At 69.3% G+C, this 222,473-nt stretch carries 232 protein-coding genes and 1 pseudogene (2 of these 233 only partly in view); 133 read left to right on the top strand and 100 right to left on the bottom strand.

What is annotated here, in order from left to right; translation table 11 throughout:
- Positions 1-21 carry the 3' end of an alpha/beta fold hydrolase gene (locus NQK81_RS03650; RefSeq protein ID WP_257487037.1) on the top strand. The gene continues 864 nt to the left of window position 1, outside the view, so the window shows 21 of its 885 coding nt (coding positions 865-885); its start codon lies beyond the left edge, outside the window; the stop codon is at positions 19-21.
- Complete coding sequence (locus tag NQK81_RS03645) at positions 3-638, top strand: VC0807 family protein (protein ID WP_257487036.1); 636 nt, start codon at positions 3-5, stop codon at positions 636-638. The genes NQK81_RS03650 and NQK81_RS03645 overlap by 19 nt, the downstream gene beginning before the upstream one ends.
- A gap of 4 nt (positions 639-642) precedes the next feature.
- On the opposite strand, the gene NQK81_RS03640 is transcribed toward NQK81_RS03645, so the two are convergent.
- On the bottom strand, positions 643-1,440 hold the full coding sequence (locus tag NQK81_RS03640; RefSeq protein WP_257487035.1) for an Rv1486c family protein: 798 nt from the start codon (positions 1,438-1,440) through the stop codon (positions 643-645).
- Between the two features lie 131 nt (positions 1,441-1,571).
- Between NQK81_RS03640 and NQK81_RS03635 the strand changes: the two genes are divergently transcribed.
- The 4 genes from NQK81_RS03635 to mshC all read left to right on the top strand — a co-directional run bounded on the left by NQK81_RS03635 (position 1,572) and on the right by mshC (position 7,021).
- Positions 1,572-2,969 carry an ATP-binding protein gene (locus tag NQK81_RS03635; protein ID WP_257487034.1) on the top strand — a complete coding sequence of 466 codons (1,398 nt, stop codon included), beginning with the start codon at positions 1,572-1,574 and terminating at the stop codon, positions 2,967-2,969.
- Positions 2,966-4,924 carry a vWA domain-containing protein gene (locus tag NQK81_RS03630; RefSeq protein WP_257487033.1) on the top strand — a complete coding sequence of 653 codons (1,959 nt, stop codon included), beginning with the start codon at positions 2,966-2,968 and terminating at the stop codon, positions 4,922-4,924. The genes NQK81_RS03635 and NQK81_RS03630 overlap by 4 nt, the downstream gene beginning before the upstream one ends.
- Positions 4,925-4,943: 19 nt before the next feature.
- Positions 4,944-5,708: a MerR family transcriptional regulator gene (locus tag NQK81_RS03625; RefSeq protein WP_257487032.1), complete on the top strand. Its 765-nt coding sequence runs from the start codon at positions 4,944-4,946 to the stop codon at positions 5,706-5,708.
- A gap of 74 nt (positions 5,709-5,782) precedes the next feature.
- Entirely contained in the window at positions 5,783-7,021 is a 1,239-nt protein-coding gene (mshC, locus tag NQK81_RS03620; RefSeq protein ID WP_257487031.1) for a cysteine--1-D-myo-inosityl 2-amino-2-deoxy-alpha-D-glucopyranoside ligase, read from the top strand.
- A gap of 50 nt (positions 7,022-7,071) precedes the next feature.
- Here mshC and NQK81_RS03615 read toward each other — a convergent pair whose 3' ends face one another.
- Both NQK81_RS03615 and NQK81_RS03610 read right to left on the bottom strand, forming a co-directional pair.
- Positions 7,072-8,679 (bottom strand): ABC-F family ATP-binding cassette domain-containing protein, encoded by a 1,608-nt coding sequence (locus NQK81_RS03615; protein ID WP_257487030.1) that lies wholly within the window; start codon positions 8,677-8,679, stop codon positions 7,072-7,074.
- Positions 8,680-8,827: 148 nt separating this feature from the next.
- Entirely contained in the window at positions 8,828-9,298 is a 471-nt protein-coding gene (locus tag NQK81_RS03610; protein ID WP_126732018.1) for a MarR family winged helix-turn-helix transcriptional regulator, read from the bottom strand.
- Positions 9,299-9,448: 150 nt separating this feature from the next.
- On the opposite strand from NQK81_RS03610, the gene NQK81_RS03605 reads away from it, so the two are divergent.
- Genes NQK81_RS03605 through NQK81_RS03595 form a run of 3 tightly spaced genes read left to right on the top strand, consistent with a single transcriptional unit; the run spans position 9,449 to position 12,102 of the window.
- On the top strand, positions 9,449-10,027 hold the full coding sequence (locus NQK81_RS03605; RefSeq protein ID WP_257487029.1) for an ArsR/SmtB family transcription factor: 579 nt from the start codon (positions 9,449-9,451) through the stop codon (positions 10,025-10,027).
- The gene (locus NQK81_RS03600; protein ID WP_257487028.1) at positions 10,024-11,262 is read left to right on the top strand and encodes an MFS transporter; all 1,239 of its coding nucleotides are present in this window, start codon (positions 10,024-10,026) and stop codon (positions 11,260-11,262) included. Before NQK81_RS03605 ends, NQK81_RS03600 begins: the two co-directional genes overlap by 4 nt.
- Positions 11,263-11,277: 15 nt before the next feature.
- Positions 11,278-12,102, top strand: a complete 825-nt coding sequence (locus NQK81_RS03595) for a metallophosphoesterase family protein (RefSeq protein ID WP_192744428.1) — start codon at positions 11,278-11,280, stop codon at positions 12,100-12,102.
- A gap of 290 nt (positions 12,103-12,392) precedes the next feature.
- On the opposite strand, the gene NQK81_RS03590 is transcribed toward NQK81_RS03595, so the two are convergent.
- Complete coding sequence (locus NQK81_RS03590) at positions 12,393-13,292, bottom strand: PAC2 family protein (protein WP_126732014.1); 900 nt, start codon at positions 13,290-13,292, stop codon at positions 12,393-12,395.
- A 179-nt stretch (positions 13,293-13,471) separates the two neighbouring features.
- Here NQK81_RS03590 and NQK81_RS03585 point away from each other — a divergent pair, with 179 nt between their 5' ends.
- The 5 genes from NQK81_RS03585 to hisG all read left to right on the top strand — a co-directional run bounded on the left by NQK81_RS03585 (position 13,472) and on the right by hisG (position 17,393).
- A complete protein-coding gene (locus NQK81_RS03585; RefSeq protein ID WP_257487027.1) occupies positions 13,472-14,152 on the top strand; it encodes an HAD family hydrolase in 681 nt (226 codons plus the stop codon).
- A gap of 56 nt (positions 14,153-14,208) precedes the next feature.
- The gene (locus NQK81_RS03580) at positions 14,209-15,672 is read left to right on the top strand and encodes an AlkA N-terminal domain-containing protein (protein WP_257487026.1); all 1,464 of its coding nucleotides are present in this window, start codon (positions 14,209-14,211) and stop codon (positions 15,670-15,672) included.
- A gap of 15 nt (positions 15,673-15,687) precedes the next feature.
- On the top strand, positions 15,688-16,179 hold the full coding sequence (locus tag NQK81_RS03575; RefSeq protein WP_257487025.1) for a methylated-DNA--[protein]-cysteine S-methyltransferase: 492 nt from the start codon (positions 15,688-15,690) through the stop codon (positions 16,177-16,179).
- Between the two features lie 72 nt (positions 16,180-16,251).
- The gene (locus NQK81_RS03570; RefSeq protein WP_034306611.1) at positions 16,252-16,515 is read left to right on the top strand and encodes a phosphoribosyl-ATP diphosphatase; all 264 of its coding nucleotides are present in this window, start codon (positions 16,252-16,254) and stop codon (positions 16,513-16,515) included.
- Between the two features lie 32 nt (positions 16,516-16,547).
- Positions 16,548-17,393 (top strand): ATP phosphoribosyltransferase, encoded by an 846-nt coding sequence (gene hisG, locus NQK81_RS03565; RefSeq protein WP_126732010.1) that lies wholly within the window; start codon positions 16,548-16,550, stop codon positions 17,391-17,393.
- Between the two features lie 70 nt (positions 17,394-17,463).
- Here hisG and NQK81_RS03560 read toward each other — a convergent pair whose 3' ends face one another.
- The 3 genes from NQK81_RS03560 to NQK81_RS03550 form a co-directional block, all read right to left on the bottom strand.
- On the bottom strand, positions 17,464-18,399 hold the full coding sequence (locus NQK81_RS03560) for a ParA family protein (RefSeq protein WP_257487024.1): 936 nt from the start codon (positions 18,397-18,399) through the stop codon (positions 17,464-17,466).
- Between the two features lie 67 nt (positions 18,400-18,466).
- Positions 18,467-19,252, bottom strand: coding sequence for a thioesterase family protein (locus NQK81_RS03555; protein ID WP_257487023.1), 786 nt, complete (start codon positions 19,250-19,252; stop codon positions 18,467-18,469).
- Positions 19,253-19,376: 124 nt separating this feature from the next.
- The gene (locus NQK81_RS03550) at positions 19,377-20,270 is read right to left on the bottom strand and encodes a RecB family exonuclease (RefSeq protein WP_005150226.1); all 894 of its coding nucleotides are present in this window, start codon (positions 20,268-20,270) and stop codon (positions 19,377-19,379) included.
- A 128-nt stretch (positions 20,271-20,398) separates the two neighbouring features.
- On the opposite strand from NQK81_RS03550, the gene NQK81_RS03545 reads away from it, so the two are divergent.
- Positions 20,399-21,550 (top strand): M50 family metallopeptidase, encoded by a 1,152-nt coding sequence (locus tag NQK81_RS03545; RefSeq protein WP_257487022.1) that lies wholly within the window; start codon positions 20,399-20,401, stop codon positions 21,548-21,550.
- A 60-nt stretch (positions 21,551-21,610) separates the two neighbouring features.
- Positions 21,611-22,435, top strand: a complete 825-nt coding sequence (locus tag NQK81_RS03540) for a tRNA (adenine-N1)-methyltransferase (protein ID WP_007035384.1) — start codon at positions 21,611-21,613, stop codon at positions 22,433-22,435.
- A 267-nt stretch (positions 22,436-22,702) separates the two neighbouring features.
- Here NQK81_RS03540 and NQK81_RS03535 read toward each other — a convergent pair whose 3' ends face one another.
- Both NQK81_RS03535 and NQK81_RS03530 read right to left on the bottom strand, forming a co-directional pair.
- On the bottom strand, positions 22,703-23,158 hold the full coding sequence (locus tag NQK81_RS03535) for a hypothetical protein (RefSeq protein ID WP_257487021.1): 456 nt from the start codon (positions 23,156-23,158) through the stop codon (positions 22,703-22,705).
- A gap of 7 nt (positions 23,159-23,165) precedes the next feature.
- Entirely contained in the window at positions 23,166-23,987 is an 822-nt protein-coding gene (locus NQK81_RS03530) for a hypothetical protein (RefSeq protein ID WP_126732004.1), read from the bottom strand.
- 362 nt (positions 23,988-24,349) lie between these two features.
- On the opposite strand from NQK81_RS03530, the gene arc reads away from it, so the two are divergent.
- The gene (gene arc, locus NQK81_RS03525) at positions 24,350-26,152 is read left to right on the top strand and encodes a proteasome ATPase (protein ID WP_126732003.1); all 1,803 of its coding nucleotides are present in this window, start codon (positions 24,350-24,352) and stop codon (positions 26,150-26,152) included.
- Between the two features lie 54 nt (positions 26,153-26,206).
- Here the strand turns inward: arc and NQK81_RS03520 are convergent, their stop codons facing one another.
- On the bottom strand, positions 26,207-27,118 hold the full coding sequence (locus tag NQK81_RS03520; protein WP_126732001.1) for a DMT family transporter: 912 nt from the start codon (positions 27,116-27,118) through the stop codon (positions 26,207-26,209).
- A gap of 143 nt (positions 27,119-27,261) precedes the next feature.
- Here NQK81_RS03520 and NQK81_RS03515 point away from each other — a divergent pair, with 143 nt between their 5' ends.
- From NQK81_RS03515 to NQK81_RS03505, 3 genes are read left to right on the top strand one after another with little or no spacing between them, the layout of a single operon-like run.
- Positions 27,262-27,606 (top strand): hypothetical protein, encoded by a 345-nt coding sequence (locus tag NQK81_RS03515; protein ID WP_125678154.1) that lies wholly within the window; start codon positions 27,262-27,264, stop codon positions 27,604-27,606.
- Positions 27,603-28,556 (top strand): aldo/keto reductase, encoded by a 954-nt coding sequence (locus NQK81_RS03510; RefSeq protein WP_257487020.1) that lies wholly within the window; start codon positions 27,603-27,605, stop codon positions 28,554-28,556. The genes NQK81_RS03515 and NQK81_RS03510 overlap by 4 nt, the downstream gene beginning before the upstream one ends.
- 54 nt (positions 28,557-28,610) lie before the next feature.
- Positions 28,611-29,216, top strand: a complete 606-nt coding sequence (locus NQK81_RS03505; protein ID WP_257487019.1) for a hypothetical protein — start codon at positions 28,611-28,613, stop codon at positions 29,214-29,216.
- Here the strand turns inward: NQK81_RS03505 and NQK81_RS03500 are convergent.
- Positions 29,213-29,731, bottom strand: coding sequence for an NUDIX hydrolase (locus tag NQK81_RS03500; protein WP_126731996.1), 519 nt, complete (start codon positions 29,729-29,731; stop codon positions 29,213-29,215). The genes NQK81_RS03505 and NQK81_RS03500 overlap by 4 nt on opposite strands.
- Positions 29,732-29,774: 43 nt before the next feature.
- On the opposite strand from NQK81_RS03500, the gene dop reads away from it, so the two are divergent.
- From dop to prcA, 4 genes are all read left to right on the top strand, one after another.
- Complete coding sequence (gene dop, locus NQK81_RS03495; RefSeq protein ID WP_126731994.1) at positions 29,775-31,277, top strand: depupylase/deamidase Dop; 1,503 nt, start codon at positions 29,775-29,777, stop codon at positions 31,275-31,277.
- 97 nt (positions 31,278-31,374) lie between these two features.
- Complete coding sequence (locus NQK81_RS03490) at positions 31,375-31,569, top strand: ubiquitin-like protein Pup (protein WP_037319666.1); 195 nt, start codon at positions 31,375-31,377, stop codon at positions 31,567-31,569.
- Positions 31,570-31,646: 77 nt separating this feature from the next.
- On the top strand, positions 31,647-32,483 hold the full coding sequence (gene prcB, locus NQK81_RS03485) for a proteasome subunit beta (RefSeq protein ID WP_257487018.1): 837 nt from the start codon (positions 31,647-31,649) through the stop codon (positions 32,481-32,483).
- A gap of 52 nt (positions 32,484-32,535) precedes the next feature.
- The gene (gene prcA / locus NQK81_RS03480) at positions 32,536-33,294 is read left to right on the top strand and encodes a proteasome subunit alpha (RefSeq protein ID WP_257487017.1); all 759 of its coding nucleotides are present in this window, start codon (positions 32,536-32,538) and stop codon (positions 33,292-33,294) included.
- 326 nt (positions 33,295-33,620) lie between these two features.
- Here prcA and NQK81_RS03475 read toward each other — a convergent pair whose 3' ends face one another.
- Positions 33,621-35,099 (bottom strand): bifunctional phosphatase PAP2/diacylglycerol kinase family protein, encoded by a 1,479-nt coding sequence (locus NQK81_RS03475; RefSeq protein WP_126731989.1) that lies wholly within the window; start codon positions 35,097-35,099, stop codon positions 33,621-33,623.
- A 147-nt stretch (positions 35,100-35,246) separates the two neighbouring features.
- Here NQK81_RS03475 and pafA point away from each other — a divergent pair, with 147 nt between their 5' ends.
- From pafA to NQK81_RS03455, 4 genes are all read left to right on the top strand, one after another.
- Entirely contained in the window at positions 35,247-36,605 is a 1,359-nt protein-coding gene (gene pafA / locus NQK81_RS03470) for a Pup--protein ligase (protein ID WP_126731988.1), read from the top strand.
- A gap of 79 nt (positions 36,606-36,684) precedes the next feature.
- On the top strand, positions 36,685-37,728 hold the full coding sequence (locus tag NQK81_RS03465) for a WD40/YVTN/BNR-like repeat-containing protein (RefSeq protein WP_257487016.1): 1,044 nt from the start codon (positions 36,685-36,687) through the stop codon (positions 37,726-37,728).
- A 12-nt stretch (positions 37,729-37,740) separates the two neighbouring features.
- Positions 37,741-38,082 carry an ArsR/SmtB family transcription factor gene (locus tag NQK81_RS03460; RefSeq protein WP_257487015.1) on the top strand — a complete coding sequence of 114 codons (342 nt, stop codon included), beginning with the start codon at positions 37,741-37,743 and terminating at the stop codon, positions 38,080-38,082.
- Positions 38,083-38,153: 71 nt separating this feature from the next.
- Complete coding sequence (locus NQK81_RS03455; RefSeq protein WP_257487014.1) at positions 38,154-39,017, top strand: TIGR03620 family F420-dependent LLM class oxidoreductase; 864 nt, start codon at positions 38,154-38,156, stop codon at positions 39,015-39,017.
- Here the strand turns inward: NQK81_RS03455 and NQK81_RS03450 are convergent.
- From NQK81_RS03450 to NQK81_RS03440, 3 genes are read right to left on the bottom strand one after another with little or no spacing between them, the layout of a single operon-like run.
- Complete coding sequence (locus tag NQK81_RS03450) at positions 39,014-39,712, bottom strand: SDR family oxidoreductase (protein ID WP_257487013.1); 699 nt, start codon at positions 39,710-39,712, stop codon at positions 39,014-39,016. The genes NQK81_RS03455 and NQK81_RS03450 overlap by 4 nt on opposite strands.
- Entirely contained in the window at positions 39,709-40,161 is a 453-nt protein-coding gene (locus tag NQK81_RS03445; RefSeq protein WP_257487012.1) for an SRPBCC family protein, read from the bottom strand. Before NQK81_RS03445 ends, NQK81_RS03450 begins: the two co-directional genes overlap by 4 nt.
- A gap of 37 nt (positions 40,162-40,198) precedes the next feature.
- A complete protein-coding gene (locus NQK81_RS03440; protein WP_257487011.1) occupies positions 40,199-41,137 on the bottom strand; it encodes an NADP-dependent oxidoreductase in 939 nt (312 codons plus the stop codon).
- 105 nt (positions 41,138-41,242) lie between these two features.
- On the opposite strand from NQK81_RS03440, the gene NQK81_RS03435 reads away from it, so the two are divergent.
- The 7 genes from NQK81_RS03435 to NQK81_RS03405 all read left to right on the top strand — a co-directional run bounded on the left by NQK81_RS03435 (position 41,243) and on the right by NQK81_RS03405 (position 46,178).
- Positions 41,243-41,674, top strand: coding sequence for a winged helix-turn-helix transcriptional regulator (locus tag NQK81_RS03435; protein WP_257487010.1), 432 nt, complete (start codon positions 41,243-41,245; stop codon positions 41,672-41,674).
- A gap of 9 nt (positions 41,675-41,683) precedes the next feature.
- A complete protein-coding gene (locus NQK81_RS03430) occupies positions 41,684-42,664 on the top strand; it encodes a helix-turn-helix transcriptional regulator (protein ID WP_126731975.1) in 981 nt (326 codons plus the stop codon).
- Positions 42,661-43,638: a helix-turn-helix transcriptional regulator gene (locus NQK81_RS03425; RefSeq protein ID WP_126731973.1), complete on the top strand. Its 978-nt coding sequence runs from the start codon at positions 42,661-42,663 to the stop codon at positions 43,636-43,638. The genes NQK81_RS03430 and NQK81_RS03425 overlap by 4 nt, the downstream gene beginning before the upstream one ends.
- A 9-nt stretch (positions 43,639-43,647) precedes the next feature.
- Positions 43,648-43,857: a bacteriophage holin gene (locus tag NQK81_RS03420; RefSeq protein WP_192744404.1), complete on the top strand. Its 210-nt coding sequence runs from the start codon at positions 43,648-43,650 to the stop codon at positions 43,855-43,857.
- Between the two features lie 38 nt (positions 43,858-43,895).
- Positions 43,896-44,228, top strand: coding sequence for a Sec-independent protein translocase subunit TatA (tatA, locus tag NQK81_RS03415; protein WP_044853269.1), 333 nt, complete (start codon positions 43,896-43,898; stop codon positions 44,226-44,228).
- A 95-nt stretch (positions 44,229-44,323) separates the two neighbouring features.
- The gene (tatC, locus tag NQK81_RS03410) at positions 44,324-45,295 is read left to right on the top strand and encodes a twin-arginine translocase subunit TatC (RefSeq protein WP_257487009.1); all 972 of its coding nucleotides are present in this window, start codon (positions 44,324-44,326) and stop codon (positions 45,293-45,295) included.
- Between the two features lie 7 nt (positions 45,296-45,302).
- The gene (locus tag NQK81_RS03405; RefSeq protein WP_257487008.1) at positions 45,303-46,178 is read left to right on the top strand and encodes a diacylglycerol/lipid kinase family protein; all 876 of its coding nucleotides are present in this window, start codon (positions 45,303-45,305) and stop codon (positions 46,176-46,178) included.
- Here NQK81_RS03405 and NQK81_RS03400 read toward each other — a convergent pair.
- Positions 46,162-46,749 carry a hypothetical protein gene (locus NQK81_RS03400; RefSeq protein WP_257487007.1) on the bottom strand — a complete coding sequence of 196 codons (588 nt, stop codon included), beginning with the start codon at positions 46,747-46,749 and terminating at the stop codon, positions 46,162-46,164. The genes NQK81_RS03405 and NQK81_RS03400 overlap by 17 nt on opposite strands.
- 112 nt (positions 46,750-46,861) lie before the next feature.
- Between NQK81_RS03400 and NQK81_RS03395 the strand changes: the two genes are divergently transcribed.
- The 5 genes from NQK81_RS03395 (at position 46,862) to NQK81_RS03375 (ending at position 53,928) form a co-directional block, all read left to right on the top strand.
- Entirely contained in the window at positions 46,862-49,639 is a 2,778-nt protein-coding gene (locus NQK81_RS03395) for a DEAD/DEAH box helicase (RefSeq protein WP_257487006.1), read from the top strand.
- Between the two features lie 541 nt (positions 49,640-50,180).
- Positions 50,181-50,990: a DUF4333 domain-containing protein gene (locus NQK81_RS03390; RefSeq protein ID WP_257487005.1), complete on the top strand. Its 810-nt coding sequence runs from the start codon at positions 50,181-50,183 to the stop codon at positions 50,988-50,990.
- A 41-nt stretch (positions 50,991-51,031) separates the two neighbouring features.
- Positions 51,032-52,231, top strand: a complete 1,200-nt coding sequence (locus NQK81_RS03385; protein ID WP_257487004.1) for a GNAT family N-acetyltransferase — start codon at positions 51,032-51,034, stop codon at positions 52,229-52,231.
- A gap of 34 nt (positions 52,232-52,265) precedes the next feature.
- A complete protein-coding gene (locus NQK81_RS03380; RefSeq protein WP_192744397.1) occupies positions 52,266-52,664 on the top strand; it encodes a DUF4333 domain-containing protein in 399 nt (132 codons plus the stop codon).
- A 43-nt stretch (positions 52,665-52,707) separates the two neighbouring features.
- The gene (locus NQK81_RS03375; RefSeq protein ID WP_257487003.1) at positions 52,708-53,928 is read left to right on the top strand and encodes a GNAT family N-acetyltransferase; all 1,221 of its coding nucleotides are present in this window, start codon (positions 52,708-52,710) and stop codon (positions 53,926-53,928) included.
- Between the two features lie 30 nt (positions 53,929-53,958).
- Here NQK81_RS03375 and NQK81_RS03370 read toward each other — a convergent pair whose 3' ends face one another.
- The 3 genes from NQK81_RS03370 to NQK81_RS03360 all read right to left on the bottom strand — a co-directional run bounded on the left by NQK81_RS03370 (position 53,959) and on the right by NQK81_RS03360 (position 56,480).
- Positions 53,959-54,927: a pirin family protein gene (locus NQK81_RS03370; RefSeq protein WP_257487002.1), complete on the bottom strand. Its 969-nt coding sequence runs from the start codon at positions 54,925-54,927 to the stop codon at positions 53,959-53,961.
- The gene (locus NQK81_RS03365; RefSeq protein WP_257487001.1) at positions 54,924-55,868 is read right to left on the bottom strand and encodes a 5'-3' exonuclease; all 945 of its coding nucleotides are present in this window, start codon (positions 55,866-55,868) and stop codon (positions 54,924-54,926) included. The genes NQK81_RS03370 and NQK81_RS03365 overlap by 4 nt, the downstream gene beginning before the upstream one ends.
- Positions 55,869-55,943: 75 nt before the next feature.
- Entirely contained in the window at positions 55,944-56,480 is a 537-nt protein-coding gene (locus NQK81_RS03360; protein ID WP_257487000.1) for an NADPH-dependent FMN reductase, read from the bottom strand.
- Between the two features lie 118 nt (positions 56,481-56,598).
- Here NQK81_RS03360 and NQK81_RS03355 point away from each other — a divergent pair, with 118 nt between their 5' ends.
- From NQK81_RS03355 to NQK81_RS03330, 6 genes are read left to right on the top strand one after another with little or no spacing between them, the layout of a single operon-like run.
- Positions 56,599-57,177, top strand: a complete 579-nt coding sequence (locus NQK81_RS03355; protein WP_257486999.1) for an ArsR/SmtB family transcription factor — start codon at positions 56,599-56,601, stop codon at positions 57,175-57,177.
- The gene (locus NQK81_RS03350; RefSeq protein ID WP_257486998.1) at positions 57,174-58,424 is read left to right on the top strand and encodes an MFS transporter; all 1,251 of its coding nucleotides are present in this window, start codon (positions 57,174-57,176) and stop codon (positions 58,422-58,424) included. Before NQK81_RS03355 ends, NQK81_RS03350 begins: the two co-directional genes overlap by 4 nt.
- 10 nt (positions 58,425-58,434) lie before the next feature.
- Positions 58,435-59,577: a M24 family metallopeptidase gene (locus NQK81_RS03345; RefSeq protein ID WP_126732890.1), complete on the top strand. Its 1,143-nt coding sequence runs from the start codon at positions 58,435-58,437 to the stop codon at positions 59,575-59,577.
- Positions 59,574-60,026 carry an Lrp/AsnC family transcriptional regulator gene (locus tag NQK81_RS03340; protein WP_016334198.1) on the top strand — a complete coding sequence of 151 codons (453 nt, stop codon included), beginning with the start codon at positions 59,574-59,576 and terminating at the stop codon, positions 60,024-60,026. Before NQK81_RS03345 ends, NQK81_RS03340 begins: the two co-directional genes overlap by 4 nt.
- Before the next feature lie 45 nt (positions 60,027-60,071).
- A complete protein-coding gene (locus NQK81_RS03335) occupies positions 60,072-60,299 on the top strand; it encodes a hypothetical protein (protein WP_007035425.1) in 228 nt (75 codons plus the stop codon).
- Positions 60,286-60,585 (top strand): hypothetical protein, encoded by a 300-nt coding sequence (locus NQK81_RS03330; RefSeq protein WP_005150941.1) that lies wholly within the window; start codon positions 60,286-60,288, stop codon positions 60,583-60,585. Before NQK81_RS03335 ends, NQK81_RS03330 begins: the two co-directional genes overlap by 14 nt.
- Positions 60,586-60,656: 71 nt before the next feature.
- On the opposite strand, the gene NQK81_RS03325 is transcribed toward NQK81_RS03330, so the two are convergent.
- Positions 60,657-61,730 carry a GDSL-type esterase/lipase family protein gene (locus NQK81_RS03325; protein WP_257486997.1) on the bottom strand — a complete coding sequence of 358 codons (1,074 nt, stop codon included), beginning with the start codon at positions 61,728-61,730 and terminating at the stop codon, positions 60,657-60,659.
- A 70-nt stretch (positions 61,731-61,800) separates the two neighbouring features.
- On the bottom strand, positions 61,801-62,703 hold the full coding sequence (locus NQK81_RS03320; protein WP_257486996.1) for a LysR family transcriptional regulator: 903 nt from the start codon (positions 62,701-62,703) through the stop codon (positions 61,801-61,803).
- A gap of 96 nt (positions 62,704-62,799) precedes the next feature.
- Between NQK81_RS03320 and NQK81_RS03315 the strand changes: the two genes are divergently transcribed.
- On the top strand, positions 62,800-63,639 hold the full coding sequence (locus NQK81_RS03315; RefSeq protein WP_257486995.1) for an oxidoreductase: 840 nt from the start codon (positions 62,800-62,802) through the stop codon (positions 63,637-63,639).
- Between the two features lie 10 nt (positions 63,640-63,649).
- Here NQK81_RS03315 and NQK81_RS03310 read toward each other — a convergent pair whose 3' ends face one another.
- The 5 genes from NQK81_RS03310 to NQK81_RS03290 form a co-directional block, all read right to left on the bottom strand.
- Positions 63,650-64,279 carry a maleylpyruvate isomerase family mycothiol-dependent enzyme gene (locus tag NQK81_RS03310; RefSeq protein ID WP_126732893.1) on the bottom strand — a complete coding sequence of 210 codons (630 nt, stop codon included), beginning with the start codon at positions 64,277-64,279 and terminating at the stop codon, positions 63,650-63,652.
- A gap of 16 nt (positions 64,280-64,295) precedes the next feature.
- On the bottom strand, positions 64,296-64,424 hold the full coding sequence (locus NQK81_RS03305) for a hypothetical protein (RefSeq protein ID WP_257486994.1): 129 nt from the start codon (positions 64,422-64,424) through the stop codon (positions 64,296-64,298).
- Between the two features lie 102 nt (positions 64,425-64,526).
- The gene (locus NQK81_RS03300; protein ID WP_257486993.1) at positions 64,527-65,879 is read right to left on the bottom strand and encodes a M20/M25/M40 family metallo-hydrolase; all 1,353 of its coding nucleotides are present in this window, start codon (positions 65,877-65,879) and stop codon (positions 64,527-64,529) included.
- Entirely contained in the window at positions 65,872-66,699 is an 828-nt protein-coding gene (locus NQK81_RS03295; RefSeq protein WP_005150961.1) for a M55 family metallopeptidase, read from the bottom strand. The genes NQK81_RS03300 and NQK81_RS03295 overlap by 8 nt, the downstream gene beginning before the upstream one ends.
- A gap of 42 nt (positions 66,700-66,741) precedes the next feature.
- Positions 66,742-67,338 carry an Rv1733c family protein gene (locus NQK81_RS03290; protein ID WP_257486992.1) on the bottom strand — a complete coding sequence of 199 codons (597 nt, stop codon included), beginning with the start codon at positions 67,336-67,338 and terminating at the stop codon, positions 66,742-66,744.
- A 282-nt stretch (positions 67,339-67,620) separates the two neighbouring features.
- On the opposite strand from NQK81_RS03290, the gene abc-f reads away from it, so the two are divergent.
- Positions 67,621-69,243, top strand: a complete 1,623-nt coding sequence (gene abc-f / locus NQK81_RS03285) for a ribosomal protection-like ABC-F family protein (RefSeq protein ID WP_257486991.1) — start codon at positions 67,621-67,623, stop codon at positions 69,241-69,243.
- Here the strand turns inward: abc-f and NQK81_RS03280 are convergent.
- Positions 69,227-70,492 (bottom strand): family 1 glycosylhydrolase, encoded by a 1,266-nt coding sequence (locus tag NQK81_RS03280; RefSeq protein ID WP_257486990.1) that lies wholly within the window; start codon positions 70,490-70,492, stop codon positions 69,227-69,229. The two genes, abc-f and NQK81_RS03280, sit on opposite strands and share 17 nt — an antisense overlap.
- A 181-nt stretch (positions 70,493-70,673) precedes the next feature.
- Here NQK81_RS03280 and NQK81_RS03275 point away from each other — a divergent pair, with 181 nt between their 5' ends.
- Both NQK81_RS03275 and NQK81_RS03270 read left to right on the top strand, forming a co-directional pair.
- Entirely contained in the window at positions 70,674-71,519 is an 846-nt protein-coding gene (locus NQK81_RS03275; RefSeq protein ID WP_038513774.1) for an LLM class flavin-dependent oxidoreductase, read from the top strand.
- 238 nt (positions 71,520-71,757) lie between these two features.
- On the top strand, positions 71,758-72,315 hold the full coding sequence (locus NQK81_RS03270) for a CGNR zinc finger domain-containing protein (RefSeq protein ID WP_257486989.1): 558 nt from the start codon (positions 71,758-71,760) through the stop codon (positions 72,313-72,315).
- Here the strand turns inward: NQK81_RS03270 and NQK81_RS03265 are convergent.
- On the bottom strand, positions 72,304-73,056 hold the full coding sequence (locus NQK81_RS03265) for a PIG-L deacetylase family protein (protein ID WP_257486988.1): 753 nt from the start codon (positions 73,054-73,056) through the stop codon (positions 72,304-72,306). The genes NQK81_RS03270 and NQK81_RS03265 overlap by 12 nt on opposite strands.
- A 177-nt stretch (positions 73,057-73,233) precedes the next feature.
- Between NQK81_RS03265 and NQK81_RS03260 the strand changes: the two genes are divergently transcribed.
- On the top strand, positions 73,234-74,313 hold the full coding sequence (locus NQK81_RS03260) for a glycoside hydrolase family 5 protein (protein WP_257486987.1): 1,080 nt from the start codon (positions 73,234-73,236) through the stop codon (positions 74,311-74,313).
- 72 nt (positions 74,314-74,385) lie between these two features.
- Here the strand turns inward: NQK81_RS03260 and sigJ are convergent, their stop codons facing one another.
- From sigJ to NQK81_RS03240, 4 genes are all read right to left on the bottom strand, one after another.
- Positions 74,386-75,273, bottom strand: coding sequence for an RNA polymerase sigma factor SigJ (sigJ, locus tag NQK81_RS03255; protein WP_257486986.1), 888 nt, complete (start codon positions 75,271-75,273; stop codon positions 74,386-74,388).
- Between the two features lie 65 nt (positions 75,274-75,338).
- Positions 75,339-76,685 carry an FtsX-like permease family protein gene (locus tag NQK81_RS03250; RefSeq protein ID WP_257486985.1) on the bottom strand — a complete coding sequence of 449 codons (1,347 nt, stop codon included), beginning with the start codon at positions 76,683-76,685 and terminating at the stop codon, positions 75,339-75,341.
- 93 nt (positions 76,686-76,778) lie between these two features.
- Positions 76,779-77,813, bottom strand: coding sequence for a (4Fe-4S)-binding protein (locus tag NQK81_RS03245; protein ID WP_257486984.1), 1,035 nt, complete (start codon positions 77,811-77,813; stop codon positions 76,779-76,781).
- A complete protein-coding gene (locus tag NQK81_RS03240; RefSeq protein WP_257486983.1) occupies positions 77,810-78,991 on the bottom strand; it encodes a thiolase family protein in 1,182 nt (393 codons plus the stop codon). Before NQK81_RS03240 ends, NQK81_RS03245 begins: the two co-directional genes overlap by 4 nt.
- An 89-nt stretch (positions 78,992-79,080) precedes the next feature.
- Between NQK81_RS03240 and NQK81_RS03235 the strand changes: the two genes are divergently transcribed.
- Positions 79,081-79,527, top strand: coding sequence for a winged helix-turn-helix transcriptional regulator (locus tag NQK81_RS03235; RefSeq protein ID WP_126732904.1), 447 nt, complete (start codon positions 79,081-79,083; stop codon positions 79,525-79,527).
- 167 nt (positions 79,528-79,694) lie between these two features.
- Here NQK81_RS03235 and NQK81_RS03230 read toward each other — a convergent pair whose 3' ends face one another.
- Both NQK81_RS03230 and NQK81_RS03225 read right to left on the bottom strand, forming a co-directional pair.
- A complete protein-coding gene (locus NQK81_RS03230; RefSeq protein WP_257486982.1) occupies positions 79,695-80,273 on the bottom strand; it encodes a DUF2867 domain-containing protein in 579 nt (192 codons plus the stop codon).
- Positions 80,270-80,554 carry an antibiotic biosynthesis monooxygenase family protein gene (locus tag NQK81_RS03225; protein WP_257486981.1) on the bottom strand — a complete coding sequence of 95 codons (285 nt, stop codon included), beginning with the start codon at positions 80,552-80,554 and terminating at the stop codon, positions 80,270-80,272. The genes NQK81_RS03230 and NQK81_RS03225 overlap by 4 nt, the downstream gene beginning before the upstream one ends.
- A gap of 93 nt (positions 80,555-80,647) precedes the next feature.
- On the opposite strand from NQK81_RS03225, the gene NQK81_RS03220 reads away from it, so the two are divergent.
- Together NQK81_RS03220 and NQK81_RS03215 are read left to right on the top strand one after the other, a co-directional pair.
- The gene (locus tag NQK81_RS03220) at positions 80,648-81,214 is read left to right on the top strand and encodes a TetR/AcrR family transcriptional regulator (protein ID WP_257486980.1); all 567 of its coding nucleotides are present in this window, start codon (positions 80,648-80,650) and stop codon (positions 81,212-81,214) included.
- A complete protein-coding gene (locus tag NQK81_RS03215; RefSeq protein WP_257486979.1) occupies positions 81,204-81,671 on the top strand; it encodes a hypothetical protein in 468 nt (155 codons plus the stop codon). The genes NQK81_RS03220 and NQK81_RS03215 overlap by 11 nt, the downstream gene beginning before the upstream one ends.
- Here the strand turns inward: NQK81_RS03215 and NQK81_RS03210 are convergent.
- Genes NQK81_RS03210 through NQK81_RS03200 form a run of 3 tightly spaced genes read right to left on the bottom strand, consistent with a single transcriptional unit; the run spans position 81,646 to position 83,353 of the window.
- Complete coding sequence (locus NQK81_RS03210) at positions 81,646-81,792, bottom strand: hypothetical protein (RefSeq protein ID WP_257486978.1); 147 nt, start codon at positions 81,790-81,792, stop codon at positions 81,646-81,648. The two genes, NQK81_RS03215 and NQK81_RS03210, sit on opposite strands and share 26 nt — an antisense overlap.
- Positions 81,789-83,006: a hypothetical protein gene (locus NQK81_RS03205; RefSeq protein WP_257486977.1), complete on the bottom strand. Its 1,218-nt coding sequence runs from the start codon at positions 83,004-83,006 to the stop codon at positions 81,789-81,791. The genes NQK81_RS03210 and NQK81_RS03205 overlap by 4 nt, the downstream gene beginning before the upstream one ends.
- The gene (locus tag NQK81_RS03200; RefSeq protein WP_257486976.1) at positions 83,003-83,353 is read right to left on the bottom strand and encodes a cupredoxin domain-containing protein; all 351 of its coding nucleotides are present in this window, start codon (positions 83,351-83,353) and stop codon (positions 83,003-83,005) included. Before NQK81_RS03200 ends, NQK81_RS03205 begins: the two co-directional genes overlap by 4 nt.
- Positions 83,354-83,464: 111 nt before the next feature.
- Between NQK81_RS03200 and NQK81_RS03195 the strand changes: the two genes are divergently transcribed.
- The 6 genes from NQK81_RS03195 to mptB all read left to right on the top strand — a co-directional run bounded on the left by NQK81_RS03195 (position 83,465) and on the right by mptB (position 92,620).
- On the top strand, positions 83,465-85,255 hold the full coding sequence (locus tag NQK81_RS03195) for a hypothetical protein (protein ID WP_257486975.1): 1,791 nt from the start codon (positions 83,465-83,467) through the stop codon (positions 85,253-85,255).
- 394 nt (positions 85,256-85,649) lie between these two features.
- The gene (locus NQK81_RS03190) at positions 85,650-87,434 is read left to right on the top strand and encodes an ABC transporter substrate-binding protein (RefSeq protein WP_257489985.1); all 1,785 of its coding nucleotides are present in this window, start codon (positions 85,650-85,652) and stop codon (positions 87,432-87,434) included.
- An 8-nt stretch (positions 87,435-87,442) separates the two neighbouring features.
- Positions 87,443-88,474, top strand: coding sequence for an ABC transporter permease (locus tag NQK81_RS03185; RefSeq protein WP_257486974.1), 1,032 nt, complete (start codon positions 87,443-87,445; stop codon positions 88,472-88,474).
- Positions 88,471-89,376 carry an ABC transporter permease gene (locus tag NQK81_RS03180; protein ID WP_126732914.1) on the top strand — a complete coding sequence of 302 codons (906 nt, stop codon included), beginning with the start codon at positions 88,471-88,473 and terminating at the stop codon, positions 89,374-89,376. The genes NQK81_RS03185 and NQK81_RS03180 overlap by 4 nt, the downstream gene beginning before the upstream one ends.
- Positions 89,373-91,043, top strand: a complete 1,671-nt coding sequence (gene nikE / locus NQK81_RS03175) for a nickel ABC transporter ATP-binding protein NikE (RefSeq protein ID WP_257486973.1) — start codon at positions 89,373-89,375, stop codon at positions 91,041-91,043. Before NQK81_RS03180 ends, nikE begins: the two co-directional genes overlap by 4 nt.
- Before the next feature lie 14 nt (positions 91,044-91,057).
- On the top strand, positions 91,058-92,620 hold the full coding sequence (gene mptB / locus NQK81_RS03170; RefSeq protein WP_257486972.1) for a polyprenol phosphomannose-dependent alpha 1,6 mannosyltransferase MptB: 1,563 nt from the start codon (positions 91,058-91,060) through the stop codon (positions 92,618-92,620).
- A gap of 415 nt (positions 92,621-93,035) precedes the next feature.
- Here mptB and NQK81_RS03165 read toward each other — a convergent pair whose 3' ends face one another.
- From NQK81_RS03165 to NQK81_RS03150, 4 genes are read right to left on the bottom strand one after another with little or no spacing between them, the layout of a single operon-like run.
- On the bottom strand, positions 93,036-93,452 hold the full coding sequence (locus tag NQK81_RS03165; protein ID WP_257486971.1) for a TIGR03668 family PPOX class F420-dependent oxidoreductase: 417 nt from the start codon (positions 93,450-93,452) through the stop codon (positions 93,036-93,038).
- A gap of 13 nt (positions 93,453-93,465) precedes the next feature.
- Positions 93,466-94,092, bottom strand: a complete 627-nt coding sequence (locus NQK81_RS03160; protein ID WP_257486970.1) for a class I SAM-dependent methyltransferase — start codon at positions 94,090-94,092, stop codon at positions 93,466-93,468.
- Between the two features lie 47 nt (positions 94,093-94,139).
- Positions 94,140-95,027, bottom strand: a complete 888-nt coding sequence (locus tag NQK81_RS03155) for a S66 peptidase family protein (RefSeq protein WP_257486969.1) — start codon at positions 95,025-95,027, stop codon at positions 94,140-94,142.
- A complete protein-coding gene (locus NQK81_RS03150; protein WP_257486968.1) occupies positions 95,024-96,964 on the bottom strand; it encodes a S9 family peptidase in 1,941 nt (646 codons plus the stop codon). The genes NQK81_RS03155 and NQK81_RS03150 overlap by 4 nt, the downstream gene beginning before the upstream one ends.
- A 121-nt stretch (positions 96,965-97,085) precedes the next feature.
- Here NQK81_RS03150 and NQK81_RS03145 point away from each other — a divergent pair, with 121 nt between their 5' ends.
- The 7 genes from NQK81_RS03145 (at position 97,086) to NQK81_RS03115 (ending at position 102,716) form a co-directional block, all read left to right on the top strand.
- Positions 97,086-97,661, top strand: a complete 576-nt coding sequence (locus tag NQK81_RS03145) for a DUF3090 domain-containing protein (RefSeq protein WP_126732921.1) — start codon at positions 97,086-97,088, stop codon at positions 97,659-97,661.
- A gap of 4 nt (positions 97,662-97,665) precedes the next feature.
- A complete protein-coding gene (locus NQK81_RS03140) occupies positions 97,666-98,448 on the top strand; it encodes an SCO1664 family protein (RefSeq protein WP_257486967.1) in 783 nt (260 codons plus the stop codon).
- A complete protein-coding gene (locus NQK81_RS03135) occupies positions 98,433-99,326 on the top strand; it encodes an aminoglycoside phosphotransferase family protein (RefSeq protein WP_257486966.1) in 894 nt (297 codons plus the stop codon). The genes NQK81_RS03140 and NQK81_RS03135 overlap by 16 nt, the downstream gene beginning before the upstream one ends.
- 50 nt (positions 99,327-99,376) lie before the next feature.
- The gene (locus NQK81_RS03130; protein ID WP_257486965.1) at positions 99,377-100,192 is read left to right on the top strand and encodes a DUF3097 domain-containing protein; all 816 of its coding nucleotides are present in this window, start codon (positions 99,377-99,379) and stop codon (positions 100,190-100,192) included.
- A 95-nt stretch (positions 100,193-100,287) separates the two neighbouring features.
- Positions 100,288-100,719: an NfeD family protein gene (locus NQK81_RS03125; RefSeq protein ID WP_126732925.1), complete on the top strand. Its 432-nt coding sequence runs from the start codon at positions 100,288-100,290 to the stop codon at positions 100,717-100,719.
- A gap of 58 nt (positions 100,720-100,777) precedes the next feature.
- Positions 100,778-102,124, top strand: coding sequence for an SPFH domain-containing protein (locus NQK81_RS03120; protein ID WP_257489984.1), 1,347 nt, complete (start codon positions 100,778-100,780; stop codon positions 102,122-102,124).
- Positions 102,125-102,233: 109 nt separating this feature from the next.
- Positions 102,234-102,716, top strand: a complete 483-nt coding sequence (locus NQK81_RS03115) for a pyridoxamine 5'-phosphate oxidase family protein (protein ID WP_257486964.1) — start codon at positions 102,234-102,236, stop codon at positions 102,714-102,716.
- Here NQK81_RS03115 and NQK81_RS03110 read toward each other — a convergent pair.
- The 3 genes from NQK81_RS03110 to NQK81_RS03100 form a co-directional block, all read right to left on the bottom strand.
- Complete coding sequence (locus NQK81_RS03110) at positions 102,706-103,080, bottom strand: MerR family transcriptional regulator (RefSeq protein ID WP_257486963.1); 375 nt, start codon at positions 103,078-103,080, stop codon at positions 102,706-102,708. The two genes, NQK81_RS03115 and NQK81_RS03110, sit on opposite strands and share 11 nt — an antisense overlap.
- A gap of 167 nt (positions 103,081-103,247) precedes the next feature.
- On the bottom strand, positions 103,248-104,519 hold the full coding sequence (locus NQK81_RS03105) for a DHA2 family efflux MFS transporter permease subunit (RefSeq protein ID WP_257486962.1): 1,272 nt from the start codon (positions 104,517-104,519) through the stop codon (positions 103,248-103,250).
- Complete coding sequence (locus NQK81_RS03100; RefSeq protein WP_257486961.1) at positions 104,516-105,100, bottom strand: NADPH-dependent FMN reductase; 585 nt, start codon at positions 105,098-105,100, stop codon at positions 104,516-104,518. Before NQK81_RS03100 ends, NQK81_RS03105 begins: the two co-directional genes overlap by 4 nt.
- 131 nt (positions 105,101-105,231) lie before the next feature.
- On the opposite strand from NQK81_RS03100, the gene NQK81_RS03095 reads away from it, so the two are divergent.
- The 4 genes from NQK81_RS03095 (at position 105,232) to NQK81_RS03080 (ending at position 107,136) form a co-directional block, all read left to right on the top strand.
- On the top strand, positions 105,232-105,618 hold the full coding sequence (locus NQK81_RS03095) for a VOC family protein (RefSeq protein ID WP_257486960.1): 387 nt from the start codon (positions 105,232-105,234) through the stop codon (positions 105,616-105,618).
- Entirely contained in the window at positions 105,618-105,935 is a 318-nt protein-coding gene (locus tag NQK81_RS03090; RefSeq protein ID WP_257486959.1) for a metalloregulator ArsR/SmtB family transcription factor, read from the top strand. The genes NQK81_RS03095 and NQK81_RS03090 overlap by 1 nt, the downstream gene beginning before the upstream one ends.
- Positions 105,936-105,994: 59 nt before the next feature.
- A complete protein-coding gene (locus tag NQK81_RS03085; RefSeq protein WP_257486958.1) occupies positions 105,995-106,369 on the top strand; it encodes an SRPBCC family protein in 375 nt (124 codons plus the stop codon).
- Positions 106,370-106,563: 194 nt separating this feature from the next.
- Positions 106,564-107,136, top strand: coding sequence for a TetR/AcrR family transcriptional regulator (locus NQK81_RS03080; RefSeq protein ID WP_257486957.1), 573 nt, complete (start codon positions 106,564-106,566; stop codon positions 107,134-107,136).
- On the opposite strand, the gene NQK81_RS03075 is transcribed toward NQK81_RS03080, so the two are convergent.
- Together NQK81_RS03075 and NQK81_RS03070 are read right to left on the bottom strand one after the other, a co-directional pair.
- Positions 107,127-107,885, bottom strand: coding sequence for an SGNH/GDSL hydrolase family protein (locus tag NQK81_RS03075; protein WP_257486956.1), 759 nt, complete (start codon positions 107,883-107,885; stop codon positions 107,127-107,129). The two genes, NQK81_RS03080 and NQK81_RS03075, sit on opposite strands and share 10 nt — an antisense overlap.
- A 47-nt stretch (positions 107,886-107,932) precedes the next feature.
- Positions 107,933-109,423, bottom strand: a complete 1,491-nt coding sequence (locus NQK81_RS03070; protein WP_257486955.1) for an alpha/beta hydrolase — start codon at positions 109,421-109,423, stop codon at positions 107,933-107,935.
- A 112-nt stretch (positions 109,424-109,535) separates the two neighbouring features.
- Here NQK81_RS03070 and NQK81_RS03065 point away from each other — a divergent pair, with 112 nt between their 5' ends.
- From NQK81_RS03065 to NQK81_RS03035, 7 genes are all read left to right on the top strand, one after another.
- Complete coding sequence (locus NQK81_RS03065) at positions 109,536-110,258, top strand: helix-turn-helix domain-containing protein (protein ID WP_257486954.1); 723 nt, start codon at positions 109,536-109,538, stop codon at positions 110,256-110,258.
- Between the two features lie 2 nt (positions 110,259-110,260).
- Positions 110,261-110,923: a hypothetical protein gene (locus NQK81_RS03060; RefSeq protein WP_257486953.1), complete on the top strand. Its 663-nt coding sequence runs from the start codon at positions 110,261-110,263 to the stop codon at positions 110,921-110,923.
- A 79-nt stretch (positions 110,924-111,002) separates the two neighbouring features.
- Positions 111,003-115,361 (top strand): cation-translocating P-type ATPase, encoded by a 4,359-nt coding sequence (locus tag NQK81_RS03055; protein WP_257486952.1) that lies wholly within the window; start codon positions 111,003-111,005, stop codon positions 115,359-115,361.
- Between the two features lie 208 nt (positions 115,362-115,569).
- A complete protein-coding gene (locus NQK81_RS03050; RefSeq protein WP_257489983.1) occupies positions 115,570-117,048 on the top strand; it encodes an FAD-dependent oxidoreductase in 1,479 nt (492 codons plus the stop codon).
- A complete protein-coding gene (locus tag NQK81_RS03045) occupies positions 117,045-118,088 on the top strand; it encodes a hypothetical protein (RefSeq protein ID WP_257486951.1) in 1,044 nt (347 codons plus the stop codon). Before NQK81_RS03050 ends, NQK81_RS03045 begins: the two co-directional genes overlap by 4 nt.
- Positions 118,089-118,115: 27 nt before the next feature.
- Positions 118,116-118,721 carry a TetR/AcrR family transcriptional regulator gene (locus tag NQK81_RS03040; protein ID WP_126732941.1) on the top strand — a complete coding sequence of 202 codons (606 nt, stop codon included), beginning with the start codon at positions 118,116-118,118 and terminating at the stop codon, positions 118,719-118,721.
- Between the two features lie 124 nt (positions 118,722-118,845).
- Positions 118,846-119,568 (top strand): VanZ family protein, encoded by a 723-nt coding sequence (locus NQK81_RS03035; RefSeq protein ID WP_257486950.1) that lies wholly within the window; start codon positions 118,846-118,848, stop codon positions 119,566-119,568.
- 10 nt (positions 119,569-119,578) lie between these two features.
- Here NQK81_RS03035 and NQK81_RS03030 read toward each other — a convergent pair whose 3' ends face one another.
- Positions 119,579-120,034 (bottom strand): glycogen operon protein GlgX, encoded by a 456-nt coding sequence (locus NQK81_RS03030; RefSeq protein WP_257486949.1) that lies wholly within the window; start codon positions 120,032-120,034, stop codon positions 119,579-119,581.
- A gap of 87 nt (positions 120,035-120,121) precedes the next feature.
- On the opposite strand from NQK81_RS03030, the gene NQK81_RS03025 reads away from it, so the two are divergent.
- On the top strand, positions 120,122-120,847 hold the full coding sequence (locus tag NQK81_RS03025) for a TetR family transcriptional regulator (RefSeq protein WP_257486948.1): 726 nt from the start codon (positions 120,122-120,124) through the stop codon (positions 120,845-120,847).
- 231 nt (positions 120,848-121,078) lie between these two features.
- Here NQK81_RS03025 and NQK81_RS03020 read toward each other — a convergent pair whose 3' ends face one another.
- The gene (locus tag NQK81_RS03020) at positions 121,079-122,161 is read right to left on the bottom strand and encodes an epoxide hydrolase family protein (protein WP_257486947.1); all 1,083 of its coding nucleotides are present in this window, start codon (positions 122,159-122,161) and stop codon (positions 121,079-121,081) included.
- Positions 122,162-122,253: 92 nt separating this feature from the next.
- Here NQK81_RS03020 and NQK81_RS03015 point away from each other — a divergent pair, with 92 nt between their 5' ends.
- A complete protein-coding gene (locus NQK81_RS03015) occupies positions 122,254-122,712 on the top strand; it encodes a MarR family winged helix-turn-helix transcriptional regulator (protein ID WP_257486946.1) in 459 nt (152 codons plus the stop codon).
- Here the strand turns inward: NQK81_RS03015 and NQK81_RS03010 are convergent.
- Together NQK81_RS03010 and NQK81_RS03005 are read right to left on the bottom strand one after the other, a co-directional pair.
- Positions 122,709-123,584: a LysR family transcriptional regulator gene (locus tag NQK81_RS03010; RefSeq protein ID WP_257486945.1), complete on the bottom strand. Its 876-nt coding sequence runs from the start codon at positions 123,582-123,584 to the stop codon at positions 122,709-122,711. The genes NQK81_RS03015 and NQK81_RS03010 overlap by 4 nt on opposite strands.
- 51 nt (positions 123,585-123,635) lie before the next feature.
- Entirely contained in the window at positions 123,636-124,391 is a 756-nt protein-coding gene (locus NQK81_RS03005; RefSeq protein ID WP_257486944.1) for an SDR family oxidoreductase, read from the bottom strand.
- A gap of 152 nt (positions 124,392-124,543) precedes the next feature.
- Between NQK81_RS03005 and NQK81_RS03000 the strand changes: the two genes are divergently transcribed.
- Positions 124,544-125,764: a putative hexosyltransferase gene (locus tag NQK81_RS03000; protein ID WP_257486943.1), complete on the top strand. Its 1,221-nt coding sequence runs from the start codon at positions 124,544-124,546 to the stop codon at positions 125,762-125,764.
- Positions 125,765-125,783: 19 nt separating this feature from the next.
- Here NQK81_RS03000 and NQK81_RS02995 read toward each other — a convergent pair whose 3' ends face one another.
- The 6 genes from NQK81_RS02995 to NQK81_RS02970 form a co-directional block, all read right to left on the bottom strand.
- Entirely contained in the window at positions 125,784-126,659 is an 876-nt protein-coding gene (locus NQK81_RS02995; protein ID WP_257486942.1) for a helix-turn-helix transcriptional regulator, read from the bottom strand.
- A 21-nt stretch (positions 126,660-126,680) separates the two neighbouring features.
- Complete coding sequence (locus tag NQK81_RS02990; RefSeq protein ID WP_257486941.1) at positions 126,681-127,484, bottom strand: SDR family oxidoreductase; 804 nt, start codon at positions 127,482-127,484, stop codon at positions 126,681-126,683.
- 113 nt (positions 127,485-127,597) lie between these two features.
- Complete coding sequence (locus NQK81_RS02985; RefSeq protein ID WP_126732951.1) at positions 127,598-128,110, bottom strand: CGNR zinc finger domain-containing protein; 513 nt, start codon at positions 128,108-128,110, stop codon at positions 127,598-127,600.
- Between the two features lie 189 nt (positions 128,111-128,299).
- Positions 128,300-129,424: a tyrosine-type recombinase/integrase gene (locus NQK81_RS02980; RefSeq protein WP_257486940.1), complete on the bottom strand. Its 1,125-nt coding sequence runs from the start codon at positions 129,422-129,424 to the stop codon at positions 128,300-128,302.
- A 500-nt stretch (positions 129,425-129,924) separates the two neighbouring features.
- Entirely contained in the window at positions 129,925-130,353 is a 429-nt protein-coding gene (locus NQK81_RS02975) for a nucleoside deaminase (RefSeq protein ID WP_126732953.1), read from the bottom strand.
- On the bottom strand, positions 130,350-131,219 hold the full coding sequence (locus tag NQK81_RS02970) for an LLM class flavin-dependent oxidoreductase (RefSeq protein ID WP_257486939.1): 870 nt from the start codon (positions 131,217-131,219) through the stop codon (positions 130,350-130,352). Before NQK81_RS02970 ends, NQK81_RS02975 begins: the two co-directional genes overlap by 4 nt.
- A gap of 93 nt (positions 131,220-131,312) precedes the next feature.
- On the opposite strand from NQK81_RS02970, the gene NQK81_RS02965 reads away from it, so the two are divergent.
- Positions 131,313-131,759 carry an Lrp/AsnC family transcriptional regulator gene (locus NQK81_RS02965; protein ID WP_257486938.1) on the top strand — a complete coding sequence of 149 codons (447 nt, stop codon included), beginning with the start codon at positions 131,313-131,315 and terminating at the stop codon, positions 131,757-131,759.
- 26 nt (positions 131,760-131,785) lie between these two features.
- Here the strand turns inward: NQK81_RS02965 and NQK81_RS02960 are convergent, their stop codons facing one another.
- Together NQK81_RS02960 and rox are read right to left on the bottom strand one after the other, a co-directional pair.
- The gene (locus NQK81_RS02960; RefSeq protein WP_257486937.1) at positions 131,786-132,166 is read right to left on the bottom strand and encodes a VOC family protein; all 381 of its coding nucleotides are present in this window, start codon (positions 132,164-132,166) and stop codon (positions 131,786-131,788) included.
- Positions 132,167-132,234: 68 nt separating this feature from the next.
- Positions 132,235-133,662, bottom strand: coding sequence for a rifampin monooxygenase (gene rox / locus NQK81_RS02955; protein ID WP_257486936.1), 1,428 nt, complete (start codon positions 133,660-133,662; stop codon positions 132,235-132,237).
- Between the two features lie 184 nt (positions 133,663-133,846).
- Between rox and NQK81_RS02950 the strand changes: the two genes are divergently transcribed.
- Both NQK81_RS02950 and NQK81_RS02945 read left to right on the top strand, forming a co-directional pair.
- The gene (locus NQK81_RS02950; protein WP_257486935.1) at positions 133,847-134,521 is read left to right on the top strand and encodes a TetR/AcrR family transcriptional regulator; all 675 of its coding nucleotides are present in this window, start codon (positions 133,847-133,849) and stop codon (positions 134,519-134,521) included.
- On the top strand, positions 134,518-135,651 hold the full coding sequence (locus NQK81_RS02945; protein ID WP_257486934.1) for an FAD-dependent oxidoreductase: 1,134 nt from the start codon (positions 134,518-134,520) through the stop codon (positions 135,649-135,651). Before NQK81_RS02950 ends, NQK81_RS02945 begins: the two co-directional genes overlap by 4 nt.
- Here NQK81_RS02945 and NQK81_RS02940 read toward each other — a convergent pair.
- Positions 135,642-136,232 carry a CGNR zinc finger domain-containing protein gene (locus tag NQK81_RS02940; protein ID WP_257486933.1) on the bottom strand — a complete coding sequence of 197 codons (591 nt, stop codon included), beginning with the start codon at positions 136,230-136,232 and terminating at the stop codon, positions 135,642-135,644. The genes NQK81_RS02945 and NQK81_RS02940 overlap by 10 nt on opposite strands.
- Before the next feature lie 98 nt (positions 136,233-136,330).
- Here NQK81_RS02940 and NQK81_RS02935 point away from each other — a divergent pair, with 98 nt between their 5' ends.
- From NQK81_RS02935 to NQK81_RS02925, 3 genes are read left to right on the top strand one after another with little or no spacing between them, the layout of a single operon-like run.
- Positions 136,331-137,098 carry an MBL fold metallo-hydrolase gene (locus tag NQK81_RS02935; protein ID WP_257486932.1) on the top strand — a complete coding sequence of 256 codons (768 nt, stop codon included), beginning with the start codon at positions 136,331-136,333 and terminating at the stop codon, positions 137,096-137,098.
- A 2-nt stretch (positions 137,099-137,100) separates the two neighbouring features.
- Positions 137,101-137,892 (top strand): dienelactone hydrolase family protein, encoded by a 792-nt coding sequence (locus tag NQK81_RS02930; protein WP_306856027.1) that lies wholly within the window; start codon positions 137,101-137,103, stop codon positions 137,890-137,892.
- Positions 137,889-138,173: a hypothetical protein gene (locus NQK81_RS02925; RefSeq protein ID WP_257486931.1), complete on the top strand. Its 285-nt coding sequence runs from the start codon at positions 137,889-137,891 to the stop codon at positions 138,171-138,173. The genes NQK81_RS02930 and NQK81_RS02925 overlap by 4 nt, the downstream gene beginning before the upstream one ends.
- 6 nt (positions 138,174-138,179) lie before the next feature.
- On the opposite strand, the gene NQK81_RS02920 is transcribed toward NQK81_RS02925, so the two are convergent.
- Complete coding sequence (locus NQK81_RS02920) at positions 138,180-139,325, bottom strand: epoxide hydrolase family protein (protein WP_257486930.1); 1,146 nt, start codon at positions 139,323-139,325, stop codon at positions 138,180-138,182.
- Between the two features lie 63 nt (positions 139,326-139,388).
- On the opposite strand from NQK81_RS02920, the gene NQK81_RS02915 reads away from it, so the two are divergent.
- Both NQK81_RS02915 and NQK81_RS02910 read left to right on the top strand, forming a co-directional pair.
- Entirely contained in the window at positions 139,389-139,955 is a 567-nt protein-coding gene (locus NQK81_RS02915; protein ID WP_257486929.1) for a CGNR zinc finger domain-containing protein, read from the top strand.
- Positions 139,955-140,647, top strand: coding sequence for a class I SAM-dependent methyltransferase (locus NQK81_RS02910; protein ID WP_257486928.1), 693 nt, complete (start codon positions 139,955-139,957; stop codon positions 140,645-140,647). The genes NQK81_RS02915 and NQK81_RS02910 overlap by 1 nt, the downstream gene beginning before the upstream one ends.
- On the opposite strand, the gene NQK81_RS02905 is transcribed toward NQK81_RS02910, so the two are convergent.
- A complete protein-coding gene (locus NQK81_RS02905) occupies positions 140,644-141,525 on the bottom strand; it encodes an SDR family oxidoreductase (protein WP_257486927.1) in 882 nt (293 codons plus the stop codon). The genes NQK81_RS02910 and NQK81_RS02905 overlap by 4 nt on opposite strands.
- Positions 141,526-141,609: 84 nt before the next feature.
- Here NQK81_RS02905 and NQK81_RS02900 point away from each other — a divergent pair, with 84 nt between their 5' ends.
- Positions 141,610-142,188 carry a TetR/AcrR family transcriptional regulator gene (locus NQK81_RS02900; RefSeq protein WP_126732966.1) on the top strand — a complete coding sequence of 193 codons (579 nt, stop codon included), beginning with the start codon at positions 141,610-141,612 and terminating at the stop codon, positions 142,186-142,188.
- Here the strand turns inward: NQK81_RS02900 and NQK81_RS02895 are convergent.
- The gene (locus NQK81_RS02895; protein ID WP_257486926.1) at positions 142,142-143,101 is read right to left on the bottom strand and encodes an AraC family transcriptional regulator; all 960 of its coding nucleotides are present in this window, start codon (positions 143,099-143,101) and stop codon (positions 142,142-142,144) included. The two genes, NQK81_RS02900 and NQK81_RS02895, sit on opposite strands and share 47 nt — an antisense overlap.
- A gap of 93 nt (positions 143,102-143,194) precedes the next feature.
- On the opposite strand from NQK81_RS02895, the gene NQK81_RS02890 reads away from it, so the two are divergent.
- Positions 143,195-144,100, top strand: coding sequence for an NADP-dependent oxidoreductase (locus NQK81_RS02890; protein ID WP_257486925.1), 906 nt, complete (start codon positions 143,195-143,197; stop codon positions 144,098-144,100).
- A 287-nt stretch (positions 144,101-144,387) separates the two neighbouring features.
- Positions 144,388-144,993, top strand: coding sequence for a GNAT family N-acetyltransferase (locus tag NQK81_RS02885; RefSeq protein WP_257486924.1), 606 nt, complete (start codon positions 144,388-144,390; stop codon positions 144,991-144,993).
- A 9-nt stretch (positions 144,994-145,002) separates the two neighbouring features.
- Here the strand turns inward: NQK81_RS02885 and NQK81_RS02880 are convergent, their stop codons facing one another.
- Entirely contained in the window at positions 145,003-146,649 is a 1,647-nt protein-coding gene (locus NQK81_RS02880; RefSeq protein ID WP_257486923.1) for a WXG100 family type VII secretion target, read from the bottom strand.
- Between the two features lie 100 nt (positions 146,650-146,749).
- Entirely contained in the window at positions 146,750-147,529 is a 780-nt protein-coding gene (locus NQK81_RS02875) for an SDR family NAD(P)-dependent oxidoreductase (RefSeq protein WP_257486922.1), read from the bottom strand.
- Between the two features lie 85 nt (positions 147,530-147,614).
- On the opposite strand from NQK81_RS02875, the gene NQK81_RS02870 reads away from it, so the two are divergent.
- Positions 147,615-148,451 carry a helix-turn-helix transcriptional regulator gene (locus tag NQK81_RS02870; protein ID WP_257486921.1) on the top strand — a complete coding sequence of 279 codons (837 nt, stop codon included), beginning with the start codon at positions 147,615-147,617 and terminating at the stop codon, positions 148,449-148,451.
- Here the strand turns inward: NQK81_RS02870 and NQK81_RS02865 are convergent.
- Positions 148,401-149,633: a PucR family transcriptional regulator gene (locus NQK81_RS02865; protein WP_257486920.1), complete on the bottom strand. Its 1,233-nt coding sequence runs from the start codon at positions 149,631-149,633 to the stop codon at positions 148,401-148,403. The two genes, NQK81_RS02870 and NQK81_RS02865, sit on opposite strands and share 51 nt — an antisense overlap.
- 110 nt (positions 149,634-149,743) lie before the next feature.
- Between NQK81_RS02865 and NQK81_RS02860 the strand changes: the two genes are divergently transcribed.
- Entirely contained in the window at positions 149,744-150,610 is an 867-nt protein-coding gene (locus NQK81_RS02860; protein ID WP_257486919.1) for an SGNH/GDSL hydrolase family protein, read from the top strand.
- A 286-nt stretch (positions 150,611-150,896) separates the two neighbouring features.
- Here the strand turns inward: NQK81_RS02860 and NQK81_RS02855 are convergent, their stop codons facing one another.
- On the bottom strand, positions 150,897-152,078 hold the full coding sequence (locus NQK81_RS02855) for a S8 family peptidase (RefSeq protein ID WP_306856026.1): 1,182 nt from the start codon (positions 152,076-152,078) through the stop codon (positions 150,897-150,899).
- Positions 152,079-152,338: 260 nt separating this feature from the next.
- Between NQK81_RS02855 and NQK81_RS02850 the strand changes: the two genes are divergently transcribed.
- Positions 152,339-153,142, top strand: coding sequence for a pentapeptide repeat-containing protein (locus NQK81_RS02850; RefSeq protein WP_257486918.1), 804 nt, complete (start codon positions 152,339-152,341; stop codon positions 153,140-153,142).
- A 5-nt stretch (positions 153,143-153,147) separates the two neighbouring features.
- On the opposite strand, the gene NQK81_RS02845 is transcribed toward NQK81_RS02850, so the two are convergent.
- Positions 153,148-153,786 (bottom strand): SDR family NAD(P)-dependent oxidoreductase, encoded by a 639-nt coding sequence (locus tag NQK81_RS02845; protein ID WP_257486917.1) that lies wholly within the window; start codon positions 153,784-153,786, stop codon positions 153,148-153,150.
- Between the two features lie 115 nt (positions 153,787-153,901).
- Here NQK81_RS02845 and NQK81_RS02840 point away from each other — a divergent pair, with 115 nt between their 5' ends.
- Positions 153,902-154,855: a helix-turn-helix transcriptional regulator gene (locus NQK81_RS02840; RefSeq protein WP_257486916.1), complete on the top strand. Its 954-nt coding sequence runs from the start codon at positions 153,902-153,904 to the stop codon at positions 154,853-154,855.
- Here the strand turns inward: NQK81_RS02840 and NQK81_RS02835 are convergent.
- A complete protein-coding gene (locus NQK81_RS02835; RefSeq protein WP_257486915.1) occupies positions 154,834-155,772 on the bottom strand; it encodes an AraC family transcriptional regulator in 939 nt (312 codons plus the stop codon). The genes NQK81_RS02840 and NQK81_RS02835 overlap by 22 nt on opposite strands.
- Before the next feature lie 82 nt (positions 155,773-155,854).
- On the opposite strand from NQK81_RS02835, the gene NQK81_RS02830 reads away from it, so the two are divergent.
- Positions 155,855-156,682 (top strand): Rossmann-fold NAD(P)-binding domain-containing protein, encoded by an 828-nt coding sequence (locus tag NQK81_RS02830; protein WP_257486914.1) that lies wholly within the window; start codon positions 155,855-155,857, stop codon positions 156,680-156,682.
- A 13-nt stretch (positions 156,683-156,695) separates the two neighbouring features.
- Positions 156,696-157,187, top strand: coding sequence for an anthrone oxygenase family protein (locus tag NQK81_RS02825; RefSeq protein WP_257486913.1), 492 nt, complete (start codon positions 156,696-156,698; stop codon positions 157,185-157,187).
- A 6-nt stretch (positions 157,188-157,193) separates the two neighbouring features.
- Here NQK81_RS02825 and NQK81_RS02820 read toward each other — a convergent pair whose 3' ends face one another.
- The 3 genes and pseudogenes from NQK81_RS02820 to NQK81_RS02810 form a co-directional block, all read right to left on the bottom strand.
- A complete protein-coding gene (locus NQK81_RS02820) occupies positions 157,194-157,967 on the bottom strand; it encodes an alpha/beta fold hydrolase (protein WP_257486912.1) in 774 nt (257 codons plus the stop codon).
- A gap of 73 nt (positions 157,968-158,040) precedes the next feature.
- Positions 158,041-159,169, bottom strand: a pseudogene (locus NQK81_RS02815) (RNA polymerase sigma factor).
- The gene (locus tag NQK81_RS02810; RefSeq protein ID WP_257486911.1) at positions 159,166-160,299 is read right to left on the bottom strand and encodes a glycosyltransferase; all 1,134 of its coding nucleotides are present in this window, start codon (positions 160,297-160,299) and stop codon (positions 159,166-159,168) included. The pseudogene NQK81_RS02815 and the gene NQK81_RS02810 overlap by 4 nt, the downstream one beginning before the upstream one ends.
- Positions 160,300-160,373: 74 nt before the next feature.
- Between NQK81_RS02810 and NQK81_RS02805 the strand changes: the two genes are divergently transcribed.
- From NQK81_RS02805 to NQK81_RS02785, 5 genes are read left to right on the top strand one after another with little or no spacing between them, the layout of a single operon-like run.
- Positions 160,374-161,399, top strand: coding sequence for a hypothetical protein (locus NQK81_RS02805; RefSeq protein ID WP_257486910.1), 1,026 nt, complete (start codon positions 160,374-160,376; stop codon positions 161,397-161,399).
- Between the two features lie 12 nt (positions 161,400-161,411).
- Entirely contained in the window at positions 161,412-161,699 is a 288-nt protein-coding gene (locus NQK81_RS02800; RefSeq protein ID WP_126732984.1) for a hypothetical protein, read from the top strand.
- Positions 161,696-163,096, top strand: a complete 1,401-nt coding sequence (locus NQK81_RS02795; RefSeq protein WP_257486909.1) for a WXG100 family type VII secretion target — start codon at positions 161,696-161,698, stop codon at positions 163,094-163,096. The genes NQK81_RS02800 and NQK81_RS02795 overlap by 4 nt, the downstream gene beginning before the upstream one ends.
- A complete protein-coding gene (locus NQK81_RS02790) occupies positions 163,080-163,628 on the top strand; it encodes a hypothetical protein (RefSeq protein ID WP_257486908.1) in 549 nt (182 codons plus the stop codon). The genes NQK81_RS02795 and NQK81_RS02790 overlap by 17 nt, the downstream gene beginning before the upstream one ends.
- Before the next feature lie 5 nt (positions 163,629-163,633).
- The gene (locus tag NQK81_RS02785; RefSeq protein ID WP_257486907.1) at positions 163,634-163,864 is read left to right on the top strand and encodes a hypothetical protein; all 231 of its coding nucleotides are present in this window, start codon (positions 163,634-163,636) and stop codon (positions 163,862-163,864) included.
- Positions 163,865-164,012: 148 nt separating this feature from the next.
- Here NQK81_RS02785 and NQK81_RS02780 read toward each other — a convergent pair whose 3' ends face one another.
- On the bottom strand, positions 164,013-164,807 hold the full coding sequence (locus NQK81_RS02780; RefSeq protein WP_257486906.1) for a TetR/AcrR family transcriptional regulator: 795 nt from the start codon (positions 164,805-164,807) through the stop codon (positions 164,013-164,015).
- A gap of 68 nt (positions 164,808-164,875) precedes the next feature.
- Between NQK81_RS02780 and NQK81_RS02775 the strand changes: the two genes are divergently transcribed.
- Together NQK81_RS02775 and NQK81_RS02770 are read left to right on the top strand one after the other, a co-directional pair.
- Positions 164,876-167,593, top strand: a complete 2,718-nt coding sequence (locus NQK81_RS02775; RefSeq protein ID WP_257486905.1) for an SCO1167/SCO6262 family helicase — start codon at positions 164,876-164,878, stop codon at positions 167,591-167,593.
- Positions 167,590-168,750 (top strand): SWIM zinc finger family protein, encoded by a 1,161-nt coding sequence (locus NQK81_RS02770; RefSeq protein ID WP_257486904.1) that lies wholly within the window; start codon positions 167,590-167,592, stop codon positions 168,748-168,750. The genes NQK81_RS02775 and NQK81_RS02770 overlap by 4 nt, the downstream gene beginning before the upstream one ends.
- Here NQK81_RS02770 and NQK81_RS02765 read toward each other — a convergent pair.
- The 6 genes from NQK81_RS02765 to NQK81_RS02740 form a co-directional block, all read right to left on the bottom strand.
- Positions 168,687-169,334 (bottom strand): DUF4865 family protein, encoded by a 648-nt coding sequence (locus NQK81_RS02765; RefSeq protein ID WP_257486903.1) that lies wholly within the window; start codon positions 169,332-169,334, stop codon positions 168,687-168,689. The genes NQK81_RS02770 and NQK81_RS02765 overlap by 64 nt on opposite strands.
- Before the next feature lie 29 nt (positions 169,335-169,363).
- Positions 169,364-169,795, bottom strand: a complete 432-nt coding sequence (locus NQK81_RS02760; RefSeq protein ID WP_257486902.1) for a hypothetical protein — start codon at positions 169,793-169,795, stop codon at positions 169,364-169,366.
- A gap of 272 nt (positions 169,796-170,067) precedes the next feature.
- Positions 170,068-171,687, bottom strand: a complete 1,620-nt coding sequence (locus NQK81_RS02755) for an acyl-CoA dehydrogenase family protein (RefSeq protein ID WP_257486901.1) — start codon at positions 171,685-171,687, stop codon at positions 170,068-170,070.
- The gene (locus NQK81_RS02750) at positions 171,671-172,276 is read right to left on the bottom strand and encodes a TetR/AcrR family transcriptional regulator (protein WP_257486900.1); all 606 of its coding nucleotides are present in this window, start codon (positions 172,274-172,276) and stop codon (positions 171,671-171,673) included. The genes NQK81_RS02755 and NQK81_RS02750 overlap by 17 nt, the downstream gene beginning before the upstream one ends.
- A gap of 32 nt (positions 172,277-172,308) precedes the next feature.
- On the bottom strand, positions 172,309-172,767 hold the full coding sequence (locus NQK81_RS02745; protein WP_257486899.1) for a peroxiredoxin family protein: 459 nt from the start codon (positions 172,765-172,767) through the stop codon (positions 172,309-172,311).
- A 20-nt stretch (positions 172,768-172,787) separates the two neighbouring features.
- Complete coding sequence (locus NQK81_RS02740) at positions 172,788-173,321, bottom strand: RNA polymerase sigma factor (RefSeq protein ID WP_257486898.1); 534 nt, start codon at positions 173,319-173,321, stop codon at positions 172,788-172,790.
- Positions 173,322-173,465: 144 nt separating this feature from the next.
- On the opposite strand from NQK81_RS02740, the gene NQK81_RS02735 reads away from it, so the two are divergent.
- Genes NQK81_RS02735 through NQK81_RS02720 form a run of 4 tightly spaced genes read left to right on the top strand, consistent with a single transcriptional unit; the run spans position 173,466 to position 176,158 of the window.
- Positions 173,466-173,981, top strand: coding sequence for a DinB family protein (locus NQK81_RS02735; RefSeq protein WP_257486897.1), 516 nt, complete (start codon positions 173,466-173,468; stop codon positions 173,979-173,981).
- Positions 173,982-173,983: 2 nt separating this feature from the next.
- Complete coding sequence (locus NQK81_RS02730) at positions 173,984-174,751, top strand: NAD(P)-binding domain-containing protein (protein ID WP_257486896.1); 768 nt, start codon at positions 173,984-173,986, stop codon at positions 174,749-174,751.
- Positions 174,748-175,506: a putative protein N(5)-glutamine methyltransferase gene (locus NQK81_RS02725; RefSeq protein WP_257486895.1), complete on the top strand. Its 759-nt coding sequence runs from the start codon at positions 174,748-174,750 to the stop codon at positions 175,504-175,506. Before NQK81_RS02730 ends, NQK81_RS02725 begins: the two co-directional genes overlap by 4 nt.
- 10 nt (positions 175,507-175,516) lie before the next feature.
- Entirely contained in the window at positions 175,517-176,158 is a 642-nt protein-coding gene (locus NQK81_RS02720; protein ID WP_257486894.1) for a class I SAM-dependent DNA methyltransferase, read from the top strand.
- Between the two features lies 1 nt (position 176,159).
- On the opposite strand, the gene NQK81_RS02715 is transcribed toward NQK81_RS02720, so the two are convergent.
- Both NQK81_RS02715 and NQK81_RS02710 read right to left on the bottom strand, forming a co-directional pair.
- Positions 176,160-176,981, bottom strand: a complete 822-nt coding sequence (locus NQK81_RS02715) for a class I SAM-dependent methyltransferase (RefSeq protein WP_257486893.1) — start codon at positions 176,979-176,981, stop codon at positions 176,160-176,162.
- Between the two features lie 50 nt (positions 176,982-177,031).
- On the bottom strand, positions 177,032-177,871 hold the full coding sequence (locus NQK81_RS02710) for an SDR family oxidoreductase (RefSeq protein ID WP_257486892.1): 840 nt from the start codon (positions 177,869-177,871) through the stop codon (positions 177,032-177,034).
- 92 nt (positions 177,872-177,963) lie between these two features.
- Between NQK81_RS02710 and NQK81_RS02705 the strand changes: the two genes are divergently transcribed.
- Positions 177,964-178,335 (top strand): winged helix-turn-helix transcriptional regulator, encoded by a 372-nt coding sequence (locus NQK81_RS02705; protein ID WP_257486891.1) that lies wholly within the window; start codon positions 177,964-177,966, stop codon positions 178,333-178,335.
- Here the strand turns inward: NQK81_RS02705 and NQK81_RS02700 are convergent.
- The 5 genes from NQK81_RS02700 to NQK81_RS02680 all read right to left on the bottom strand — a co-directional run bounded on the left by NQK81_RS02700 (position 178,301) and on the right by NQK81_RS02680 (position 180,646).
- Complete coding sequence (locus tag NQK81_RS02700; RefSeq protein ID WP_257486890.1) at positions 178,301-178,741, bottom strand: VOC family protein; 441 nt, start codon at positions 178,739-178,741, stop codon at positions 178,301-178,303. The two genes, NQK81_RS02705 and NQK81_RS02700, sit on opposite strands and share 35 nt — an antisense overlap.
- 86 nt (positions 178,742-178,827) lie before the next feature.
- Positions 178,828-179,343, bottom strand: a complete 516-nt coding sequence (locus NQK81_RS02695; RefSeq protein WP_257486889.1) for a DUF4303 domain-containing protein — start codon at positions 179,341-179,343, stop codon at positions 178,828-178,830.
- Positions 179,344-179,379: 36 nt separating this feature from the next.
- Positions 179,380-179,841 (bottom strand): pyridoxamine 5'-phosphate oxidase family protein, encoded by a 462-nt coding sequence (locus NQK81_RS02690; RefSeq protein WP_257486888.1) that lies wholly within the window; start codon positions 179,839-179,841, stop codon positions 179,380-179,382.
- Positions 179,841-180,323, bottom strand: a complete 483-nt coding sequence (locus NQK81_RS02685; protein WP_257486887.1) for an SRPBCC family protein — start codon at positions 180,321-180,323, stop codon at positions 179,841-179,843. The genes NQK81_RS02690 and NQK81_RS02685 overlap by 1 nt, the downstream gene beginning before the upstream one ends.
- Positions 180,320-180,646, bottom strand: coding sequence for an ArsR/SmtB family transcription factor (locus NQK81_RS02680; protein WP_257486886.1), 327 nt, complete (start codon positions 180,644-180,646; stop codon positions 180,320-180,322). The genes NQK81_RS02685 and NQK81_RS02680 overlap by 4 nt, the downstream gene beginning before the upstream one ends.
- Positions 180,647-181,274: 628 nt before the next feature.
- Between NQK81_RS02680 and NQK81_RS02675 the strand changes: the two genes are divergently transcribed.
- Positions 181,275-182,255, top strand: a complete 981-nt coding sequence (locus tag NQK81_RS02675) for a tyrosine-type recombinase/integrase (protein WP_034320667.1) — start codon at positions 181,275-181,277, stop codon at positions 182,253-182,255.
- Position 182,256: 1 nt separating this feature from the next.
- Here NQK81_RS02675 and NQK81_RS02670 read toward each other — a convergent pair whose 3' ends face one another.
- Positions 182,257-182,640, bottom strand: a complete 384-nt coding sequence (locus NQK81_RS02670) for a hypothetical protein (protein ID WP_034320669.1) — start codon at positions 182,638-182,640, stop codon at positions 182,257-182,259.
- A gap of 66 nt (positions 182,641-182,706) precedes the next feature.
- On the opposite strand from NQK81_RS02670, the gene NQK81_RS02665 reads away from it, so the two are divergent.
- The gene (locus tag NQK81_RS02665; RefSeq protein ID WP_257486885.1) at positions 182,707-183,486 is read left to right on the top strand and encodes a glycerophosphodiester phosphodiesterase family protein; all 780 of its coding nucleotides are present in this window, start codon (positions 182,707-182,709) and stop codon (positions 183,484-183,486) included.
- Between the two features lie 57 nt (positions 183,487-183,543).
- Here NQK81_RS02665 and NQK81_RS02660 read toward each other — a convergent pair whose 3' ends face one another.
- Positions 183,544-184,218 (bottom strand): transglycosylase family protein, encoded by a 675-nt coding sequence (locus NQK81_RS02660; RefSeq protein WP_257486884.1) that lies wholly within the window; start codon positions 184,216-184,218, stop codon positions 183,544-183,546.
- A gap of 270 nt (positions 184,219-184,488) precedes the next feature.
- Here NQK81_RS02660 and NQK81_RS02655 point away from each other — a divergent pair, with 270 nt between their 5' ends.
- The 3 genes from NQK81_RS02655 to NQK81_RS02645 all read left to right on the top strand — a co-directional run bounded on the left by NQK81_RS02655 (position 184,489) and on the right by NQK81_RS02645 (position 187,252).
- Entirely contained in the window at positions 184,489-185,889 is a 1,401-nt protein-coding gene (locus NQK81_RS02655) for an MFS transporter (RefSeq protein ID WP_257486883.1), read from the top strand.
- A 30-nt stretch (positions 185,890-185,919) separates the two neighbouring features.
- On the top strand, positions 185,920-186,678 hold the full coding sequence (locus tag NQK81_RS02650) for a thymidine kinase (RefSeq protein WP_126733012.1): 759 nt from the start codon (positions 185,920-185,922) through the stop codon (positions 186,676-186,678).
- 226 nt (positions 186,679-186,904) lie between these two features.
- Entirely contained in the window at positions 186,905-187,252 is a 348-nt protein-coding gene (locus NQK81_RS02645; RefSeq protein ID WP_005151365.1) for an RNA polymerase-binding protein RbpA, read from the top strand.
- A 299-nt stretch (positions 187,253-187,551) separates the two neighbouring features.
- Here NQK81_RS02645 and dapA read toward each other — a convergent pair whose 3' ends face one another.
- A complete protein-coding gene (gene dapA, locus NQK81_RS02640; protein ID WP_257486882.1) occupies positions 187,552-188,460 on the bottom strand; it encodes a 4-hydroxy-tetrahydrodipicolinate synthase in 909 nt (302 codons plus the stop codon).
- A 73-nt stretch (positions 188,461-188,533) separates the two neighbouring features.
- On the opposite strand from dapA, the gene NQK81_RS02635 reads away from it, so the two are divergent.
- A complete protein-coding gene (locus tag NQK81_RS02635) occupies positions 188,534-189,526 on the top strand; it encodes a LysR family transcriptional regulator (RefSeq protein WP_257486881.1) in 993 nt (330 codons plus the stop codon).
- On the opposite strand, the gene NQK81_RS02630 is transcribed toward NQK81_RS02635, so the two are convergent.
- From NQK81_RS02630 to NQK81_RS02620, 3 genes are all read right to left on the bottom strand, one after another.
- Complete coding sequence (locus NQK81_RS02630; RefSeq protein WP_257489981.1) at positions 189,419-190,042, bottom strand: SDR family NAD(P)-dependent oxidoreductase; 624 nt, start codon at positions 190,040-190,042, stop codon at positions 189,419-189,421. The two genes, NQK81_RS02635 and NQK81_RS02630, sit on opposite strands and share 108 nt — an antisense overlap.
- 232 nt (positions 190,043-190,274) lie before the next feature.
- Positions 190,275-191,540: an RNA polymerase subunit sigma-70 gene (locus tag NQK81_RS02625; protein ID WP_257486880.1), complete on the bottom strand. Its 1,266-nt coding sequence runs from the start codon at positions 191,538-191,540 to the stop codon at positions 190,275-190,277.
- A gap of 44 nt (positions 191,541-191,584) precedes the next feature.
- Positions 191,585-191,959: a DUF4406 domain-containing protein gene (locus NQK81_RS02620; RefSeq protein ID WP_241783993.1), complete on the bottom strand. Its 375-nt coding sequence runs from the start codon at positions 191,957-191,959 to the stop codon at positions 191,585-191,587.
- A 51-nt stretch (positions 191,960-192,010) separates the two neighbouring features.
- Between NQK81_RS02620 and NQK81_RS02615 the strand changes: the two genes are divergently transcribed.
- Positions 192,011-192,808, top strand: a complete 798-nt coding sequence (locus NQK81_RS02615; RefSeq protein ID WP_126733147.1) for a DeoR/GlpR family DNA-binding transcription regulator — start codon at positions 192,011-192,013, stop codon at positions 192,806-192,808.
- On the opposite strand, the gene NQK81_RS02610 is transcribed toward NQK81_RS02615, so the two are convergent.
- From NQK81_RS02610 to NQK81_RS02600, 3 genes are read right to left on the bottom strand one after another with little or no spacing between them, the layout of a single operon-like run.
- Positions 192,762-193,529 (bottom strand): polyprenol monophosphomannose synthase, encoded by a 768-nt coding sequence (locus tag NQK81_RS02610; protein WP_257486879.1) that lies wholly within the window; start codon positions 193,527-193,529, stop codon positions 192,762-192,764. The genes NQK81_RS02615 and NQK81_RS02610 overlap by 47 nt on opposite strands.
- 26 nt (positions 193,530-193,555) lie before the next feature.
- Positions 193,556-195,148 (bottom strand): apolipoprotein N-acyltransferase, encoded by a 1,593-nt coding sequence (lnt, locus tag NQK81_RS02605; RefSeq protein ID WP_257486878.1) that lies wholly within the window; start codon positions 195,146-195,148, stop codon positions 193,556-193,558.
- A gap of 9 nt (positions 195,149-195,157) precedes the next feature.
- On the bottom strand, positions 195,158-196,768 hold the full coding sequence (locus NQK81_RS02600) for an amidohydrolase (protein ID WP_257486877.1): 1,611 nt from the start codon (positions 196,766-196,768) through the stop codon (positions 195,158-195,160).
- A 142-nt stretch (positions 196,769-196,910) separates the two neighbouring features.
- On the opposite strand from NQK81_RS02600, the gene NQK81_RS02595 reads away from it, so the two are divergent.
- From NQK81_RS02595 to NQK81_RS02585, 3 genes are all read left to right on the top strand, one after another.
- Positions 196,911-198,317 carry a KamA family radical SAM protein gene (locus NQK81_RS02595; RefSeq protein ID WP_257486876.1) on the top strand — a complete coding sequence of 469 codons (1,407 nt, stop codon included), beginning with the start codon at positions 196,911-196,913 and terminating at the stop codon, positions 198,315-198,317.
- A 650-nt stretch (positions 198,318-198,967) separates the two neighbouring features.
- The gene (locus NQK81_RS02590; RefSeq protein WP_257486874.1) at positions 198,968-199,432 is read left to right on the top strand and encodes a hypothetical protein; all 465 of its coding nucleotides are present in this window, start codon (positions 198,968-198,970) and stop codon (positions 199,430-199,432) included.
- On the top strand, positions 199,429-200,172 hold the full coding sequence (locus NQK81_RS02585; protein WP_257486873.1) for a hypothetical protein: 744 nt from the start codon (positions 199,429-199,431) through the stop codon (positions 200,170-200,172). Before NQK81_RS02590 ends, NQK81_RS02585 begins: the two co-directional genes overlap by 4 nt.
- Positions 200,173-200,273: 101 nt before the next feature.
- Here NQK81_RS02585 and NQK81_RS02580 read toward each other — a convergent pair whose 3' ends face one another.
- Positions 200,274-200,504 (bottom strand): hypothetical protein, encoded by a 231-nt coding sequence (locus tag NQK81_RS02580; RefSeq protein ID WP_257486872.1) that lies wholly within the window; start codon positions 200,502-200,504, stop codon positions 200,274-200,276.
- 2,037 nt (positions 200,505-202,541) lie between these two features.
- Positions 202,542-203,930, bottom strand: coding sequence for a helix-turn-helix domain-containing protein (locus NQK81_RS02575; RefSeq protein WP_257486871.1), 1,389 nt, complete (start codon positions 203,928-203,930; stop codon positions 202,542-202,544).
- Between the two features lie 182 nt (positions 203,931-204,112).
- Here NQK81_RS02575 and NQK81_RS02570 point away from each other — a divergent pair, with 182 nt between their 5' ends.
- From NQK81_RS02570 to NQK81_RS02550, 5 genes are all read left to right on the top strand, one after another.
- Positions 204,113-205,825, top strand: a complete 1,713-nt coding sequence (locus NQK81_RS02570) for a ribonucleotide reductase barrel domain-containing protein (protein WP_257486870.1) — start codon at positions 204,113-204,115, stop codon at positions 205,823-205,825.
- Positions 205,826-205,833: 8 nt separating this feature from the next.
- Complete coding sequence (locus tag NQK81_RS02565; protein WP_257486869.1) at positions 205,834-206,331, top strand: NUDIX domain-containing protein; 498 nt, start codon at positions 205,834-205,836, stop codon at positions 206,329-206,331.
- A gap of 315 nt (positions 206,332-206,646) precedes the next feature.
- The gene (locus tag NQK81_RS02560; protein ID WP_257486868.1) at positions 206,647-207,885 is read left to right on the top strand and encodes a HEPN-associated N-terminal domain-containing protein; all 1,239 of its coding nucleotides are present in this window, start codon (positions 206,647-206,649) and stop codon (positions 207,883-207,885) included.
- Between the two features lie 256 nt (positions 207,886-208,141).
- The gene (locus NQK81_RS02555; protein ID WP_257486867.1) at positions 208,142-209,824 is read left to right on the top strand and encodes a hypothetical protein; all 1,683 of its coding nucleotides are present in this window, start codon (positions 208,142-208,144) and stop codon (positions 209,822-209,824) included.
- A 114-nt stretch (positions 209,825-209,938) separates the two neighbouring features.
- Entirely contained in the window at positions 209,939-210,904 is a 966-nt protein-coding gene (locus NQK81_RS02550) for a hypothetical protein (RefSeq protein ID WP_257486866.1), read from the top strand.
- 472 nt (positions 210,905-211,376) lie between these two features.
- On the opposite strand, the gene NQK81_RS02545 is transcribed toward NQK81_RS02550, so the two are convergent.
- Together NQK81_RS02545 and NQK81_RS02540 are read right to left on the bottom strand one after the other, a co-directional pair.
- Positions 211,377-211,913, bottom strand: a complete 537-nt coding sequence (locus tag NQK81_RS02545) for a hypothetical protein (RefSeq protein ID WP_257486865.1) — start codon at positions 211,911-211,913, stop codon at positions 211,377-211,379.
- A gap of 20 nt (positions 211,914-211,933) precedes the next feature.
- Entirely contained in the window at positions 211,934-212,533 is a 600-nt protein-coding gene (locus NQK81_RS02540) for a hypothetical protein (protein ID WP_257486864.1), read from the bottom strand.
- 419 nt (positions 212,534-212,952) lie between these two features.
- Here NQK81_RS02540 and NQK81_RS02535 point away from each other — a divergent pair, with 419 nt between their 5' ends.
- The 4 genes from NQK81_RS02535 (at position 212,953) to NQK81_RS02520 (ending at position 216,750) form a co-directional block, all read left to right on the top strand.
- On the top strand, positions 212,953-213,249 hold the full coding sequence (locus tag NQK81_RS02535) for a hypothetical protein (protein WP_257486863.1): 297 nt from the start codon (positions 212,953-212,955) through the stop codon (positions 213,247-213,249).
- Between the two features lie 103 nt (positions 213,250-213,352).
- Positions 213,353-214,579, top strand: coding sequence for a recombinase family protein (locus NQK81_RS02530; protein ID WP_257486862.1), 1,227 nt, complete (start codon positions 213,353-213,355; stop codon positions 214,577-214,579).
- Entirely contained in the window at positions 214,576-214,950 is a 375-nt protein-coding gene (locus tag NQK81_RS02525; RefSeq protein WP_257486861.1) for a hypothetical protein, read from the top strand. Before NQK81_RS02530 ends, NQK81_RS02525 begins: the two co-directional genes overlap by 4 nt.
- A 663-nt stretch (positions 214,951-215,613) precedes the next feature.
- A complete protein-coding gene (locus NQK81_RS02520) occupies positions 215,614-216,750 on the top strand; it encodes an AAA family ATPase (protein ID WP_257486860.1) in 1,137 nt (378 codons plus the stop codon).
- A 1,031-nt stretch (positions 216,751-217,781) separates the two neighbouring features.
- On the opposite strand, the gene NQK81_RS02515 is transcribed toward NQK81_RS02520, so the two are convergent.
- A complete protein-coding gene (locus NQK81_RS02515) occupies positions 217,782-218,279 on the bottom strand; it encodes a GNAT family N-acetyltransferase (protein ID WP_257486859.1) in 498 nt (165 codons plus the stop codon).
- Positions 218,280-218,706: 427 nt separating this feature from the next.
- Between NQK81_RS02515 and NQK81_RS02510 the strand changes: the two genes are divergently transcribed.
- The 4 genes from NQK81_RS02510 (at position 218,707) to NQK81_RS02495 (ending at position 221,348) form a co-directional block, all read left to right on the top strand.
- A complete protein-coding gene (locus NQK81_RS02510) occupies positions 218,707-219,072 on the top strand; it encodes a hypothetical protein (protein WP_257486858.1) in 366 nt (121 codons plus the stop codon).
- 143 nt (positions 219,073-219,215) lie between these two features.
- Complete coding sequence (locus tag NQK81_RS02505) at positions 219,216-219,845, top strand: hypothetical protein (RefSeq protein WP_257486857.1); 630 nt, start codon at positions 219,216-219,218, stop codon at positions 219,843-219,845.
- Positions 219,842-220,027: a hypothetical protein gene (locus NQK81_RS02500; RefSeq protein WP_257486856.1), complete on the top strand. Its 186-nt coding sequence runs from the start codon at positions 219,842-219,844 to the stop codon at positions 220,025-220,027. The genes NQK81_RS02505 and NQK81_RS02500 overlap by 4 nt, the downstream gene beginning before the upstream one ends.
- Positions 220,028-220,241: 214 nt before the next feature.
- On the top strand, positions 220,242-221,348 hold the full coding sequence (locus NQK81_RS02495; protein ID WP_257486855.1) for a hypothetical protein: 1,107 nt from the start codon (positions 220,242-220,244) through the stop codon (positions 221,346-221,348).
- A 223-nt stretch (positions 221,349-221,571) separates the two neighbouring features.
- Here NQK81_RS02495 and NQK81_RS02490 read toward each other — a convergent pair whose 3' ends face one another.
- Positions 221,572-222,473, bottom strand: partial view of a hypothetical protein gene (locus NQK81_RS02490; RefSeq protein ID WP_257486854.1) — the 3' portion only. 235 nt of this gene lie beyond the right edge of the window; the window shows 902 of its 1,137 coding nt (coding positions 236-1,137); its start codon lies off the right edge, out of view; it ends in the stop codon at positions 221,572-221,574.

Genomic DNA, 222,473 nt, shown 5'->3' with positions numbered 1-222,473 from the left:
GAATGCGAGACGGACTCGTGAGCGCGCGCGGCAAGAACCCCACGCTGTCCTTGCTGCTCTGGGACGTCGCGCTCCCGCTGGCCGCCTACTACGGGCTGCGGCTCGCCGGGCAGACCGAGCAGGTCTCGCTGCTGGCCGGGGCGGGGGTGGCGGCGGCCCGGATCGCGTGGGTCGCGGTCCGGGACCGGGCCTTCGACGGTTTCGCCGCGTTGCTGGCCGGTGTGCTCGGCGTCGGGCTGGTCCTTTCGCTGGTCACCGGGGACGCGAAGTTCCTGTTGCTGAAGGAATCCTTCGCCACCGCGACCGCCGCGATCGTCCTGCTGCTCAGCTGCTTCAGCCGCACCCCGATGGTGCTCGTGGCCGTGCGGGCCGGTTCCAGCGCGGCGAAACGCACGGAGATCGACCGGCTGAGCGACGGGGTCCCCGGTTTCAGGCGGGCGTTCACCCGGATGTCGGCGGTCTGGGGCGTGGCGCTGCTGCTGGAGGCCGCGATCCGGGTGCCGCTGGTCTACACCCTGTCGGCCGACGTGATGAACGCGCTCAGCGTGGTCCTGCTGCTCGCGGTCATCGGCGGGCTTTCCCTGTGGTCCGTCCGCTATGCCGAGAAAGTCCTGAAAAGGCACACCGTGGCCACGTGAAGACCTATGGGTGCCTGTCCGCTTGTTCGGCGAACACTCGCACCGCTTCGTTGATCGCCGCGTACCGGGCGTTGCGGACCGCTTCGGTCAGCGGCCGCAGCGCCTCCGCCCGCCGGAGCGCCGCCGACGAAGAGAGCGCGCCGCCCGGGTCGTCGGCTTCGGCGATGGCGAGGATCGCCGCGATCTCCTGGGAACGCTGGAGCACCCGAAGCGCCCTGCTGGGCATCCCGGCAGGCCAGGGCGCGTCGGTGGCGGCCCGGAGCCGCGCCGAAAGTTCCGCCCGCACCCCTGGCCGCTCGCTGGCGACGTCCAGTGACTGAAGGGCACCCGCGCTCGCGCGGATCGCGTCGGTCAGGCCGTGTTCGGCCTCGCCCAGCGGGCGGTATTCGAGGATGCCCGGCATCGGTACCGAGTACACCGTCCACCGCATGAGCCCTTCGGCGATCGCCTCGGGGACCACTCCGTAACCGAGGTCCGGCAGCAGGACGGCCTCTCCGATCCGCAACGCGGCCTCGGTGAACGGTCCGCCGCCACCCAGGCCACGCACGTCGCCGGGGACCGGAAGCAGGAGCTGCATGCTCTTGGCGCCCTGCGCGCGCAGGGCGAGCAGCAGCTGGACCGGGGTCGCCGCCCGGTTGAACGCGAGCGGCAGGTCGAACGCCTCGGCGGCCGCCGCGTCCGCGGCGACGAAGTCGTGGGCGTCGCCCCAGACCTGCAGGGCGTCAAGGACGTCGTCGGAGGCGGCGGCTCCGTTCAGCCACGCCGAAGACCAGACCGCGAGGGTCGCACTAGGACGGCACACCGGACTGATTTTAGTCGTGCTTCGGCGAAACCCGGCTATGGGAGGGTTAACCCCGGCTTGCCGTTCGCGATCACCGGAGCTGGAGTTGCTTCACGTCGACAGGGCCAGACTCGCGACGTAGCGTCGAACGGGTGAACGATGTTCCCGCAAACCTGCCCCGGACCGCCGGGGACCTTCGCGCGGCGGGTCACCTGCCGCGGTCGATCAGCCGAGAACTGCACGACAACCTGCTCGCCAAGCTCCGTGCCGGGGAAGACGCCTGGCCGGGGATCGTCGGGTTCTCGCGCACCGTGCTGCCGCAACTCGAACGCGCGCTGCTGGCCGGGCACGACGTCGTCCTCCTCGGTGAACGGGGCCAGGGCAAGACCCGCCTGCTGCGCACCCTCGCGGGGCTTCTCGACGAATGGACGCCCGTCATCGAGGGTGCCGAGCTTGCCGAGCATCCGCTCGAGCCGATCACCCCGGAATCGCGCCGCCGTGCCGCCGAACTCGGCGACGCGCTGCCGGTGACCTGGCGCCATCGCGACGAGCGGTACACGGAAAAACTGGCCACACCGGACACTTCGGTCGGCGACCTGATCGGTGACGTCGACCCGGTGAAGGTCGCGGAAGGCCGCAGCCTCGGCGATCCCGAGACCATCCACTTCGGACTCGTCCCGCGCGCCCACCGCGGCATCGTGGCGATCAACGAGCTGCCGGACCTCGCCGAGCGCATCCAGGTCGCGCTGCTCAACGTGATGGAGGAACGCGACATCCAGGTGCGCGGCTACACGCTGCGCCTGCCGCTGGACGTACTGCTGGTGGCGACGGCCAACCCGGAGGACTACACCAACCGCGGCCGCATCATCACCCCGCTCAAGGACCGGTTCGGCGCCGAGATCCGCACGCACTACCCGCTCGACGTCGAGGCGGAGATCGCGGTCGTCCGGCAGGAGGCCCACCTGGTCGCCGAAGTCGGTGAGCCGCTGCTGGAGGTGCTGGCCCGGTTCGTGCGGAACCTGCGCGAGTCGCCGGTGATCGACCAACGGTCGGGTGTCTCCGCCCGGTTCGCCGTCGCGGCAGCGGAAACGGTCGGCGCGGCGGCACTGCGCCGGTCCGCGCTGACCGGTGAGGAACCCGCCGTGGCCCGCCCGGTCGACCTCGACGCGGTCCCCGGCGTCCTGCGCGGCAAGCTCGAATTCGAGCCGGGGGAGGAGGGACGCGAGACCGAGCACCTCGTGCACCTGCTGCGCCGGGCGGTCGCGGAGACGGCCCGCTCGCGGTTCGCCGGGCTGGATCTGCTGCCGCTGGCCGACGCCGTCGAGTCCGGGCATCTGGTCGCCACCGGGGAACGCGTTCCCGGCAAGGACGTCCTCGCCGCATTGCCCGAATTGCCCGTCCTCCACGACGTCGCCGCGCGTGCCGGCGTCGGACCGGACGAGCCGGCCGGGCGGATCGCCGCCGCGGTGGAACTGGCACTGGAATCGCTGTTCCTGTCGAGGAAACTCGCCAAGGACTCCGACGACTCGACGACCGTCTACGGCCGATGAGCCTCCTCCCGGAAGGCTATTCGTACGGGCCGTGGGACAACGGCCCGGATCCGCTGGCGCCGCCGGCCGACCTGCGGGACGCGCTCGACGAGATCGGCCGCGACGTCATGGCCGGCGCTTCGCCCCGGTCCGCACTGGAAGAACTACTGCGCCGCGGCACCCCGCGCACCGCCGGGCTCGACGAACTGACCAGGCGACTCTGGCAGCGCCGGTCGGAGATCCAGCGCCGGCACCGGCTCGACGGCACGCTCCAGGAGGTCCAGCGGCTGCTCGACCAGGCACTGGAGGCCGAGCGGCGCGAGCTGTTCCCCGATCCGGACGACGACGCCCGTTTCCGCGAGGCACAGCTGGACGCTCTGCCGCCGGGGACGGCCGCGGCGGTGCGCGAACTCGCCGAGTACGACTGGCGCTCGCGGGAGGGCAGGGAGAACTACGAGAAGATCCGCGACCTGCTCGGCCGTGAGCTGCTGGATTCCCGCTTCGAGGGGATGAAGGAGGCGCTGCGGAACGCCGGGCCGGAACAGGCCGAGCAGGTCAACCGGATGCTCGCCGACCTCAACGCGCTCCTGGCCGCGCACGCACAGGGCAGGGAGGATGTCCCGGAGCGGTTCGCGGAGTTCATGCGCGAGCACGGCGAGTTCTTCCCGGAGAACCCGAAGAACGTCGAAGAGCTGATCGACGTCCTCGCCGCCCGCGCCGCGGCCGCGCAACGGATGCTGAACTCCCTGACACCGGAGCAGCGGGCCGAACTGGCGGAACTGTCTCAGCAGGCGTTCGGCGACCCGAGGCTCGCGCAGCAGCTGTCCACTTTGGACGCCCAGTTGCGGGCGCTGCGGCCGGGCGAGGACTGGACGTCGTCGGAACGCTTCCGGGGCAACGACCCACTGGGCCTCGGCGACGGCGCCCGGGCGATGTCCGATCTCGCCGAATTGGACGCGCTGGCCGAACAGCTCGGCCAGTCCTACCCCGGCGCGAGGCTGGAGGACATCGACGTCGAGGCGCTCGAAAGGCAGCTGGGCCCGGACGCGGGCGTCGACGCGCGACGGCTGGCCGAACTGGAACGCGAGCTCCGGCGCCAGGGCATCTTCGAACGTGCGCCCGACGGCACACTCCGGTTGTCGCCCAAGGCTTTGCGGCGACTGGGGGAGACGGCGCTCGCCGACGTCGTGAACGCGTTGCGCGGCAAGACCGGCCAGCGGGAGACGGAGTCCGCCGGAGCCGCGGGCGAGCCGACCGGCGCCACCAGGCCGTGGAGGTTCGGGGACATGCAGCCGTGGGACGTCTCCAGGACGGTCCGCAACGCGGTGCTGCGCTCGGTTTCGGTGGGCGAGCGGCGGGTCCGGATGGACGTCTCCGACGTCGAGGTGGTCGAGACCGAACATCGGTCGCGCGCGGCGGTGGCGTTGCTCGTGGACACGTCGTGGTCGATGGTGCAGGAGGGGCGCTGGCTGCCGATGAAGCGGACGGCGCTCGCGTTGCACCAGCTGATCAGCACCCGGTTCCGCAACGACGCGCTCCAGCTGATCACCTTCGGCCGCTACGCGACGTCGGTCGAACTGGCCGAGCTGGTGGGCATGGAGGGAACCTGGGAACAGGGCACCAACGCCCACCACGCGCTGCTCCTGGCCGGACGCCATCTGCGGCGGCACCCCGACGCGCAGCCGGTGGTCCTGATGGTCACCGACGGCGAACCGACGGCGCATCTGGAACCCGACGGCACGGCCGAGTTCGACTATCCGCCGCAGCCGAGGACCCTGCTCAAGACCCTGTCCGAAGTGGACAGGATGGCGAAGCTGGGCGCGTCGGTGACGGTGTTCCGGCTCGGGGACGATCCGCGCCTGACGGAGTTCGTCGACGTCATCGCGCGCCGCTCGGGCGGGCGGGTCGTCGCTCCGGACCTCGACGGACTCGGCGCCGCCGTGGTCGGCGACTACCTGCGGACCAGGAAGCGCTGAACTCCCTTACGCTGGCCCGATGGGGTACTCGGTCGGAAAGGTCGCGGCGTTGTCGGGGGTCACCGTGCGCACGCTGCATCACTACGACGAGATCGGCCTGCTGAGCCCGAGCGGGCGGACGGCGGCGGGGTACCGGAGCTACAGCGACGACGACCTCGACCGCCTGCAGCGCGTCCTGTTCTACCGCGAACTCGGGTTCGGCCTCGACACGATCGCGGAGATGACCGGAGACCCGGCGGTGGACGCGCTTGAGCACCTGCGGCGCCAGCGGTCGCTGCTCGCCGACCGGATCGGCGAGCTGACGCGCATGGCCGAAACCGTCGAACGGGTGATCGCGGCCAAGGAGGCCGGTGCCGCGCTGACCCCGGAGGAGCGCTTCGAGGTCTTCGGCGAGTTCCGTGAGCCGGAGGGTTACGCGGAGGAGGCCGTCCGCCGGTGGGGTGACACCCCGCATTGGCGGGCGGCGGCCGTGCCGCGCACCAAACAGGAATGGATCGAGGCGGAGAAGGTCCGGGAGGAATGGGTCCGGCGGCTGCTCTCCGTCTTCGACTCCGGCGCGCCCGCGGGCAGCCCTGAGGCGATGGACCTCGCCGAGGAGCACCGCCGGATGCTCTCGGCGTTCATGGGGGACTGCGACCTCACGACGCACCGGGAGCTCGCCACGCTGTACGCGACCGAACCGGTCCAGCTCGGCTTCCTGGTGCGTGAGCCCGACCAGCGTCCGGGTCTCGGCGAGTACATCCGCGACGCGATCCACGCCAACGCCGAACGGGTCACGGGATAGCGAATCGATTACTCCGGCCGTGTTGCTCTCCCACCGGACGGGAACGGCGTGGCGGCTCCGCTTACAGTCGGGGTATGCAGACTTGGTCATCGGTCGACGTGCCCCGTATCCCCGGCACCCCCCGTCCGCTGCGGCTCCACGACACGGCGACGGGGCAGATCCGCCCCACGGCGCCCGGGTCGACCGCCCGGATGTACGTCTGCGGCATCACGCCGTACGACGCCACCCATCTGGGGCACGCCGCCACGTACCTGACATTCGACCTGGTGAACCGCCTGTGGCGGGACGCCGGGCACGACGTCCACTACGTGCAGAACGTGACGGACATCGACGAGCCCCTGCTGGAGCGCGCCGAGCGGGACAAGGACGACTGGGTCGTCCTCGGCATGCGCGAGACCGCGCTGTTCCGCGAGGACATGACCGCGCTGCGGGTGCTGCCACCGCGGCAGTTCGTCGGGGCGGTCGAGAGCATCCCGGAGATCGTCGAGGTCATCGCCAAACTGGTGGCGAACGGAAGCGCCTACCGCGCGGACGACGCGGAGTACCCGGACATCTACTTCGAGCACAACGCGACCGGGCACTTCGGCTCGGAGTCGAACTACGACGCCGAGACCATGGCGAAGTTCTTCGCCGAACGCGGCGGCGACCCGGACCGTCCCGGGAAGCGGCACCCCCTCGACGCCTTGCTGTGGCGCATGGCGCGGCCGGGTGAGCCGTCGTGGGAGTCCGAACTGGGCGCGGGACGGCCGGGCTGGCACATCGAGTGCAGCGCGATCGCGGTCAACCGGCTCGGCCTCGGCTTCGACGTCCAGGGCGGTGGTTCGGACCTGATCTTCCCGCACCACGAGTACAGCGCCGCGCACGCGGAGGCCGTCGCGGGGGACAGGCCGTTCGCGCGGCACTACGTGCACGCCGGGATGATCGGCCTCGACGGCGAGAAGATGTCGAAGTCGCGCGGTAACCTCGTGTTCGTCTCGCGGCTGCGGGCCGACAAGGTCGACCCCGGCGTGATCCGGCTCGCGCTGTTCGCCGGCCACTATCGCGAAGACCGGCCGTGGACCGCGCAGCTGCGGACGGACGCCGAAGCACGCCTCGCGCGCTGGCGCGAAGCCGTGTCCCTCGGCACCGGCCCGGCGGCGGAGGACACGGTCGCACGCTTGCGTGACCACCTCACCGACGACCTCGACACGCCCAAGGCGCTCGCGGCCGTCGACGCCTGGGCGGAGCAGGCGCTGAACCGTTCCGGCACCGACCCGGCCGCGCCCGGGCTGATCCGGAACGCGGTCGACGCGCTGCTCGGCATCGAGCTCTGACGAACACTGATGGGGTGGGGACTTCCCGCCCCATCAGTGTGTATAACGCCCTACACGGCGACGCGTCCGGCCTCCAGCCGGAGGTGATCACCCGCCCAATCGCGCCGCAGCCACCGATCATGCGACGCGATGACGACGGCACCTGGCGCGGAATCGAGCGCGGTGAACAACTCCTCGGCCAACGTGAGCGAGATGTGGTTCGTCGGCTCGTCCAGCAGGAGCACCTCCGGCGGGTCGGCGATCAGCAACGCCAGCGCGAGCCGCCGCCGCTGCCCGACCGACAACGCGCCCACACGGGTCCCGAGATCGCGCGGAGCCAGCAAACCCAGGCCTCGCAACGGGGGAGCGTCCTCGCCGAGGGCTTCGGCATAGGTCCGCTGCGCCGTCTTCTCCGGCTCGGCGAACGCGACGTCCTGAGCCAGCATGCCGATCCGCACGCCGCGTCCGGAAAGGACGGTGCCGGAGTCGGGCGTCAGGGAGCCGGCGAGGACGGACAGCAGCGTCGACTTCCCGGCGCCGTTCCCGCCGGTGATCAGAAGCCTCGATGTCGTGGTGACGTCCAAGGTCGCCAGCCGCAACCGCCCGGCGATCTCGATGTCCCGCACGGAGATCGCCGTCTTGCCCTCTACTGGCTCGCCGGTCAGCTCGCCCTGGAACCGCAGCGGCGCGGGTGGTTTCCGCACCTGGTCGCGTTCCAGTTCGGCCAGCCGCAGCTGGGCGTTGCGGACCCGGCGCGAGATCTGTTTCTGCACCCTCCCGGTCTTGAAGTCGTAGAGCATCTTGGCGTTGTCGCGCTGCGGCCGGTTATGCGCGACGTTGCGCGCGGTGACGGCCACCGATTCGCGCAGTTCCTTGAGCTCGTCCTGTTCCTCGGCGTAGCGCTGTTCCCAGCGCGCCCGTTCGGCCCGTTTCTGGTCCAGGTAGTCGGAATACGTGCCGCCGTACCGGGTCGGGCCGCCCAGCGCCGGGTCGAGGTCGACGATGTCGGTGCACACCGCGTCGAGGAACACGCGGTCGTGTGACGACAGCACGAGAACCCCGGTCAGCGACGCGAGATGCTGCTCCAGGAACTCCATCGCGGCGTCGTCGAGATGGTTCGTCGGCTCATCCAGGATGAGCGTGCCCGGCCGCCGGATCAGCAGGGCCGCGAGGCCGAGCCTCGACCGTTGCCCGCCGGACAGCGTGCCCAGTTCGCGCGCCGGGTCGATCCCGGCGAGCCCGAGGCCCGCGCACACGACCTCGGCCCGCCGGTCGGCGTCCCACAGGTCGTGCGCCTGGGCCCATTCCAGGACGGTGCCGTACTCGTCGAGCACGGCTTCGTCGTCGGGGCGATCCGTGAGCGCCGCGGTCAGTTCGTCGAGCCTCGCCGCCGCCTGCCGGATCTCGGCGAGCGCGTCGTCGATGACATCGGAGAACCGCGCGGTGAGCGCGAAAGGCAGCTCCTGTAAGAGGAACCCGACGTCGTCGCCACGCAGCACCTCGCCGCCGTGCGGCTCTTCCACACCGGCCAGCAGGCGCAGGAGCGTGGACTTGCCGACGCCGTTCTCGCCGACCAGGCCGAGCCGCTGTCCGGCCGAAGCGGTCAGGTCGACGCCGTCGAGGACGACGCGGGCACCGTAGGAGTGGACGAGGTCCTTGGCGATCAGGGAAAGAGACATGCGACATCACCGTGCTTCTCGGACATGGGGGAACCCCGCCGGGCCTCATGGCTTACGGGAGCGGTGCTCGACCGAAGCCGCCTCGGAGCGGGGAAGGCGTGATGTCAGTTGTCCATGATGGGAGCAGTCTAACGCAACCTATGTAGCGTTAGTCAACCCTCTTTTCGGATCGCAGCCGAGCGGCCTCCTGTTCGGCGAACGCGCGCCCGTCGGTCATGACGCCGAGCAGCGCGGCCAGCTGACGGCGGTCGAGCCTGCCGAGGCGGTCGCCGAAGAAGCGGGCCATGGGGGAGTAGAGGTCGGCGACCTCCGCCAGCCGGTCGGGGAGCGGGCGGATCGCGAGACGCCGCCGGTCGGCGGGATCGGGGACGCGCTCGACCAGACGCTGTTCCTCCATGCGGTCGAGCATCCGGGTCACCGCGCCGGTCGTCATGCCGAGCGCTCGCGCCAGCCCGGTCGGCGAGGTCGCGGCGCCGCTGATGACCAGCTGGAGCCCGTGTAGTTCGGTGGCGCTGATTCCGAGCCGCTCCGCCATGGCCGTCTGGAACAGGACGGTCGCACTGACGAACCGGGGAATCTCCAGGGCGGCCGCGGTGGCGAGTTCTCGCTGGTCGGGCATGTACTTCCTTGGTCAGTGATTGAATTATGCAGTTACTGCACTATGCAGTAGCCGCATCGGCAAGGATATCGGGCTTACTTGACAACCCGTCGGCCACCTGTGAATCTGAAAGAGAACTTTCGAAAGCTTCCTTTCAGATTGGATCGGGCGATGACCGGGTTGCCGCCGCGCAAGCGGATCGAAGACGTCGAGCTGATGCGGGCGCTGGCGCATCCGCTGCGTTCGGCGCTGGTGGATCACCTCATGGCGGTCGGTCCGCGGACCGCGAGCGAGTGCGCGGCGGCCGTCGGCTCGACGGCGTCGAACTGCAGCTGGCATCTCCGTCAGCTGGCGCAGCACGGTCTCGTGGAGCGGGTCGAAGGGGAGGACGGGCGGGAGCGCCCGTGGCGGGCGTGCCAGGTCGGCATCGAGTTCGGCGACGACCCGGCGCTGCACGGAGCGCAGCTGGCGGTCGTCGGCACCACCCTCGCGCGGGAAAAGGAGCTGACCGAGCGCTATCTCGACGCCGCCGACCGGCTCGACAAGGAGTGGCGGGACGCGTCGGGGATCAACAACTACTCGTTGCGAGTCACCGCCGGCGAGCTGGAGGAACTTGTCCGGGGGATCGACGCGCTCGTGCGGCCCTACGTCGGCGCGATCCGTGACGACGCTCCCGCGGAGGCCCTTCCGGTCCACTTGGGACTGCGGGCGTTCCTCCGCATCGACGCCGAGGGGAAGCCGAGTAGATGAAACCGTTGAGGGAACCCGCCTTCGCGCGGTTGTGGATCGCCGCCTTCTTCTCCGAGACCGCCGAGTGGATGCTGCAGATCGCGCTGCCGGTGTTCGTCTTCCAGGCGACCGGTTCGGCGGCCACCACGGCGTTGAGCATCGTCCTCGGCCTGGTGCCCGCGGTGCTGCTGAGCCCGGTCGCCGGCGTGGTCGCGGACCGCTGGAACCGGCGGCTGGTGCTGTGCGTGGTGTGCGCGGGGCAGGCGTTCGTGGCGCTGCCACTGCTGTTCGTCGCGTCCGGCGGCCCGGTCTTCGTGATCTACGGGGTGATGGCCGCGCAGGCGGGCCTGGCCTCGTTGTTCGAACCCGCGCGCAACGCGCTCGTGCCGGAGCTGGTCGCTCCCGGCGACCTGATCGGCGCCAACGGCCTCATGAGCATCAACGGCAGCGTCGCCCGCCTCGCCGGCGGCTGGGCGGGTGGCCTCCTGCTCGGTTTCGGCGGTCTGAGCTGGGTCGTCGTGGCGTATCTCGGCGTGCTGGTGATCGGCTCGGCTCTGCTGGCGCGCCCGTTTCGCCGTGTCGCCGCGCCGAAAGCGGCCGGACCGCACGAACCGGTGGTGCGAGCCTGGATCGACGGGCTTCGCGAGATCGGCCGCGAAGGGCGTCTTCGCCTCGCCGGTGTCGTCGTGGTGCTGACGTCCCTGGCACAGGGGATGTTCCTGGTCCTGTTCGTGGTGTTCGTGCTCGACATCCTCGACGGCACCGAAGGCGACGTCGGCCTGCTGCGCGGTGTGCAGGCCCTCGGCGGACTGGCCGCGGGATTCGCCGTCGCCACCGTCGCCCGCAAGGTCGCGCCCGTGGCCCTGCTCGGCTGGGGCGGCCTGGCGCTCGGCCTGCTGTCGGCCGTGATCTGGAACCTGCCCGCGCTCACCGTGTCGCTGGGTGTCTTCATCGGGCTCTTCGGCCTGGTCGGTGCGCCCGGCGTACTCGCAGGCTCCGGTCTGCTCTCGCTGGTCCAGACCGCCGCGTCCCCTGAGCGCTCCGGCCGCGTCCTGAGCACCGTCTTCGCCGGGACGGCGGGGTTCACGGCGCTGGGCGCGTTGCTCACGGGCGTTCTGCTCGACGTGCTGGGCACCGGCGTCCTGCTGAATGTTCAGGCGGGCCTGCACACCGTCTCGGCGTTGGTCGTGCTGGGGGTGTCGCTGTCAGGCAGGCGGCGCCGTGACGCGATTCCGGCGGTTCCCCGGTCCGGGTGAAGCTACGGTGGTGGAGTGCCGCATCTCTTCGCCACCAGCGACCTCCACGTCACCCATGAGGGCAACGCCCCGCTCGTCGACGAGGTCGTCCCCCGGACCCCCGACGACTGGCTGCTCGTGGCCGGTGACGTCGCCGAACGCGCCGAATCCGTGATCGGGGTGCTCAGAACCTTGCGCGAACGCTTCGCGAAGGTCGTCTGGGTGCCCGGAAACCACGAGCTGTGGACCACCCAGAAGGATGAATGTCAGCTGCGGGGACAAGCGCGCTACGAGCACCTGGTCGAGCGCTGCCGCGAGATCGACGTCCTCACCCCGGAGGACCCGTACCCGGTGTGGGAACACCAGGAGAAACCGCTGACGATCGCCCCGCTGTTCGTGCTGTACGACTACAGCTGGCGCACCCCCGCGGCCGACGGCCTGCCGATGCTGGCGGCCATCGAGCAGGCGCGGGAGGCAGGTGTGCTGTGCACGGACGAGTTCTTCCTGCACCCGGACCCGTATCCCAGCAGGCAGGCGTGGTGCGCCGACCGGGTGAAGATCAGCACGGAACGGCTGGAGGCCATCCCCGAGGACCACGGGACGATCCTCATGTCGCACTGGCCGCTGCACCGGCACCCGACCGAGCCGCTGTACTACCCGGAGTTCGCGCTGTGGTGCGGGACGACGGAGACCGAAGACTGGCACCGGCGCTTCCGGGCGGAGGTCGCCGTCTACGGGCACCTGCACATCCCGCGCTCCACGGAGGCGGACGGTGTGCGCTTCGAGGAGGTTTCGCTCGGCTATCCACGTGAGTGGCGGAAGCGGTCGCGGGGGCCGATCCCGCTGCGGCGCATCTTCTGACCCCTCGTGAGTGGCTAGGACGGTTCTAACCGTCCTAGCCACTCACGAGACTGATCGGGACTGTGCCGTGCCTTGCCGGGGGTTGCGAAAGTGGCGGCCCCTTCGAACACTTAGGCCCGTTATGCGTGAAGGCCCCCTTCCCTCGGCTGAGCCGAGGGAAGGGGGCCTTCACGCGCAGCCGCTGTGACTGCTGGGCCACATAGGGCTAACGTGGCGATGGCCAGGTCCGTGAAGGCCTCCTTGAGAGACCCAGAGTCCCTCAAGGAGGCCTTCACGGACTTCGGGCTGGGTCAGCCGCGGCCGGGCCCGTCCTGACCGGGACGCCGACGCCGCAGGTACCGCTCGAACTCGGCCGCGATCTTGTCCCCGCTCACGTCGTCCAGCGTGAACTCGGTCTCCGCGTCGCCGCGCTCCTCGAGCCCCCGGACGTATTCGCTGATCTCTTCATCCTCCTCGGCCATCTCGGTGACCGTCCGCTGCCACTCCTCGGCCTGCTCGGGCAGCGCGCCGAGCGGGATCTCGACGTCGAGGACGTCTTCGAGCTTGTGCAGCAGTGCCAGTGTCGCCTTGGGCGACGGCGGATGCGAGACGTAGTGCGGGACGGCGGCCCAGATCGACACCGCCGGGACCCCCGCCTGCACGCAGTAGTCCTGCAGGACCCCGACGATGCCGGTCGGCCCCTGGTAGTTGTTCAGCTCCAGGCCGAACTGCGAAGCGGTGTCCTTGTCGTACGCCGTCCCGGTGACCGGGACGGGTCGGGTGTGCGCGGTGTCGGCCAGGAGCGCGCCGAGGGTGACGACCGTGGCGACTTCCAGCTGCTGGATGTGCTCCAGCAGTTCGGCGCAGAAGGCCCGCCAGCGCATATTGGGCTCGGGCCCCTGGACCAGCACGATGTCCCGGCTGAAGCCCTCCGGGCGGCACACCGAGAGCCGGGTGGTCGGCCAGTCGACCCTTCGGGTGACGCCGTCCACCATGCGCACGGTCGGTCTGCTGACCTGGAAGTCGTAGTACTCGTCAGGACTCAGCTCGCTCAGCGGGGTCGCATCCCAGTTGAGCTGGAGATGCTCGACCGCCCGGCTGGCCGCGTCACCTGCGTCGTTCCATCCTTCGAAGGCGACGATCATGATCGGCTTGCTGTCATCCGGGTGGTCGCGGCCGGGCCGCTGGGTCTCGTCGACGGGCTCACTCACCGGACCAGCCTACGACCAGGCGGCCATGCGGCGTTGGGCATGTCCGGTGGCGTTTCGCCGGGGCGAACCGCACGGAGCCGAAGTAACGCGACATTTCGGGCAGCGACCTCGCCGCCGACATGAATCCGTCTCGGCTACCGTGGGTCCGGAGAAGGCCCAATCGAACGTGAGGGGGAACCGTGACCGAACCGTCCACACTGGACGGACTCGCCGCCGTGCTGTGGGATATGGACGGCACGCTGGTCGACTCGGAGAAGCTGTGGGACGTCGCGCTCTACGAGGCCGTCGAAAGCCTCGGCGGCACCCTGACCGAGGAGCAGCGCCTGAGTCTCGTCGGGTCCAATATGGACGACACGGCCGCGTTCCTCCTCGAAGTGTGCGCCAAGCCCGTGACGCCCGAGTCGATCGCGGAGATGGGGGTCTGGATCCGCCGCCGCACGGCCAACCTGTTCGACGGCCCGCTCCCGTGGCGCCCCGGCGCTCAGGAGCTGCTCGAACTGTTGCGCGCCAACGGTGTCCCGATGGCGCTGGTCACCTCCACCGAACGCTCGCTGACCGAACTCGCGCTCAACACGATCGGCCGCGAGTACTTCGCCGCCACGGTCTGCGGTGACGAGGTCGATGGTCTGAACAAGCCGAACGCCAGGCCGTACCAGCTGGCCGCGGAGTTGCTGGGAGTCCCGGCTTCCCGGTGCGTCGCGATCGAGGATTCACCGCCGGGCGCGGCTTCCGCGGCCGCGGCGGGCTGCACCGTGGTAATCATCCCGAACGACGTCGACGTCGAACCGGGGGAACGGCGCGTGTTCCGCTCGTCGCTGGTCGGTCTCGACGTGCCGGGGCTGGCCGCGCTCCTGCCCTGACCGCCATGTCGCATTTCCGCTAGACCCCGCCCCGTGCGGTCGGTGATGCTTGCCGGGTGCATGAGGATTTCGAACGCTGTGTCCGGGCGGTCCAGTCGAACGACGCCCGGTTCGACGGCTGGTTCTTCACCGCGGTCCTGACGACGCGGATCTACTGCCGGGCGAGCTGCCCGGTCGTCCCGCCCAAACCGGAGAACATGACGTTCTACCCGAGCGCGGCGGCCGCGCAGGAGGCCGGGTTCCGGGCGTGCAAGCGCTGCCGTCCGGACGCGAGCCCGGGTTCGCCGCAGTGGAACGAGCGCGCGGACCTGGTGGCCAGGGCGATGCGGCTGATCGCCGACGGCGTCGTCGACACCGACGGCGTGCGCGGGCTGGCCGCCCGGCTGGGCTACAGCGTCCGGCAGGTGGAGCGCCATGTGCGCGCCGAACTCGGCGCGGGCCCGCTCAGCCTCGCCCGCGCCCAGCGGGCGCAGACGGCGCGGCTGCTGATCGAGACGACCGGGCTGTCGATGATCGACGTCGCCCTCGCCGCGGGGTTCGGCAGCGTCCGGACCTTCAACGACACCGTCCGCGAGGTCTTCGCGCTGTCCCCGACGGAACTGCGGGCTCGGGTCCGGACCGCGCCCGCCACCGCGCCCGGGACGCTGAACCTGCGCCTGCCGTACCGGAAGCCGTTGTTCCCGGACAACCTGTTCGGGCATCTCGTCGCGACAGGCGTTCCCGGTGTCGAGGAATGGCGCGACGGCGCGTATCGCCGCACCCTGCGGCTCCCGCACGGCCCCGCCGTCGTCGCCCTCAAGCCGGAGGACGGCTACATCGGCTGCCGGCTCACCCTGTCGGACCTGCGGGACCTCTCGACCGCGATCAGTCGTTGCCGTCGCCTGCTCGACCTCGACGCCGATCCGGTCGCGGTCGACGAAGCGCTGGCGGCGGACCCGCTGCTCGCGCCCCTCGTGGCCGCCGCGCCGGGCAGACGGGTGCCGAGGACGGTCGACGGCGACGAATTCGCCGTACGCGCGGTCCTGGGCCAGCAGGTGTCCACCGCCGCGGCCCGCACCCACGCCGCCAGGCTGGTCCTCGCGCACGGTGCCGCGATCGACGACCCCGACGGCGGCCTGACGCACGTCTTCCCGGACGCCGCCGCGCTCGCGGACATCGACCCGGAAAGCCTCGCGATGCCGCAGAGCCGCAAGCGGACCCTGCTCGGCCTCGTGGCCGAACTGAACGAAGGCGACCTCGACCTCGGCGCGGGAAGCGACTGGCAGCGAGCCCGCGAGCGACTGCACGCGCTGCCCGGCTTCGGCCCGTGGACCGTGGAGAGCATCGCGATGCGCTCGCTCGGTGACCCGGACGCCTTCCTGCCGACCGACCTCGGCGTCAAGGTCGCCGCGAAGGGCCTCGGGCTCGGCCCGGCCGCGTTCGCCGCGCACGCCGAACGCTGGCGCCCGTGGCGCGCCTACGCCGTACAACACCTCTGGGCGACCGGAGATCACCCCATCAACCGGCTGCCCGCCGCCTGAGTTCCGAGGAGCGCCATGCGCACGCACACCGTCATCGACAGCCCGTACGACAAGCTGACCCTGGTCGCGGACGGCGAAAGCCTCTGCGGGGTGTACATGGTCCAGCAGCGCCATCGCCCGGCGGAGGAGACGTTCGGACATCCGGATCCGGGCTTGCCGATCTTCGTGGACACCGAGAAACAGCTGAAGGAGTATTTCGCCGGTCAGCGCCAGGACTTCGATCTCCCGCTGAGCTTCGGCGGGACCGCGTTCCAGCGGATGGTCTGGGAAGGGCTGCTCGGGATCCCGTATGGCGAGACGGTCTCCTACGGGCAGCTCGCCGACCGGCTCGGCAGGCCCACCGCGTCGCGCGCGGTCGGCCTCGCGAACGGGAAGAACCCGATCAGCATCATCGTGCCGTGCCATCGGGTGATCGGCTCCACCGGCGATCTCACCGGGTACGGCGGCGGCGTCGAACGGAAGCGGCAGCTGCTCGACTTCGAGCGAGGCGGTGCGGCGCTGTTCTGAAGTGTGACGCGACCGGCACCACACCGGCCCGGGGCAGCGCGGCGCGGGCGCGGATGGAAGGATCTCCAGACTGTGAAGACCTTCGATGAGCTGTTCGCCGAGCTTGCCGACCGCGCCCGCACGCGGCCCGACGGTTCCGGCACCGTCGCCGCGCTCGACGCGGGAGTGCACGCGCAGGGCAAGAAGGTGCTCGAAGAGGCGGGCGAGGTGTGGATCGCCGCCGAGCACGAATCCGACGACAGGCTCGCCGAGGAGATCTCACAGCTGCTGTACCGCGTACAGGTGCTCATGCTCGGCCGAGGACTGTCGACAGAGGACGTGTACCGGTACCTGTGACGCGTTCGCGTCCGGAGAACCAAGGAGAAGCAATGCTGCGTGTCGCCGTGCCGAACAAGGGAGCCCTCGCCGCCGCCGCGTCGGAGATGCTCGGAGAGGCCGGCTACCGCAGGCGACATGAGGCCCGCGACCTGACCGTGCTGGACACCGTCAACGAGGTCGAGTTCTTCTTCTTGCGTCCCAAGGACATCGCGATCTACGTCGGCTCCGGCGAGCTGGATCTCGGCATCACCGGCCGCGACCTCGCGCTCGACTCCGGCGCCCCGGTCGAGGAGATCCTCGGGCTGGGCTTCGGCGGTTCCACCTTCCGGTACGCCGCACCCGCGGGCCGGGAGTGGAAGGCCGAAGACCTGCAGGGCAAGCGGCTCGCGACGTCGTACCCGCGCCTCGTGCGCGAGAACCTGAAGCAGCACGGGGTGGAGGCGGAGGTCATCCGCCTCGACGGCGCCGTCGAGATCTCGATCCAGCTCGGCGTCGCCGACGCCATCGCGGACGTCGTCGAGTCCGGACGTTCGCTGCGCCAGCACAACCTCGTGGCCTTCGGGGATCCGATCTGCGTGTCGGAGGCGGTGTTGCTGCAGCGGGCGGGCACCGAGCACACCCGGCCGAAGGACCAGCTGAAGGCACGGCTGCAGGGAGTCGTCTTCGCCCAGCACTACATGATGCTGGACTACGACTGCCCGCGTTCGCTGCTCGACGCGGCCATCGCGATCACGCCGGGGCTCGAGTCGCCGACCGTCGCGCCGCTGGCCCACGACGACTGGGTGGCCGTGCGGGCGATGGTGCCGCGCAAGGAGGTCAACCGGATCATGGACGAACTCGCCGAGACCGGCGCCAAGGCCGTCCTGGCTTCGGACATCCGGGCCTGCCGCCTCTGACACCGGTGCCGCGCGTGAAGGCCCCCTTCCCTCGGCTCAGCCGAGGGAAGGGGGCCTTCACGCGCGGAAGCTACCGGGGCCGGTTGGGTTTCTTGGGCATGAGGTCGTAGAGCTTCTTGCGCGTCCCGTTGTCCTTCGCGCTGCGGGTCACCGACACCTCGGTGATGAAGTCCTCGAAGACGAACTCCTCGTCCGCGGGCACGATCGCCGCGGCCGGATAGTTCTGCAGATAGCCGTCCAATGTCTCCGCGATCTCCCGGAACGACAGCGCCTGCAAGGTTTCCGGCGCGTAGGTCGTCACCGGCACGCCGTGCGCGGCGGCCTCGTTCATCACGACGCCGAGCGGGACGTGCGACAGCATCGGGATCCCGAACGCGTACAACTCCTGCAAAGCCGCGGCCGCGTAGTGCGAGATCGGGCGGCGGTACAGACCGGGTACGAGACCGTAGTAGGCGATCGGCGGACGGCCGACGGTCTGTTCGACGTAACGCACCTGGTCCGAAAGCAGGCGCAGGGCCCGGATACTCGTCCGGTCCGGCTGCACCGGCACGAGGATCCCGTGCGAAGCGGCGAGCGCGTTGTTGGTCAGGACGTCGAGCGCGGGCGGGCAGTCGATGATGATGTGGTCGTAGTTCGCGAACTGGATGACCCTGGCCAGTTGCCAGCCCGGTACCCGGAACTGGTCCAGCCTGCGGATCAGGTCGAACATGCCCGGCGAGGTCGGGATGACGTCGAACGCGCCGCCCCGGCCGAGGTTGCTGCGCGGATGCCGCACGGCGAGTTCCTCGATCGGCCCCTTCCACACCTTGGTCAGGGCTTTCGCCAGGCTGGGCATGTCGTGCGCCACCTCGTCCAGCCCGAGGAGTTCGGTGGTCGCGTGGCCCTGTGGGTCGAGGTCGATCAGCAGCACCCGGCGGCCACGTTCGGCCAGTGCGGCCGCCGCGCCCACGCTGAGTGAGGTCTTGCCGACCCCGCCTTTCTGGTTGACCACCGAGGTGATCTGCATGCCGAAGCGCTCCCTGTGTCTGTTGTTCCGGGAAGGCTATTGGAAACCCGCCGAGAAAGCGCGTCTATCAGCCCGCCTGTCGCGGTCGCACCAGGAGGGCCTGCGCTCCGGAGGCGATGGGGCCCGAGGCGTCGTGCAGCGTGGTGGTCGCCGTCCCGATGCCGTTCGGGCCGACCAGGGTGGCCGCGTCGACGCCGATCCAGTCGCCCAGCGGCGGGCGGCGGAGGTGCACCGTCAGCTCCGAGTTGATGAACCACCACTCCCGCGGGTCCAGGAAGTTCGAGATCCCGTTGCCGGAGTCCGCGAGGACGAACAGCCGTTGCAGCGGGCTCGGCTTCTCCCCGTCGACGAGGGCGACGCGCTGACGGCCCCAGACGGTGGCCGGCCCCGCCGCGTCCAGCGCGCCCTTGACGCGCCGCCACTCGACGGCGTCGAGGTACCCGCCGTGCCAGCCCTCCGGCCAAGAGGAGGCCGGCAGCCCCTCCGGCGAAGGCAGCGCCGGACCTTCCGCGGTGGCCACCGCCGTGGTGTCCGAGGTCGCGATGCGCCAGGCCGACGCACGGGCGACGACCCGCTCACCGTGGGCGAGCTCGGCCACCAGCCACTCGACCGACCGGCCCGGCCGCTCCACCCACGCCCGCACCGAAAGCTCCTTCAGCGGCGCGGGCCCGAGGATCTCGACCGTCACCCGCGCCAGCTGACTCGCGTGCGGCGCCTCGACCTCTTCGAGCGCGCGGACCAGCAACGCCGATGGCGGCCCGAAGTGCTGCGCATCGGGGGTCCAAGGGCCGGCGGTGTGCGGGGTCGGGAGGAAGACGCCGTCACCCGACGGCACGTAGAAGGCTTCTGTCACAAGGGCACTCTAGGCCGTGCCCGGTGAGTCTTGTTCGTGGTCTCCGCGCCCACGCGGCACCGCCCGCACCGCCAGGAACCACCTGGATCACGAAGCCCATCGAACGGACTCACCGGGGCACGGCCTAGTCCGCACGGTCCAATACGGACTCTTCCCCGGGATCGGGCTCCGGCCAGCCGGGATACGGCGGGGGAGTGCCGCCGTACTGCGGGCAGAGCGCCTGGTGATCGCACCACGCGCAGAGTTTGCTCGGATTGGGGCGGAAATCGCCGGTCTTGCCCGCTTTGAGGATCGCCTGCCAGATCGCCTCCAGCGTGCGCTCGAAGCGGATCAGCTCGCCCTCGTCCGGCGTGTAGGCGAGGGATTGCCCGTCGGTGAGGTACATCAGTTTCAGCTGACGCGGCACGACGCCGCGAAGCCGCCACAGGACCACGGCGTAGAACTTCATCTGGAACATCGCCTTGGCCTCGCCGATCTCGCGGGGCGCTGCGCCGGTCTTGTAGTCGACGACGCGGATCTCGCCGGTCGGCGCGACGTCCAGCCTGTCGACGTAGCCCCGGAGCAGCACTCCGGAGCCGAGTTCGATCTCGACGTGCAGCTCGCACGCCTCCGGCTCCAGACGGCGCGGATCCTCCAGGCCGAAGTAGGTGTCGACGAGCTGCTCGGCCGACGAGAGCCACGAGGTGACGGCTTCGGGGTCGTCCTGGTCGAACAGCTCGATCCATTCCGGACGTTCCGCGGACAGGTCCTCCCACGCCGGCGCGAGCAGCTCCTTGGCCTGCGGCGGCGTGCGATCGGCCTGGGGAAGGGAGAACAGGCGCTCCAGCACCGAATGCACCAGCGTGCCGCGCAGCTGGGCCTTCGTCGGGATCTCGGGCAGTCTGTCGACCGCGCGGAAGCGGTAGAGCAGCGGGCACTGCTTGAAGTCGCTGGCACGCGACGGGGACAGGGCCGGCCGACGGCGCGGGACTTCGGCGCCGGGCGGCGGATCGGCGGTGACCGTGTCGGTGTCGGGCATGGGGTGAGCGTATCGCCGGGTACCGACAGTTCCGGGACCGCGACGCACCGGAGTGGCATGACCGACACCACCCGGACGGGACGGGCGGGTTACGGGCAGCCCACATCCGGGCATCTACGCTCTGACACATGGCGGTGACGGGTGAGCAGGGCCCGCCTCGACGAGGCGTGGCACCGGAGGGTGGGCTCCTGCTGTTCCGGGTCTCCGGGATCCCCGTGCTGCTGGCCCCTTCGTGGTGGATCGGCTCCCTGATCATCGTGGTGCTGTACACGCCACTGGTCGGCCGGATCCTGCCCGGCGCGACGACGCTGACCTCCTGGCTCCTGGCGGCCGCGTTCGCGGTCCTTCTCGGACTCTCGGTGCTCGCGCACGAGCTCGGGCACTGCCTGGTCGCGCTGCGGCTCGGCATCCCGGTCCGGCGCCTGCGGCTGTTCCTGCTCGGTGGCCTCTCCGAGGTCGCCAGGACACCCCGCGAGCCGAGGCAGGAAGGGCTCGTCGCCGCCGCGGGACCGATCGTTTCGCTGCTGCTCGGCGGTTTCTGCGGTCTGCTGATGTTCGCCGTCCCCTCGGAAAGCGCGGCGTGGCTGCTGATCGCCGAATGCGCCGTCGCGAACTTCGCCGTCGGGATCTTCAACCTCCTTCCCGGCCTTCCGCTCGACGGCGGCCGCCTGGTCCGCGCCGGGGTCTGGGCGGCGACCGGGCGCCGCGAGAAGGGCACGCGGGCGGCGGTCGTCGGTGGCGGGATCGTCGCCGCCGGACTGGTCGTCTGGGCGCTGTGGGGCTTGGCGGCGGGCAGCGAGGACCGCTGGCTCCGGCTCGGTGTCTGCGTCGTGACGGCGTGGTTCGTGGTCCTCGGCGCCCGAAGCGAACTCGCCGCCGAAACCCGCCGGGGATGGCCGGAAGGCGTGCGGCTGAGCGAACTCGTCCGCCCCGTCCTCCAGTTGCCGGCGGAAAGCCCCGTCTCGGACGCGCTGGCCGCTTCGGCGGGCCGCGGGGTGGTCCTCGTGCGAGCCGACGGCGTCGCGGTGGGCCTGCTCGACGAGACGGCCGCCGCGCAGCTCGCCGGGACGTCGCCGCACGCGCCCGCGGAGATGGCCGCCGAGCCGATCCGCGCCGACACCGTGCTGCTTTCGTCGGAGTCGGGGGAGGAGATCGCCGAGCGGGTCCGGGAAACGGCCGCGTGGCAGTTCCTCGTGGTGGACGACGAGGGCAGGCCCGCGGGGGTGCTCAGGCGCGAAGACCTGCGCGCCGCGATGACCCGGAGCCGACCCCCGGCGTAGCGCGGTACGGCCACCTGCGAGGATCGGTCGTCGATCTGTGTTCGCGCGTATGGAGGTTCAGTGTCGGTCCGAGGGCCGTTTCGTGTTGGTGACCGGGTTCAGCTGACCGACTCCAAGGGGCGGCACTACACCATGGTCCTCGCCGAGGGACAGCAGTATCACACCCATCGGGGTGCGCTGGCGCACGACGACGTGATCGGCGCGCAGGAGGGTTCGGTCGTCACTTCGGCGGGCGGCAGCCACTATCTGGCGCTTCGCCCGCTGCTGCCGGACTACGTGTTGTCGATGCCGCGTGGCGCGCAGGTGATCTACCCGAAGGACGCCGCGCAGATCGTGATGTGGGGCGACATCTTCCCGGGCGCGCGGGTGCTCGAAGCGGGTGCCGGCTCCGGTGCGCTGACTTGTTCGCTGCTGCGGGCGGTCGGTTCGGAAGGGACCGTGCAGTCCTACGAGATCCGCGACGACCACGCCGAACACGCCGAGCGGAACGTCGAGAAGTTCTTCGGGCACAAGCCGGACAACTGGTCGCTGACGGTCGCGGACCTGTCGACGCACACCGGCGAGGTGGACCGCGTCGTCCTCGACATGCTGGCGCCCTGGGACCAGCTGGAGACGGTCGCCGCGCACCTGGTTCCGGGCGGCGTGCTCACGGTCTATGTGGCGACGGTCACACAGCTTTCGCGGATCACCGAAGCCCTGCGGGACCAGCAGTGCTGGACCGAGCCGGAGTCGTGGGAGACCCTCATGCGGCCTTGGCACGTCGTGAGCCTGGCGGTGCGGCCGGACCACCGGATGGTCGCGCACACCGCGTTCCTGCTGACGGCACGCCGTCTCGCGGACGGCACCGTCTCGCCGCGGGTGCACCGCCGCTCCGGCAAGGGCTGATCGGTAAAGCCGGTCTTGAGTGGCGTTTCGGGTGGGGTCTTGGGTTCCTGCCGGCTTCCGGGTTCTGGAGGTGGCGTCGCGAAAGCCACCTTCGGGACACCAGACGTCTCGAAAGTGGCTTTCGCGACATGATCGCCGGGGCGGTGCGGGACAGCCACGCCCGATGTTGCGAAAGCCACTTTCGCAACCCTCAACGTTGCGAAAGTGGCTTTCGCAACGTCCGGGCCAGGCCCAGCCCTCAGCAGAACCCAGGAGAACCCCGGAACGTCAGGGCACGCACCACTTTCCGTCCTGCTTCCTGAGCGGGAACGGTGTGTCCTTCTGACCGCCGACGCCTTCGACGTGGACGGTCACGGTGGCGGAATCGCCGCTGACCACGGGCGGATCGGGGACGGTCGCGGTCACCTTGCCCGCCGCCGCCCATTTCCGGCCGAGCTCGGCCAGATCGGCCGACGACTGCTGGACGCAGGTGAGTTTCCCGAACGCCGTCGCGTCGTGGTTGACGATGGCCGCCGCGATCGCCTTGCCAACCACCTCGACCGCCGCCACGTCCGGATCCACCGGAACCGGACGGGACGAAGCCGGTGGTGGCGAGGGCGCGCCGGTGCTCGACGCGGCCGGGTCGGAGCCGGAGGGGGCCACCAGCAGCAGCCCCACCACGACCCCGGCCACGACCGCGCCACAAACCACCGCCACGGCGGTCAGCTTGTGGCTCACCGTCACGGACAGGTCACTTCTTGTCGGCCTTGATGTCCTTGAGGCACCACAGGTTCGATTCCTTGGCCGCCGTGATGGTGCCCTCCGCCATCTTGGTGCCCTGGGTGGCGCGGTAACGGCCGGTCGCCCGGTCGCCGCTTTCCTTGGCGGGCTCGGTGATCTCGAGCTTGATGGGGTCGAGCGGCTTGCCCTCGTCCTTGGTGTTCTCGCTGCGGCAGATCAGGTCGAGGAACGTCTTCTTGTCGCCCGCGCTGTAGGAGGTCGCGGCACTTTCGAAGACTTCCTGCGGGGTGGCCTTGCCGCCGGGCGCCGGACCTGAGCTCTTGGTCGACGAAGTGCTCGGCGAGCTGGACCTGGTCCGGGTCGAGCTCGGCTTCTGCGACGACGAGGACGGGGCCTCCGACGGGGCTGCGCTGCTGCTGGGCGGCGCGGCGGTCTGGCTGTCGTCGCCCGAGTTCAGCGCGATGACCAGCGCGGTGACACCGCCACCGACCAGCAGGACCGCACCGATCGCGATGCCGACGATCAGGCCGGTCTTCTTTTTCTTGGGTGGCTCTCCGCCGCCGTAACCGCCTTCCTGCGGGTAAGCGTTGAAGCCGCCCTGCTGCCCGTACGGATCCGGCTGGCCGAACTGCTGCGTGCCGCCGGGGTATCCCTGCTGGGGCTGAGGACCGCTCTGCGGGTAGCCGCCTTGTTGCTGGCCGTACGGGTCCTGTCCGTACTGGCCGCCACCGGGGTATCCCTGTTGCGGCTGGGGGCCGCTCTGCGGGTACCCGCCCTGCTGGCCGTACGGATCTTGTCCGTAGCCGCCGGGCTGCTGCGGCGGGTAAGTCATGGCTGGTGCCCCCTAGCTGTTCTGCGAAAATGCTCAACATGACCTGCGGGTCCGCCTCCCCGGCGAACGTCGCCCGATGCTAGCCATCGAGCCGGATCGCCGCTCGATTAGGGCCGAACTGATACCGGAATCCCGTTTGCACCCGGACGGAGCCGGGTATTCCGCCGCAGGTCAGGGCAGGTGGACGGATTGTGACCATGAGTGCGCCGGACCCGGCACCGGGATGGCCTCTTGCGCGGCGGGAACGTACGTGCTGGCGGGCCCTCCGGAACGCGACGCGCCGATCTTGTGATGCGGAAAGGCCTTTTATTGTCGGTGATCGCCGGTACCGTGGAATGAAAAGCACTCCGAGGAGGTGCCCGATGCATCATGACCTTCCCGGAGGTCGGCGCGAGGAGGCCGACCCTTCAGAAACGACCGGAGCTGGAACCACGTCCGACGAGCAGGCACGTCAAATCCGCTTCCTCGAGGAGGAAGTCGCACTGCTGCGCCGGAAGCTCACCGATTCGCCACGTCAGAACCGAGTGCTGGAGCAGCGACTCGCCGAGGCGTCGGAACGCGTGAGCCAACTCACGGAACGCAACACGAAACTGGTCGAGACGCTCCGCGAGGCGCGTGGCCAGTTGCTCGCGTTGCGAGAGGAGGTCGACAGGCTGGCCCAGCCTCCGAGCGGTTACGGCGTGTTCGTGACCGCGTACGAGGACAACACGGTGGACGTGTTCACCGCGGGCCGCAAGATGCGGGTCTCGGTCTCACCCGCGGTCGAGGTCTCGTCGCTTCAGCGCGGACAGGCGTTGCGGCTCAACGAGGCGCTCACCGTCGTCGAAGGCGGTGACTTCGAGCGGATCGGCGAGGTCTGCGCGCTGCGCGAGGTGCTGGCCCCGGACGTCGAGGGCGGCAGCCCCCGTGCGCTCGTGGTCGGGCACGCGGACGAGGAGCGGGTCGTCCTGCTCTCCGATCCGCTGGCCGAACAGCCCCTCAAGCCGGGCGATTCCCTGCTGGTGGACTCGAAAGCCGGTTACGCCTACGAGCGCGTGCCGAAGGCGGAGGTCGAGGATCTCGTGCTGGAGGAGGTGCCCGACGTCCGCTACGAGGACATCGGTGGCCTCACCCGGCAGATCGAGCAGATCCGCGACGCCGTCGAGCTTCCGTTCCTGCACGCTGATCTCTACCAGGAGTACCAGCTGCGCCCGCCGAAGGGCGTGCTGCTCTACGGGCCTCCTGGCTGCGGTAAGACCCTCATCGCCAAGGCGGTGGCCAACTCGCTCGCCAAGAAGGTCGCGGAAGCCCGCGGCGACGCGGCGGACGGGAAGTCCTACTTCCTGAACATCAAGGGTCCGGAACTGCTGAACAAGTTCGTCGGGGAGACCGAGCGGCACATCCGCCTGATCTTCCAGCGAGCCAGGGAAAAGGCCTCCGAAGGCACCCCGGTGATCGTGTTCTTCGACGAGATGGACTCGATCTTCCGCACCCGCGGTTCGGGCGTGTCCTCCGACGTGGAGACCACGATCGTCCCGCAGCTGCTTTCGGAGATCGACGGTGTGGAAGGGCTGGAGAACGTCATCGTCATCGGCGCCTCCAACCGCGAGGACATGATCGACCCGGCGATCCTGCGGCCGGGCCGGCTCGACGTCAAGATCAAGATCGAGCGTCCGGACGCCGAAGGCGCGAAGGACATCTTCTCCAAGTACCTGTCCGACGGCCTGCCGATCCACGCGGACGACCTCGCCGAGTTCGGCGGGGACGTGCGCGCGACCTTCGACGCGATGATCCAGCACACGGTCGAGCGGATGTACGAGGAGACGGACGAGAACCGGTTCCTCGAGGTCACCTACGCCAACGGTGACAAGGAGGTCCTGTACTTCCGTGACTTCAACTCGGGCGCGATGATCCAGAACATCGTGGACCGGGCGAAGAAGTCGGCCATCAAGTCGGTGCTGGAGACCAAGCAGCCCGGCCTGCGCGTGCAGCATCTGCTGGACGCGATCGTCGACGAGTTCGCGGAGAACGAGGACCTGCCCAACACCACCAACCCGGACGACTGGGCCCGGATCTCCGGCAAGAAGGGCGAGCGGATCGTCTACATCCGCACGCTCGTCACCGGCAAGAACCAGGATTCGGGGCGGGCGATAGACACCGCCACGAACACCGGTCAGTACCTGTAGCGCGAACCGAAAGGGCCCTTCACCGCATGTGGCGCGGTGAAGGGCCCTTTCGTGTCACACGGGTACGGGTTCCTCGACCTTCTTGCGCGGGCTCAGCCGCCCGTGCGCGGCCAGGATTCCCAGGACGACGAGCAACGCGCCGACGGGCTGGTTCCACGCCAGGGGTTCGTCGAGCACGAGAACGCCGAGCAGCACACCCACGACAGGTGTGAGGTAGGTCACGGCCGACGCGTTGGACGCGCCCCACGCCGCGATGATCGAGGCGTTCCACGCGTAGGCGAGCCCGGTGCCCAGCGCGCCGAGCGCGATCATGCTGAGGACGATCGGCGTGTCGAGGCGCACCGGCGTCGTCGCGATGAACGGCGCGAGCACCAGCATCACGACGGCACCGCAGCAGACCTGCCCGAGCGCGATGGTCGGCGCGTCCAGGTTCCGCCAGGAAATGAACCGTCGCACATAGACGAACGAGATGCCGTAGCAGGTCGTCGCGCCCAGGCACGCCAGCTGCGCGGTCAGTTCGTGGGAGACGTCGATCCCTTGCCAGACCCCGACGATGGTGAGCACGCCGAGGAAGCCGAGGACCAGACCGGTCGTCCTGGCCTTGGTGAAGCGTTCGGACGGCAGGGCCGCGGCGGCGATGAGCATGGTGATCAGCGGCGTCGTCGCGTTGAAGATGCTGGCGAGCCCGGAGGAGATGTACTGCTCGGCCCAGGAGAACAGCAGGAACGGGATCACGCACAGCAGTACGGAAACGACGGCGAGATGACCCCAGAGCGCCGGATCGCGGGGGAGCGGCTTACGGCGCCACGCGGCGATGGCGATCAGTGCCAGCGCGCCGAGGCAGACTCGGGAGAGCGCCACCTGGGCCGGCGAGAGGCCGGTGAGGCCGACCTTGATGAACAGAAAACTCGCACCCCAGACGACCGCGAGTGCCGCGAATCGGATCGCGATACCAAAACGTCCCAATTGTCCTTCTCCTGAATCTTCAAGTCAGGGCCCAGTGAAACCTGGAATCCTTTGGTGTTCCAGCGGTTTTCGGACGATGTGTCCGACGACTCGCGCGTGGCGGTCACCCGAATCGCCTGTATAACGACCTATACTTCCCCGCTGTGAGCGAATCTTCCGGGCGCCCGCGCGCGCCGATCACCGAAGCCGATGTCCTGGCATGGCTGGAAACGACGGCCGCCGCCGTACGCGCGGGGGAGGTGAGCGCCCCCGAGCTCATCGAGATCCTGGGGGAGTTGCGCCGCGCCTCCGCGGCCTGCGCCGACGCGTCGGACTGGGCTCTGCTCGCCGCCAGGGAAGAGGGAGCCAGCCTTCGTCAGATCGCGCCCGTCTTCGGCAAGGGTTACGTTCGGGCTCCGGCGGCGCGCCTCGAAAAGCTCCATCGGCAGGCGCAGAACTCGAGCCAGTGGCTCGCGATCCTCCGCCACAAGAACGAAGGAGCCCGGTGACAGACTCGGAAACCACCGTCGGCGACCGGATCGCAGTCGGGCTGGCGGCGCTCGGCAGGCCCGCGTACATCAACCTCGGCCGGGTCGACGCGCTGCCGCCCGGACGCGACTTCGAGGCGATGCGCGCGGTGACCTACGACGTGCTGGACGACGCGTACCGCGCGGGCGTCCGCTGGATCGACGTCGCCCGTTCGTATGGTTCTTCGGAGGAGTTCCTCGCCGGCTGGCTCGCCGACCGCGGCCACGCGGACGTCACCGTGTCGAGCAAATGGGGCTACCGCTACGTGGGGGAGTGGAAGCTCGACGCGGAGGTGCACGAGGTTAAGGAGCACACCGCGGCCAGGCTCTCCGAACAGTGGACCGAATCCGTTGGCCTGCTGGGGAAGGCGATCTCGCTCTACCAGGTCCATTCGCTCACTGTGGACAGTCCACTGTTCACCGACGACCGGCTGATCGGCGCGCTCGCGGAACTCGCCGCGGACGGCGTGCCGGTGGGGTTCTCGACGTCCGGGCCTTCGCAGGCCGACGCGGTCCGCCGGGCGTTCGAACTGGAGGTGTCCGGGACGCCGGTCTTCAGCGCCGTGCAATCGACGTGGAACCTGCTCGAACCCTCCGCCGGCCCGGCGCTCGCGGAAGCGCACGCCGCCGGGAAACGAGTACTGGTCAAGGAAACGGTCGCGAACGGACGCCTGGTGGTCGAGCCGCCGGTGCCGCTCGCGCGGATCGCGCGGGAGCACGGAGCGGGTCCGGACGCGGTGGCCGTCGCGGCGGTGCTGGCACAGGACTGGCGCCCGATCGCGGTCATCGGCCCGTCGAGCACCGCCCAGCTCGCGGAGAATCTCGTTGCCGCGAAGGTGGAACTCGCCGAGGAGGAACTGGCGGAGCTGGCCGCGCTCGCGGAGGAACCGGTCGCCTACTGGCGGCACCGATCCTGCCTCGGCTGGCATTGAGGGGCTGGACTAGTCTCGCGGCAAACGTCAGGCGGAAGCCGGGAGGGCTCGAGGGTGCGTCATCGGCAGGTGCTCGCGGTGGCGACGGTCGCGCTGTTCGGGTTGTCGGGCTGCGCGGACCGTCCGAACGATCTCGACACCTACTACGACGATCCGACGCCGACCCCCGCGGCCGAGCCGTCACAGCCTTCGGTCAAGCCGCAGGCCAACCCGGTGCCGCCGTCGTCGACCCGGGCTCCCGTCCCCGCGGCCGTTTCCGCCGCGCTGCTGACCGACGAGGACGTCGCCGAGGAGGAGGTCGTCCCCGGTGAGGGCAAGGTGTCCGGCTGTCTGACCGGGATCACCCGGGGCACGAGCCGTTCGGCCACGTGGTCGTACGCCAGCGGCTCGACGCTGGAACATCAGGTCACCGAGTACACCGACCGTGACGCTTCGGACGTCGTCCTCCGGGCGGACTGCGACGGCAGGAAACTCACTCTCGCGAAGCAAACCGGCGTCGAGGTCCAGCGCGCCTGGTGCGACGGCACGACGTGCACGGTGTTGCTCGCCAAGGGGAAGCTCGTCTCCGCCCTCAGCGTGACGGCCGGAACCGAGGCCAGGGCAACGGAAGCGGCGAAGCGGCTGCTGCCGATCGTCGCGCAGCGCCTCCGTTCGGCCTAGCGGGCGTTCTCCCGCCGGAACCACTCCAGCGCACCGAGACGGCCGTCCGGCACGAACGCGCTCGAAGGATCGTCGAGCCACGAACGCAACTCGTCGAGCGTCAGCCAACGCCCTTCGACGACCTCGGAAGGCTGATGGACGAACGGGCCGTCCCAGCGTGCTTCGAACGCGAAGTTGTGGCAGCGGATCGTGCCTTCGTCGTAGACATGGGTGAAAAGCGGCCGTAGTTCCACTCCGTGAACACCGAGTTCTTCGGCCAGTTCCCGGCGCGCGCACTCCTCGGGGGTCTCGCCCGCCGCCACGACGCCGCCCGCCCAGCAGTCCCATGTGGAGGGATAGACGTCTTTCGTGGGAGTACGCAGGTGCACGTAAACGGAGTTTCCGTCACCCGAACGGACCAACACCACGCCGGCCGCGTGCCAAAGCCCTTCGGCGCGGACCCGGGATCGCGTGGCCGCACCAACGGCGGTTCCGCCGAGGTCATAGAGCGCAACGAGTTCGTCACTGCCTGACATGGGGGGCATCGTCGCACGGCCCCGACCCCGTAGGGTGGTGGGTATGCGGCGGATCATGGGAACCGAAGTCGAGTACGGCATCGCGGTGCCGGGCGACGCGACGGCGAACCCGGTACTCACCTCGACCCAGGTCGTGCTCGCCTACGCGGCCGCGGCGGACGTCCCGCGGGCCAGGCGGGCGCGATGGGACTACGAGGTGGAATCGCCCCTGCGCGACGCGCGCGGGTTCGACCTGACCGGGCCGAGCGGCCCCGGGCACGACCCGGACGTCGAGGACCTCGGCGCGGCGAACGTCATCCTGACCAACGGGGCGCGGCTGTACGTAGACCACGCGCACCCCGAGTACTCGGCGCCCGAGGTGACGAACGCGCGCGACGCGGTCATCTGGGACAAGGCGGGCGAACGGGTCATGGAGGAGGCGGCCCGCAAGGCCGCCACCGTGCCCGGACAGCCGCCGTTGCAGCTGTACAAGAACAACGTCGACGGCAAGGGCGCGAGCTACGGCACCCACGAGAACTACCTGATGCAGCGGTCGACCCCGTTCACCGCGGTGATCGCCGGGCTGACGCCGTTCTTCGTGTCCCGCCAGGTGATCACGGGTTCCGGCCGCGTCGGTGTCGGGCAGCAGAGCGAGGAAGCGGGTTTCCAGCTCTCGCAGCGTTCGGACTACATCGAGGTCGAGGTCGGCCTGGAGACCACGCTCAAACGCGGGATCATCAACACCCGCGACGAGCCGCACGCCGACGCGGACAAGTACCGCCGTCTGCACGTCATCATCGGCGACGCGAACCTGGCCGAGTACTCGACGTACCTCAAGGTCGGCACGACGGCGCTGGTGCTGGACCTGATCGAGGCGGGCGTCCGGTTCGACGACCTGAAACTCGACGAGCCGGTGCGGGCCGTGCACCAGATCAGCCACGACCCGACGCTGAAGGCGAAGGTGTCGCTGGCCAACGGGCGCAAGTACACCGGGCTGGACCTCCAGTTCGCCTACCACGAGATCGCGTCGGCGAACCTGGAGCGCACCGGCGCGGACGAGGCCTCCAAGGAGGTCCTGCGGGTCTGGGGCGAGATCCTGGACGCGCTGGCGCGGGACCCCCAGGAATGCGCGGACAGGCTGGACTGGCCGGCGAAGCTGCGGTTGCTCGAGGGCTACCGCGCGCGGGACCAGCTGGCCTGGGGCGCGCCGCGGCTGCGGCTGGTCGACCTGCAGTACTCGGATGTCCGGCTGGACAAGGGCCTGTACAACAGGCTCGTCACCAGGGGTTCGATGAAGCGACTGGTGACCGAGGAGGAGGTGCTGGAGGCGGTCACGACCCCGCCTTCGGACACCAGGGCCTATTTCCGGGGCCGCACGCTGGAGAAGTACGCCAACTCCATCGCCGCGGCGTCGTGGGATTCGGTCATCTTCGACGTCGGCCGGGAATCGCTGGTGCGGATCCCGACGTTGGAGCCGTTGCGGGGCACGAAGGCCCACGTGGGGAAGTTGCTGGACGACTCCGCGACCGCCGAGGAGCTGGTGGAGGCGCTCACCGGTTCGGACTAGCGGGATTTCCTTTCATCGGGGTTAAGCGATCACGGATCCCGCGGATTGTCGGGACCGCTGGGTAGGCTAGGAAACATCGGCCACACCGGGAGGCGAGATGGCTCAGGAAAAGATCGAAAAGCACGGCGGCGGCGACTCGGACGAAGAGTTCGAGGACGGCGGTCCGGCGGGTCAGGAACGGCGCGAGAAGCTCGGCGAAGACGTCGACACGATCCTCGACGAGATCGACGACGTGCTCGAGGAGAACGCCGAGGACTTCGTCCGCGCCTACGTGCAAAAGGGCGGCGAGTAACTCGTCTTCCGGCGGCCCCGGGCCGGGGTCGCCTGTGCGGAGCCGGCGGATCACACAGATTGGAACTTTGAGCACGTATGGAACACACCTCGGGTAAGTCGGCGCTGCCCGCCGCGTACTTCTCGTCGGCGACCTCGTCGTTCTCGGACTTCCTCCGGGCGCAGGCGCCCGAGCTGCTCCCGGAGCGGCGGGTCTCGTCCGGGGCGGGCGGGCTGGACGCCCCGCACGGGACGACGATCGTCGCGGTCAAGTTCGCGGGCGGGGTGCTGATCGCCGGTGACCGGCGGGCCACGTCGGGCAACCTGATCGCTTCGCGCGACATGGAGAAGGTCCACGTCACCGACGAGTACTCGGCCGTGGGCATCGCGGGCTCGGCAGGGCTGGCGATCGAGATGGTGCGGCTGTACGCGGTCGAACTGGCGCACTACGAGAAGATCGAGGGTGTTTCGCTCTCGCTCGACGGTAAGACGAACAAGCTCGCGGGGCTGGTGAAGTCCAACCTCGAGATGGCGATGGCGGGGCTGGCCGTGCTCCCGCTGTTCGTCGGCTACGACCTCGAGGCCGAGGACGCGAAGCACGCGGGCCGGATCGTCTCGTACGACGCGACCGGCGGGCGCTACGAGGAGCGCGCCGGGTATCACGCCATCGGCTCGGGTTCGCTGTTCGCGAAGGGCTCGCTGAAGAAGCTGTACGACCCGGACGCGGACGCCGAAGCCGCGATCAGGACGGCGGTGGAGGCGCTGTACGACGCGGCGGACGACGACACCGCGACCGGCGGGCCGGATCTGGTGCGCCGGATCTTCCCGACGATCGTGACGGTCACCGCGGAGCAGGGCGCGGTGGCGTTGCCGCTCGAGCAGACGACCGCCGTGGCCGAGGCCGTCGTGGCCGCACGAGCCGAGCGCGGGCGCTAGCCGTCCTTCCCCGTCCCTTCCCGATGAGAGCCCGAAAGAGCGGAGCACCACAGTGACGATGCCGTTGTACGCCTCTCCCGAGCAGCTGATGCGGGAGCGTTCCGAGATCGCGCGCAAGGGCATCGCGCGCGGCCGGAGCGTGGTCGTGCTCAAGTACCGCGGTGGCGTGCTGTTCGTGGCCGAGAACCCCTCGGCGACGTTGCACAAGGTTTCGGAGATCTACGACCGGATCGGTTTCGCGGCCGTGGGCCGCTACAGCGAGTTCGAGAACCTCCGCGTCGCCGGCATCCGGCACGCGGACCTGAAGGGCTACCAGTACGACCGGCGGGACGTCAGCGCGCGTGCGCTGGCGAACGCGTACGCCGCGACCCTGGGCAGCATCTTCACCGAGCAGCTGAAGCCGTTCGAGGTGGAGGTCTGCGTCGCCGAGGTCGGCGCGACCGCCGCCGAAGACCAGCTGTACCGGCTGACCTACGACGGCTCGATCTTCGACGAACCGAAGTTCGTCGTGATGGGCGGTCAGGCCGACACGCTCACCACGAAGCTCAAGGAAAGCTTCGAGTCGGACATGGAGCTGGAAGCGGCGCTCGGCGTCGCGGTGAAGGCGTTGCGCGCCAACACCCCCACCCCCGCGAACGGCGACTCGGACCCGGTGAAGCTCGAGGTCGCCGTCCTGGAGCGGGACCGGCGCGGCCGCAAGTTCCGCCGGGTCGCCGGTGCCGCGCTGGACGCGCTGCTGCCCGCCGAAGAGGAGCCGAAGAAGGACGCCGCCGAGGGCGACAAGCCCGACGGTGAGTCCAAGAAGGACTGAGTCTCTCGAAGTACGTGAAGGCCCCCTTCATTGCGTCTAGCGCAGTGAAGGGGGCCTTCACGTACTTGCGGGCTGCGTTGTACTGAGGGGCAAGGCGAAGGTGCGGGTGCGGTGGGCGGTCAACTCGCGGCTCTTCGCGCGAGGCTCACCAACGCGTAGTGAAGGCCTCCTTCCCTACCCTCAGAGTAGGGAAGGAGGCCTTCACTACCGCCTGGGCCGACCTCTCGCGGCGCCGAGCCCGCCTGAGGTTGCGAAAGCCACTTTCGCAACGTGCCACCTTTGCCGTACCCCTCAGTACACAGTGGACGCGCCCGCCAGGACGGCGGCTAGAGCCGGTAGATGGTGAGCGCGCTGGGCCGCGACCGGAAGCGGAAGTCGTTGCCGAGCGGGCCGACCTCGCCGTCGGTGGCGACGCGGCGGTTCCCGTTCAGCAGCCGGACGTGCAGCTCCGGCACGTCGAGTTCCTGGTAGACGTGACTGGCGTTGAGGCTGTTCGTGATCGTGGCGAGGATGAACCGAGCCCGCGAGTACGGCACGTCGGCGCGCAGGTAGCGGACGTCGAGAAGGCCGGTGTCGAGCGCTGGGCGGCGTGAGGGCGCGAAACCCTTCGGCGAGTAGGTGCCGTTGCCGACGAACAGCAGCCAAATACTGGTGTGCTTGCCGTTGAGGGTCACTTCGAGCGGCTTCGCGCGTCGGAGGGTGCGGGCGAGCGCGATCGCCGCCGACGGCCACTTGGGATGCCGCTTCTGCAGCCTTTCCCGGATCCGGACCATTTCCGGGTAGCCGCCGAGGCTGGCCGTGTTGACGAAGTAGCGGTGGTCGTCGTCGTGGTTGATCTCGACCTCGCCGAGGTCGACGCCGACGGCGTTGCCCGCTTCGGTGGCGGCGTCCGCGTCGGGCATCGAGCGCATGCCGACGTCCCGGGCGAAGTGGTTCAGGGTGCCCGCCGGGATGAGCGCGAGCGGCAGGTCGTGGTCGGCCGCGACGGCGGCCACCGCGGCCACGGTCCCGTCACCGCCGGCGACGCCGAGCGCGCGCACGGTGTTGCCACGGGCGGCGATCTCGTCACAGAGCTGATCGCGCAGGTCACGCTTCGCGTCCGGATACAGGATGGTGGCCTTGGGCCAGGCGAACCGGGCTTCCTCGGTCGGATCCTGGCCGTCGATCCCCGAATGCGGGTTGACCAGGACGAGCATGTCCTCACCGTCGCGCATCTCGGGTGCCTCGGCGGTGTGCGCGGTGCGGCCGGGGACGTCGTCGTTCAGCGGCCACCAGTGCCGCGTCAGCAGGCCGGCGCCGATCCCAATCCCGATCCCCACGCCGACGTCACTGGGCCAGTGGACGCCGGTGTGGACCCGGGAATAGGCCACGGCGGCGGCCAGCGGGGCGAGGGCGGCGCCCGCCTTGGGCGATTCCATCGCGACGGCCGTGACGAAGGCGGCCGCGGACGCCGAGTGCCCGGACGGGAACGACGACGAGGTCGGCCGCCGGACGAGCCGCCGGTGCATCGGCACCTCTTCGGCCGCGGGGCGGCGGCGGGGGAACAGCGGCTTGCCGACCAGGTTCGCCGCCGCGCTGGCTCCGGCGATGGCGGCCACGCCGCGGAGGGCGCCCCGGCGCGTCGGCCCCTTCTTCGCCGCGAGCAGGACCGCGACACACCACCAAAGCTTGGATTTGTCCGCACTTTTGGAGAGCGAGGTGATCACCTCGTCGGCCCTGCTCCTCGGCAGGGCCGCACTCCGTGCCATCAACCGCCGATCGGTCCGTCCGACCTTGCGGAAAGGGCGTTTGAGCTGCTTTAACACGGGTTCCCCACTTCCGGGCCAGGACGTCATGCGCGTGATACCCGATCGGGACGTCCCGCACACCTTTCACCGAATGCAACGTACCGACCGCGTGTCGCCGCCCGAACGGCGCACCTTCAGTGGGTCTTCACCGCCTACTCTGGTGGGATGCAGCGGCGGATCTTTGGCATCGAGACCGAGTTCGGGGTCACGTGCACCTTTCACGGGCAACGCAGGCTCTCCCCGGACGAAGTGGCGCGTTACCTGTTTCGGCGTGTCGTGTCCTGGGGGCGTTCGTCGAACGTCTTCCTGTCGAACGGCTCGCGGCTCTACCTCGACGTGGGTTCCCACCCTGAGTACGCGACGGCCGAATGCGACGACCTCGTCCAGCTCGTCACGCACGACAAGGCGGGGGAGCGGATCCTCGAGGACCTCCTGGTCGACGCCGAGCGTCGGCTGGCGGACGAGGGCATCGGCGGCGACATCTTCCTGTTCAAGAACAACACCGACTCGGCGGGCAACTCCTACGGCTGCCACGAGAACTACCTGGTGACCCGGGCGGGTGAGTTCTCCCGGATCGCCGACGTGCTGCTGCCGTTCCTGGTGACCCGGCAGCTCATCTGCGGCGCCGGCAAGGTGCTGCAGACGCCCCGCGGCGCCGTGTACTGCCTGTCCCAGCGAGCGGAACACATCTGGGAAGGCGTCTCCAGCGCCACCACGCGCTCGCGGCCGATCATCAACACCCGCGACGAGCCGCACGCCGACGCCGAACGCTACCGGCGCCTGCACGTGATCGTCGGCGACTCGAACATGGCCGAGCCGACCACGCTGCTCAAGGTCGGATCGGCGAACCTGGTGCTGGAGATGATCGAAGCGGGCGTCCAGTTCCGCGACTTCACGCTGGACAACCCGATAAGGGCCATCCGCGAGATCAGCCACGACCTCACCGGCCGCCGCCAGGTGCGGCTCGCCGGCGGCCGCGAGGCGTCCGCGCTGGACATCCAGCGCGAGTACCACGCCCGCGCCGTCCAGCACGTCAAGGAGACCGGTTCGTCGCCGCAGTCCGAGCGTGTCGTCGAGCTGTGGGGCCGGGCGCTGGAGGCGGTCGAGCAGCAGGACTTCAGCAAGATCGACACCGAGATCGACTGGGCGATCAAGCACCGCCTGGTCGAGCGCTACCGCAACAAGCACGACCTCGACCTGTCGAGCCCGCGGATCGCGCAGCTCGACCTGGCCTATCACGACATCCGGCGCGGACGGGGCATCTTCGACCTGCTGCAGCGGAAGGGGCTCGTGCGGCGGGTCACCGACGACGGCGAGATCGAGCTGGCCAAGGACACCCCGCCGCAGACCACCCGGGCGAAGCTGCGCGGTGACTTCATCGCCGCCGCGCAGGCCGCCGGGCGCGACTTCACCGTGGACTGGGTGCACCTCAAGCTGAACGACCAGGCGCAGCGGACCGTGCTGTGCAAGGACCCGTTCCGCTCGGTGGACGAACGCGTCGAGCGGCTGATCAGCTCACTCTGATTGGTCCGTGAAGGCCACCTTGAGGGAACCAGAGTCCCTTAAGGTGGCCTTCACGGATCTTCGAGGGAGAGGTGCGCCGATGCGCCGTGCGTTGCTGGTCCTGCTGGGTGCGGTCGTCCCACTGGCGTTCACCGGCGTCGCGCACGCCGCACCGGAATGTCCCGAGCCCAGGTGGACGGAGACTCCGACGGGCACGGGCGCCCAGCTGCGCGGTCTGTCCGGGGTGGATTCCCGGACGGCCTGGGTCAGCGGCAGCAGGGGCACCATCCTGCGCACCACCGACCGCGGCCGCACGTGGAAGCCCGTCGCCCCGGCGGGCACCGAAGCGCTCGACTTCCGGGACATCGAGGCCTTCGACGCCGAGCACGCGGTCGCGCTGTCGATCGGGCCCGGCGACGCGTCCCGGATCTACCGCACCGACGACGGCGGCCAGAGCTGGCGACTGTCCTTCCAGAACAGCGACCCCGCCGCCTTCTACGACTGTGTCGCGTTCTTCGACCACCGGCGCGGTCTCGCGATGAGCGATCCGGTGGACGGCAAGTTCCGGTTGCAGTCCACTTCGGACGGCGGCCGGACGTGGAAACCCGTTCCCGCCGAGGGGATGGTCCCGGCGCTCGACGGCGAGTTCGGGTTCGCCGCCAGCGGTCAGTGCCTCACCACGTCGGGCCCGCGCGACGCCTGGATCGCCACCGGTGGCGGCGCTCGCGCACGGGTCCTGCACTCCGGCGACGGCGGGATGACCTGGGAAGCCGCCGACACCCCGCTGCCCAGCGGCGCCTCGGCCGGGGTCTTTTCGGTGACGTTCCGGGATCCGCGGCACGGCGTGGCCATCGGTGGCGACTACGCGGCGCCGAACGCTCCCGGCCCGGCGGTGGCGCTCAGCGCGGACAGCGGGCGCACCTGGCGGACCCCGGCCGAGGCCCCGGTCGGCTACCGCTCCGGCCTGGCGTGGCTGGGGAACACCGTGATCGCCGGCGGCCCCGGCGGGAGCGATCTGAGCCCGGACGGTGGACGGCACTGGAAGTCGTTCGACACCGGATCGTTCGACTCGGTCGACTGTGCTCGCGGCGCGTGCTGGGCGAGCGGGGCCAACGGCAGGGCCGCGCGGCTCGGCACCGCCTAAGCTCGAAGGACCATGACCGCAGAAGCCGAACCAGTCCCGGAGACCACCGACCATCTGGTCGAGGTGCTGAAGGCGCTCGCCAACCCGATCCGCCTCCAGGTGCTCGGGTGGCTGCGCGAACCGGACCGGCACTTCCCGCCGGAGAACGCGATCGCCGACCAGAACGAGGTCGGGGTCTGCGTCAGTCACCTCCAGGCGAAGCTGGGGCTCGCGCAGTCCACGGTGTCGGCGTACATGGCGCTGCTGCAGCGCGCCGGGCTCGTCCGGTCCACCCGGGTGGGCAAGTGGACGCACTATCGCCGTGACGAGCAGCGGATCACGCAGCTCGTCGACCTGCTGGGACGTTCCATCTGACCCTGGACGGGAATAACGTATCGAAAATCTGCGATACTTCGATACGTTGGACTCGACCTGAGGAGAGACTGATGGAACTGGGGCGTTTCGGGATCTGGACGTTCGACTTCGAGGATCAGCCCGCGAGCATGCTCCGGGATTCGGTGCGGGAACTGGACGAACTCGGCTGGCCCGCGATCTGGATCCCGGAACGGGACGGCCGTGAGGCGCTGACCCACGCCGGATTCCTGCTCGCGTCCACCGAACGCATGGCCGTGGTCAACGGGATCGCGCGGATCGGCTCCCGTGGCGCGCGGTGGGCCCACGGCGCCGCGCTCCTGCTCGCCGACGCGTATCCGGGCAGGCACGTCCTCGGGCTCGGTTTCGGAGGCGCCCAGCCCGGCGTCAAGCCGTTGGACGCGATGAACGACTACCTCGACGAACTCGACACGGTCACCAGCGCGAACCCGCTGCCCGCTCAGTCGATCCGGCGGCTGTTGGCGGCGTACGGGCCGAAGATGCTCGAACTTGCCCGCGACCGGTCCGAGGGTGCGCACACCTATCACGTGCCGGTGGCGCACACCGCCCAGGCGAGGGAAGTGCTGGGGGAGAAGGCCTTCCTTGGTGTCGAGCACGCCGTGCTGTTCGAAACCGACCCGGGCAAGGCGCGCGCGGTCGCCCGCGAGCATCTGCACCCCTACCTGACGTCGAAGTACAACGTCGCCAAGTACCTCCGCCTCGGCTACACCGAAGCCGACCTCGATGGCGGCCGGGGCAGCGACCGGCTCGTCGACGATCTCGTGTTCTGGGGCGACCTCGACACCGTGACCGCGAAACTGCACGGCCACCTCGACGCGGGTGCCGACCATGTCGGCGTCCAGGTCATCGGTGTCGAACCCGGCGAATCGGCCATGCCGCACTGGCGACGGCTGGCCGAGTCGCTGCTGCCGCGCTAGCGGACCTGGCCGGTCGGGCGGACCACGATCTCGTTGACGTCGACCGAGGGCGGCTGCTCCAGCGCGAAGAGCACCGCCCTCGCGACGTCGTCGGGGTCCAGTTTCGGCTTGGACTTCGAGTCCTCGGGGATCATCGAGGTGTCGACCAGGCCCGGCTGCACGACGGTGACCCGCACGCCGGTGCCGACGGCCTCCTCGCGGATGGACCCGGCGAGCCCGGTCACCGCCCATTTCGTCGCCGAATAAAGGTTCCCCGGCCGGTGGTAGCGCCCGGCGACGGAACCGGTGAGCACGAGGTGCCCCTTCGATTCCGCCAGTGACGGAAGGGTCGCCCGCGCGGTGAGGGCGGTGCCGTAGACGTTCGTCAGCACCATGTCCCGCCACTGTCCGGGGTCCGCGCCGCCGTCGCCGAAGAACGAGACGACGACGCTCTGCCCCGCGTTGGCGAACACCGCGTCCAGCCGGCCGAAGGTGGTCTTCACCGTCTCGACGGCCGCGGACAGTGAATCCCAGTCGGTGACGTCCGCCTCGACCGCGAGGGCCCGGTCCCCGCCCAGTTCGGCGACGAGCGGCAGTAGCGCCTCGCGGTCGCGGGAGAGCAACGCCAGCCGGAATCCGGCCGCCGCGGCCCGGCGCGCGGTGGCCTCGCCCAGGCCACGGGAAGCGCCGGTGATCAGCAGTACTCGATCGTTCATGACTCCAAACTAGGCGGCGTGTAGCCGTCCCATTCGGGCACCGGTTCGCCGGTGAGGGAAGCGCCGAGCCGGTCGAGGTAGAAGTGCCAACCCTTGGCGATGTCCGAGGTGTCCCAGTCGGGTTTGGGCATCCGGTGCACGAAGCCGAGCACCGTTCCCGTGCCGTGCGGTGTCAGGGTCAGTTCCACCCGCCACGTCGGCTCACCGGTGTTGTGCAGATCAATGACCAGCCGTTTCGGCGGATCGCATTCGCGGATGACGGCGGGACCCGGCTCGGAGCCTTCTTCGGCGGTCATCGACAGCATGATCGTGTTGCCGACTCCGGCTTCGCCTGTCCAGGTGCCGATCCAGCGGGCCGTGCGCTCGGATTCCGTGAGTGCCGACCAGACGTCGTCGATCGGGTCCGGGTACTCGCGCCGGAGTTCGAGCCGGGTCTCCTCGTTGTCCATGATGCGAAGATAACCGTAGGCTTAATTAAGCGTCAACTTATTCGTTGGTCAGGACCAGACGCCCGCGGAGCCCGCCCTCCGCCAGACGTTCGTGTGCTTTCCCCGCCTCCGCCAACGGCAGGGTGTCCGCGACCCGGAGGGTGAGTTCGCCGTCGTCGACCATGCTCACCAGCCCGGCGAGCGCCGCGCCGTCGGCGGCGATCCAGACGTGCGCGACGTCGATACCCCGCAACGGAATCGGGGCGGCCCCGGCCGCGAACACGACGAACCGGCCACGGTTCGCCACCGCGTCCAACGCCTCGAGCCCGAGCAGTGCCGTGTCGAGTGCCGCGTCGACGCCGCCGGGGATCGCCGCCCGGACGCGATCGGCGAGGAAATCGCCGCGCGGCACGAAAACCTCCGCGCCGAACTCGCGAACCAGCGCCTCGTCGGCCGCACCGGCGACCGCCACGACGCGGAAACCCCTCGCCTTCGCCAAGGTCACCGCATAGCCGCCGACAGCGCCCGCCGCGCCGGTCACCAGGACCGTCGCACCTACTGGCAGGCCGAGCAGGTCGAGGGCCTGGACCGCGGTGAGACCGTTCAGCGGCAAGGTCGCGGCCTCCGCGAGGGACGCCGTCCGCGGGGCGGCGGCGATCGCGTCCGCGTCGAGCACGACGAAGTCGGCATAGGTGCCGAGCGCCGCCGACGGCCGGTCCTGCAGCGCGATCACGCTGTCGCCCGCGGCGAACCCGGTGACGCCGTCGCCAACGGCGTCGACCGTCCCGGCGACATCCCAGCCGATGCCGAGCACCTCACGCGGCGGGACGATCCCCGCCTCGGTCAGGAAACCCGAACGGGTCGCGGCGTCGACCGGGTTGACCCCTGCCGCGGCCACCTTCACCCGCACCTGGCCTGGCCCCGGCGTGGGCACCGGGACATCGGCGAATTCCAGGACTTCCGGGCCGCCGAACCGGCGGACCACCACTGCGCGCATCGTTTCTCCTTCAAGGGGATCGTTCCCCGCGAACGTATGGGGAGTTACTCTCCTTCGGGAAGTACGCACCTCGAGGTGCCCAACCCACGCGGAGGTACGCGCACCGTGGTCACGCGCACGGCACAGGAACGCCGGGACGAAGAGAAACGGGCCTACGACGCCTATCTCGCGGCCTGTCCCGCCCGGAAACTGCTCGACGAGGTCTCGGGCAAATGGGTCAGCCTCGTCCTCGTCGCCCTCGGCGACGGACCCCAGCGCTACAGCGACCTCGCGCGCCGGATAGCCGGGGTCAGCCAGAAGATGCTCACGCAGACCCTGCGGACCCTGGAGCGCGACGGCCTCCTGACCCGAACGGTCACCCCGTGCGTGCCGGTCCGGGTGGACTACGAACTGACCGAACTCGGCCGGAGCCTCCGGCAGCTGCTGGCCGGGATCAAGGACTGGGCCGAGACCAGGTTCGACGAGGTCGAGAGCGCCAGGGATCGTTACGACGCGCGATCGGCGGCTGTCACCATCGGGTCGGACGGCGCGGGCTAGGGTAGCCGGGTGTCCACCGCACGCGCCGAACGTCTGGTCAACCTGGTTCTGGCCCTCCTGTCCACCCGGCAGTACCTCACCGCCGAGCGGATCCGGGGCATCGTGCCCGGGTACGCCGACGCGGCCAGCGACGAGGCGTACTTCCGCATGTTCGAGCGCGACAAGACCGAACTCCGCGAGCTCGGCATCCCGCTGGAGACCGGCCGCAACTCCGCGTTCGACGCGATCGACGGCTACCGCATCGCGCGCCGCGACTACGAACTCGGCGAGATCGACCTCGCGCCCGACGAGGCCACCGCGGTCGGGCTCGCCGTCCGGCTCTGGGATTCCCCGGAACTGACCGGTGAGGCGCAGGGCGCGCTGGTGAAACTCCGCGCCGCCGGCGTCGAGGTCGACGACCACGCCCCGACCGTCGTCGAACCCCGCGTCCGTGCCGAACCGGCGTTCGGCCCGCTCCTCGCCGCCGTCCAAGCCGGGCAGGCCGTGCGTTTCGAGTACCGCCGCAGCGGTTCGGCCGAGCGCAAGATCCGCACCCTCGAACCGTGGGGCGTGGTGTCGTGGAAGGGCCGCTGGTACGTCGTCGGACACGACAGGGACCGTGGCGCTCCCCGGTGTTTCCGCCTTTCACGCGTGACCGGGAAGGTCGACACCTTCGGGCCGACCGGTGTCGTCGAACGCCCGGAAGGGGTCAACCTGCTGCGGATGGTCTCCGCCAGCAGTGGCGAGGACCCGTCCGCGCCGATCATCGCCAGCGTCTGGGTCGCGGACGGCCGGGCCGCCGGGGTCCGTCGCCGGGGCCGGGTGGTCGGCCGCAGCGATGCCGGGGGAGAAGAAGGCGACCTCGTGGAGATCGAGCTGTACTACCCCGAATCCGCCGCGGACTGGCTCACCGCGCACGGGCCGGACGTCCTCGTCCTCGAACCCGAGGTGCTCGCGAAGTCGGTCTTCAGCCGTCTCGAAGCCATCGCGCACGCCGGCGGTGCCCGATGAGCGCCACCGGACGGATGCCGCGCCTGCTCGCGCTCGTGCCGTACCTCCTCGCCCGGCCGGGCATCAAGATCGACGACGCCGCCCACGACTTCGACGTCACACCCAAGCAGCTGCGCAAGGACCTCGAACTGCTGTGGATGTGCGGGCTGCCCGGCTACGGCCCGGGTGACCTGATCGACCTGTCCTTCGAGGGCGACACGATCGTCGTCACGCACGACGCCGGGATGAACCGCCCGCTGCGGCTCACCGGCGGCGAGGCGACGGCCATGCTCGTCGCGTTGCGCGCGTTGGCAGAGACGCCCGGGGTGGTCGACGCCGACGCGGTCCGCCGCGCCATCGCGAAGATCGAAGTCGCCGCGGGGCAGGCTCAGCCGTCGGGGATCGTCGTCGGCGGGGGAGTGCGCGAAGGCAAGAAGACCGCCGGGACGCGCGAAGCCGTCCGGGCCGCGCTCACCGCGAAGCGTGCCTTGCGGATCCGGTACTACACCGCGTCGAAGGACGAGATCACCGAACGCACCGTCGATCCCATGCGGCTGCTCATCGTCCAGGCGGTCGGCTACCTCGAAGCGTGGTGCCGCCGCGCCGAGGACGTCCGGCTGTTCCGGCTCGACCGGATCGACGAGCTCACCGTGCTCGACGAACCCGCCGTCCCGCCCGCGCACGCGCGGCCCACTGACATTTCCGATGGTGTTTTCCGCCCGCGTCCCGATCAGCAGGAAGCCGTCCTGGTCCTCGATCCCGACACACGCTGGGTAGCCGAGTACTACCCCTGCGAGGAGCTCGACGAGCTCGACGGCGGGCGGCTGCGCATCCGGATGCGCTACGCCGACGAGTCGTGGATGGTCCGGCTCATCCTGGGACTGGGCGGAGACGCGCAGGTCGAAAGCCCGGTCGAGCTCGGAGAGGCAGTTCGTCGACGGGCGGCCGACGCACTGGCCCGGGCTCGTCACCTAACGTCAACCTACGAGCAGTAGGGTGGCGCCGTGTCGTACCTGCCGAGCATCGCGCTCGCCGTCGCCGGGCTGATCCTGCTCTTTGTTCTGCTAATCAAATTACGCAGAGTCTTGCGCGTGCTCACCCATACGATGAGCATGGTGGCTACGAACACCCGAAAACGGACAGGGCTCCTTCGCGCCCGGTCGGCCGCGCTGCGCGTGGCGATCGCGCGACGACGTGGGCTCGAAGACCGGTAACATCACATACGAGAGATTCGAGAAGGAGGCCGCAAACGATGAACGCGCTGCAGCCGTGGCACATCATCATCCTGGTGCTCGTCGTTGTCCTGCTGTTCGGCGCCAAGAGGCTTCCGGACGCCGCGCGGTCCATCGGCAAGTCCATGAAGATCTTCAAGGCCGAGACCAAGGACATGGCCGGGGACAAGGACAAGGCCGCCGAGACCGAAGAGGTCGAGACCAAGCAGCTGCCGCAGGCCACCACGCCCGCGCCGGCCGCGACCGCGCAGGACAAGCAGGTCGCCGACCTCCAGCGTCAGCTCGACGAGCTCAAGAAGCAGCAGGCCGCCGCGCCCGCTCCGGCCGAGCAGGCGCAGAAGAACGCCAGCTGAGCGATCTTTAGTTAGCCAAGCGGAGCCTGTTCGCGGATGAGCGCGCCGAAGTCGCGGCGCGCTCATGGTGGACCCTGACGAGAACGGACTGTCCAGTGGCGGATTCCGCCTCCGGTGAGGAGCGCCGCGGCACCAAGCGGCGCAAGCGCAGCCGTCGGGCCAACCCCGACGGCACGATGACGCTCATCGAGCACATCTACGAGTTCCGGCGCCGTCTGGGCTTCGCGCTGCTCGCCATCCTGGCGGGCGGGATCATCGGTTTCCTCTGGTTCCAGACCAGGGTGGGCCCGATCCCGTCGCTGGGCGAGATCATGACCGGCCCGTACTGTGGCATCCCGTACGAGCGCAGGCTCGGTGGCAGGATCGACGGTCCCTGTCAGCTGCTCCAGACGGTGCCGTTCGAAGCCTTCATGATCCAGCTGAAGGTCGGTCTCGCCGCGGGCGCGGTCCTGTTCGCCCCGTTGTGGCTCTACCAGATCTGGGCGTTCATCGCGCCCGGTCTCTACTCGAAGGAGCGCAAGTACGCGCTCACGTTCGTCTTCTTCGCGTCGATCCTCTTCGCCGCCGGCGCCGTCCTGGCGTACCTGCTCATCCCGCACGCTCTCGAGCTGCTGATGAACTTCGGTGGAGACCAGTTCATCACCGCCCTCACCGGTGACAAGTACATCTCGTTCATCCTGTCGCTGCTGCTGATCTTCGGCGTCAGTTTCGAACTCCCGCTGTTCGTGGTGATGCTGAACCGCGTCGGCGTCCTGAAGTACCAGACGCTGAAGAAGTGGCGCCGCGGCCTGATCATGGTCGTGTTCGTCTTCGCCGCCTTCGCGACGCCTGGTTCGGATCCGTTCTCGATGCTCGCCCTGGCCGGCGCGCTGGTGGTGCTCCTGGAGCTCTCCATCCAGATCGCGCGCTTCCACGACCGCAAGCTCGACAAGGAACGCGGCACCGAGGGCTGGGACCAGCTCGCCGACGACGAGGCCGCGCCGTTCGACTACACGCCGAGCACCATCGACGAAGAGCCGTCGGCCGCCACGAACGGCAAGCGCACCAGCACCGACGACGTCACCTGAGCCCGGGATGCACGCGGCGCTGGCCGTCCACCCCGCCTCCGGTGACGGGGCCGCGGGACGGCTGATGGAGTCGGTCGCGGCGCGGCTGCGGCCCGTCGTGGACCGGCTCGACGTCCTCGTCGCTCATACGGTCGAAGAATCCCGCGCGCTTATGACCGACTCGCGCGCGGCAGGGCTGGACGTCCTCGTCGTCCTGGGTGGTGACGGGGCGGCGCACCAAGGCGTTCAGTTCTGCGCCGAATCCGGTGTCGCGCTCGGGCTCGTCCCCGCGGGCACCGGCAACGACTTCGCCAGGGCTCTCGGCATCCCCGAACGGCCGCACGCCGCCGCGGATCTCGTCGCCAGGCGGATCGCGGAGGGGAGACGGCGGAGGATCGACCTCGGCCGGGCCGGTGGTGAATGGTTCGCCACGGTGCTGTGTTCGGGTTTCGACGCCCTGGTCACCGAGCGCGCCAACCGGCTGACCTGGCCTCGCGGCCCGCGCCGCTACGACGTCGCGATCCTGGCCGAACTCGCCGCGTTCCGGCCCCGGCCGGTCGTGCTCCGCACGGACGTCGAGACCCTCGAACTCGACGCCACCATGATCGCCGTCGGCAACACCCCGTTCTACGGCGGCGGCATGCCGATCTGCCCCGGCGCGGATCCCGGAGACGGCCTGTTCGACGTCACCGTGGTCGGCGAGGCGACCCGGCGGGACCTTCTTCGCATGCTGCCCGGGGTCCGGTCGGGAGACCACATCGCCCATCCGGCGGTGCGGGTCCTCAAAGCCAGCCAGATCCACCTGGCGGGTAGCGACCTGCCCGTCTACGCCGACGGCGAGCCGCTGGGCAGGCTGCCGCTCGACGTCGCCTGCGTTCCCGGCGCGCTCACCGTCGTCGGGTGAGCCCGGCGTAGTCGCCCGCGCGCCACACCTGCCCGCGGAACGTCTCGGCCGACATGAGCTCGCCGCCCGGGAAGAACACCCCGCCGCAGCGGTGGCAGAACCACGCTCGCCGCCAGTAGTCCAGCGCGTCGGGGATGCCTCGCCGGATCCGCGCGTTGCGCCGCATCCGGAGCACGAACAGGACGGCGAACAAGGCGACCAGCGCGAAGGCGCCGACCGGGAAGATCGACGCCCCGACGTACTGCGCGGCCCTGCCGTCGGCGGTCGGCGCGATGTTCTCGTCCAGCACGTCGTTGGCGAAGGCGAGGAACACGAACGCGGGGATCAGCAGCACCAGCGCGAGCGCCAGGAAGCAGCCGCCGCCGCGGGGCACCGGGTACGGGTTGAGCGACGCCGCGGTCGCGGTCACCGACACGCCGGTGTGCGCCGTCGCGGTGTAGACCACGCCGTCGCCCGCCGGGATGGCCCTCATGCCCCCTTGTACGCGGTAGGTCGTCTGCCCGCCCTGGAACACCGCCGGCACACTCTGCACCTGGTCGACCTGCGCGCATTGCGGGCAAGCGATCTCCATGGGGTCCCCTCTCGATCACGGATCCGCCCCTTGGATGACGCGGGGGTGGCGGCCGTTCCCGGGATCGTCACACCGAGTGCGAACTGTCGGTGGCGTATGGAACCCTGACGAAGTGGTCAATAGCCCTTCTCAGACCCCGGCCGAGGCCTACGCGGCCTCCCAGCGCCGCGCTCGATACCCTCAGCTGACCCGCTTCGCGGCGGAATCGTCGTTCGAATTCGACGACTTCCAGGTCCGCGGCTGCGAGGCGCTCGAAGACGGTCACGGCGTGCTCGTCTGCGCGCCCACCGGCGCCGGGAAGACCGTGGTCGGCGAGTTCGCGGTGCACCTCGCCCTCGCCGAAGGCCGCAAATGCTTCTACACGACGCCGATCAAGGCGTTGTCGAACCAGAAGTACGCCGACCTCGTCGGCCGGTACGGGCCCGACGCCGTCGGCCTGCTGACCGGTGACACCTCGATCAACGGCAACGCGCAGGTCGTGGTCATGACCACCGAGGTCCTCCGCAACATGCTGTACGCCGGGTCCTCGACCATCGGCGAGCTCGCGTACGTGGTGATGGACGAGGTCCACTACCTCGCCGACCGGTTCCGCGGCGCCGTCTGGGAAGAGGTCATCCTCCACCTGCCCGAACACGTCCGGGTCGTCGGCCTGTCGGCCACGGTGAGCAACGCCGAGGAGTTCGGCGAATGGCTCGTCGAGGTCCGCGGCGACACCACCGTCGTCGTCGACGAGCACCGTCCCGTTCCGCTGTGGCAGCACATGCTGGTCGGAAACCGGCTGATGGACCTGTTCGCCGGCCAGGAGGAACACGCACCCGGCGCCGAACTGCGGATCAACCCGAGCCTGCTCCGCCGCACCGAGGAGATCGGCGGACGGTTCGCCCCGGCCGGTTTGCGCGGGCCCAGAGGGCGGCGAGGAGTGCCGTCGCGGATGCCGCGGTACCGGCCGCCGTCTCGCACCGACACGGTCGAGCGGCTGGACAGCGCCGGGCTGCTCCCCGCCATCGTGTTCATCTTCTCCCGCGCCGGTTGCGACGCCGCCGTCGGCCAGTGCGTCCGCTCGGGCCTGCGGCTCAACGGCCCCGAAGAGGTCGAGAAGGTCCGCCGCATCGTCGCCGAGCGCACCAAGGACCTCCCCGAGGGCGACCTCGGCGTCCTCGGCTTCTGGGAATGGCGTGAGGCGCTCGAACGCGGGATCGCCGGGCACCACGCCGGGCTGCTCCCTGCGTTCAAGGAGACCGTCGAGGAGCTGTTCGTCCAGGGCCTGGTGAAGGTCGTCTTCGCCACCGAGACGCTCGCGCTCGGCATCAACATGCCCGCGCGCACCGTCGTGCTGGAACGGCTGGTGAAATACAACGGCGAGGCGCACGTCGACCTCACGCCGGGGGAGTACACGCAGCTCACCGGCCGGGCCGGACGGCGCGGGATCGACGTCGAGGGCCATGCGGTCGTCGCCTGGCAGCCGGGCATCGACCCGAAGCAGGTCGGCGGTCTGGCCTCGACCAGGACGTATCCGCTGCGGTCGTCCTTCCGGCCCGGGTACAACATGGCGGTGAACCTGGTCGCCCAGGTCGGCGCGGAAGAGGCCCGTGACCTGCTGGAGCAGTCGTTCGCGCAGTTCCAGGCCGACCGGTCGGTGGTCGGGACGGCGCGGCGGATCGAGCGGAACAAGGAGGCCCTGCGGGGCTACACCTCGGCCATCACCGGCGATTTCGACCAGATGCTGGAGTACGTCGATCTGCGGGCGAAGATCTCCGCCCGGGAGAAGGCGCTCTCGCGGCAGAACACCTCTGCCCGCCGCGCGGGCACCGCCGAATCGCTGGAGAAGCTCCGCAAGGGAGACGTCATCGCCGTGCCCGCGGGACGGCGCGCCGGGCTGGCGGTCGTCGTCGACCCGGGCCTCGACCCGATCCGCGAGCCGCGGCCCGTCGTGGTCACCGAGGACCGGTGGTCCGGGCCGCTCTCGGTCTCCGACTTCCCGTCGCCGGTCGAGGCGCTGGGCAACATCAAGCTGCCGAAGCACATCGAGCTGCGCTCGCCCAAGACCCGGCGGGACATCGCTTCGAGCCTGCGCAACGCGGGAATCTCCTTGCCCGGCAGGCAAAAGCGCCGCGCCGGGGCCAATGAGGACGGTGAGCTGGCCGCGCTGCGGCGGGCGCTGCGCGCGCATCCGTGCCACGGCCTCGCCGAACGCGAAGCGAACCTGCGCTGGGTCGAGCGGTACCAGCGGCTCACGGCCGAGACCGAGCAACTGGAACGCAAGGTCGCCGCGACCACGCACTCGCTCGCCCGCGCCTTCGACCGCATCCTGCGGCTGCTCGGCGAGCGCGGGTACCTCGGCCCCGAGTCGAAGGGCGACGGCGAGAACCGCGTCACCGAACACGGCAAGCGGCTCACCCGGCTCTACAGCGAGTCCGATCTGCTCGCCGCCGAGTGCATCCGGCACGGCGTCTGGAAGGGCCTGGCGCCCGCAGAACTGGCCGCCGTGGTCTCGACGCTGGTCTTCGAGGCACGCCGGGACACCGCCGGGGAGCCCCGCCTGCCCGCGGGCAAGGTGCTGGACGCCTGGCAGGCGACCACGCGGCTGTGGATGGAGCTCACCGAGGACGAGCGGCGCCACAAACTGGACCGCACCCGCGAACCCGACGCCGGTTTCGCGTGGCCCGTCTACCGGTGGGCACGCGGCGAATCGCTGGAGAAGGTCCTCACCGCCGCCGAGGCGAACGGGCAGGAGCTGTCGGCCGGTGACTTCGTGCGGTGGTCGCGGCAGGTCATCGACCTGCTGGACCAGATCCGCGACGTCCTCGGGAAGGCGGATCCGGTCGGAGCGGCGGCCTCGGACGCGGTGAAGGCCTTGCGGCGCGGAGTCGTGGCGGCCGGCGGCGCGTGACCGGTCTCGTGACTTCCTGGGGCCGGCCGGTTGTGGGGTGAAGGCTCCCCTCGTCGCGTCTGGTGCGGCGAAGGACGCCTTCAGCCCGTCAGATCCCGGCTGCGGTTGGTCGCTGGCCGGAGTCCGTGAAGGCCTCCTTGAGGGAACCAGAGTCCCCAAAGAGGTCTTCACGGACTCGACGATCGCCACGTGCGTCACACCTCCACCAGCAGTCACAAGGGGTTGCGCGTGAAGGCCCCCTTCCCTCGGCTCAGCCGAGGAAATTCGACCTTCACACCTTGGCCCGAGTACACGAAGGCCCCCTTTCCTGTACCTAGGCGCAAGGAAGGGGGCCTTCATGTACTCGGGAAGGACAGACACCGGCAACGAGGCGTTGGGCTGACCGGCGGAGCGGCCACGCCTCCGGTGTGAGCACGGTCGCGGCGAGTTGCCCCGACACCGGCCGGGAACAGTGGGCAGGGGCGCCGTCCTGTGGTTGGATCGCCCACGACGGCCATGCAGGTCGGCCGGTGACGATGGCGGAACAGGCGGAGGCGAAACGATGAGCACGCCGTATGGCGGCAACGACCCGCAGCAGCAGCCCCAATGGGGGCAGCAGCCGGGCTACGGGCAACAGCCGGGCGGCGCTCAACCGCCGAGCGGCCCGCAGCAGCAACCGCAGTGGGGCCAGCAGCCGCAGTACGACCCGTCGCAGACCCAGCAGCAACAGCCGCAGTGGGGTCAGCAGCCCGCACCTTACGACCCGTCCCAGCAGCAGCCGGGCTACCCGCAGCAGCCTGACCCGTCGCAGACGCAGCAACAGCAGCCACAGTGGGGCCAGCAACCGCAGTACGGCCAGCAGCCGGGTTACCCGCAGAGCGGGGCCCAGCAGCAGCCGGGATATCCGCAGAGCGGGCCCCAGCAGCAGCCCGGCTACCCCCAGAGCGGCCCGCAGCAGCAGCCGCAATACGGGCAGCAGCAGCCAGGCCAGTACGACTACGGCCAGAGCCAGTTCCCGGGCACCCAGGGCGAGGCGCAGGACAAGCCGAAGTCCAAGAAGGGCCTCTTCATCGGGATCGGCGCGCTCGTGGTGATCATCGCCGCGGTCGGCATCCTCGGCTTCGTCACGCCGGGCTGGTTCAACACCCAGGTGTTCAACAACACGCAGATGCAGACCGACGTGCAGAAGCTGCTCACCGAGACCTACGGGATCAAGGAGATCAGCGCGGTCACCTGCCCCTCCGGCCAGGAGGTCAAGGACGGCGTGAAGTTCACCTGCACCGCCACGATCGAGGGCAAGCCGCAGGAGGTGCCGATCACCGTGAAGGGTGACACCGGCAACTACGAGGTCTCACCGCCCGCCACCAAATAAACGGCGGGCGCCGGACGCGGTCGATCCTGCATGATCGGGTCATGAGCGACTTCTCAGTGCGGCGGCTGCGGTCCGACGAGGAACGGGCCGCGACGGATCTGTTCAGGCGCGCCTTGCACGCCAAGGAGATGACCGACGAGGAATGGTCGGCCATCGCGCCTTCGATGCAGCCGGATCGCGGGTTCGGCGCGTTCGACCAGGAGCTCATCGGCACCCTCCGGTCCTTCGATTCAGAGGTGACGCTGCCCGGCGGTGGCACCACGCCACTCGCCGCGGTCAGCCTGGTCGGCGTTCGAGCCGACCGGATCCGCCGTGGCGTGCTGACCGGCTTGATGCGCGCTCAGTTCGAGGATTTCGCCGCCCGGGACGTTCCCGCCGCGATGCTGCACGCGTCCGAAGGGGCCATCTACGGCAGGTTCGGGTACGGCGTCGCCGTGCGGGCGAAGTCGATCTCGGTCGACAAGCGCCGTGCCCGCTTCCGGCCCGAGGCGCCCGCCGGAGGCGAGATCTCCTTGCTGGATCTGGAAAGTACCGTCGAGCAGTGGCCGTCGCTCTTCGACGCGCTCCCGCGCACCCGGCCGGGCATGATCGCGCGGAGCCCGCATCTGTGGCCAGGCTACGAGCGGGAACTGCGCCGGGCGACCACGCCGGTCACGACCGCGGTGCATCGCGGTCAGGACGGGGTCGACGGCTACGTCACCTACACCGTCGAGCGGGCGCATTTCGGCGCTGAGACGACCCTGAAGATCCAGTCGTTCCACTACGCGAGTCCCGACGCGTTCGCGGGGTTGTGGCGCTATCTGGTGTCCGTGGACCTGGTCGACGTCATCACCGCCGAGAAGCGGCCGCTCGACGAGCCGGTCGAGTTGCTGTTCACCGACCCGCGGCATGTGACCGTGCAGAAGATCCAGGACGAAGGCTGGCTCCGGCTGGTCGACGTCGCGAGGATGCTCGACGCTCGCACGTACCGGGGCGAGCCGGTCGTCCTCGAGGTCACGGATCCCTTCCTGGACCACAACTCCGGCCGCTACCGCCTGTCCGAGGACGGCGCCGCCCGCACGACCGACCCGGCGGATCTCGAACTGCACGCCGACACGCTGTCGATGGTGTACCTCGGCGGCTGGCGACCGTCGGATCTCGCGGCCGCCGGCCGGGTCCGCGCCACCGGCTCGGCCGCACTGGAACGCGCGGACCTGCTGTTCGGCACGCGGGTCGATCCCTGGTGCGGTACCTTCTTCTGACGTTGGATGATCACACCGGTGGGGGTGGAGAAGCTTGAGCAGGCGAGCCGTCTCGACGGTCGGTCTGTGTTGTGCCGCTTTCGCGATGCTGGCGGCGTGTTCGGACACCCCGGCGCCCGCACCGGCGACGAAGACCGTCACGGTCCCGCCGACGACGAGCGCTTCGCCGAGCACGTCCGCCACGTCGGGCGGTTCGTCCTCCGCCGCTCCGGGCAGAGTCTTCGACCCGCGGACCATGCAGGCGGACGTGCGGAAGATCCTCACCGAGACCTATCAGGTGCGGGAAGTCGGCGACGTGCTCTGCCCGGCGAACCAGACGGTCAAGGACGGCAGCACGTTCACCTGCACCGTCCAGGTCGGCGGAGAGGGCAAGACCGTGACGATCACGGTCACCGGGGACGACGGCCGCTACGAGGTCGGCGCGCCCGCCTGAAAACCGGTTGGGTTCGCCCGGCCCTGGCGGCAGGATCGGCGATATGAGCGAATTCCATGTGCGTGCCGTGGCCGAAGGCGAACAGCGGGCGTGTCTCGACGTCCTTTCGCAGTCCCTGCACGGCAAGCCCGCGTCGGACGAGGTCTGGGCGAAGATGGCTCCGTCCTGGCCGGCGGCCGGGAAATTCGCCGCGTTCGACGACCACGGCACCCCGGTGGGCATCACCAGTTCGTTCGAGGTGGAGTTGACCGTCCCGGGTGGACAGAGGCTCGTCACGGCCGCCGTCGACGGCGTCGGCGTCCGCGCCGACTGGACCCGCCGCGGGATCCTCACCTCGATGATGGCCGCACAGCTGGAAGATCTCGCGGCGCGCGGCGTCCCGCTGGCCGCGCTGCACGCTTCGGAAGCGGTGATCTACGGCCGCTTCGGTTACGGCGCGGCCACTTTCTGCCGAGGCGTTTCCGTCGAACGCCCACGCGCCCAGCTGCGCGACGGCGTGGGCCGGGAGGGCGTGGTCAGGTTCGTCACCCCGGCCGAAGCCGTGGAGCGCGTTCCCGCGTTGTACAACCGCTTCGAGGGAACGCGGCCGGGTTTCGTCTCCCGGCCCGCCTGCTGGTGGCCGGGTTTCTTCGACCGAGTGGTCACCGGGGACGACGGGTATCGTGTGGCCGTCCACAGTGGACCGGATGGGGACGACGGTTTCGTCGTCTACCAGACCATCGACACTCGCGACCGGCAGGCGCCGGAGCGCGGCGCGCTCCTGGACATCCGGGAACTCCATGCCGCCACGCCACAGGCCTGGGCGGGCCTGTGGCGCTTCCTGCTGTCCATCGACCTGGTCTCGGCCGTGGCCGGACGCGGCCGCCCGCTGGACGAGCCGCTCGCCGAACTGCTGACCGACCCACGTGCGGTGAACACCACCGAGGTCATCGACGACCTGTGGCTGCGCCTCGTCGACGTCCTCGCGGCGCTGCGGGCACGTTCGTATGGCACGGCCGAGCCCGTGGTGCTGGAAGTGCACGACAAGCAGCTTCCGGGCAACGACGGCCGTTACGTCGTCGGCCCGGACGGTGTGGACCGCACTACTGCCGAGGCGGACCTGCGGCTGGACGTCGACACTCTGGCATCGCTGTACCTCGGGCACGGCCTGTTCGGCGATCTGGCCCTGTCCGGCCGGGTCGAGGTGCTGGACGAGGCCGCGGTGGCCCGTGCCGACGCGCTGTTCCACACCGCGCGCACGCCGTGGTGCGGGACGTTCTTCTAGGCACTCGTGAGTGCTAACCGTCCTTACCACTCACGAGGGATTCCGGCGAGGTTTGATCCGCACCTGCGGCAGCGTGGGTGCGGGCAGCCACGCCGTGGTGCCCTGGTAGCCCTCCACGTGACCGAACCGGTCCGCCTGTGCCTGCCAAGCCTCGCGGTACTCGGCGATCTCCTCGTGGCTCCGGCCCACGAAGTTCCACCACATGACGAGTTCCTCGGTGAACGGGGTCCCGCCGAGCAGGAGCACCCGAGCCGGTTCGCCGCCGGAGTTCGTCAGTTCGAGCCGTCCGGCGCCGGGCGCGAGGTAGGCGAGTTCCCCGGTGCTCAACGCGGCTCCGGCGACGGTGACGGAGCCGATGTCCTGCAGGACACCGTGCTCGAAGGCCGGGTCGACGTCGAGCGCCAAGGTCGCCCCGGGCTCGATCGTGAGTTCGGCGCCCAACAGGGGAGTGAACGCCGGGACCGGCGACGTCGTCCCGGCGAGACTGCCCAGAAAGACCCGGGCCGTCGCGCCGGGCAGTTCGAGCAGCGGCGGCGCGTAGTGCCGGAAGTCCCGTGCGGTGTCACGGTGTTCGTCCGGCAGGGCGATCCAGAGCTGGACACCGTGCAGGACCGAGGTGTCCGGTGTGGACACTTCCGAATGCGCGATGCCGTGCCCGGCGGTCATCAGGTTGAGCTCTCCGGGCCGCACCATGGCGGTGGTGCCGATGCTGTCGCGATGTTCGATCTCGCCGCTGAACAGCCAGCTCGCGGTCTGCAGCCCGGTGTGCGGATGCGGCGCGACGTCCATCCCGCCGGACTCCGAAACGTCCTGCGGGCCGTAGTGGTCGGCGAAACACCAGGCGCCGATCAGAGACCGTTGGCGCTGGGGGAGTGTCCGGCGGACCCGGATCGCGCGCGGACCGCCGAGCGGGACGTCGCGCGGGGTCAGCACGGTGACGCCTTCGCCCGGTCGTTCGGAGCACAGCAGCTCGGCCGGGTCGGCCTCGGTGTTGCTCATGACTTCGGGAGCGCGGCCAGCAGACGTTCCACCGAACGGCCGAGATTCCAGCGCTCCGCGAGTTCCGCGACCTTGTCCGGGTCGGCGGGCTCGGACGGGACGACGTCCGGACGGGACTGTTCGACCGGCGCGTCGGCGGCGACCCGGACGACGGTCGGGGCGACCGCGAGATAGTCGGCGGCTTCGGTCAGCCGGAGCCGGGTCTTGAGCGGCACCCGCGAGTCGCCGGCGTTGGAAGCTTCGATCAGTTCCCGCAGCGAACCGAACTGGGTGATCAGCTTCGCCGCCGTCTTTTCGCCGATCCCGGCGACGCCGGGCAGCCCGTCCGACGGGTCGCCGCGCAGCGCCGCCATGTCGGCGTATCCGGGGCCCGCGTTCGCGGCCGGGATGCCGTACTTCCCGGCGATCTCCTCCGGGCCGAGGACCTCGGCCTTGTTCCAGCCTTTGCCGACGTAGATGACCACCGTGGCCGTCGGTTCGTGGCGGACCAGCTGGAACAGGTCGCGGTCACCCGTGATGACCTCGACGGGGGACACCTTCTCGCGGATCGCCAGCGCGCCGATGACGTCGTCGGCCTCGTACCCGGCCGCCTCGGCCGTCGCGATCCCGAAGGCCTCCAGCAGCTCCAGGATGATCGGCACCTGCGGCGTCAGCGTGTCCGGCACCTCTTCGACGTCGCTGCCTTCCGGGACCTCTTCGGCCACCCGGTGCGCCTTGTAGCTGGGCAGCAGATCGGTGCGGAACTTCGGCCGCCAGTCCGCGTCGAGGCACGCCACGAGCCGGGAAGGCCGCCGGTCGACGAGGATCCGCGCGATGGTGTCGGTGAATCCCCGCACCGCGTTGACCGGTGTCCCGTCGGGGGCGGTCATCGAATCGGGCAGCGCGTAGAACGAGCGGAAGTAGAGGCTCGCGGAATCGAGGAGAGCGAGTGGTCCGGTCACGCGGACAGCCTGCCACGTCCGGCCCCGGATGTCCGTGAAGGACCCGACCCCCAGCCGGGTCCTCCACGGGCATCGTCAGGCCGCGTACGGCCGCGCCCGGCGCGCGTCGCGGAGGGCGTTGGCCCACCAGTTCAGCTGATTCAGCAGCGTGGTGGCCGCGGCGGAGGCGCCTTCGAAGTCGTCGTGCGTACCGTCCGGGCCGAAGTGGTTCCAGGCGTACGGGAAGCTGACGGTCTCGCGGATCGTGGCGGCGTGGAGTTCGGCGAAGACCGGGCGCAGGTGCTCCACCGCGCGCAGGCCGCCCGAGATCCCGCCGTAGGACACGAAGGCGACAGGTTTCCCGTGCCATTCGGGGCCGGTGGCGTCAAGCGCGGTCTTGAGCGGGCCGGGGTAGCTGTGGTTGTACTCGGGGACGATCACGACGACGGCGTCCGCGGCGGCGACGCCGGGGGAGAGATCGCCGGGACTTTCGGCGAGGTCGATGACGGACAGGGTGACGTCGTCGCGCTGTTTGGCGCGCTCGAGGAACCAGTTCGCGACGACGGGCGCGAAGCGGCCCTCGCGGACGCTGCTGATCACGACGGCGAGTTGGTAAGTCGGGTTCGTTGTCATGCCCAAGACCGTAAAACCTGTACTTAACTTGAGGTCAAACTCCAGAATCACCGCATATCCAGATCCAATCGCAGAGAACTCTTTGCAGAGAAGTCTTTGCGGTTGTACGGTATGGCGCATGGGGAAGAGCGAGAGATATCTCGCGCGGGTCGACGGCCGCATCCTGCGGGCGCTGTCGCATCCACTGCGCGTCAAGATCCTGGAGTTGCTGCGGGAGGACGGTCCGGCGACGGCGTCCGGGCTGGCGAAACGGGTGGGGGAGAGTTCCGGGACCACGAGCTGGCATCTGCGTCAGCTGGCCGAATCCGGGCTCATCACGGAGGACACCGAGCGCGGCAGCAGGCGCGACCGGTGGTGGAAGGCGGTGCACGAGGGGGACCAGATGCGCGCCCGGGACTTCATCGACGACCCCGATCTCGCCGGTCCGTTCAACGCGTACGCCCACACGATGATCGAGCGGCGCTACGCCGCCGAAGCGCAGTTCGTCGCCGAAGTGCGGGACTGGGCCGACGAGTGGATCGACAAGGTCAGCTTCCACGACTCGCCCCTCTCGCTGACACCGGACGAGGCCGCCGCGCTGAGCGACGAGATCCTCGACGTGATCGCCCGCTACCGCCGTCCGGAGAGGGACGGCGACACCCAGGTCCGCGTGCACTGGGCGGCCTTCCCGAGGAAGTCCCGGCCGGAGACGCCATGAGCCGGATGCCACTGGGGGCTCTGGTCGTGGCTTCGGGGATCTCCTCGGCCGGAGTGATGATGACGTTGCTCGCGATTCCCTGGTTCGTGCTGCAGAGCACGGGCAGCGGCACCAAGACCGGCATCGTCACCGCGGCCGAGGTGCTGGGCCTGATGGTCTCCGCGTTGCTGGGCGGGCCGATCGTGGACCGCGTCGGCACGCGGCGGGCGAGCGTCGGTGCGGATCTGCTGACCACCGGCACGGTGCTGCTGATCCCGCTCGCGATGGCCACGACGGGGCTCAGCCTGCCGGGGCTGATCGGCTTGTCGTTCGTGATGGGCGTTTCCCGCGGTCCCGCCGACACGGCGAAGCAGGTGCTGCTTCCCGGCGTCGCGGAACTCGGCGGTGTCGGCGTGAGCCGGGCGGCGAGCGCCGTGGAAGCGGCGATGAGAACCGGCCGGATGGTGGGCGGACCCGCCGCCGGCGCACTGATCGCCTTGATCGGCCCGGTGCCGGTGCTGTTCGTCGACGCGGGCGCGCTCATGCTGTCCTCGGTGCTGGTGTTCGCGCTGATCCCGGTCGCGGCCGGCCCACCGAGACCGTCGTCGGGTGGATATCTCAAGCAATTGCGCGAAGGGCTCGGGTACGTCAAACGCGACGCGGTGCTGCGCGCCGTCGTCGGCATGCTGATGCTGACCAGCAGCCTCGACTTCGGCCTGCTCGGTGTCCTGTACCCGGCATACGGAGACCAGGTCCTGCACAGCACCGCGCTCATCGGAGCGATGATCACCGCGGTCGCGACGGGTGCGCTGCTCGGTTCGGCGCTCTACGGCTGGGTGGGCCACCGCGTCTCCCGGCGGACGGCGATCCTCGTCGTCGTGGGAATCGAAGGCGCACCGCGTTTCGCCCTGCTCGCGCTGGAGCCCGCGCCGCCCGTGCTGCTGGCCGGGCTCGTGGTCGCAGGGATCGGGGCGGGCGCGCTGAATCCGATCGTGCTCCCGGCGGTCTACGAACGGGTCCCCGAAGCCGTCCGCGGCCGCGTGCTCAGCCTTCTCGTGGGCGGGGTGCTCGCCGCGATGCCGCTCGGCTCGATGGCGGCAGGGTTGCTACTGGACGGGATCGGCCTCGTCGGCGCACTCGCCGTGTTCGGCGGTCTGTACCTGATCGCCACCACCTTCCCGGCGATCTTCCGGGTGTGGCGCGGGCTCGACGATCCCGCCCCGATCGGGGGTGACCGGCCGGTGAGCCAAGGGGCGCGGACCGACTAGGCTCGCCCTCATGTCGCGCCGTTCCCTTCACAACCCAGCCCCCGACGCCGCCAGCCTCCGCGCCCGCCTCGACCGGGCCCGCGCCGCCGCGGCCGCCGCCGGTACCGACGCCCTGCTGATCGCACCCGGCTCGGACCTGCGCTACCTCATCGGCCAGGCCGGGGGCTCCTTCGAACGGCTGACCACGCTGGTGATCCCGGCCGACGGCGTCCCGGCGCTGGTGCTGCCGAAGCTGGAGGCACCCGGCTACGCCGACGTCCCCGCCGACGAACTCGGCATCGAGATCGTCACCTGGGTCGACGGTGACAACGCCTACGAACTGGTCGCCGACCGGCTGGGCAAGCCCGGCCGCGTGGCGGTCAGCGACTTCACCCCGGCGCTGCACGTGCTCGCCTTCCGCGGCGCGCTCGGCGACGCGGAACAGACGCTCGCCGGGCCGATCGTGCGCGAACTGCGGATGCGCAAGGACGCCGCCGAGATCCAGGCGCTGCGCGACGCGGGTGCCGCCATCGACCGCGTGCACGCCCGCGTGCACGAATGGCTGCGCCCCGGCCGCACCGAGGCCGAGGTCGGCGCGGACATCACCGCCGCGATCGTCGAGGAGGGCCACACCCACGCGGACTTCGTGATCGTCGGCTCGGGCCCGAACGGCGCGAGCCCGCACCACGACGTCTCCGACCGGGTCATCGAGCGCGGCGACGTCGTCGTGGTCGACATCGGCGGCCCGATCGCCGAGGGCTACAACTCCGACTCCACCCGCACGTACGCGGTCGGCGAGCCGCGCGACGCCGACGTCGCCGAGACCTACGCCGTCCTGCAGCGTGCCCAGAAGGCCGCCGTCGACGCCGTCCGCCCGGGCGTCACCGCCGAGTCGATCGACGCCGCCGCGCGCGACATCATCGCCGAAGCTGGTTACGGCGAGTACTTCATCCACCGCACCGGCCACGGCATCGGCCTCGACGTGCACGAGGAGCCCTACATCATCAAGGGCAACGCGCTGCCGCTCGAACCGGGCATGGCCTTCAGCGTCGAGCCCGGCATCTACCAGCCGGGCCGCTGGGGCGCCCGCATCGAGGACATCGTCGTCGTCACCGAGGACGGCGTCGAGCCGGTCAACCAGCGCCCGCACGACCTGATCGTGCTCGACGCATGACCGGTTCCCTGGAGCCGCTGGATCAGGCCATCGTGCAGGAACTGGCCGCGGACGGACGGCGCAGTTTCACCGATCTGGCGGAGCGGGTCGGGCTTTCGGTGTCGGCGGTGCACCAGCGGGTGCGCCGCCTGGAGCAGCGCGGGGTCATCCTCGGGTACACCGCGCGGCTCGACGGCGAGCAGATCGGACTGCCGCTCACGGCGCTGATCTCGCTGACGCCGAACGATCCGGCCGCCCCGGACGACTACCCGCAGCGTCTCGAGCACATCAAGGAGATCGAGTCCTGCTACTCGGTCGCCGGGGACGAGTCGTACATCCTCCTGGTCCGGGTGGCGTCGCCGCTCGGCCTGGAGGACCTGCTCCGCCGCATCCGCGAGTCCGCCAAGGTCTCGACCCGGACCACGGTGGTGCTGTCGACGCCGTTCGAGGGCCGCTCGCCCACCCTGTGAGACGAGAAAGGGGTGGGCTTGCGCGGCGCTGGTACGATAAAAGGTATGGCAACACGTAAGGTCACTCTCTCACTCGACAGTGGTGCGCTCGAGTTCGCCGAGCGGGCCGCGAAGGCACACGGGATCTCGGTCTCGTCGTGGTTGTCCAAAGCGGCCCGCAGGGAGGCCGTCCGCACCGGTTACACCCCGCAGCGCGCCCCGGTCGAACCGTCCGCCGAATCGGACGAGGCCGAGCTGACCGCCGCGGAGAAGGATCTGCGTGCACAGGGGTGAAGTCTGGACGTACCACCCCCCGACCGAACCGGCACGGCAGCGCACCGTCGTCCTGCTGTCCTCGGACGGGGTGAACGAATCCGAGCGGCCGTGGCTGCTCGGCACCGAACTGCTGGACCGTGATCCGCAGGACATCCTCGGCGTCGCCGTCGACGCGCGGTACTGGGTCTCCACGCTGAACCTCACGCGTCTGTACCGGCCGTGGTTCGACGAGAAGATCGCGGAGATCGACCAAGAGGTCCAGGAGCGCATCGACATCGCGTTGCGCGCCGCACTCGACCTCTAGCCAGGCGAGTCGCGTCCCCAAGCACGCGTGTTACGTCTCCAAGCACGCGTGTCGCGTGCCTGATCACGCGACTAGCGCGCGATCACCTCGGGCGCGGCGTGCAGTTTGCCGTCGGGGCCCGAAAGGCACGACGCGTTGCCGCCGCGGGCGGCGAGGAACTCGTTGAGGCAGTTCGCGATCTGCGCGTGGCCGTTCGCGTTGGGATGGAACGACTCCTGCAACGCGTGGCTCGCGCGGTCCGCCTGGCCGAGATCACGCAGCTGCAGCGTCAACCTGCTGAACCACTCGTTCGCGGGGTCGCTGCTGCACGCCTCGTGCCCGGCGCCCGCCCGCGAGAGGTCCAGGAACCGCGCGCTGGTCGCCCTGGACGCCTGTTTGAGCCCGTCCGACAGGACGGAGACGCCGTCGCGGCGCATCCACTCCAGGTCCTCGGTGCGGAACGGGCAGCCGTTGAGACTGCGCAGGGCCTCCGGGATCTGGGGGCCGACAGGCGAGGCATACGACATCAGCACGAGCTGGTAGTCCGCCGGGACGTAACCGGCCTGCGCCAGCACCTTCTTCACGTCGGCGACGGCGTTGGTCACCTTCGGCACCATGGCGTCCACTTTGGACTTCCACGTGGTGCGGAGAGCCGCGCTGCACGGCGGGTTCTGCGGGGAGAACCAAGCCTTGAAGCATTCGTTGACCTGAGCGGAGAACTTCGGCTCGTCGTTCGCGCCGATCGCGATCACCACCGCGGCGACCCGGTGGTCCTTGATCAGGTTCGCGAGCTGCTGGGCCTGTGACGGCTCGGTCCACTGCTTGGCGTCGCCGAGGGCGATCTGCTCCGACGGCGCCCCCGAACACGCGAGGTTCACCCGCGCGGTGACGTCGGGGATCTTGATCTGCTCGACGAAGGCGTTGGGGGAGCGGTGGCACCAGTTGCCGCCCTGCCCGTTGGTCGCGGGCGTGTAGTCGCCCGCGCCCTCACCGGACACGGTGCTGTCGCCGATGGCGACGACGGTCAGCGGCCCCGTTCCCGGCGGCCCTTGGCGCGGGGACGGTTGCCCTGGGCGGCTTTCCGACCCGGTAAAGGCAATGAACCCGACGAGAACCACCACGAACGTGAGCGCGAGAGCACCCCACCACCACCGGAAACGTCGCATCGTTACCGGATTCTACGGACCCGTGGCCCGACAGGGTGATCATGGCGGTGTGACGGTCGCGATGTCCGGGTCAGCCCGCCTCCGTCAGGTCCGTTCCGGCCGCCAGTTCCGTCACGATCTCGAGCACCCCGGGGAGCGCCGGCTTGTCGTTTTCCGGCGACCAGGCCACCACCGTCCGGGCGGTGTCGCCCGCCAGCGGCACGAAGACCACGCCGCTCCGGCGCAGGCTGTGCGAAGACCGGGCCAGCCTCGTGACCCCGACGCCCGCGGCGACCAGACCGAGCAGGCCCTGGACGGTCGCCGCCCGCTGGACGATCCGCGGCGTGAAGCCGGCCGCCTCGAACTCGCGGTCGTAGCGGCGATGCCAGGGTTCCCACGAACTTCGCGGCGTGAGCACCCACGGCTCATCGGCCAGATCCGCGAGCTTCAGTTCGGTCGCGGCCGCGAGGCGGTGCCCCTCCGGAAGAACGGCACAGACGTCCTCGGTGATCAGTGTGCGGGTCTCGAACCCGTCGACCAGGGGAGGCCGGGTGAAGACGAGGTCGTAGCGTCCGCCGCCGAGGCCGTCGACGAGCGGCGCGATCTGGGTGTCGTCTGTGGTGAGGGTGAGGTCGGGGAGCCGCTCACGGACCGCCCGTACCACCGGCGGGAGCAGGTAGTTGGCCGTGGTGGTGAGGAAACCGAGGTGCAGTGTGCCGATTTCGCCGCGTACTGCCCGGCTCAGCACCGACAGCGCCTCGTCGTTGCGCGCCAGGACGGCGCGGGCCTCGGGCAGGAACAGCGAACCGACTTCGGTGAGCCGGGCTCCGCGGGTGTCACGCTGCAGCAGCTTCGCGCCGAGCAGTCGTTCCAGCACGGTGATCTGCTGCGAAAGGGACTGCTGGGCGATGTGCAGCCGCCGCGCGGCCTTGGTGAAGCTGGCGTCTTCGGCGACGGCGACGAAATAGCGCAACTGCCGCAACTCGGGGGTCACAGGCTCTGACTGTAGCCGTGTCAGGAAGCCGGTGTTGGCGGCCCGGGCGTGACCTTCGCACGATGGGTCCCAGGAACTTCACTGGAGGGAACAGGAATGACGAAGGAAACCGAGGGCCGCGTCTGGCTGATCACCGGCTGCTCGTCCGGGTTCGGCAGGCACCTCGTGCTGGCCGCACTCGACGCCGGCGACCGCGTGATGGCCACGGCTCGCCGTCCGGAGGCTCTGGCCGAACTGGAAGAGCTCGGCCGGGGCCGGGTGCGCACCGAGGCGCTCGACGTCACCGATCCGGCACAGATCGAAGCCGCCGTGCGGGCGGCTCTCACCGAGTTCGGCCGGATCGACGTCGTGGTCAACAACGCCGGGCACGGTTCGGTCGGGGCGGTCGAAGAACTGACCATGTCCGACCTGCGATCCCTGATGGACGTGATGTTCTTCGGCGCCGTCGAGGTGACGAAGGCCGTCCTGCCCCACCTGCGTGAGCAGGGGAGCGGTGCCATCGTGCAGATGAGCTCGATGGGTGGGCAGCAGAGCCCGCCCGGTTTCGGGGCCTACTGCTCGGCGAAGTTCGCCTTGGAGGCGATGTCGGAGTCCTTGGCCGCCGAGGTCGCGCCGTTCGGCGTGCGGGTGCTGATCGTGGAGCCCGGGGCCTTCCGGACCGAGTTCGGCGGCAGCAGGCTGCGGCGCTCGCGGGTGATCGACGCCTACCGCGAATCGACCGGCGCGATCCGGGACTTCGTCGAGGGGATGGACGGCTCGCAGCCCGGAGACCCGGCGAAGGCCGCCGCCGCGATCCTGAAAGTGCTGGACAGCGACGACGCTCCGCTGCGGCTCGCGCTCGGCGACGACGCTGTCGACGGGCTACGAGCCACGCACGAGGCGAAGGCGGCGGAGCTGGCCGCCTGGGAAGAACTGAGCCGTTCCACCGCCTTCTGAGCGTTCTGCGTCAACGACCGTCCACTCTGGACGCGAGGATCGCCGCGCCGGGACCGGAAAGCTCGTCGAGTGCCACGGCCCGGCCGGCGATCGACAGCAGCAGCGCTTCGCCGGGGCCGCGGACCTCCGGGCCGGATCCGGCCGACCAGTCCAGATCCGTGGCGACGAGCCGGAGTCCGCGTGCGCGTTTGCCCGCCTTGATCGGCGGTGCGTAGCGGGCGAACGCCAGGGCGTGGCGCAGCCTTTCCGGCGGCACCTCACGGGGAAACCCCAGGGGGCGCCGGATGTCCTGGTGATGGAGCAGCCCGTCGAGCAGCGCGACCCGTCCGCCGAACGCCGAGGTCAGACCGCGCGGTTCGAGGTGTTCCTCGATCCGTGCGATCAGCCGCTCCGGTGCCCGGCCGGGTTCCCGTGCGACACCGAGCGCGTTCATCCGGTTCAGCCGCAGCCCGCCGCGGACGGCCTGCCCGAGCACGTCGCGGAACCGCTGGGCGTCGTAGTCGACGACGTGGGCGACCACTTGCCGGACCGTCCACTCCGAACACAAGGTCGGCGCGTCCCAGTCTTCGGGGGACAGCGTTCGCAGGAACGCGGCGAAGTCCGCCCGTTCGTCCCGGGCGAGTCGCGCGACGCTGTCCACCGGTGGCCTCCTGAGGTCATTCGTAGTCGAGCCACCCGCCAACGTAGTAGTTCGTGTCCTCGTTCCGCTCGACATGCCAGGAATGGACGACGTCCGAAGGGGCGATCGCAGACGCGGACAGGTCCCGCTGCCGCAACGCGGTCATGTCGCCGGTTTCGCGTGACTCATCGGACGACACGCGTGATCAGGCGGACGACACGCGTGACTGGATGGACGACTCATGCGGAACCGCGTGTCGACCCCTCCCTCAGCAGTTCTCCAGGAAGTGCCGCAGCACCCGGGTGCCGAACCGCAGGCCTTCGACCGGGACACGCTCGTCCACGCCGTGCGCCATCGCTCGGTACGGGAAGCCTTCCGGCAGCCACAACGGCGCGAAGCCGTAGCAGTCGATCCCGAGCGGGCTGAACGCCTTCGCGTCCGTGCCGCCGCCCATGCAGTAGGGGACGACGACGGCCTCGGGGTCTTGCGAGCGCAGCGCGTCCGCCATCGCGCCGAACCACGGCGAATCCACCGGAGCTTGGACCGGCGGCTGGTGCGCGACGAACTCACGCGTGACGCCCTCGCCGAGCATCGCGTCGAGTTCGGCGAGCAGTTCCGGTTCGGAGCCGGGGAGGACACGGACGTCCACCTGGGCCTCGGCCGAAGTCGGGATCACGTTCACCTTGTAGCCGGCGTCGAGCATGGTCGGCGTCGTGCTGTTGCGGATGGTCGGCACCACCAGCGCCCCGGCAGGCCCGAGCCGCGCGATCGTTCCGTCCACATCGGACAGATCGACCGGGACGCCGAGTGCTTCCCCGGTGCGTTCGAGGAACGCCTGGACCGTCGGGGTCAGCTGGATCGGCCAGCGGTGCGCGGCGATCTTGCCGAGCGCGGTGACCAGCCGGGTGACCGCGTTCTCGTCGTTGGGGCGCGATCCGTGGCCCGCGCGGCCCTTGGCGGTCAGGCGCAGGTGTGCCGTGCCGCGTTCGGCCGTCGCCACCGGATAGAGCCGCACGGTCCGGCCGTCGGCGGCGGGGACGTGGTAGGTGTACCCGCCCGACTCGCTGATCGCGGCCGCGCAGCCGTCGAACAGGTCCCGGTGCGCCGCGGCGAGCCAGTGCGCCCCGTACTCGCCCTTGTCCTCCTCGTCGGCCACGAACGCCAGGACGATGTCCCGCCGCGGCCGGACACCCGTGGCGAGGGCGGCCAGGACCATCGCGCAGAAGTCCTTCATGTCGACCGCGCCGCGGCCCCAGAGGAACCCGTCGCGGACCTCGCCCGAGAACGGATCGACCGACCAGTCGGCGGCGTCGGCGGGCACGACGTCGAGATGGCCCTGCACGAGCAGCGCGGGCAGGCTCGGGTCGGTGCCGGGAACCCGGGCGATCACGTTCGCGCGGCGCGGCGCGGACTCGATGATCTTCGAGCCGATCCCGAGCCCCGAAAGCAGCGACGCGACGTACTCGGCGGCTTCGCGCTCGCCCGCGGAGTCCCCGTCGCCGCGGTTCGTGGTGTCGAACCGGATCAGCCGCGAACAGACTTCGACGACATCCAGGTCGGCGTTGTTCCGGGAACCCGCTCCCGCGCCGGGAAGTGCGTCCTGCGTTTCGAGCTCAGCCATAGATACCCTGCACCGCCCCGGCCGCGATCGCCGTGACGATCTTGAACGCCTTCATCGCCTCGGTCATGTCCGGCGCGTCGAAGCCGACCCGCCGCACGCCGATCTGTTCCACCGTCGGGATCACCGCCGCGGCCTGCGCGAGGTGGCTCGCGTCGAACTCGACCTCGATCCGGTGCGGCGTGGTGAACCGCTCGACCCGGCCCGCCCGGTTCATCGCGTCCGCCGCCGCCGAGCTCAGCAGTTCGGCCGTCCTCGCGGGCGGCAGGCAGATCGCGGCGTAACGGCTGACGCATTCCTTCACCGTGACCAGTTCGGCCTCCGGCGCGTAGTCCTGGGCGTCGTCGCAGGCCTTGTCGTCACCGGAGACGACAAGCACCGGGACGCCGTATTCGGCGGCCATCGCGGCGTTCAGCCTGCCTTCGCTGGCGGGCACGTCGTCGAGCCACACGCCGGTGATCTGGTTCTCCAGGTACGTGTGGGACAGGACGCCGTCGAATCCCGCGCCGGCGTGGTAGCCGAGGAAGACGACGCCGTCCACGCCGGTGTCGATGCCCTGCATCATCGAGAGCGGCTTGTGCCTGCCGGTGAGCATGCGCGCGCGCCCGTCGAGGTCTTCGAGCAGGAGGTTCCGCTGGGACGAATGCGCCTCGTTGACCAGCACGTCGGTGGCGCCGGAATCGAACAGGCCCGCGATGGTGGCGTTGACGTCACCGGTGAACAGGCGACGGAATCGTTGCCACTGCTCGGTACCGGGGATGACGTCCTCGGTCCAGGTGACGCCGGTGGCGCCCTCCATGTCCGCCGAGATCATGATGCGCATGCGGGGCACCCTAGCCGAGGCGCTTTGCCTTCGCCGCCGGGCTCAGGGCCAGGAACCGGACCGCGGGTACACCGCCCAAGCGCGCTCCCAGGCCGCTGCGCGCTGCCGGTCGAGCACCAGCCGGACGACCCGGTGGAACAGGACGAGCGAGCCGACCACCGCGAACCAGAGCCAAAGACCCACGAGCACCGAATCGAACACCGCCGTCGACGCGTTCCTCGGGGCGGCGGTGAGCTCACCGCGGGCGTCGATCCAGATCGGCACCGCCGTTCCGGCGGGGCTGCCCGGCGCCGCGAGGACGCCACCGGTGTGCCGCGCGCCGCGCGAGTCGGTCCAGGTCGCCTGGGTGGTGGAGTCTTCGGTGCCGACGCTCTCGCTGTCGACGATGCGGACGGGCGCGGCCGTCAGCAGGTACGCGGTGGCGGCCTGACGCCCGGTCACGTCGGCGGCGGCCGCGGCGACCTGCCTGCCGTGGTTGGCGGAGCCGACGGCGGCCGCGACCGGGACGGCGAGCAACGCCGCGAGGATGACGAGCTTGAGCACCAGGGCTTCGAACCGGTCGGAGCCACGGGCCAGCGAATTGCGACCAGGGAAGAGCCGTCGCCCGAACCGGGCGATCGGACCGCTGGACCCGTGCACGAGGAACCCCATTCCCTCAGACCGCGAAAACCTCCATCTTCGATTCTCGGTCACCGGGGCGCCGCTGTCGCGGTATGGGGACACAGACCACTCTGTGAACCCGTACACAACCTTTAATTCGTTTTACCCGTCCGCGTTCCCCCGCTACCGTCTTCGCCATGGGGATTTTCTTCACTCTGTGATTCTCGCCTTCGACGCGGCCCTGGCGTAGAGCCTTCGCTCCGCCGGGCCGCGTCCTTCCGCATGTCCTTCTTCCCTTGCGAGAATCAGGAGGACGCCCCTGTGCGTACCCCGTATCGAAATCCCGGAACACAACTCGTGCTCTCCGGTGTCACCAAGCGTTTCGACGACCATGTCGTACTCGACCAGGTCTCCTTCACCGTCAAACCGGCGGAGAAGGCGGGCGTGATCGGCGACAACGGCTCGGGCAAGTCCACGTTGCTGAGACTGATCGCCGGCCGGGACCGGGCGGACAACGGCACGGTGACCGTCACCGCGCCCGGGGGTGTCGGCTATCTCCCGCAGACGCTGGAGCTGCCCGACACCGCCACGGTCGGCGACGCGATCGACCTCGCCCTTGCCGACATCCGGGACCTGGAGTCGCGGCTGCGGGCGGCCGAAACGTCGCTCGAAACCGCCGAAGACCTGGCCGCGTACGGCGACTTGACGGCCGTCTACGAAGCCCGTGGCGGGTACGAGGCCGACGCCAGGGTGGAGGTCGCGCTGCACGGGCTCGGGCAGCCGGGCCTCGATCGAGGCCGCGCGCTGGACAGCCTGTCCGGCGGCCAGCGGTCCCGGCTCGCGCTCGCGGCCACCCTGGCCGCTTCGCCGGAATTGCTACTGCTGGACGAACCGACCAACGACCTCGACGACGAAGCCGTCGCCTGGCTGGAGAACCATCTTCGCGGGCATCGCGGCCGGATCGTCGCGATCACCCACGACCGGACGTTCCTCAGCCGGGTCACCAGCACGATCCTGGAGGTCGACGCCGACCGCCGGACCGTGCAGCGCCACGGCGACGGCTACGCGGGGTATCTCGCGGCAAAGGAGGCCGCGCGGGCTCGCTGGGTCCGGGAGTACGAGGAGTGGAGGTTGGAGAAGGCCCGCTACGAACGGATGGCGGACGTCAACATCGACCGGTTCTCGGCGATCCCGCGCAAGGCTCCGGCGGCCTTCAGCGGGGCCGGCGCGTTCCGGGCCCGATCACGGGCGCACGGGGCGATGAGCCGGATCCGGTCGGCGCGCGAGCGGATCCAGCGGCTCGAAGCGGACCGTGTTCCGCCGCCGCCCGAGCCGCTCCGGTTCACCGCGCGGATCGCCGCGGGGGAGACCGAGGCCGGTCAGTACGTGGTGAAGGTGGACGACGTGTCGGTCGACGGCCGTCTGCCGCGGACGTCTCTCAGCGTGCTGCCGGGCGAACGCGTCCTCGTGACCGGGCCCAACGGGGCGGGCAAGACGACCCTGATGCGAGTCCTCGCCGGCGAGCTGGCGCCGTCGACGGGGTCGGCGGAACGGACGGGCCGGATCGGGTTCCTCCACCAGAACGGCGGACTCGCCGCGGACGCTCGAACCGTTCTGGCGGTCTTCGCCGGGAACGGTGACGAGGACGAGGCGGCCGAGAGGTTGCTGTCGCTGGGCCTGTTCCGGGCGCCGGATCTGCGCAAGCCGGTCCGGGAGCTGTCCATCGGGCAGCGGCGCAGGCTCGAACTGGCCAGGCTGGTGACGGCCACGACCGATCTGCTGCTGCTCGACGAGCCGACGAACCATCTCGCCCCGGATCTCGTGGAGGAGATGGAACAGGCGCTCGCGGAGTACTCCGGCGCGCTCGTGGTCGTCACCCACGACCGGCGGATGCGGCGGACGTTCGAGGGCAGGCGGCTGGAACTGGTCACTTCAGCGGCATGAGCGGTCCGTCCACTTTGGCCGGATTGAGGCAGCTGTCGAGCCCGTCCACGAGGGAACAGGTCCCCGGGCCGCGCTTGAGCCGGAAGCCCTGCGGCACGCCACCCGCCGTCACCAGACCCTGGTAGGCGGGGACGGCGTCCGTGGGGCGCCTGCTCAGCGCTGGATCGGTGAGCGCGTCCACTGTGTACAGTCCGAACCGGGCGCGATAGCTGCCCCATTCGTAGTTGTCGGTGAGGCTCCAGTAGTTGTAGCCGATGAGGTTCATCCCGTCGGCCTTCGCCCGCTGGAGCCAGTACACGGTGTCGCGGACGTGATCGCCGCGGGTGTAGTCCGCGTCGCGGAGCTTCCCGTTGTCGGTCGCCATGCCGTTCTCGACGATGTAGAGCGGCAGGCGCGGGAACCGGTTGTGGTAGCTGCGCAGCGCGTAGTAGATGCCTTCGGGCTGGAGCTTCACGTCCCAGAACCTGTCGCTGGCGGCGGCGAACACGGTCCAGTTGTCGATGCTCAGGCCGTAGTAGTAGTCGATCCCGATGAAGTCGAGCTTGTCCTTGACCTGGTCGAGGAAGAACCAGTCGGCCATCCCGTTGACGCCGGTGATGTAGGCCTGGTTGCTGGTGACCTTCGCGGTCGGGTCGAGTTCGTGGATCAGGTCGTAGGCCCGCCGGTGTGCCTGGACGACGTTGGACTGCGCCGCGAAGTACCGCGTGGCCTTCAGCGCCCCGACCTTCTGTTCGTTCTTGAGGAAGATCAGCGGCTCGTTGAACGTCACCCAGAGGACGTCCTGCCCGGCGTAGCGCTGGACGATCTTCCGGCTGAACTCCAGCCACGCGTCGGCCGTCCGCGACTCGGCCCAGCCGCCCTGATCGAGCGCCCAGCCCGGGTACACCCAGTGGTTGAGCGTGATCATCGGGGTCATGCCCGCGGCGCGGACCTGCCGGAGCACGTCGTCGTAGAAGGCCAGTTCGGTTTCGTCCCACCGTCCCGGCGCGGGCTCCACGCGAGCCCACTCGATGCCGAAGCGGTAGGTGTTGACGCCGAGCCCGGACGCGAGACGGATGTCGTCGGCGTAGCGATGCCGGAAGTCCACGGAGTCGCGGTATTCGTCGACGCCGTCCTTCCCGGCGGACCGGTCCACGAACCGCTTCCAGTTGCTGTCCGGAGCACTGCCCTCGGACTGATACCCCGACGACGCGACGCCCCAGTAGAAGTCCCGGGACCAGCCGTCGTCCTGCGATGCGGACGCCTCCACCGCGGAAAGTGTCGCGCATAGTGAGACGGCGACCACCGAGGACAGCACCCGGCGTAACCTTCCCCGATGCTCCGGCCACTTCGTCGATCGTTCACCAGCGTCCGCCATCCTCGGGACGCTAACGTGGGTGAACGGCGTAAACAAGCGGCCGTCCGGGGACTTCGACGATGACGTTGGGGAGTTGATCGACTTGACCGGCAGCACGGTCCGGCACGCCGTCTATCTGCCGCCTTTCGGCCCGTTCGGTGAGCCGGGGGTGCTCGTCGACCTCGCCGTACGCGCCGAGGCGGCGGGCTGGGACGGGTTCTTCCTGTGGGACCACGTCGTCGCGGACACGATGCCCATCGCGGATCCGTGGACGACGCTCGGCGCCATCGCGCACGCCACGAGCAGGCTGCTGTTCGGCCCGATGATCACCCCGCCCGCCCGGCGGCGGCCGTGGGTGGTGGCGCGGCACGCGTCGACGGTCAGCAGGCTCTCCGGCGGGCGGCTGATCCTCGGCACCGGGCTCGGTTCGGACGAATCCGGCGACTTCAGCCGGTTCGGTGAGCAGACCGACCTGCTGACCCGGTCGGCGATGTTCGACGAGGGTCTCGACGTCATCCGCGCGATCTGGTCCGGCAGGCGTTTCGACCACGACGGCGCGCACTATCAGGTCGCGCTCGCCGAGGCTCCGCCCGAGCCGTTCCCGATCCCGATCTGGGTGGCGAGCTCCACCGACAACCCGCGGGTGGTTCGGCGCGCGGCGTTGTGCGACGGGATCTTCCCGAATCCGGAGGACCACACGCCGACCGCCGAGGAGATCGCGGAGACCCACCGCGCGCTCGGTCTCGCCGGGCTGGAGCCGGGGCGCCCCTTCGACGTCGCCGTCGCCGGGAACGCGAGCCCGGCGTGGGAGGAGCCGATCAAGGTCGACCTGCCCGCGCTGGGACAGGCGGGGATGACGTGGTGGATGGAGTCGCTGATGCACCTCGACCCGCTGGAGCTTTCGCAGAAGATCGTGGACGCGGGCCCGCCTCGGTGGTGACGGAGCGGGCCCGCACAGCTTGCCGAAGTACGTGAAGGCCCCTTCCTTGCTCCTAGGTACAGGAAGGGGGCCTTCATGTACCTAGACTGCGACAGCACTGTCCACTGTGGACTCATGCTCCGCCGTTCGCCGGATTTCGTTGCTCCGAACGACTTCATCGCCCTTGCGGCGCCGCCCGCCTTTGCTAGCGTCACCGCGGGCGTCCTGCGAACCAGTGACGTCCCGGGGGAGGGGCGGAATGGCTGACGAGCACCATGCGGTGCGGCTGGAAACCGGGGTCACGCTGGTCAACGCGTTGACCGGGGAGCATGTCCACGGCAGGCCGAAACCAGCCCTCCGGGGCCAGGAACTGGTCCGCGCCGCCGCTGAAGCGCTCGGGAACGGTCAGGTCGATCTCCTGACCGCGGAGAGGCTGCGGAATCTCGCGTCGCGGCTGCGGGAGATCATCGAGTCGCTGTCCCGGCGGGATCCGGACCTGGCGGCCGGGCTGCTCAACCGGATGCTCGTCGACAGCAAGGCCCGGCCATCCCTGCATCGCGACGGCGAACAGTCGTGGCATCTGCGTTTCCACGGTCCCGAAGCCGACCTCGTCCAGCGTTGGGCGGCAGGCCTCGCGGTGGCCGTGGCCGCGGCGCTCGGCGACGACATCCCGCATCGCGTCGGATTGTGCGCGGCGCCGCGGTGCGACCAGGTGTACCTCGACGCGAGCCAGGCGCAGATCAAGCGGTTCTGCGGGCTGGCCTGCCAGAACCGGGTGAAGGCCGCCGCGTACCGCGCCCGCCGGTCAGGATCGTGAGCCTCGCGGTGTCGCGTCGACGTACCACTCGCGGCTGAACACGAGGCCGAAGAGCGGCGCCGGAAGCCTGGTGATCACGCGCATCAGCGGAGCGAGCCTGCCGTTCCCCTTCACCTGCGACGAATGGGCGGCGATCGCGGCCTGCTTCTGGCGCGCGAAGCGCCGGACGTCGAAGGTGTGCGTGATCTCGGACTTGGCGCTGTACGCCCGAAGAAGCGCGTCGACGTCGTAGCGGAACGGGATCCGTGCCAGGCGTACGAACCGGACCAGGCGTGCGACGGCGTCGCGGGGGATCGTGGCCTCCAGGAGGCGGACGTCGGCGGTGAGTTCCGCCGCCCGTTTGCCGACCTCGTGCACCTTGACGTGGTCGCGGTGACCGTAGCCGCCGTTGCGGTCGTAGCTCAGCAGGACCGAAGCGCCCTCTTCGCGCAGGATCGCCACGAGCCGAGCCGCTGCTTCGTCGGTGCTCGCGCGGACGAAGCGGACCCAGCCCGGCGGGTCCGGATAAAGGATCGCGCCGTGACCGCTGCCGGCGTAACCGAGATGGACGACGCGCGCGACGCCCAGCACCTTCGCGCTCGCCTCGAGTTCGGCCCGGCGCGGTGCGTCCGCGCCCTGCATGCCGATCGTGGCGACGACGAGGACGACCCGGTGGCCGTCCGCGGCGGCGCGGGCGAGGGTGCCGCCGGTCAGCAGGGCTTCGTCGTCCGGATGGGCGTGGAAGGCCACGATGGTGGTCACGCTCAGAGCATGCCAGTGGTCGTCGAAACGGTGGGTGGTGGACTCTTGACCGTCCGTCGACCCTGTGGGTAATCTCCCCTTTACTTTCCAATAGTAAGGAAAGTTTCCTATTTAACTCCGCCGCCCTGACCGTCGGCGCGCCAACGTCGGTGCCGTCGACGCGAGAGGAGAAGCCGAATGCGTTGGGACAAGATCCGTCTCCGGGTGACGGCCGCACTGGCCGCCGGACTGCTGGCACCGGTCGCGGCCGCGAGCACCTCGATGGCGACCGAGACCGCGGCAGGGCCCGCAACGCAGGCAGCCGCCGCGCTGCCGCCGGGCAGTCCGGCGGCGATCAACGGACAGCTGAAGGTCTGCGGCCTCCAGCTCTGCAACTCCGCAGGCAAGCCGATCCAGCTCCGTGGCATGAGCACCCACGGGATCCAGTGGTACAGCCAGTGTGTGAAAACCGCTTCGCTCGACGCGCTGGCCAACGACTGGAAGGCCGACGTCCTCCGGATCTCGATGTACATCCAGGAAGGCGGCTACGAGACCAACCCGCGCAAGTTCACCGACATGGTGCACTCCTACATCGAAGAGGCCACCAAACGCGGGATGTACGCCCTGGTCGACTGGCACCAGCTCACCCCCGGCGACCCGAACGCCAACCTCAGCCGCGCCAAGACGTTCTTCACCGAGATCGCCCAGCGGCACAAGGACAAGACCAACATCATCTACGACATCGCGAACGAGCCCAACAACGTCAGCTGGGACCGGGTCCGCAGCTACGCGGAGCAGATGATCCCGGTCATCCGCGCCCAGGACTCCGACGGCGTCGTGCTCGTGGGCACGCACGGCTGGGGCTCGCTCGGCATCTCCGACGGCCGCAACGAGACCGACATCATCAACAACCCGGTCCGCGCCAGCAACTTCATGTACACGTTCCACTTCTACGCGGCGTCGCACAAAACCGAGTACTTCAACGCGCTGAGCCGCGCCGCGAGCAAGATCCCGCTGTTCGTGACCGAGTTCGGCACCCAGACCGCCAGCGGTGACGGCGGGAACGACTTCACCAACTCGCAGAAGTACCTCGACTTCCTCGCGTCGAAGAAGATCAGCTGGACCAACTGGAACTTCTCCGACGACAGCCGTTCGGGCGCGGTGTTCAAGCCGGGCACCTGCTCGGGCAGCTCGTTCACCGGCACGGCTCCGCTGAAGCCCGCCGGTGTCTGGATCCGGGACCGCATCCGCACCGCGGACAACTTCCCGACCTCCTGATCCCGGCGGCGCGCAGGTCAGGAAAGGGTCGTTCAGGACGAAAAATGTCCTGAACGACCCTTTCCCGACACTTCAGCCGAGCGGTTCGAAGTCCAGCGCGGCGAGCCGGTCCGGATCGGCGAGGATGTCGATCGCCGCGATCTTCCCGCCCACGACGGTGAACGCGAAGACCGTCGTCGGGACGCCGTCCTTGGTGACCACCATCCCGGCCGCGCCGTTGACCAGCGCGGGCCGCAGCTCCCCGCCCTCGCCCGCCGTCCGGAACATGAGCGCCTGGCTCGCGATCGTGGCCGCCCCGCGCACGAAACGCGACGTTCCCGCCGGAGCGGCGCCGCCCTCGGCGCGCAGGATGACGTCCGGGTCGAGCACCGAAACCAGTGCGTCGAAGTCGCCACCCCTGGCGGCGGCGAAGAACGCGTCGACAACGGCCCGCTGACGGCTCAGATCCGCGTCGGGGACCGTCGGCGAGCCCTGCAGACGGCGGCGCGCGCGGCTGGCGAGCTGCCGGGTCGCCGCGGAGGACCGGCCCACGATCGGCGCGATCTCGTCGAACGGCAGGGCGAACATGTCGTGCAGGACGAACGCCAGCCGCTCGGCGGGGTCCAGGGTGTCGAGCACGACCAGCAACGCCAGCCCGACCGAGTCCGCCAGCAGGGCCTGGTGCTCCGGGTCGATCCCGCCCTCACGGCCGATGATCGGGTCGGGGAGCTGCGCGCCGACCGGCTCCTCCGGTCGCGATTTGCGGGAGCGCAGCATGTCGAGGCAGATCCGGCCGACGACGGTGGTCAGCCAGCCGCCGAGGTTGTCGACGTCGCCGGAGTCCGACCGGCTCAGCCGCAGCCAGGCCTCCTGCACGGCGTCGTCCGCTTCGCTCAGCGAACCGAGCATCCGGTACGCCACCGCCCTCAGATGCGTCCGGTGCCCTTCGAAGCGCCGCGCCAGCCAGTCGTGTTCGTCCACGGTCCCCATCCTTCATCGATCAGTCGTAACCCTGACGCGTGGGGGATCGGAGATGTGACAGGCCTTCAGCCGCGGGTGCCCGCCTGGATCGCCGGGGTGCGCATCGCCTTCGCCGCCGCGCCCAGATGCGAACCGAGCGTCAGGGTCACCGCGACCGCGACGATGGCGAGATAGACCCCGATCGTCGCGTCCGGCACGGGCCCGCCGGTCCTGGCGACGCTGTAGGGGATCACGGTGACGGCCGCGGCGAGCGAGCCGAACAGCACGCCGACCACCACCAGGACGGTGCCTTCGGTCCCGACGAGCCGCAGGACCTGCGACGGTGTCGAACCGATGAGCCGCTGCTGACCGAACTCTCGGCGGCGTCCGATGATCGCGGCCACGACGGTGTTCACCAGCATGACGGCGGCGAACAGGGCGATCATGCCGACGACGACGTAGTTCAGGGTCTCGATACTGCTCGCGATCCCGGCCGGCGCGGTGACGGCGGCGTTCTCGATGGCCTGCATGTACAGCGTCCCGGTCGCGATGCCGGTGAACAGGATGATCGGCACCAGGACCCCGGCCATCTGACGGCTTCGGACCCGGAGGTGCGCCACCGTGAGGTGGCCGCTGACGCCCGCGCGTCGCAGCGGAGCGGCCAGCGCGGCCGCGATCGGGCCGAGCAGCACGGGGGAGAGGAGCGCCAACCCGATCGCGGCGAGGATCGCGCCCTGGCCGCCGATCGCCATCAGCGCGGGTTCGGTCCCGGTGAACACGGTCATCGTCACCACGCCGCAGCCGAGCCCGGAAGCCAGCACGATCGCGGCGCCGGCCGCGCGGAGCCGGCTGGTCCGCCGGGTGTCGACGCCCGCCTCGCGGATCGCCTCCACCGCTCCGCGCCGGGCTACCTGCCGCGCGGAGACCGTCGCTGCCGCCAGGGCCGCGAGCAGCGTGATGCCGGTGCCCATCGTGACCGCGATCGGACCGAACCGTGCCTCCAGCCCGGCCGGTACGCGGCCCGTGTCACCGAGCAGCGCGACCAGCCATCGTCCGGCGAAGACCGACGGCACGACGGCGGTGGCCGCGGCGAGGACCGCGACGGCCGCCGCCTCACCGACGATCATCCGGCCGATCTGCGACGGCGTCGCGCCGGCGCTCTTCAGCAACGCCATCTCCGCGGCGCGCTGCCGGATCAACAGTGAGAGCGTCGACAGCGTCGCGAACAGGACGATCACCAGGCCCCAGCCGCCGACGACGCTCGCCATGATCAGCAGCGTCTTCGCGGTCTCCGGGCCGGCGGCGGCGCGGGTGTCGAGAAGGGACGCGAACGTCATCAGGATCGTGGCACCGAAGAACAGCGCGACGAAGCTCGCGAGGAATCCGGTGGGACGACGGCGGAGCGACGAGAACGCCAGTCTGATCGCGATCATGCGAAAGGTCCTCCCCAGGCTTTGCCGCCAGACTAGGGAGCGCGGACGGCGCCTGGCATGGGACAGGCCCCCGTGCGCGGGGTAGGGGCGGCCCTACCGCCGCGGGTAGCCGCCGTCGACCTCCTTCACCGGTTTGTGCGGGAACCGGCGTTCGGCGTAGGCCTTCGCCGCCGATCCTTCTCGCACGTACAAGGTCTCCACCTTGTCCTGCAACGGTTTCACGACGGTCCCGAGGAAGCCGCGCCGGTCTTCGAGGTACGGGCCGAGCACGTCCTCGCCCGCCGGGCAGACCGCCATGCAGTACGCGGCCTTGTAGTTCGGCTTGAACGCGAGGCTCTGCCACATCGACACGTTCTCCGAGTCGCTCACCCTGGACCGGAAGTCGGCGGCGTCCTCGCTGTCGGCCACGGTCTGGGCCCAGTCGGTGAAGCCGCTCATGAACTCGCGGTAGTTGTGCGTCGAACAGGCGAGGAAGTCGAATTCGCCGGTCTTCGAGATCGCCCCGATGGGACAGGCGGCGACGCAGAGCTTGCACTCCAGGCAAGGGTTGTAGTCGAGCGGCTCGCCGTAGGTGGATACCTCGGCGTCGACGAGCAACGTCGCGAGGAGAACGAAGTTGCCGAACTTCGGGTGGATGACGTTGCGATGTAGGCCCATCGCGCCGAGACCGGCCGCGACGGCGACCGTCTTGTGCGCGACGACCCAGATCCGGCCCGGATAGTGCTCCATCTCCATCGGGAACGTCGCGGACGGGTTGATCGCGCGGTAGCCGGCGTCCTGCAGCGTCCGGACGATCGTGTGCCCGGCCTCGTTGATGATCTCGCCGGTGCGGTGGAACTCCTGGTTGGCGACGCTGCGGGCGGGGGAGCGAACGTCGTCACGGTTCATCCGCACCACGAGCGAGACGAGGGTCTTGGTGCCGGGCAGGGCGCGCTCGACGTGCTCGCGTTCGCCCGCCAGATCGGGATGGCCGAGCGAGACCGCGGCCGCGTCGTCGGCGCCGGCGGCGAGGCAGATCTCCTTGAGCCAGGCCGCGTCGATCACCGGCGACGGCTTGTCCCGCGGTTCGGCGAGCACGGCCCGCACCGACGGATGGTCCGTCAGCTTCTTGGGCAGCCTGCCGGTCACAACGCCTCCAGGATGGTCGCGTTGGCCTGGCCGCCGCCTTCGCACATCGCCTGCAGGCCGTACCGGGCGCCGTGGTGGTGGAGCGCGTTGACCAGGGTGCCCATCAGCCGGGTCCCGCTCGCGCCGAGCGGATGGCCCAGCGCGATCGCGCCGCCGTGGACGTTGACCTTGGCCGGGTCGGCCCCGGTTTCCTGCTGCCACGCCAGCACGACACTGGCGAACGCCTCGTTGATCTCGAAGAGGTCGATGTCCGCCAGGCGCAGACCTGCGCGCCGCAGCACCTTTTCCGTCGCCGGGATGACCCCGGTGAGCATGAGCAGCGGGTCGGATCCGGTGACGGCGAAACTGTGCAGGCGGGCGCGAGGGCGGAGGCCCAGCCGGGCCGCGGTCTCGCTGGAGGTGATCAGCAGGGCGGAGGCGCCGTCGTTGATCGGGCTGCTGTTGCCCGCGGTCACCGACCAGTCGATCTGCGGGAAACGTGCGGCGACGGCCGGATCCTGGAACGCCGGGCGCAACTTGGCGAGCGTTTCGAGGTCGGTGCCGGGCCGGACGGACTCGTCGGTGGACACCCGGCCCGACGGTGTCTCGATCGGCACGATCTGGCTCGCGAACCGCCCGAGTTCGTGTGCCCGCGCCGCCTTCCGGTGCGAGCCCATCGCGAACTCGTCCATCGCCTGACGGCTGAGCGACCATTTGGCGGCGATGAGTTCGGCACTGATCCCTTGCGGCACCAGGCCTTCCGGATAGCGTTCGGCGACGCCGGGGCCGAGCGGGTCGGTGCCCGGCAGCACGTTCGACCACATCGGGACACGGCTCATGGACTCGACCCCGCAGGCGATGACGACGTCGTACGCGCCCGCCATCACTCCCTGAGCGGCGAAGTGCACGGCCTGCTGGCTGCTCCCGCACTGCCTGTCGACGGTGGTCGCGGGCACGCTTTCGGGCAGCCCGGCCGCGAGCGCCGCCCACCGCGTGACGTTCTGGGCCTGTTCGCCGACCTGGTCGACCGCGCCGCCGATGACGTCGTCGATCAGCTCCGGGTCGATGCCGTTGCGCCGGACGAGGGCCTGCAGCGTATGGGCGAGCAACTGGACCGGATGGACCCCGTGCAGGGCACCACCGGGCTTTCCCTTGCCGATCGGGGTACGGACGGCGTCGACGATGACCGCGTCGTGCACGGCTGCCTCCAGTAGTGAGTTGGTATCTCCAACTCACTGTGGCATCGAGTGGGTTGGAAATCAAGACTCACTGGGTTTACGCTGGTCGCATGACCGAAGGACCGAGGGACTGCTCGATCGCCAACGCGATGGAGGTGATCGGGGAGCGCTGGAGCCTGCTCGCGCTGCGCGAAGTGTTCTTCGGTGCGCGGCGGTTCGATCAGATCGTGCGCAACACCGGGGCGAGCCGGGACATCCTGACCGCGCGGCTGCGGAAGCTCGTCGAGACGGGGATTCTCGAGAAACGGCTCTACGAGGAGCACCCGCCGCGCTACGAGTACGTGCTCACCGAGGCGGGGCACGCGCTCAACCACGTGCTGCTGAACCTCATGGCGTGGGGCGACGCGTACGTCACCGAGGGGCCGCCGCCGACGGTGTGGCGGCATTCGTGCGGCGAGGTCCTCGCGCCGGAGACCGTCTGCGCGCACTGCCGCGAACCGGTGCGGGAGAAGGACATGACGCTGGTGCGGAGCAGCCGCCGCGCCAAGGCCTCGTGAGTGCTAGGACGGTTAGAACCGTCCTGGCCACTCACGAGACTTGACCCGATCCGGTACCGGTGTTCCTCGCTCGCCCGAGCATGTCGCGAAAGCCACTTTCGAGACGTCTGGTGTCCCGAAAGTGGCTTTCGCGACGCCGCCTCCGGAACCCACACACGAGGTCGGGATCAGGAGCGGGCGGCCCATTCCCGCGCGATCATCCGCATGAGCGCCGGGTAGATGATCGCGTACCGGAACGGCTTGATGAATCCCATGTACACCCGGCCGAACAGGCCGTTGGGCTTGACCAGCACCGCCATCTGGCCGCGATGTCCGCCCTGCCCGTCTTCGACCCAGGTGATGTGCAGGACCCCGTGCATCGTCCGGTTCGCCATTTCGGCGGCGAATTCGTCGTCGAGCCGGTAGATCGGGGTGAACGGCAGCCAGTCCTCGTCCGGTCCGGTGGGAGTGTCGCGGAGGTCCTCCGGCAGCCTGCCGCGCAGCGATCCGACGCGGGTGTCGAGTCCGGAGGTGCGTTCGTCCAGGCCCAGCAGGTTTCCGAGCTTCCAGCGCAGCGCCCACAGCGCCCGGACAGGGAGCGGCGCGCCGTCCGGGAAATTCCCCGACGAGAACTGCTTCACCAGCTTACCGAAATCGTCCGGCCCGCCGGGGGTATCGAGCGCCCAGACGTCTTCGAGGTCGAAGTCGCCGGCGATTTCGTGGATCCGCCACGAGCGGGCGGTGTGGGCCGTGTTCGCGAGTTTCATGCCGACACCAGCTGGACGATCTCGCGCAGACGGACCTCGCGGTCGTCGAAGGCGACGTCCACGTCCGCCGATCCGAGAGCCTGCATCGAGGCCGCCTGTGCCGCCTCGGATTCCCAGCGCACGATCGACACCACGGCGTCGCCGGCGGCGGTGACCCAGCATTCGGCGGCGAGACAGCCCGGAGTGGAGCGCAAGACGTCCGCGACTCGCCGGACGCGCGAGACGAATTCGTCGTGATGATCGGTGTGCGGGTAATGCGTGGCCACGAATCCGACAGTCATCGTCGTTGTTCCTCCCAGTGAACTTCCGCCATCTATACGATAGCGTATATATCGTCCTCGTGGTGCCGGAGTGACGGGAGATACGGTGATCCCATGGCCGCCGAAACCCGGACCCCGCCGAGCGCCTGGATCGACGCGGGACTGCACGCCCTCGCCGCCGGAGGTCCCGACGCCGTGCGCGTCGAGGCGCTCGCGAAAGCCCTGGGCGTCACCAAAGGCGGTTTTTACGGTCATTTCGCCGATCGGGGCGCACTACTGGAGGAAATGCTCGCCACGTGGGAGCGGATGAGCACAAACCTGCTCTTCGAGAGCGTGGAGAGCGAAGGCGGTGACGCCAGGGCGAAGATCCGGCGCGCGGGTCTGCTCGCCGGCGATCGTCTCCTGCCGATCGACCTCGCCATCCGGGATTGGGCCCGGCGCGACGCGGTGGTGGCCGAACGGCTCCGGCGGGTCGACAACCAGCGGATGGACTACCTGCGTTCCCTCATGCGCGAGATCGTCGCCGACGAGGACGAGGTCGAAGCCCGCTGCCTGCTCGCGTTCTCGCTCCTGATCGGCAAGCACTTCATGGCCGCCGACCACGGTGGCCGTACCCGGGAAGAGGTCACCGAGCTGGCCGGAGCGCTCCTTCTCGGCGGCGGTCCCGGTCATGGAATTTGAGGCGGGCCAACGGCTCCTGGCCTTCCTGCGCGAGCTTCAGGCGGTGAAGGTCGCGGATTCGACGTGGAAGTTCGGCGGCCCGGAGTGGGAAGTGGCGGTGGACGTCGTGCCGCGCCGCTGGCTCGCGTTGGCGTTCGAGGCGCTGGACCCCGTGACGGGCAGGCTCGCCACCTATGACATCGACACCGACCTGTACGACCTGACGCGGGACGATCAGCGTGATTTCGCGGAGGATATCGAGCGCGACATCATCGAGTTCCTCGACAACCTGAGCAAGGGAGCCGTCCTGCGGGGAAACCACGGCAAGAAGTTCGTGCTCGTCTTCCCTTTGGACGGTGCCTACATCCGTGTCGTCCAAGGTCGCTTCGCGGGAAGCGCGTCCACGTACCCCGATCTCGCCGCCGCGCTGGCCGGTGGTGACTACGTCCCCCTCAGTCGTCCTCGTCCTCGGGCGTAGTCGGGACCTGCTTGCGCGCGACGTAGATGAGCAGCCCGATGATCGCCACGGGGCCGACGAAGATGAGGATCTCGTCCCAGCCGCCCTGGTGCATCATCACCACCCGCGCCGCGCTGGTCATGAGCCGGAGACCAGCGCGATCCCGAGCGCGGTGTAGCCGATCATCAGCGCCAGCATGGGGTACTGGCCCACCTTGACGTAGTTCGCGCGCAGCACGCCGACGGAACGGTCATGGGCCGAGGTTACGGCCAGCACGTGCCCGGCGACGATCCCGGCGATCTGCACCAGTGCGATCACGCCGGTCGAGACGACCGTGTAGTCGATCGCGCGGCCGAAGCCCTGCTGCCCGGAGAACACGGCGAACGAGAAGTAATGCGCGACCGTGTAGCCGACCATGATCGGGATCAACGACGGCGCGAACGCGGGATACGGGTCGAACCCCCGGCGCAGATACGGCCTGGTCAGGCTGATGGCGCCCGCATAGGCGCCGTAGGTGAGCGCGATACAGACCGCGAGCCCGGCGGTGCCGCCGAGGACACCGGCGTCCAGCGACGTCCAGAACGGAAGCCGGGTGAGGCCGTCGAACGCCGTCGAGCCGAGCACCACCAGCACCAGCGCGGTCAGCCAAGGCGCGGGGGAGACGGTGAGCAGGCCGTCCAGCGGATTCCTGATCACCAGACGCCCATCGGCCCGCCTGCCGAACGGGGAAAGCGCCGCGATCAAGCGCGCGTAGACCTCGAAGGCGTCACCGCGGTCGAACCAGCGCGGACCGAACACCGCGCCGAGAGCAATGTGTATAACGGCATACACGGTGGCGAAGAGGGCGATCGCCCGTGGCGAGTCGGAATACGGGAACACGAGTTCCAGCCAAAGGAAAGCCAGGAGGCCGACGATCGCGGGCAGGTAACCCAGCCGGTCCGGGAGTTCGCGATGGCGCGCGGGGATCAGCGCCGCGATCGTCCTCAGTGGATTCAATCGCGTCCAGACCGGACCGAACAGCAGGGAAAGCGGGACCAGTCCGACCCAGAACCAGACGTAGAACCAGGCCGGAGCGGGGTTGTCGGCCGAGTTGCCGGGACCCGCCCACGCCATCGCCAGAAAACCTGCGAACAGCGCGACGCCGAGCACGCGCATCGCGATCCGCGAGAACCCGGCGTCGACGAACCGTTGCAGGGGGAGAGGGCGGCCGGCGTCGGCGCCGCGGAGTTTGGGCTCCTTCCAAAGCACGGTGAGCGCGAAGAAGGAGACCACGACGGCCGCCGCTCCCGCGTAGAGGGCGAGCCACAGCGGGACCGGCAGGTCGGACCGGCCGCCGAGACCGTGCGCCAGGATCATCCGCTCACCCGGAGCTTGGTCACCGCCGCGCCGCTCTTGTGCAATTCCACCTCGAAGATCCCATCGATGTTCGCGGTGAAGGCGACCGTCCCCGGCACCCCGGGCGCCAGCTGGGTGGCCTTGTCGTAGCCGTGGACGTGCAGTTCGTCTGGCTGGTCGGAGGTGACTTCGAGCGCGACATTCTCGCCGGTGCGCACCGCGACCTCCTCCGGCCCGGCCGTGCGCTTGCCCTCGGTGACCGAGAACTTGACGGTCCGGGTGCCGGTGCCCGGCGCCTGCTCGGAACCGGCCGAACAGCCGGTCACGGTCAGCAGTGCGGCCACGGTGATCGCGCCGATCCTCCGCATCGAGGTGCCTCCAAGTCGTACGCCCCGGCTTGCCCGCCCGGGACCTTGCGCCTATCGTGTTACCCCAAGGTAACAGTTACTTAGGTTAGCAGGAAGGCGAGAACGGTGTTCATGGCTCAGGAGAGCCCGCCTGCCGGCGGCGCGCAATTCGGGCAGATCGTCATCGCGGGCCTGATGTTCACCGCGGTCTTCCTGCCCTTGGCCCTCTTCGTGCTCCGCGAGCGCGCGGGGAAGCGGACGGTCTTCGGCCGTGTCGCCGACTGGATGGGTGAGTTCAGCGGTCTGCCGCGCTGGGCGGCGCTGCCGATGTTCGTCGCCTTCCTCTCCGGGATGTCGGCGCTGATCGGCGTCTACTGGGACGTGCCGATCCACATGGAACTCGGCCGCGACGAAGGTCCGCTCGCGAACCCGTCGCACTACCCGATCTACTTCGGACTGATGGGCATCTTCGCCAGCGGCGTGCTCAGCGCGACCCTCGCGACCAAGGACCTGCCCAAGCGCACGTTCAAGATCGGCCCGCACTGGCGGGCGCCGATGGGCTCCATCCAGATGATGGCGACCGGTCTGGTCGGCATCGCCGGATTCCCGCTCGACGACGTCTGGCACCGCCTGTTCGGCCAGGACGTCACCGAATGGGGGCCGACGCACGTCCTGATGATCGGTGGCGGCGTCTGTGTCGTGCTGGGGCTGCAACTGCTGCTCGGCGAGGCGCGTCAGGTCGGCGCGACCGGGCCGGTCGTGCGGCTGCTCGGCCCGGTGCTCGCCGGTGCCTGGATGATGGGCGCTTCGGCGTTCCTGATGGAGTTCGACCTCGGCGTCCCGCAGTTCCCGATGCTGTCGCAGGTCGTGCTCGTCGGCCTGATCGGCGCCTGGACGCTGACCTACGGGCGGCTGTCCTGGGGGCCGGGCGGCGCGCTGATCGTGCTCGCGGTCTTCCTCGCGTCCCGCGCTTCGTTCGCCGTCATCCCGCTGTTCGCCGACCTGCACGTGGCGTCACTGCTGCCATACGTCGCCGAGGCGCTGATCATCGAGGTCGTCGCCCTCGCGATGCGTAACCGGAAGGGCTACACGTTCGCCGCCGTCGCCGGTCTGCTCGTGGGGACGGCCGGGATGCTCGCCGAGGCGGCGTTCACCCAGTGGCTGATGCCGAACCCGTGGCCCGCCGCCCATCTGCCGCTGTTCGTCCTGTTCGGGACCGGCGCGGCCCTCGCGGGCGCGTTCATCGGTGTCTGGCAGTACCAGCGAGTGGAGGAGACGGCGACGCGGGTGCCCGCGGCCGGCCCCCGTCACTCGGTCGGTCTCGTCGGCGCTTTGGGGGCGGTGGCGCTGATGTCCTCGGTCGCCGTCCCGCAGGATCCGGAGCCGGGATTCACCGCCGACGTCCGGCTGACCGAGGCCGCGACCGGCCTGCCGATCTCGAACCCGCACGGTGGCGGCACACCGCGCTGGGTCGACGCGACGGTGACGATCTCGCGGCCGGACCTGGCCGACGACGCCGTGTGGCTCAACGGTTTCGCTTGGCAGGGCGGCGACTTCTACACGGCGCCGCTGGAGAAGATCGGCGACGGGGTGTACCGCACCGCCCAGCCGTTGCCGGTGTTCGGCCAGTGGAAGACCGGGATCCGGGTGCACGTCCCGAACCGGGTGATGGGGCTCGCCCCGATCTACGCGCCCGCCGACCCGGCCGCGAACGCGCCGTCGATCGACGCGACGTCCGGCACGCGCCCGTTCATGTCGGAGATCGAGTTCCTGCAGCGGGAGCGGAAGTCGGAGACGCCCGCCGTGCTGTGGACGGTCGCGTACGTGACCGTCGGGCTCATCTTCGCCGGTATGTGGGCGCTGTTCGCGTGGCTCTACGCGGCCGCCGCCACCGCGCGGCGGCGTGAGGTCTCCGTCGGCTGACTTCTCCCGCGTTTCGTCCTCTGGATGCGGTACTTGCGTGTGCAACCACCGCATCCAGAGGACGAAACGCTTTGCTCTCACTTCGTCGCACGTATCGATTGGGCATCATCGCGCGCAAGGCTTCTGCAAGCACGCTTCCCTTGAATGCCCAGGACACTGCACGTCCCGCCCGCTCGCGCACTGAAACGGTGACACAGGGCAATGCCGGTGAGACTCAACGTAGCTGTCGAGCACGCGACGGCATCCGCTGTGCACGATCGGTATTGGCGAGTCATTGCGCGGTTACCGCGACATGTGGTTACTTTTCCGCTTCGGGGGTTGGGTTACAGCGAGTTTCGATGGGGTGGTCTTCGTGCGCACAGAGCGTTTTCCCAGGCGACGGCGCGGTCTTCGCGTGGTCGCGGTCCTCGCCGCTTCGGCGGTCGCGACGGTGCCTTTCGTGCCCACCGCGGCGGCGCAGCAGCAGGGCAAGGTGCTCCGGGTGGCGCTCACGACCGGCATCGACCACCTGAACCCCTTCACCGCCCAGCTGGCGGCGTCGACACAGGTCGGCCGGTTCAACTACGAGTTCCTGACCCTGCCCTCGGCCGAGGACACCCAGCCCACGGGCGGGATCGCCGAGTCGTGGAAGACCTCCGACGACAAACTCACCTGGACCTTCACCATCCGCCAGGGGATGAAGTGGTCCGACGGCAAGCCGATCACCGCGCAGGACCCCGCGTACACCTTCCAGCGGATGCTCGACGACGAGAACGCCCGCACCGCGAACGGCAGCTACGTCACCAACTTCGCCTCGGTTTCGGCGCCGGACGACAAGACGCTCGTCATCAAGACCAAGGCCCCGCAGTCGAGTATGACCTCGCTCGACGTCCCGATCGTGCCCAAGCACATCTGGGAGCCGATCAAGGATCTCAACGCCCCCTCGACCGACGACATGTCCGTCGTCGGTGTCGGCAGCGGGCCGTACCTGCTGACCGAGTACAAGAAGAACGAGTTCGTGAAGTTCAAGGCGAACAAGGACTACTGGCGCGGGGCGCCCAAGGTCGACGAGCTGCAGCTGCTGCAGTTCAAGGACGCCGAGGCCGCGGTCAACGCCCTGAAGCAGGGCGAGGTCGACGTCATCAACCGGCTCACGCCGACCCAGTTCGACGCGCTCAAGGGCGAGAAGAACATCACCACGAACAAGGCACCGGGCCGCCGGTACAACGAGCTCATCATCAACTTCGGCGTCAAGAACGTCCTCGACCAGCCGATCGGTGACGGCAACCCGATCCTGAAGGACATCCGCGTCCGCAAGGCGATCGCGCAGGCCATCGACACCAAGACCATCGTGGACAAGGTGATGAACGGCTACGGCCAGCCCGGAACCGGTGTCGTGCCCGCCATCTACAAGGCCTACACCTGGTCCCCGTCGGACGCCGAGAAGACCAAGTTCGACATCGCGGCCGCGAACGCCACCCTCGACCAGGCGGGCTACGCCAAGGGCGCGGACGGCATCCGCGTCGCGCCCGGCGGCGCGAAGCTGGAGTTCCGGCTCGCCGGTCACGCGAACCGGCCGTTCGACCAGCGTGTCGCGCAGTTCGTCAGCGGCTGGCTCAAGGACGTCGGCATCGGTGTCAAGCAGGAACTCGTCTCCGACGACGAACTGGACGACCGCACCACCGCGGGCAACTACGACCTCGCGATCTCCGGCTACGGCACCTCGCCCGACCCGGACTACGCCCTCAGCCTCAACACCTGCGCCGGCCGCCCGAACGCCGAGGGCAACGGCGGCAGCTCGGCGACGTTCTTCTGCGACCCGCGCTACGAAGACCTGTACAAGAAGCAGCTGACCGAGTTCGACCCGGCGAAGCGCGCCGAGCTCGTCAAGCAGGCGCAGGCCGTGCTGGCCGGTGAGTACGTCGACGTCGTCCTCGACTACGACAACGTGCTCGAGGCCTACCGGTCGGACAAGTTCTCCTCGTTCACCAAGCAGCCGCAGCCCGACGGCGCGATCCTCGAGCAGTCCGGTTACTGGGGCGTGTACGGCGCCACTCCGGCCGACGCGGCCGCCGCGGGTGCCGAGGAAAGCGGCAACACCGGCCTGTGGATCGGTATCGGCGCGGTCGTGCTCGTGGTGCTCGTCGGTGGCGGCGTGCTGCTGGGGCGGCGCGGCAAGTCGGCCGACGACCGGGAGTAAGGACCGCGTTGACCGAAGCACTCAGTTCCCTCGACAAGACCCCGGCGCTCGTCGATCCCGACGAGCGCCGGGGAGGGACCGGCACCGCCCGGTTCGTGCTCTCCAAGATCGGCGGCGCGCTGGCGAGCCTCGCGCTCGTCGTCGTGCTGGGGTTCTTCCTGTTCCGGACGCTGCCCGGCGACCCCGTGCGGTTCATGGTCCGCGACCGGCCGACCGATCCGAAGATGATGGCGGAACTGCGCGCGCAGATGGGCGTGGACAAGCCCTTGCTGCAACAGTTCTGGGACTACGTCGTCGGGCTGCTCCAGGGCGACATGGGCGTCTCGTACCTGCAGCGGCGTCCGGTGTTCGACATGGTCGGCGAGCGGTTGTGGCCGACGATCCTGCTGGTCGGCAGCGCGACCGTGCTCGCCGTCGCGCTCGGCCTGTGGCTCGGCGTCCGCGCGGGCTGGCGCCGGGGGAGCAGGTTCGACAAGGTCCAGACCGGGATCGCGCTGACGCTCTGGTCGGTTCCGCAGTTCTGGCTCGGCCTCATGCTGCTGGTGGCCACCAACGGCCTCTTTCCCAGCCGGGGCATGCATTCCCCGGACGTCGAGCCGGGCTTCTTCAGCGAAGGGCTCGACGTGCTCCACCACCTGGTGCTGCCGTGCGTGACCCTGCTGGTGGTGTTCTACGCGCAGTACATGCTGGTCATGCGGTCGTCCCTGATCGGCGAGATGAATTCGGACTACCTCACCACCGCACGGGCCAAGGGCCTGCGCGACGACCTCGTCCGCAAGCGGCACGCCGTGCCCAACGCCCTGCTCCCGACGGTGACGCTGGTCTTCATGCAGTTCGGAATGGTCGTCTCGGGCGCGGTCTCGGTCGAGGCCGTGTTCAGCTGGCCGGGGCTCGGGCAGCTGCTCTACGAAGCGCTCCGCGGGCCTGATCTGCCTGTCCTGCAAGGAGTCTTCGTCACCCTCGCGGGTGCGGTGGTGCTGATGAACCTGCTCGCGGAGTTGCTCTACCGCGTGCTCGACCCCAGGGTGCGGACGGCATGACCACAGCGGAAAAACCCGGTTCGATCGTCTGGCGCCGCCGCCGTGAGGCCGTGGCGAAGCGCTGGCACGAGTTCACGACGAACAAGGCGGGCGTCTTCGGGCTGGCCTTCCTCGGTGTCCTCACGCTGCTGGCCATCCTCGCGCCGGTGATCTCGGACGAGTCCGGTCTCGACGTCACCAAGGCCGAAGGCACTTCCCTGGACCCGCCCAGCGGGGAATTCTGGCTGGGCACCGACATCGACGGCCGTTCGGTGCTGCTGATGACGTTCTGGGGGGCGCGGATCTCGCTGCTCACCGGCTTCTCGGCGGCGTTCCTCTCGGTGCTGATCGGCACCGTCATCGGGATCGCGGCCGCGCATTTCGGCGGCTGGCTGTCCGGGCTCCTGCTGCGGTTCACGGACTTCTTCCTGGTGCTGCCGTCGCTCGTCCTGGCCGTGGCGCTCGCCTCGGTACTGGACCAGGGCACGATGACGGTGATCATCGCGATCGGCGTCACCGCCTGGCCCAGCACCGCGCGTCTGGTCCGCGCGCAGACCCTCACGATCGAGGGCCGCCCGTACATCGAGCGAGCGAAAGCGCTCGGCGGCGGGCACCTGCACATCGTCGGCAAGCACGTCCTTCCCGGTGTCATGCCGCTCGTGCTGGCCAACACCACGCTCGTCGTGGGCAACGCGGTCATCGCGGACGCGACGCTGGCGTTCCTCGGCGTCGGCAACCCGAACACCGTCTCCTGGGGAGCCATGCTGCAGACCGCCTTGAACAACGGCGCGATCAGCAAGGGCGCCTGGTGGAATCTGCTGCCGCCGGGTGTCGCGATCGTCGTGGTCGTCCTCGCCTTCACCCTCGTCGGACGCGCGCTGGAAACCGTGCTGAACCCGCGCCTGAAGGGACAGCACTCATGAGCCCCTTGCTGGAACTGAAGAACCTCGGCGTCACCTACGCCACCGGCGGCGGCGAGGTCGCCGCCGTCCGCGGCGTCGATCTCGTGCTCGAACCCGGCGACACCCTCGGTGTGGCGGGGGAGTCGGGGTCGGGGAAGTCGACGGTCGCGATGAGCGTGCTGCGGCTGCTCCCGCGGTCGGCGAAGGTCAGCGGGGAGATCCTGCTGGGCGGAGAAGACGTCACGGCCATGAAGTGGGGCAGGCTGCGCGCGGTGCGCTGGGCCGAGGCCTCGGTCGTCTTCCAGGGCGCGATGCACGCGCTCAACCCGGTACGGAAGATCGGCGAGCAGATCGCCGAGCCGATCCGCCTGCACCCGCCCGGTGGCAAGGCGCTGTCGGACGCCGACGTCCAGGCCAAGGTCAAGGAACTGCTCGAACAGGTCGACCTTCCGCCCGGCCGCGCCGGCGCGTACCCGCACGAGCTGTCCGGCGGCCAGAAGCAACGCGTCATGATCGCGATGGCGCTCGCCTGTTCGCCGCGGCTGATCATCGCGGACGAGCCGACGACCGCGCTCGACGTCGTCGTCCAGGCGCAGGTGCTCGACCTGCTGGGCAGGCTGGTCGCCGAACAGGGGATCGGGCTGATCATGATCAGCCACGACCTGTCGGTGCTGGCCGCCACCTGTCGTCGGATCGCGGTGATGTACGACGGCGAGATCGTCGAGGAGCGGCCGAGCGCGGAACTGATGAGCGCGCCGCAGCACGCGCACAGCAAGGCGCTGGCGGCCGCGTTCCCGACCGTGGGCGATCCGGTGTCCCGCTTCGCGCCCGCGACCAGCACGCCGCTGCCGCCGGAGCCGGAGCGCAGTGCCGACCAGCCCGCGTTGCTGGAAGCCGAGGACCTGCGCGTCACCTTCCGCGACCGCACCGGGAAGCGGATCAACGCGGTCGCCGGGGTAAGCCTCCAGGTGCGGAAGGACGAGATCGTCGCGCTCGTCGGCCAGTCCGGCTCCGGCAAGACGACGCTCGCCCGAACCCTGCTGGGGTTGCAGAAACCCGACTCCGGCGCGGTGCGATACGACGGCAAGCCGGTCCCGCTCGGCGGTGCGGGGCTCAAGGCGTACCGGCGCCAGGTCCAGCTGGTGCTGCAGGATCCGACGAGCGCGCTGAACCCGAACCACACGGTGTACGAGGCCGTCGCGGAAGGCCCCCGCATCCACGGAATGGGCGCGAACGAGCACGAGATCGTCACGAAGGCGCTCGAAGCGGCCGAGCTGCGGCCCGCGGCGAAGTTCCTCGACCGGCTCCCGCACGAGCTGTCCGGCGGACAACGGCAGCGGGTCGTCATCGCGGGCGCGCTCGCACTGGATCCCGGCGTGATCGTCGCCGACGAACCGGTGGCCTCGCTCGACGCGTCGGTACGAGGGGAGATCCTCGCGCTGTTGCTGCGCCTGCGGCGTGAACTGGGACTCGCCGGGCTGGTGATCACCCACGACCTCGGGCTGGCCTGGAACATCGCCGACCGGGTCGCCGTGATGTATCGCGGGGAGCTGGTGGAAGTCGGTACCGTGGAGGAGGTCCTGCTGGACCCGAAGCACGACTACACGAAGTCGCTGCTCGCCGCGTTGCCCGGTGGGACGGCGCGGGAAACACCCATTGCCGCGCACTCGCACAGGCGCGGTGTGTAACCTCCAATCTCGAAATGGCGACCACGACAGACCCCCAGCAGACGCCCTCGGCCGGTTCCCTCGGCGAGCGGCTCCGGGTGCCTTCCCGGTTCCCGTACCGCACGATCGCGATGGGAACCATCGGCAGCACGCTGCTGATGCTGGCGGCGCTCGGTGCCGGCGGCACTCTCGTCCGTGACCCGATATTGGGGCACGGACCGCTGTCGTGGATCCGCTACGGCCACGGCCGCATCCTCGCCAACGTGGTGCTCTACACGGGCTTCGCGCTGATCATCTGGGCGTGGGTCCGGCTGGGCCGCTACGCGCTCGCGGGCCGCATCGGCAGCCGCCCGATCGTCATCGCCGCCGCCTGCTGGATGGCGCCGCTGCTGGTGTCGCCGCCGCTGTTCACCCGCGACGTCTTCTCCTACCTCGCGCAGGGCGCGCAGCTGCTCAACGGCCTCGATCCGTACGCCAACGGCCCGGCCGAGCTGGCCGTGCTGCCGGACGTGGTGCAGAACGTCCATCCGCTGTGGCAGACCACGCCCGCGCCGTACGGCCCGCTGTTCCTGCTGGTCGCCAAGGCGATCGTCTCGGTCACCGGCAACGACATGATCGCCGGGGTCATCGCGACCCGGCTGGTGCTGATGATCGGCCTGATCGGGATGCTGTGGTCGCTGCCGCGCCTGGTCAAGCACCTCGGCGGCAAGCTGCCGATCACGCTGTGGCTCGCCATCGCCAGCCCGATGACGGTGATCCACCTCGTCGGCGGACCGCACAACGACCTGCTGATGCTGGGCTTCCTCACCGTCGGCGTGCTGGCCGCGCTGGAACGCAAACACGTCGTCGCCATCGTCCTGGTCACCATCGGCATGCTGATCAAACCCACCGCGGCGTGGGCGCTGCCGTTCCTGGTGTGGGTGTGGGCGAACCACCTGCCCGGTGACCGGAAGGTGGTCAACTTCTTCCGCGCGGGCGCCGCGTCGGTCGGGATCTTCCTGCCGGTGTTCGTCGCGGGCACCTGGCTGTCGCTCGGCTCGGTGAACCTCGGGTGGCTGACCGGCCTCAAGGCGCCGACGCTGATCGCGAACTGGATGAACTTCCCGACCGGGATCGGCGAGATCTTCTACTCGCTGGTGAACCTGGTGATCGACGTCGAGGTCTCGCCGTTCGTCACCGTCTTCCGGGCGATCGCGATGGTCGGCCTGTTCGTCTTCGCCGGCTGGCAGTGGTGGCTCGCCCGCGACGGCGGCTACCCGGCGATCCACCGGATGGCGATCGTGCTGCTGGCCGGCGCGATCGTCCCGCCGCCCTCGCTGCCGTGGTACCTGACCTGGGGTTTCGTCGTTCTTTCCGCGTTCGAATGGCGCCGCCGGAACCTCGCGGTCGTCGTCGCGGTGTCGGTGTTCGTGACGCTGGTCTACTACCCGACGGGGGAGCAGGCGCTGTACGACTGGTGGTTCATGGCCGGCGTCGTCGCGGCGAGCGTGTACGCGGCCGCTTCGCTGCTGCGGCCGGACCCGCTGGGGATCATCGCCGCTTGGCGGGGGAAGCCGGTGGAGCAGTTCCTGCCGGCCGAGGCTCCTCGCTCCTCTTGAGTTTCAGTACATGAAGGCCCCCTTCCTTGCGCTAGACGCAAGGAAGGGGGCCTTCATGTACCTGGGCGTGGATGCTGGGGCTTGGCCTTCACGGACTTTGGTAATCGCCACGCGCCCCATGTACGTCAGCAGTCACAAGGGTTGCGCGTGAAGGACCCCTTCCCTCGGCTCAGCCGAGGAAACTCGACCTTCCCCCAGTACATGAAGGACTCCATCCTTGCGCCTAGGTACAGGAAGGGGTCCTTCATGTACTCAGGAGGTCCGGCACCGGGGATGTCACGTGATCGACCGGACGAAACGCGAAGCGAGCGTGGCTGGTCCACGGAGCGACGGTCTCGCTCACCAAAAGTGTATAACGACCTATACGGCATGGCGACGGCCTTGTTGCCGTAAAACGGCAACAAGGCCAAAAAGCTCAGGAAGCGCGCCAACCGCTCCATGAGTGAACGAGCGTGGTCACCACGGCATGCGGGGGAGGCTGCGCCTCGTACTGCGGATACTTCTCCCGCAGCAGCCGCGCCGGCTGCGCCTGCTCGCCGGGATCGGTGAGCACCCGGGCGACACCGTCGGCCCGGGCCCACCACAGTCCGGCCCAGTCCTCGTCGTAGTGGTCGGTCAGAAAGCTGACCACCGGGTTCTCCGCGATGTTCCTCAGCCGCCGCAACGCCGTCGTGCTCTTGGGTTTGTGGTCGATCGCGAACGCCACCGAGTCGCCTTCGAGAACGAACGTCACCGGCACCACGTGGGGCACGCCGTCCGAACCCGTCGTCGCCAGCCTCGCTATCCGCTCGCCTTCGAACCGTGACCGGGCTTCGGCAGGCGTCATCCGCATGCCGTGACGGTACCTATCCCGAGCGGCGCACGCGGAGCACGTTGTCCGAACGCGTTCCCTGCTGGCCGTCCGGTCCCGGGAAGTCGCGGGTGATCAGCTCCTGTCGTTCCACGGTCCATTCGCCGTCGGCCAGTGCCAGCGATTCGAGCACCTCGGCGGTGGTCGGGAAGTGGACGTCCTTGTGCGGCGGCTCCTCCATCCACGTCGGCCAGCCCGCGTGACCCGCGACCACCAGCGTGCCGCCCGGCGCGACGGCTTCCGCGGCACGGCGGAGCGCCTTGTCCCGTTCGCCGTCGTCCGCGACGGGGGAGTGGAAGAACTGTGCGGAGACGAGGTCGAAACGTCCTTCCGGGAACGACTTCGCCAGGTCGTGGCGCTCCCAGACGATGCCCTCGACGCCGGCCTCGGCCGCGTGTGCGGCGGCGCGCTGGAGTGCGACGTCCGAGATGTCGACGGCGGTGACCCGCCAGCCCTGTCGCGTCAGCCAGATGGCGTCGCCGCCCTCGCCGCAGCCGAGATCGAGCGCCGTTCCCGGCGTGAGCGCGGCGACCTCGTTCACCAGGATCGGGTTCGCCTTCCCGCTCCAGACCTGATCCTTGTCCCGGTAGAAGTCTTCCCAGAACTGCTGTGTGGCATCCATGACCGCAAGATGCCCCCGCCCGGCTGGTTCCGCAAGTTCTCTTGCCGTTATGGCAAAACCAACAGCGTTCCCGCGCCGGCGTCGAGGGTGGCCCGTGCGCCGAGCGGGATGGTCGGCGACGCCGGGACGTGCCCGACACCGAAATCCCAGGCGATCGGGACGCCGAGCGGGCCGAGGCGGTCGAGCATCAGCGCCCGGATCGCCTCCGGCTCACCGCAGGACTTCCACGAGCCCAGCACGAACCCTCGAACGCCGTCGAGCCAGCCGGAACGCAGCAGTTGGGTCAGCATCCGGTCGATCCGGTAGGGGCTCTCGGTGACGTCCTCCAGCAGCACGAGCGCCTCACGCCCCGAGCCCTGCTCGGGCGTGCCGAGGCCTGCCGCGACAAGGGCTAGGTTGCCGCCGATGAGCGTTCCGGTCGCGGTGCCCGGCATCAGCGGCGACGACGTCGGTGAGGCGATCAGCCGCACGCTGTCCGGTTCGAACAACGACAGCCGCAGATGCTCGGCGGCCACCGCGTCGAACAGGGTGGTCGCGGGCATGGGAGAGAACAGCGTCTCCAGTCCCATGTGGACGTTCACCGCCCGGTGCAGCGCGGTGACGTCGCTCGATCCGCCGAACATCTTGGGCCCGGCCGCCCGCAGCGCCGTCCAGTCGAGGAGGTCGAGCATCCGCTGCGAGCCGTAGCCGCCACGGGCGGCGAGGACGCAGGTGACTCCCGGGTCCAGCCAGGCGCGGGTGAATTCGGCGGCCCGTGCCTCGTCGGAAGCCGACAGGTAACCGGCGGAGGCCGCGCGGACGCACTCGCCGACGTGGACCTCGACGCCCCAGCCGCGGAGCACCGGCAGCGCCTTCTCGACGAGGTCCGGCGGGACCGGCCCCGCCGGGGCGACCAAGGCGATCGTGTCACCCGGCCGTGTCTTCGGCGGCCTCACCGGCTCAGCCGGAGCTTCGGCACACCAGGCGTCTCGAAGCCGAGGATCTGACCGTAGAACGACAACTCCGCTTCTAGCGCGGCCACGATCGTCTCCGCCTTCCGGAAACCGTGCTGCTCGCCCTCGAACCTCAGGTAGGCGTGCTCGATACCGCGCCCTTCCAGCCCGGCCACGAACCGGTCCGCCTGCTCGGGCGGGCAGATCTCGTCCTCCAACCCCTGCAGGAACAGCAAAGGACCCGCGAGGGTGCCCGCGTTGTTGATCGGCGACCGATCCCGGTAGCGCTGCGCGGCCTCCGGCAGCGGACCGACCAGCCCGTCGAGATAGCGGGACTCGAAGTCGTGCGTCTCACCGCCGTCGCCGGTCCACTGCGTGAGGTCGAGGATCGGGTACATCACGGTGCCCGCGCGGTAGGTCGTGGTGGTGGTCAGCGAGGCGGCGGAGGTGTACCCGCCCGCGCTGCCGCCGCGGATTGCCAGCCTGTCGCCGTCGACGGTGCCTTCGGCGGCGAGGGCTTCGGCGACGGTGACGCAGTCGGCGACGTCGACGACGCCCCACTGTTCCCGCAGCCGCTCACGATAAACACGTCCGTAGCCGGTGGAGCCGCCGTAGTTCACGGTGACGACGGCGATCCCGCGGCTGGTGAAGTAGGCGATCTCGTAGTCGAGCACCGCGCTGTCCCGGCCGGTCGGCCCGCCGTGCGGGTAGACGAGCAGCGGCGGCAGTTCGCCGTCCGGCGCGGCGAAGTCGGCGTTCGCGGGGAGGTAGACGAAGGCGGGGATCCGGTCGCCGTCGTCGGTCTTGAAGATCCGTTCCTCGGGCGTCGACAGGTAGGCGGGCGACGGCGGTTCAGGTGCGGACGCGAGTTCGGTCACCGTCCCGCCGTCGAGACCGACCTTCACGACGGCACCTTCACGTTTCGGTCCCGCCGCGACGCCGACGATGCGGCCCTCGTGGACGGCGAAACCGTTGGTGGACCACGCGGTCAGCTCGGCGGCGGCCGCCACCGGAGTCACTTCCCGCGTCGCTTCGTCGAGGATGGCGAGCCTGCCCGACGCGATGACGGCGAACCTGCCGTCGCCGACCGGAGTGAACCAGCGCGTGCCGAGTTTCCACTGCGCGCCGCCGATCTCCTGTTCGACCGGGGCCAGGTTCTCGATGCCGCCGTCGAGTCCGACGCGGTGCAGGTTCCACCAGCCGTCCGGGTCGAGCAAGGCCAGCAGGCTGCCCGCCGACTCCCATTCGACCTGGCAGACGGAGATGTCGGCCGCGCCGGCGAGCACCCGGTGCGGCCCGAACGTCCCGTCCTCGCCGAGTTCGGCGACGCACAGTTCGGTGCCGTCCCAAGGCATCGCGGGGTGGTTCCAGCCGATCCAAGCCGCACGCTCGGCGTCCGGCGAGAGCCGTGGCGCGGTGAGGAAGTGATGGCTCGCGGTCAGAACCCGTTCCGGGCCACCGTCGAGGGGGACCGCGATGAGATCGCGGGCGATGTCGACGCGCCGGGGGCCGGTGCTGCGTTCGCGGACCAGCCACACCTCGCCGGGGAGGCCGGGCTGTAGGTCGCTGTAGCGGATCCCGTGCCGGGTCGCCGGTTCGGGGGTCAGCGGGGTCGTCTCGCCGGTGGTCAGGTCCCGGCGGTAGACGCGCTGATCCGCCCAGTGGGTGAAGACCAGGACGTCGCCGAGGACGAGCCAGGGCCGGCCGCCGTATTCGTGGACCCGGTTCCGGACGCTCCACGGAGCGGGAAGGACGTCTTCGACCGTGCCGTCGGCGCGGGACCGCACGAGGGTGACGCGACCGCCTTCACCGGTTCTCGCTTCGGCCCACCAAACCTCGTTTCCCACGGTATCGAGCCATTGCGCGCTGACTCCCGAGGCCGCGACAGCGGCGGCCGACAGGGGAGACGTCCAGGTGCCGTAAGGGGCGATCTCAACCACGGTTGAAGACTAGGTTCGTCCCTTTGCCCGTGGCGGCCCGGGGCGCGGCGGTTTCGCCCTGGGCTTAACCTTGGGGCGGCGGATGCCGATCATGGGGCCGTGGCCTAGGGTCAAAGGTGCCATGTCTCGCGTAATCCACGTCTTCCGCCAGCCCGACCGGTTCGTCGCAGGAACCGTCGGTGAGCCCGGCGACCGCACGTTCTATCTCCAGGCGTCCGAGGACGTCCGCACGATCAGTGTGACGATCGAAAAACAGCAGGTGGTGGTGCTGGCCGAGAGGCTCAGCTCGCTGCTGGAAGAGGTCGCCAGCCGGTTCGGCGCGGACGTACCGGACGACGCGCCCGACGAACTCCTCGACGTCGACCCCCTGACCGTTCCGGTCGAGGAGGAGTTCCGCGTCGGCACCATGGGGCTCGGCTGGGACGCCGAAAGCAGTGCCGTCGTCATCGAGCTGCTCGCGATGACGGAGGGCGAGGTGGACGAAACGGTCGTTCTGGACGACACCGAAGAGGGGCCGGACGCCGTGCGCGTCTTCCTGAGCCCTGGCGCGGCGCGCGCGTTCGCGGAGCGGGCGGACCGGGTGGTCAACGCCGGGCGCAAGCCGTGCCCGCTGTGCGCGGAACCGCTCGACCCGGCGGGCCACATCTGCCCGCGCCAGAACGGGTACCGGCGCGACGTCGACGTCCTCGAGGACTGACGAGGTGGAGGAGTCTTCACGGGAGCTGGTGACGCGCGGCAAGATCGACGTCGAAGGCAGGCTCGTCGACGCGTCCAACGTCACGCTGTTCTGCACGATCGAGCTCGACGGCGTCACCGGCAACGTCGTGTACAAGCCGGTTTCCGGTGAGCGGCCGTTGTGGGACTTCCCCGACGGGACGCTCGCGGGCCGCGAGGTCGCGACGGCCATGGTCGCCGACGCCTCAGGGCTCGGCGCGATCCCGCCGACGGTGCTGCGCGACGGGCCGTTCGGGCCGGGCATGGTGCAGCTGTGGATCGAGACCACCGACGAGGAACTCGTCGACGTCCGGTCACCGGAGAGCCTGCCGGAAGGCTGGCGTGTCGTGCTGCACGCGCACGATCGTGACGGCGAGCCCGCGGTGCTTGCGCACGCGGACCGGCAGGGTATGCGGGAGCTGGCCGTGCTCGACATCGTGGTCAACAACACCGACCGCAAGGGCGGTCACGTGCTCGCCGGCGCCGACGGCCGGGTCTACGGCGTGGATCACGGGATCTGCCTGCACACCGATCCGAAGCTGCGGACGGTGCTCTGGGGCTGGATCGGCGAGCGGCTGACCGATGCCGAGGTCGGCAAGCTCCGCGGCCTTCGCGAGAAGCTGGACGGAGAGCTCGGCGAAGCGCTGGGCGAGCACCTCACCGGGTTCGAGATCCGCGCGCTGGCCGAGCGCACCGAGCTGCTGTTGGCGGAAGGGGTCTTCCCCGAGCCGGGCGACGACTGGCGGGCCATCCCATGGCCGTTGTTCTGATCGACGACGAGGCGCGTGCGCGTCTGATCAGGCGGTTCGGCGAGGACGTCGCGACGTGGTGTGACGAACTGCCCGCCCTCGTGGAGCGGCTGGCCGTGCGCTGGGGTCTCACCGTCGTCGACGCCAAACCGGGCAACTCTGGCCGGACCTTGATCTGTACCGGGGCCGACGGGCTGAAGAAGGTCCTCAAACTGACGCCGGATCACACGATCGCCGAATCGGAAGCCGCCGCGCTGCGGGCGTGGGACGGCTGCTCGAGGGTCGTGCAGGTGCTCGACACGGAACTCGCCGCCGGGGCGATCCTGCTGGAGGGCATCGAGCCTGGCACGGAGCTGATGGAGGCGGGGGCGGACGTCCCGTGGGCCGAGGTCGGCGACCTGATGGCCCAGATCCACTCGGTCGCCCCGCCGTCGGATTTCCCGCCGCTGGAAGACCGTGTCGTGTTCATGTACCGGCTCGCCGAGCGCGGGCTGCGCGGCTCGGTGGCCGAGGCCACGCTCTCGCTGGAGACCCTCGATCGCGCGCGGCTGCGGGCGCTCGAACTCGCGACCGGCGGGGGAGGGACCGCGATCGTGCACGGGGACCTGCATCCGGGCAACGTCCTCGACGGCGGGCCTGGGCGGGGAGCGGTCGCGATCGACCCGCGTCCGAGCGTGGGGGACCCGTCGTTCGATCTGGCGGATTGGGTCACCTTGCCGATGCGTGACGGTGGAACGCTCGAAGACGGGCTCGACGCGATCGCGCCGCATCTGCCGGGTTTCGACGCCGGACGAGTGCGCGCGTGGTGTGTCGCGCTAGCGCCGCTGTTCGTGATGCGCCCGCTGGAGCGGGCCGAGCGGACTCCGTTCGTCGACGCGATGCTCCTCATGGCCTCCTGACCGGCGTGGCGGGAAGACGCCGGCGGCGGGCACCGATAGCGTCGTCCGCCGTGCGCTCCCATTCGTACGACGACGTGTTGTCCGGCCCGCGCAAGCGGAAGATCCCCGAGGTGCCCGCGGAGCCGGGGCTCGTGGTCGAGGACCCGGCCAGCGGCTACTGCGGTGCCGTGGTGAAGATTGAGTACGGCAACGTCGTCCTCGAAGACCGGCACGGCAAGCACCGCGTGTTCCCGCTGAACCCCGCGGGGTTCCTGCTCGAAGGTAAGCCGGTGACGCTGGTGCCGGCGAAGGCCGCACCGAAAGCCCCGGCACGGCGGATCTCGGCGTCCGGGTCGGTCCAGGTGCAGGGGCTCAAGGCCCGGGTCGCCCGCGATTCGCGCATCTGGGTGGAGGGCAAGCACGACGCGGAACTCGTCGAGCGGGTCTGGGGGCACGACCTGCGAGTCGAAGGCGTGGTGGTGGAACCACTCGATGGGGTGGACGTGCTGTCCGACCGCATCGACGAGTTCGGCACCGGACCCGGCCGCCGCCTCGGCGTGCTGGTCGACCACCTGGTCGCGGGCAGCAAGGAATCGCGGATCGTCGACGCGATCCGCGACGAGAACGTGCTGATCACCGGGCATCCGTACATCGACATCTGGGAGGCCGTGAAGCCGTCGGTCGTCGGCATCCGTGCCTGGCCGAAGATCCCGCGCGGCACGGAGTGGAAAGAGGGCGTCTGCGACGCGCTCGGCTGGGGCGAGCCGTGGGAGGGCTGGCAGCGGATCCTGGCGGCGGTCGGCAGCTACCGGGATCTGGAAACGCCGCTGATCGGAGCGGTGGAACGGCTCATCGACTTCGTCTCGGACCCGGGCGAAGAGTCCTGAATGTCTGGTTTGCGTGAGGTCACTCAAGGTCACGCGTCGGTCACGTCGGATTCGCTTCCCCGGTATGAGTCGGCGCGATCTGGGAGCATGAACGCATGACAGGCGCGCTCATCTGGCTGATCGCCGGCATCCTCTTGATCATCGCCGAGCTGCTCTCGGGTGATCTGTTCCTGCTCATGGTCGGCGTCGGAGCCCTGTTCGGGGCGGGCTCGGCCGCCCTGACCGGGAACCCCTTCATCGACGTCGCGGTGTTCGCCGTCGCCTCGGTCGGGATGCTCGTCCTCGTCCGGCCGACCCTCAAACGCCGGTTCCTCGCGGGGCCGGACATCAAGACCAACACCGACGCGCTGATCGGCGCGCGGGCGGTAGTAGTGTCCACAGTGGACGGCGATGCCGGCCAGGTGAAGCTGGCGGGCGACGTCTGGTCGGCACGGAGCATGACCCATGGGGAACCGATCGCCCCGGGGACATCGGTGACGGTCGTCGAGATCTCGGGCGCCACGGCGGTCGTCTCGGCCGAGTTGTGAGCCGGACGGCCGCACCGCAACAGGTTTCTACGTAAGGGGAAGGTAGTTGTCAGAGACAGTGGTGTTCATCGTCGTCGGACTGCTCGCGTTGTTCGTGGTCGTCGTCGTGGTCAAGGCGATCATGGTGGTGCCGCAGGCGCAGTCCGCTGTGATCGAACGGCTGGGCCGGTTCCGGACGGTGGCTTCTCCCGGCCTGACGTTTCTGGTGCCCTTCCTGGACAAGGTCCGGGCGCGGATCGACCTTCGCGAGCAGGTCGTTTCGTTCCCTCCGCAGCCCGTGATCACCGAGGACAACCTGACGGTGTCCATCGACACGGTCGTGTACTTCCAGGTCACCGACTCGCGCGCCGCGGTCTACGAGATCTCGAACTACATCGTCGGTGTCGAGCAGCTGACCACCACGACCCTGCGTAACGTCGTCGGTGGCATGAGCCTCGAACAGACCCTGACCTCGCGTGACTCGATCAACAGCCAGCTGCGCGGTGTGCTCGACGAGGCCACCGGCCGCTGGGGCATCCGCGTCGCCCGGGTCGAGCTGAAGGCGATCGACCCGCCGCCCTCCATCCAGGATTCGATGGAGAAGCAGATGCGTGCCGACCGTGAGAAGCGCGCGATGATCCTGACCGCCGAAGGTCAGCGTGAATCGGCGATCAAGACCGCGGAAGGCCAGAAGCAGAGCCAGATCCTCGCGGCCGAAGGTGCCAAGCAGGCCGCGATCCTGAGTGCGGAGGCCGAGCGGCAGTCGCGGATCCTGCGCGCGCAGGGTGAACGTGCCGCCCGGTATCTGCAGGCGCAGGGCCAGGCGAAAGCCATCGAGAAGGTCTTCGCGGCGATCAAGGCCGGACGTCCCACGCCCGAGGTCCTGGCGTACCAGTACCTGCAGACCCTGCCGCAGCTGGCGCAGGGCGACGCGAACAAGGTCTGGATGATCCCGAGCGACTACGGCAAGGCACTGGAGGGCTTCGCCCGCGCGCTCGGCGCGCCCGGCGACGACGGCGTGTTCCGCTACGAGCCGCCGAAGGAAGACCCGGTCGAGAAGCCGGACCTGGAGGACGAAGAGGTCCAGGGCTGGTTCGACACCTCCAGCGACCCGAAGGTCGCCGAGGCCGTCGCGGCCGCGGAAGCCGTGGCGCGCAAGGAGGTTCCGGCGCTGGGTGTCGCGACGCCGCGGCAGGAGCCGCCCGCTCCGCGTCAGGTTCCCAAGGCTGCTCCGGCTCCCGAGCCGGAGGCCGCTCCGGAGCCGCCGCCGGCCCCGCCGGCCACGCGGTTGCCGCAGGCGCAGCCGCCCGCCGGTCCGCAGGGTGGTCCGTACCAGGGGCCGCCGTCGCAGGGGCCGGGCAGCGGGCCGTTCCCGCAGCAGGGACCGTTCGGTGGTCCGCAGGGTGGTCCGCCGCCGCAGCGCTGACTTGACTCCTCGAAGTACATGAAGGCCCCCTTCCTTGCGCTGGACGTAAGGAAGGGGGCCTTCATGTACTTCTGGACCTCCACCGCGGTCGAGGTTGCAGGGTGGCGACATGGACCGATCGATTCTCGCGGTACGAGACTTCCTCGACGAGCCGCGCTTGCCCGCCAGCGTCGCCACCACCACCGGGCGCGGGAATCCGGCATTGGCGATGATGTGGTTCGTGGCCGAGGAGGGGCGGTTGTGGTTCCACACCACGGTGCCCGACGGCCGCCCGTCGCCGTTCTTGACCGCGGCCCGCGACTATCGCGAGGTCGCTGTCATGGTCGCGACCTTCGACCCGCCTGACGACGTCCGCCAGGTCCGCATGACCGGTCCCGCGAGACTTGAAGTCAAAGATGTGGCCCGGATCCGACGCATCTACGAGCGCTACATTCCAGCCTGGTCGACGGACTGGGCGGATCATGCCGCGGCGCCCGGCGCGCGCCTGTGGTCCATGTCCCCTGACCGGGGTATGGCCGTGGCCTACCCCGGTCTCGAGAACCGTCCTGTCTTCCGCTGGTCGAGCGCGGCGGAAGGACCGTTCAACTCCTGAGGAACTGGAGCGTCCGGTACTCGTCGACCACCGCGGCGAGCTCGGCGATACGAGCCTGCCCGGCGTCGATGAGCCGTTGCCCCGCCCGCGACCACAGTTCGAGATCGGGGGACATCGGCGGGATCTCGGCCAGGATCTCCGCGCTTTCGGCGAGGCTGAGCCCGACCCGCTGGGCGGCGACCGCGAGCCGGATGCGGCAGATGGCGTCGATCGTGAACCGGCGCGCGTTGCCCGCGGTCCGCTCCGCGGTGATGACGCGGTAGCGCTCGTAGTAGCGGACGGCGTTGGCCGAGACCCCGGCTTTGCTCGCGACCTCGCTGACGGTCAGCCGGGCATCGAGCTGGGGGAGTGTCGACGTCGTCATGCTGCGCTCCGTACCGTGGCGGGTTCCGTCGCCGGGGCGGGCCGTGTCCGCAGCCTGACCACCAGGGCGAACACCATGACCGCGAGGACTCCGACGAGTGTCAGACGATACGCGTCGACGACCTCCCCGGTGAGCGCCGAACCCGGATCGCTCAGCGCGGCGAGACCCTATCCGGCGGTGGCGGCCGCGATCAGCCCGGTGAACACCGCGCTCACCGCCGCGGTCCCGACCGCGCTCGCGATGGTGCTGGCCAAGGGAAGGATCGCCGAACCGGACGCGAGATCCGATCCGCGCAGTTCACGGCCCGCGCTCACGATGGTGGGCATCATGATCGCTCCGGTGCCCGCTCCCTGGAGCAGCCCCAAGATTCCCAGCACCGGGTACGGAGTGCCCGGGGTGAGGACGAGCGCCGTCAGCGCGGTCGAGACGATCGCCATGCTCAGTCCCGTCCCGACGACGATCCTCGGGCCGAAGCGTTCCAGGACACGAGCGGCGAACTGGATGGTGATGCCCATCCCGATCGCCCCGGGGACCATCATCAGCGCGCTGGTCATGGCCGAATCACCGCGCATCACCTGAATGTAGGCGGGCATCAGCAGCATCGAGCCGAAGTACGGCGCGGCGTACAGGACGAGGACCACGGTGTTCCGGCCGAACGTCCGGTCACGCAGAAGCCGGACGTTCAGCAGCGGCGCGCGATGCCCCCACGACCTTCGGATGAACACGGCCATGAGCACCAGTCCGGCGGCGACGATGCCCGACCGGACGTCCACGCCGAGCGTCTCCTCGCTGAAGCCGTACGCCACCGCGACCACACCGGGGACGAGCAGCAGGCCGCCGGCGAAATCGATCGGAGCGCGTTCCGCGGACGGGGTATCGGCGGGCACCCACCGAAGTACGCCCGCGACGGCGAGCAGAGCGGGTGGGACGGTGATGAAGAACAGCGCCCGCCACGACAGGCTGTCCAGCAGGATCCCGCCGAGCACCGGACCGAGGATCGGCCCGATCAGCAAGGGCAGCCCGGTGATCGCGGTCATCCGGCTGCGGCGTTCCGGGGCCACCGTGCCGAAGCCGATGGTCATGCCCAAGGGGTTGATCAGGCCGCCGGCGAGGCCCTGTACCGCTCGTGCGGCGATCAGCCAGCCCAGATCGCCGGCCGCTCCGGCGGCCGCGGACGCCACCGCGAACACGAGCAGTGCGGCCAGGTACACCCGGCGCGCTCCCCACCGTTGCGCGAAAGTAGCCGCGAGCGGCATCGCCGCGACCATGCCGAGTGCGTAGGCGGTCACGATCCACTGGGTCGTGGTCAGCGATGCGGAGAAGGTCGTCATGAACCGCGGCAGTGCGACGGCGACGATCGTGGTGTCGAGAACGGCCATCAACCCGCCGAGCGCGATCACCGCCGCGATGCGGAGTTCTTGTGCGGTCAGGCGGTTCATGCCGCACTCACCTGATCCGCGACGCGTCCGGCGCGCAGGGTGCGGGCCCACCAGGTCAGTTCGGTCATCGTCGCGGCCAGTGCGCCGCGCTCGCCTTCGGTGCCCTCGTATCCGTTCGGCCCGAGACGGGTCCACGGCGCGTTCAGCAGGACCGCGTCGCGGATCGTGGTCGCGCGCAGTTCGGGGAAGATCAGCCGCAGCTGCTCGATCGCGCGGATGCCGCCCGAACCCGCGCCGTAACCGACGAACCCGACGGGCTTGTACGCCCATTCCGTGAAGTGCCAGTCGATCGCGTTCTTCAACGCCGCCGGGAAACTGTGGTTGTACTCCGGGGTGACGACGAGGTAGGCGTCGGCCGCGTGCAGCTTGTCGCTGATCGCCGTCCGGGTCCCGCCGGGGCGCGTTCCCTGCAGCGGGAGATCGACGTCGGCGAGGTCGATCGGGTCGACCTCCAGGCCGTCGATCGCGGCGAGTTCGGACAGGAGCCAGCCGGTGATGGCGTCGGCGAACCGTTCGTGGCGGACGCTGCCGATGATCACGGCGAGGCGGACGGGGGACTGGGTGGTGATCTCTTCGCTCATGAAGACGACGCTAAAAGTTCGTCCATAGGTGAACTCAAGCTCTTGCGTCCCTGGTCACGAACCCTGGACCTCAATTTAAGTAGAGGTTGTAAGCCTTGACATGTAGGAAATATCCTACGTATGTTCTCGGCATGAACATCGACCGAATCCAGTTCCTCACCGTGCCGGTCTCCGACCAGGCGAAGGCGCGGGACTTCTACGTCGGCAAGCTGGGCTTCGACCTGCTCGTCGACGTCAGCGGCCCGCACGGCCCGTTCGTCATGGTCGGCCCCAAGGGCGCGGATACCGGGATCGTCCTCGTGGACCGCGCGGTCGGCGATCTGGACCCGGACACCCGTGTGCACCTCCAGTTGAGCACGACCGACGTCGACGCGGACATCGCGGAGCTTCGCGCCCAAGGTGTCGAGGTCGGGGACGCGGAGGAGATGCCGTGGGGTCGCGTGACCTCCCTGAAGGATCCCGACGGCAACGCGATGGGCCTGCTCGAACCCTCGGGGTACGGGAACTGGCCGCGCTAGTGCCGGTCAACGACGACGTGTTCGCCGCGCTCGCCAACCCGGCCCGCCGCGAGGTTCTCGGCATCCTCCTCGACGGCCCACGGGCGGCGGGGGAGATCGCCGAACGGTTCGACATGCGGCGACCGAGCCTGTCGGAACACCTTCGGGTGCTGCGTGAAGCCGGGCTCGTCCGGGAAGAGCGGCAGGGCCGCAATCGCGTCTACTCTCTCGAGGCCGCGCCGCTGCGAGTGGTCTCCGACTGGCTTTCGCCGTACGAGCGGTACTGGCGCGGCAAACTGGGCGACCTGCGCGATCTGCTGGACGAGGAGGACTTCTGAACGACGAGGATCCGACGGCCGTTCACGTCGACCAGTTCCTGGCGCATCCGCCGCGCAAAGTGTGGCGCGCGCTGACCGAGCCGCAGCTGCTGGAGCGCTGGCTTCGGATGCCGAACGATATCAAACCCGTTGTGGGACACCGGTTCCAGTTGCTCGCCGACCCGGTCCCGGCCGCCGGTTTCGCGGGCGGCCCGGTCGACTGCGAGGTGCTGGCCGTGGAGCCGGAGCGGTTGCTCAGGATCAGCTGGGGTCCGAAGTGGACGGTCACCTGGCGGCTCGAACCGGAGGGCCGTGGGACGCGGCTGTTCCTCAGTCACGAGGGCTTCGACCCCGACGATGAGTTCCAGCGGATGTCACGCCGGATCATGGGCGGCGGCTGGCGAACCGGAGTCCCGAAGGCGCTGGCGCGCGTATTGGACGAGATGCCGGACTAGGCCGTGTCCGGTAAGTCTGTTCGATGGGCTTCGTGATCCAGGTGGTTCCTGACGGTGCGGGCGGGTCGGCCTCGTACCGGGTCGTACTCGGCCGAGCCCGCCCGTGCCGTCAGGGAGCGCCTGGGCGCGGAGACCGCGAACATGACTTGCAGGACACGGCCTAGCCTCTCGACAACGGGTCTAGGATCCCCGCTGTGACGGACGAGAAACCGCTCCGAGCCGATGCCCGCCGTAACCGCACGCGGGTGTTGGAGGCCGCGGAGCGCGTCTTCACGGCCAAAGGCACCAGTGCGCCGACCGAAGAAGTCGCCCGCGAAGCAGGCGTCGGGGTCGGCACCGTGTTCCGCCACTTTCCGACGAAAGAAGCGCTCCTCGAGGCAGTGCTCTTCGCGCGTCTGCACCGCTTCGTCGACGAAGCCGAGGCCACGGTGGCCGTCGAGTCGCCCGACCCCGGCGCCACGTTCTTCGGATTCCTGACCGGCTGGATCGAGATGGCGGGCGCCAAGAACGCCTACTTCGAAGCACTGTCGGCGGCCGGGGTCACCGTGCCGTCGGCCGGGTCGGTCATCGGCGTCCGCCTGAAGGAAGCGCTGGGCGTACTGCTCGGCAGGGCGCAGGACACCGGCGACGTCCGCAAGGACATCGGCGTCGACGAACTGATCGCGGTGATCATCGGGACGGCGAAGGCGGCGGAGCACGCCGGGCCCGAGTTCCGGGCCCGGACGATCTGCGTCCTCTTCGACGGGCTTCGGCCGCGTCAGGCGTAGGGCTCCATCGTCGGCCGCTTCGGCGCGAGCGCGTCGCCCGAGGATTCCCCGCGCAGCCTGCGTTTGATCCACGGGACAGCGTGTTCCTTGCCCCACTGGAGGTTCTCGGTGCGCCGCGCCTGCGGGCTCAGCAGCGGTCGCGGGCCGAGTTCGGCGGGTGTCAGCTTGTGCGGTTCACCGAGGGCGTCGAGGACGGCGATGGCGATCTCGTTGTGTCCCAACGAGTTCAGGTGCAAGCGGTCGGGAGCCCACAGCCGCCTGTCGCGCAGCTGCCGCATCGCCCACATGTCCACCAGCAGCGCCCCGTGCCGGGCCGCGATGCCGCGGACGTGTTCGTTGTAGATCGCGACACGGCCCCGGATCCTGCGGAACAACGCGTCTTCGACCCCGTCGACCCCCGTGAACAGGACGACCCGCGCGCCGGTGGCCACGACCTTGCCGACGGCGACGTCGTAGTCGTCGATGAGGGCGTCGATGTCGACCTTCGGCCGCATCAGGTCGTTGCCGCCGGCGTACAGCGTAACGAGATCCGGGTTCAGCGCGAGCGCCGGATCGAGCTGCTCGGCGATGACCTGCCCGAGGAGCTTGCCGCGGATCGCGAGGTTGGCGTAACGGAAGTCCTGGTGGTTGGCCGCGAGGGTGCCCGCGACGCGATCGGCCCAGCCGCGGACGCCGTTGGGCGACGACGGGTCTTCGTCGCCGACACCCTCGGTGAAGGAATCCCCGAGACTGACTAAGCGCTTGCTCATACCCGGATGTTACCCAGGCGAACGCGGCCGGCCGATTCAGCCCCTGCTCAGGAGCAGAACACGTCGCGCTTCGGCAGCTTCCCGGACAACAGGAAGTTCGTGGTGGTGTTCAGCGCGCAGGCGTTGCCGCCGAGGACGTACACGCCGTGACCACTGGCGTCCACGGTCACCAGCCGCGACCGGGCACCGAACTTCTCGTCGAGCAGCTGCCCGCCCCGCAGCGGGGTCGCGGGGTCTCGCCGGTTCTGGACGACCAGCACGTTCTCCGGCCCCTTGTCCTTGACCGCCACCGGGGGCTCGGCCGGCGCGTGAGGCCAGAACGCGCACGGGATGATGTTCGCGCCGGCGGCGCCGAAGAGCGGGTACCGCTCGCGGTCTTCGGCCACACCACGTTGATAGGTGCGCACGTCCGATGGCCACGCGACGTCGTTGCACGTCACCGCCAGGAACACCGACCACATGTTGTCCGTCGGCGCCGGTGTGGCGGCCAGGGACAGGCGCTTCGCTTCGGCGGCGACGCGTTCCGCCGCTCCCTTGTCGCCGTCACGGACCGACTGCCACCACTGTGCTGTCTGCCCGTACCGCGTCTGCCCGTAAAGGCCCGCGAAGGTGGCCAGCCGGAACAAGCGCCCGTCGAGGCCGTTCACCGCGGTCTTGTCGAGCTTCTCCGCGAGCTCGAAATAGGTCCTGCGCACTTCGGCGGCGGTGCGGCCGAGGCCGTACGACTCGTGCCGTGCCGCCGCCCACTTCGCGAAGTCCGGGAAGGTGTCCTCGGCGCCGAGTCCGAACCGGCGCAGCCCGTCACGGTCGAGGTGGGTGTCGCCGATGTTGCTGTCGAGTACCACCCGGTCGGACTTCTCCGGGAACATCGACGCGTACGCCGCACCGAGCGCGGATCCGTACGAATAGCCCAGGAAACTCGTCTTCTCCTCGCCGAGCGCGGCCCGGATCCGGTCGAGGTCCCTCGCCATGTTCGCCGTCGAAACGTGCCGCAGCCTGCCGTCCTTGTCGTTCGCGGCACACTGTGCGGCCACCCCCTTCGCGATCTTCGCTTGAGCGGCGACGGCCGCTTCGTCCACCGCGTACGGCGGGATGTTGCCCAGATACTCCTGTTCCGCCGTGAATCCGCAGCTCACCGGAGTCGAGTGACCGATGCCTCTGGTGTCCATGCCGATCACGTCGTAGGCGTCCAGGACGCTCGCGGGCAGGCCGTGCGAGGCCAGATCCGCGGGGAACGACAGCCCGGGCCCACCCGGACCGCCCGGGTTCAGCATGAGCACGCCGCGCCGCGCCGCGGGTTTCGTGCTGGCCAGGCGGGAGATCATGATGTCGATCCGCTCGCCCTCCGGCGCCCGGTAATCCAGTGGCACCGGCACGGTGGCGCACTGCAGCACGATGTCCGCGGGCACCTTCACGTCCTCGGGGCACGCGGCCCATGCCAGGCCCCGCGCGGGTTCGGCCGCTCCGGCGGGCACAGTGAACAGCGGTGCCACGAGGCCGAGCATCACCGCCAGGCCCACAGTTCGTTTCCGTCTCATCGTCTCTCCCCGATCTTGGTGTGATCACCGACGGGCGTATTCGAGACCGTGCCCTCGGGGCATGGTCAAGCCGCTTGACTGTGCCCTCGGGGCACGGTGTCCAATGCGGTGGATGTCCTGGAGCACACGGGAGCTGGCGGAACTGGCCGGCACGACGCTGAAGACCGTCCGCTACTACCACCGGATCGGGTTGCTCGACGAGCCGGAACGCGCCCACAACGGCTACAAGCGGTACCGGGTCGAGCATCTGATCCGGTTGCTGCGGATCCGGCGGCTGGTGGACCTGGGTGTGCCGCTGTCCGAAATCCCGGCGATGGCGGGCTCGGACGAGCACACGGAGCAGACGCTGCGCGCACTGGACGAGGAACTGCGGGCGAGTATCGAGCGGCAGCAGCGGATGCGCGACGAGCTGGCCCTGATCCTGCGCCGCCGCAGCCTGGTGGACCTGCCGCCCGGTTACGACGGCAACGTCGAGGGAATGCCGGAGGAGGAACGCTCGTTGATGATGATCTTTTCGACCGTGCTGGACCCGGCCACGATGGCTACGCTGCATTCGCTCCAGCCGGCGTCCCGGCCCGCCGTCCAGACCGAGTTCGACGAGCTGCCCGGGGACGCCGATGACGCGACGCGGCAGCGCATCGCCGAGGCCCTCGCGCCGATCGCCCGCGAGCAGTACGAAGCCCGGCCCGGATTGCTGGACGCGAAGACGTGGAAGGCCCTCACCAAGCCGGTCGTCCTCCACGGCGTGGTCGATCTGTACAACCCGGCCCAGCTGGACGTCCTGCAGCGCGTGAACGCCATGCTCGACCTCAACCCTCCGGAAGCGACGTCCTGACCATGGTCAAGAAACTCACCCGGCGGTGGCAGCTCTCCAGGGTCAGGCCCGGGGACGGATCCGCGCTGGCCGAGTACCGCCGATGGCAGCTCTTCTCCCGTTCGCTGTTCTTCCTCGATCTCGAAGCACACGTCTACGCGGTCGACGTCCGCTACCTCGCCGACGCCAAAACCCGGAAACAGCACGAAGACGCGGTCGGGAAAAGCCCCGCCGCGCTGTACCGGGACGGTGTCCAGCTCTTCCGGTCCAACCTTCCCGCGGCGTTCCCCGTGCCGGGAGGTGTCATCGAGGTGGCGACCAGCGCGGTCGGACTGAAACGCATGCACTTCGTGCCCGACCACGGCGCCGAGCGAGCACTGCGTCCTCACCCTCGCTCGCAGGAAGGATTGCGGGCGAGCTTCGGACGGCGGTTCCCCCGTACCAGCGCCGCCATCGGCGTGGTCTCGCTCGTGATCCTCCTGGTCGCGCTCATCGTGGGCCTGCTCCAGGGCGCGGAGGCCATCACGAAGATCCCCGTCGTCGCCGAACACGTCGGTACGTTCACGTCGCCGGTGCTGCTGCCCTCCTGGGCGAAGATCACCCTCGCAGTGGCGGGATTCGTCTCCGCCCTCGAACGCGCACTGAGGCTCCGGTACCACCGGTTGATCGACTCCGTCACCTCTTGAGGCGGAAAGGGGATTCGACGCTCCGGCGCGCGGGTACTCGGTGAGATCCACAAGGCACCGAGCGCGAGGAGGATGCCGCATGCGGCGGACGGACCTGGAGACCGTGGACGTGCTGGGTGTCGCCTTCCCCAAACCGTCGCGGACGCTGGGGCGGGTCGCCCGGGGGCTGGCCGGGCTGGCCCTCCTGCCGCTGGAAGGGATACCGGGCCGCGGACCGCGGCGGGCGGTCTGGTCTTGTCCCGGCAGGCTCTACATCGAGACGCACGGCGTGAAAGGACCGGACGGCGCCCGCGTCGCCCGGCGGGTGGAACGGGCCTTGTCGGAGATCCCCGGCGTGCGCTGGGCGCAGGTGAACGCCCCGACGTCCCGGGTGGTGGTCGCGGTCGAAGACCCGGGCCCGCGGCGACTGGAGCTGATCCGCGCGGTCGAACGGGCGGAGGCGGAGCCCGCTTCCGAAGCCGAGCGGGTCGAGGAAGACGAACTGCACCATCCGGCGGACGGCACCACGGCGACCCGGCTACCGTCCACACTCGCCGCCGACGCCGCGGGACTGATGCTGTCGGTGGCTTCGAAGATCATGCCGTGGGCTCCGCTGCCGACGGAGGCCGCGGCACTGGCGTCCCTCGTCGACCTGCACCCGCGGTTGCGTGACCTGGCGGACCGGAAACTGCGCGGCCGGGAGAGGGCGGATTCGGCGACCTCCATCGGCGCGGCTCTGGTCCACGGTCTCGCGGCCCGCAGCGAAGGAACGGTACTGGACATCATGCTCCGCGGCACCCAATGGCGGGAGGCCAAGGCGCACCAGCGGGCCTGGTGCGAGGCCGAGTCCAAACTGGTCGGGCAGCGCGAACACGCCGGCGCCGACTCGGTGGCGAGCGAACGACCTTGGCCGCTTCCGGAAAGCGCCACCGATCGGCACGCGCGCCGGTCCATCGCCGCCGGGGCCGCGGCCGCCGCGGCGGCCCTGCCGTTCGTCGGGCCGAGGCGCGCCGCCGCGGTCGGGATCTCCGCGCTGCCCAAGGCCCCGTCCCATGGCGCGGCCGCGTTTTCCGCCCAGCTGGGCCAAGTTCTCGCCAGGCGCGGTGCGCTGGTGATGGACCGGTCCGCGCTGCGGGGGCTCGACCTGCTCGACACGATCGTCATCGACACCACGGCGCTCGGCGCGGGCGCGAACGTCCTCAGTGATCTGGTCCCCTTGCCCGATGGTGACCAAGTGGACCTGACGGCCGCCGCCTTCGCCTTGTTCGACCCGGAGAAGCCCGAGGTGGTGCGGCGGGACGGCGAGTGGACGCTCGGCCCGGTCGACGAGCTGGACGTCATCGGTTTCCCCGACCGGCAGCGGATGCTGGACCAGGGCGCCCACCTGGTGTTGGGGCTGGTCCGCGACGGGCGGCCGGCCGGGCTGCTCGCCGTCGCGCAGGACCGCTCACCCGACGTCGACGCGTTGGCTTCCGCGGCCGAGGCCGCCGGCCTCCGGGTGGTCCAGACCGACGGTGGGGTGGCGTTCGACGCCGTCCGCGAACTCCAGGCGTGCGGACGCGTGGTCATGCTGGTCTCCGACGATCGCCGGGCGCTGGGGGCGTCGGACTGCGGAGTCGGAGTGCACGAGGACGGGTCGCCGCCGCCCTGGGGCGCACATGTGCTGATCGGCCGCGAGATCGGCACGGCCGTCCTGCTCGTCGAGGCGATCACCGCCGCGAGGGCGGTCGTCCGCGATTCGACGATGCTCGCGACCGCGGCCAGCGGAATCGGCGGCGTGACCGCGCTCAGCGCCCGGCGCAGGCCTGCCGCGAGCGGCCTTCGCGCGGTGAACGCCGGGGCGCTCATGGCCTTCGGTGACGGGGTCTGGCGTGCTCGTACGCTCACCGGCGAGCGGAAGGCGCCCTCCTCGGGCCGCGTCGCGCCACCGTGGCATCTGATGCCCGCGGACGTCGTGCTCGATCGGCTCGGCTCGGGCCCCCGCGGCCTGGACGAGCGCGAGGCCCGGCGACGCGCGCCCGCCGATCGTGCGGGCGGCGACGGCAACGCCGGCACGAGTATCGCGAAGGCGTTCATGGCCGAGCTCGCCAACCCGCTCACCCCGGTGCTGGCCGGTGGCGCGGCGGTTTCGGCCGCGGTGGGCTCTCCGGTCGACGCCGCGCTGGTCGCCGGGATCGTCGGAGTGTCCGCGCTGATCGGCAGCGTGCAGCAGGTGCACACCGACCGCGCGCTGGCCGGGCTCTTCGAACGGTCCGCGACCGTGACGACCGTCGTGCGCGACGGTGCCGAGCGGCAGATCGTCGCCGACGCGCTGGTGCGGGGTGACGTCGTGTCGCTGCGGTCCGGTGACGTCGTGCCGGCGGACTGCCGGGTGCTCGACGCGACCGGCGCGGAACTCGATGAGTCCTCGTTGACCGGCGAGTCGTTGCCGGTACCGAAGGCCGCGGAGCCGGTCGTGGCGGCGGAGCTCGCCGATCGGACGTCGATGCTGTACGAGGGCACCACGGTCGCCGCGGGCAAGGTGACCGCCGTCGTCGTGGCGACGGGAGACGAGACCGAGGTCGGGCGGGGGATGGCCGCCGCACGAGGCGCCGCCCCCGAGACCGGCGTCGAAGCGCGGCTCGCGTCGCTCACCAAGCAGGCCTTGCCGGTGGCTGTCGGCTCGGCGGCCGCCGTCGCGGGTGCCGGGCTCCTCCGCGGCGTACCGCTGCGGCAAAGTGTCGGGGCGGCGGTGAACCTCGCGGTCGCGTCGGTGCCGGAAGGCCTGCCGTTCCTGGTGAACGCGGCCCAGCTGGCGGCGGCCCGGCGACTCGCCGAAAACGGCGCGCTCGTCCGTAACCCGCGCACCATCGAAGCGCTGGGGCGGGTGGACGTCCTCTGTTTCGACAAGACCGGCACCCTCACCGAGGGCAAGCTCAGCGTCAACCGGATCGACGACGGCAGGACCACCGCCTCGGTGAGTCGGCTGCGGAAGAGCCACCGGGCGGTGCTGGCCGCGGCCGTCCGCGCGACGCCCCGGGCGGAGAACCCCGAGGAACTGCCGCATCACACGGATCAAGCCGTTCTCGAGGGCGGCCTCACCGCGGGTGTGGACGCCGGCGGCTGGCAGAAGACCGGCGCGGTCCCGTTCGAGCCGTCGCGGGGATTCCACGCGACCAACGGGAAACTCGGCGACCGGCACGTGGTCTGCGTCAAAGGCGCGCCGGAGACCGTCCTTCCCCGATGCGCCCGGCACGGCGACCGGCCGATGGGCCCGGGTGTCCGAGGCAGGCTGGAGAAGCGGGCCGGTCGCCTGGCCGCGGCCGGGCACCGCGTCCTCGCCGTCGCGGAACGTCCTGTGTCCACAAAGGACCTGTCCGAGGACGACGTCACCGATCTCCGGTTCCTCGGCTTCGTCGCGCTGGCGGATCCGGTGCGCGACAGTGCCGCGCCGGCGGCGGATCGGTTGCGCGAGGCCGGAGTGCGCACGGTGATGATCACCGGCGATCATCCGGCCACCGGCGAGGCCGTCTCGGAGGAGATCACCGGGCGCAACGGCGACACCAAGGTGCTCACCGGCGCGAGGATCGAGGAACTCGACGACGACGAGCTCGATCGAGAACTCGCCGACGTCGACGTGATCGCCCGGTGCAGCCCGGCGCAGAAGGTCCGGATCATCCAGGCGTACCAACGCGGCGGCAGGGTCGTCGCGATGACCGGGGACGGCGCGAACGACGCGCCCGCCATCCGGCTCGCCGACGTCGGGATCGCGCTCGGGCAGCGGGGCACGGCCGCGGCGAGGGCGGCCGCGGACCTCGTGGTGACCGACGACCGGCTGGAGACGATCGTCGCCGCGCTGGTGGAAGGCCGGGCGATGTGGGCGTCGGTCCGCGAGGCGCTCGGCATCCTGCTCGGCGGGAACCTGGGGGAGATCGCCTTCACCGTGCTCGGCTCGGTCGTCACCGGACGCTCCCCGCTCACCGCCCGTCAGCTGCTGCTGATGAACCTGCTCACCGACCTCGCGCCCGCGCTGGCCATCGCGTTGAGCAGGCCGGACAGCGAGTCCGTACCGGAGTTGCTGCGGGAGGGGCCGAGCGCGTCGCTCGGGAACGCGCTCCGGCGCGACATCACCACGCGTGCGGTGACCACGACACTCGGGGCGTCCACCGCTTGGACCCTCGCGCGGATGACCGGCAGGCGACGTCGGGCGAGCACGATCGCGCTCGTCTCCCTGATCGGCACCCAGCTCGGGCAGACACTCGCCGTCGGCGGCCGGGACAGGACCGTCCTCGCCGCGGGCCTGGGCTCCGCCGCCCTGCTGGCGATACTGGTCCAGACCCCTGGGGTCAGCCAGTTCTTCGGGTGCACGCCGCTCGGCCCGGTCGGCTGGGGGATCGCCCTCGGCAGCGCCGGCGCGGCGAGCGTCGGTGGTCTCCTGCTCGGACCCCGAGGGGTAGAGCCTTCGGCCGAACACGCGTGATCAGAGCCGTAACTCACGTGCTTGAAGGCGTAACTCGCTGATCCGGCCCGAGACACGCGAGTTACGGCTCCAAGCACGCGAGTTACGCCTTCAAGCACGCGTGATCCGCCTTCAGGCACATCCGTCGGCATCTTGACAGCCCTCGGCGTCGTTCATACATTCATACAGGCGTTGTCAAAGTGTATGAATGACGCTGGGAGTTGGTCGTATGCGACTCGGCAAGACCGCCATCGTTCTCGGTGGCAGCGCCGCCGGACTCTGCACCGCGGGGGCGCTCGCCCCGTACTTCGACCGCGTGCTGGTGCTCGAACGCGACGAGCTTCCGGCCGAGGCCGAACACCGGCGCGGGGTACCGCAGAGCAAACACCCCCATTTCCTCCTGAACTCGGGCCGCCGCGCGATCGGGGAGCTGTTCCCCGGATTCGAGGACGACCTCATCGCGGCCGGCGGACTGCATCTCATGCCGTCGATGGACGCCGCCTACCTCGACGGAAAGGGCTGGTCGGCGCGGAAACGCAGCGCGATGACGATGATCTACAGCTCCCGGATCCTCATCGAGCGCGTGCTCCGGGACAAGGTCCGCGGCCTGTCCAACGTCATGATCCGCGAGGGCGTCGCGGTCAGCGGGCTGACGACCCGGGACGGGGCCGTCACGGGCGTCGGCTTCTCGACGCGCGAGGGCGAGGAACACCTCGACGCCGACTTCGTGGTGGACGCGATGGGCCGCGGTTCCTCGGTCGGCGCCTGGCTGGTGGCGGCGGGCTGGCCGGAACCCGAAGTGCGGACCCTGGACGCCAAGGTCACCTACACCTCACGCTGGTACGACCTGCCGTCGCCCGAGGAGCGGCCGCCGTCCTGGTGGTGGCGGCATCTGGTGATCATGCCGACCCCCGACAAGGGCCCGCATCCGGACGAGCACGACTTCCTGGTCAACTTCTTCCCGATCGAGGGCAACCGGGTCATCGCGTGCATGGGTTCGTGGGGCATCGAGATGCCGCGCACCACCGAAGCGTTCGTCGAGTCGGCCCGCCGGGTGCGGGCGCCGCTGTTCGCGGCCGCGATGGACCGGTCCACCCCGACCTCCGAGGTCCATCTCACCCGGTCGACCGGCAACAAGTGGCGGCGTTACGACCGGCTCCGCACCCCGCCGAAGCGGTTGGCGTTCGTCGGCGACTCGATCTGCGCGTTCAATCCGTTCTACGCGCAGGGCATCAGTTCCGCCGCCGGTTCGGCGCTCCTGCTGCGCGAGCACCTCGCCCGTGCCGAACGTCTCGACACCGGATTCTCCGCACGATTCCTCGCGGCCCAGCGCAAGCTGCTCAACGTGCCGTGGAGCCTGGCGATGGCGAGGGACCAGGGGTACGCCTGCGCGGTGGGCACCGAAAAGGCAGGGGAGTGGAAGCGGCGCCTGCTCTCGGCGGTGTCCGGCCCGGCGTTCCGGCTCATCGTCGGCGCCGCCCGCGAAGACGACGTGGTCGACGAGCATTTCGCGAAGGTGTTCAACCTCGACGAGTCGCTGCGCGACATGATGACGAACCCGCGGGTGATCGCGGGGCTCGTGCGCTACCGGATCCGGGCGGCGCTGGGGCGGCACCGGATCCCGTTCGACTTCGACGCCCGCGCCGAGCCGCCGGTCACGGACTATTCACCGGAAGGTGGCGCCGCCGAACCGGCGGTCGCCCGATGAGCGCCGTATGCGGGGCGGACGCGGAAGGGGTCACCCGCGCCCTCGGCTTCGACTGCCACGACGTGTCCGCGTGGCTCTCGCTCCGTCCACCGTGGACAGCGGGGCACTGGACGATGCCCCTGCTGGAGCTGCTCGTCCTCGGCGGAGCCGTGTTCGCGCTGGTGCACGCCATCCGCCGTCACCGCCAGGGCGACTCGGCCAATCTGGCGCTGTGGTGCGCTTCGCTGGTCTACCTCTTCGTCATCGAACCGCCCCTGTACTTCCCGGAATGGTTCGGCCTCGAGCGGCAGTACGGGTTCATCTTCGCCCACAACCGGTTCACCGTGCAGTTCATGTGGGACCGGCTGCCGCTCTACATCGTGGCGTTCTACCCGATGATCAGCCAGCTCGCCTACGAACTCGTCCGGTCTCTCGGGATCTTCCGTGCGCGCGGCGCGCTGGCCGGGTCGGTGGCGGTCGCCTTCGCCTGCCAGGTCTTCTACGAGGTCTTCGACCACCTCGGTCCGCAGCTGAAGTGGTGGGCCTGGAACGGGAACAACCGGATCGTCAACCATCCGGCGCTGGATTCCGTGCCCATGACCAGCATGCTGCTCTTCGCCTCGGTGTCGATGGGTGCCATGACCTATCTGGTGGTGCGGCTCGCCAGTGGACCGAGGCGCGGGTGGTCGCTCGTGGCGCGCATCGTGATGGCCGGTGTCCTCACGCCGCTGAGCATGGTGATCGCCGGGCTCCCGTCGAGCCTCTTCGTCGGCAACGTCACCGTGCAAGCGTGGATCCTCGCCGCCGAGCTGGCGCTGTTGTGGGTGGCGGGAATCTGGCTCTTCGTCAGGCATCGAGGCGCCGAAGAGCCGCTGACGCCTTTCGCCCGGTTCTATCCCGCCGTCTACCTGGGTGCGATGGCCGTGTTCTGGCTGGGTGCCGTCATCGAAAACGGCATCACGCCGGGGAGTGGTCTCTACGTACTGGCCTGTTTCGTAGCCGCGGGCCTGATGCTCGCCGCGCTGTACCACGTGCGCCGCGCCGCACCTGCCACCGTCTGAGATTCCCCGTCGGGGAAGATGAGGCGTATGGGGCACCACGGATGGCGGGGCAATCCGCCCGGGACCGAGCGCGAGGCACGCCGCAGGATCGTCGAGGCGGCGACCGCCTGCATCGACCGGGTCGGCCTCGCCAAGACCAGCCTCTCCGACGTCGCCGCGGAAGCGGGCGTCACCCGGCAGACCGTCTACCGCTACTTCCCGAGCCTCGCCGACATCCTCGGCGCGGTCGCGCTGGACCGGGTCGAGGAGTTCGCCCGGCGGATGGAACGGCATCTGGCCACGTTCGCCGACCCCGCCGAGGTCGCGGTGGAATCCGTGGTGTTCGGCGTCCGTGCGGTCCCCGACGAGCCGTACCTGGGGCTGCTCCTGAAAGCGGGCGAGGCCGACGTCTTCACCGTGGCGGTCACTTCGTCGCAGTCGTTCGCGCTCGGCGCGCGGATCCTCCGGAACGTGCCGGTCGACTGGACCGCGGTGGGTGTGACGACCGACGAGGACTTCGAGGGACTCGCCGAAATGCTGATGCGGCTGTTCCTGTCGTTCCTGCAGTACCCCTCGACGCCGCCGCACACCGACGAGCAGTTGCGGGCCCGCGTCCGCCGCTGGATCGGCCCGGCGCTGACCGCACGGCCGTGACAATCGAACTCCGTGAAGTATCAACGCGGATGGTAGTTATTCACCGACAATAGCCAGGGTTCTTGTCTGGTCTTCACGATGCTGCCACCCTCGCCGAAGACGATCATCGGCGAAAGGGGAGTGCATGGGCTGGTGGTGGCAGGCATTCTTCGACGCCGCACCGTGGTCGCTGCTCGCCGCCGCGGCCGGTGCGGTCGTCACCGAGTTCGTCGCGCGCCGTCGGGGAAACCGGCGTCGCCGGTACCTGATCGCACTCGATTTCGCTTTGCTGGCATCGCTTTTCGCGGTGATCCCGGTCGTCTTCGTACCGGCGCCGATGCCGGGCCACGGTTCGCCGGTGAGTCTCCACCTGCTGGGCGACGTCTTGCCCGTGTTCGACGACCGCCCGGACCTCGCCCTGTTCCAGTTGGCGGGCAACGTCCTGCTGCTGGCGCCGCTCGCGGTACTGGCGCCAATGCGCTTCGACTGGGCGAAGCCGGTGCCGAGGATCGTCCTGGCGGCGTTCGCCATGTCCGTGTCGATCGAGTGCCTTCAGGTCTGGCAGGGCGCCGGGCGGGTGGGTTCGCTGGACGACGTGCTGTGCAACACGGCGGGGGCCGCCCTCGCGGCTTGGTGCGGAAGCCAGTGGCGTAGCCGGACGACAGGTGGCGTTCGGGTGTGGCGCCGTTCGGGAATCGAAGTCCGGCGTTCCGGGGCGGTGAACGCGCGCCGTGGACAACGGCTGATCGGCCGCGTGACCCTGAGCGATCTTCCGCCGCTGGCGGAAGGGGCGACCCTCGAGATCACACTGTCCGAATCGGACGGTGGAGCCCTGTTCGTCTCCGCTCAGGCGGAGGTGGCGGCATGAACCGCGTGCGCTACCTCGGCCGGACGCCCGCGAGGACCGCGTCCAGGCTGGGAAGCCACCGCTGCCGGGGATCCGGTGCCGAGAGCCATTCCGCGTGGGCCTCGGCTCGTCCGGAGTCGGCGGGAAGTGGGAGCAGCGTGCCCCAAGCGAGTACTTCGACGTGCTGCGGCAGGGACTCGCGAGCGGGGATCAACCCGTCGGTCTCCGCGAGAATGGCCACTCGCGGACCCTGCTGCGTCAGTACCGCCATGGCAGGGCCGTCGCATCCGGTCTCGGCGAGCCTGCCGAGGACCTGGGCGCCGTTGATCTTGGGCAGCGTCACCGCGCAGATCCCGCCTTCGAGCACCAGGAACGGCTGCGGCCCGCGCCATTTGAGCGACCAGCCGAAGAGCCGGCCGTAGAAGGCGTCGCCCCGAGGGCGGATCGAACGTGACTCGACCGGGAGTACTTGGTGGTCCAGCGACATCGTCGGCGCCTTCCGGGCGGGGGGTGGGGACTCCGCACAGCGTAACGGCACTCAGTGCCACTAGCAAGTGGCTGCTACCGTCCCGCTATGACCGATTCGCCGCGCCGAGCGCCGGTGACCAGAGCAGGCGCGACCCCCGACGGAAGGCGCCGTCTGCGTCGTGCGCTCGCCGCAGCGGCGGTGGACCTGTTCGTGGCCAAGGGTTACGAGGCCACCACGGTGGACGAGATCGCAGCCGCGGCGGGAGTGGGCCGGCGAACCTTCTTCCGGTATTTCGACGCCAAGGACGACGTGCTCTTCGCCAATCACGACGAGATCGTGGCGGAGATGGAGGAGACGTTCGCCGCCGCGGATCCGGATCGTGATCCCGTCGAGGTGGCCTGTGCCGCCGTCGGCCTGGTCCTCGACTCCTATGCCGCGGAGCTCGACGTGTCGCTCAAGCGGTTCACGCTGACGCGGACGGTGCCTTCGTTGCGGGACAAGGAAGTCGCGACCGTCGACCGCTACCAGCGCGTACTCGCCCGCTACCTGCGGGCGCGTTTCACCGAACAGGGCGACGAGACGGCGAGCCTGCGGGCGGCCGTGGCGGCCGCGGCGATCGCGGCCGCCAACAACCACGTGCTCCGGCGCTGGTTGCGCAGCGGCGGGCAGGACGACATCGCCGCCAGCGCGGCGGAGGCCTTCGCGCTGGTGATCGACGCGTTCAAGGTCCAGGACGCCGCGCCCGAGACGACCATGGTCGCGGTGATGACCACGGCGACCCCTCTGCACGACGTGATCGCCAAGGTCAACGCAGCCTTGAATGATCAGTAGGGGAGATGTGCTGGCACTCAGTGCCACGAGGGTTGCTTGCCAGGAATCGCCTCGGGGGAGGGGAGTGCCGTGTTCTTTCGGGCCCTGGACGGCGGGGATTGTGGCGGTTCCGGACAGCCGGGAGGCCGGTCGAAGTCCGACCTTCCGGCGGCACGTTGAATCCTTAAATGTATAACGACCTATACGGCTCCGTTCAACGCAGAAATCTGGTCATCTACCGGAAAAGCCCGCTCAGACGAGGCCGAGGAAGAACTCGCGGATGTCCGCGGCGAGCAGATCCGGAACCTCCATCGCGGCGAAGTGGCCACCACGTTCGAACTCCGACCAGTGCCTGATGTCGTACAGCCGCTCGGCCAATGGCCGCACCGACTGCGTGATGTCACACGGGAGCACCGCGACGCCGAGCGGTACACGGCAAGGAGTGTTTCCTCTTCCGGCGTCGTGGTGGAGTCGTGCGGACGAAGCCGCGGTCGCGGTCAGCCAGTACAGCGAGATGTCCGTGAGCATCCGGTCGTCGCTGACCGGCGTACGCGGGTCCGTCCACTGTGCGAAGCGCTCGGCGATCCAGGCGAGCTGTCCGACGGGCGAGTCGGTCAACGCGTAGCCGATGGTCTGCGGGGTCGCCGCTTGCAGCGCCTGATACGGCGGGCGATTCGCCATGAGCCGCTTCACCTTCTCCAGGCGGGCTTCGTCCTGTTCGGACAGTTCGATGCCGGCGTCCGGATCCGGCCGGGTCGGCAGGTAGTTCACGTGCACCCCGACGACGTGCTCCGGGGCCACCGCGCCGAGCGCCGTCGAAATCCCGGAGCCGAAGTCGCCGCCTTGGGCGCCGTAGCGCTCGTACCCGAGGCGGCGCATCAGTTCCGCCCACGCACGCGCGATCCGGTCGGCGCTCCAGCCGCGGTCGTGGGTCGGGCCGGAGAAGGCATAGCCCGGGATCGAGGGGATCACCAGGTGGAAATCGCGCGCGAGTGGCTCGATCAGGTCGAGGAACTCCAGGAACGAGCCGGGCCAGCCGTGGGTGAGGACCAGTGCGAGCGCGTCCGGGTTCGCCGACCGGACATGGACGAAGTGGATGTTCTGGCCGTCGATCTCGGTGGTGAAGTGGGGAAGCTTGTTCAGTTCGGCCTCGTGGGCTCGCCAGTCGTACCCGGTTCGCCAGTATTCGGCGAGTTCCTGGAGCCGCGTGAGCGGGAATCCGTAGTCGAGACCCGCGTTGGCGACCTCGTTGGGCCAGCGGGTGCGGGCCAGCCGGTCGGCGAGGTCGTCGAGGTCGGCCTGGGGGATGTCGATGTGGAAGGGCTGGATCGTCACGACGGCTCCTCGGTTCATTGGGCCACTAAACGTTTGGTGGCCCAACGATACTGGAATCGTTCGGGTGCCCAACGATTCGTTAGACTCGTCACATGGAGAACCCCTCGGAGGAGCCGCGCGGCGGCTGGCGGAAGCTGCCCAGCTGGTTGCTCACGCAGACCGCGAACCACGCGCATCGCCTGGTGACCGACGGGTTCTCCGCCGTCGACGCCCGCGGCTACCACTACCGCGTGCTGGCGACGCTGGACGAGTTCGGGCCGGCCAGCCAGGCGATGCTGGGCCGTCGGAGCGGTATCCACGTGAGCGAGATGGTCGCGACGATCAACGAGCTCGCCGAGCGTGAGCTGGTCGAGCGTGCCCCGGATCCGGCCGATCGGCGGCGTAACGTCATCTCACTGACCGCCGCGGGGCGGCGGCAGCTACGTCGGCTGGAGAAACAGCTGGCCGAACGGCAGGACGAGCTGCTGGCTCCGCTGTCGGCCGACGAGCGGAAGCGCTTCACCGAGCTGCTGTCGAAGCTCCTGGACCACCACGACCGGCGCGGCGCCTAGAACCCCTGGGCAGACGCGAGAAACGCCTGGCGTGCGTCGGAAGTGCTGTGCTGCGGCCAGAGTGCCTGTAGTGGGACGTGCACGGCGGGCCGGAGTTCCCGGACGTGGACGGCGCCGCCTGCCGCCGGTCCTGGTGGTGCGGTCACGAACGCGACGCCTTCGGAGTCGAGGACGGCGGTGACCGGTGGCGTCCCCTGAATCGGGTTGCGGCGCACATGGGGTTCGAATCCCGCGTCGCGGCAGAGGTTGACGAGCAGATCGGTGTATCCGGAGCGGCCAGGGTGTCCCCAGACGGTGATCTCCTCGCCGTCGAGGTCGGTCAACGCGAGGTATTCGCGCTCGGCGAGCCGGTGCCCGGCGGCGACCGCGACGTTGAGCCGCTGCCGGATCAGGGTGGTCCCGACCAGGCCGTGGGCGAGGGTCAGCGCGCGGCCGAGGCCGAGGTCCAGTTGTCCGCCGAGCAGTTGTGCGACGAGTTCGTCGGGGTAGCGCTGGTTGACGTCGATGATCAGGCCGGGGTCGGTCTGGTGTTTGCGGAGCAGGGCGGTGACCTCGTCGCCGGTGACGGCGGGGGTGTGGCCGACGCGGAGTCGTTCCGGTTCGCTGCGGCCGATGCGCCTGGCGCGCTGGACGGCGGAGTCGGCGATGCCGTGCAGGAGGTGGGCGTCGGCGATCAGTGCCTGTCCGGCGGGGAGCACGGTGACGCCGGTGGCGCTCCGCTCGAGCAGGGGGACGCCGACTTCCCGCTCGAGCGTGCGCACCGAGGTCGACAGCGCCTGCTGGCTCAGGTGCAGCCGGGTCGCCGCGCGGGTGAAGCTGCCTTCTTCGGCGACGGCGATGAGGTGGTTCAGCTTGTACAGGTCCAGGCCCACCCCGGGGTTCCCCTTCGTGTCCGGTCTACGGCGTCTTGGCCAGCGTAAGGGTCAGCGGGTGGTGTAGCCGCCGTTGGGGAACATCGTCTGGCCGGTGAACCAGCCACCGTCGGTGGCCAGGAACCGGATGATCGGTACGATGTCCTCGATCTTCGTGAGTCGTCCGCCCATGGCCTGGGATTTGTGGAATTCGACCCGCTCGGGGGTTTCCTGCGGGTAGAAGAACGGGGTGTCCATCGGGCCGGGCGCGACGACGTTGACCGAGATGCCGCGGTCGGCGAATTCCTTGGCGGCGGCCCTGGTGAAGTGTTCCAGCGGGGCTTTGCCGCCGGCGTAGGTGGAGTAGCCGTCGGTGAAGGCGGCCAGCAGGGAGGTGCCGAGGCTGATGATCTTGCCGTTGTCGGAGAGGCGTCGTCCGGCTTCCTGGATGAAGAAGTAGGCGGCTTTGGCGTTGACCGCGAACATGCGGTCGTAGTCTTCTTCGGTGGTTTCGAGGATCGGTTTGCGCAGGACCATGCCGGTGGTGTTGATCGCGATGTCGGCGCGGCCGAAGGTGTCGATGGCGGTGTCGAAGAGGCGGCGGACGTCCGCGACCTCGGTGAGGTCGCCTTGGACGGCGGTGGCTTCGGAGCCGGCGCCGCGGATGGCTTCGACGGTCTTGTCGGCGTCGGCGGCGGAGGCGTCGCCGTGGTAGTGGACGACGATTTTGGCGCCGGCTTCGCCGAGGGTGGTGGAGAGGAGTCCGCCGAGGTTCTTCGCTCCGCCGGCGATGATCGCGACGGTGTCCTTGAGGTTCTGTTCGCTCATGCCTTCGAACGTAGGAGCCGGGGGCGGTGGCTGGGAAACACAAGATCGAGGTGGGGTCACAAGCCTGGTTTGTGGGCTTTCCCACCTGTGCGGGGCCGGGGAATCTCCGGGACCGAACGGCGAGCTGACCCGGCATTGTGGACACTCTGAGCGTGCTTCGAGAAGTCGACGACCTTGATCAGCCCGCCGCTCCCGAGAAGGGACCCCGGCAGGGGCGTCCGGCGCGTGTGTTCGAGGGGCTCCTCGACAGACTCGCCACGTCGCCCTATCCGCGGGCGATCCTGCTGTATCTGGTGATCCGGACGGCGAGTGTCCAGCTGCTCGATCTGCTGGCCGCCCGGCGTGGTGCCACGCTGACCGATCGGCTGACGGCGTGGGACGGGCAGTGGTATCTGCGGCTGGCGGTGCACGGGTACGCGGATCTGCCGGGGACGCTAGACGCGGCGCGGCAGCCGTATTCGGACGCGCCGATGGCGTTCTTCCCGTTGTATCCGAAGCTCGTCGGTGCGGTGATGTGGCTCGGGCCGGATGTGGTGACGGCGGCGTTGACAGTGTCGGTGCTGGGCGGTCTGGTGCTGGCGTGCGGGTTGATCCGGATCGGGCGGGCGGTTTCGCCGGAGCGGGGTGACCGGACCGGCTTGTTGCTGGTGGCGTTGTGGGCCGGGGCGCCGATGGCGATCGTGTTCTCGATGGCCTACACGGAGGCGGTGTTCTGCGCGTTCGCGGTGTGGTCGCTGGTGGGTGTGCTGGAGCGGCGCTGGATGCTGGCGGGGCTGTGCGCTTTCGCGGCGGGGTTGTCGAGGTCGACGGCGGTGGTGCTGGTCGCGGTGGTCGTGGTGGCGGCGTTGATCGCGGTCTTCCGGCGTACCGAGGAGCGCTGGTGGGCGTTGGCGGGTGCGGTGGTGGCTCCGCTGGGGGTCGCCGGGTATCTGGGGTTCGTCGCGTATCGGACGGGCAGCTGGACCGGCTGGCAGGACATCGAGTTGCGGGGCTGGAACACCGAGTTCGATTTCGGTGCGGAGACCGTGGATTCGGTGGTGGCGCGGTTGACCGGGGACGAGTCGGTGTTCAGCACGCTGACGGTGTTGTTGCTGCTGGGTGCGGTGGCGTTGGCGGTGGTGGCGGCGTTGATCCGGGTGCCGTGGCCGTTGACGCTGTACGGGGCCGGGGTGTTGTTGCTGGCGATCGGCACGCGGGGGCTGCCGGACGCGAAGATCCGGTTCATCCTGCCCGCTTTCCCGGTGCTGGTGCCGATCGCGATCGGGTTGTCGAAGCGGCGGACGGTGACGGCGGTGGCGGCCGCGGTGGCGTGGGTGGTGCTGGGCGCGTGGTTCTCGGCGCACGCGTTGACGGCGTGGCGGTACGCGATCTAGTGGCCCGGTGCGGGTTGGTCTATTCGGTCGCCGGTGTCTGCTGGGTGGCCGCCCACGATGCCAGGAGCGTCAGGTTGTCGGCGGTCGGTGTGCCCGCGGGTGCGGTGTAGACGTTCAGGTGCAGGTTGGGTTCGGCGGCCAGTTCCAAGGGTTCGACGTCCAAGTCGAGCCTGCCCACGATCGGGTGGTTCACGCGTTTGCGGCCGGATCGGTGCAGTCGCACGTCCTGAGATGCCCATCGCCGCCGGAACGGCTCGCTGCACGTGGACAGTTCGCCGACCAGGGCGATCAGTTCCTCGTCGTGGGGGTTGCGCCCGGCTTCCATGCGTAGCTTGGTGGCGACAGCGTCGGCGACGTGGTCGTAGTCGACGAAGAATTCTCGGGCCGCTTCGGGGGCGAGGTAGACGAACCGCGCTGTGTTCGCGGGCCGTCGCGGGTCGTCCAGTACCGGTGAATACAGCGCGCGAGCGAGTTGATTCGTGGCGAGCACGTCATACCGGCCGTTTCCGATCCAGGCAGGCGCGTCGGAGATGGCGTCGAGCACCTGCTGCAGCGTGGAGCGCACCGTCGCGGTGGGCCGACGTCGGCGTGGGCCGCTGGGGGTGCCGGATCGGCGCGCGAGGTGGAACAGATGCTGGCGTTCCGCCTCGTCGAGTTGCAAGGCGGTGGCCAGCGCCTCGAGCACGCCGTCGGAAGCGCCGGCGAGGCCGCCGCGCTCCATGCGCACGTAGTAGTCGACCGAGACCCCGGCCAGTAGCGCTACTTCTTCGCGGCGAAGGCCTTTGACCCGCCGGTTGCCGCCATACGCGGTCAGGCCTGCCTGCTCGGGTGTGATGCGGGCGCGCCGGGAGCTGAGGAACTCGCGGATGTCGGCGCGTGGATCCATCGTGACCATCCCCTCACCGTAGGCCGACGCTCAGGTCCCCGATGCGGTCGTCGCGATGCCGCCGTCCACCGGGATGACGGTGCCCGTGAGGTAGGACCCCGCCCGGCTGGCGAGGAAGACGGCGACACCGGCCATGTCGTCGTCGCGGCCGAGCCGGCGCAGAGGGGCCTTCGCCGCGATCGTGTCGCCGAGGGTATCGAGCGTGGCCGCCATCATCTGTGAGGGGAACGGTCCTGGGGCCACCGCGTTCACCGTGACGTGGTGTGGGCCCAGTTCTCGGGCGAGCACCCTGGTGAGTTGATGGAGAGCGGCCTTGCTGCCGGCGTACGAGTAGTTGGGCGATTCGGCGACGTGGATGGCGGCGATACTGCCGATGTTGATGACCCGGGCGGGATCGTCGGCGGTGCCCGCCGCGCGCAGTGCCGGGAGCAGCGCCTGCACCAGCCAGAACGGCGCTTTGAGGTTGAGGTCGAGCACCGAGTCCCAGGCCTCGTCCGGGAACGTCTCCAGCGGCTCTCGCCACATCGCTCCCGCGTTGTTGACCAGGATGTCCAGGTGGTCCGAGTCGGCACTGACCAGATCAGCGAGACGCCGGCATTCGTCGTGCCTGGACAAGTCGGCGGGGATCGCTCGGACGTCGCCGAATTCGGACAGCGGACGCTGCGCCTCCGCGCACGTGTCGGCGTTGCGTGAGCTGATGACGACACGGGCGCCCGCCTGGAGGAGGCCGCGCGCGATCATCGTCCCGATGCCCTTGGTGCCGCCGGTGACAAGGGCGAGCTTTCCGCTCAGATCGAACAGTTCCGGGTGAGGGGTGAATCGGTTGTCCGCCATGGGTCTCCTGTCGTCGGCAAGGGCGATTCGACGAGGTTGACAGGCGTTTCGGGCGGCTGGGAGACCCTGGTGATCCAGGTACTGCGAGGGCTCCTTTGTCTGGTGCGCCGGACCTAGCTCGCTTGCCGGTTCCGGTGGTCGGCGACGTGGACCCGGGTGGCGCAGCGGGTGGAGCAGAAACGGCGGCGGCCGTTGCGGGAGACGTCGACGTAGACCGTTTCGCAGCCTTCGCGTGAGCAGACGCCGAAGCGGTCCGGGGCATCGCAGACGAGGTGTGCGAGCCCTCCCGCGGTGTAGGCCTGGACGCGAGATGCGGTGCCGGCGTGTGCGTCGACGTAGTGCAGGTGGGGTGCCTTGCCGTCGTGGGTGGAGATGTAGGGCTTCGACGCGGAATCGTGGAGCAGCGCGTTGACCAGGTCGACGCGGGTGGCCGGGCCGGCTTCGAAGACGTCCCGGAGTCGCTTGGCCCAGGCGATGATCTCGGCCGATTCGTGGTCCTTCACGGCGGCGACGGTCATGCGGTCGCGGAAGATCGCGGTCAGCGTGGCCGGGTCGGCGGCGTCGCCGAGGTTGACCAGGTCGGCGGCGATCTGTGCCGCCGCTCCACCGTAAGGGTTGAAGTGCATTGACTCATTACAGCACGATCAGGGTATGGAAGCGAACAAGTGCCCGCGGTGTGGGTGGCCGCTGGCCGAACTGCCTGGAAGCGCGACGACGTCCCAGCGGGTCTCTCAGGGGAGGCTGGAGTACGTCCGGTGTCTGTGCGGGAGCTGGCTCGCGCGCGTCGACGGTGTGGTGATCGGGGCGACGAAGTCTCAGCTTTGACGGTGGCGCGCGTCGGCGAGCAGTTGCGCGAGCGCGTGCACGGGAGAGGTCTCCAGCTTGTGGCGATGCGCGTCGTAGCGGTCCCGGGTGGTACGGATGTCGGCGTGTCCCAACAGGTCCTGGACCTTCTGCACCGGAACGTCGTTGGCCAGCAGCAGGGTCCCGGTGGTGCGCCGCGCGGTGTGCGGGGAGATGGTGTTCGCTTCGGCGAGCCCGGCGGCCCGGGCCTGCGCCCGCAGGAGGAACCAGACATCCCGCTGTGCCAGGGGTTTTCCGCCGGATTTGGTGCTGTCGTAGCGGTGGGGCATGGTCGCGAGCAGCGGGCCGGTCAGCTCGTCGGGGCGGACGCCGGTGCGTGCGGCACGCAGTTCGAGGTAGCGGCGCAGCGGGTGCTGGGCGGCGGGGACGAGCGGGACGAAGTCGCGGTGACCGCCTTTGGCCGTGTAGCGCAGGATCGTGTGCCCGGAGTCGGTGTCGAGGTCCTGCACGGTGGCGGTGGTGAGACCGGAGACGCGCAGGCCGGTGTAAAACAGGATCGCGACGACGGCGGCGTCGCGCCAGGACGGTTCGGTGTCGTTCGCGCGGGCCCGCTTCTCCATGTGGTTCAACAGTTTCGCCGTCGACTCGCCGCCGAGCGCCGGCAGCGGCGGGGTCTTGCCGGTCTTGGGCCGGTTGACCGCGGACACCGGGTTGCGGTCGGCGATGTCGTTGGACTGCAGGTACCGGTACCAGCTGGAGATGCCGGCGAGGGTGCGCGCGACGGTGGAGTCGGCGGCGGGCCGGGGCAGGCCGTCCTTCCCGGTGACGGTGAGGGTGTTCTTCCAGGCGTCGACGTCGGCACGGCGCGCCATGAGCGGGTCGAGCCCGGTGCGGGCACACCAGCCGAGCCAGGCCGACAGGTCGGCGTAGTAGGCGCGGCGGGTGTGGTCGGTCTTGTCGGTCTCGAGCCAGAGCGTGGTGATGTGCCGGATCGCGTACCGGTCGAGCGGGTCGGCCGGGGGAAGCGCGGGCAGCGACGCGACGGCTTCGGCGAGGATCCGCCGCCGGTTCTCGGGCCTGGTCTCCGGAAGCCGGGACGGTGGTTCCGGCGCGGTGGGCACGAGTTCGGCGGACATCGTGATCATCCTAGCGGCCTTCACGGACTGGGAACGCAGGTGCGCGGCGTGCGTAAAGGCGTAACTCGCGTGATCAGGCACGTAACTCGCGTGTCTGGAAGCGACACTCGCGAGTTACGCCGCTGATCACGCGAGTTACGCCTTCGTGCACGCGAGTTACGGTGTCACCGCGAGTCTCGTGAGTGGCGATTCGGGTTAGAACCCGAATCGCCACTCACGAGAACCCGAGGCGCTCGGTACCGCCGGCTGGGCTCGGCCGGGGTTGCGAAAGCCACTTTCGCAACCTTCAACGTTGCGAAAGTGGCTTTCGCAACGTCGGCCGTGGCCAGGCCTGGTGATCAGGTCGCGAAAGCCACTTTCGAGACCTCTGATGTCTCGAAAGTGGCTTTCGCGACACCGGCTCCAGCCCCCCAGGCCCCCACAGACCGGGCCGGGAAGTCAACGACGGCAGGAAGCCAGTAGGAACCTAAGACACCCTCGGCTAGAACCCGAACCGCCACTCACGAGGTGTAGTAGCCCTCCACCGGGACCCGGGCCTCGTCGTACAGCGCCGGTCCCTCCAGCCGGACGGGCGGTGCGGCGGCGGGCGGCTTCAGGGCGGTGACCTGTTCGCCGGAGAGGGCGAACACGACCCGGCCGAGGCCGGAGCGTTCGATGGCGCCCTGGCACATCCCGCACGGCTGGCAGCTGGTGTACATGGTGGTCGCAGCGGCGACGGCGGGTTCGAGTTCGCGGGCGGCCCACACGGCGAGTTTCAGCTCCGGATGCAGGCTGATGTCCGATTGCGACACCGTGGTGTTGTGGTCTTCGGCCAGCACCGTGCCGTCGGAACCGACGAGCAGCGAACCGAAGGGCGGGTCACCGTCCTTACGGGACTTCGCGGCCAGTTCGATGGCGCGGCGGAGGAACTTCTCGTCTTCTTCGGTCATCGTCGGTCCTGTTCGGTTCGGTAGCGGCCAAGTTCCCAGTGTGCGGCCACGGTCGCCAATGCCTGCCAGGCGGCTTCCGGGCGGAGGGTCTCGTCGGGATCGCCGGAGAACGGGTCGAGCACGACCGTCTCGGCGCCGAGGTGCCGAAGGCGCTCGAGGTCCTCGACGATCTGCTCGATCGTGCCTTCTCCGGCCGCGCGATCGGGCCCGGTGACCGGGCGTTCGGTGACGTCGAGCAGGATCCGAGGCGCGAACGCGGGGACCGGCCGGTCGTGGGCGTCGGCGATGGTCTTGACCCTGGTGAGCGCTTCGGTGAGCCAGGGGAGGGTGGCGCGCAGCGGGTGCCAGGCGTCCCCGATCCGGACGGCGCGGCGGATCCCGGCGTCGCTGTTGCCGCCGACCCAGATCGGGATGTCGCCGGCGCGATAGTCGGCGTCGTCGGCCCACGCCTTCCGGACGGCGTCGAGGTGGCCGTCGGTCAGCCGCCCCCGTTGCTCGAACGGGACGTCGAGCGCTTCGAACTCCTGGCGGGCCCAGCCGGACGCGACACCGAGCACGAGCCGCCCACCGCTGAGCTGGTTCAGGTTCGCCGCCATGCGGGCGATGAGCAGCGGATGCCGATACGGCACGATGAGCACGGTGGTGCCCAGCCGGATCCGGTCCGTCACGCCGGCGAGCCACGACAGCGTCGTGAACGGTTCGTAGAACGGGGCCGGGTACTGCTCGGCGACGTCGGGGGTGACGACGACGTGGTCGGACACCATGAGCAGGTCGTAGCCGAGGCCTTCGACCGTCGTGGCCCAGCCGCGGAGGATCCCGGGGTCGGTCCCCGGTCCGAAATTCGGGACGTTGACACCTATTCGCACAGGTCAAGGCTATCGGCGGGGCCCGAATGCCGGGAAGGGATCTTTCCCGGCGTTCGGCCGTTTCCGCCGTGGATCTGCCGGTATTCTCGCCGGATGGCCGAGACTCTCGACGCGACGGACTGGGCGATCCTGGTCGAGCTCCAGAAGGACGGGCGCCTGCCCCTCACCGAGCTGGGGAAGCGGGTCAGCTTGAGCGCGTCGGCCACCACGGAACGGGTCAAGCGCCTGGAGTCGGCCGGGGTGATCACCGGCTATCGCGCCGAGGTCGATCTGGAGAAGGCCGGATACATGGTCCTCGCGGTGGTGCGGCTGAAGTACCCGGGCAGCAAACACGCGCCGTTGCACAAGCTCCTGGCCGAGCGCACCGAGATCCTCGAATGCCTCCGCACGACCGGTGACGACTGCTACTCGCTCAAGATCGCGGCCCCGTCGATGGGACGGCTGGAGGAGATCGTCAACGAGCTCGCGCTCTTCGGGAGCACGAACACCAACATCGTCTACAACCAGACGCTGCCGTACCGGGGTCCGCAGGGCCCGTGACCACACCGGCCACGGGCCCTGCGGGATCACGCGGTCTCCCAGAGCCCCATGACGTTGCCTTCGGGGTCCTCGAAGTACGCGGCGAATCCCATGTCACCGACCGTGGTCCGGCCGACGAGGGTCGCGCCGCCCTGCTTGGCGATGACGGCGAGCGTGTCGTCGATGCTGTCGACGTCGAGCACGATCACCGGACCCGACGCGGGGCTGAGTTCCTTGGCGAGCATCCCGCCGTTGATGAATCCCGGCTCGGCGGGCATGCCGGTCTCAGTGGTCGGCCCGGAAGCGACCATCGTGTAGTCCAACTCCGGCATCGTGTCGGCCTTCCAGCCGAAGACCTCCCGATAGAAGCCGCGTGCGCGGTCGCCGTCCTCGAACGGAATCTCGAAGTGCACCACCCGTCCGGCCATGATCATCAACTCCTGCCGTGGCAGCGGATCCGGAACGTCCTCAGCCAATAACCGCCGTCCCCGGCGCGCTAGAGGACTTCGCCCTCTCCGAACCACCGGCGCACGGCTCCGACGAGCTCTTGCTGGTCTTCGCCCACCCACGCCACGTGACCATCCGGCCGCAGCAGCACGGCCGGCACATCCGGTTCCTCGCTGTCGTCGACGACGTGGTCGACCCGATCCGACCAGCCTCGGACCGACAGCGCGCCGGTTCGGTCGAGCAGAAGACCGCGGCCGCCGCGGGTCAGCCCGTAGAGATGTCCTTGCCCGAGTTCCAGGTCCGGCATCCGGCGGCCGAGGAGTTCGTGTCCTTCGCCGAAGTCGTAGCGGATCGCGGTCGCGGTGATCTTCTCGGTCAGATACCGGCTCACGTTCTCGAACTCCATCAGTTCCGCCAGCAGCCGCCTGACCGCCTGGGAGCCCGGATCGAGCGACATCAGCTGCATCTGCGCGCGGGTGTTGTCCAGCACCGCGGCGGCCACCGGATGCCGTTCGGTGTGGTAGGTGTCCAGCAGGTCCTCCGGTGCCCAGCCGTTGACCGCGGCCGCCAGTTTCCAGCCGAGGTTGAAGGCGTCCTGGACCCCGAGGTTGAGCCCCTGCCCGCCGACCGGCGGATGGATGTGCGCCGCGTCGCCCGCCAGGAACGCGCGTCCGGCCCGGTAGTGCTCGGCCAGGCGGGTGGCGTCGCCGAAGCGGGAGAGCCAGCGCGGTGAGTGCACGCCGAAATCACTGCCCGCGACGGCTTTGAGTTGTCGTTTGACCTCGTCGAAGGTCGGCGGGATCCGCGGGTCTGCGGCCAGGCCCTCGGCGGGAACGCCGACCCGGTACACCCCGTCGCCGATGGGGGAGAGACCGAACCGCAACTGGGTCTTGCGGACCTCGGTCATCACCGCGAGCACCGTTTCCCAGTCCTCGGTCACTTCCATTTCGCCCAGCAGGGTCTCGGCGGTGGCGGGCTCCCCGGGGAAGCCGATCCCCAGGAGCTTGCGCACCGTGCTGCGGCCGCCGTCGCAGCCGACGAGATACCGCGAGCGCAACCTCGTGCCGTCGACCAGTTCGACGTCCACCCCGTCTTCGTCCTGGGTCAGGCCGACCAGTTCGTGGCCACGCCGGATCTCGACGCCCACCTCGGCGGCGTGCTCGGCCAGCAGCCGGTCGGTGACGGTCTGCGGGATACCGAGGATGTAGGCGTGCGCGCTGTCGATCGTCGGCGGTGATTTGACGATGCCCGCGAACGAGCCGCCGAGCGGGTACTTCGTCCCGTTCTCGAGGAAACGCTCCAGCAGGCCACGCTGGTCCATCACCTCGATGCTGCGTGCGTGCAGGCCCATGGACCGGACGACCTTGGTCGGCTCCCGATCCTTCTCCAAGACGACCACACGGACCCCGTGCAACCGCAGTTCGGCGCCGAGCATCATGCCGGTCGGTCCGCCGCCGGCGATGATCACGTCGATCAAGAGTTCCCCCGTTTGTCGAGCTAGAACCGGTAAGGCGGAGGATTCTGCGGCATCACCGGGGTCTTGCCGCAAGCCCCCGGGTGCGCTATACGTTGGAAGTGGCAGGGAGAGTCGATCTTCCTGCCATTGTCGTTTCCACCATTCCGAACGTGTTCGTAACGAACATGTTCGGTACGATGGTCGTATGGCACCCGAGAAGAGCCGCCGGGAACGACCGGCCAAACCCGCGTTGACCCGCGACGGCATCGTCGCCACCGCGGTCGCGATCCTGCGCGAGGAAGGCCTCCGCAAGGTCACCATGCGCCGTCTGGCGCAGGAACTCGACACCGGCGCGGCCTCGCTCTACGTCTACGTCCGCAACACCGCCGAGCTGCACGCGGCGATCCTGGACGACCTCCTCGGCACGATCACCCCGCCGCCGTCCGACGGCGACTGGCGCGACCGGCTCGAACGGCTGCTCACGGCCTACACCGCGACCCTGCTCGAATACCCCGGCCTGGCCCTGTCCGCGCTGGTGGCCCGCCCGAGCGGCGAGAACTACCTCGCGCTGTGCGAAAACCTGCTCGCCCTCCTCGCCGAGGGTGACGTGGCGCCCGAACGGCGCGCCTGGGGGATCGACATCCTCCTGCAGCACGCGACGGCGACCGCGGCCGAGCATGCCGACGAGAAGTCACCGGAGGAATGGGACGCACTGGCCCGCGCCGTCCGGGACGCGGACGAGACGACCCACCCCCAGATCGCCGCCCACGCGGCCGACCTGCTCACCGGAGCTCCCGCGCAGCGGATGTCTTGGGGGCTGCGGGTGCTGATCACCGGAATCACCCACACCGGCCTCCCCGCCGAAAGGAACCCCGCATGACCACACACCACCCCATCGCGATCATCGGCGCCGGACTCGGCGGACTCACCCTGGCCCGGGTCCTGCACGTGAACGGCGTCGAGGCCGCGGTATTCGACCTGGACGCCTCGCCGTCCGCGCGCACGCAGGGCGGAATGCTCGACATCCACGTGGAATCCGGTCAGGCGGCGCTGCGGGCGGCCGGACTCCACGACGAATTCCGGGCGATCGTGCATCCCGGCGGCGAGGCCGTCCGCATCCTCGACCGGAACGCGGTCGTGCATTACGAGGAGTCCGACGAAGGTGACGGCGGACGCCCGGAAGTGGCCCGAGGCGATCTGCGTGACCTGCTGCTCGGCTCCCTGCCCGAAGGCACCGTGCGCTGGGGCGCCAAGGTCACCGGCGCCCACGCGCTCGGCGGCGGCAGGCACGAAGTCGGGCTGGCCGACGGGACGGCGTTCACCACGGACCTGCTGATCGGCGCCGACGGCGCGTGGTCCAAGGTCCGGCCACTGGTGTCCGCCGCCGAACCGGCCTACGAGGGCGTCTCCTTCGTCGAAGTGCACCTGAACGACGCCGAGCACCGCCACCCGGCGAGCGCGGCACTCGTCGGCGGCGGCATGTTCTTCGCACTCGGTGCGGGCAAAGGGTTCCTGGCGCATCACGACACCACCGGCAGCCTCCACGTCTACGTCGCGCTGAAGACCGCCGAAAACTGGATCTCCACCCTCGACTTCACCGACACCGCCGCCGCCAAAACGGCCGTCCTGGACCACTTCGACGGCTGGGACGCGGGACTACGGAAGCTGATCACCGACGCCGACGGCGAGCTCACCCCGAGGCCGATCCACGCGCTGCCGATCGGTCACCGCTGGGACCGGGTCCCCGGCGTCACCCTGCTCGGGGACGCCGCCCACCTGATGTCACCGTTCGCCGGAGAGGGCGCCAACCTCGCGATGCTCGACGGCGCCGAACTCGGCCTCGCGCTCGCCGCGAATCCCGGCGACGTCGAAGCAGCACTCAGCACGTATGAGGCGGACCTGTTCCCACGCAGTGAGGCCTCGGCGGCCGAATCCGCCGAAAGTCTCGCCCTCTGTTTCGCCGAAGACTCCCCGAAGCCCTTGCTGGACCAGTTCGCGTCCTACCGCTGACCCGCCGGCTGCGAGCGCCTGGCATAGGCGCGGGCGGCACGAGCCCGGTCGCCGCAACGCACCGAACACCACTGGCGCCGCCCGTTGCGCAGGAAGAACCGCGTGCACGGCGGCGACCCGCAGGCGGCGATCCGCTCCGCGTCCGGCCCGGTCAGCAGATCCGCGGCGTTGGCGGCGAGCGTCGCCAACGCGTGCTCGACGATCTGGGTGATCGGATGTGACGCGGTGCGGTACAGCCCGCGGGCCGGGTCCCAGCGCAGAAGCTCCGCGGTGGGCGCCTTGCTCAGCGCTTCGTTGACGGCGTTGAGGGCGCTTTGCGGAGCCGGATCCGAGCACGACCTCGACGCGAGCAGTACCCGCACCTGCTCACGCAACGACCGGACCAGGCCCGCGCACATCTCCTGCAGACCGGCGTCGACCGGAGCCAGCCCCTGGTCGGCGAGCCACTTCGTCGCGGCAGCCGGTGTGCCGAGCAAATCGGTGAACTGGCCGCCGGGCAGCGCGATCGTGGTGTTCGCGAGCGCCAGCGCGACGTACTGCTCGGCACCCGGAGCAGGGGGAAGGGCAGCGGTGTCGTCCACGTGCCCATGGTAGATCCTCACGGAAATAGTTGCACTCTTCCGTGAGAACTGGCTAATGTTCTCACGGAAGGTGAATTCATTATCCGTGAGGAGAAGCGATGCATCAGCTCGGCGAGCAGCTCTCGGTCCAGGTCTCCGGCGGGCCGACCGCGGTGATCGACTATGGCGGCCTGCGATTCCTGACCGACCCGACCTTCGACGAACCCGGCCACTACGGGCGGCCCGACGGGAGACCCGGCCTCACCAAGACCGCGCCCGCCTCGATCAGCCCCGCGGACCTCGGGCGCATCGACGCCGTCCTGCTCTCCCACGACGAGCATCCCGACAACCTCGACCACTCCGGCCGGAAGCTGCTGGCGGACGTGCCACTGACGCTCACCACACCCAGCGGAGCCGGCAGGCTCGGCGGCACCGCGAAAGGACTGGCGACCTGGGAAGCGATCGAGCTCGACCGGCCCGGCGGGGGAACGGTGACCGTGACCGGCGCGCCCGCGCTCCACGGCCCGGAAGGCTCCGAGAAGGTCACCGGCGACGTCGTCGGCTTCGTACTCACCGGCCAGGGCCTGCCGACGGTCTACGTCAGCGGCGACAACGCCTCGCTCGACGCCGTCCGTCAGGTCGCCGACCGGTTCGGCCCGGTCGACACCGCCGTGCTCTTCGCCGGCGCTCCGCGGCTGAAGCCGGTCTTCGACGGCGCCCTGCTCGTCCTCGACAGCGCGCTGGCCGCGGAGGCGACGCGGATCCTCGGCGCCCACACGGTCGTCCCCGTGCACATCGACAGCTGGGAGCACTTCACTGAAGGCCGCGACGACCTGGTCGCCGCGTTCACCGCGGCCGGACTGGCCGATCGGCTGCGACTGAGCTGAGCTTGATCGTCTACGTTCGGAATCACACCGACGAGACGAGGAGCATCGCCATTCCCGCCACCACGCTGAGCATTCCCACCCCGGACGGCGCGTCCGACGCCTTCGCCGCCTTTCCCGACGGCGGCGGGACGCGTCCGGGTGTCCTCATGTACCCGGACGCGTTCGGGCCACGCCCCGCCCTGTGGGACATGGCCCGCGAACTGGCCGGACACGGTTACTACGTACTCGTCCCGAACGTCTTCCACCGGCACCGCCCGGCACCCGTGTTCGATCTGCCCGAGCACATCACCACCGAGAACCGTCCAGCGCTCTTCGAGCAGATCATGCCGCTCATTGAGGAGCACACCACCGAACGCGCCCTGAGCGACGCCTCCGCGTACCTCGACTTCCTCACCTCCCGGCCCGAGGTCAGCGGCGGTCCGGTCGCCACGATCGGCTACTGCCTGGGCGCCGTCCTCGCGATGCGCACCGCGACCGCCCACCCCGATCGCGTCGCCGCCGTCGCCGGTTTCCACCCTGGGGCCCTGGTCACCGGCGAACCAGACAGCCCGCACCGGCAGATCCCCGGCCTCACCGCGAAAGTCCACCTCGGCCTCGCCGAGAACGACATGACACCCGAAGCGATCACCGAGATCAGCCAGGCGTTCGACGCGGCCGGCGTCGGCTACAGCTGCGAGATCTACCCCGGCACCGTCCACGGCTTCACCATGTCCGATACCGACGCCTTCGACGAAGCCGGATCTCGGCGCCACTGGGAACGACTGCTCGCCCTTCTCGACAGCACGCTGGGATGACCTGGCCCGAGAAGGACACCCGTCGAGTCTCGCTGCGGAACGGCCAGTCGTTCCTCTGGCACCTCGACGCCGACTGGGAAACCACGACGCGCGCGATCCGCGTCAAGGAAGACGGCACCGACGGGCAGATCCTCGTGCTCGACCCGTATCACCACGACTTCCTGCCGACGCGGACGCAAATCCGCCGCGCCATTCACGACGCCTTCCGCGCCGGCTGGCAGCCGGCTACGCGACGTCCGCCGCTCGAGATGGTCTTCGACGGCGAGCGCTTCGTCCCCTGAGTTCCCTCAACGACCCTCTGCGGCCAGTACCGCCGCGAGGCCTTCCCGCAGGTCGTTGACGAAATATCCGGGAACCTCCAGCGACGGGAAATGGCCGCCGGATTCGGGGGAATTCCACCGGACGATCCGCCGGTACCGCTCCTGCGCCCAAGGGCGCGGGCATTTCTCGATGTCGCGCGGATACATGGTGATCGCCGACGGGACGTCGACCCGGAGCCCGGGATCCAGCGAATCGTGGCTTTCGTAGTAGATGCGGGCCGCCGACGCGCCGGTCCGCGTCAGCCAGTAGAGGGTCACGTCGTCGAGGACGCGGTCCCGGGAGATCGTCTCGAACGGACTGTCGTCGGTGTCCGACCACTCGGCGAACTTGTCGAGGATCCAGGCGAGCAGGCCGACCGGTGAATCGACGAGGGAGTAACCGATGGTCTGCGGCCGCGTCGCCTGCTGCTTCGCATACGCCGCGCGACGGCCCCAGAAATCACGGGTCTGCTCGGCCCATTCACGCTCGACCGCGGTCAGCCCGTCCAGGGACAACCCCGGCGGGCCCTGCGCGAACGTCGTGTGGATACCGAGTACGCGCGCCGGGAACCTGCCGCCGAGAACCGTGGTGACATTGCCTCCCCAGTCGCCGCCGTGTGCCAAGAACCTTTCGTAGCCGAGCCTTCCCATCAGCTCCACCCACGCGGCCGCGATCTTCTCGGTGCCCCACCCAGTGGTGGCGGGCCTGTCGCTGTACCCGAATCCCGGCAACGACGGCGCCACGACGTGGAACGCCGGAGCGTCCGCGTCCTTCGGATCCGCGAGCTCTTCGATCACGTCGACGAACTCGGCGACACTGCCCGGCCAGCCGTGCGTCACGATCAGGGGAGTGGCGTCCGCGCGCGCGGACCGCCGGTGCAGGAAGTGGATCCCCAGACCGTCGATGGTGGTGCGGAACTGGCCGATCCGGTCGAGGCGCTCTTCGAACGACCGCCAGTCGTATCCCGTGCGCCAGTACTCCACGACCTCGACGAGATCGGCGAGCGGAACGCCCTGTCCCCAGCGAGGGACCGTCTCGGCCTCCGGTAGCCGCGCCGCGGCCAATCGCGCACGCAACTCCTCGAGTTCGGCCTCCGTCGCGCGGGTTTCGAATGCTCGCACCTCGTTGGTCATGAGACCTCCTGCCATCGCAGAACCGGCTAAGACGGTTCCAACGGTACCGGCTAAGGTGGTTCCATGCCTGCTGGGTTTCCCGACTTCCGCCTCGGTAGCGTGCTGGCGACCAGCTTCACGGCGACGCTGACGGAACGTCATGGCGACGCCGTGGAGCGCATCCCCACGCCGCGAAGACTCGTCGACTGGCTGGCCGTGACCGGCCTCGACGTGGAGGCCTGCACCACCGCCGAGCTGGACCTCGCCCGGGAACTGAGGGAAGCGATCCACGCCGCCGCGACAGCGACCGCGCTCCACGAAACACTCCCGGAGCCCGCCGTCCGGATCATCAACGAGCACAGCGCCCAGGGACGGCCGGTGGCCGTCCTGACGCCCACGGGGGAGCGGCGATGGCGGGTTTCCCGTGTGGAAGACGCCCTCAGCGTGATCGCCGCCGACGCGATCGGCCTCATCGCGGGTGAACGAGACGGACGATTCGCTTTGTGCGCGTCACCGACCTGCCGGGCCGCCTTCTTCGACGCCAGCCAAAGCCGCACCCGCAGATGGTGCGACATGAACACGTGTGGAAACCGCCAGAAGAAGGCTCGATTCAACGCCAGTCACCGCAAGAATTCCGGATCGGACTCGTGATGGAAAACGATTACGACGCCTTCGCTGAGGCATACGCGGCCGAGACCGAGAACAGCCTGCTCAACGCCTACTACACGCGGCCCGCGATCCTGGACCTCGCGGGAGACGTGGACGGCAGGCGGATCCTCGACGCCGGCTGCGGCGCCGGCCCCCTGTTCGAGGCGCTGCGCGAGCGGGGCGCGATCATGACCGGGTTCGACTCCAGCGCCAAGATGCTGGAGCTGGCCCGGCGGCGACTCGGGGACGACGCGGCCCTCCAGGTCGCCGACATCGGCGCCCCGCTGCCCTTTCCCGACGGCGCGTTCGACGACGTCATCGCGTCACTCGTCCTGCACTACCTCGAAGACTGGACCGCGCCGCTGGCCGAGATCCGGCGCGTCCTGAAACCCGGCGGCAGGCTGATCATGGCCGTCAACCACCCGCTGATCTTCAAACTGGTCCATCCCGGCGCCGACTATTTCCAGACCGCCAAGTGGTCCGACGAGTACGTCTTCGACGGCCGGAAAGCCGTGCTGACCTACTGGCATCGGCCGCTGCACGCGATGACCGACGCGTTCACCGCGGCGGGCTTCCGGACCGCGGTCGTCAGTGAGCCCCCTCCGGCGCCGGGCGCGCACGAGCGCTTCCCCGAGGACCTCGCGGGCAAGACCGCCTTCTTGAGCTTTCTGTTCTTCGTCCTGGAAGCCGTCTAGGGCTCGATGTTCTCCAGGTCCTTCAGCAGGCCTGGATGCCGAGGAGTCCAGCCCAGCGCTTGGCGGGTCTGGGCGCTGGACGACGGCTGATCGGCCGCGAAGATGACGCCGAGGGGGCCGTAGGTCTCCACCGGAACCGACTCGACAGGCAGCCCCAGACGCCCGCCGATGACCGCGGCGATGTCGCGCACCTGGTCGCCCTCGTCGGCCACGGCGTGCCAGGCGGTGCCGGCTTCGGCCTTCTCCAGCGCGAGCCTGAACAGGACCGCGGCGTCGAGGGCGTGCACGGCAGGCCAGCGCTGGGTGCCGTCGCCCGGGTAACCGGACACCCCGCTCTGCCGCGCGATCCCGGTCAGCACACCGGCGAACCCGCCCGTGCCGTCATGGTGGACGGTCCGCGGCAGGCGGACGGCCGAGCTCCGCACTCCGCGTGAAGCCAGCTCCAGGACACCGGTGACCGCGCGGCCGCGCCCGCCCACCGGGCCGTCGGCCGGAATCGGGTCGCTCTCGGTGGAGGCGCGGCCAGGCGTGGCGGGCGTGCCCGAACACGTCACGAAAGGTCGGCCCGTGCCGACGAGCGCCTCACCGATGGCGGCCAGGGCGGCGCTTTCCTCGGCGACGGCGTTCGCGAGGGCTTCGGGGCTGCTGAAGTCGTTGGCGAAGGCCAAGTGGATCACTCCATCGACCTGGGCAGCGGCGGTCCGTAGGACGTCCAGATCGGCCAGGCCGCCCCGGATCGGCTCGGCGCCGGCTGCCGACGCGGCCTGAGCCGAGGCCTCGGAGCGGGCGAGGGCTAGGACGGTGTGGCCGTTGCCGAGAAGCTCGGTGACCACGGCGGAGCCGATCAGGCCGGTGCCGCCGGTGACGAAGACGTGCATGATTCTCCCGTAATGTGATGGGACTCTTGTCCCGTCACCGTACCAGGCTGACGGGACAAGAGTCCCATCACCTAGACTGGCGCCATGGGTCGCTGGGAGCCGGACGCGCGTGAACGCCTCGTCGTGGCCGCCGTCGACCTGTTCACCGAGCAGGGTTACGACGCCACGACGGTCGTGCAGATCGCCGAGCGGGCCGGGGTCACGAAGAGCACCTTCTTCCGGCACTTCCCCGACAAACGCGAACTGCTGGTCGCCGGGCAGGAAACGCTGAGCCGGCTGCTGACCGAAGGGATCGCCGAGGCGCCCGCCGAAGCCAGCCCGCTCGAAGCGGTCGCAGCTGGTCTCGTACGCGCGTCGACCGCGATGGGCCCGATGAGCCGCGAGATCGCCCCGCGATTGAAGGCCGCCGTCGCCGCGAGCGCCGAACTCCAGGAACGGGACGCCCTCAAGAGCGTCAGCCTCGCCGCGGCCATGACCGCCGCCCTGGTCGCCCGCGGCGTACCCGATCCGACCGCCGCCCTCGCCAGCGAGCTCGGCGTCCTCGCCTTCAAACGGGGCTACGCCGAATGGTCCGAAGGCGACCGCGCTCCCGAGGACGACTTCGCCGCCTATCTGCTCAAGGCCCTCGACGAACTGCGCGCCGCGAGCGCGTCTCTGGGCTGAGAGGAAAAGACCGCCGGTATTTGCCGGGCGGAGTCTCGTACTGGCGTTTGAACGCCACGGCGAGCGCGAATTCCGACTGATAGCCGACGGCATCGGCGATGGAGCTGAGCGGCGCGTCGGACTCGCGCAGCAGCCGGGCCGCCGTGGTCATCCGCCACCAGGTCAGGTAGCGCATCGGTGGCCGGCCGACCAGTTCGGTGAACCTTCTGGCGAACGGGGCCCGCGACAGGCCCGCGAGTGCGGCGAGCGACGCGACCGTCCAGGGATGCGCCGGTTTCCGGTGGATGGCGTGCAGCGCGGCCGCGACGCCCGGGTCCCGCAACGCCGTCGCCCAACCGGTGCCGGAGCCGGTCCGGGCGTCGTCGAACCAGGCCCGCAGGGCGTAGAGCAGCAGCATGTCCAGGAGCGCGGGAATGGCGGCGTCCGTGCCGAGCCGGGGTCGCGCCGCTTCGGCGCCGAGCAGGTCCACCACGGTTCTCAGCTCGGACAGGCCGTCGGCTCGGGTATCGAGGTGGATGACCTCGGGCAGGTCCTGCAGCAAGGGGTGCCGGCCCTCGGGTGCGAGTTCGTAAGCGCCGCACAGGGTGACGGTCGAGGATTCCGGCGTGTCAACGAGCGCGAGCGGTCGGTCCTCGGCGGATGGATCGCAAGGCCGCGCGGTCGGAGGTGTGGCCGGGCTGTCGGCCAGCACGTGCCCGCGTCCGTGCGGCAGGAGAACGACGTCACCCGCGACCAGCCGCACCGGCTCGGCTCCGGCCGGGACGAGAACGCAATCGCCCCGCACCACCACACGAAAACCGACGGCGCCGGGCACCGGCGAGAACTCCTGCGCCCAGGAACCTTGCCACGTCACGAGAGCCGACCTCGGACGGCCGGCGCGCACCACCGACAGCACGTCACTCAGCACGTCCACGGCGGCGAGCCTACCCACCCGGAGACGATCGCGAAGGAAATAGGCGGGTTTGGCACATGGTTCGTCTCGTCAGGCGTCCCTACGGTCGAGAACATGAAAGCCGCACGGATTCATCAGCACGGAGACCCGGCCGTCATCCGCATCGAGGAGATCGCACGGCCCGTCCCCGCGGCGGGCGAGGTGCTGATCGAGGTCGCCGCCACCTCCTTCAACCCCACCGAGGTGGCCCTGCGCTCCGGCGCACTCCGCGACCTGGTGCCCGTCACCCTGCCGCTCACCCTGGGCTGGGATGTCGCCGGCACGATCGTCGAACTCGGTGAGGGAGTGCGCACGCCCGCGGTCGGGGATCAGGTCATCGGCTGGATCGACGGCGCGGCCGCGGAGTTCGCGGTAGCCGACGCCGCGGCACTGGTCACCGCGCCCACCACCATTCCTCTCGCCGACGCGGCCGCCCTGCCGCTCGCCGGGTTGACGGCGTGGCAGGCGATCGAGCGCGCACGCCTCGTCCCGGGTGAGCGGCTCCTGGTCAACGGCGCGGGCGGCGGTATCGGCGGCTTCGTCGTCCAGCTCGCGAAACGCGCCGGCGCACACGTGGTCGCCACCGCCGGTCCGCGCAGCAGGCAAGCGGTCCTGCGGTACGGCGCGGACCTGATCGTCGACTACACCACCACGCCGCTTGAAGAAGCGCTCGACGGTCAGGTCGATGTCGTCCTGAACCTCGTCGGTCTCGACGAGCGGCGGAGCGCGTCGCTGGCCGCGCTGGTCCGGCCCGGGGGCCGCATCGTCTCGGTCACCAACGAGTTCGAGGCGCCGATCGCCGAGCGGGTCGTCGCCCGTAACGACTCCACCCATCTCGCCGAACTGGTGGCCTTGGTCGACAGCGGCACGATCGCCGTCGACGTCACCGAACGGCACCGGCTCACCGAGCTCGCTTCCCTGCACCGCAGAAGCGAGGCGGGTGACATTCGAGGCAAGGTCGTCATTCTTCCAGTGGCCTGACCAGGCAAAACACTCTCAGGTCGCCGCTGAGCGCCTAATCCGGGCTGTCTGGTGTCTTCGCTCCGGGTTTCCGCGGTCTCAGGATGGCATATTTCGCGCTCTCTCGTGGGCACTCAGTCATAAGGGGCATTATCACTGTGCATCCACTCCGCGTCGGTTTCGCGCATTAGCGGCGCGAAACCAGTTACGCGTATCGCGCTAACGGGCAAAACGGACAAGATTCTCGGCGCTCTTGCGGCCTGTCAAATGCGTTGCCAAGTGGGCGGCCTCGTGGTCAAGATCGCCTGGTGACCACGCCGCTCCAGAACACCGCTTCCGTACGCCCCATCACCGACGCCGATGTCCCCACCGCTGTCGACACCCTCGCGCGCGCCTTCGCCGACTACCCCTTCACCAGGCACGTGATCGCCGCGGACGGTCACGAGGACCGGATCCGGCGTGCTCAGGAGTTGTGCCTGACCCGGATCGGCATGGTGTACGGCCGCGTCTGGGTCGCCGACGGAGGCCGCGCCGTGGCTGTGTGGAGCGTTCCCGGCCAGGACTGCTCACCGGCGTTCGCCGAACTGGGGCCGATGCTCAGCGAACTCAGCGGTGACCGGGCGGCCGCGGCCGAGGCCGCCGAGGCGGCCATCGCCCCGCACCGATCCAAGGCGCCGGGATGGTTCCTGGACACCGTGGGCACCGCTCCCGACGTCCAAGGACAAGGCCTCGGGAGCGCGGTGCTGATGCCCGGTATCCAGGAGGCCGAGCGCACTGGTCATCCGGCGTTCCTGGAGACGTGCGGCGAAGCGAACCTGCGGTTCTACCAACGTCTCGGCTTCGAGGTCACAGCCGAGGTCCCGCTCCCCGGCAACGGCCCCCGCGTGTGGTGCATGCGCAGGGACCCGCGCTGAGAATCCGGGTCAGGGGAGGACGTTGCCGAGCTTCTCCAGCCCTTCGCGGATGCCGTCCTCGATGCGGCGGTACGTGTCCGCACCCGTGACCAGGCTGTCGGCGATGCCGCCGACCGTGTCCACGCCCGCCGTGAGCCGATCCCCGGCGGCGTTGACGCGCTTGGTCAGCGTGTCGCTGAAGGTGGCGGCGGCCGGAACCTCGCCGAGAAGGTGCGACACCAGCTGCAGCCGCGACATCGCGCCCGCCGCGGTGCTCAACGTCGACGTCGCCCCGTCCAGGACGCCCGCGGCGCCGACCAGCGAATCGGGATCGGTTTCGTATCCGGCGTCGCCGGAGGAGAGCGCGCCGTCCGGGTCGAGGCCGAGCTCCTCCAGGGAGATCCTGGTCAGCTCGGGCTCGTCCCACTTCGAACCCGGGTTCTTCTGGTAGCCGTAGGCGCCGGATTCGTGCGCCAGCACGATCTCGCCGTCGATCTCGACGGCCTCCTCGACACCGTGCGAGTCGTAGCCGTCTTCGTTGCCCGGCTCGCCGCCCCGCAGCTCGATCTCCTCGCGATCGTTGAAGTCGTACCACTCCGGCGTCCGGTCCTGCCGGTAGAACTTGCCGCTGTGCCCATCGGACGAGGAGAAGATGAACTCGTCGTCGCGGACCACGACACCCTGGACGTTGTTCGGCGTCTCGATCGGACCTCCGGCCTTGTCCGGCTGCGGTGAGCCGTCCGGGCCGAGCGGGACTTCGTAGAGCCGGTTGTTCCCGTAGTCGCCCACGAAGAGCTTGCCCTGGGCGTAGGTGACGTAGCTGTGGGCAGGCGTCGGGACCACGTCGACGGCGTCGACCGGTCTGCCGCTGTCCTGCGCGGCGTCGAGTTCGGCCTTGTCGTAGACGTACACGTATCCGTTGGACGAAACCCAGACGTGTTCGCCGTCCGTCGCGACGCCACCGGTGTGGGTGGGTGCGCCGACGTCGCCGTTGCCGTTCAGGTAGACGTTCCCGGTCTCGACGCCGGTCTCGTAGTCGACGTAGGTGAGCCTGCTCGGGGTCAGGCCTGGCCCGATCGGGCTGTCACCGGAGCCGTCCCCGTCGCCGTCGTGGTACGAGCCCACCAGCAGGTTCTCGCCGTCGTAGGCCAAGCCCTGGGAGGTCCACGGCTCGCCTGGGTCGACACCGCTGATGTCGGCGTTGCCCTCGCTGTCCCAGCCCTCGCCGCCGCCGTCGGTCGTGGCCGCCAGCGCGGTGAGCCTGCTTTCGTAGGTCTGCTGGGCCACGGTCAGCGCCCGGATGGTCTTCATCGCGATTTCCGGCGCTTCGAGCAGGTCGCTCAGGCCAAGTTCGCGCCAGGGCTTGATGGCGGCGTCGGCCGACGTCCGCAGCGCGGAGTACGCCTTCGCGGCGCCCTTGACGGCCGCCTCCGCGGTCTGGAGTTCGCCGTACACCTCGGCGACGGCTCGCGAGGACGCTTTCGCCTTGCCGATGAACTCGGCGGCCGCCGTGCCACGCCAGGACCGTGCCGCCCACAGCGCGCCGTCGGAGATCCCGTCGGCGACGGTCTGCAACGACGCCTTGGTGTCGGCGATGGTGGCGTCGACCTCGGCGATACCCGCCGCGTCGCCCGAGGTGAGCTTGGCGTAGAGCGGTTCGGGATCCAGGAACGGCATCGGCTTCTCCTCGGGCAACCCCCTGGTCGGGGTGGGTCGTGCGCGTTCAGACGCCGCCAGGTGGACACCGGTTCCCGCGCCTCACCCACCCCACCACCGGTCAGGCCAGCATGCCGCCGTCCACCCGCAGGACCGTGCCGGTCACGTAGGAGGCGCGGTCACTCAGCAGCCACGCGGCCGCCTCCGCGACTTCCTGGGGTTCGGCCACCCGGCCCAGCGGGGTACGCGCGTTGAGCTGCTCGAGGATGCCCGGCGAGCTCTCGACCCACTCGTTGAACATCTCGGTCAGCGTCGTGCCGGGCGCGACGGCGTTGATGCGGATCCCTTCCGGGCCGTAGGTGGTGGCCGCCGAGGCGGTGAGGCTGTTGACGCCGCGTTTCATCGCCCCGTACGCGGGGAGTTCCGGATTGGACATCAGGCTGCCGACGCTGGTGTTGTTGACGATGGCCCCGGTCTTCGCCGTGGCCCGGATCGCCTCGATCTCGGCGACCATCGCCAGCCACGGGCCCTTGAGGTTCACCGCGTAGATGTGGTCGAAATCGGCCTCGGTCACCTGGTCCATCGGGCCGGGCGGCACGTTCGTCGCGCCGTTGTTGAACGCGACGTCGAGCCTGCCGTGCAGGTCCACGGCGTGGGCGACGGCCGCGCGGACGCTCGACGCGTCACCGAGGTCGCACACCACGTGGTCCGCGACGCCGCCGTCCTCGCGGATCTCTTCGGCCACGGCCTTCAGCTGGGACTCGGTGCGGGCGGCGAGGACGACGCGGGCGCCTTCCCTGGCGAACAGCCGCGCGGCGGCGGCGCCGATACCGCGGCCGGCACCGGTGATGAAGGCGACCTTGCCGTCGAGCAGGCCCGGAACAGTCGTTGTAGTGGTCATGGCACCGAGAGTTCCTTCGCCGCCGGCGCGTATCCAGGCACCGGCGGTACCTGGCTGACGTCCCGGCATCGTCCACACTGGAGTGGTGGACAGACGACAACTCGCGGACTTCCTGCGCACCAGGCGCGAGCGGATCACTCCCGCGGACGTCGGCCTCCCGGCCGGGCACCGGCGCCGCACCCCCGGGCTGCGGCGTGAGGAAGTGGCGCAGCTGGCGTTCATCTCGACCGAGTACTACACCCGGCTGGAGCAGGCCCGTGGCCCGCGGCCCTCTCGCGAGGTGCTCGCCGGGCTGACCAGGGCCCTCCGGTTGTCCGATGTGGAACGCGATCACCTGCACCACCTCGCCGGCGCGCCGCCGGGACCGCCACCCGGCCCGTCAAGGGAGGTCCGGCCGAGCATTCTCGCGCTGCTGCACCGGCTTCCGCAGGCGGCGGCGATCGTGCTCTCGGCGACCTACGACGTACTCGCCTGGAACGACCTCGCCGCCGCGTTGATGGAGGACTTCTCCGCCCTGCCACCACGGGACCGCAACCTGGTACGCCGCGCCTTCCTCGGGAAGCGGCTGTACGGGGTGTCCGATGTGGACGAGTTCTCCGCGAGCGCGGTCCGTAATCTCCGGGCCGCCGCGGGCCGATATCCCGACGATCCCGAGGTCGCCGGGCTGATCCGGGAACTCCTCGACGGCAGCGAGGAATTCGCCCGGCTGTGGGCCGCGCACGACGTGTGCGCCTCGCCCGCCCCGTGCAAGACCTTCCGGCATCCGGTGGTCGGCCCGATCAGCGTGAACTGCGACGTCCTCGACATCACCGACCGCGACCAGCAGGTCGTGATCTACACCGCCGACCCCGGAACGCCGTCGGAGAACGCGTTACGCCTGCTGTCCGTCGTCGGGACGCAGCGGATGGACGCCCCGCTCTGACCGTTTTGTAGGTTCCCTCGATACCAGCGGGTCGATTCTCAGCGCGATCGCCAGCGCGAATCGACCGGCGGGATCGTCGATCGTGCCGCCGAAGAGTGTCCGCAGCTGCCGGATCCGGTAGCGGACGGTCTGGACGTGGACGTGCAGTTCGACACCGATCGCCTGCGGCTGGTCCGGCCGCGCGAGCCACGCCGCGAGGGTCGTGGTGAGCCGTTGCCTCGCCGGTTCCGGCAGACCGGCCAACGGCGCGAGGACGTCCTTCGCGAACTCGGTGGCGAGTTCGGGATCGGCGGTCAGCAGCAGATCGATACGGTGGTCGACGGTGTGGACCAGCGGACTGTCGCCGAGCGCGCCGGTGCGGGTCAGCCGCCACAACGCGCTCGCCCGGCGGGCGCTGAGCGCGGCCGAGCGAAGCGGCACGACCGGTCCGACCCCGGCCTGGTCGTCCCCGAGCAGGTCCCGCAAGCGGACGAGGTACCACTCGAGCCGGTCGGCGGGCATGACCACCGCGGTCAGGTCGTGGTGACGGCCGATCAGGACCCGCCCCGGCATCCGGTCGAGCAGCTGTGGCGCGACATCGGCGCTGGTGACGGCGACGACGAGCCGGCCGGGCAGTACCCACGCGGCCTGGTTCGCCGCGTCGTCGAGCTGGTCGCGGGCGGCGGCCGGTTCGGCGAGAAGAAGGCCGAGGAGGCGGTCGCGGCGTGCCTGCCCGGCCCGTGCCGCCTGCGAGCGAGCTTCGGCGTATCCGTCGGCGGCCGCCGCGGAGAGTTCCGCGATGAACGCGAACAGCGCCTCACCGAGTTCGACGATCGCCTTGGTCGGCAGGTCCACCGCCGGCGCCGCCGAAGTGAGCTGCCGCCAGACACCCAGCGCCGCCGATTGGTAGAAGCCCAGCATCTCCTCGAGGCTGCGGCCGGCGGTGTGCTGGGCCCGCCCCTGCGCCCGGTAGACCTCCCGGTCGGTGGTGATGTCGGGATGCCCGATCTCGCTGAAGAAGGCGTGCAGGGCGACGTCGAGGGTGACCTGGAGGTTCGCGGCCGTCCGGCCGTCCAGCGGGGTCCTCAGCCCGGCGCGGACCTGGTCCATCGCGGCGGACGCGATCGCGTCGGTGTCCGGCTCCAGCCGTGTCAGCACCGAAGCGTCCAGCCTGCGCCAGGGCTGTGCCGACGCCTTCGTCATAGAGGGAACCTACAAAACCCCGATCAAGAACGCGCGCCTCCGTTCTAGTGGTTCTCCCCGGCTCGGCGGACGCTGATCGTGGCATTCGACGACGCATGCAGGAGGCGGCAGTGACACGCTGGGGAAGACTCGCCCGGATCGCCGCGGTGGCGGGCACCGCACTGACCCTCGTCGGCATCGGGACACCCGCCCTCGCTACGGCGGAACGGCAGGTGTACGTCGCGATGGGCGACTCGTTCTCGGCGGGCTCGGTGGTCCTGCCGCAGTCCGATCTGCTCACCTGCGCCCGGTCGGCGATCAACTACGCCGGACTGCTCGCGAAGCAGCTCGACGTCGACGAACTGCGCGACGTCACCTGTGGCGCCGCCACCACATCGCACTTCAGCAACCCGCAGAAGGGCATCGTCTCCGGTACCAACCCGCCGCAGTACGACGCGCTCTCGGCCGACACGACACTGGTGACCGTCGGGATCGGCGGCAACGACGTGGGCCTGGTCGGGCTCGCGACGTCGTGCGTGAACCTGCTGCCGGTGGGTGCCTCGTGCAAGGCGGCCAACACCGCGGGTGGGGTGGACAAGTACGCCACCAGGATCGACGCCTTCGCCGCGACCTACGGCACGGTCATCGAGCAGATCCGCCAGCGCGCGCCGCACGCGGAGATCGTGATGGTGGGCTACCCGACGGGGATCAAGCCGGGTGGGTGCTGGCCGCTCGTCCCGGTGCTGCCACAGGACGCCGACTACATCCAGGCCAACATCGACCGGCTCAACGCGCGGATGGCCGAGCAGTCCGCCGCGCACGGCGCGAAGTACGTCGACATCCGGACGCCGAGCATCGGTCACGACGCCTGCCAGCCGATCGGCGTCAAATGGATCGAGGGGCTCATTCCGTCGGTTGTGAACAACAGCTTCGCCCCGCTGCACCCGAACGCGGCCGGGCTCGCCGCCGTGGTGCCGAGTATCCGGAAGGTGCTGTAGCGACACACCTCGTGAGCCTGTTCGTGAAGGCCTCCTTGCCTACTTGAGGGTAGGGAAGGAGGCCTTCACGGCGTTGTCCGGGCCGCGCGACCCGCCACCCGGCGCCGGGGCGCCGCAACTCCAGGAAAAGCTTGGTCGTAAAGGCTGCGCGTGAAGGCCCCCTTCCCTCGGCTGAGCCGAGGAAACTCGACCTTCACACCTTCCCCAGTACATGAAGGCCCCCTTCCTGTACCTAGGCGTAAGGAAGGGGGCCTTCATGTACTTCAGCCGAGCGGGGGCCGAGCTGTCAGGCGGTCGGCGCCCAGTACAGGAGCCGGTTCGGGGAACCGGAGCCCGGGTTGGTCACCTTGCCGGGGGTCGCCGCGTTGATCAGCGCGGTGGCCACCTGCGCGGGGGTGGCGCTCTTGTTGTTCTGCAGGAACCGGGCCGCGACGCCGACCACGTGCGGGGTCGCCATCGAGGTGCCGCTGATGGTCCTCGTCGCGGTGTCGTTGGTGTTCCACGCCGAGGTGATGTTCGTGCCCGGCGCGAAGATGTCCACGACACTGCCGTAGTTGGAGAAGCTGGAGCGCGCGTCGGTCTCGGTGGCCGAGCCGACGGTGATCGCCTGGGTCACGCGGGCGGGGGAGAAGCCCGAGGCGTTCGAGTTGGAATTGCCTGCGGCCACGCCGTAGGTGACGCCCGCGGCGATCGACCGGCGGACGGCGTCGTCGAGCGTGCTGGAGGCGCCGCCGCCGAGGCTCATGTTGGCCGCGGCCGGTTTGACGTGGTTCTTGGTGACCCAGTCGATGCCCGCGATGACGCCGGCGGTGGTGCCGCTGCCGGAGTTGTTGAGCACGCGGACGCCGTAGACGGTCGCGCCCTTGGCGATGCCGTACTGCGATCCGGCGATGGTGCCGGCGACGTGGGTGCCGTGGCCGTTGCCGTCCTGGGCGACGGCGTCGTTGTCGACGAAGTCGTAGCCGTTGCGGGCGCGGCCGCCGAAGGTCTGGTGGCTGATCCGCACGCCGGTATCGATGACGTAGACGTTCACGCCCGCGCCGGTGCTGGTGTAGCTGTACTTCTTGTCCAGCGGCAGGTTGCGCTGGTCGACGCGGTCGAGACCCCAGGACGGCGGGTTGGTCTGGGTCGCGTCCGCGCGGACCACCTGGTTCTGCTCGACGGACGCCACCGACGGGTCGGCGGCGAGCCGCTTGGCCTGCCGCTCCGACAGCGTCGCGGAGAAGCCCTTGAGCGAGCTGCTGTAGACCTGCTCAACCTTCGCGCCGAAGCGGTTCGCCAGCGCGCCCACGACGCCGGTGTCCTTCAGCGTGACGATGTAGCTGTTCGGGATCGCTTCGGCGGATCCGGCGGCGAGGATCCGTCCTTCGGCGGCTTGGGCGGGAGCGGCGGTCACGCTGATCGCCACCGCGACCGCGCTCACCATTCCGGCACGCGCCAGCCAACGCGCTTGTCTCGTCTCTCGCATGTGTTCGTCCTGTCGTTCGCAGGGGACCGGCCGGTCAGGACCACAGCGGCGGAAAGCGGTCCGGCACGACCGCATGGGACGGCACCTGCCGAATCCCACGAAAATCGAGGCTATTGAGCGGCCGGGATGTCCGAATCGACTGAACGGGGCAGCACCCGACCTTCGTCTGGCGGCCATTGGCGGCGGGTGCCCTGCACGGAAAGTGCTCTCCGTACCCTGTGGCTGGAACACCTTGCCGAACATCTGGAGTCCGAACCACCGTGCCAGCCCTTTCCAGCCTGCGAGCCGACTGCGAGAACTGCTTCGGCCTGTGCTGTGTCGTCCCGGCCTTCGCGGCGTCGGCCGATTTCGCGATCACCAAACCGGCCGGGCAGGCGTGCCCGAACCTGCGCGAGGATTCCCGGTGCGGCATCCACGACAAGCTCCGCAAGAAGGGCTTCACCGGCTGCACGGTCTATGACTGCTTCGGCGCGGGCCAGAAGGTCTCCCAGGTCACCTTCGACGGTGAGGACTGGCGGAAGGCGCCGAAGACGGCGAAGTCGATGTTCGCCGTCTTCCCGGTCATGCGAGATCTGCACGAACTGCTCTACTACCTCACCGAGGCCGCGTCACTGCCGACGTCCGCGCCGATCCGCGACGACCTCGCAGAGATGATCGACCGGACCGAGCGGATGACACTGGACACGCCCGGCGTGCTGAGGAAGCTGGACGTCCCCACGCATCGAGCCGCGGTGAACGGACTCCTGGTGCGTGCCAGCGAACTCGCCCGCGCCGAGGTGCCGGGCAAGAAGAAGGACCGGCGCGGCGCGGACCTCATCGGCGCGAAGCTCAAGGGGGCGAACCTGCGCGGAGCGCTGCTGCGCGGTGCCTTGCTGATCGGGGCGGACCTGCGGGGAGCCGATCTCCGGCAGGCCGACGTCACCGGGGCGGACCTGCGTGACGCCGACGTCCGCGGCGCGGACTTCCGCGACGCGCTCTTCCTCATCCAGTCCCAGCTGGACGCGGCGAAGGGCGACGCGACGACGAAGCTGCCGGAGTCGCTCACCCACCCGGCTCACTGGTAACCGTTCTATCCTTTGTGGACGATCTCCTGCTGCCAGGCGTCCCGTGGCTGGGTATGCAGCCGCCAGTAGTGCTCGGCGATGTCGTCGGGGTCGAACGCGGTCCCTTTCGCGACCGGACCGGCGACGGTCACCGTCGCGACGTGCACTCCCGAAGGACCGAATTGCGTGTCGAGCAAGGAGACCAGCGCCCGCACACCGGCCTTGCCGAGTGAGAGGCTCGTGTACGCGGGCACGGCTTCGGGCATCCCGCCGGTGACGATGATGGTGCCCGAACCGCGCTCGGCCATCCCCGGCGCGACATGGGCCGCGGTGGTGATCGCTCCGACGACGTTGACCGACCACGCCGCGAGATGCCGTTCGACGGAAAGCTCTCCGGGGGCGTCGGCCTGGATGATCGCCGCGTTGTAGACCACGACGTCGGGTTCGCCGTGCTCCCGCGCGGCGGTGTCGAGGGCGGATCTGAGGGACTTTTCGTCGGTGACGTCGGCGGTGAGCGCCAGCACGGTCCCGAGCTCGGCGGCCAGCGGCTCCAGCGTCGCAGCGCTGCGGGCCATCACGGTGATCGGCAGTCCTTCCCGGGCGAACCGGTGCGCGACCGAGCGGCCGATACCCGGTCCCGCACCGATGATCACTGCGCCTGCCATGGGCTTCTCCTTCCGGGTGGGGTGCGGTGACCGTAGGGGTTGACATCGGTGTGAAGGTCAAGTCCGGGCCGCAAAGTGTTCACGGGGTGAGCGGTTTGCCTGCGAGACTGAGCGCATGCGTGCCGATCGCCTGGTGGCCACCCTCCTGCTGATGCAGGCTCGTGGCCGCGTCACGGCTGCCGAACTGGCCGGGGAACTCGAGATCTCGGTCGCCACCGCCCGGCGCGACCTGGAGGCGTTGTCCGCCGCGGGCGTGCCGGTGTACCCGCAGCCCGGCCGTGGCGGTGGATGGTCGCTGGTCGGCGGTGCGCGGACCGACCTCAGTGGACTGTCGGCGTCGGAGGCGCAGGCGCTGTTCCTGCTCGCGGGCCCGGCCGCGTCGATCTCGCCCGAGGTCAAATCCGCGCTGCGGAAGCTGGTCCGGGCCCTGCCCGACACCTTCCGCGCCGACGCGCAGGCCGCCGCGGACGCGGTCGTCATCGACCCGTCGCGCTGGGGCGAGCGCGAGAAGGAACGGCCTGAGCTGCTCGACGTGCTGCAGTCCGGGATCGTCCGGCGCCGCAAGGTCCGCTTCGGCTACGCGAAAAAGGGCGCGGAACCGGTCGAGCGGATCGTGGATCCGTGGGGACTCGTGGACAAGGACGACATCTGGTACCTCATCGCGGGCACCGAGAAAGGCCAGCGCACCTTCCGGGTCGACCGCATGTCCGGCGCCGAGGTCACCGATCTGCCGGCCGGTCGCCCGGACGACTTCGAGCTGTCGCGGGCGTGGGAGCAGGTGGTGGACCGCGTCGAGGAACGCCGTTCGGGGCTGGACGCGACCGTGCTCATCTCCCAGCGGCATCTGCCGATCCTCCAGGACCACTTCGGACGGCAGTCCACTGTGGAGGAGACGCTCGACGACGGCCGCGTGCGGGTGACCGTGTCGGCGCCGGTGGCGTGGATGATCGCCCAGCAGCTCGCGGGCTGGGGCTCGATGATCGAAGTGCTGGGGCCGCCGTCGGTCCAGGCGGAGCTCGCGCGGATCGGCGCGGAACTGGTCGAGCGTTACGCGACGCCGGCGCGGTAACCCTGCGGGCTGACGCCGTGTTCGCGTTTGAACGCGGTGCTGAGCGCGAACGAGCTGCCGTAGCCGACCTGGCGGGCGACCGCGCCGATCGTGACGTCGGGATGCTGGCGCAGGAGATCCGCGGCGAGCGCGATCCGCCAGCTCGCGAGGTACGCCATCGGTGGTTCACCCACGGCGGCGGTGAACCTGCGGGCGAACGCAGCGCGGGACACTCCGGTGTCGGCCGCGAGGCTCGCCACGGTCCACGGTTCGGAGGGCCTGTGCTGCAACAGTTTCAGCGCCCGCCCGACCACCGGGTCGCTGTGCGCGCGATACCAGGCGGGCGCTTCGGCGCCGGGCCGGTCGAACCAGGTCCGCAGCGCGGCGACCAGGAGCAGGTCGAGAATCCGGTCGAGGACGGCTTCCTGACCGGGCGTGTCCTTGACGATCTCACCGGCGAGCAGCGGCACGAGCGGGTTGTCCCAGTCGTCGTCCCGCACGACCAGCAGTGACGGCAGCGCGTTGAGGAGCCGTTTACTGATCTCGCCTTCCAGCGGATAGGTGCCGGTGAGCAGGACGACGGGGCCGTCCGGATCGCTGCCCCACGTGCGGACGCCGAGATCGGAGAGCTCCGTGAGGTGCTGTCCGTCCGGGGTCAGGCATTCCTGCCCCGGCAGGATCATCGCCTGCGGAGGCGTGGCCGGGTCGTCCGCGACGAGATACGGGTCCGGGCCGCGCGCGATGGCGATGTCGCCGGTGCCGAGGCGGACCGCGTCCCCGTGTTCGGGCACGACCCAGGACTCTCCGCGGACCTGCGCCATCACCGTCAGCGGTGCTTCGTCCTCGATCCGCAGCGACCATGGCGGCGTCATGACCGACTTCAGCAGGAACGCGCCGCGAGCGCGGGGTCCGTCGAGTAGACCGGCGAGGGGATCCATACCGACCAAGTGTAGACGATGAAACATGGAACAGAGCCTTTGAACTATGTTCCGTCTCATTCGGAGGCGCTTGACTAGAGGCATGACAGAGACGAAGAACAACGAGACGGTCCTGGTTCTCGGCGCCACCGGCAAGACGGGGAGCCGGGTGGCGCAGCGCCTGACCGAGCGGGGCATCGAGGTCCGCAAGGCGTCGCGGCCCGGGTTCGACTGGAACGACCGCTCGACCTGGCGAGCGGCCGTCACCGGAGTCGGCGCGGCTTACCTGACCTACTACCCCGATCTGGCCTTCCCCGGTGCGGCCGAAGCGATCCGCGACTTCTCGAAGCTCGCCGTCGACCACGGCGTCCGGCGGCTGGTCCTGCTTTCCGGCCGCGGCGAGGAGGAGGCCGTGGTCAGCGAACAGGGAGTGCGTGACTCCGGTGCCGAGTGGACGGTCGTGCGGGCCAGCTGGTTCGCGCAGAACTTCAGCGAGCACTTCCTGCTGGAACCGGTGCTCGCCGGGGAGATCGTGCTGCCGGCCGGGCAGGTGACCGAGCCGTTCATCGACGTCGAGGACATCGTCGACGTCGTGGTGACCGCGCTGACCGCCGACGGGCACGACGCCGAGGTGTACGAGCTGACCGGGCCCCGATTGCTGGGTTTCGCGGACGCGGCGGCGGAAATCGGCAAGGCTTCGGGCCGGGAGATCCAGTACGTTCCGGTCTCCCCGGCGGAGTTCGCCGCGGGAGCGGCCGAACAGGGTGTGCCGGAGGAAGAGATCGAGGGCCTGACCGACCTGTTCTCCCGTGTCCTCGACGGCCGGAACGAATCCCTCACCGATGACGTCGAGAAGGTGCTGGGCCGGCCCGCGAGGGACTTCTCCGAGTACGCCGCGAAGGCCGCGGCCACCGGGGTCTGGAATCGATAGGGAGGCGACGGCAATGACGACGCTGAGCGAGATCGTCCTGATCGCGGCCGTCATCACGGCGGGGTTGATCGCGGGCTTGTTCTACGCCTACACGTGCTCGGTCATGCCAGGACTGGGCCGGGCCGACGCCCGGACCTATGTGACCGGGATGCGGGAGATCAACATCGCCATCCTCAACGGCTGGTTCGCGATCAGCTTCGGGGGCGCGCCATTGCTCGCCGCGGCGGCCGCGGCGCTGCACTTCCGGTCGGAGCTGCGGTCCGCTCTGCCGTGGCTCATCGCGGGGTTCGTCCTGCTGCTGGTGATGCTGATCGTGACGATGGCGATCAACGTGCCGTTGAACAACGCGCTCGAAGCCGGTTTCGCCGGTGACGACACCGACTTCGAGGCGCTGCGGGCGAAGTTCGAGGGCGTCTGGGAACGCTGGAACCTCGTCCGTACCTTGGCCGCGATCGGCGGCTTCGGTGCTCTGGTGGGCGGACTGATCGTGCACGTCCGCGCCTGACCGGGGTCAGGCGCGGAGGATCTCCAGGAGCTGCGGCGCGAACGCGGCGGCTTCGGCGGCGAAACCACCGTGGTCACCGGGGAAGTAGGTCGGCTCCACCCCGAGACGGCCGGCGGCGAGCACCGCGGCCTCATGTGCTGGCTGCCCGGCCGAGTCCTTGCCGACACCGACGACCATCCGGGTCGCCGACGCCTTCAAGGCCGCGTAGTCCGGGGTGTAGTTCCCGATCATCGTCATCAGGTGGACGATGAAGAACTCCATGTTCTTCCGCATCTCCGGCGGGAGAGCACCCTCGCCGGCCTCGAAACCGGCATCGGCGAGGAACTTCGCCATCGCCGCCTCGATCCCGTGCTCGCGGTGGATGTTCAGCAGCTCGTCGGGATCGACGTCGGGCTGCTCGTCCAGCAGGCTCGTCAGCGGTGGTTCGTGCGCGACGAGCGTCCGTACCCGCCCGGGATGGCGGACGACGAGCTCGAAGGCCTGCATGCAACCGCCGCTGGACGCGAAGATCACCGCGGGTTTGGGACTCACGCTGTCGAGCAGGCGGAGCGCGTCGTCGGTGTGGACCTCGATCCGCTGCTCCTCGCCGGGATCGTCGAGGGTGCTGCGGGAGATCCCGCGCGGGTCGTAGGTGATCACCGTGTACTGCTCCGCGAGCAGGCCCGCGATCGGCGCGAACATACCGGAATCGGCCGCGCCACCGGGGATGCACAGCAGCGTCGGCCCCCTGCCGGTGACGGTGTGGTGCAGCCGGGCGCCGGGAACGTCGAGAACGGCCATCGGATGACCCCTTCCTCTGTCGGGACTTGTCACCCGGCCGACGAACGGCGACACCGGGGACAGACACCCGGTGTCAGGAGATTTCGGCGAGTTTTCGCGACAGGTAGGCGCGCTCGACGTCGGTACCGGCGAGCGCCAGCGCCTCGCGGTAGGCGCCGGCGGCCTCCTCGATTCGGCCGAGGCGCCGCAGCAGGTCCGCACGGGTCGCGGGAAGCAGGTGGTAGCCCGGAAGACTGCCGGCGAGCTTGTCGACAGAGGGCGGCGATCTGCGCCCAGTCGGTCTCGGCCGCGTGGGCCGCGGTCGTGTGGCAGGCGGCGATGGCGGCCTGGACCTGGTACTGCCCGGCGACGCCGTGGCGGAGCGCGGACTCCAGCAGTTCGGTGCCCTCGGCGATCTCGGCGGTGTTCCAGCGGCCGCGGTCTTGGTCTTCGAGCGATACGAGGGTGCCTTCATCGTCGACGCGTGTGGAACGGCGGGCGTCGTGCAGGAGAAGCAAGGCCAGCAGTCCGAGGACCTCCGGTTCACCGGGCATCAGGTCCGCGAGGATCCGGGCGAGCCGGATGGCTTCCGCGGACAGGTCGGGCCGGAGCAGATCGGTTCCGGCGCTGGCCGAGTAGCCCTCGTTGAACAGCAGGTACAGCATGCCCAGTACCGCGGCCGTACGTTCGGGCAGCAGCTCCGCCGGTGGTACCCGGTACGGGATGCCCGCGGTGCGGATCTTCCGTTTCACCCGGACCAGCCGCTGAGACATCGTCGCCTCGGAGACGAGGAACGCGCGGGCGATCTCGGCGGTCGTGAGCCCGGCCAAGGTCCGCAGCGCGAGGGCGATCTGGCCTTCCAGCGACAGGGCGGGGTGGCAGCAGGTGAAGATCAGCCGGAGCCTGTCGTCGTGGACGCCGCTCTCGTCCCACTGCGGCTCGGCGGGAACGTCCAGTTGGGCCGCTTCCCGCAGTTTCGCCGCGCCGACCGCCTCACGCCGGATCCGGTCGGTGGCCCGGTTACGCGCCGCCGTGGTCAGCCACGCGCCGGGTTTCGCCGGGACGCCGTCGCGGGGCCAGGTGCGCAACGCGAGCGCGAACGCCTCCTGGAGGCATTCCTCGGCCAGATCCCAGTCGCCGGTGACCCGGATCAGGGTGGCGATCACCTGTCCCGACTCCTCCCGGTACGCCCGGGTGATCGCGGCGTCGAGTTCGGTGGTCACCGCAGCAGTCCTTCCAGGAGCGGGACGATCTTCTCCGGCGGCGGGTACGCGGTGACCTCGTCGCGCAACCGCGCGGCCGCCTCCCGGTAGGACGGTTCCCTCAGCACCGTGGTCACGGCGTCGCGGATGTCTTCCGGCGTGGCTTCGAGGACGTCGAGGACGGTGCCGAGCCCGAGTTCGGTGACCCGGTCGCCGTTGTGGGGCTGGTCGGCGCCCATCGGCAGCAGCACCATCGGCAGCCCGTGGGCGATCGCACCCAGCAGGCTGCCCGAACCGCCGTGGGTGAGGGCCGCGTCGCAATACGGGAGGACGTCGTCCTGCGGCAGGTACCTCGTGAGGTGGACGTGCTCCGGTTGAGGGCCGAACTCGGCGGGATCGATGAGGTTTCCGACGGTCACCACGCAGGTCGCGTCGACCTCCCGCAGGCCGGCCAGCGCCCGGGCGAACAGGTCGCCGGATTCGGTGTTGAAGATCGTGCCAAGGGTGAAATAGACCGTCTTGCGTCCCTCGACGTACCAGTCCGGCACCGGCCCACGACCGGGAACGGGATCGTGGAACGGCTGTGCGGTCGGCGGCAGCGGGAACCGTGAATCGCGGAAGCTCGCCGGGAACGGTGAGAGCACGAGATGCCGGTAGGCCATGTCGAGGTTCCGCTGCGGGGGAAGCCCGTGGGCCGCGCGGACCTCGTTGAGCGCGTCGTCGACCAATCCTGGACGGATGAGGACGCCCGCCGCGGTGACCAGGACGGTCGCGTGAGGGAGACCGAGCCGTTCGGCCGCGATCATCGCGCCGTGATCGGCTTCGTCGCAGACCAGCAGATCCGGTGTCCAGTCCTCGCAGAGCGCCAAGACGTCCTTCGCCCGCAGAGGTGCGGTGCGACGAATGAACCCGTCACGGAGGTCGGCGTCTTCGCGGTCCCTGTCGACGGGCAGCAACGGCCGACGACGGCCGTCACTGCCGAGATTCGGCCCCGACGGGAACGCGGCGAAACCCGTCGCTTCGACGATCGGGACCATGAACGGCTCACCGGTGAACGCGATCGTGTGGCCCGCGTCGGCGAGCGCGTGGGCGAGGGGGAGCAGCGGCCGGAAGTGACCGTTGCCGCCGGCGAAGGCGAACAGGACACGCATGCGATCGACCCTATCGGCGGTCCCACCGGCGTTGCCTCGCTTTTGGCGCGGGCGGGCAGCGCTACCCTGCTGCGGTGATCGATACGGACGCCGACGAGGTCCGGCTGTGCGCGCTGGAAGGCTGCGAGAATCCCTTGCCCCCGCCCGCGGTGGACGCCGACGGGAAACGCAAGGGCGGCAGGCCTTCGGCCTACTGCAGCAAGACCCACGCCGACGCCGCGTCGCGCGCCCGGCGGGCGGCCGCCGTGGCGAGCGTGGCCGATCCGCTGCTGGAGGTCCGGCGGATCGCCGACGAGTTCACCCCGGCCGCGGCGTCGCTGGTGGAATTGCTGGACGCCATGCGTTCCCGATTCGACAACGCCGCCGAAGCCGCGCTGGGACGGGTCACCGAAGCCGAAACCGACGCGGCCGCGGCGCGGCGTGAAGCCGAGGACGCGCAGCAGGCCGCGGCGAAGGCCGACACCGCCCGTGCGACGGCGTTGGCCGCGTCCCGCGACGACAAGATGGCCAAGGCCAAAGCGGAACGCACCGCCGAGCAGGCCTTGAAGGACGCGGAGGAGACCCGCCAGCGTTCGTGGGCCGAAGTCGCCGCGCACGAACGGGCCAGGGGCGCCGCGGAAGCAGCGACCGTGGCGGCCGAACGCGCCCGCGACGCATTGGTCTCCGACCTCCGGACACTGCGCGAGGACTTCGCCGCCGTCCGGGAGGAGAAGACCCGGCTGGCGGCGGAGCTGGGCGAGCGCGACACGGCACTCGCCCGTGCGGTCGCCGAGCTCGAAGCACTGCTGGACCGGCTCGACGAAGCGAAGGCCAGGGCGACGGTGTCCGAAAAGGACTGTGCCGCCGCGCGGGAGGAATCGGCCGGGCTCCGGGGCGAGCTCGACCGCGTCCGCGCGTCGCTTGCGGAAGAACACACGGCCAGGAGCCTCGCCGAAGCCCGGGCGACGGCGCTGGCCGAAGAACTGGAGCGCGCGCAGGCCCGTGCCGTCGCGGATCAGGCGCGGTACGACGACGTAGTCCGGCAGCTGGCCGAGCTCGCCCGCCCTCCGGTCATCGAAGAATCGCCCAAATCGCCTGTGGAGGCCCCCGAGCTCAAGTAGAGTCCAGCGGCTGTGAGCGGGTACGAGGTCGAGATCGGTCAGCTGCGGAACGCGGCCAAGGCGGCGGGGTCCGCCGCGGACCAGGCCAGGGCCGTGGAACCGGGCAATGGCCTGGACGCGATAGCGACGGCGCTGCCCGGCGGTGAGGCCGCGAAGAACGCGCCCACTCTGGCGTCGACGTTCACCGAGCGCGCGAAGGGGTGGGCCGGCGAGATCGACGGCTGGAGCGACTCGATCACGAAGGCCGCGAACACCTACTCCGAAAACGAGAACTCCGCGAAGGAGGCTTTCGGAGGATGACGATCGGCTACGACGACGTCCGCAAATGGGACGCCGAGGCGCTCGACACGGCGGCAACCAACCTGGCTGGGCGGCGGGACAAACTCATCGGGTTGCAGGACGAACTCGACGACGCCCGGAAACTGCCCGACTGGCACGGCCCGGCCGGTGAGAACGCGCGCAGTTCGCTAGGTGACACGCGGAACAAGGCCGAGGTGCTGGTCGCGGAACTGTCCGCCGTCGAAACCGCCCTGCAGAACGCGTCGGACGAGGTGACCGCCCTCAAGAGCAGGGTCGCCAACAACGACTCCCTCGCCCACACCTACCAGTTCCGCATCGCCGCCGACGGGGCGCTCGTGGACGACAAGCCTGCCGACCCGCCCCCGAAATCGCGGTTCGAGGCCGAAGAGTACGCCGAGTCCCGGCGGCACCGCGAAACCATCAAGAAGCAGCTGGAGCAGGAGACCAAGGCGATCCTCACGGCGGCGAACAACATCGACGTCGCCCTCGCCCGCGTGATGCAACTCGCGCAGGACGGCAAGGTCAGCGACGACGGCGCGACCACCCTCGCGGGAGCGAAGAAGAGCGGGGAGATCGACGCCAAGGTGATCGAGATGGAGCAGTCCCTGCGCGAGGCGGGACTGCTTACCGGGCCACCCGCGTCCGGGCACTACCGGCGGTGGCTCGAGAACGCCGTACGCCGGGGCGTATCGATCGACACCATCAAGAAGATCGCCGACGAACACGACATCACGCCCGAGGATTTCAAGGTCCTCGACGGTATGGAAGAGATCCGCGAGGACGAAGACGGCGACGGGACCTTCAAGTCGTACTTCCTGATGCCGACCGGCATCAGCGGGGACGACGCCGCCAAGGCCGTCCGGATGACCTACATCCTGAACGCGGGCACCGACTACGGGACCGAAGGCGAGAAGACCGACTTCGCGCCGACGCCGTACGGATCCGAGGAGCTGCGGCGGATCAGCGAGCGGCAACGGGAGAACTCCTGGAGCTACGACGACGACGTCGGCTTCGTGCACGGCAACGGCGGGCGGCTGGTGACCACCCCCAACGGCATGATGATGGGTCTCGGCGGGAACCTCATCCAGGACCAGTTCAGCCAGCAGGGCGGAACCGCCTGGGGCGACACGTTCATGCTGAACATCGACGACGCGAAGGATCCGGCGCAGCAACTGCGGGAGGTCGTGAAGTCGGGTCACGCCTGGTACGAGGACGACAACGGCGCGTCCCAGGGTTCGCTCGACCTGGACCGGCTGCTGCACCACGAGGAGCGCCACTCCCAGCAATGGGCGCGCGAAGGTTATGCCGGCTTCCTCGCCTCCTACGCGTGGGAGCAGGTCACCGGCGGCAACGAAACCGAGGAAGACGCGGGACTCACCGATGGCGGATACCACTAGGGCGTCGCGCGTCGCCTGCGCCGCCGCGCTCGTGCTGGCGGTGACCGCGGCGTGCGACACCAAGGCACAGTTCGCGCCGTCGCTGCCACCGGAGGCCGGGTTCCGCGTGGACGACGGCGTCCTGAAACTGTGGACCGGCACTCCGTGCGAGGGCGTCACCGGCCTGAGGCTGACGTTCGACTCCGGCACCCAGGCGAGCACCGAGCAGGTCTGGTCGGCGCCCCAGCCGGGGGTGCGGGTCGAGCGCCTGGACCTGCTCGGGGTGTCCTTTCCGGACACCGAGAGCCCGCTCCAGGTGCGGACACTGCTGCCCGCGGGGTACGACTGGACCAAGGCGGGTTCGATCAGTGTCGCCGTCGACGGCCCTAAAGCGAACGGCGCCAAGGCCGACGTCGCCCAGGTGCTGCGGGAATCGGCCCAGCATCCGGCCGGGACCTACCTGTTCGGCCGGAGCGGCTGGCTCGACGCGGCGGGTGTCGAGCGGGAGAACCGGAAGTCGTTCCTGACCGTCTGCACTCCCGACCCGAAGTGACCGATATGGACAGCACATCGCGGACGGTGTTACGACGCGTCGTGCTCGGCGCGTTCGTCTGCGTCGCCGCGGTGATCGTGCTGCTCGTCGCCCGCGTGGTGCTCAGCGCGACCGGCTTGTCCTTCGATCCGCACGGCTACGGGATGTTCGGGGGAATCCTGTTCACGGCGGTCCTGACGCCGGTCGCGCTGGCGCTGTGGCTGGTCTACCGCGTGCTGCGACGACGCGGCAAGTGACCTATGCGGCTTACGGCTGCGGGTCCGTGAATGCCCCCTTCCCTCGGCTCAGCCGAGGAAACTCGACCTTCACACCTTCCCGAGTACATGAAGGCCCCCTTCCTTGCGCCAGGCGCAAGGAAGGGGGCCTTCATGTACTGCCACGCGCTCAGGACGGCAATTCGACCCCCGAGGCACCGGAGTCGCCGTTCACCAGCTGCTCGACCCCGTCCAGGATCCGCGCCAGCCCGAACCGGAAGGTGTGCAGCGGCGCGCTCGCCGCACCGTGCGTCTCCCCGGCCGCCTGCCCGATCCGCGCCGCGAGCGGGAACAGCCCGGCGTCGGCCTCGGGGATCTCCGCGAGCACCGGCGCGCTGGCCGTCCACCACTCCAGGTCCGTCATCCCGGATCGCCGCACGAGACTCGCCGATTCGACCGAACCGCGTGCGATGCCCTGGACGAACCCGTTGACCATCGCCACGACGGCGTCCATCTCCAGGTCGGTGAGGCCGATCGCGTCGACGGCCTTCAGCTCGCGTTCGTGTTTGGCGAAGGTGTGCGGGCCGAGGGGGAGACGGCCGGTGGTGAGCTGGAGCATCCACGGATGCCGGTGGTACATCTCCCACGCGTCCTCGGCGAGGATCGTCATCGTGACCCGCCAGTCGTGACTCTCCGGCGGATCGGTCAATTCGCCGTGGACCCGGTCGATCATCAGGTCGAGCAGTTCGGCGCGGCCGGGGATGTAGGTGTAGATCGTCATGGGGGAGACGCCGAGCTTCTCCGCGCCCCGGCGCACCGACAGCGCGGTGATGCCCTCGGTGTCGGCGAGCTCGATCGAGGCGGTGACGATCTCCTCGACGGTGAGCTTCGGCTTGGGGCCGCGACGAGGCTTCTCGCGTACGCCCCAGAGCAGTTCGATGGTCCGCCGTGGATCGCCCGTGCCGGTGTGGTCCGCGTCCGTCATCACGTTCTCTCTACGGTGTACAGAGTTGTGTTATCCTGAACTGTACACCGTACAGAGATTGGGGTTGAGTGGCGTCTCACGACGGTTTCGGCAGTGTCGTTTTCGAACCGAATAATCCCCCTCGGACCAGCGGATTCGTCTTCTGGAACGCGGACGGGAACACGCCGGGGACCGGGGAGGTGACAGTCGCCCTGCCCGAGATCGTCACGGTGCCGTGCGTACGGCTCCCGATGGCCGAGGCGCTCCCCGCGCTGCTGCGGCTCCGTGAAAGCGACGATCCCTCCGCGCGGTTCTGGGGCACCGCGGCCACGGCGGCGTTGAAGCTGGCCGAGGCGGGCAGGCTGCTGCCCGGGCTCACGGAGTCCGATGTGGACGCCTGGCGCGCGGGCCCGCTGGAACCCGCCGACGCCGCCTGGCTACGCGAGCTGTCCGAGGCGATGCCTGCCAGGGCGAGGGCGATCCCGGGCGAGGGAAACCTGCTCCCCGCGCGGTATCCGTTGCTGCGCGCGTTCCTCGACGCGGTGGCCGACACCCTTCCCCGCACGCCTGCGGCCGCGCAGGCGGCGGGCGTCAAGGCCTTCGCCGCCGCGCCCGCGCATCGTGTCCCGCAGTTGCGTGACTGGGCGGCCGAGGTCGCTGCCGGGCTGGACTCCGGGGTCCGGGTCTCGGTCCGGATCGAGGCACCGGGCGACGACTTCACGAGCGGCCGGTTCAGCGGGGTCGTCCAGGTGCACAGCCTCGCCGACCCCGGCGTCCTGATCGACGCCGCCGCGCTCTGGGCAGGCGACGACCGATTCGGCCCGCGAGCACGGATCGACGTCATGCTGGCCCTTCGCCGGGCGGCGCACCTGTGGCCTCCGCTGGAACCCCTGCTCGGCGCCGCGGTGCCTGACGAGGTCGGGCTCGGCGACGCCGACATCACCGAACTGCTCACCACCGCCGCGCCCCTGCTGGCCACGGCGGGCATCGACGTGCACTGGCCCGCCGATCTCGCGCGCGACCTGAGCGCGAAGGCCGTCGTCGGCGGCGGTGACGCGCCGCCGGCGGACCTTCCGTCGTTCTTCGCCGGTGGCACCCTGCTGCAGTTCGACTGGCAGCTCGCGCTCGGCGGCGCACCGCTCACCGCGGCCGAGATGGACGCGCTGGCCGAGGCGCACCGCCCTGTCGTGCGGTTGCGTGATCAGTGGGTCCTCGTCGACCCGGCGCTGGCGGCGAAAGCGCGAGATCGCGCGCTGAAGCCGCTCACGCCGATCGACGCGCTCGGCGCCGCCTTGAGCGGGACGGCCGAGGTCGACGGCGAACGCGTCGACGTCCTCACCGACGGCTGGCTCGCCGCGTTGCGGGAACGGCTTCTCGCCCCACCGGAACCGCAGGCGCCCCCGCGCGGACTGGCCGCGACCCTGCGCGACTACCAGATGCGCGGCCTGCAGTGGCTCACCGCCATGACCTCGATCGGGCTCGGCGGCTGTCTGGCCGACGACATGGGTCTCGGCAAGACGATCACGCTGATCTCGCTGCATCTGCATCGCGATGCCGGGCCCACGCTGGTCGTCTGCCCGGCATCGCTGCTGGGGAACTGGGAACGGGAGATCACCAAGTTCGCCCCCGGTGTCCCGGTGCGCCGGTTCCACGGCACCGAACGCTCGCTCGACGACCTCGGCGGCGGCTTCGTGCTCACGACGTACGGCACCCTGCGCGTCGACCCGGAACCGCTGCGCGCCGTCCACTGGGGACTGCTGGTCGCCGACGAGGCGCAGCACGTCAAGAACCACCGCTCCGGCACGGCGAAGGCGTTGCGGACGCTGACGTCGTCGGCGCGGGTGGCGCTGACGGGAACCCCGGTGGAGAACAACCTCGCCGAGCTGTGGGCGATCCTGGACTGGACGACACCGGGACTGCTCGGGACCATGGCCGACTTCCGCCGGGTGTGGGCGAAACCGGTCGAGTCCGGTAAAGATCCGGAGGCCGCGGAGAGCCTGTCCCGGCTGGTCCGCCCGTTCCTGTTGCGGCGCCGCAAATCCGATCCGGGGATCGCGCCGGAGCTGCCACCCAAGACCGAGACCGACCGGCCGGTGACGCTCACCGCCGAGCAGGCGGCCTTGTACGAGGCGACGGTGCGCGAGCTGATGGCCGAGATCGCCGGCAGCGAGGGCATCGCGCGCCGCGGCCGGATCGTCAAGCTGCTCACCGGGCTCAAACAGATCTGCAACCATCCCGCTCAATACCTCAAGGAGCCGTCGGAAGCGGTACTGGACGGGCGGTCGGGCAAACTCGAACTGCTCGACGAACTCCTGGGCACGATCCTCGCCGAGGACGGGTCGGTGCTGGTGTTCACCCAGTACGTCGCCATGGCGCGGCTGCTGGAACGCCATCTCGCGCAGCGCGGCATCGGCACGCAGTTGTTGCACGGCGGCACCCCGGTACCCAAACGCGAGGAGCTCGTGCGCCGGTTCCAGGCCGGTGAGGTGCCGGTGTTCCTGTTGTCGCTCAAGGCGGCGGGGACCGGGCTCAACCTGACCCGTGCCGATCACGTCGTGCACTACGACCGCTGGTGGAATCCCGCGGTGGAGGACCAGGCGACCGACCGCGCGTACCGGATCGGGCAGACCAGGCCGGTGCAGGTGCACCGGCTCATCGCCGAGGGCACGGTCGAGGACCGGATCGCGGCGATGCTGCGGGAGAAACGCGCGCTCGCCGACGCGGTGCTCGCCGGTGGCGAGGCCGCGCTGACCGAACTGACCGACGCCGAGCTGGCCGATCTGGTCGAGTTGAGGAGCCGCCGATGAGCACGCCAGACGACCGCGTCCGCGGTTTCCCCGCCTTCGGAGCTCAAGGCGGGCGTGGGCAGTTCGCCCGCTCGTGGTGGGGGCGCGCGTGGATCAGCGCGATGGAGGACACCGCGCTGGATCTGCGTCAGCTCAAACAGGGCCGCAAGTACGCCGCGGCGGGCCGGGTCGGTCCGATCACGGTCAGCCCGGGGCGGATCGCCGCCGTGGTCGACGACCAGGAGGGCCAGTACCGCACCGAGGTCCGGCTCGCGGAGCTGACCGCCGACGAGTGGGACCGGTTCCTCGACCGGGTCGCCTCGCGTGCCGGGCATCTCGCCGCGTTGCTGGACCGGGACATGCCGCACGACCTCGTCGAGGCCGCCGACGACGCCGGAGTGCACCTGCTGCCCGGGATCGGTGACCTCGACCCGGACTGCGACTGCCCCGGCTGGGAGCTGCCGTGCCGTCACGCCGCGGCGCTGTCGTTCCAGGCCTCGTGGCTGCTCGACGCGGACCCCTTCGTGCTGCTGCTGATGCGCGGCAAGGGGGAGGGGGAACTACTCGACGAATTGCAGCGGCGCAACGCCCCGCGGTTCGTGCGCACGGGGGACGACGGCATCGACGCCGAGCGCGCGTACGCCGACGAGCCGGGTCCGTTGCCGGATCTCGACGGGTTCGCGCCCACCGGAGGCCCGACCGTGCCGGGCGCGCCCGATATCCCGGCCGAGACCTTCGCCCTGCTGATCGCCAACGCGAGCCAGATGGCCGGCGCGCTGCTCGTGTCGCAGCCGAAGCTCACCCGTAAGCAGGACGCCGTCCGTCTGGCCGCCACCCGTCCGGAGGTCGCCGACAGGCTGCGCCCGGCCGAGAGGGGTGAGGACTTCGACCGCGCGGTGCTCGCCTGGCGGCACGGTGGCCGCACTGGTCTCGACGTCCTGGAGACCACGTGGACCCCGCCACCGCAGGCGATGGGCCGGGCACGGGCCGCCTTCGCCGAGGTCGTGGACGACCCCGCCGAGGGGCTGGACGTCGAACGGAACCACTGCACCGTCCACGGAACCGGCGTGCAGGTGCGGCTGGGCAAGGACGGGCTCTGGTACCCGTACCGGGATCAGTGGCCCGCCGGTCCGCCCGAAGCCGATCCCGGTGCGTTGTTCGCCGCGTTGCTCGGCTGATCCCACTGCCGTCCTCGCCGCAGCTGATCCAGGTGCGGCGAGGACAGGTGGAGGATCCGATACCGGACTTCGTCCGTTTCAGGCGCCTCACCGGTCCACAGGGTGTAGCGGACGACCTGCCACGTCCGCGGATCGACGGCCAGCGCGCCCGAATGCGCGCCGTCCCGCCGCAGGTGCTCGCGCAGCCCGTCGAGAGCCTCGCCGAGGAAGGCGACCGGGTCGGTCTCGTCGGGGATCCGCACGACATGCTTTCCCGCCGTGACCGGGGCCGAGCCGAACGCGGGTCCCTCCTCGAACCCGAGCACGGTCCAGTGCTGCACGGCGGGACGCCCGAAGGATTCGACGATGCCGCTGAACGGGCCGCCGAACAGGAAGGCGTTCATCCCGGCCTCGTCGTGCCACAGGTAGAAGGGCGAGTACTGGTTCAGCGTCGAGCCGTCGACGCCGCGCTCGCGGATCCCGTAGACCTTCAGCCCCAGGCCGCCGAAGTCGTCGAGCAGATGCCCGCGCGTGGCGACGCGCTCGCGGATGATGCCCATGTCGTAATCGGCGGGGAGAGTGATCTCGTACTGCATCGCATGCATGCCGTACATACTAGTAGGTACAGAAACCGTTACTTCCGGTTGAGCCGGATGATCCCTTCGCTGCCCCGTACCGCGACGACGACGATCACCTGCCGGTTGATCTGGTGGACCGCTCCCGCCGGACCGGACATCGCCCCGCCCATCCCACCGGAGGCCGGGGCGAGGCCCACCTTCCCCGCCTGGACCGTGACCGAGAGCGGACCGGCACCGCCGTCGTTGGGAACCTGGTCGCCGGTCCGCACCAGCACCTCGCACTCACCGTCGGCGCAGGCCCTCAGGTCCCGTCCGTCCGCCGCCACGAACGGCGCGCCCGACGGGGCCGCCGCGTCCATCATCGGCACACTCTCCGCGGAAGGCGTCGAACTCGCCGCGGCGAAGATCGGCGTCGGCTCGGCCGCCGCGCAGCCGGCGGCGAACAGCGCCAAGGGGACCAGGGCCAGGCATCTTCGGCGATCGACCATGACCGAGGAACGTAGCCGACACACGCGCTCCTGGATGCACCCGAATTCCGCAATCCTGCGGCCGTTCGCAGTGCCCGGTGGCGGTCCGGCCGGGGGAACCGGCCGGACCGCCGCAGCACGTGGTCAGGCGGGCACCGAGAGTCCGAAAAGCGCGAAAGCGACGGTGAAACCGCCGACCTCGGCAAGGACTCACAGGCCTCACCGCGCCTCGGAGTTCAGGGCGCGGTCACCAGCCCTGAGCCGTCGTCGTGGAGGCCGGCACTCCGAGTAGCTCAGACCTCCGCGCGGGCAATGATCGCCCGCGCGTCCACTCCGGACGGAAGTGTCCCGAACGCGACACCCCAGTCGCCGCCGAGCCGCGACGCGCAGAACGCGTCGGCCACCGCCGGAGTCCCGTGCCGCACCAGCAGCGAACCCTGGAGCACGAGCGCCATCGACTCGACCAGCCGCCGTGCCCGGTACTCGATGTCCGACAGATCCGACAGCTCCTTGCGCAGCCTGCCCACCGCGTCGTCCAGCCGCGTGTCGGCGCCGGCCGCCTGCTCGACCTCCGTGAAATACGCCGCCACCGACTCCGGCTGCTTCGCCATCGCCCGCAACGCGTCGAGCGCCGCGACGTTGCCCGAACCCTCCCAGATCGACATCAGCGGAGCTTCACGGTAGAGCCGCGGCATCCCCGACTCCTCGACGTACCCGTTCCCGCCCAGACATTCCAGCGCCTCCACCGCGTGCGATGGGCCGCGTTTGCACACCCAGTACTTCGTCACCGCCAGCCCCAGCCGCCGGAACGCCTGTTCCTGCTCGTCGTCCGGCCGGTCGGTCGCCGACGCGAGCCGCATCCCGACCGTCGTCGCCGCCTCGGACTCCACGACGAGGTCCGCCAGCACGTTGCCCATCAGCGGCTGATCCACCAGATTCGCCCCGAACGCCCGACGATGCCGCGCGTGGTGGATCGCCCGCACGGCGCCGTACCGCATGCCCGACGCGCTCCCGACCGCGCAGTCCAGCCGGGTGTTGTTCACCATCTCGATGATGGTGCGCACCCCTCGGCCTTCCTCGCCGATCAGCCAGCCGATCGCGTCGTCGTACTCGATCTCCGACGACGCGTTGGACCGGTTGCCCAGCTTGTCCTTCAGCCGCTGCAACCGGATCCCGTTGCGCGTGCCGTCCGGCAGGACCCGGGGGAGCAGGAAACACGACAACCCGCCCGGCGCCTGGGCCAGCGTCAGGAACATGTCCGACATCGGCGCCGAGGTGAACCACTTGTGCCCGACGATCACATAGCCGCCGTCCCCGAGCGGACGCGCCGTGGTCGTGTTCGCCCGGACATCGGAACCGCCCTGCTTCTCCGTCATCGACATCCCGGCGATGAGCCCGCGCTTCGAACTCGGCTCACGCAACCCGAAGTCGTACTCCGTCGCCGCCAGCAACGGCTCGTACCGTGCGGACAGCTCCGGATTGAACCGCAACGCCGGAACCGCCGCGTACGTCATCGAAATCGGGCACGTGTGCCCCGCGTCGACTTGGCCCCAGACGTACATCTTCGCCGCCCGTGCCGCGTGCGCGCCCGGCCGGGAATCCCGCCACGGCGCCGCGTGCAGCCCATGCGACACCGCGACGTCCATCAGCTCGTGCCAGTACGGATGGAACTCGACCTCGTCGATCCGGTTCCCGACCCGGTCGTGCGTCCGCAGCACCGGCTCGTTCTCGTTGACCAGCCTTCCCCACTCCTGGGCCTGCTCGCTTCCGGCCAGCCTGCCGAGGGCGTGCACCTCGGCCACCGCCCAGCCCGCGTCCGCCCGTTCCAGCCCCTCCAGCAAAGCCGGATCGGCGGCGACGTCGTACTCCGCCAGCGGCGGGACCTGATTGGTGACCTCATGAGTGCTCGGCATCGGAACCTCCCAAGGAACGCAGGACGAAAGTGCGCAGCCCGGACACCTCGTCCGCACTGCCGGTGGTCAACGGGCCGATCAGCACCTCGGCGGCAGCCCCGACGAGCGCCGCCGCGGTGACGTCCGCGTCCTGGGCGGGCAGCACCCCGGAGCGGACGCCGTCGGCCACGTGCTGGGCCACGACGTCACGAAAGGCACGCCTGAACACCAGCCGCTCGGCCTCGATGGGCGCGTCGACGGGCTCGGCCAGCAGCGCGTACGCCATCCGCGGCGTCTTCAGTGCCCGGCTCGCGAAGGTGTCGAACACCGCCACGACCCGCTCGGCAGGCGTGCCGGGCCGCTCCGACACCTCACGCACCGCCTCGACCTCACGCGTGACGACCTTGCGGAACAACTCCACCACCAGCGCGGCCTTGGTGGGGTAGTGGCGGTACACGCTCCCCACCGCCACGCCCGCCCGCTCGGCGACCGCCGACACCGAGCAGCCCGCGTACCCGCGCTCGGCCAATTGCTCGATGGCGGCGGCGAGGACGGCGTCGCGCTGGGCGTCCAGACGCTCCTGGACCTTCGGTGTACGGCGATACGGCACCCAAGAAGTGAAGCACCGATTCACACCTTCAGTCAACGCACCCTGGCAAGCTCCTCCACCGCCTTGGCGATGCCCTTCTTGTCGTAGGCGCTCGTCGGCATGGTCGCCTCATGGGCATGCCGGACCACCCCGTCCCGGTCGATCAGCACACTGCCCGACTGCTGCAGCATCTTCTTCACCAGCCCGAACGCCTCATGCGGCGTGCCGTCCCGGCCCGAGACCACCCGGAGCGACAACCCGCGCTTCGCCCGCCACGCCTTGGCCTCCGCCCGGCCCTCGGGAACCGCCACCAGCACCCGCACACCGGCGGCCGCCAGCTCCTCGGAACGCGCCGCCAGGTCCTTCACATGGCCGGTGCACACAGGACACGTGGTCGAACGCATGAAATAGATCAGCACGCTTGCCGTACCGCGGAACTCCGAAAGCCGCACGACATGCCCAGTCGTGTCCTCCAGCGCGACGTCAGGGACCGTGGAACCGATTTCGAGCATGAAAACTCCTCAACGGAAGATCAGGAAGCGGGGTTGTCGAGAAGCGCACGGACCGTCGCCCGCGCACGGTGCAACCGGGACTTCATCGCGGCCGTGCTCAACCCGAGCGCGTCCGCGACCACCCGGCCCGGATGCCCTTGGATGTCACGCATGATCAAGACGCGACGCTGGTCCGCCGGCAACTCGGCGATCGCCGCCGCCACCCGCTGCGCCTCCAGCCGATCCAGCGCGTCTTCCTCGGCCGAAACCATCGCGACCGACTCCGCCGGAGCCCCGCCACGCAACGCCCGGCGGGCCCGCCGAAGGCATTCGTTGCGCACGATCCGGAACATCCACGACGCGAGCGCACCCGTCGCACGCAGCGTGCCGATCTTCCGGTACAGGATGATCAACGCCTCCTGCGCCGAATCCTCCGCGTCCTCCGGTGAAGCACACAGAGACCGTGCGAACCGCTGCACATGCGGATGGGAACCCGAGACCAAAGCGGCGATGGCGGACGCGTCCCCGCCCTGCGCCGCCACGATCAACGACTCCCTCGGCCACTCGGCCTCCACGACAACCTCCTCCTGCGCCGGGCTTGTCCCGGCCCCTACAAGAGCCACGACCCTCGCGAAAGGATTCAGCGCCCTCCACGTGACCCCGCTCACCCCAGCGGGCACACCACGAACCCCGCGTCACCCGATGGCATGATCGCCGCTATGACATGGACCGCCCCCGAGGTCACCCGGCCGTCCGGCGACACCGCCGCCGACGAGCGGATCCTCCTGCCCTCCCTGCTGGCCTGGCACCGCAGCACGTTCCTCCACAAACTCGCCGGCCTCACCGGAGAACAGCTCGCCACGGCGTCGGTCCCACCGTCGAACATGACCCTCCTCGGCCTCATCCGGCACCTCGCCAAGGTCGAACGCTTCTGGTTCCGCCTGCGCTACGCCGCACAGGACATCGAACCCCTCTACGACCCCGCCCTCGGCAAGGACCACGACTTCGAAGTCCTCGACGCCGCCAAAGCCGAAGAGGCGTACGACATCCTCCTCGAAGAGATCCGCCTCGCCGACGAAGCCGCCGCCGAAGGATCCCTCGACGACACCTTCGACCTCGGCGGGAACCCGTTCTCGCTGCGCATGCTGTACCTCCACATGATCGGCGAATACGCCCGCCACAACGGCCACGCCGACCTCATCCGCGAACGCGTCGACGGCCACACGGGAGCCTGACCATGGACTACGGATTCGTCGGCGCGGGCGAGATCACCGCCGCCATCGTCGAAGGCCTCAGCAAGGACATCACCGATCCGCCCTCGATCTTCCTCTCACCCCGCAGCCGCAGCGTCGGCCAAGAACTCTCGGCACGCTTCGCCAACGTCGAAGTCCGCGACAGCAACCAAGCCGTCCTCGACAGCGCCACGACGATCATCCTCGCCGTCCGCCCGCCGATCGCCGAAGAAGTCCTCCGAGGCCTCACCTTCCGGCCCGACCACATCCTGATCAGCGCCCTCGCCGGCGTCCCCCTCGACCGGCTGCGCGACTGGGCCACCCCCGCCCGCGAAGTCGTCCGGAGCATCCCGCTGCCCCCGGCCGCCCGACGCCAAAGCCTCACCGCGATGTACCCCGACAACCCCGAAGCCCGAGCCCTCTTCGACAGCATCGGTGGCAGCGTCGTCCCCGCCGCGGAGAAGGACCTCGACGTCTTCAGCGGCGCCACGGCCACCTTCGCCGCCCACCTCGACTACCTCGGCACCATCGCCGCCTGGATGACCGACCAAGGCATCGAGGACACCACGGCGACCGCCTTCACCCGGCACATCTTCGGCCAGCTCGGACACGCCCTCGTCCAGCAGAGCGGCTCCCTCGAAACCCTCACCGGCAAACACATGACCCCCGGCGGGCTCAACGAACAATTCCTCACCGACCTGCGCACCAACGGCGTCCCCGACACCGTCCGCCAGGCCCTCGACGGAATCCTCGCCAGGCTGCGAGACCAGTGATCGTCGTCGACAGGCTCCGGGCCGCCGGATGCGTCTTCGCCGAAGACGAGGCCCGCCTGATCACCGCCGAAGCACGTACACCCGGCGAACTCGACACCATGGTCCAGCGCCGCGTCGACGGCGAACCACTCGAAGTCATCCTCGGCTGGGCCGAATTCCACGGCCTCCGCATCACCGTCGAACCCGGCGTCTTCGTGCCACGGCAACGCTCCGAACTCCTCGTCCGCCACGCCGCCACCCTCGCCGGACCAGGAGCGGTCGTCCTCGACCTCTGCTGCGGAACCGGCGCGCTCGGCGCGGCCGTCGCCGCCGAACTCGGCGACATCCGGCTCTACGCGGCCGACATCGAGCCCGCCGCCGTCCGCTGCGCCCGCATCAACGTCGCCGAGGCCGGGGGAGAGGTCTTCGAGGGCGACCTCTACACACCGCTTCCCGCGACGCTGAGAGGCCGCGTCGACATCCTCGTCGTCAACGCCCCATACGTCCCGACCGACGCCATCGCGATGATGCCGCCCGAAGCACGCGACCACGAACCCCGCGTCGCCCTCGACGGCGGGCACGACGGTGTCGACGTCCACCGCCGCGTCGCCGCCGAGGCCGCACAATGGCTCGCACCGGGCGGGCACCTGCTGATCGAAACCGGCGAAGGTCAAGCCGCCTGGACCGCGGAAGCCATGGCACACAACGGATTGACCCCCGAAGTGATCACCGACGACGACCTGTACGCGACGATTGTCGTCGGTGCCAGGGGATAGGGTCGCCGCCGTGACCGACTACCTCCAAACGACCCGCACCGCCTACGACACGGTCGCGGCCGACTACGCCGAACTCCTCCGCGACCACCTCGCCGGATCCACCTGGGACCGCGCCGTGCTCGGCGCCTACACCGAACTCGTCCAGGCCGCCGACGGCGGCCGCGTCGCCGAAATCGGCTGCGGACCCGGCCGCATCACCGAACACCTCCACCGGCTGGGGCTCGACATCCACGGCGTCGACCTCTCGCCGGAAATGGTCGCCGTCGCCCGGAAGTCGTATCCGCACCTGGACTTCCAGGTCGGAGAGATGCCCGGATTGTCCATTGAGGACGGCGCCCTGGCCGGCGTCGTCGCGTGGTACTCCATCATCCACACACCACGAGAGCGGCTGCCGGAGATCTTCGCCGACTTCCACCGCGTCCTCGCCCCGGGCGGCCACCTGCTCCTGGCCTTCCAGGTCGGCGACGAAGTACGCCACATCGAGCACGCGTACGGGCACGACATCTCCTGCGACGCCTACCGCTTGTCACCCGAGAAGATCACCGAGCAGCTAGGGGAGGCGAAGTTCAGCATGCTCTCCACCCTCGTCCGCGAACCGTCGGAGGAGTTCGAAAGCACGCAACAGGCCTACCTGATCGCCCGCAAGCAGTAGCTCAAGGACGCCGGGCCTCGACGAGCCAGGCCGCCGAGCCGTAGAAAACGCCTCGGTCGGTCTGGTGCTCGGCCAGATCGGCTCGCAAGGCGGCCACGGCAGCGGCACGCGCGGCCTCGTCCAGATCGCTCAACCGGCCGCCATGCTGCTCGACGATGAAGTCGGCCGCGTCGTCCACGTCCCGGCCGAAGTACATCGGCTTGTCCACCGCGGTGCACCGGACGTCGGAGTACCCGGCCGAGACCAACAACTTCTCGGTCTCGGCCGGGTCGCTCAGCGCGAGATCCGCCGACGGCACCTCACGACCCGCCGCGAAGATCGTCCGGAACGTGGTGATCCACTCGTTGAGCCGGAACGGCTGCCACGTCAGCAGCACCAGACGCCCACCAGGCCGGGTCGCCCTGGCCAGGTTGGCGAACGCCGCCAGGGGAGTGCCGAAGAACATCGAGCCGTGCCTGCTGATCACCACATCGAACCGCGCCTCGCCGAACGGATGGATCTGCGCGTCCACCTGTTCGAAAGAGACATTGCGAACACGTTCCTCCTCGGCGAGCCGACGAGCGAGAGCGAGCATCCCCCCGGAGAGGTCGACACCGAGCGCGGAACCACCACTGGCGAACCGCGCCGCGTCCCGCGTCGTCTGACCCGCACCGCAACCGACATCGAGGACGTCGTCCGCCGGCCGGATGCCCGCCGCGTCGAAGAACGTGTCGCGATAAGCGGCGACACCGTCGTTGAAACGTTGCGCGCGCTTCGCCCACAGAGCGCCGTCATCACCGTCCCACGCCTGCAACATCCGCTCGTTGGACGGATCGACACGCATTTCGGCAACCCCCAGGTTCGTCTCCGGAGCACGACCCTAGCGCGAACCCCTCAGCGGAACGCGGCGACATTCCTCGCGGCCCAATCGGCGAACGACCGCGGCGCACGGCCGAGAACCCGGTGCACATCCGGGCTCACGCGCAGTTCCGCCGGCGTCGGCGAACTGAGAATGTCCAACGTGTCGTCCGCGAGCTCAGCCGGCATGCTCCGGGCCATACCCGCCTTCGCCTCGGCACGGGTGAGCTCCTGAAACCGCACCGGCGAACCCAGCGCAGCGGCGAGGACCGCTGTCTGCTCGCGCGGCGTGATCACCTCCGGACCGGTCAGCTCGTAGACCTCACCGAGATACCGCTCGTCCAGCAGACAAGCGGCCGCGACCTCCGCGATATCCGCCGGATCGACGATCGGCACCCCGGTGTCACCGAACGGCGCCGCGACCACCTGCCGCGAACGGACCGACTCCGCCCACCACAAGGCATTCGAGGCGAACCCACCCGGCCGCAGGATGGCCCAGTCCAAACCGGACTCCCGCACCACGTCCTCCAGCGCGCGCATCGCGATCCGCGTCGTACCGAACGGTCGCGTCGCCACACCCAGGGAAGAGAGCAGCACGACCCGGCTCACTCCGGCGGCCGCCGCCCGGCCGATGATGTCGGCCGGGTTCGCTCCGACGGCATGCAGATCGCCGGAAAGCAGCAGGAACAACGCCTTCGCGCCGTCCAGCGCCTGGTCGAGCCCGGCAGGCTCGGCCAGATCGGCCACCACATGACGCCCACCCGGCGGTGCCGCCGCGACATGCCGCGACACCGCCGTCACCTGTTCGCCCGCCTCGGCCAGCGCCTGGGTCAACGGCCTGCCGATGTTCCCGGTAGCTCCGGTCACCACGATCATGAACAGCTCCTTCGTTCGATCTCGACGTGGCGACGACGCTAGGGATAGCGGCTAACTTTTCGTAAGTACATACCCCGAGGTAAGCTCCTCCCATGGCAGGAGGCGCGCAGTTCAAACCGGCCGGCACGGAGCCGCGGTATGAGGTGTTTCACACCGACTGCGCCGCCAGCGAAGTGGTCGACCACGTCACCAGCCGATGGGGGATCTGGGTGCTGATCTCCTTGCAGCACAACGATTTCCGCTTCTACGAGCTACGCGAAAGCATCCAGGGGATCAGCGAGAAGATGCTCGCCCAGTCCCTGCGCGCCCTCGTCCAGGACGGCCTGATCTGGCGCCAGGTCGAACCCACGACGCCACCACAGGTCACCTACGGTCTGACGGAGTTCGGCCGGGACGTGAGCGAGCCACTGGTGGAACTGTTCGACCGGATCACCCGGCGCCTGGTCCCACCTGAGGCGAAGTAGCGTTGGAGATGTTGACCATCCAGGTGATCCCGAACCTGTCCACGAGCGCGCCGGCCTCGTCACCCCACACCTGCTTCTCCAAAGGCATGGTCACGGTGCCGCCGACGGACAACTCCTCGAAATGGCCACGAAGCTCGCCGTCACCGCCGAGGTAGACCGCGACGTTGTTGCCAGGGGAGTGCGGCACGTCCTCGATCTGGCCATCGACGTCACACGCCATCAACGTGTATCCGTGCGGGGTGACGAGCTCGGCGTGCATGACCTTGCCGGCGTGAGGGGAGTCCGGTGAACCGAAGTCCGCGATGGTACCGATCTCCAGCTTGCCGCCGAGCACCTGATGGTAGAACTCCATCGCCTGCCGTGCGTTCCCGTCGTACCTGAGGTACGGGTTGAGTCGAGACCCCATCTGAATTCGCTTTCCCCTTCGTATCGGTGGATCGCGAGCATTCCACCGAATACACGACATCCTGTGTCGGGTATTCGCGACAGGAATCAGCCCCAGTAGGCCAGCCAAGCATCGAGCGCCGGTCCGGGCGGGTTCAGCCGACGAGCCCGGGCCACGTTGTCCTCGTCGTCAGGAACGACCTCGACCAGAAGAAGCACGTTCGCGCGAGCCTCACCGACACCGAACAGCCCTTCCTCGGCGAGCCTGCGCAACGCGGTCTCCATCGCGCGCAGCCGAAGCTCGAACTCCGCGTCGGACGCGTCGTCGGCGAGGTCGAACACCTCCGGCCGAGCGGCGAACATCTCACGGACCGGCTTCAGGTGTTCCTCGCCCACTATCGAAAACGGGGAATCGGCGTAGGAGTAGCGGACGTCGTCGGCGTCCGGCCGCTGAGCCAGCGCCTCATGCGACCACGCCGACAGAGCCGGGCCGAACGCCTCACCGGGCGTGGTGAGCGTGACGTAATAGAACGTGTGGCCGGGGTTGTCGCGGAACAGGTCCGTGACGGCCGCACGAGCGGCCGTGGTCAACGCGTCGGCGAGTTCGGCTTCGGTAGGAACCACGACGGCATCGAACCACACCAGGCCGCGCGTCCGCGGTCAAACCAGCCACTGGCCGGAGCGCATCAGAGTCCTGCCGCGCAGCTCGGCGAACGAGCGCCATGCCTGCAACCGAGTCGGAGTGAGCTGAAGGTAGACGAATCCGGGGGTATGCCGAGGGTCAGGACCACCGCGCAGCAGTGAAGCGAACGGGTCGGCGATGGCGGGATCGATCGCGCCGGGCTCGATGATTTCCATCGAGCCGTCGATCATGACCACGTCGTAGTGACGGCCGATGGCTGCCCGTGCTCGTGCGGTCGCGGCCACGTTGGTCACCGTTCGGCTGTGCGCGAAGGTCGCGAAGGTGAGCACCTCGCCGTTGTGGTGAAACAAGAGCGGGACCAGATGTGGGCCGTCGGTATCGCCCGTGGCCAACCACGCGGTGGTCTCCGAGCGCAGCAACTCGAGCACATCGCTCTTGCGTTGTAACGGCTTTCGAGCGGGTGGCATCGTGGTCGCCATCAGCCGACCCTGGTCAGCAGCTGGGCATAGCGGGCCAGGTACAGCGGCCAGCCGGCGTCGCCTCCCACGCCGTCGCTGACAGCGTTCCAGCCCGGTCCGTGGCGATCCAGCTTGCGGTGTTCGAGTTCCACCCGCGTGCGCTGCGCGGCTTCGGCGATGAAGCGGACCTCGACCTCGCTCGTGTGCTCGTGGTCGCTTTCAATCTGCCATTGAGGGCTGATGTCCCAGCTGAAGACGACGCGGTGCGGGGGATCGTAGGTGAGTATTCGAGCCCACCGGCACTCGCTGCCGTCCACCCCGCGGTCGAAGATGTGGCCACCGACGCGGGGTTCGAACACGGTCTCGACGATCTCGACCTGAAGAAGATTGTGCTCAGGTGGCTTGAAGTCGCCGAATCGCTCGGTGAAAACGGTGAAGGCCCGTTCGATCGGGGCGTCCACGACGATTTCCTTGCGCACCACCGGGTTCGTTGCCTGCGTCATCGCTTATCTCCTTCGGGCTGTTCGACGGCGTCCTGGTAAGCGGACAGCGCGCGGCTCCAATAGGTGTCGAGCTGATCGCGCAACGCGCCCACGGCTATCGCGTCGAGCTGGTAGATGCGCTTCGTCCCGACAGGGCGATCGGTGACCAACCCTGCGACCTTGAGCGCCTTGAGGTGCTGGGAGACCGCGGGGCGGCTGATCGGTAGCTGGTCGGCGAGTTCACGGACGGACTGCGGCCGCTCGGCCAGGCACTCGATGATCGCGCGCCGGCTCGGATCCCCGAACGCACTCCATGTGGCGTCGGATATTCGGTAAGTGCCCACGAACCGTAAGCCTAGACTTACGGAGCTTCGGTGGCAACGGGCGAGCGGGCCCTAAGCCTGCGTGTCTCGTGTCAATCGGTCGGGGACGCAGCGGATCCGAGTCTGCCCGGCGAGTTGGTGTGCGCCAGGGTCGTGAACCTGTCGATGTCCGATCACGACGACCTGGTGCTGCCGAGGAGTCGGGCATCAAAGGCTCGCGGGTGAGGGGCTGCAGCACCTGCGTAGAGACTTACTTGACATAATGTACATTATCGGCACTTTGGCCGACCTGGATAACGATGGCCGAGAGGGGCCCCAAGGCGGACTGAAAGCGTCCTTTGTCGCATGTCATGCAGTGAAGGCGCCCTTCGCCGCTGCAGATGATCAACGGAGGCGCTCGGCTCGGATGGATCACTTCGAGCCAGCCGGCCATCCTGGGCGACGGCTCGGGCTCCAGTCGTCGCCCAGGCGGCATGCGACGAGTCATTCAGGACGCAAGAGCGTCCAGTGCGACCCGGTCATGATGTCCGGAGAGCGGCGAGTGAACCGAGATCCCCCGCGAGGGATTTCCGGACCCATCACTCCGTTTCATGCATAATCACTATTATGCATGAAACCGAATATAACCGAGTGTAAGACTGTCGGTGCCATGCGGTACAAGATGTTCATGAGGGTTTCCGAGGCACAGCAAGCCTTTTTCGCCGCACGTCGTCCCCGTAAGGATTCTCCTCACACCACCGACGCCTACCGCCGCGACCTCGCCGGCATCACCGCCCTCTTGCTCCGCGAGTTGGGCCGCTCCCCTGACGAACTCACTGTCGAGATGCTCACCGCGCAGGCGCTCCGCAATGCCTTCGGTGCCTTCGCGGACACCCACGCGAAGAGTTCGGTGCTCCGCGCCTGGTCGACCTGGAACCAGTTCCTCACCTTCTGCGTGTCCGACGGGCTGCTCGCGGGCAACCCGATGGGCGCGGTCGCCCGGCCGAAGGCGCCTCCGCTGACGCCGAAACCGTTGCGGGGTGAGGAAACCCCGGAGCAGTTGCTCGCGGCCGCCGCCGACGGCTCGCGTCGCACGAGGGATCCGTGGCCGGAGCGGGACGTCCTGGTGATCGCGCTGGGGCTGGTCGCCGGGCTGCGTGCCGCGGAGATGCGGGCGCTGACCGCGCGTTCGCTGGTCGGCCGTCAGGGCGAGATGCGGTTGCACGTCCATGGCAAGGGAAGCCGCGACCGGTCGATCCCGGTGCAGCCGATCATGGAGAAGATCATCGAGGAGTACCTGGCCTCCTGCCGCCGCCGGTTTCCGCAGCAGCGGTTCGGGCCCTCCACTCCCCTCCTCCGGGATCGCGCGGGCGAGCCGATCGGCCGCGGCGCGCTGGAGTACCTCGTCAAATCCTGTTACCGGTGGGCCGGCCTGCACGACCGTGTGCCGGTCGGGGCGAACCTCCACGCGTTGCGGCACACCTTCGCGACACGGCTGGCGGAGGACGGCGCGACGGCGTCGGAGATCATGGCGCTGCTGGGGCACGCGAGCCTCGCGACCAGTCAGAACTACATCGAGGCGACGGGGCGTGAGCAGCGTGCGGCGGCTGCGAGCAACCGGACGTATCGCGCGCTGGACGGGATCGTGTAGCTCAGCGGAGTTGTTCGAGGTCCTTGGCGGCTTGGGCGATTTCGCCCGCGAGGCCACGGAGTTCGGCGACGGAAGCGCCGTCGTCGGCCGCGGTGACGACGTCTTCGGCGGCGCAGCGGAGTTGGAAGAGCCTGTCCTGCAGGGTGGCGATCTCGGTGTCGGAGAGGACGACGGCGTCTTCGGGGAGTCCGCTGCGCTGTAGGGCGGTGCGGCGTTCGTAGGCGCGCTGGCGGCAGGATTGCCCGCAGTAGCGGCGGCGCCTGCCGACGTTGCCGCCTTGTTCGAGCCGTCGGCCGCACCATCCGCAGTGTTTGGGTGCGCCGGCGCGGCGTAGCTCGGACACCTCTTCGGCGGACGTCTTCGGGTGTTCGGCCACTTCCCTCACGGATCAGACCCTAGCTGGCCATCCGGCGATCATGCCGGGGCCACGACCGAAGTGCACACTAGTGGGGTGCCGACACTGTTCCCGTATCTCGCCGACCCGCTACCGCGTGCCTTCGCCCATCGGGGCTGGCACCTCGGTGACCTGGAAGGGCTGGAGAATTCGCTGCCCGCCTTCCAGCAGGCGGTGACGGAGGGTTATCGCTATCTGGAGACGGATGTGCACGCGACGTCGGATGGTGTGGTGGTGGTTCATCACGACGCGTCGTTGGATCGGACGACGGACGGCGCGGGGTTGATCTCGCGGCAGACGTGGGCCCAGCTGCGGACGGTCAAGGTCGGTGGCCGTGTGCCGTTGTCGCGGCTGGAGGACGTCCTCGAGGAGTTGCCGGAGGCGCGGTTCAACATCGATGTGAAGTCGAACGAGGCGGTGGCGCCGTTCGTGCGGGCGATCGAGCGGACCGGGGCGTACGACCGGGTGGCCGCGGCGTCGTTCTCCGACGCGCGGCTGGCGCGGATCCGGAAGCTGGCGGGGCCGAAGCTGGTGACCGCGATGGGGCCGCGTGCGGTGGCGGTGATGTGGGCGAACGGGTTCTTCCCGCTGGTGTCGTTGCGGGCGTTGTCGCGGGGTGCGATGGCGCAGGTGCCGGTGCGGCAGGGGCGGTTGAAGGTGGTGGACCGGGCGTTCCTGCGGCAGGCGACGCGTGGGGGTTTCGAGGTGCACACGTGGACGGTGGACGATCCGGCGGAGATGCGGCTGTTGCTGGATCTGGGGGTGCACGGGATCGTGACGGACCGGCCGGATCTGTTGCGTGAGGTGCTTCGGGAACGCGGTGCTTGGCCTTCGTGATCCGCGTTTAGTCCTCTGAATGCGTTGTGAGCGCATTCAGAGGACTAAACGCGGGGGTCAGCGGGGTGCTTTGCCGTTCCAGGCGGCGTCCCAGGTCTTGGGGCCGAGCCGTCCTGAGTCGTTGATGCCGTTGGCCCGCTGGAGGGCGAGTACGGCTTCGCGGGTTTTGTCGTAGTAGCAGCCTGTGCCGGTGAAGCCGTAGCCGAAGGCGTTCATCCGCAGCTGGAACTGCTTCAGTGGTGGCGCGCAGTCGCCGTAGGCGTAGACGACGCCGGGCCAGGCGGGTTTGGGTCCGCCGGGCGGCGCGGGCGGGGTGGGCTTCGGTTTGGGCGGAGGCGGCGGGGCGGGCTGTCCTCCCCCGCCGATGTAGGCGGAGTCGGCATAGGACGGGACGCGTTTGCTGCGGCCGTCGCTGTCGTTGCGGAAGCCGAGCTTGCCGGCGCATTCCCAGGGTTGCCAGCCGCGCATGCGGTAGAGGTAGAGGGCCCGGTAGTCCTGTTCGCGGGGGGTGGCCTGGTCGGGTCGCCCTTGGCCGCCGACGCTGCGCCAGGTGGGCAGGTCGAACTGGTAGGCGCCGTAGTAGCCGTTGCCGGTGTTGATGTTGTAGCGCCCGCTCGATTCACACATGCGGAGCTTGGCCCAGTGGGAGCCGTGGGGATCCGCGGCGGCGGATCCGGTGGTGGCGATCTGCAGGCCCGTCACGGCGAGGGCGAGCAGGAGCGTTCTCGCCACTACGCGGTGTGCTGTGCGAAGGCGATGGGTCCTCATGAGCGGAACAGTAAGTATCAGTCCCGTGCTTCACAAGAGTCACAGATCGCTCACCAGCCTCACATGAAACACACGGGGATCGTGGCAGCGACACGCCGACGATGGCCGGGAAGGTGTCCGGGAAGGGTTCGTCCCGCGTCGAAACGAACACGGTCCGGACTCGTGCCGGACAGGCGGGTGTGATCACCAGTAGTCTCCCGCTGACCTCGACGTTCTCGACTTCAGGAGCAGTGCATGACGGTGGCCGTGACCCGTGAACGCAAGCGGGTGTGGCGGGCTTGGTACCTCTACGACTGGGCCAATTCGCCGTTCTATTCGTCGGTGATCACCGTCTTCGGAGCGCTCTATTTGAGCGAGATCGCGTCCGCGGACGCGAAGGCGAATTTCACCCTTAACGGGGACAGGGCGTGCACCGATTCGAGTGGAGCTTCGAGCACGCTGCAGAACTGCGACGTCTCGTTGTTCGGACTCCAGTTCCCCGCGGGTTCGTTGTGGGGGTATCTGCTGTCGATCGCGACGGTGACGCAGGTGCTGGTGCTGCCGATCGCCGGCGCGATCGCGGACCGGAGCAGGCACAAGCGGCGGATCCTCGGCGGGTTCGCGTTCCTGGGTGCGGTGGCGTCGGCGCTGATGTTCTTCATCGCGGGGACGAACTGGGAGGTCGGGGTCTGGACGTTCATCCTGGCCAACATCGGTTACGGCGGTGCGCTGGTCGTCTACTACTCGTTCCTGGTGGACATCGCGGAGCCTGACGAGCGGGACGCGGTGTCGTCGAAGGGTTGGGCCTTCGGGTATCTCGGCGGTGGTCTGGCGCTGGCGCTGCAGCTCGGGTTCTTCCTCGGGCACGAGGCTTTCGGGGTGAGCGAGTCGCTCGCCGTCCGGATCTGCTTCCTGACGTCGGGGATCTGGTGGGCGGTGTTCACGATCCCGGCGGTGCGGGCGCTCCCCCAGACTCACGTGCCGAAGTCGGGTGAGCGGGGACTGTCGGTGTTGACGGCCGGGTTCAAGGAGCTGAAGCGGACGATCAAGGACGCGCGGGCCTATCCCCTGACGCTGGCGTTCCTCGGGAGCTATCTGGTCTTCACCGACGGCATCACGACGGTGGTGGCGGTGTCGGCGCAGTACGGCAAGGACGAGCTGAAGTACAGCACCCAGGTGCTCATCGTCACGATCCTGGTGATCCAGTTCCTGGCGTACGCCGGGGCGATGATCCACGGTGCGATCGCTGCGCGGATCGGGGCGAAGAAGACGATTCTGGGCAGTCTGGTGGCCTGGGTGGCCGTGTTGTGCTTCGCGTTCTTCATCGAGGCCGGTCAGCCGTTGCAGTTCTACGCGGTGGCGGTCGGGATCGGGCTGGTGCTGGGCGGGACGAACGCGTTGTCGCGGTCGTTGTTCGGGCAGATGATCCCGGAGGGGAAGGACGCGCAGTACTTCTCGCTGTACGTGGTCGGTGAGCGGGGGACGTCTTGGCTCGGTCCGCTGCTGTTCGCGGCGGTCGGGCAGATCACCGGTTCGTTCCGGTACGCGATCATCGCGCTGGTGATCTTCTTCGTGCTCGGTTTCGTGTTCGTGTGGCTGGTGCCGGTGCGCCGGGCGATCGAGGCGGCGGGTAACCGACCACCGGCGGTGCTGTGAGGGCGGAGCGTGCCGATAGGGTCGGGCGTCGTGACCGTACTGAAGGAGAGTGGCCCGGATCCCACGGACGCGTTGTCGTCGGTGCCGGTGGCGGGTTCACGGCGGGGTGTGCCGGTCGTCGGGAAGTTGAAGTTCTGTTACGGGCCGATGGACTGCGGGAAGTCGACGCTGGCGTTGCAGATCGACCACAACCACGCGCGGCAGGGTCGTCGCGGGATGGTGCTGGTGCGTCATGACCGGTCCGGGGAACCGCAGATCACGAGCCGGATCGGGTTGACGCGCAAGGCGACCGAGGTGGGGAACGAGACCGATCTGCGGTTGCTGGTGCGTGAGCAGTGGGCGGCCGGGCGGCATGTGGACTACCTGATCGTCGACGAGGCGCAGTTCCTGTCGCCCGATCAGGTGGATCAGCTGGCCGAACTGGCCGATGACGTCCAGATCGACGTGTACTGCTTCGGGATCGCGACGGATTTCCGGAGCATGTTGTTCCCCGGTGCGGCGCGGTTGTTCGAGCTGGCGGACGAGTTGCAGCCGGTTCAGGTCGAGGTGCTGTGCTGGTGCGGGCAGACGGGGCGGTTCAACGCTCGGGTGTCCGACGGTGAGGTGCTGCGCGCCGGGGACACCGTGGTGGTGGCGGATACCGAGCAGATGGTCGTTGAATCTTCATCGACATCACGTTCTGAGGGCGAACCGAACACGGTCCGTTATCAGGTATTGTGCCGTCGCCACTTTCGACTGGGCGACCTGGGCCCCACCTCGGCCCAACACGGTCAGTTACGGTTGACGTGACAGGCGTACTACTAGCCCATCTGGGGGATATCCGCACCAAGATGGCCGTATTGACGTCACGCCAGAGCGCGAAACCACTCCTACTAGGAGAAGCTGTTGCCACCGGGTGACACAGCTCATCGTGAGCAAGGACATGCTGTCCAGGGAATCCTCTGGCCCTCATCGTCGTTGCATAGGGTGAGCATCACCCTGGCTCCACCCGGAGCTGACTGAAAGGACCCCCATCATGGCCGACCGTGTTCTCCGTGGAAGCCGGCTGGGAGCGGTCAGCTACGAGACCGACCGCAACCACGACCTCGCGCCTCGGCGCACCGTGCGCTACGCCTGCCCCAAGAACCACGAGTTCGAGGTGCCCTTCTCCGACGACGCCGAGATCCCTTCGGTGTGGGAGTGCAGGCTGCACGGCAGCGAGTCCGAGATCGTGGACGGCGGGCAGCCGGAGCAGAAGAAGGTCAAGCCCCCGAGGACGCACTGGGACATGCTCCTGGAGCGCCGTTCGATCCCGGAGCTCGAAGATCTGCTCAACGAACGTCTCGCCGAGCTGAAGGGACGCAGGACCACCCGGTCCGCCTGACGCACGGCACAAGTAGCTAGCCCCACCACGAACCGGCGAAGCCCCCGCGACCTCCCTCCGCGGGGGCTTCGCCGTGTCCGGGCTCTCGTGTGTGGTTAGCACGGTTAGAGCCAACTGGTCAGAACGAACACAGGTGCGCGGCGTGCGTCAAGGCGTAACTCGCGTGATCGGGCGCGTAACTCGCGTGTCTGGAAGCGACACTCGCGAGTTACGCCGCAGATCACGCGAGTTACGCCTTCAAGCACGCGAGTGCGGCGCCACCGCACGCCTCGTGAGTGGTTAGGACGGTTCTAACCGTCCTAACCACTCACGAGACCCGAGAGCGCTGGTGCCGAGGGCGCCAAGGCGGCGCGGAGCCGCAGCAGGTGCTCGGGTGGCGATTCGAGCAGCGGGAGCCGGACCGTCGCGTGCGGGATGACACCGAGCTCGGCCAGTGCCGCCTTGGCCATGATCGCTCCCTGCGAGGTGCGCATGACCGCGTCGGCCAAGGGAAGCAGCGCGGCGTTGACGGTCCGCGCGGTGCCGAGGTCTCCCCCGCGGACGGCGGCGATGAGCTCGGCGTTCCGGTCGGCGTAGGCGTTGCCCACGACGCTGACCAGGCCGGTGGCGCCCGCGGCGAGGTACGGCAGGTTGAGTTCGTCGATACCGCAGTAGTAGGCCAGGCGGGTACGCGCCATGACGGACATCGCCTCGAACAGGTCGCCTTTGGCGTCCTTCACGGCTCGGATCCTCGGGTGACGGGCGAGCTCGATCAGGGTCGCCGCGTCCATGGCCGTCCCGGTGCGCGCCGGGACGTCGTAGAGCATCACGGGCAGCTCGGTGGCGTCGGCCACGGCAAGGCAGTGCGCCACGATCCCGGCCTGCGTCGGCCTGGAGTAGTAGGGGCAGACGAGCAGGAGCGCGTCGGCTCCGGCGGCCTCGGCTTCCTTCGCGCGCCGGATGCAGGTGACGGTGTCGTAGGTGCCGACGCCGGCGATCACGCGTGCCCGCGTCGCGGCGCGGGTCGCCACGGTGCGGACGAGCCGGGCGGTTTCGGCGTCGGTCAGGGTGGGGGCTTCGCCGGTGGTCCCGCCGACGACGATGCCGTCGCAACCGGTGTCGAGCAGGTGGTCGACCAGGCCGGTGAGGCCGGGTTCGCTGAGCGCGCCGCCGGGTTCCATCGGGGTGACCATGGCGACGAGGTTGGAGCCGAAGAGGGTCTCGGTCATGCGGTCGATCCTGTCGGCGCCGATACATGCGGTCCAGCGATGGTTTTTGGCCGGTATTGCGTAGCCTTGCTTCATGATCGAGGTCGGAGCTCTGCGGGCACTGCGGTCGGTGGCCGCGCTGGGGACGTTGGCTCGCGCAGCGGACGAGCTGGGATTCACGGCGTCGGCGGTGTCGCAGCAGATCAAGCGGCTGGAGCGCCAGATCGGGATGCCCGTGCTCGCTCCGGCTGGGCGTGGAGTCGTGCTCACTCCGGCGGGTCAGGCCGTGGTCGACTCCTCGCTGGAGGTGTTCCAGGCGCTCGAACGCTGTGCGGAGGCCGCCCAGTCGGTGGCGGAGGGGGCGCCTCGCGGCGTTCTGCGGGTGGCCGCGTTCTCGACGGGTATCCGCGGTCTCCTCGCCCCGGTTCACCCCCGGTTGCTGGAGCGCTATCCCGATCTCCGGCTGCACATCACCGAGCAGGACCCCGACCAGGCGTTACACAGTGTCGACGCCGGAACGGCGGACCTCGCTCTCCTGCACGACGCCGACGGCCTGCCCGTTCCGCTCTCCCCCGCCCTGTCCCGGCGTCTGGTGCACACCGACTTCGGCGACGTCGTCATGGCCGGGGCCCATCCGCTGGCCCGGGCCGAGCTGCCGCTCGACGGCGCCGATCTGGTCGGGCACGCGTGGGTCACCAGTCCGCCGGGCACGGTCTGCCACCAGTGGTTCCGGCGCCTGTTCGCCGGGCTCCCCGAAGAGCCCGACGTCCGGCATCTGGTGGACGACTTCTCCACGCAGCTGTCACTGGTCGCCTCGGGCGAGGTCCTCGCGTTGATCCCGCGGCTGGCGCGCCCGCCCTTGGCCGATGGGCTCGTCGTCCGGCCGTTGCGGCGCCCGCCGACGCGTGAGGTGCACGCGGCGTGGCGCCGCAGCGCCGAGGCGAGTCCGGCGATCCGCGCCGTTCTCGCCGAACTCCGGTCAGCTGGGGAACATGCTGGTCACGTTGACGAAGGTCCCGGTGATCCCCATGGCGTCGTCGGAGGCGAGGAACGCCAGCGTGCGGGCGACTTCGGCGAGACGCGGTGAACGCTTGGTCATCCGGGCCTCCTTGAGACCGTCGAGGACGTTCTGCACCATCTCCGGGCCGGCGGGCAGCTGGTTGTTGACGGCGGAGAGCTTCTTGGGAGTGAAGGTCTCCGGGATCCCCGCGACCCAGATACCGAGCGCGCGGACGCCGTGCGGTCCGATCTCGACGGCGAGGTTGCGAATGTAGGTGTCCAGCGCGGCGTCGATCGAACCGGTCGCGCCCATCATCGGGCTGCCCTGGGCGGAGCCGCTGTCGAGGGCGAGGATGACGCCGGAGCCTTGGGCGACCATGTGCCGAGCGGCCGCGCGGGCGGTGATGAAGTTGGTCGTGATGCCGGTGGTGATCGGACGAACGTAGTCCTCGACCGACATCTCCACGAGCGGGATGCCCTGGACGTCGCCGCGCGGGACGAGGTTCAGGGAGATGTCGATGCTGCCCGCGTCGGCCACGACGGACGCCGCGTGCTCGTCGACCGCGGCTTCGTCGAGGCCGTCGACGACGGCGACCTCGGCCAGTCCCCCGGTCTCCTTGATCTCGTCGGCGACCTTCGTCAGCGCCGGCTCGTGGCGGCCGGGTGAGGAAGACGCGGGCGCCGCGCGCGGCGAACTCCTTGGCGACGCCGCCGCCGATCGATCCGCCGGCGCCGTAGATGACCGCGTTCTTGTTCTGGAGGCTCATGAGGGTGTTCCTTCCGCGTTGTCGGGTTCGACCGTTGAGACGCGGAAGGCACGTGGATCTCATCGCTCCTCAGGTGAGGGTCAGCGGCAAGCCGAACGCGGGGAACAGATGCGGTTCGAAAGCGGTGATCTCCACGACCTTCCCGTCCTCGATCCGCAGGACGTCGAGCACCTGCGCGCGGTAGACCCGGGTGCCAGGGCGCCGCACGTAACCCGCCGCCGCGGGGAGGCGGTTCGCGCTGGTCGGAAGGTGTTTCCATTCGCCGAAGTACGTCGGCGACGCGGGGTCGAGAGACTGGGCGACGAAGTCGAGGAAGACGTCACGGCCGGAGAACCACAGTGGGTTCGGCGGCATCGTGACCAGCACGTCTTCTCGCAGCAGCTCGGCCATCACCCGGCTGTCGCCGTTTCCGGTGGCGGCGGCCATGTAGCGTCGCAGGATCGCTTGCTCCTCCTCGGTCACCTCGGCGGTCCGTGACCAGTCGGTGCGGCGTTCCGGCAGGCGTTCGCGCAGGGTGGGGCGGGCACGCTGGAGTGCGCTGGTGACCGACGCGACGCTGGTTTCCAGCAGGTCGGCGGTCTCCGCGGCCTTCCAGCCGAGGACGTCGTTGAGGATCACCACGGCCCGTTGCTTCGGCGGGAGGTGCTGGATCGCGGCCAGGAAGACCAGTTCCATCGTCTCCCTGGTCTCGGCGATCTCCGCGGAGTCGTCCGGGAACGGTTGCAACCAGGGCATGAACTGGGGCGGTTCGCCCTGTTCGACGTCGGGCAGTGGGTCGTACGGACGCGGGACCCTCTTGTTGCGCCGCAGGAAATCCAGGCAGGTATTGGTGGCGCTCCGGTAGAGCCAGGCACGGAAGCTCGACCTGCCTGCGAAGCCTTCGCGGCCGCGCCAGGCACGGAGGAAGGTTTCCTGGACCAGGTCTTCCGCGTCGTCGTAGGACCCGACCATGCGGTAGCAGTGCACGCGCAGTTCTCGTTGGTGCTGCTCGATCCTCCCGGCGAAGTCCACCTCGTCCACGGTTTCCGTCACGGGTGCCGGTGTGACGTTTTCTTCTTCGGTACGCAGCGCGAGCTGAGCGATGCGCCGCAGCCTGCCCACGTCGGCGGTGAGCGAGGTGAGATCGGTGAGGAGAGCTTCCGCCGGCCGGGGTGCCAGCCGGTTCGCGACGCGGCCGACCTCGGCGATGAGGGCCTCCACGTCGGGGACGGGATCGCGCCGTGACCGGTAGGCCCGCTGGCGGCACGCGGCCGAACAGTAGACGGCTGTACGCCCGCGCGAACCCGCTTTCGCCGGAAGCGGGCCTTCGCACATCCCGCAGACCTGACCGGTCACGGCTCACCTTCCCCCAGAAACGTCACGCTCGATCGAGTTACGCATTATGCGGCTTGATAGCCCGGGATGTCCTCGACACGGTGATAGACCGCGAGCCCGCGGGAGAGCGCGATGGCGACGTCCTGATCGGCCCCAGCGGAATCACCCGGGAGCCGGAGAACGGCGTCGCAGTGGTGCAGCAGGCGATCGGCCGTCGGATACATGATCTCTTTCGCGATCGGGTCGGCGACGGTCTTTCCGCCGGCGCCGCGCAGCACCGGGAGCGCGACCCACTCGCCGATCATCGGCACGTGCCCGCTGCGGAAGATCGGCCACGCGGCCTCTTCGAGCCGGGCGAGGTTGCGGGCGAGGAGTTCGGGGTCGTCGCCGGTGCCCGAGCGGAACGGTCCGGCGATGAGGATCATCAAAGGTTTGCTCATGCGGCGGAGCATAGTGTGCAACAATCGGCAGGAACAAGGAGGAACGTGCACATGTTGGCTGCGCAACGACGAGACCTGCTGCTGGAACGACTGAAGACCGAAGGCCGCATCGTGGCCAAGGATCTCGCCGCCGAGCTCGGCATATCGGAGGACAGTATCCGCCGTGACCTGCGAGAACTCGCGGACGCCGGGCTCTGTCAGCGGGTGTATGGCGGAGCCCTGCCGGTCTCCCCGGCCACCGCGGACTACGCGACGCGCATGGCGGTCAGCGTCGCGGGCAAGGAACGGATCGCGAAACGTGCAGCAGCGTTGATCCGGCTGGGATCGACGGTCATCCTCGACGGCGGCACGACCGCGCTCGCGCTGGCGAAGGCGCTCCCCGTCGACCTCGAAGCGACGATCGTCACGCACAGTCCCACGGTCGCGGCCGCGCTCGTCACGCATCCGAAGGTCGAGGTGTTCCTCATCGGCGGACGGCTCTTCAAGCACTCCGCCGTCACCTGCGGGGCGGCCGCGGCCGAGGCGGCCGAGGGCATCAACGCCGACCTGTTCTTCCTCGGCGTCACCGGCGTGCACCCCGAGACCGGGCTCACCACCGGCGACTCCGACGAGGCCGCGATGAAACGCACCCTCGCCAAACGAGCCGCCGACACCTACGTGCTGGCCAGTTCGGAGAAGATCGGCGCGGCCTCGCCGTTCACCGTGCTCCCCCTGTCCGACGTCGCGGGCGTGATCACCGACGCGGCCCCGGACGAGCCGACGGTCAAGGAGCTGGGGAAGCTCGGAGTGAGCGTGCTGGGGGTCAGCCCTTCTTGGCCAGCCCGCGAAGCTGCTGCCAGCGACGCTTGAGCCCCCACAGGCCGACCAGGACGATCGCCTCGCGCACGACCGAACCGCTCATCTTCGACTGCCCGACCTCGCGCTCGGTGAAGGTGATCGGCACCTCGACCACCTCGAACCCGGCGAGCGCCGTGCGGAAGGCGAGGTCGATCTGGAAGCAGTAGCCGCGCGAGGCGATCTCGTCGAGCGGGAGCTTCTCCAGCACCGTGCGGCGGTACGCGCGGAAACCCGCGGTGATGTCCTTGATCTTCGTGCCGAGCGCGACCCTCGCGTAGAAGTTCGCCATCCAGGACAGCGCCTTGCGCTGGAACGGCCAGTTCACCGTGCTGCCACCGGGAACGTACCGGGAACCGATGGACAGATCCGCGTCCTCGAGCGCCGCCAGCACCCGCGGCAGATCCTCCGGCGCGTGCGAGCCGTCGGCGTCCATCTCGACGATGGTGGCGTAGTCGCGAGCGAGACCCCAGCGGAAACCGGCGACGTACGCGGCGCCCAGGCCGGCCTTCTCGGTCCGGTGCATGACGTGGATCCGCTCGTCGGCCTTCGCGAGCTCGTCGGCGACGTCGCCGGTCCCGTCCGGGCTGCCGTCGTCCACGACGAGGACGTTGACCTCCGGGAGTGCTTCGAGCAGGCGTTCCAGGATCGGGCCGATGTTCTCCCGCTCGTTGTACGTCGGGACCACCACCAGCACCGGGTCGATTCCCTGGGCCCCCCGTGGCGCCTGCGCCATCCGCTTTTCCTCCGTGTTCCGGCGGGTCAGCCCGCCGCTTCCCTCGTTGCCTTGGCGACGCTCGCGCGCCGGGTGCGGAAACGGAGCACGTACCCGCCGGTAACCCCGGCGATCGCCAGAGCCAACAGCCCGTACTCCGTCGTTACACCGAGTCGATCCGACAGCGTAGTCTGCTGCCTCAGCGGCACGCGCCCCACCAGGGAGTCTGCGGTGAACAGGCTGGTAGAGGCCGTGATCGAACCGTCCGGCGCGACGATCGCGCTGACCCCGCTGGTGGCGGAAACGATCACCGCGCGCCCATGCTCGACCGCCCGCAGCCGCGACATCGCCAGCTGCTGATAGCTCATCTCCCCCGGCCCGTACCAGGCGTTGTTGGTGGGTACGACGAGCAGTTCGGCGCCGTCGGCGACCGATTCGCGGGCCGGGTAGTCGAACGCGGTCTCGTAGCAGATGAAGACGCCGACCTTGGTGCCCGCGACCGACAGGGCGGCGTTGGCGCCGTCACCCGGTGTCATGTTCGCCACGCTGTCGACGAACGGTGTCACCAGCTTCGCGAGCTCACGGGCCGGGACGTATTCACCGAACGGGACGAGCTGCTGCTTGGCGTAGCGCTGGCCGGGGCCGGTGGCTGGATCCCAGACGAGCGCCGAGTTCTGCGCGCTTCCGTCGGGCAGCCGGACCAGGGCGCCGATGATCGCCTGCGTGCCGTAGTCGCGGACCATCTGATCGACGCCGGCGTCGCCGGTGCGCATGGCCATCGCGGTCTCGGGCCACACGAGCAGATCGACCTTGGTGTTGCTCGCCTTGAGCTTGTCCAGCAGGCGGGCGCTCTCGGCGAGGTGGTTGTTCCGGAGTTCGTCGCGGCGGCCTTCCAGCGCCAGGCCGATATCCGGGGCGTTGCCCTGCACGGTGGCGACGGTGAGTTCGCCGTCCTGGGCTTCGGTGCCGATCGTCGGCCACACCGCGAGCCCCGCCACCACGGGCACCAGCGTCAGCGCCGACGCCGCCACCAGGGAACGCCGCGGGTCAGCGCCCCTCAGCCGCAGACACAGCGCCGCGAGCGCGAAACCGGTCACCACGACGGCGAGACCGACCAGCGGCGCACCGCCGATCGAGGCCAGCGAAACGAAGGCGCCTTCAGGCTGGCTGAACGCGACGCGACCCCACGGGAAGCCACCGAAGGGGAACCAGGTGCGCGGTGTCTCCAGCGCGATGATCACCAGCGCTGCCCACAGCGGTCCGAGCGGCAGCCTCCACACCACGGTGGCGAAAGCCCCGCCGAAACCCAGGTACACCGACAGTGCCATCGCCAGGCCGAGCCATGGCCACGGCCCGAAGCCCGGACCGAGGAAGTCCAGCAGCCACGTCAGCAGCGGGAGGAAGAACCCCATCCCGAACACGAACCCGTAACCGAACGCGCCCCGGAACCTTCGTCCGTGCACCACCAGCGCGAAGCCGGTGAACGCCAGCGGCGCGAGCCACCACAGCGGACGCGGAGCGAAACTGAGGTACAGCGTGAACCCCGACGCCGCGGCGACGAGGAAACGCACGAGCCAGGCGCGGGAGAAGCGTTTCCGGGGCGCCGCTTCGGGGTCCGGGTCGGTCACGGTCGTGGACACTCCTGAACCCTAGGCCGTGCGGGTGAACAGATCGTGGATGACCTGTCCACCGCGGACCGTGCGCAGACAACGGGGCAGGGGCGCGCCCTCCGCGAGGTTCGGCAGCGGGGGCACACCCGCGCGCGGGTCGGTCGACCAGCGCTGGACGCGAGAGTCCGGTGTCGCGACGACGAGGTCTTCGGCGTCCCAGATCGCGTAATGCGCGGGAGCGCCCGGGACCAGGCTGCCGGTGACACCGTCGTTGACGCCGGCGGCGCGGTGTCCCGCGCGGGTGTGGGCGGTGAAGGACGCGCGGGCGGACAAGCCCGAGCCCGGCGTGCGGTGATAGGTCCCGGCGCGGACGGTGGCCCACGGGTCGACCGGCGTGACGGGAGCGTCGGAGCCGAAGGCGAGCAGGAGCCCTTCGGCGGCCATGGCGGCGAAGGGATTGAGCTTCGCGGCCCGTTCTGCGCCGAGGCGGTCGGTGTACATGCCGTGCGGGCCGCCCCATTCCGCGTCGAACTGCGGCTGGACCGACGCGACCACACCCCAGCCCGCCAGCGCCTTCGCCTGGTCGACGTCGATCATCTCGACGTGTTCGAGCCGGTGATGACGGGCGGCCAACGCCCGGCGCCCGACGGTCTTCTCCGCGAGCCGGAACCCTTCGACGACCTCCGCGACGGCGGCGTCGCCGATGACGTGGAAACCGGCCTGGAGCTCGGCCTCGGTACAGGCGCTGATGTGCTCGGCGATGGCCGGGGCGTCGAGGTAGAGCGTCCCGGAGGTGCCGTGGGCGTCGGCGTACGGCTCGTGTAGGGCGGCGGTGCGGGAGCCGAGCGCGCCGTCGATGAACAGGTCACCCGCGACTCCCCTGGCGCCGAGCGCACGGGCGGTGTCGACGCCGCCGCGTTCGCCCCAGTAGCCGACGACCTCCGGCAACCCCGGTTCCGCGGCCAGTGCGAGCAGGTCGGTGAGGTCTTCGGCGCCGGAGATGTCCGGGCCAGCGCATTCGTGGACGCTCACGACTCCCCGTGCGGCGGCTTCGGCGAGGAAGGCGCGTTGGGCTTCGCGTCGCTGCTGCGGCGTGATCGCCTCACGCATCGCGGCACGGACGAGATGGTGGGCGTCGCGGGTCAGCGGGCCGTCGGCCGACCAGCCCGGCGCTTCGTGCACACCGGAGGCGAGCGCGACGAGTGCGCTGGAGACGAGTGCCGAGTGGACGTCGACCCGGCTCAGGTACACCGGCGCTCCATTCGAGGCCTCGTCGATTTCCGCGCGGCTGGGCAGCCTGCCGTCGGTCCAGCGGGATTCGTCCCACCCGTGCGCGACGAGGACCTGGCCGGGGCGGACGGCATCGCGAACCGCGGCGAGCAGCTCGCCGGCGCCGCGGACGTTCGCGAGGTTCAGCCCGGTGAGGTGCAGGCCGGTCGCGGTGGCGTGGACGTGCGCGTCGACGAACGCGGGCGCGACGAAGGCACCGTCGAGGTCGACCACCTCGGCATCGGGATGCAGGGCCTTGGCCGGGCCGTCCTGCCCTACCCAGACGACGGTGCCGTCCGTGATCGCCATCGCGGTGGCGTCGGGGGCCGAGGGGCTGTAGATACGCCCGCCGAGCAGGAGCGTGGTTCGCGCGTTCGTCACGCTCCCGAGTTTGCAGCGTGTGCGCGACCGCGCGACCAGCGGGTCGGCGAGATTTCGACACACCACGCAAGACAGGAATATTTACGTCTTCCGAACGATGTGACAGGATATTTTCACGCGTTTCCGACGACGAGGAGTACAAGTGACTGCGATCCAGGAACCGACCTCGCCGGTGGCCGCCTACGATCAGCCCTACGACTACACCCGGGTCGAACTGATCGAACCCGACTGGCGCCGCTTCCCCGGCTGGCACGACGTGACCGAGGCAGAGTGGCGTGACGCGCAGTGGCAGCGAGTGCACTGCATCCGCAACGCCAAGCAACTGCGCGCCCTCATGGGCGACCTGCTCGAAGAGCGCTTCTACGAGGACATGCTCGCCGACCAGCGCGAGATGGCCACGATGTCGATGCTGCTGCCCCCGCAGATGATCAACACGATGGCGCCCAACGCGGGCACCGACCCGGCGAAGGTGACGGAGGCCTGGTACGCCGACCCGATCCGCCGCTACATGCTGCCGGTGCGCAGCGATCGCGACACCGAGTGGCCGAGCCACCCGCACTCCGAACGGGACTCCCTGCACGAGGCCGAGATGTGGGTGGTGGAGGGGCTGACGCACCGCTACCCCACCAAGGTCCTCGCCGAGATGATCTCGACCTGCCCCCAGTACTGCGGGCACTGCACCCGGATGGACCTGGTCGGCAACTCCACCGAGCAGATCGAGAAGCACAAGCTCTCGCTCAAACCGGTCGACCGCCAGGACGCGATGATCGAATACCTGAAGAAGACCCCGGGCGTGCGGGACGTCGTGGTCTCCGGCGGCGACGTCGCCAACGTGCCCTGGCCGCAACTGGAGTCGTTCCTCATGCGGCTGATGGACATCGACACCGTCCGCGACATCCGGCTCGCGACCAAGGCGCTCGCCGCCCTGCCGCAGCACTGGATCCAGCCGAAGGTCGTCGAAGGCCTCGAACGCGTCGCCGGCACCGCGCAGCGCCGCGGCGTCAACCTCGCGATCCACACCCACGTCAACCACGCCCAGTCGGTGACCCCACTGGTCGCCGAGGCCGCCAGGACCGCGCTCGACGTCGGCGTCCGCGACGTGCGCAACCAGGGCGTGCTGATGAAGGGCGTCAACGCGACCCCGGCCGACCTGCTGGACCTGTGCTTCGCGCTGCAGGGCGAGGCGAACATCCTGCCGTACTACTTCTACATGTGCGACATGATCCCCAACGCCGAACACTGGCGGGTCTCCGTGCACGAGGCGCAGGAACTCCAGCACGCGATCATGGGCTACCTGCCCGGCTACGCCACTCCGCGGATCGTCTGCGACGTGCCCTACGTCGGCAAGCGCTGGGTGCACCAGCTCGCCGAGTACGACCGCGAGCTCGGCATCTCCTACTGGACCAAGAACTACCTGACCAGCGTAGACAGGGAAAAAGTCGCCAACGCAGACGAGGCGCTGCAGCAGCGCTACCCCTACTACGACCCGATCACCACTCTCCCCGAGGCCGGCCAGCGCTGGTGGCGCGACCAGCCCCGGACGTCCTGAGCGACCGGCGCGTCAGGGAGGTCGCCGAGGGGGCGTTGAGGCTCATGTGGGAGCTTCAAACGCCCCCTCCGCCGTGTCGGCTGTTTGTGCTGGTCAGGACCGGTTGCTACCGGTTGCGACCGGACCTCAAAAGGCCCAGAAAAGGCCCAGGAGTTCCACAGTGGACAGTCAGGCGACCCAGAGGTTAGACCAGAGTGAGTCACTCGACGGCATGCCACCCCGGCGTATCCCGACCCTTTCTCGTCGCATTCTTCACACGGGGCCATAAGGGGAAATTGAGGCATTTCCCGCGACTCGACACCGCGAATTCGCCTGTTGAAGTAAACGCATGGTGCTAACGTAAGTCTTACGTCGACCATCATGCTCGATTCATCAAGGAAAAGTGCATGTTGCCAATGTGGTTCTCACGGCGATCGCTGCATTCGCTGCTGATTACTGACAGTAGTTCCGATGCGGCGTCGTAGGGCTGTGGACCTGCAGTTCAGGTCCAGTTGCCGCCGTGCACGTGCACGGCGGCGTGGGTGATACCTGCGGGTATCACCCACATTTTGTGGTGACCAAAGAATCGAGTGCTTCGTCGTACGGCGACCGCCACTGTGAAATAGGGGTGGCTGCGCTCGTTGGGGCCGTGTTGATGGCATTCTGGAGAGGTGTCCAGGTTCTCGCGTTCCGAGACGGAACTTCGCCCGTCGATGCTGCGTCGGTACTCCGACAAGACCCTCAGCTGCTACCGCGCCCGCCTCGCGCACTACCAGCACTGGTGCCACGTTCGCGGCTACCAGACCGGCACGAACGCGATCACGACTACCAAGCTCCTCGAGTACGTCGACGACCAGATCACCCGCTGGGACGACACCCACGACCAGGACACTGACGCCTACCCGAAATACCGGCCCGATACCATCCGCCAGACCATCAACGCGCTGGTCTTCTGGGCCGAACGCAGCACTGGCCAGGCACCCGACGACCGCGCCGCCAAACAAGCCCTCCGCCGCTTCACCGACACCTTCAACCGCACCCACCCGCCAGCCTGGCGGGTCGCCGGACGGCGATCACCACGACCCCAACGCGCCACGATCCCGCGTCCACTCGGCGACGGCGGCGAGCGGCCATGACCACGCGCGAACAGGAACTCGCGCTCGCCCAGCGAGTGCAGCGACTGGTAGCCGACCCACGCGTGACCGGTGCACTGCTCGGCGCTGGAGTGGCGATCGCGGCGATCCTGGACGCCGGGATGCGCGATGAGGTGACCCTGGGCAGCATCCAGGACCTGGCGCTCGGACCGCAACGCACCACCGGCGGGCCGGTCACCGTCCCCGGCTGGAGCGAACAAGACCTCACCGCCTGGTACACCGAGCGACACCTCGACCCAATCCGCGAACTGCTGCGCAAGGACATCCGCCGCTACCAGCCCCCAGCCGCCACACGCATCTGCCAGGCCCCGATGCCCCGGAAAGGACGGTGCGGCCGCAGCTCAACCCGCAGCACCATGCTCACCGACTGGACAACCGGCCAACGGCAGTGGTGCGAGGCCTGCACCCGCCACCTCGACTGGTGGACCACCTTCACCACCGAACACGCACGCGGCAAACCCGACATCGTGCCCCAGCCGTACGCGAACGCCGGCGGCGCACTCGCCCGCCACGTCCCAGAAATCGACTGGCCCCACCTGTGGCAGCAACTCGACCCCCACTGGGAGCCGACACCCGAACGCGAGCCCGGCCAGAGCGGCCCACCGACACTGCAGGCCATCACCAGCGAACCCACTCAACCACCGAAACCCGCCCGCGCCCGACCACCCGCGTCACGCCGCGTCGCGCGCTTGGTCCTCGTTGCCGATCTCTCCGGACAGTGACGGGACGAATGCAGAGATCAGCGGCACCAAGGCCGGGCCGCGCAGTTTGGGGTAGGCGGCCGCAGGCTCGCCCATGCCGAGCGGTCCATGCACGTCGAATGTCACGAGCTCTTGCCGACGAAGGCCCTCAAGCCTGCAGCGGAAACAGCGCCGCGATCACGGTAGAGGCTTGCTTGTTCGGCCGGGAACCGTTCAGAGGACCCGCGATGGTCGTTGGCCTCCACCTCCTCGCGCAGTTCCTCGCGGCGCGCGGCTAGGTACTCCTCTGCCCCCTGCAGCACGGTGTACCGGCCAGGTTCGACGTTCCAGACCTCACTTTCCTGCTCGACCACGATGGTGTCGAACTCGTCGTCGGCGCTGTCCGCAGCCCATTCACCGAGATCAACTCACAGACGTGCGTGCGACCTAAGGTCGCGGCCGAGGTTCAACCACCACCCGGCCGCTGTGCGCGCTGCGGTGGGGATACGTGGATCATCGCGGACCCGTCGTAGCGCCGCGTGATGCTGCTGTACCCCTAACCCGTACACGAGACCACGGATGGTTCGTTCCGCTAGTGCTGCGCGTGTGCGTTCCCAGACAACGAGATGGACGGCGAGCGCGGTGGTCCAGAACGGGGTGTCGTGTCCTCCAGGAATGTGGGCCAATGCCCAGACAGCGGCATCGGAGGTAGCTGAGGGCAATGGGCCGCGGAGCGCGAGTCGTTCGACGCGGGGCCGGTGGGCGGCGGTCTCGCGGAAGGGCAGAGCGCCGAGGATGGCTCCGGCGTACTCAGGTGCCCTTGGGACGGAGGGCTGGGCAAGTTCGGCAGTCAGCGTATCGGCCATCGGGAGACCCAGCGGTGTGGCTGCGATCATTTGTGCCGAAAGCAGCCGAACGTCGCTGACGGGACTGTAAAGCATCTCCTCGGTAAGGACGCGCAGGCCGTGCGCCACCCCGGGCTGAGGGTCCTCGTGCAGGCTGCCCAGCACAGCTGCGCAGATACGCGTCACGGTGGCGGCGGTGACATGCGCGCGGGCTATCCTGCGCGGAACGCAAGACCTGGCCGAGAACGTCGTCCTCACGCAGCATGCGATCCAGAGCGCGGCCGGGTTTCGGTCGGGCGGATCGCGGTATCAGCCTGAGCAACTCACTGGCCAGCGGGCGGGCGTCGAGATGGGTATCGCCGTCAGAGATGTGCTGGACGAGCGGGTCGTAAAGGGCGGCAAGGTCTTCGTCACTGAAGTGGTGGTTGCGCACTTTCCGGACACTGGCCAGCAAGGCGCCGCGCAAGGCTTGGTCGCTCGTGGGGCGCGTAAGTTGCCGGGTGACTTGCACGGTGGCTGCGCGCTGACGCGTGCTGTCCGAACCACCTGTCACCGATCCGAGCCATATACGCCAGCGCGGCAACCGGGCGTTCTCGGAGCCGCCCGTCTCTGTCGCTCGATTGAGCCACCGCCTGGCCACGCCGGCGTGGCCAGGCGAAGCAGGAGGACCGGTGGTCAGTCGCTCGGGTGCTGTTGAGGCGCATCCTGGACGGGCATGCGAGCGCGGCGACCTTGGCGAATGAGCGATCCGCCAACCAATACGACGAGTACAACGCCGCCGTAGATGAGCTTGGCGACAAGATTCCCTTCCAGCAACGAAAACACGAATGGCGGTGATATTGCTGTGATAATCAAAAGGCCATAGCCAAGTACGACCTGCGACCTACGAGCCCTACTTGAAGCCACCGCCTGCTTCCTTCCCTCAACCCAAAGGTCCATCCTCGAGGTTAGCGCGGGTTGGTCGAGCCGAGAGACCTTTAGACGGGGTGGGCTCCATCGGAGGTGTCTCCTGTCAGATGACCTGAGCCATTCCAACGCCGTGACCTGCGGCGACTCAAGAGTTCAGTGACAGAGGCCGGGTGACATCGGAACCCAGTGCTGTCGCTGAGCTGGATGGCTCGGATCGAAGGCAGGTGGCTCGGCATCACTGGCAACGGACACGTGTCCCCTATTAGGCTGCAAGTCGTACGGCTCGGAGTGCGCCGCCGCTGACCTCGAGCGCGCTGCGCCAATGATCCCAGCACACCACGGCCTCGGAGCCGGCCGCGTCTCTCAGTACGACGAGTCCCGGACGGCTACACGCATCGTCGATGCGGATGCCCGGTTCCGCGAAGCCGGAGACCCGGGAGTCTCTGCGTAACGTTCCCACCTGGCCGTCGTGCCCGCGTAAGCGATCAACCGCCCACAAAAGGAGGCGTCCGCCGACACCCGTCGGCGGACGCCTCCTTCTGACCTAACACCACCTGCCGCCGGTCCTACCCGTACTTGTCGATCACGGCGCGAAACCGGGTACAGCTGTGGCCCCAGTCATCCAGCCGAAGACCGGTTCTAGCCGGGTGCGGCCCGTCAGACCGCGGTGCCGGTGCGCCGGGCAAAGTCTTGCAAACCCGGCAGCCGGTTGGCGGTGGGGTGGCGCAGCAGGGTGGTGGTCATCGTGGTGGTCGGTTTGCGGTAGCGGACCTCGTCGGGAGAGGCGTGTTCGGCGGCGAGCAGCGCGCGGTAACAGTGTTCGGGTTTGCCCCACTGGTGGAAGGCGCGGGCGACGTCGACCCAGTAGCGGGCGCGCCGTTCGGTGCTCGGGATGCTGGCCGGGATAATGCGGCGCGCGTGCTCGATCGCGGTGCCGGAGTCGCCCATGACGCGGGCGATGCTGAGCTGGTAGAGCCCGACGCCGGTGGGTCCGAAGCTGGTGTACCGGTGGTCGGCGTCGACTCCGAGCCGGGTGGCGGCGTCGACGGCTTCGGCGATGAACGTTCGAGCGGTGTCGCGGTCGCCGTCCGCGGCGGCGGTGTAGGCGGCGGTTTCCATCAGCGACCCATACACCGACAGCTGATCGGGTGTGCGCAGGTCGGGCTGCAGGGCGAGCGCGGTGTCGATCACCATCTGCTGGGCGGTGTCGGCGTGCCCAGCGCGGCGCAGCACGATCGCCCAGACCCGGCGCGCGGTCGCCTGGGTCAGCAGATCACCGCTGGCGTCGGCGGCCTGCGACGCGCGGTCGGCGACGGTCCAGGCGAGCCGGTCGCGGCCGGTTTTGACCGCGAGGTCGGTGGTCAGGGTGTAGAGCTCGGCGAGCTGGGCGTGCGCTCCGGTGGCGGTGTCGCCAGGGCGCGGATCGGCGCGGGTGGCCGTCGCGGCGGCGATCAGGTCAGGCAGCCGTGTGGCGACCTCGCCGTAGCGGCCCTCGGCGAACACGGAACGGGCGACGGCCACGGCCTGCCGCAGCTGGGACACTTCGGCGGGGGCGCCGGTGGTCAGCGGCGGGGCCAGTAGCGCTCTCTCCAGCGCGGAGATCGGGTCGCCCGTCGCGGCGGCAGCCGGATTGCGTGCGGGAGTGCCGAGGACCGTGCTGCCGGCGAGGGCGCCCATCCCCGCGAGCAACGTGCGACGACGCATCGGGTCGTGCTCCTCCCACACCGGCATCGGATCGCCGCTCACCCTAGGGGCTGCAGTGGCGCCGGGCCGGGTGGACACCCCGGTGGAGTGGTCGAGAGCGAGCCCGAACACCTGCACAGGCAGGAACAGCGCCCGGGCCAGGGCGCGCAGGGTCTCGACGTCACGCAGCGGGGAGCTGCCGGTTTCCCAGCGGGAGACCTGGCTACGGGAGTAACCGCACCGGCGCGCGAGCTCGGCCTGGTTCCAGCCAGCGGCAGTCCGCGCGATCCGCACGATCTCGCCGGGCGTGTACTGCTGGCGCGTCAGGGCCGCGACGACCCCGCGGTGCGCCGTCGAGGGCATCGGACTCCTCCCGGGAATGTCCACCTCAGCCGTCTCACCGTAACCGATTTTCCTTCGGGGCAACCGGATGTGCATGACATGCACACCACGCGCGGGAGCCGCACAGCCCTCTGCCCGCCGATGACCGGCGGCGGTTGTGTGGCAAGGGCCTGAGCAGCCGCACCCGAGGAGGGCTTTCCGTCATGTATCAGTCGACGTTCCCCACCAGCCCGCAGCTGGAGGCATACCTGCGGTCCGGCCGGATCATCTCCGAGCACGAGACCGCCCAGGACATGGTCACCCGCATCGTCGCCGCGCTCGAACACGCCGACACCCGGTTCGACCCCGACGGCGCGGCCGCGTTCGCCGAGCGGCTCGGCTGGGCGTGCGACACCGAACGGATCGTGTTCTCGACGCCGATCATGACCAACGCCGGGCGCTACGCCGACCGGCCCTTGGCCGCCTGCGCGGTCCCGCCCGTGGACCTGCGCGGCGACCTCGCCAGCGTCAAGACAATCGTGGACGACTACCACCGGGCCGGGATGGGCACCGGGTTCACCCTCGACGAACTGGACGACCCCGTCGGAGTGCTGCGCTACCTCAACGACATCGCCGTCACCGGCGCGAACTCCGGGCACGAGGACCGGCCGGTCGGGAACATGGCCATCCTCTCCCTCGATCACCCGGCCGCCGCGGAGTTCATCGGCTGCAAGGTCGGCGCGGACGCACGCGGCGAGACCTGGAAGTTCAACATCTCACTGCACGTCACCGACGCGCAGATGCGCGCCGCACTCGACGGTGCCGGGCGAGAGCGGGACCTCTTGATCGCCGCAGCGGAAGCCGCGCACTCCTGCGCAGATCCCGGGCTGCTGTTCACCGACCGAATGAACCAGGGCAACCCCACGCCCGAGATCGGCGCGTACGTCTCGACCGCGCCATGCGCGGAAGTCGGACTGGTCGCCGGGGAGACCTGCCAGTTCGGCTACCTCAACCTCGGCCGCTTCCACACCGGCGACGCCACCGTCCCGGTCGACCTCGCCGCCCTCGCCGACACCACCCGCATCCTCGTACGAGCGCTGGACGACGCGATCGAGGCCAGCCTGGCGCACTACCCCTCGCCGCTGTCGGCGCGGGTGATGGGCGCCAAACGTAAGGTCGGCGTCGGGGTATGCGGCCTGGCGGACCTGCTGCTCGCCGCCGGACTCCCCTACGACAGCGCCGAAGGCCGCCGGCTGGCACAAGAGGTGCTGGCGCTGGTCAACTACACCTCCAAGCTCGCCTCCGTAGAACTTGCCCGCACCCGCGGTGGCTGCCCAGCCGTGGCCGGCGGCCGGTCCCGCTACGCCGACCCGCGGTTTCTACGCCGGTTCACCGACTTGGAGGTCGTTAGCGTGACCCGCGGCGACTGGGCCGCCCTCGCCGACGAGATCGCCACCACCGGGCTCCTGCGGAACTCCTCCACCATCGCGGTCCCGCCCACCGGCCGCTCGGCGCCGGTGGTACGAGCCTCGACCGGGATCGAGCCCCTGTTCCGGCTCTCGGACGACCTGCCCGGCCAGCAACGCGCGGGAGTCGTAGCGGCGCTGAAGGCCGCCGGCCGGACCGACGTGCTCGGTTTCGTCGACACCCACGGCCGGCTTCCGGCCGACCCGACACTGCCGCAGCGGCTACGCGCCGTACTGGCAACCGCGACACAGATCAGGCCGGCAGGGCATCTGGCGATGGCCGCCGCGGTGCAAGCCTGCGTCGACGAGGCAGTATCCAAGACCGTGAACCTGCCCGCGACCGCACGGCCGGTCGACGTGTACGACACCTACGCCACCGCGTTCGAACTCGGCTGCAAGGGCATTACCGTCTACGTCGACGGATCACGCGACATCCAGCCGCAAGCCCTCGCCACCGCGTCCGCCAGCTGAGGAGACCCATGACCGCCCCGCAGTACGTGTTCGACACCAAACACGACCGCTACCCCCTCGCCGTGCACGTCTTCCTCATCCAGGAAATCGATCGCGGGTGCGAACTAGCAGACAAGCAAGTGCTGCTGATGCGGCGCGCCGGCTCCGGCTACGCCGACGGGCAACTCGGGCTCCCGGCCGGGCACGTCGACCTCGGCGAGACCCCGACCGAGTGCGCGATCCGCGAACTCGGCGAAGAACTCGGCATCGAGCTCCGCGCCACCGACCTGACCCCAGGCGCCACCTGGTTCCGCATGTCCCAGGAACCGAGGATGGACATCTTCTACACCGCCCGATCGTGGGAAGGCACCCCACAGATCCGCGAGCCGCACAAGTGCACCGAGCTCGTCTGGACCGTCCCCAATGTCATGCCCGCCGACGCACTTGAGTTCCTGGCCCCAGCCTGGAACGACACGCAGAACGGGCGCGTCCTGCGCGAATACGGCTTCGCACGAACGCTGGTGTAACCGCACTACGACATGTGACCCTCGGCTCGCGACACGGTTTCCAAAGCCGCCCCAGAACGCTCGACAGCGATGTCGCGCTCACGCGCTGGGGAGACATCGTCGATGGCCGCGTCGAGACGCTCGGCGCACCACAGTAAGTCGTAGGGGCCGTCTTCGATGGCGCCGTCGATATGGCGTCGTGCGGCGCGCACGCTGCGGCGTTGACACTCGTCGCGCCTGCCGCGGTGTCAAGCCGGTGGCAGCCAGGTCCGCGCGTCATGCTCACTGAGATACTCCCAGCTGCCCCTGCAAGTCTCTCCCTGGCAGGGGGATGCCGTGCTGACTTCGGAGGACGACGTGGACGAACTGGCTGACGACGGCTTCCGCATCGTTGATAACCAGACGGTGTGCTTGCACTGTATTCACGATGACGGCTTACGGGAGGCAGTGGGCACGAAACTCGCCGAGTGGCAGTGCTCCTTCTGTGGCACCACAGCTGACGAGGCGACCGATCAGCCGATCGCGGCCAACTTCGAGGATTTCATGATCATCGTGATGGAGGCGCTGCGGTTCGTGTATGGCAAGGTCGAGGACAACTTGTACTGGGACAGCGAGGACCGCCAATGGATGGGCGGAAGTACTGTCAGCTCTACCGAGGCGGCCTACGAACACTGTTCCGGAGACGTCACCGATCCAGTCATGGAAGCCCTCGCCGCAGCGATCACCTACGACGAGTGGACCACCGAGAACTTCCTCGAACTTCGTCCGGACGAGGCACTGCGATTCACCTGGGAGTCCTTCCTGGACAAGGTGAAGTACCGCTCGCGGTTCGTGTTTCTCTCCGCTGGCGAGGAGCCGTCCGATCGCCCCGACGAGTACACCACCGAACAGTTTCTGCAGAAGATCGACACCGTCCTTCGCGACCACGGATGCCTCGCGTCGGTACCCGCCGGGCGCACGTTCTGGCGGGGGCGTCTAGCCGGCGACCTCACCGAAGCTGGAACGTGGAACAGCGCAGCTCACCTGGGTCCACCTCCCCGCGACCGCGCGGCCAACAGCCGGATGAGCCCGGCAGGCATCACGATGTTCTACGGCAGCAACGACATCGAGACCGCAATAGCGGAGATCAGCGCACACAGTAAGGAGCCCTACGCCGTAGTGGGCCGGTTTGAGACAGTTCGGGACCTGACTCTGCTCGACCTCACTACACTTCCGGCCCTGCCGAGCCTGTACACCCCTGCCGGGCGCACCCGGGAACGCTATGACCTGGTCTTCCTCCGGCGATTCGCCCGCGACCTGGCCAAACCGATCGCGCTCGATGGCCGTGAGCACATCGAATACGTCCCCACTCAGGTCATCACCGAATACCTGCGCTACATCTCTCCGCTCGGCGTCAACGGCATTCTCTTCCGCAGTGCACAAAACGGAGGCGTGTGCTGTGTGCTGTTCTGCGACGCCAGCGCGTGCCTCGACCCCGGGCAGCAACCCGAGCCCTTCGTCGAGCCTTTGCTCGTCCTGCACACCGACTCGGTGACAACCCTGGATGTTCCTCTTGCACACGAATCTGCCGGGTGACGAAGGCACCGCGCGCCTGGGGAGGCAAACTCGCCTGGAAGGGGTACGTGCTTCCCCTGCACCAACGCCGCCCACCTCCGCGGCATGCTTTCACGACATCGTCGGAACGCTCCAGACAGCTCGCCCACAACATGATCACGTCGTTCTGCCCAGAGATGGCGCTGAAACCGGCCGGGCCCGCTCAGCACCACCTAGTGGTGGATCCGCTTCAGCCCGGTGTGCCGTCCGCAAGGAAGCCGTACTGGCGAGGAAGATGATGAGCGTGCGGATCTCCTGGGATGAGCTTGCCGAGTCGCCGAAAAAGGCGGAGCAGATGTTCGACCTGCTCATGCATGCCGAGTACGGCAATCGCGTGCGCACGATCAACGGTTCCGGAGGCGACGGAGGCCGTGACGCCTGGATCGAGGACATCCGCCGCGCCGTGGAATTCAAGAGCTGGACGAAGCTGGGAAAGTCGCAGCGCGCGCAGGTCGTCCGCTCGTTGAAGCGGGCGTCCGAGGAAGACATCGCGTCGTGGGTGCTCGTCGCTCCGGTGCACGCGACACCAGGAGAATTGCAGTGGTTCAACAGCCTGAAAGGTCGCTACCGGAACTCTTTCGAAATGCAGTTACTGGACGTGCGCTGGCTGGAGTCGAAGTTGGCCGAGCGTCCCGACATCGCCCGCTACATGATGACCACCCCGCACCAGGAGGTCGTCGACATGCTGCGCGAGCTACACCAGGAGCAAGCCGGGCTGCTCGGCGGAGTGCCCGACCTGGCCAAGCGACTGAACGTCCTGAGCGCTCGTGCTGACGAGTTGTCGCCCATCTGGGGATTGGACTTCAGCACTCGCGGTGGGCAGAACTCGGTATTCGTACGATTGAAGCCCGGAGTTCCGCCCCAGCGCATCGAAGTCCATCTGGACACCGTCGAGGACGATCCGGCGGGTTCCGCCCTCACCGAAGCCATGTCCGACGCACTGCACTACGGCGCTGGCACGGTCATCGAGCCCGGCTCCATCACCCGCGTCGACAACGAGGCGATCACGTCGCTGAACCTGCCGTGGGAGCAGGTGGCGATGGTCCTCCCGGATCAGCGCGTCACCGCAGGTTTCCCGCGCGCGGCCTCGCTGCGTCCCCGCGACAGCGACGGCACCAAAGGCCGTCCGCTGCACCTGACCCTGCACTACGCCACCGAGGGCTCCCGCGGCATGTACGTCCACGGCACCGACACCACCGGCATGCTGCGGCTGCGCGTGCGCATCGACCGCCCCGGCTCGGAGCAGAACTCGGACGTCGGGATACTGCTGCAATACGGATCAGACGACGTCCAGCACCCCGACGCGGTCGACCCCGAAGCGCTGCTGCGCACGGTGACCCTCCTGGATTCCCTCGACCACGCTCCCGGAATGGTCCTGACGCTGGGCACCGAGCAAATCGACCTCGACGCCCAGCCCCACGAACCCACCGGCCACTTCGCACCCATCGCCCGCGCCTTGCGGGACTTCATTCTCGTTCGCGACGAGCTCGACGTCGCACTCCCGCTGCCCGCCCGTTGGTCACGCCAGGACGACCGCAACATCGCGTTACTCGCCGGCCTGCTGCGCGGCGACGAAGTCGCTATGCCGCTGAGCTCCACCGTGTGCCATCAGATCAGCACCGCGGACGAAGCCAGGCAATACATGGACCTCCTCGAGCGCGGCCACGGAGGGAGGATCGACTTCGAAATGGTCGGTCTTGCCCTGCCGGTCGGCGAGGTCCAGATTCCCGTGGACCCGCTCTACGTCGCCTTCTCCCGAGCTCGGATCACCAACGCCGCCGAAGTCACCCAAGCCATCGCCAGCCAGGCCGGTGCAATCCCCGTCGACATCAGCCCAGCTGCCGGATCGCTCGTCCTGGGACGCAGAACGCCGTTTCCCGCTCCTGGTGCAGACGACGGGCCAGCTACCCATTCACCCTGACCTGGACGCGCCACCGAGCCGGCGGCTCCCGCGCGGTTCGGACCGGTCGACGAGCAGGTGTTTTTCCCCGAAACTCGCGGGCGTCGGGCGGCTAGACAAGGTTCAATACCAACCGTGACTGCCGACTTTTCTCCTGCCCACGAGTCTTCCGGCGTCGGCGGTGACCAGCCCTCGACGATCGACCTCCTCTTCGCGGCGTACGGACACCTGCGTGACGCCTGGTCCGAACTGCTGCGGGACGAGAACTGTGACGAGGCGGCGCCGTGGCGCGCGTCCGGCCCTGTGGACGCGGACCCCGACGAGGTCAGTCGCCTGCTGCACATCGCCACGATTTCCGCGGACAGTGCAGGCATCTCGGTCTTGCATCACCTGCAACTGCTGGCGCTGGCGTACCCTCCGGACGCCCTGACCGACGCAGGTCTTGACCCGCGTGGATGGCCTGGACTGTCGTCCTTCTCCGCTGCCCGGTCGCTGTTGGAAGCTGCGAGCTTGTTGAGCTGGTCGTTGACGCCAGACAAGACTGAGCGGCTTCGCCGCTGTGCTCAGTTCCAGCTCTGGTCGGCGAACGAAGGCAGCAAGAGCGACCTCGGACCGGCCCCGGGAGGCCCCGGTTCGGTGGACGAAGTCCGCAAGACCATCGAAGCCGCAGGCTTCGAAGTTCAGGAGTTCGGCCGCTACAACGACCTCGGCGTGGTCCTCGATGGCCAGGTGAAGACCTTCTACACCGCGAGCGCGATCTCCAAAAGCCTCGGCGAGCCTGGCCGGCGGCTCTACCGGTGGTGGAGCGGAATCGCGCACCACGCCTCCTGGGCGGTCTCCCCGTGGAGGACCCTGAGCCTGCGCGACGACAGCACCGGGATGTACCTCTCGACCCCGAACTTCGAGGACAAACACCTTGAGCTCGCTGCCGACGTGGCCGCCGTCGTCCTCATCGCCGGGCGGTCGCTGGGCGATTTCCACGGGAAGGAGCTGCGAACGTTCGAGTCGACCTGCCAGCAGGTGGAAACCGTGCTGCGTCAAGCGATTCCGGACGTTCGGCGGACACTCGGTCGTCCCGGCAGCGACCCCACACAGCACTGACCAACAGACCGTCCTGCTCGCGGGCTGCTCAGCCGGTTTATGGCGGTTCAGGACGTCATCGGATCATCGGTCACGAACGCACAAGCTCGTCCGTCCTCTTCACCGAAACGCCACTGGTTACCGGCAGACGCTAACGCGCTGCTGCCGATCGGCCATGGAGGCGCGCTCTCGACTGCGGGTCCTGGACCGTGTTCGCTCACAGCCTGGCCGGACGACTGATCGTGGCGCGCTAGCGACCTCCTGTGGCGTAGGCACGACGCGACCATCGGCAGAAGGTGTGCACGCCGGGTGGCCACCCGGCGTGCACATTCGCCGCGGATGCGCGCGTGCGGCGTCACGGCGAGGATGGGGCCGGTGGCGTCGCGGGCTGCCACATTATCGGCGGTGTCGAACCGCATCACCAACCACGGCGGGTCAGCGGGCACCGGCACCGGCGGGGACGCGGAGGAGCAGGAAGGGCTCCCTGCGGTACTCACGACGGCTCGACTTTGCGCAGCGGCAGGGTGTCGAGCGCGCCGCGCAGGCAGCAGTCGAGCACCGCCACGCCCTGGATACGTGTCCACGATCGGCACGCCGTGGCCAGCGCCGCCGGATCAGCGAGGCCGGGCAGGTCGGCGTCCTCGATCTCCTGCGCGAGCAGTTCGCCGGGCTGTTCCAGCCAGACGGCGTCGATGACGGTGCCCCGCACGAGGTAGGCCACCGCGTTCCACTCCCCCGGGGTCAGCGGGGGAACCCGGGCGATCTCGAGTGCCAAGACCCGGGAGAGCGTGTCCTCGGGCAGGGCGAGGCGGAGATCAGGCATGTCCGCGCGGCTGTGCTTGATCGCCTGGTCGACGGCGCCGACACTGATGCCCAGGTGTGTGGCGACCGCGGCGCGGCCGCCGCGTCCCACGGCGCGCACCGCGGTGGTGATCGCTGCGGCACGGCGGGCGGGAAGCACCTCGAAGCGGGCGCGGTCGATCTCGGCGAGCTCGCGGTCAAGTACCTGCTGCCACGTGGACTCAGGCATCGTGTCGCCTTTCTAGATCGTCAGCAGGGCGACGGCGAGGCGTCACGCAAGCAGCGCAGGTAGTCCTCGAGCCCGTCGATCACCGCGTCGGGCTCACCGGAGCCATCCCGGAACTCCGCCAGCAGCCGCTGCGCGGTCGCCTCGATCGCCTCGTCGGTAGTCGCCCCGGTAATCCCGGCCTCCTCGGCGGTCCACATCTCGCCGATGCTGTCCACGTCGTAGACGGGCAGCAGGCCCACGGCGTCCCGATCGTCGCAGCGAGGCAACAGATCGGCGATGTCCTCAACAGCGGCCAAGGCGTCCGTGTCGAGCCGGATCACGGTGTTGCTGCCGTCCCACACCTTCTCCGCTCCGGCCATGACCCTCTCGGCCAGGGGCGCGACCTGCGCGAGCAGCTCGTTCACCGCGTCCCCAGTCAACAGCGGAATCTCCCAGTGCCGCTCGAAACCGTGGTACACCTCCGGAGAACAACCCCCGTCAACGTTCGCGTCGTAGTCGGCCCACAGCCGCCCGCTGATCACGTCGAGAGCGATGTACACGGGCTGCGGCCCCTGCTCGCCGCGATACCAGCGCAGCAACTCGTCCTGCGCGCCACACTTGATGATCGCAACCTTCGTCATGCCAACTCCTCCCGATCCCAGCACTACAGTTGCAACTGTAGCAAGCTACAGTTGCAACTGTAGTATTCTTCCCCTCGGGCGATGTCGTGCTCTTTCGACTCGACTCCCGAACATGTTGGGCGGACCCAGTCATGCTTCTCAGCGAGAGCCAGCGGTGAGGGTGGTGTCGATGGCCGCATGGCAGGCCCCGTTGCGTCGGGCCTTGGACGAGATCGATCACGAGCGGAGCGAGAAGTTGCCCATGCGGCGAGCCGAAGCTGTGGCGCGGACGGTCGCGATGGCCGGGCGAGGTGACCGGACGGCGGTCGTGAAGTTCCTCGGTGTCGGCGTGAACGCGATCGCAGAAAGCGTTGCACCTGGCTCGCAGTCGACCCTCGGTCACAGTGCAGTCCCTGCCACTGGATACATTCCGCCGCCAGTTGGCGGTCGAGGGTCGAGATGTTGCGCCCCTGGCCCTGGCGCAGTGGGAGGCGCTGCCGTGGCTGGGCCGCGGGATCGCGTTCGACGAGGCGCGGATCGACGAACCAGGTGCGCTGCTGGCGGACGAGAACGAGGACGCCCACCTGGACGCTCGTGTCGGCCCGGCGTTGACCGCAGCGACCTGCCGGCGCTGGAGCCAGGTGCAGGCGCTCGCTGTGATCGACTGTTGCCTGCGTTCCGACCTCGACCCGCTCCCCACCTCTGCCGACACCAGCGCGACCGCCGACAGCGACTGATCGCCTCGGCAGGGTTTGAGCCATTTCTGTTTCTGCCAAGCCGGTTCCCGCGTCGTGGACAGTCCGGCGCGACATACTTCGTTCCCGCAACCCAAGGAAGGGCATGACCGTTCAGTTCTCGCCGTTCAGGCCACCTATCGACCTGTCCGACCTGCCGAACTTCGCGCAAGCACCTCATCGCCCCCGGCGCGCGGTGTTCGTCGGACGAGTGTCCACAAAGGATAATCAGAACCCCGCGACGTCGATCCCGCGGCAAGTCCTGTACTCCTCCGCGCGGTTGGAGTCGAACGAAGAGTTCGCTGCCTACTTCTGGGACGTCGAGTCCGGGATGCTTCCTCCGCGGTTGCGCGGCCTGGGTTCCCAGGAGATGTACAAGGCGCTCGACGTGCCGGTTCCTCGTGACGGGGGCCTGCAGGATCTTGTCGAGCAGGCCGAGCAGCTGGGCGTGACCCACGTCCTGGCCGAGCGTTCCGACCGCCTCGCCCGCGCCATGCTGACCAGCCTGGTCGTGGAACACGAACTCGAGCAACTCGGCGTGGAAGTGGTGTACGCCAACGAGCCGTCGGGCGGAACCGAGTCCGGCAGACTACGCACCCGCCGGTACGGGCAGGTGGAGGCGGAGATCTACCGGACGACCATGATGGAGATGTCGATGGGCGGCCAGGTCCAGCACGCCGTCAACGGCTGGAATCACGGCTACCCGCCCTACCCCTACATCGCGGTAATCGACGAGACCGCTCCGCGGCAGCAGACTGGCCGGTTCGGCGAGGCACGCCCGAAGAAGAAGCTCGCGCCGCATCCCGACCCGCGCCGGTTCGATGCCGTCCGGGAGCTGCATCGCCTGCGGCGTGAGGAGTACCTCAAGGCGGCGGACATCATCAAGGTCCTGGCGTCGGACCCCGACCGATACCCGATCGAGAACCGGTGGACCCACAACCTGGTGGAAGGCTTGATCGCGAACCCGAAACTGACCGGCTACCAGGTCTACAACCGGAAAGCGACCCGGACCGGCAAGCCCGGTATGCCCCGGCGCAATCCGCTCTCCGAGTGGATCTGGTCGCCCCGCATCACACACGAGCCTGTCATCAGCCTCGAAGAATGGAAGACCGCCCAGGAAGTCACAGCAGGGCTGAAGGCCGGAGCAGCGGAGTACATCTCGCTCCAACAGCTGCGAACAGCCGTTGACGCGCTGGGGCACACGGTGACGGTCGTCCGCGGCAGCGGCACGCACCGGCTCTACCAGATCGGAGACCGGCAAGTTGTCTTACCGGCCCCCATCCCGGACCCGCTCATCCAGCAGGTTGTCGATGACCTGCGGACGGCGCCGTGAGCACGACCATCGACTGCCGTGCCCGCTGGCACGGCGAGATATGGGTAGCCAGCATCCCCCAGCACAACGTGTACGGGTCGGGACGGACACTGAACGCATTGCACGACGACCTCACCCACGGGCTCAGCCTGATGGGCGTGACCGCCCAGGTCGCCATCACCCCGGCCAGCCCGGAGCTCGATCGGCTGCGGCGCGCCGCAGCCGCCTACGAAACGGCGCTGGCAGACGCCGTGACCGCCTTGACCACGCAAGGCAGCACTGTCCGCGACACCGCCGCGGCGACCGGAGTGCCGGTCGCCCGAGTAACCGCCCTCCGGGCCAGGGCGCCTACCCCACTCACCCGCAGGAACACACACCGAGAGACTCCTTGAACCGCTAGTGCCCACGCGAAAACACCTTCGGGCACCTTCGCCGTTGACGTCGGCCCGCATAACGCACCTCCACCATCAGAGCAGGCAAATGCCTGGGGAGGCCTAGGCTGCGCCGCTGCCAACGACGCACCCAACACCCAGGATGTTGAGCTGACCCACTTGTCAAACCGAGCATTCATACAACCGCCGGCGCGCTGCCGACCCGCGACGAAGGGACTCGTTGCTGGAAGGCTGGATCACCGAGATCTTCCGCTGCTCCAAGCCCACGGATACAAGGTCGCCGCGTCCAGCTGCAGTGCACCGCTGCCCAAGTCGCCGATGAGCTCGTGCTCATCCTTGAGTTGCGTATTCGCGCGGTGAACCGCTTCCCGCGCACGCGGCCCGGCCGCCCTGCTCGCAATTATCAGCAGACTTCTTGGCCTCACCGGGAAAGAGCACCTGGAACTCGATCCGTTACTGCACGCCGCAGGAAAGACGTCCTCCCAGACTCTGACTGCCTCCACATCGGTCGACGCCCTTCGGGAGCCGACACGGCAGAACCGACCGTGTTGCCCGCTGCCAGCAACGTCGTCGGCACAGCGATCCTCACACGTCACTGTGGCTAAATGGCCCGGTCGCGACCAAGCCCGAGCGTCCTCGCTGCCGCCGCCGTAGAGTAGCGATGTGGCTGAGCACCAGCAGTTGAAGTCGATTGAGGTCGAGGGCTTCGCTTCGATTCGGTCGGCGCGGGTCGAGCTTGGCGCGCTGAACGTGCTTATCGGCGCGAACGGTTCGGGCAAGAGCAACTTCATCAAAGCCTTCGATCTGCTGGGCAACGTCGGCGACGGCCTGCTGAACATGTTCGTAGGACTCAACGGTGGCGCCGCCGCCCTGATCAACGACAGGGCAGACAGCCAGCGGATCACGCTGACGCTGGAGACTCCGCTACAGAACTACCAGGTGTGCCTCACGGCAAACTCGAACGAGGAGATGTTCTTCGACGACGAGGTGATTTCGTACCACGGCAGCGGAGCGCAGCACCCGTGGACGACATCGCTTGGTCGAGGGCATCGGGAGAGCCGCCTCACGCTCACCTCCGATGACCCACCCGTCGCCCCGGCGGCCGCACAGATCGCGACGCTGCTCCGCGGTTGCCGCGCTTACCACTTTCACGACACCAGCTCCGACGCACCAGTCAAGCGGCCTACCCCCGCAGCGGACAACCTCGCCTTGCACGCGGACGCCGGGAACATCGCGGCAGTTCTGCTGCGGCTCCGGGACAGCGACCTCCGAGAGGACAAGGTCGCGTATCGACGGATCGTCGGTGCGGTCCGATTGATCGCACCGTTCTTCGGCGACTTCATTCTCCGACCCGACAACACCGACCGGATCTCGCTCCAGTGGCAGGATGTGTCCTCAGACACCGTCTACCCCGGAAATCAGATGTCCGACGGGACTCTGCGTTTCACTTGCCTGGCGACGTTGCTACTCCAGCCAGAGTTGCCGAGCCTTGTCATCATCGACGAACCGGAGCTCGGGCTTCACCCTGTTGCTGTCGGGCAGCTCGCGGATCTGCTGAGGGTGGCCTCGATACGCAGTCAGATCCTGATCGCGACGCAGTCGGTGACGCTGCTGAACCAGTTCTCAGCTGAGGATGTAATCGTCGCCGGACTCCGAGACGGCAATTCGGTCTTCGTCCGGCCGAACACTGCCAAACTGCAGAACTGGCTTGCCGAGTACTCCCTTGGCGAACTGTGGGAGAAGAACATCATCGGCGGCCACCCAGGATCGCTGGGCAGCGTTCTCGACCCCAGTCCCTGAACCAGGGGAGGGAAACATCCGGGGCACCTCATCCGGCAGTTTTGCATGCACCAAAACCGGCCGGCTCCTCTTCAGGTGGGGTCAAGTCCGACGCCCGGCTTGTCCGCACCGTTGACAGACGCACCACCCCGGGCGGGCGCGGAACCGGGGCGAGTATTCACGTTGGTGCAATCTCGGGAAGGATCATGAACCATGAATACTAATCGCGATACCGAGCCGTCTTCGTCGATACCACGTACGTCGGTGACTGTGCTGCTGGTCGCCGTGCTCGCGGTCGCCGGTGGTGCTGCGATCGCGTTACTGACGTTCGCTCACCAGCTGTGGCCGGGCCTTGCCTGCGCCGTTATCGCGCTTGGGGCGCTTTGGGCTACCGACCGCCGGCTGCGTCGTCGCGCCGAGATCAGCCGCCGCACCACCCGTCGCCCACGACCGTAGGACGGCATGAACAGGACCGATGCCGATCCGGAGCCCTCCTTGAAGCGAGAGCAGCGTATCCGGCTCAATCCGCGGACCCCGGCTCGCCGATAGCCAGCTCGGCCCGTGCCTGACCGCCCTCGGCGCGCCCAACTACTCCAGCTGCGTCGTGTACGAGAACGAGGAACGTGAGCTGCGCTAGGTGTTCCCTGACGGCCAACCCCATGATCGAGCAAGCCGCCGACCTCGCCGACCGCCTTGCCGACGCCGGACTACTCGCCCACCACGCCGCCAGCCCACCGGACGTGGACGCGACCCACCGATCCGGGCATACATCGTCGACACTAGCGGCAAGGACCTCGGCCCGCTCACCACCCACCAAGCCGAACAGCTTCGCGACACTCTCGCCGCCGCCGGGCTGCTCGACGACAGCGTCTTCACCCCGCTCGCACTGACCGGCCAACGCGACGACCGGTCGCAATCTTCCTAGTGTCCGAAACTCGGCATACCGCGCTGACACCCATGCGTCACTGGGCGGATTGCATGGATCGCCATGCCGCAGCGTGTGAACCCGAACCGGTGGCTCCCCGATCGCCATAGTGATGCACCTCGGCCAGCTAGGAGACAACGGTGCCTGACGACTCACCACCAGGCAGATGGCACCGTGCCGTCTCCCTGGTATCGGGCAGCGTTTGGGTCGGCGTGTTCGTTGCCAGGCGGAGTCCTCGCAGGCCGCGGGCCACAGCGTGTCCAGGGGCTTTGATCGCTAAGCGCCACCGGCGTTCGTGCGCTGGGCCGGCGTTGATGCTCATCTCCCCGGCTGGGGTATCGATGGCGCAGCTTTCACCGGTGCTGGCCACGCGATAACCCCGGTGGCGATACCACCGCATGACCGGCATGTCCTCCGCATCGACCTTCGCCACGAACACCCGCACACCCTGATCACTGAGATACCGCTCGGCATGCTCCAGCAACGCCGTTCCCGCTCCGCTGCCACGGAAACCCGTCTCGGCCGCCAGATCAATCTCGGCGACGGACCGGGCAAGCCATGCCCTCTGTTCGCTTTGATGCGACAGGACGAAATCCGCCGGCGCGCACGCATACAACACGCCCACCAGGCGATCGTCTGCCAGCGCGCCGAAACACCAGCCCCACAGCCAGGCAGTCCGGGGAACTCGACCCGCCCACCGGTCTGGTCGAGAGCCACTCGCAGCGCCCCGCCTACCGCGGACGCGGGCACTGCCACCCTGGCCGCGATCGCGAGCGTCTGCTACCTCACCGGCGCGAAGCAACCGCACCCGCACGTCCGGGCCTCGGTGCGCGGGCGTCGAGCGACGAGCGCTGGTGCGGATCACGGTGTGAAATTGAGGGCACAGAAGGCTCCGATCGTTCGGTGGCGAGGCCAACGTGTCCCCGCCGAACCGGATATCGACGTATCGCTCCGCAACTCGCCTTGCGTTCGACGTGCCCGAACGCAGCCCATCCGGGCATGGCCGCCCGTGGCGCGAGCTCTGGTGAGCCCGTCTCAGTACCCTTGCCCGCATGGTGGCAGCTGACCAGCCAGACGATCCTCCCGCAAGCGAACTGAAACACCTGCTGGCGGTCCGGACAGAACGTTTCGCGACAGAGCAGGCGGTCGAACTCCTGCGTCAAGCCATCAAACTCGGGCGCAGCGACCAGATCGCCGCCGGAGTGAACGCCGCAATCGAGTCGGTGCATCACCTCGCGCACTTGGCCGCCGCGCCACCAGACGACACGACGTCCGCGCGACTGCGGGCCCAAGTGCACGAGTGCCAGAACTCCTTCCAACGCGCACACCTGCAGGGCGACACCGACGGAGTCATCGGTCGCGGCGAACTGGTCGGCGACGCCGTCATGAACTACGCGATCCACCTCACCAACCTCTAACCGGCGAACCCGCGCTCGCACCCACACACCGAGCCCAACACCACAACCGGACTCGGCACACGAATCGACATCCCGGAAACCGGCTCGCCACACCGATGCGCGGCTCGCGCCCCCGGCATTCGCCAATCCAGCAGGAGGCACTGATGCCTGACCGACAGCTTCAGCTGCACCGCCCCGCGGAACCCTCGAACCACCCGCCCGGCGACCTAAGCATCCCCGTCATTCTCGAGGTGGTCGCCCTGGCGACGCACCTGATCGACAACGGCGTCGTCCTGACCACTGACCAGCTCGCGGTCGCCCTCTACCGGGTACCGAGAGACGACATGCCCGTCCTGCTCGACGCCCTGTACCGGCACCAGCTCATCACCGACCACGATCTGAGTGGCTTCGTCGGGCTCGCCTGGTCGAACGCCGAACGCCCCGACCTCGCTCTTCCCCGTGACCGCTGGCGGACGCTGTTCGCCGCCGCCGGTTACACCGATGACGGGCCCCGCGTCCCCCGCCCCACGCAGCCGTTGCGGCTGTACCGGGGATCGGTCGCCGACCGACGAGCCGACTGGTCCTGGACCGACTCCCGCGATGTGGCCCGTACCTACGCCGCCGGCGGCTTCGGTGACCGCCTTCCCGGAGCGATCTGGACCGCGATGGTCGAACCGGCGCGGGTGCTGGCCCGCAACACCGACCGCGAGGAATCCGAGTACGTCATCGACACCGAAGGCCTCCAGATCAGCCCGGTCTCCGGCGGCACCGTCCTCATCGACTCCATCGCATGAGAACCCGCACGTACCTCGGCATCGCGTTCACACCGGACTACCTGGCCGCATTCGAAGCCCGCCGCGGGCCCGTCACCGTGCTCTTCGACCAGCACCTCGACGACAGGCGGCTCCTGCGCGAAGGCCTGCCGGAAACCGCGTTCGCCGATACCGGCATCCCGCAGCGCACCTCACACACGTGAGAGCGGGGCCGGCCCCACCATCGCTCACGCGACGTGTCAACCGAACGTGACGTTGTGCCGCATTCCCCTGTGGCGCCGCTGCCAGTACACTGTGCTGGCGGCTTCACCACCGCAGCAGCCCCGCTCATTTCGGGCTGAGGATCGCAACGACAGACCCTGGCGCACCTTCGTGCGCTCGTCATCGTGCTACCCCTCACCAGAGCGGAGAATGAACGTGTCCACACTGGACGACCTCTACGAGCAGACCCTGGCCGCCGTTCCGGATGGCGCCTGCAGGATGCTCGTCCTCTACAGCCGCGCTCGCCTCACCCGGATCGAGCCGGTCGCGCATCTGCTCGACCAGGACCGAGTCCTCGTGACACACCATGACGACGGTGACGTGACGCTCGTGTGGGACGAGTACAACGGCGAGATCGCTGTGGAGATGTTCGGGCTCACGATGGACATGGTCTTCACAGGGCCCGGCCTCCTGCGCTTTCCGCCTGAGCAGTTCTACGCGCACCCGCACGGGTGGTGCCCGGCGTGCGCGGAAGCGCTGCTGGAGGGACCGCCGGTGTGGGGTATCTGGCTCTCCCAGGCTTGGGAACGCGGCCACGTGCGCGCCGAGCTGCAGGCCGGCCAGCCACGGTCCGTGGCCAGGTTCGCCAACCGCGCGGTCGCCGAGCAGGTGATGCGTTCGCACCTGGCCGTGCTGCGCCGCAACCGGCAACGACGGCGCTCCGCCTTACCGGTGGAAATCCTCGTGCTGAATCGCGATCCGCGCCGCGCGCCCAGTTTCCGGCGGGACACGGTCAGCGAGAACTCCCAGCTGTGGCTCTGGCACGAGGACCCCACCGCTTCCCCTGCGGCCGCCCGGCACCACAGCGGCTGGCCGGACGAGGTTTGGCTGTTCGAGCACGACGCCGACGACGCCGAGTCCGTCGACCAGGTGGTCGTCGTGCCGGGCACGGAGTTCGCGGCACGCGCCCGCGCGGAAGACCAGGACACAGAACAGCGCGTGCGTGCGCGACGTGAAGCTCGCCGCACCGGCGATCAGGTCACCAGGCTCGACGGCTGCACCATCGTTTGGCACCGCGAGCAGGACACCGACGTCGAGGGGTACCTCAAGTCGATCCTCGATCCCCGCTCCTCCGAGCCCGCGCGGCGGGTGCGCGCCGACGGCACCCAGGAACGCCTCGACGGTGCACCCCAGGGGCTGACGGTGTACGGCAGCAATCAGTTCGACCGGCCGGGTTTCGCAGACGCGGCGGCGATGACCCCGCAGTACGCCTACCTGCTCGACGGTACTAAGCAGTCTCGCGGCATCACCGAGGGCGGCTGAACCCGAGAACCCTCAGGTTACTGCCCCGGGGCGGTCGCACTCGTGCGCTGCCGATCCAGGCCACCGGTGCGGACGGTACTACTCAGGGGCCATATCGGGCGAACATCGTCTCCTCGCGCTCCCCGCGCGGGAGCGGCCATCAGCTGCCAGAGCTCCTGGACGCTGCCATGCTGTGGATCCAGTCCCGATGGCTCTGCCCGTTCGCAGCCGATCGCGACGCTGCTTAAGAAGGCCGGGCGAGAAGACGATCGGTTAATTCGACGGTTGCCAAGTACCACCAGAAGATCCAGTCGAGGAAGACCGGATCATAGTTGCCCTGTTGGTCGCGACGTTGGTGGCGAAGCGCGAACTTGTTGGCGATGCCGAACAGAGCGCCTTCGTCCTGACTACCGATGCGCGCGCGGATCAGCTCACGTCGCTCTTCAAGGATCCCTGCGAGTGTCACGACGGCTGACTTCTTGTCGTGCGTAGTCGCCTCGCGTCCCCGGAAGAGAGCGATCGCATGCTGGACGCGCGCCGCGGCGTCCGGTTCGGATGTAGCCAGAGCCTGGCGGACCAGATCAGCGCGCGCGTCGTCGACCTGGCGGACCAGTCGCCCGATGTCCTCGCCGTTCTCGGCGAGACGCAGATCGATGCCGCCGGTCGCCAGGAGCTCGTTGACTCGCCACCGGTAGACCGCGCGACCAACGTCGGTGGCGAAGTCACCGAAGTGCCAACCGCACCCATTCCACGGATGGCCATTGCGAGTGCGGGGCCGGGCAGCGAGATCATGGAAGACCTCGATCAAGTCATAGAAGGTATCGGCATCCCACTCGCCTGGCTGTAGCGGCCACAGGTCGCGTGCGCCAAGCCAGTCGGCAAGCACCACGTTCGGGTCGATCTCGACACCGTCGGGATCGTCGACGCAGATTTTGGGGAATGTCCTGGCGAAGTAGCCGTCGGCCATCAGTGAGGAGATCAAGTGCGCGAAGGCTTCGCGCACTTGAGCGGGAGTTCGTGTGGGCTCGGAACGAGTTTCAGGATCCCTCTTGTGACGCCTCGACCACAACGACCCTGGCCGACGATGCTCGCGCAGCTGCGGCACCTGGGTCAGCAACTCTGCAACGTAGTCGAATCGCAGCGACC

This window comes from Amycolatopsis roodepoortensis (genome assembly GCF_024628825.1).
Classification (GTDB): Bacteria; Actinomycetota; Actinomycetes; order Mycobacteriales; family Pseudonocardiaceae; genus Amycolatopsis; species Amycolatopsis roodepoortensis.
Note: the sequence above shows the minus strand (reverse complement) of the source record. Positions and strands in the feature narration are given on the sequence as shown.

Bases quoted from the DNA above. Each gene is read 5' to 3' on its own strand.
- NQK81_RS03645 (WP_257487036.1), top strand. From the start codon at position 3: ATGCGAGACGGACTCGTGAGCGCGCGCGGCAAGAACCCCACGCTGTCC.
- NQK81_RS03630 (WP_257487033.1), top strand. From the start codon at position 2,966: ATGAGCCTCCTCCCGGAAGGCTATTCGTACGGGCCGTGGGACAACGGC.
- NQK81_RS03625 (WP_257487032.1), top strand. From the start codon at position 4,944: ATGGGGTACTCGGTCGGAAAGGTCGCGGCGTTGTCGGGGGTCACCGTG.
- mshC (WP_257487031.1), top strand. From the start codon at position 5,783: ATGCAGACTTGGTCATCGGTCGACGTGCCCCGTATCCCCGGCACCCCC.
- NQK81_RS03615 (WP_257487030.1), bottom strand. From the start codon at position 8,679: ATGTCTCTTTCCCTGATCGCCAAGGACCTCGTCCACTCCTACGGTGCC.
- NQK81_RS03610 (WP_126732018.1), bottom strand. From the start codon at position 9,298: ATGCCCGACCAGCGAGAACTCGCCACCGCGGCCGCCCTGGAGATTCCC.
- NQK81_RS03605 (WP_257487029.1), top strand. From the start codon at position 9,449: ATGACCGGGTTGCCGCCGCGCAAGCGGATCGAAGACGTCGAGCTGATG.
- NQK81_RS03600 (WP_257487028.1), top strand. From the start codon at position 10,024: ATGAAACCGTTGAGGGAACCCGCCTTCGCGCGGTTGTGGATCGCCGCC.
- NQK81_RS03575 (WP_257487025.1), top strand. From the start codon at position 15,688: ATGCGCACGCACACCGTCATCGACAGCCCGTACGACAAGCTGACCCTG.
- hisG (WP_126732010.1), top strand. From the start codon at position 16,548: ATGCTGCGTGTCGCCGTGCCGAACAAGGGAGCCCTCGCCGCCGCCGCG.
- NQK81_RS03560 (WP_257487024.1), bottom strand. From the start codon at position 18,399: ATGCAGATCACCTCGGTGGTCAACCAGAAAGGCGGGGTCGGCAAGACC.
- NQK81_RS03550 (WP_005150226.1), bottom strand. From the start codon at position 20,270: ATGCCCGACACCGACACGGTCACCGCCGATCCGCCGCCCGGCGCCGAA.
- NQK81_RS03545 (WP_257487022.1), top strand. From the start codon at position 20,399: ATGGCGGTGACGGGTGAGCAGGGCCCGCCTCGACGAGGCGTGGCACCG.
- NQK81_RS03530 (WP_126732004.1), bottom strand. From the start codon at position 23,987: ATGACTTACCCGCCGCAGCAGCCCGGCGGCTACGGACAAGATCCGTAC.
- arc (WP_126732003.1), top strand. From the start codon at position 24,350: ATGCATCATGACCTTCCCGGAGGTCGGCGCGAGGAGGCCGACCCTTCA.
- NQK81_RS03500 (WP_126731996.1), bottom strand. From the start codon at position 29,731: ATGTCAGGCAGTGACGAACTCGTTGCGCTCTATGACCTCGGCGGAACC.
- dop (WP_126731994.1), top strand. From the start codon at position 29,775: ATGCGGCGGATCATGGGAACCGAAGTCGAGTACGGCATCGCGGTGCCG.
- NQK81_RS03490 (WP_037319666.1), top strand. From the start codon at position 31,375: ATGGCTCAGGAAAAGATCGAAAAGCACGGCGGCGGCGACTCGGACGAA.
- prcB (WP_257487018.1), top strand. From the start codon at position 31,647: ATGGAACACACCTCGGGTAAGTCGGCGCTGCCCGCCGCGTACTTCTCG.
- pafA (WP_126731988.1), top strand. From the start codon at position 35,247: ATGCAGCGGCGGATCTTTGGCATCGAGACCGAGTTCGGGGTCACGTGC.
- NQK81_RS03465 (WP_257487016.1), top strand. From the start codon at position 36,685: ATGCGCCGTGCGTTGCTGGTCCTGCTGGGTGCGGTCGTCCCACTGGCG.
- NQK81_RS03460 (WP_257487015.1), top strand. From the start codon at position 37,741: ATGACCGCAGAAGCCGAACCAGTCCCGGAGACCACCGACCATCTGGTC.
- NQK81_RS03455 (WP_257487014.1), top strand. From the start codon at position 38,154: ATGGAACTGGGGCGTTTCGGGATCTGGACGTTCGACTTCGAGGATCAG.
- NQK81_RS03450 (WP_257487013.1), bottom strand. From the start codon at position 39,712: ATGAACGATCGAGTACTGCTGATCACCGGCGCTTCCCGTGGCCTGGGC.
- NQK81_RS03445 (WP_257487012.1), bottom strand. From the start codon at position 40,161: ATGGACAACGAGGAGACCCGGCTCGAACTCCGGCGCGAGTACCCGGAC.
- NQK81_RS03440 (WP_257487011.1), bottom strand. From the start codon at position 41,137: ATGCGCGCAGTGGTGGTCCGCCGGTTCGGCGGCCCGGAAGTCCTGGAA.
- NQK81_RS03425 (WP_126731973.1), top strand. From the start codon at position 42,661: ATGAGCGCCACCGGACGGATGCCGCGCCTGCTCGCGCTCGTGCCGTAC.
- tatA (WP_044853269.1), top strand. From the start codon at position 43,896: ATGAACGCGCTGCAGCCGTGGCACATCATCATCCTGGTGCTCGTCGTT.
- NQK81_RS03405 (WP_257487008.1), top strand. From the start codon at position 45,303: ATGCACGCGGCGCTGGCCGTCCACCCCGCCTCCGGTGACGGGGCCGCG.
- NQK81_RS03400 (WP_257487007.1), bottom strand. From the start codon at position 46,749: ATGGAGATCGCTTGCCCGCAATGCGCGCAGGTCGACCAGGTGCAGAGT.
- NQK81_RS03390 (WP_257487005.1), top strand. From the start codon at position 50,181: ATGAGCACGCCGTATGGCGGCAACGACCCGCAGCAGCAGCCCCAATGG.
- NQK81_RS03385 (WP_257487004.1), top strand. From the start codon at position 51,032: ATGAGCGACTTCTCAGTGCGGCGGCTGCGGTCCGACGAGGAACGGGCC.
- NQK81_RS03375 (WP_257487003.1), top strand. From the start codon at position 52,708: ATGAGCGAATTCCATGTGCGTGCCGTGGCCGAAGGCGAACAGCGGGCG.
- NQK81_RS03370 (WP_257487002.1), bottom strand. From the start codon at position 54,927: ATGAGCAACACCGAGGCCGACCCGGCCGAGCTGCTGTGCTCCGAACGA.
- NQK81_RS03360 (WP_257487000.1), bottom strand. From the start codon at position 56,480: ATGACAACGAACCCGACTTACCAACTCGCCGTCGTGATCAGCAGCGTC.
- NQK81_RS03355 (WP_257486999.1), top strand. From the start codon at position 56,599: ATGGGGAAGAGCGAGAGATATCTCGCGCGGGTCGACGGCCGCATCCTG.
- NQK81_RS03350 (WP_257486998.1), top strand. From the start codon at position 57,174: ATGAGCCGGATGCCACTGGGGGCTCTGGTCGTGGCTTCGGGGATCTCC.
- NQK81_RS03345 (WP_126732890.1), top strand. From the start codon at position 58,435: ATGTCGCGCCGTTCCCTTCACAACCCAGCCCCCGACGCCGCCAGCCTC.
- NQK81_RS03340 (WP_016334198.1), top strand. From the start codon at position 59,574: ATGACCGGTTCCCTGGAGCCGCTGGATCAGGCCATCGTGCAGGAACTG.
- NQK81_RS03335 (WP_007035425.1), top strand. From the start codon at position 60,072: ATGGCAACACGTAAGGTCACTCTCTCACTCGACAGTGGTGCGCTCGAG.
- NQK81_RS03325 (WP_257486997.1), bottom strand. From the start codon at position 61,730: ATGCGACGTTTCCGGTGGTGGTGGGGTGCTCTCGCGCTCACGTTCGTG.
- NQK81_RS03315 (WP_257486995.1), top strand. From the start codon at position 62,800: ATGACGAAGGAAACCGAGGGCCGCGTCTGGCTGATCACCGGCTGCTCG.
- NQK81_RS03305 (WP_257486994.1), bottom strand. From the start codon at position 64,424: ATGACCGCGTTGCGGCAGCGGGACCTGTCCGCGTCTGCGATCGCCCCT.
- NQK81_RS03300 (WP_257486993.1), bottom strand. From the start codon at position 65,879: ATGGCTGAGCTCGAAACGCAGGACGCACTTCCCGGCGCGGGAGCGGGT.
- NQK81_RS03295 (WP_005150961.1), bottom strand. From the start codon at position 66,699: ATGCGCATCATGATCTCGGCGGACATGGAGGGCGCCACCGGCGTCACC.
- NQK81_RS03270 (WP_257486989.1), top strand. From the start codon at position 71,758: ATGGCTGACGAGCACCATGCGGTGCGGCTGGAAACCGGGGTCACGCTG.
- NQK81_RS03260 (WP_257486987.1), top strand. From the start codon at position 73,234: ATGCGTTGGGACAAGATCCGTCTCCGGGTGACGGCCGCACTGGCCGCC.
- NQK81_RS03250 (WP_257486985.1), bottom strand. From the start codon at position 76,685: ATGATCGCGATCAGACTGGCGTTCTCGTCGCTCCGCCGTCGTCCCACC.
- NQK81_RS03235 (WP_126732904.1), top strand. From the start codon at position 79,081: ATGACCGAAGGACCGAGGGACTGCTCGATCGCCAACGCGATGGAGGTG.
- NQK81_RS03230 (WP_257486982.1), bottom strand. From the start codon at position 80,273: ATGAAACTCGCGAACACGGCCCACACCGCCCGCTCGTGGCGGATCCAC.
- NQK81_RS03225 (WP_257486981.1), bottom strand. From the start codon at position 80,554: ATGACTGTCGGATTCGTGGCCACGCATTACCCGCACACCGATCATCAC.
- NQK81_RS03220 (WP_257486980.1), top strand. From the start codon at position 80,648: ATGGCCGCCGAAACCCGGACCCCGCCGAGCGCCTGGATCGACGCGGGA.
- NQK81_RS03215 (WP_257486979.1), top strand. From the start codon at position 81,204: ATGGAATTTGAGGCGGGCCAACGGCTCCTGGCCTTCCTGCGCGAGCTT.
- NQK81_RS03210 (WP_257486978.1), bottom strand. From the start codon at position 81,792: ATGACCAGCGCGGCGCGGGTGGTGATGATGCACCAGGGCGGCTGGGAC.
- NQK81_RS03205 (WP_257486977.1), bottom strand. From the start codon at position 83,006: ATGATCCTGGCGCACGGTCTCGGCGGCCGGTCCGACCTGCCGGTCCCG.
- NQK81_RS03200 (WP_257486976.1), bottom strand. From the start codon at position 83,353: ATGCGGAGGATCGGCGCGATCACCGTGGCCGCACTGCTGACCGTGACC.
- NQK81_RS03195 (WP_257486975.1), top strand. From the start codon at position 83,465: ATGGCTCAGGAGAGCCCGCCTGCCGGCGGCGCGCAATTCGGGCAGATC.
- NQK81_RS03180 (WP_126732914.1), top strand. From the start codon at position 88,471: ATGACCACAGCGGAAAAACCCGGTTCGATCGTCTGGCGCCGCCGCCGT.
- nikE (WP_257486973.1), top strand. From the start codon at position 89,373: ATGAGCCCCTTGCTGGAACTGAAGAACCTCGGCGTCACCTACGCCACC.
- mptB (WP_257486972.1), top strand. From the start codon at position 91,058: ATGGCGACCACGACAGACCCCCAGCAGACGCCCTCGGCCGGTTCCCTC.
- NQK81_RS03165 (WP_257486971.1), bottom strand. From the start codon at position 93,452: ATGCGGATGACGCCTGCCGAAGCCCGGTCACGGTTCGAAGGCGAGCGG.
- NQK81_RS03160 (WP_257486970.1), bottom strand. From the start codon at position 94,092: ATGGATGCCACACAGCAGTTCTGGGAAGACTTCTACCGGGACAAGGAT.
- NQK81_RS03145 (WP_126732921.1), top strand. From the start codon at position 97,086: ATGTCTCGCGTAATCCACGTCTTCCGCCAGCCCGACCGGTTCGTCGCA.
- NQK81_RS03135 (WP_257486966.1), top strand. From the start codon at position 98,433: ATGGCCGTTGTTCTGATCGACGACGAGGCGCGTGCGCGTCTGATCAGG.
- NQK81_RS03125 (WP_126732925.1), top strand. From the start codon at position 100,288: ATGACAGGCGCGCTCATCTGGCTGATCGCCGGCATCCTCTTGATCATC.
- NQK81_RS03115 (WP_257486964.1), top strand. From the start codon at position 102,234: ATGGACCGATCGATTCTCGCGGTACGAGACTTCCTCGACGAGCCGCGC.
- NQK81_RS03110 (WP_257486963.1), bottom strand. From the start codon at position 103,080: ATGACGACGTCGACACTCCCCCAGCTCGATGCCCGGCTGACCGTCAGC.
- NQK81_RS03105 (WP_257486962.1), bottom strand. From the start codon at position 104,519: ATGAACCGCCTGACCGCACAAGAACTCCGCATCGCGGCGGTGATCGCG.
- NQK81_RS03100 (WP_257486961.1), bottom strand. From the start codon at position 105,100: ATGAGCGAAGAGATCACCACCCAGTCCCCCGTCCGCCTCGCCGTGATC.
- NQK81_RS03095 (WP_257486960.1), top strand. From the start codon at position 105,232: ATGAACATCGACCGAATCCAGTTCCTCACCGTGCCGGTCTCCGACCAG.
- NQK81_RS03075 (WP_257486956.1), bottom strand. From the start codon at position 107,885: ATGAGCAAGCGCTTAGTCAGTCTCGGGGATTCCTTCACCGAGGGTGTC.
- NQK81_RS03070 (WP_257486955.1), bottom strand. From the start codon at position 109,423: ATGAGACGGAAACGAACTGTGGGCCTGGCGGTGATGCTCGGCCTCGTG.
- NQK81_RS03065 (WP_257486954.1), top strand. From the start codon at position 109,536: ATGTCCTGGAGCACACGGGAGCTGGCGGAACTGGCCGGCACGACGCTG.
- NQK81_RS03060 (WP_257486953.1), top strand. From the start codon at position 110,261: ATGGTCAAGAAACTCACCCGGCGGTGGCAGCTCTCCAGGGTCAGGCCC.
- NQK81_RS03055 (WP_257486952.1), top strand. From the start codon at position 111,003: ATGCGGCGGACGGACCTGGAGACCGTGGACGTGCTGGGTGTCGCCTTC.
- NQK81_RS03050 (WP_257489983.1), top strand. From the start codon at position 115,570: ATGCGACTCGGCAAGACCGCCATCGTTCTCGGTGGCAGCGCCGCCGGA.
- NQK81_RS03045 (WP_257486951.1), top strand. From the start codon at position 117,045: ATGAGCGCCGTATGCGGGGCGGACGCGGAAGGGGTCACCCGCGCCCTC.
- NQK81_RS03040 (WP_126732941.1), top strand. From the start codon at position 118,116: ATGGGGCACCACGGATGGCGGGGCAATCCGCCCGGGACCGAGCGCGAG.
- NQK81_RS03035 (WP_257486950.1), top strand. From the start codon at position 118,846: ATGGGCTGGTGGTGGCAGGCATTCTTCGACGCCGCACCGTGGTCGCTG.
- NQK81_RS03030 (WP_257486949.1), bottom strand. From the start codon at position 120,034: ATGTCGCTGGACCACCAAGTACTCCCGGTCGAGTCACGTTCGATCCGC.
- NQK81_RS03025 (WP_257486948.1), top strand. From the start codon at position 120,122: ATGACCGATTCGCCGCGCCGAGCGCCGGTGACCAGAGCAGGCGCGACC.
- NQK81_RS03015 (WP_257486946.1), top strand. From the start codon at position 122,254: ATGGAGAACCCCTCGGAGGAGCCGCGCGGCGGCTGGCGGAAGCTGCCC.
- NQK81_RS03005 (WP_257486944.1), bottom strand. From the start codon at position 124,391: ATGAGCGAACAGAACCTCAAGGACACCGTCGCGATCATCGCCGGCGGA.
- NQK81_RS02995 (WP_257486942.1), bottom strand. From the start codon at position 126,659: ATGGTCACGATGGATCCACGCGCCGACATCCGCGAGTTCCTCAGCTCC.
- NQK81_RS02990 (WP_257486941.1), bottom strand. From the start codon at position 127,484: ATGGCGGACAACCGATTCACCCCTCACCCGGAACTGTTCGATCTGAGC.
- NQK81_RS02985 (WP_126732951.1), bottom strand. From the start codon at position 128,110: ATGCACTTCAACCCTTACGGTGGAGCGGCGGCACAGATCGCCGCCGAC.
- NQK81_RS02980 (WP_257486940.1), bottom strand. From the start codon at position 129,424: ATGTCCGCCGAACTCGTGCCCACCGCGCCGGAACCACCGTCCCGGCTT.
- NQK81_RS02975 (WP_126732953.1), bottom strand. From the start codon at position 130,353: ATGACCGAAGAAGACGAGAAGTTCCTCCGCCGCGCCATCGAACTGGCC.
- NQK81_RS02965 (WP_257486938.1), top strand. From the start codon at position 131,313: ATGGCCGAGACTCTCGACGCGACGGACTGGGCGATCCTGGTCGAGCTC.
- NQK81_RS02960 (WP_257486937.1), bottom strand. From the start codon at position 132,166: ATGGCCGGACGGGTGGTGCACTTCGAGATTCCGTTCGAGGACGGCGAC.
- NQK81_RS02950 (WP_257486935.1), top strand. From the start codon at position 133,847: ATGGCACCCGAGAAGAGCCGCCGGGAACGACCGGCCAAACCCGCGTTG.
- NQK81_RS02945 (WP_257486934.1), top strand. From the start codon at position 134,518: ATGACCACACACCACCCCATCGCGATCATCGGCGCCGGACTCGGCGGA.
- NQK81_RS02935 (WP_257486932.1), top strand. From the start codon at position 136,331: ATGCATCAGCTCGGCGAGCAGCTCTCGGTCCAGGTCTCCGGCGGGCCG.
- NQK81_RS02925 (WP_257486931.1), top strand. From the start codon at position 137,889: ATGACCTGGCCCGAGAAGGACACCCGTCGAGTCTCGCTGCGGAACGGC.
- NQK81_RS02920 (WP_257486930.1), bottom strand. From the start codon at position 139,325: ATGACCAACGAGGTGCGAGCATTCGAAACCCGCGCGACGGAGGCCGAA.
- NQK81_RS02915 (WP_257486929.1), top strand. From the start codon at position 139,389: ATGCCTGCTGGGTTTCCCGACTTCCGCCTCGGTAGCGTGCTGGCGACC.
- NQK81_RS02910 (WP_257486928.1), top strand. From the start codon at position 139,955: ATGGAAAACGATTACGACGCCTTCGCTGAGGCATACGCGGCCGAGACC.
- NQK81_RS02905 (WP_257486927.1), bottom strand. From the start codon at position 141,525: ATGCACGTCTTCGTCACCGGCGGCACCGGCCTGATCGGCTCCGCCGTG.
- NQK81_RS02900 (WP_126732966.1), top strand. From the start codon at position 141,610: ATGGGTCGCTGGGAGCCGGACGCGCGTGAACGCCTCGTCGTGGCCGCC.
- NQK81_RS02890 (WP_257486925.1), top strand. From the start codon at position 143,195: ATGAAAGCCGCACGGATTCATCAGCACGGAGACCCGGCCGTCATCCGC.
- NQK81_RS02880 (WP_257486923.1), bottom strand. From the start codon at position 146,649: ATGCCGTTCCTGGATCCCGAACCGCTCTACGCCAAGCTCACCTCGGGC.
- NQK81_RS02875 (WP_257486922.1), bottom strand. From the start codon at position 147,529: ATGACCACTACAACGACTGTTCCGGGCCTGCTCGACGGCAAGGTCGCC.
- NQK81_RS02865 (WP_257486920.1), bottom strand. From the start codon at position 149,633: ATGACGAAGGCGTCGGCACAGCCCTGGCGCAGGCTGGACGCTTCGGTG.
- NQK81_RS02855 (WP_306856026.1), bottom strand. From the start codon at position 152,078: ATGCGAGAGACGAGACAAGCGCGTTGGCTGGCGCGTGCCGGAATGGTG.
- NQK81_RS02845 (WP_257486917.1), bottom strand. From the start codon at position 153,786: ATGGCAGGCGCAGTGATCATCGGTGCGGGACCGGGTATCGGCCGCTCG.
- NQK81_RS02840 (WP_257486916.1), top strand. From the start codon at position 153,902: ATGCGTGCCGATCGCCTGGTGGCCACCCTCCTGCTGATGCAGGCTCGT.
- NQK81_RS02835 (WP_257486915.1), bottom strand. From the start codon at position 155,772: ATGGATCCCCTCGCCGGTCTACTCGACGGACCCCGCGCTCGCGGCGCG.
- NQK81_RS02830 (WP_257486914.1), top strand. From the start codon at position 155,855: ATGACAGAGACGAAGAACAACGAGACGGTCCTGGTTCTCGGCGCCACC.
- NQK81_RS02825 (WP_257486913.1), top strand. From the start codon at position 156,696: ATGACGACGCTGAGCGAGATCGTCCTGATCGCGGCCGTCATCACGGCG.
- NQK81_RS02820 (WP_257486912.1), bottom strand. From the start codon at position 157,967: ATGGCCGTTCTCGACGTTCCCGGCGCCCGGCTGCACCACACCGTCACC.
- NQK81_RS02810 (WP_257486911.1), bottom strand. From the start codon at position 160,299: ATGCGTGTCCTGTTCGCCTTCGCCGGCGGCAACGGTCACTTCCGGCCG.
- NQK81_RS02795 (WP_257486909.1), top strand. From the start codon at position 161,696: ATGACGATCGGCTACGACGACGTCCGCAAATGGGACGCCGAGGCGCTC.
- NQK81_RS02790 (WP_257486908.1), top strand. From the start codon at position 163,080: ATGGCGGATACCACTAGGGCGTCGCGCGTCGCCTGCGCCGCCGCGCTC.
- NQK81_RS02785 (WP_257486907.1), top strand. From the start codon at position 163,634: ATGGACAGCACATCGCGGACGGTGTTACGACGCGTCGTGCTCGGCGCG.
- NQK81_RS02780 (WP_257486906.1), bottom strand. From the start codon at position 164,807: ATGACGGACGCGGACCACACCGGCACGGGCGATCCACGGCGGACCATC.
- NQK81_RS02770 (WP_257486904.1), top strand. From the start codon at position 167,590: ATGAGCACGCCAGACGACCGCGTCCGCGGTTTCCCCGCCTTCGGAGCT.
- NQK81_RS02765 (WP_257486903.1), bottom strand. From the start codon at position 169,334: ATGCATGCGATGCAGTACGAGATCACTCTCCCCGCCGATTACGACATG.
- NQK81_RS02760 (WP_257486902.1), bottom strand. From the start codon at position 169,795: ATGGTCGATCGCCGAAGATGCCTGGCCCTGGTCCCCTTGGCGCTGTTC.
- NQK81_RS02755 (WP_257486901.1), bottom strand. From the start codon at position 171,687: ATGCCGAGCACTCATGAGGTCACCAATCAGGTCCCGCCGCTGGCGGAG.
- NQK81_RS02745 (WP_257486899.1), bottom strand. From the start codon at position 172,767: ATGCTCGAAATCGGTTCCACGGTCCCTGACGTCGCGCTGGAGGACACG.
- NQK81_RS02735 (WP_257486897.1), top strand. From the start codon at position 173,466: ATGACATGGACCGCCCCCGAGGTCACCCGGCCGTCCGGCGACACCGCC.
- NQK81_RS02730 (WP_257486896.1), top strand. From the start codon at position 173,984: ATGGACTACGGATTCGTCGGCGCGGGCGAGATCACCGCCGCCATCGTC.
- NQK81_RS02715 (WP_257486893.1), bottom strand. From the start codon at position 176,981: ATGCGTGTCGATCCGTCCAACGAGCGGATGTTGCAGGCGTGGGACGGT.
- NQK81_RS02710 (WP_257486892.1), bottom strand. From the start codon at position 177,871: ATGATCGTGGTGACCGGAGCTACCGGGAACATCGGCAGGCCGTTGACC.
- NQK81_RS02705 (WP_257486891.1), top strand. From the start codon at position 177,964: ATGGCAGGAGGCGCGCAGTTCAAACCGGCCGGCACGGAGCCGCGGTAT.
- NQK81_RS02700 (WP_257486890.1), bottom strand. From the start codon at position 178,741: ATGGGGTCTCGACTCAACCCGTACCTCAGGTACGACGGGAACGCACGG.
- NQK81_RS02690 (WP_257486888.1), bottom strand. From the start codon at position 179,841: ATGGCGACCACGATGCCACCCGCTCGAAAGCCGTTACAACGCAAGAGC.
- NQK81_RS02685 (WP_257486887.1), bottom strand. From the start codon at position 180,323: ATGACGCAGGCAACGAACCCGGTGGTGCGCAAGGAAATCGTCGTGGAC.
- NQK81_RS02675 (WP_034320667.1), top strand. From the start codon at position 181,275: ATGCGGTACAAGATGTTCATGAGGGTTTCCGAGGCACAGCAAGCCTTT.
- NQK81_RS02655 (WP_257486883.1), top strand. From the start codon at position 184,489: ATGACGGTGGCCGTGACCCGTGAACGCAAGCGGGTGTGGCGGGCTTGG.
- NQK81_RS02645 (WP_005151365.1), top strand. From the start codon at position 186,905: ATGGCCGACCGTGTTCTCCGTGGAAGCCGGCTGGGAGCGGTCAGCTAC.
- dapA (WP_257486882.1), bottom strand. From the start codon at position 188,460: ATGACCGAGACCCTCTTCGGCTCCAACCTCGTCGCCATGGTCACCCCG.
- NQK81_RS02635 (WP_257486881.1), top strand. From the start codon at position 188,534: ATGATCGAGGTCGGAGCTCTGCGGGCACTGCGGTCGGTGGCCGCGCTG.
- NQK81_RS02620 (WP_241783993.1), bottom strand. From the start codon at position 191,959: ATGAGCAAACCTTTGATGATCCTCATCGCCGGACCGTTCCGCTCGGGC.
- NQK81_RS02615 (WP_126733147.1), top strand. From the start codon at position 192,011: ATGTTGGCTGCGCAACGACGAGACCTGCTGCTGGAACGACTGAAGACC.
- NQK81_RS02610 (WP_257486879.1), bottom strand. From the start codon at position 193,529: ATGGCGCAGGCGCCACGGGGGGCCCAGGGAATCGACCCGGTGCTGGTG.
- NQK81_RS02585 (WP_257486873.1), top strand. From the start codon at position 199,429: ATGACCACGCGCGAACAGGAACTCGCGCTCGCCCAGCGAGTGCAGCGA.
- NQK81_RS02575 (WP_257486871.1), bottom strand. From the start codon at position 203,930: ATGCCCTCGACGGCGCACCGCGGGGTCGTCGCGGCCCTGACGCGCCAG.
- NQK81_RS02570 (WP_257486870.1), top strand. From the start codon at position 204,113: ATGTATCAGTCGACGTTCCCCACCAGCCCGCAGCTGGAGGCATACCTG.
- NQK81_RS02565 (WP_257486869.1), top strand. From the start codon at position 205,834: ATGACCGCCCCGCAGTACGTGTTCGACACCAAACACGACCGCTACCCC.
- NQK81_RS02555 (WP_257486867.1), top strand. From the start codon at position 208,142: ATGAGCGTGCGGATCTCCTGGGATGAGCTTGCCGAGTCGCCGAAAAAG.
- NQK81_RS02545 (WP_257486865.1), bottom strand. From the start codon at position 211,913: ATGCCTGAGTCCACGTGGCAGCAGGTACTTGACCGCGAGCTCGCCGAG.
- NQK81_RS02540 (WP_257486864.1), bottom strand. From the start codon at position 212,533: ATGACGAAGGTTGCGATCATCAAGTGTGGCGCGCAGGACGAGTTGCTG.
- NQK81_RS02530 (WP_257486862.1), top strand. From the start codon at position 213,353: ATGACCGTTCAGTTCTCGCCGTTCAGGCCACCTATCGACCTGTCCGAC.
- NQK81_RS02510 (WP_257486858.1), top strand. From the start codon at position 218,707: ATGGTGGCAGCTGACCAGCCAGACGATCCTCCCGCAAGCGAACTGAAA.
- NQK81_RS02505 (WP_257486857.1), top strand. From the start codon at position 219,216: ATGCCTGACCGACAGCTTCAGCTGCACCGCCCCGCGGAACCCTCGAAC.
- NQK81_RS02500 (WP_257486856.1), top strand. From the start codon at position 219,842: ATGAGAACCCGCACGTACCTCGGCATCGCGTTCACACCGGACTACCTG.